We start from the raw sequence: 229,229 nt of genomic DNA on the forward strand, positions 1-229,229 counted from the left end.
CGAGGACTTTGCGAACAGTATCGCGAAACGCCTCGTGGTCTTCATTGTAGGCGGTGCGGTGGGCTACATCGAGCATTGAGAGGTCTTCTCCGGGATTGGGTTTTGATCTGGAACGGATTGAAGCGCGTGGGATGGCGGCGGTCAAGCGCGAAAGGGAGTAGCGAGCAAGCTTACGGCGGAGAAAAAATCCGGGCGAGTTGCATTCAATGCCATCAGGCCTACAACCACCGCATCGGACGGCGCAGGAATCCTGCCGCAGCCGGTTTCATGGGTCGCACATGAAATGCCATGCCTTGGGGGGTATCAATGGCCAGCACTGCGACCGCATTCGACACACGGAATCTCGACGCTGCAACTCCGGACATGGTGCCAGCCGGTCCCACGTCCAGCCGCATTGTCACCCTGGATTTCGTCCGGGGAGCAGCCTTGTTCGGCATTCTCCTCATGAACATCACGGGCTTTGGATTGCCCAATGCCTACAGCAACCCGGCCAATGCAGGAGGCGCGGAGGGCGCGAACCTCCTCTCCTGGATGATCATCCAGATCGGCTTCGAAGGGACGCAGCGCGGGCTTTTCTCCATGCTGTTCGGTGCGGGCGTCATTCTGTTCACGAGCAGGCTGGAGGCGAAGGGCCGCTCCGACGTGGCCGACATCTACATGCGGCGAAATCTCTGGCTCGCGGCGTTCGGCCTGGTCAACGGCTATCTCCTGCTGTGGAGCGGAGATATCCTGTTCTATTTCGGATTGATTGCCCTGCTTATCTTTCCGTTTCGCAACATGATGCCGAAATGGTTGCTCCTGATCGGAGCGGGAGCGCTGCTGTTCAGCGCGGCGCTCAGCGTGAAAAGCGCGGCGGGCATGATGTCCGATTACGATGCCTATGCCTCGTCGCAGGTCAGCGGCGCGCAGCTTGCGGATGAGAAACGGGAACAGGCCAAACTTTGGGAAAAAGCTGTCGCCGATCACGAGCAAACCGATGAGGAGCGTCAGGCATACATAGCCGAGCGGACAGGCAGCTATGCGAGCGCATTCTCACAAGTTGCAACCGAGACCGGGCGGGCGCAGAGCTGGGGTTTTTATCGCTACATGGTCTTCGATGGACTGGGCATGATGCTGATCGGCATGGCGCTGTTCAAATGGGGCGTCTTCACGCTTGAAAGATCGCAGCGCTTCTACTGGGGTCTGGTCATCGTGGGCTATGGCATAGGATTGACCACGAACACGCTCGAAACGCGGTGGGTGATGGAGAATCAATTCAGTCTGCTGGCCTTTAATCAGAGCTGGATGACCTATGATCTTGGCAGGCTGGCGATGACGGCGGGCCATCTCGGACTGCTGCTGTTGTTAGCGCGATCGGGTGTATTTCCCTTGCTCCAGCGCGCGGTCGCCTCGGTAGGCAGGATGGCGTTCACAAATTACCTGACGCACTCGATCGTCTGTGCAATTTTCTTCGTGGGGCTCGGATATTTCGGGCAGCTCCAGCGGTTCGAGCTTTATTACGTCGTTCTGGTCGTTTGTCTGGTGCAGCTAATCGCCAGCCCCATCTGGCTCAAATATTTCAAGATGGGCCCGCTCGAATGGCTATGGCGCTACCTCACCTACATGGAGGCCCCGGCGATGAGGAAGAGGGCGGAGCAGTTGGCCTGAATGTCCGATCGCATGGTTGAGGATCGCGATCACTGATGCTTTAAGACACTATGCCCATTCGGTTCGCCGCAGACCTGCCTTATACTCTCCATACCAACAGGGAACTCGGCTTGATGCTCGCTGGCAAAAAGCCGCTCGCTCATTTTTCTCATCTGAAGGACAGAATTCCCGAAGTGGTGATGAGGTATCTCCGACTGTTTGACCGGCATGTCGAAACAGGTCTGTTCAAGAGAGAGGATATCTTTTGCGCGTCGGAGTTTGACCGCCGCACAATGTTGCACCGGATATTCTTCGTACTGCCGGGAGAGGAATGGCGCATCAAAGAGATGGTGGAGCTTTTTGAGAGCAACGTATGGAGCGAAAAAGAAGAGCGTAGAGAAGGCGAGCTTCTCGGATACGATGACTGGATGAACGACTACTTCTTGTCGATAAAGTATCCCACCTGATTTATTCTTCGCGCACCCTAAGGTGCATCACCCCACGAACGCGCGTTCGATCACGAATTGGCCGGGCTTGTTGTTCGCGCCTTCGGTGAAGCCGCGCTGTTCGAGGTCGGCGGCGTGGTCCTTGATCATGGCCATCGACCCGCACAGCATCACGCGGTCGTTTTCCGGATCGAATTTCTGCGGGCCCTTGGAGTCCTTGAACAGCTCGCCGCTATCGATCAGCGTCTGGATGCGGCCCGTCGTGCGGAAATCCTCGCGCGTTACGGTGGGGACGTAAATGAAACGCTCGCGGTCTTCGTCTTCGAGCAGGGGATCGCCTTCGAGCTTGCTTTCGAGCAGGTCGCGGTAGGCCAGTTCCTCGACATGGCGGACCGAGTGGATGGCGATCACTTCGTCGAACATGCCGTACACTTCCGGATCGCGCACGAGGCTCATGAAAGGCGCAAGGCCGGTACCGGTCGACAGCATGAACAGCCGTTTGCCCGGCAGCAGCGCGTCGGTCACCAGCGTGCCGGTCGGCTTCTTGCCGAGATAGATCGGATCGCCCACCTTGATATGCTGGAGCCGCGAGGTGAGCGGGCCGTCCTGCACCTTGATCGAGAGAAACTCCAGCTCCTCGGCGTAGCTTGGGCTCGCCATCGAATAGGCGCGCAGCAGCGGTTTGCCGTTGTCACCCGGCAGACCGATCATCACGAATTCGCCCGAGCGGAAGCGGAAGCTTGCCGGGCGGGTCATCTTCAGGGTGAAGAGGCTATCGGTCCAGTGATGGACATAGGTGATGGTCTCGACGGTGAGCGCACCGCTTTCCTGAAATTGCGAACGGTCGGTGATCGGCTGGTTCAAAACTGGGACCTCGGAAAATTACAGAACAGGCCGCATGCGTGCGGTACGGATTGCAGGCGCAAATGAACGTTTCGCGTCCGCGCTTCAAGGTAGTTTAGTGATAAGGGGTGAAAGAGCGGCTTGCGTGAAAGACGCAGCCGCTCCCGTTCAGTTCCAGCCCGCCCGGTCGAAAATCTCCACCGCTTCGCGCTGGTTGCGGCCGATTTCGGCAGCGTTGAGCGTGTCGGGCTTGAAATCGCCGAGCGCTTCCACCGCCGAGTTCGCTTCCAGCCCGCTCACCGCCGGATATTCGTTGTTCCCGTCGGCAAAGTAACGCTGCGCGCTTTCGGAGGTGAGGTATTCGAGGAAGCGAATGGCATTTTCGCGGTTCGGGGCGGTCTTAACCAGACCCGCTCCGCTGATATTGATGTGCGTGCCGTTGCCGTCCTGATCGGGGAAGATCACGCCCAGCTTGCCGAACAATTCCTGCTGTTCCTCGTCACCGCCAGCAAAGCGCGCGAGGTAATAGGTGTTCACCACCGCGATCCGGCATTCACCCGAAGCCACTGCCTCGATCTGCGCGGTATCATTGCCCTGCGGATCGCGCGCGAAATTGGCGACAACGCCCTCGGCCCATGCCTCTGCGGCTTCCTCGCCGCGATGGGCGATTATGCTGGAGAGCAGCGAGATGTTGTAGATGTTCGAGGAGGAACGGATGCAAATCTCGCCTTCATAAGCGGGATCGGCAAGGTCGGCGTAGGATTCCAGGCCTTCGGGTTCGCCCGCTTCCTTGTTGTAGATGATGACGCGGGCACGGGTCGACAGGCCAAACCACAGGTTTTCGGGATGGCGCAGATAGATCGGCAGCCGCTCGGCCAGCACTTCGCTTTCGACCGGAGCGAGCACGCCCGCCTCTTCGGCGCGCCAGAGCCGTCCGGCATCGACGGTGATCAGGATGTCGGCGGGGGAAAATTCGTCCTCGCTCTGGATCCGTTCGATCAGGGCGTCGGCTTCGGCTTCGATCAGATTGACCTCGATCCCGGTCTGCTCGGTAAAGTCCTCGTAGAGCGCAAGATCGGTGTCGTAATGGCGCGAGGAATAGAGGTTGACCTCGCCCAGATCGGCCTCCGGCTCTTCCTCGGCTCGCGCACGCAGTCACTGCAAGCGCCAGCAGGCAGGCCAAAACACCCTGTTTCATCGAAAACCTTTCCATCCAATTCTTGCGATTGATTATCATTATTATGGCTCGGCGCAAGCGCTATCTGCGTTCAAAAGCGCGAATACTCGAAGGTTTCGGCGATATGCGATATTTGCGCTCCGGCGCGATCGCGGAGGCGGTTTCGACGGTGATTTCTGCGCCGCCTGGCGCCCTCAGCAATACGCGGTGCCCCTGGCCCGACGGGTGGACATCGCGCACCGTCATGCCCTCGGGATCGGGGACAAGGTCCAGGTTCTCGGCAAACAGGAGCAGGTCTATTTCGCTCGCATCCGGCAATTCGCCTGCGATCGTGTCGCGCAGCCATGTGCCAAACTGCGTGCGCAGGCCTTCACCCTCGCGCGTGGCAGTCACCACCTGCGCTCCGCCGAATATCGCGCCAACCGAGGCCGTCGCAGGCGCTTCATGCAGATCGTGCGGCGTGCCGAACTGGATGACGCGCCCCGCCTCCATCACCGCGATCCTGTCGGCCACATCGAGCGCCTCTGACGGATCGTGCGTCACCAGAACCGCCGTCGCGCCCTGTTCGCGCAGCACTATCCGGCAATCGCGGCGCAGGCGGCGGCGCAGCACGATATCCACGCTGGCAAACGGCTCATCCATCAGCAGCACCTGCGGACCCGGAGCCATTGCGCGGGCAAGCGCGGCGCGCTGCTGCTGCCCTCCGGAAAGCTCATGCGGATAGCGGCTGCCAAGACCTGCCAGTCCCACGTGATCGAGCCAGCTTTCGATAGCAGCGGTGCCCGCCGCTTCCATTCCGAACCCGACATTCTGCGCAACTGTCATATGCGGAAACAGCGCGCCATCCTGAAACACCATCCCGACCGGGCGCTTTTCCGGCGGCGGGTTTCGCGCAGGGTCGGCCAGCATATCGCTGCCCAGCCGGATGCTCCCCTGCTGGACCGGCAATAATCCCGCAGCGAGGTTCAGCAAGGTTGACTTTCCGCAGCCCGACGATCCAAGCAGGCACGTGATCTCACCTGTCGGGGCAGTGAAGCTGATATCCTCCAGCGCCCGCAACTGATTGGCCCCTTGGCCGTAAACATGGGCAATATGGCGAAATTCAAGGCTCAATTATGGGTTCCGGCGCAATGGGTCGCGATCTCGTGGTAAGCCGCCTTAGGCAAGTTGGCGCATCCGACGCAAGCGCGCCGCGTTCTTACGCGAGAAGCGGGCGCGTCGATGGCTGGCTGGTGTCCGCGATGCTTGTCGCGGCACTTGCTGCCCTTCCCATTCTTGCGATCCTGTTTTCCGCGCCGAGCGGCGGCGTTGAAGCCTTGTCACACCTCGCCAGCTCGGTGCTGCCGCGATACACCGCCAACACCGCGCTGTTGATGCTGCTGGCTGGCGGGTTGGCGCTGGTCGTCGGCACGGGCTGCGCGTGGCTGGTGAGCGTGGCCGAATTTCCGGGACGGCGCGTGCTCGGCTGGGCGCTGGTCCTCCCGCTCGCCGTGCCTGCCTATATCGCGGCATACATCTATGCCGACCTGCTCGACTTTACCGGACCGGTGCAAACCGGCTTGCGCGCGGCCACCGGCCTCGCGGCTGGCGAATACTGGTTTCCGCAAGTCCGGTCGCTGAGCGGCGGGGCGTTCGTGCTCGGCATCGTTCTTTACCCCTATGTCTACCTGCTCGCCCGCGCCGCTTTCACCGCGCAAAGCCGCGCGCAGTTCAAGGCGGCGCGCAGCCTCGGCGCATCACCGCAGCGGGCGTTTTTCCGCGTCGCCCTGCCCGCTGCGCGCCCGGCGATTGCGGGCGGGCTGGCGCTGGTCCTGATGGAAGTGCTCGCCGATTTCGGGGTCGCGCAATATTTCGCGATCCCCACGTTCAGTACGGGCATCTTCCGCAGCTGGCTGGCGATGGGCGACAAGCAGGCCGCGCTCAAACTTGCCAGCGTGATGCTGGTGTTCGTCATCGTCCTGATCGCGCTGGAGACGGCAACCCGCAAGGGTCGCAGCGAAAGCCGTGACGGACTTGCGGCTAGCGACAAAGAGCCGCTGGTCGCGCTCTCTGCGCTGGGCAAGACAGGGGCGGCGATTGCCTGCACGATCCCGGTCCTGCTGGGCTTTGTCCTTCCTGCGCTCCACCTCTTCTGGCTCGCGTCCAGCGACGTGGCAATTGCTGCCTCCGGCGAGCTGGGCACCTATGCCAGCGGGAGTCTGTGGCTGGGCCTTGCGACGGCGGTCACCTGTCTGCTCACTGCCCTCCTGCTCGCCTTTGCCAAGGCGCGTTCGGACAGCCGCGCGGTCAGGGGCACAATCCGCATCGCCACGCTGGGTTATGCACTGCCAGGCGCACTGCTTGCGGTCGGCTTGCTGGCACCTCTGGGCGCGGTCGATGTCGGACTGACCCGGTTTGCGCGCGACAGCCTCGGCCATGGCGGCGGGCTGTTGCTCACCGGCACGAGCGTGATCCTGATCTATGCGCTGTCGGTGCGGTTCCTCACCGTCGCCTACAATTCGGTCGAGGGCGGCTTGTCCAAGATCCCGCCATCGCTGGACGCCGCGGCACGTTCCCTGGGTGCGAGCCCCGCGCGGGTGCTGACGCGCATTTACGTGCCGCTGCTGCGGCCCAGCCTTGTGGGCGCGGCGGCGCTGGTCTTCATCGACACCGTCCGCGAGCTGCCCGCCACGCTGATACTGCGACCCTTTAATCTCGAGACACTCGCAACCCGCACCTACCGTCTCGCCAGCGATGAACGGCTGGTCGAGGCATCGATCCCGGCGCTGATCCTGCTCGCAGCCGGACTGCTGCCTGTGTTGTTGCTCAACCGGATTGCTAGGCAGTAAGCGGTCGGCGCAAAAGTGTAAGGATGACTGGTCACATCTATTCGTCCACCTTTTCATTTCTGGCGCTTGTCCAAAAGCCGACCAGCGTTCACAAGAGCGTGTAATGGCTAAGTTTCCTTTTTCTGCGATCGTCGGACAGGACGAGATGAAGCAGGCGCTGTTGATCGCTGCGGTCGATCCCAGCGTCGGCGGGGTAATGGTTTTCGGAGATCGCGGGACGGGCAAATCCACCGCCGCGCGCGCGCTGGCGGGCCTCTTGCCGCCAATCTCCGCTATCGAAGACTGCCGCTATGGCTGCACCGGCGAGGAAAAGGGCACATGCCCCGATCCGTGCACTTCGGGCCGTGTGCGCAAGCGTGACGTGCCATTCGTCGACATGCCCCTGGGTGCAACAGAGGACCGGGTGATCGGTTCGCTCGACCTCGAACGCGCTCTGAGGGCGGGCGAGAAAGCGTTCGAACCCGGATTGCTGGCCAAGGCGCATCGCGGGTTCCTTTATATCGATGAAATCAACCTGCTCGAAGATCACCTTGTCGACCTGCTGCTCGATGTCGCCGCATCGGGTGAGAACGTGGTCGAACGCGAAGGGCTGTCGGTCCGCCACCGCGCGAAATTCGTGCTGATCGGCAGCGGCAACCCCGAAGAAGGCGAACTGCGCCCGCAATTGCTCGACCGTTTCGGCCTGTCGGTCGAAGTGCGCGCGCCGACCGATATCGAAACGCGGGTCGAAATCATGCGGCTCGTAGCGGCAAATGAGCGTGATCCAGTGGGGTTCGCGAAAGATTGGGCGGCCAAGGACGAGAAAATCCTCAAACAGGTTGCGCGCGGCAAGGCCAAACTGCCGAAGCTCGAGGCGGGCGAGGATGTGCTCACCGACGCCGCCGAATTGTGCCTTGCGGTCGGCGCGGATGGACTGCGCGGCGAGCTCACATTGATGCGGGCGGCACGCGCGCTTGCAGCCTTGAACGGCGCGCGCGCGGTCACGCGCGAGCACCTGATCGCGGTTGCACCCTCGGCCCTGCGCCACCGCCTGCGCCGCGATGTGCTCGATGAAACCGGATCGACCGTTCGCATCACCCGGGCGATCGACGAATTGTTCGGATGATACCGGCGGACCCGCCCGATCCCATTCACGACGCCGCGCTCGCGGCACAGCTGTTCCTTCTTGCTCCGGCATCGTTTGGCGGCATGGTCCTTCGCGGATCGAGCCCAGCGCGCGATGCGCTGGTCGCCGCGATTGGCGAGGCGGTGCAGACGCGCAAGCTTCCCGGCCATGTCGATGACGAGCGTCTGCTGGGCGGCATCGACATCGCCGCAAGCCTTGCTTCCGGACGTCCGGTTGAGACATCCGGCATACTCGCCGAGGCCAAGGGCGGCGTGCTGATCGTGCCGATGGCAGAGCGGATTGGTGACGCGATTGCGGGACGGCTCGCACAGGCGCTCGACCAGGGGGACATTGCGCTCATCTTGCTGGACGATGGGGCCGAGCCGGATGATGCGCCGCCTGCCAGCCTGATGGAGCGGTGCACGTTCCACTGCGAACTGTCGCACTCGCGCGCACACGAGGCTGTGACCCTGAATACGGCGGACGCCCTCGACTTGGCTGAAATCGGCCCGCTTGGCGATCTGGCGCTAAAGGCGCTGGCCGCCACCGCCGCGGCGCTTGGCGTGCATTCGCTCCGCCCGCTGCTGTCGGCCGGTCAGGGTGCAAGAGCGCGCGCGGCGCTGGCCGGACGGCGCGAGCCCTCCGATGCCGATCTGGCTGCGGCAGCGCGCCTGGTGCTCGCCCCGCGCGCGACCCAGCTTCCGCCTGCCGAGGACGACCAGAGCGAGGACCAACAACCCGAGCCGCCGCAGGATACGGGCGAGGACCGGCAGGACACGGAGAGCAAGCGCCCCGACCAGCCGCTCGATGAAATGCTGGTCGAGGCTGCTTCCGCTGCGATCCCGGTAGACCTGCTCGCTCAGCTTGCCAAAGGTCAGGCGCCGCGGCGGACATCGGGAAGCGGTTCGGGCCAGAGGCGCAAATCGGGTATTCGCGGGAAGCCGCTGAGCGCGCGGCCCGGAATGCCGAGCGGCGGAGCGCGCCTCGCGCTGATCGACACGCTGCGCGCCGCAGTCCCGTGGCAGGCAGTGCGTCGAAGAGAATTGGGCCGCGAGCAGCCCGCCACAAACACACAGGCCATCCTCACCCGCAAGGACGATCTGCGCGTCCGCCGGTTCGAGGAAAAGGCTGCGCGGGTCACGATTTTCGCGGTCGATGCCTCCGGCTCGGCCGCCGCTGCCCGCCTTGCCGAGGCCAAGGGCGCGGTCGAACTGATGCTCGCCCAGGCTTACGTGACTCGCAGCGAAGTCGCGCTGATCGCTTTCCGGGGCGAGAGCGCGGAATTGCTGCTGCCGCCCACCCGCTCACTGACCCGCGCGCGCCGCGCGCTGTCCGAATTGCCGGGAGGCGGCGGGACACCGCTGGCAATGGGTCTCAACGCAGCGCGCGAAACGGCTCAGTCGGTCATGGCGCGGGGCCGCACTGCCAGCCTCGTGATCCTTACCGATGGACGCGGCAACATAGCTGCCGACGGATCGCCGGGACGCGGGCAGGCGAAAGCGGACGCGGAGGCCGCTGCGAAGGCCATCGCGCGCGACGGTATCGACGCGCTTGTGATCGACATTTCCGCTCGCCCCGGCCCCGATGCACCCGCGCTCGCCGAAGAAATGCGCGCCCGCTTCCTCGCCTTGCCGCGCGCCGATGCACAATCGCTCCACGGCGCGATCGCAGCGATGCAGCCTGCCCGGAGCGCAGCATGAGCCGCGCGCTGGAATGGGAGCGCGAAGGGCTGATCTGGCCTCACCGCGAGGCGAGCGAGTTCGTGCCGGTTGGCCGCGCCCGCTGGCATGTCCAGCGCATGGGCGATCCTGAGAAACCGGGCCTACTGCTGCTCCACGGAACGGGAGCGTCGGTCCATTCATGGCGGTCCCTGATGCCGCTGCTGGCCGAAACGCACCACGTGATTGCGCCGGACCTGCCGCGCCACGCCTTTACGACCGGCCATCCGCCAGAGGATATGTCGCTTCCTCGTATGGCAAGCGCACTGAGCAGGCTAATCCACTCGCTCGATCTAGCGCCTGATGCCATCATTGGTCATTCCGCAGGTGCGGCGCTGGCGCTGCAACTGGCGCTCGATCACGGCTTCGATGTCCCGGTCATCGGCCTCAATTCCGCCCTACGGCCCTTCCCCGGCCTTGCCGCACAGCTATTTCCGGCGGTCGCCAAGCTGCTGTTCGTCAATCCGCTCGTCCCGCGCCTGTTCTCGGGCGCGGCGGCGTTATCGGGCGATTCCGACCGGTTCATCTACCGCGCGACCCATTCGCACATCGATGCCGAGGGGCTGGCCTGCTACGAAGCGCTGCTGTCCAATTCGCGCCATACCAAGGGCGCGCTGGCGATGATGGCGAACTGGGACCTGCCGACACTACGCGCGCGAATGAGCGCGATCTCCAACCCGGTCCTGATGGTGCATTCGGACAAGGATGCGGCGATTCCGCTCGACTGGGCGCGCGAGGCGCAGGGCTGGCTTCCCGATGCCGAGCTGCAAGTGCTCGAAAACCTCGGCCACCTCGCGCATGAGGAAGCACCCGGTATCGTCCATGAACGCATAACCGCGTTCCTCGCGGCCCATGCTATGGCGCGAACGGATTAAGGCAAACAGGACCAGGGAGCGCGCGCGATGGACGGCAATTTCGGCTGGATCGAGATCGTGTTTTTCTACGGCATCGCGATCAGCTTTGGCCTGTGGCAATATTTCAAGATGGACCGCGACCTGAAGCAGATCCGCAAGGAAAAGGCTGAAGCTCAGGCGCAAGCTAAAGCCGAATCTGAGGCCGACGGCAGCGATGAAACTGCGCAGGACTAGCCGTTATCGTTTCTGGCGCGGCATCCGGTAAGGCAGCATGAACTGCACCAGCGGAGAGGCAAAGCGGCGCATGTCGAGGCTTTCCTGCACAGACACCACATCTTCGCTGTAAAGCTTCGAGGCAAGCTCGGACCGGGCATAGAACGGCGTGTCCTCCCATGTGCGGCTCACTTCGGCAAAGCCGATTTCCGAGCGCGTGCGGCGGGCAATGCCCCATTTGCTGCTGGGCAGGTGAGCAGATGGCGGAAGGTCTGTCTCCTCGGGAATTCCGTCCGCCCCGAACCGGATCGCGCTGGCGAAGACCGACCCGTCGCCGCGTTCCCCTTCATAGCAGACGACCGCGCCGCGTTTCATATGCGCACGCGACCAGTGCCAGACACGAAAGCCATCTTCGAGCGGTTCGGCGCCGCGATTGTGGTCGAAATAGCCCGAGCCTTTCCATGACACGCCGGGCTCTTCCATCTCGACCTCGATCCGGGCGCGCGGAGCCATGCAGTGCCAGATGTGGTTTTCTGCCGGGTCAAGCGCAAAGCTTGCCGGATTGAGCGATTCGGGAATGACGCGGACCTTGCCGCGCACCGGGCGGCGAAATGGGTTGAACAGCCGCTTGTCGCGCTCTTCGATTGCGATTTCCAGCGCATCGCCTTTCCATTCGACATGGCTGGGGCCGATCTGGAGGTTGGTCACATCGCGCGATACGCAGCCCGACGGTCGCTCGGTCATCGCCCAGCGTGCTTTGGGGCCGTAGAGGGCGACATTCAGCGAGCAATGGTTAAGCGGATCGCTGCGCCCGCTGCGCTTGTAATAGGGCGAGAAAACGCTGCCCAGAAATGCGATGATCGTCAGCCCGTGCTGCCCGTCTTCGCTGATCGCATCGATATACCACCAGGTGTAGCCGCCTGGTGGTATCGCCGCATCGAAGCGAGGTCCCGTTCGATCGTTCGCGCTGCCAGCAGTCCGGACAAGGCTGCCATCGGGACTCCGGTACGCTGGATGCGTCGCTCCGCCTGCGCAATACAGTCCCGGTATCCGCGTTTTCGGACCCTGCCGCTGGAAGGAAGCCGCCCAGCCGTGCGACGCTCTGCCATAAAGGGCGCCGCCGGTCGCCGGGAACAGGTCCTCCCAAGTCTCCGGCGTCGCCAGCTCGTGCGGCATCGGATCCTCCAGTGTCAGCCCGCATCGTCGAAGGCTGCTCCTCATGGCGTGAGTGCATGTCTCGATCTCCTCGGCTGAGTAGTGATGGGTATCGCCATTGGCAGGCGCGTTGACGATTATCTGGATACGTTCCCGAGATTGGGCTCGGGATCGGGCGCGGTCCTGTGCGGCGGCGCGATCGCTCGCGCTGCGGTCCTGCGCACACAGGTAGACGGTCGGGTCGGACGGCGATCGCCCTGCGCCAATATCACGGAATTCGCGCTCGTAATCGGGCGAGAAGAACACGTTGTGATGGCTGAGGTCGAACCCCGATGTCTCGGCATGAGCGAACCAGACCAGCGCCGATAGCGAGCGCTTGCTGCGCGGCATCGACCGGACCGATTGCGCCGCATGCTCTCCCAGCTTGCCCTCGGCCAGCGCCTCGGGATCGGCGTTGGAGATGACCGCGTCGGCAGCAATCGTGTCGCCGTTGGTCAGTCGCGCGCCGCTGACCCTGCGCCCCTCGACCAGGATCTGCGCAGCGTTGGACCCGGTGTGGAACTTCACGCCCTTGGTTTCGGCCAAGGCCCGCAATCCGTTCGCGAGCGCGCTGATGCCGCCATCGATGAGCCACACGCCGCGCGCCTCGGTATGCGCAATCAGCATGAGCGTGGCAGGGGCCTGAAACGGATCGGAGCCGCAATAGGTCGCATAGCGGTCGAACAGCTGCTGGAGGCGCGGGTCCGCAAAATGCTCGCCCAGCGCCTTCCAGAGATTGTCGAACGGACGCATCGCCATCGCATCGCCAATACGGTGCAGCCCGATCCGCCACATCATCGGCAGCGGCGTCGCGGATTTGTCACCGCGCAGGAATGGTTCGTCGAGCACTTCGTAGATGCGCCTGGCTTCCTTGCGAAACGCGCGAAATCCAGCGGCTGCATCCGCCCCTGCGAAATCGCCAATCGCCTCTTCGCTGCGCAGCGGATCGGCAAACAGGTCGAGTTTTCCGTCACTGTCCCACGCATGGCGCGCGATGATCTCGGCCCGGCGCACATTGATATAGTCGTCCAGACGCGCTCCGCAGGCGTGGAATATCTCGTCGAACACGTCGCGCATGGTGAACACGGTCGGGCCGGCCTCGATCGGCTGGCCATCGACTTCGACCGTGCGGGCCTTTCCGCCTACCCATGCCTCTTTCTCGATGACGGTCACGTCGTGACCGCGCGCAGCCAGCATGGCCGCGCTCGAAAGCCCGCCCATTCCGGCGCCGATAATCGCGATCCTTTCGCTCACCGTCCTCCCCCGATGCGCGCGCCATTGCCGCCATGATGGCAGCACCGCGCGGACATTATCATTGACCTTACTCTATCATCTGTCCAATCATTTGGACAAATGGGATGTCAAAACGCTTGGAAATGACGGAGAAACCTTCGCGAAAGGTCCGCTGGATCGCGCGGCGAAACGCAATACTTGCCAGCTCGCGCTTCCAGTATTGGGCTGCGCGAATCCCCTTCATCAAATCGGTGGCTCGCAGCCGGGCCACGCAGATGTTCGATCACCTCGTCGGTTTTTCCTATTCGCAGGTGCTGCGTGCGGCGGTGGAGAGCGGGCTGCTGGACCTGCTTGCCAAAGGCCCGGTCAGCGCGGCCCGAATAGCGGCGGATACGGACCTCAGCGAAGACGCAGCGCTGCGGCTGCTCAGGGCAGCGCGCGCGCTCGACCTTGCAGAGCAGGCCCACGCCGATGGCTGGATGCTGGGCCAGCAAGGCGCAGTCCTCCAGGCCGATCCCGGCGCGCAGGCGATGATCCGGCACCACCGGCTCCTTTACAGCGATCTCACCGACCCGCTCGATCTGCTGCGCCGCGACCGCAAGGAGCCGACCGCTCTGTCGCGCTACTGGTCCTATGCCGGAGCGCTGCACGGCGCCGCCGAGCGGGGCGAGGAAACACAGGAATACTCGCAGTTGATGGCCGCATCGCAGCGATTCGTCGCCGATGAGGTCATCGGTGCGTTCCGCTTTCCCAGACAGGGCCGCCTGCTCGATGTCGGCGGTGGGCATGGCGAGTTCCTGCGGCGGGTCGGATCGACATATCCACAACTGGAACTGGGCCTGTTCGATTTGCCCGAGGTCGCAAAGGCAGCGCGCGAACCCCTCAGCCGCGCGGTCGGCGAAGGGCGCCTGACCTGTCATCCCGGCAATTTCTTCGAAGACCCGATACCGCAGGGCTACGACCTCGTTTCTCTGGTCCGCATCCTGCACGATCACGATGACGAACCCGCATTGGCGCTGTTGACGAATATCCGCAGCAGCCTCTCTTCGGGCGACCGGCTGATGATCGCGGAACCCATGGCGGGCATACCCGGAGCAGAGCCGATGGGGGACGCATTTTTCGGCCTCTATCTATGGGCGATGGGATCGGGCCGGCCGCGCACACCTGACGAGATCGCCGCAATGCTGCGCGAGGCCGGGTTTGCCCGCTCTCGGCTGGTCCCGACAGCACAGCCGGTCATCGCCAGCTGTATCGTCGCGTCAGCCTGACGCTTGAACTGTCTGCTTTAATTGACACTAAGTGCTGTAAGGCGTAGCACACAGATGGAGAACCATCTCTGGCCACCGCGTGAGTCGCACGGTCAGCCGAGAGAAGGCAGAGGGGAAAGTCGCTTAGGATGAATGCACTGGCTGTCATACTTGAAGGACCCGAGCAGCTTGCGCTGCGGGAGCTTGAGTTGACGCCAGCAGGCCCCGGCGATGTCGTGATCGAGATCGCATGGAGCGGCATCAGCTCCGGCACCGAAAAACTGCTGTGGACGGGCCGAATGCCCGAATTTCCCGGCATGGGTTATCCGCTTGTCCCCGGTTACGAATCGATTGGCCGCATCGTCGATGCCGGCAGCGAAGCGTGTGGGCGGATCGGCGACTGGGTCTTTGTGCCCGGCGCCAATTGCTACACCGAGGCTCGCGGGTTGTTCGGCGGCACCTCCAGCCATGTCATTGTGCCATCGGCCCGCGCCCTGCCCGTCCCAGAGCGGCTCGGGCAGTCCGGCGTGCTGTGCGCGCTTGCGGCGACCGCGCTTCACGCGATCAATGGCGGCAGCGCCCCTGACCTCATCATTGGCCACGGTGTGCTCGTACCGATTGCTGGCCCGCCTGACAATCGCACTGGGAGCACCTGCGCCGACCGTCTGGGAGACCAGCGCAGCCCGGCGCTCCGGTGCCTCGGGCTACGATGTCACCGCACCAGATGCCGACGAGCGCAGCGATTACCGCGCAATCTACGATGCGAGCGGCGATGCCGCGATCATCGATGCCGCGACCCCGCATCTCGCCAAGGGCGGTGAAATCACGCTCGCGGGATTTTACGCCGAGCGGGTCAATTTCGCCTTCCCCGCCGCCTTCATGAAAGAGGCGCGCTTGCGCATCGCCGCAGAATGGCAACCGCAAGATCTGACCCAAACGCTCGACCTGATCGAAGCCGACAAGCTCGACCTGTCGAACCTCATCACGGATGCACGCCCAGCCACCTCGGCGAGCGATGCCTATCCGCAGGCCTTCAACGATCCTGCCTGCCTCAAAATGGTTCTCGATTGGAGCAACGCCCAATGACGATGTTAGACGTTCAGACGGAAGCGCTGCGCGACGAAGCCTCGCAGGAACCCGATCCGGTCCACACCGGCGAGGTAACGAGCGAGACGCAGGTTATTGCGATTTATGGCAAGGGCGGCTCGGGCAAGAGCTTTGCGCTGTCGAACCTCAGTTACATGATGGCGCAGCAGGGCAAGCGGGTGCTGCTGATCGGCTGCGATCCAAAGAGTGACACAACCAGCCTGCTGTTCGGCGGCAAGAGCTGCCCGACCATCATCGAGACATCGTCCAAGAAGAAGCTCGCGGGCGAGGAAGTAACCATCGAGGATGTGTGTTTCCAGCGTGACGGCGTGTTCGCGATGGAACTGGGCGGTCCCGAAGTTGGCCGCGGCTGCGGCGGGCGCGGGATCATTCACGGTTTCGAATTGCTCGAGAAGCTCGGCTTCCACGAATGGGGATTTGATTACGTCCTGCTCGATTTCCTCGGCGATGTGGTGTGCGGCGGGTTCGGCCTGCCGATTGCGCGTGACATGTGCCAGAAAGTGATCGTCGTTGGCTCCAACGACCTGCAATCGCTCTATGTCGCGAACAATGTCTGCCATGCGGTTGAATATTTCCGCAAGATGGGCGGGAATGTCGGCGTTGCCGGCATGATCGTGAACAAGGACGATGGCACGGGCGAGGCGCACGCATTCGCGGAAGCTGTTGGCATTCCGGTCCTGACAGCGATCCCTGCGGACGACGATATTCGCCGCAAATCTGCAAATTACCAGATCATTGGCAAGCCGGGCGGCGAATGGGCCAGCCTGTTCGAAACGCTGGCGCAGAACGTCGCAGATGCGCCGCCTTTGCAACCAACGCCGGTCGATCAGGACGGACTGTTAGGCCTGTTCAGCCCCGATCAGACGGGCGGCGATATTCAGCTGATACCGGCCACCCAGGCCGACATGCGCGGCGGTGTCTTCGAAGAGAAACCATCGCTTGAAGTGATTTACGACGAGGTCTGATGCGTGACTGACCTTTCTGCCTCGAACGCACAGCGCGCACCGGACCGGATCGATCTCGATTCGGGCACTCCCGACACATCGGGCGGTGACGGCTGTCACGGCGGCAAGGACAAGATGCTCGAAGCCGCGCGCGCTGCGGGCAAGAGCGAAGTTCTCGATCAATATGCCGCCGATTACCCGGTAGATCCCGAAAGGGGCCCGCACGATCAGCCTCAAAGCATGTGCCCAGCCTTCGGGTCGCTCCGAGTGGGCCTGCGTATGAAACGCACTGCGACCGTCCTTTCCGGCAGTGCCTGCTGCGTTTACGGCCTGACCTTCACCTCGCATTTCTACGGTGCGCGGCGCACGGTCGGCTACGTCCCCTTTTCCTCCGAAACGCTCGTAACCGGCAAGCTGTTCGAGGATATCAAGGAAGCGGTCGAAGACCTCGCCGATCCTGAGAATTATGACGCGATTGTTGTCACGAATCTGTGCGTACCGACCGCCAGCGGCGTGCCGCTGCGGCTGCTGAAAAAGCAGATCAACGGCGTGCGCATCATCGGTATCGACGTGCCGGGCTTCGGCATCCCGACCCATGCAGAGGCGAAGGACGTCCTTGCCGGGGCAATGCTCAACTATGCCCGCACCGAGGTCGAAGAAGGCCCGGTCGCCGCTCCGAAAGAACGCTCCGACAAGCCGACCGTCGCGCTGCTGGGCGAAATGTTCCCGGCAGATCCGGTGGTTATCGGGCAGATGCTCGAACCGCTCGGCCTTGCCGCTGGCCCGGTCGTGCCGACGCGCGAATGGCGCGAGCTGTACTCCGCGCTCGATTGCTCGATCGCTGCGGCCATACACCCGTTCTACACTGCGAGCGTCCGCGAATTCAAAGCTGCCGGGCGTCCCGTGATCGGTTCGGCCCCGGTAGGCATCGACGGCACGGCAGCCTGGCTGCAATCGATCAGGGACGAACTCGGATTGCCGCAGGACAAGGTCGATGCGGTCAAGGACGCAATGACCGGCGCAATCAAGGGCGCGCTCGCCGCCAATCCAATCAAGGGCCGCGTGACCGTTTCGGGCTACGAAGGGTCCGAATTGCTGGTCGCCCGCCTGCTGATCGAAAGCGGCGCGGAGGTGCCATATGTCGGCACGGCCTGCCCCGCGACGCAGTGGTCTGACCATGACCGCGAATGGCTGGAGGCGATGGGCGTGCGCGTGAATTACCGCGCCAGCCTCGAAGACGATATCGCGGCGGTCGAGGAATTCCGCCCCGACCTCGCCATCGGCACCACTCCGGTTGTGCAGCACGCCAAGGCCAAGGCGATCCCGGCGCTGTATTTCACAAACCTCATTTCCGCCCGCCCGCTGATGGGCCCGGCAGGCGCGGGCAGCCTGGCAACTGTCATCAATGGCGCGATGGGCAACAAGGAGCGCTTCGACAAGATGCGCGACTTCTTCGAAGGTGTCGGGACCGAACACGCTGCTGGCGTGTGGGAAGAAACGCCGATCGACCGTCCGAAATTCCGCAAGAAGTATGCGGCACTGAACGAAGCGGCGCGCAAGGCGTCCGAGGCGGTGGGCACATGAGCCTCGTCCTCGATCACGATCGCGCAGGCGGATATTGGGGTGCGACCTACGTCTTCACCGCTGTCAAAGGCCTTCAGGTCATCATTGACGGACCCGTCGGGTGCGAGAATTTGCCGGTGACATCGGTGCTGCATTATACCGACGCCCTGCCCCCGCATGAGCTTCCCATTGTCGTCACCGGACTTGGCGAGGAAGAACTCGGCAAGACCGGCACCGAAGGCGCGATGAAACGCGCATGGCAGGCGCTTGACCCTGAACTGCCCGCCGTGGTCGTGACCGGTTCGATCGCCGAAATGATCGGCGGCGGCGTGACGCCCGAAGGGACTAATATCAAGCGCTTCCTGCCGCGCACCATTGACGAGGATCAATGGGAAAGCGCCGACCGCGCGCTGACATGGCTGTGGACCGAATTCGGCCCCAAGAAATCGCCCAAGCCCAAAGCGCGCAAGGACGGTGAAAAGCCGCGCGTCAACATCATCGGCCCCAGCTACGGCATGTTCAACATGCCATCGGATCTCGCGGAGATTCGCCGCCTGGTCGAAGGGATCGGCGCAGAGGTTGGCGTGGTCTTCCCGCTTGGCTGCCACCTTGCCGATATCCGCCAGCTCGGCACGGCCGACGCGAATGTCTGCATGTACCGCGAGTTTGGCCGGAACCTGTGCGAAACGCTCGAGCGCCCGTATTTCCAGGCACCGCTCGGCCTGTCATCGACCACCAAGTTCCTGCGCGCTCTGGGCGAGGAACTCGGCCTCGATCCGGAACCCTTTATCGAGCGCGAGAAGCACACCACTATCAAGCCGCTGTGGGATCTGTGGCGCTCGGTCACGCAGGATTTCTTCGGCACGGCCAATTTCGGCATCGTTGCGAACGCAACCTATGCGCGCGGCATCCGTCACTTCCTCGAAGAGGATATGGGCCTGCCCTGCGCGTTCGCCTATTCCCGCGAAGCCGGCGTCAAGCCGAAGAACGAAGACGTGCGCGCATCGATCCATGCCGCACCACCGATGGTGCTGTTCGGCAGTTATAACGAACGGATGTACCTGGCGGAGTGCCCCAGCGGCTTCGGTCCGACGAGCACCTTCATCCCCGCCAGCTTTCCCGGCGCAGCAATTCGCCGTCACACCGGCACCCCCTTCATGGGCTATTCCGGCGCCACGTATCTCGTGCAGGAAGTGTGCAATGCGCTGTTCGATGCGCTGTTCCACATCCTGCCGCTGGGCACGGACATGGACAAGGCCGAGGCGACCCCTGCCCGCAGGCAGACCGAGGTTTCATGGGAAGACGCCGCCAAGACCAAGCTCGACAGGCTGGTCGAGGCGCAGCCGGTCCTCATCCGCATTTCCGCTGCCAAGCGCCTTCGCGATGCAGCCGAGCATACCGCGCGCCAGCGCGGACAGAGCGCAGTCACGCCCGATTGCCTCGACAACGAATTTTCTGGGGCGCAGCTAGAAGGGGAAACCGCATGACGCATCATGCAGTCGCCTTCGCTGTGCCCGGCATCCAGATTGCCCTGAAAACGGGCACACCAAATCCACGTGGGGGATCACGCGGGGATGCCGACGGGGGCTTCGGCCTCCACTCCAACCAACTGATACGGAGACTTGATTATGGTTGATCCGACACCTGGTGAGCGCATTGGCACTCACCTGACGCCTGAAGAGGCCAAGGAAATCCACAAGGGTTTCATGGGAACGTTTACCCTTTACGTGGGCATCGCAATCGTTGCGCACGCACTGGTATGGTTTGACAAGCCTTGGTTCCCGATCTGATCCACACAGTATGATCAGCCAATCCGCGGAGTTCGAACTTCGGGGGTTTGGCCGAGACTTACGACTGCAAATTTCAAAGGAATTTCATCATGTGGAGTATTTGGCTTCATTTCGACGTCCGCCGCGTTCTCGTGGCCCTGCACGTCGGCCTGGCTGTTCTGGCCTTTTCGATTCACTTCATCCTGCTCAGCACGGATCGCTACAACTGGCTCGATAACTCGACCACTGGCAATCCGACCGCGACGGCTGTGGTTGAAATGTCGGAAGCTCCAGCAGCAACCTGACGGTCAATTAAAGATGCGAGGGGGCAGGTTCGCCTGCCTGCCTCCTACTTCTTTTCGATAACAGATTAACACCTGCCCTCCGGGCGGGAAGGATGGACCTATGGCGCTCCTTAGTTTCGAGCGGAAATACCGCGTGCGCGGTGGAACATTGATCGGCGGTGACCTATTCGATTTCTGGGTCGGGCCGTTTTATGTCGGATTCTTTGGGGTCTTGGTGGCAATCAGCGCGGCGTTGGGAACAATGCTGATCTTTGCCGCTGCAGCCGAAGGTCCGACCTTGAACCCCTGGCTGATCGACATCAAGCCACCTGCAATTGAAAACGGACTTGCCTTCGCGCCCTTGTCAGAGGGCGGTTACTGGCAGGTCATAACAGCCTGCGCGATCGTCGCTTTTTCGTCCTGGGTACTCAGGCAAGCGGAAATCTCGCGCAAACTCGGCATGAGCCTCCACATCCCTGTGGCATTCAGCTTTGCCGTCTTCGCCTACATCACGCTGGTCGTGATCCGTCCGGTGTGGATGGGAGCCTGGGGACACGCTTTCCCCTATGGCATCTGGTCACACCTCGATTGGGTATCGAACACCGGGTACATGTACGCGAACTTCCATTACAACCCGGTGCATATGCTGGCGATCACGTTCTTCTTCACGAACTGTCTCGCACTTGCACTCCATGGCGGACTGGTGCTTTCGGCGGTCAATCCGAGCGATGGGACCGATGTCAAGACACCGGAATACGAAGACACGTATTTCCGTGATTTCATCGGCTATTCGGTCGGTACCCTCGGCATTCACCGCGTCGGCCTGTTCCTTGCTCTCAACGCAGGATTCTGGAGCGCCATCTGCATCGTGATTTCGGGAACCCTGTATGTCGGCAGCTGGCCGGAATTCTGGGATTTCTGGAGAAAGATCCCGATCTGGGAAGGAGGGCCGATCTGATATGGCTACCTATCAAAACATCTTCACACAGGTGCAGGTAAAGGGGCCGCCCGAAATGGGCGTGCCGCTGCCGGCAGGCGAAGACATCCGCATCCCTTCCACCGGTTACAATTACTGGATGGGCAAGATCGGGCAGGCGCAGTTCGGCCCGGTCTATCTGGGCACGCTGGGTGTAATCTCGCTGACGTTCGGGTTTGCCGCCTTCATGATCATCGGCCTCAATTTCTGGGCCGAGGCCGGGTGGAGCCCGCAGACGTTCATGCGCGAGCTGTTCTGGCTTTCGCTCGACCCTCCGGGACCGGAATACGGGTTCAGCCCGTTCGTACCGCTGAATGAAGGCGGCTGGTTCATCCTGACCGGCGCATTCCTCAGCATCTCGGTGCTGGCATGGTGGGCGCGGACCTATCGCCGCGCGAAAATGCTCGGCATGGGAATGCACATCCCCTGGGCGTTTGCGAGCGCGATCTGGCTGTTCGCGGTGCTTGGCTTCATCCGTCCGTTGCTGCTTGGCAGCTGGGCCGAAGCGGTGCCCTATGGCATCTTCTCGCACCTCGACTGGACGAACAACTTCTCGCTGATCCACGGCAACCTGTTCTACAATCCGTTCCACGCCCTATCGATCGTCTTCCTGTACGGATCCGCAGTGCTCTTCGCGATGCACGGCGCAACGATCCTTGCGGTGGGCCGCTATGGCGGTGAACGCGAGATCGAGCAGATCACCGACCGCGGCACGGCCTCGGAACGGGCCGGCCTGTTCTGGCGCTGGACCATGGGCTTCAACGCCACGATGGAATCGATCCACCGCTGGGCTTGGTGGTTCGCGGTGCTGACGACCTTCACCGGCGGGATCGGTATCCTGCTGACCGGCACGGTCGTCGATAACTGGTATGTGTGGGCGCAGGAGCACTATTACGCTCCGAAATAAGCGCCATCAGGAAAGGGTAGAGCCCGGATCGCTTTCGAACCAGCTCTACCCGTCGGCATCAAAAAGCCCGGCTTTGCAGAAATGCGAAGCCGGGCTTTTTCATGACCGCGCCTGAAACCGGCTGCTCTCTATGAGCGGCGATCCATACGCGTCCGCAGATCGACCAAGTGAAGCGGCAGCGAGAGCGCAAGCGGTACGGCGATCCAGTACCACGGCGCGCCCACAAGCGCAGCGCGCAGGGCCATGACGATCAGGACGGCCGGGCCGAGAAAGCCTGCGATGTCGGCCCAGCGCCAGCCGCGCAGCTTGAGCCACACGGCCTCGACCGCCAGAACGACGAGGATCAGGTCAGCCGCGTGTCCTGATTGAAAGAACCAGTTCACGGCCATCTCACCTGGCTGCGATTACCCGAACGGGCCATTGAGGTCGATCACCGCCCAGTTGAGCGCGCCGGCAATGCTCACCCAGATCAGGTAAGGCGCCAGCAGCCAGGCAGCGAGCTTGGAAAATCGCCCGCAATAGATGATGAGCGCGAGGATCGAGAGCCACAGGAACACCAGCTCGATCATGGCCCAATCGGGCCGCTGCATCCGGAAGAAAATCAGGCTCCAGGTGATGTTGAGAAAGCCATTGAGGGCGAACAGGCTGATGACCCATTGCGCACTCGCGCTATCCGGAGCTGCGCGCCAGGCGGTGATGCCCGAAACCCAGATCAGCGCGTAGATGAAGGTCCACACGATCGGAAACAGGCCGTCGGGCGGATTCCAGCTCGGCTTTGCAAGGCTTTGATACCACGGGCCGAGATCGGTGATCGTCGCACCCAGCGCCGCAACGCATCCCGCCGCGATGGTCGCGACCAGAACCGTCAAAAACAAGCTACCCTTCATGGGATGGAGCTTAGCGCGTTGCAGCCCGCATTCCCAAGAGGTGCGCGCAATCTTTCAAGAAGATTTTTACATGCGCCATCGGTTTCTTGCGCACGAGCTTCTTGTTCATATACGCCTGCCAGGTGAGCTGCTGCACGTCCTTGTCGTCGCACATCGTCACAAAGCGCTCTCGCCGCTTGTCGCTCGAATACCAGAAATATTGCATCATCCCGAGGATCCAGAACACGCGGTACCGTGCTCCTTCATGAAGCGGCTGCGTGCGCGTTTGAGCGCCTTTGCCTCGCCAGTCTTGAGGAATTCGCTGGCAGCTTCGGCAACGTAGCGCCCGCCGGTCATGGCGTAGTAAATCCCCTCGCCCGAGGCCGGCGCAACCACGCCCGCCGCATCGCCAGCGACGATAACGTCGGCTCCATTGTCCCATTTCTTGAGCGGTTTCAGCGGAATGGGAGCGCCTTCGCGGCGGACCGTTTCGCAGCGCGTCAGATCGAGTTCGTTGCGCATTTGCGAAACAGCTCCGCGCAGGGAGAAGCCTTTATTCGCGCTGCCAACGCCGACGCTGGCGGTGTCGCCGTGGGGGAAGACCCAAGCGTAGAAATCGGGCGAGAGCTTGCCTTGGTAAAAGACATCGCAGCGATTGGCGTCGAAAGCTTCGCCATCATTGGCGGGTGACTTGATGATCTCGTGATAGGCGAAGACGCATTTCACCCGCTCGGCGCCGGGGAGGCATTGTTTGGCGACCGAAGATCGCGCTCCATCTGCACCGACGATGCAGCGCGCGCGGACGCGTTCGATGGGGCCGCCGCGTTTCCGGCGAAATGTCACGAGGGGATGAGGGTTCTCATCGCGCTCGACCTTTTCGAACACCGCTGTCAGCCGTTCCGCCCCGGACATCCGGGCGCGCTCACGCAGCCATTCGTCGAACTCGTCGCGATCGACCATACCGACATAGCCGATCTCGCCCACGGGCATATCGACCGCCCGGCCCGAAGGCGCGATCATCCGGGCGCAGCGTGCACGGGCAACCAGCAGGCTTTGCGGGATATCGAAATCCTCGAGCATTCGCGGAGGGACAGCGCCGCCGCACGGCTTGATCCGCCCGCCGCGCTCCATGAGCAGCACCGAATGTCCTGCCATCGCAAGATCGGTCGCGGTGGTTGCTCCGCATGGGCCTCCGCCCACGACTACGGCGTCATAAATTGTCTCTGTCATGCGAACACCTCTCCCTCGCCTGCTCTCTTCAGGCTCGTCTCTTCAATACGTGCTGACCCAGCGCTCGCGCTTGTTGCGCGCACAGCGAGCGCAGCGGCGAGCACGAACAGCCCGGCCTCGATCGCGAATATCAGCTGAAATGCGCTGCCGTCGCTGGCGAGCGCGCCGCGCGCGGCATCGACGCCGAGTGCGCCGAGCAATCCGCCGAGGCCAAAGGCGATGGCCTGCGCCGCGCCCCATACGCCCATGCGCACGCCTTCGCGCGTTCTCGCCCCCGCTCCCGCCAGGCCCATCATCGCGCCGATCGCGGCGACCGCGAACAACCCGTTGCAAAAGCCGAGCGCAAATACATTCGCAGCAATCGGCCAGCCCGGGCCGACGATCGCGGCCATGGCAAGGCTTGCCAAAGCGAGCGCCGATCCGAGGCAGCCAAACACGATCCAGTGCCGGAGTTCGACCGGCATTCGTCCGGAAAACGCGCTGCCGCCGATCCCGGCAACGATCATTCCCGCAAGCACGCCGCCGCTTTGCATCCCGCCCAACTGGGTGGATTGGCCCGGCGTCATGCCGAAAACGAGGCCCGCGAACGGCTCCAGAATCAGGTCCTGCATGTTGAACGCCATCATCGAAACAAAGATGAAGATGGTGAAACGCCGCGCGGCTTTCTCATGGAGGATTTCGCGCAGGGCATCGCCAAAACCGGGTGCAGGCTCATCCTTGGCGGTCTCGGCAAAGGCTTGGGAGCCCAGGCCGCCGCGCGGCTCCAGGCGGAACACGGCAAGGCCCGTCACCGCGATGCAGACCAGCAGGAGCCCCGCTGCAACCATAAGCAACCGTTCGGGCGAATAGGGTTGGAGCAGCGCGCCGACCGTGATTGCGGAAATCACAATCCCGGCGACCATCATGATCCATGTCGTCGCTGCGGTACGCCGCGCGCCTCTCCGGCGCGACCCCGGACGCTAGAAGCGCCAGCGCCGACGTGCCGCTCGCGCCGACGCCGATGCCGATCAGCGTATAGGCGAACACGCCGAGAATCATGGCGAGGGTGAAATTACCGCTCATCATGACGGTTGTTTGCACCGCCAGTATCGCGCCAAGGCCGAGGACGATGATCCCGCCGACAATCCAGACGGCCCGGCTTCCGGTCCCAAGAGACGATTTGTCCGAGCCATGCCCCCACAGCGGGCGGCACAATTGAACGGCGTAATGCCAGCCGACGAGCCCGGCGGGGATTCCGGCAGCAAGGGCATATTCGACCACCATCAGCCGGTTGAGCACCGTCGTCGTCAGCATGACCATCGCACCGATCGACGCCTGCACCAGCCCGATCCTGACAATGGCGAGCCAGCCGAGGCCGGGCTGCACCTGATCGCCGCGAGCCATCAGAGGTATCCCCCCAGACCGAGTGCCGCCGCGAGCATACCCAGCACATAGAGCGTCACGCCCACGCCGTTATACCACGGCGCATATTTCTTCGGATCGCGCAGCAGACGCGGCATGGCTGCGAATTGCGCGGCGAGAACAAAACCAATGAGCACTGCCGAGAGCGCGTAACCCCACCATGCGAGCAGCGCGATCACCACGACTTGCGCCGCCGCCATAACTGAACACGCGAACCTGGCGGCCCCGCCCACGCCCATGATCACGGGCAGTGATCTGAGCCCGGTTTCCCGGTCGCCCTCCACAGCCTTGAAATCGTTGAGCGTCATGATGCCGTGCGCGCCGAGGCTGTAGAGCACCAGCACGATCAGCACTTCTGCGGACGGCAGCGTGCCGAGCATCACGGCTGCGCCTGTGAACCAGCTGAGGCCTTCATAGGTAAGGCCGACGACTGCCGGGCCGGTCCAGCCGCTCGTCTTGAAACGAAACGGCGGCGCGCTGTAGCCCCAGGCCAGCGCCAGTCCGACCAGTCCGGCAATGAACACCCAGATGCCGAGCATCCACGCGACCGCCGCTGAAACCAGCGTGCCGATCAATGCGATGTAGAGACCCCAGCGTCCGGCGATGCGGCCCGAGGGGATCGGTCGGTCCGGCTCATTGATCGCATCGACATGCCGGTCGAACCAGTCATTGACCGCTTGGCTGGTGCCGCAAACCAGCGGACCTGCCAGCAGGATACCGCCCAGCACGAACAGCCAGCGTCCATCGAGGCCGACGCCCGACGATACCGCGCCGCACATGAAGGCCCACATAGGCGGGAACCACGTGATTGGTTTCAGAAGCTGGACGACGTCCCTCAGCGCCGGAATCGGCACAGGGCGAGTCGAGACCGCAGAGCTTTCCATGGGGAGAGGCTATGCTTGACAGTCGTGTGCGTCAATTGAAATTGACACACGATTCCCACAGGGGTGAGAATTGCCCGGTCCTGCGGTAAATTCTGAGGAATTCAGGGCGTCACACCTTACACCTGGGTGTCACTTGCAATTGACGCAACAAAGCCGTTTCAGTTCGCGGCGAATGGAATGGAAATTGCGGGAATGATCGCCCGATAGCGGCTGCGATCACTCGCCCTCTTCTGGGTCGGACGGAAGATTGCCCAGGCCGTAGCGGTGCAGCTTCGAATACAGGCTCTGGCGCGACAGGCCGAGGATTTCAGCCGCCGATGCGCGGTTGTCCGAAGTGTAGGTAAGCGCCGCCTCGATGCACAGCCGCTCGATCAGGTCGGTGGATTCGCGCACGATATCCTTGAGCGACATGCGCCCGACCAGATCGGTGAGCTGCTCAACCGAACGCGGCAAATCTTCGGCCCCCGGAGGGAGATCCCGCAAGCGCCGGCCGATCGGCCTGATGACGAAGGCATAGAGCGATTCCTCGCCGCTGCTGCGCACGGCGGAAAGTTCCACCGGCTCGCCTTCGATCTCGCCCCCGGCGCGCAGCACCGTGCTGACATTGCGCGCCGAGCCGTGCTGATCGATCTGGCCTTCGATCAGGTCAAGGTCGATCCCCGGGCGGTCGATCGTCTCGGACAGGTGGCGTCCACGGATCTGGTCGACGCTCGCGGCATGGACCAGCTCGACGAAAGCGTGATTTGCGCTCACGATCTCGAGGTTGGCATTCGCCATGACAAACGCATCGGGCATCCGGTCGACGAGGTCGAGCAGCGGAGAATCGTCCTTCGCCTCATTGTCGCCGACGGGCATGAGGCGCAGCAGCAGGAATTGGCCCCGATCCTGCGTGAAGCCGGTAATCGAGGCGGTAACCGGGCGCGAACCCTTGGCCAGTTTCAATTCGACCGGCGCAACCGCATCGGACGCCATGGCAGATCCCGCAAGCGCCTGAAGCGCGTCGCGTGAACCCTTGTCCATCAGGCTCGGCAATTTCTTGCCCGACAGCGCACCTTGGCGCTGGCCGGTCATCGCATGCGCTGCCGGATTGGCCTCGCGGATACGCAAGGTCGATGCCTCGACGATGAGCACCGCCTCGGACGACGTTTCGAACAGCATCCGGTAGCGCGATTCAAGCTGGCGCATGCGCATATAGTCGCGCTCGAGCGATTGCTGGACCTGAAGCAGGCGTTGCTGAAGCTTGCCCGCATCTCGCAGATCGCGGCCAAAGGCGATGCGGTGTTCGCCGCCGTTTACACTGAGCACTGCGTAGCGAATGGGGACGTCGCCCTTGCGAGTGGGGTGGTTGACCTGGCGCCAGTGCTGGACTTCGCCGCGCCGGGCAGCGGCCAGCATTTCCATGACCTTAGGCCGGCTTTCGTCGGTGACGGTCTCGATCCAGTTGGTCCCGACCCAATCATCCAGCTCAGGGAAATCGGACGGGTCGAACGCTGCATCCAGTATCGTCCCGGCATCGTCCAGCACCAGCGTAACATCGCCCGCCACCATCGCCAGCTTCATCGCGGCGTCGGCGTCAAGCGTGTTGAACAATTCGGCGGCTTTGCCGAACGGGTGCTTGCCTTCGATACTGTGCTTACGTGTGAGCATTCATGGTCCCGGTCTAGCGCATAGATTGCGCTCGCAATGGCATTGATCGGACCAGTTTGTTGGCCTCCTCAAGCGCGGCGCGAGCGTCGGGGCCGGTCCCATCGGCTCCTACTTTCGCGACGAGCGATTGGTCGAGATTGACCATTCGCCCGCCGATCAAAATGGAAATATTCGGATTGGCTGAAACGCTGCGCATTGCTGTAATCAGATTCGAGATCGTGGCGCTAGGGAAGTCGCGAGAGATGGTCAATCCTGCGACATCGAAATGCTTTTTCGCCAGCCTGTCGAGCAGTTCGCGTCGCTCGGCCTTGGCAAACGCCTCGCTGTGCCAGCCGGCGCGCGAAAACACTTCGTCTATCATCAGCGCGCCGAAACTGTGCTGGTCTCCCGGCATTGCGGAAAACAAAGCCCGGCGCTTTTTCGCGTCTGCTCCGCCCGGTCCGGCCGGAGCGCGCGATGCGATATCGCGCATCACTTCCTGGAGCCGCCAGAGCCCCATCGTGACGTCGACAAAATCGCATTCGTCGCTTTCCCACATTTCACCGAGTCTGCGCGCCGCCGGAGCAAGCAGGTCGAGATAAACGGCTTCGACGCTGACGCCTGCATTGAGAAACTTGTCAACTTCGTCGATCAGTCCCGCCGCCTCGAGGCTCAGCGGGAGCTTTGCAAAATCACTCGCGTCGGACGGATTGATCTCGCGATCTTGCGCAACCCTGTCTCCGGATTGACCTGCGCCGTGCGCCATCAGCAGCTGCGGAATGATATCGCCTTCTATAATGGCGTTGATCGACTGGTCGGAAAAACCGGCTTTGGAATCGGACTCGAATTTGTTCGCCGATTTCCCGAAGCTCAGCGGATTTGTGATTACTTTGCGCAATGCAGCCTGGCTGGCGCCGAATACGCCCGAAGCCTTGGTGTTTGCCATCAGACCCTCCCAGTCTCCCGGTCCACAATGCCGGGAACGGCGCGGATCACGTCGCCGCTGGTGGATCGAAAATTATCCGACCTGTCCACCGCCAGCGACTCACACCTACGCGCTTTTGTCTGATTGAGCAATCGGTGCTGACGACAAGGTATGTCAAGTAAACAAGACGTCCACTTGCATTGACACTTTATACAAGGATGGCGTAGTTATCGACTCGAGAGGGAAAGGTGGTCTTGAAAAGATGACTCGGCGGGATCTTGCATCCTCGGTCGCCACCGCATCCGAGACGTTGCGGAAAGACGACAATCAAGGGATCAGCGGGGCGCTTTACTCAGCGGATGAGAAGCGGCGCCGAGACGAGTCGGCCTGGACCATTGTGCAGGGCGTGCTCGCTCCGCTGCAATTCGCCGTATTCATCGTCAGTCTTGCACTCGTGTCCCGCTACCTGCTGACCGGCGAAGGCGCATTTGCTGCCGACACCTCGATCGTTATCAAGACCCTCGTCCTCTACACGATCATGATCACCGGCTCGATCTGGGAGAAGGTCGTGTTCGGTCGCTGGCTTTTCGCACCGGCATTCTTCTGGGAGGACGTGTTCTCGATGCTCGTCCTCGCGCTGCACACGCTTTACCTCGTGATGCTGTTTGGCGCCCTGGGCACGGTGGAGCAGCGCATGTTCGTCGCTCTCGCTGCCTACGCGGCCTATGTTATCAACGCGGCACAGTTCCTGCTGAAGCTGCGCGCAGCACGGCTTCAGGCTTCGCAGATGGAGGCCCTGCCAGCATGAGCGCTGTGTCGACCCTTTCCGGCTGCACCGCAAAGGCCCCCGGCCAGACGGCTGGCGAAGACCGGCCCATCCTGCGCGAGCGCGGACAGCGGGAAGTTTTCTGCGGCCTGACCGGTATCGTCTGGCTCCACCGCAAGATGCAGGATGCGTTTTTCCTCGTCGTCGGATCGCGCACCTGCGCGCATCTGCTGCAATCTGCGGCGGGCGTCATGATCTTCGCCGAACCGCGCTTTGCCACGGCGATCATGGAAGAGCGCGATCTTGCCGGCATGGTCGATTGCCAGGACGAGCTCGACCGCGTGGTCGGACGGCTGCTGGAACGTCGCCCCGATATCAGGACGCTGTTCCTCGTCGGCTCTTGCCCTTCGGAAGTCATCAAGCTCGACCTTGCCAAGGCCGCGGAACGTCTGGGCGCGCAGCACATGCCGCAAGTTCGCATCCTCAATTATTCGGGCAGCGGCATCGAGACCACCTTCACCCAGGGCGAAGATGCCTGCCTCGCTTCGCTTGTTCCTGAAATGCCTGCCAGCGCAGCGGATGCTCCGCAGGAATTGCTGATCGTCGGATCGCTCCCCGACATTGTCGAGGACCAGTTCATGCGGCTCTTCGCAGAGCTTGGGATCGAGCGCGTCGGCGCGCTTCCGGCGCGCAATGCCCGCGACCTTCCTTCCGTCGGACCGAACACGCGCTACCTTCTGGCCCAGCCTTTCCTCGCCGAAACCGCGATGGCGCTCGAAGGGCGCGGCGCGCAGCGGCTCGATGCGCTTTTCCCCTTCGGAGCGGAAGGCACGACCGGCTGGCTCAAGGCTGCTGCGGACGCCTTCGGTATCGACGAGATGCATTTCAACCGCGTCATTGCACCCGGCCGCGAGCGCGCGAAACGTGCGATCTCCCATGCCAAGGCGCAGCTCGAAGGAAAGCGGATCAGCTTCCTGCCGGACTCGCAGCTTGAAGTGCCGCTTGCCCGCTTCCTTGCGACCGAACTGGACATGGTGCCGGTCGAGGTTGGCGCGCCCTATCTCCACCGCGCGCACTGCGCGCAGGAACTCGACCTTATCCCGCCCTCGGCCCGCATCAGCGAAGGGCAGGACGTCGATCTTCAGCTCGACCGGGTGCGCGCAGACCGGCCCGATCTGACCGTCTGCGGGCTCGGCCTCGCCAATCCGCTCGAATCCGAAGGCCTTTCGACCAAGTGGGCGATCGAACTCGTATTCTCACCGATCCACGGCTTCGACCAGGCCGGTGATCTCGCCGAACTCTTTGCACGCCCGCTCCGGCGGCGTGACGTGCTGGAGGTATAGGCGATGCAATTATCCGTCTGGACCTATGAAGGACCGCCGCATGTCGGCGCGATGCGCGTCGCGACCGCGATGGACAAGCTGCACTACGTTCTCCACGCGCCTCAGGGCGACACCTATGCCGATCTGCTCTTCACCATGATCGAGCGGCGCGGAAAGCGCCCGCCGGTCACCTACACCACCTTCGAAGCGCGCGACCTAGGCAAGGATACAGCGCAGCTGTTCCAGAACGCCGCGCGCGATGCCGCTGCAAGATTCAAACCGCAGGCGATGATCGTCGGCGCGTCCTGCACTGCCGAACTGATCCAGGACGATCCGTCCGGTCTCAGCGAGGCGATGGACCTGCCCTGCCCCGCAATCCCGCTGGAACTGCCAAGCTATCAGCGCAAGGAAAACTGGGGCGCTGCCGAGACGTTCTACCAGATCGTGCGCAACCTGGCGGACAAGACCATCGTGCGCGAACCGCGCGAGGGCCGCGCCGCGCGGGCCAATATTCTCGGCCCGTGCGCCTTGGGTTTCCGGCACCGCGACGACCTCGTCGAAATCCGCAAAATCCTCGATACGCTGGGCGTAGAGGTCAATCTGGTGGCGCCGCTGGATGCGACACCGCAGGACATCACGCGGATCGGTGCGGTACGATTTCAACATCGTTCTTTATCCCGAGATTGCTGACGAAGCGGCTCGCTGGCTCGAAAAGACATTCGACCAGCCGACCGTGCGCAGCATCCCTATCGGTGTGGGGGCCACACGTGCTTTCATTACCGACGTCGCCGAGCTGGCAGGTGCAGATCCCACGCCTGCCCTCGGCGACACCTCTTCAAGAATGCCCTGGTGGAGCCGGTCGGTCGATTCGACCTATCTGACCGGCAAACGGGTGTTCATTTTCGGCGACGCAACCCATGCCGTGGCCGCCGCCCGGATCGCCCGCGATGAGCTCGGCTTCGAGGTCTGCGGACTTGGCTGCTACAACCGCGAATTCGCCCGCGAAATCCGCGCCGCTGCGAAGGAATATGGCGTCGAGCCGCTGATCACCGACGATCACCTCGCGGTCGAGGACGCGATTGCAGCCGCTTCGCCCGAGCTGGTGCTCGGCACGCAAATGGAACGCCATATCGCCAAGCGACTGGGCCTTCCCTGCGCGGTCATTTCCTCGCCCGTCCATGTGCAGGATTTCCCGGCGCGCCATTCTCCGCAAATGGGCTTTGAAGGCGCGAACGTGATTTTCGACACCTGGGTCCACCCGCTGGTGATGGGCCTCGAAGAGCACTTGCTCACCATGTTCCGCGAAGACTTCGAATTTTCCGACGAGGCGGGCGCATCGCATCATGCCGCGCATTCGCCGCGCACTCCGAAAATCGAAGCCGACGTGCCTGTCGAACCGGTGGTCCCTACCAATGACGGATCGATCTGGACCAGCGAAGCCGAGCGCGAACTGAAGAAGATTCCGTTCTTCGTGCGCGGCAAGGCGCGCCGCAACACCGAGGCCTTTGCGCAGCATCAGGGCCGCGCCGAAATCGACCTCGAAACGCTCTATGATGCGAAAGCGCACTATGCCCGGTGAAGCGCCCGCCTCGATCCTTGCGCACCGCAAAACGCCTGTGCGGGCAGTAATCGTTACGCTCGACAACCACCTGAAGGGCGCTGTCGAGCGCGCTGGCAAGCAGCTCGCCGAAGAAAACATCGAGCTGAGCCTGCATGCCGCTGCCGATTGGGACCGCGACACGAGCGCGCTGGAAGCCACCAAGCAGGCAATCGAGGAAGCCGATATCGTCATCGCGACGATGCTGTTCCTCGACGATCATTGCCGCGCGATCATGCCCACGCTTGAAGCCCGCCGCGAGGATTGCGATGCGATGGTCTGCCTGATGTCTGCAGGCGAAATCGTGAAGCTCACCCGCATGGGCGGATACAGCATGGATGCCCCCGCAAAGGGTCCGCTGGCACTGCTCAAGAAACTGCGCGGATCGAAGAAAGCCGGGGCAAGTTCGGGCGCCGGGCAGATGAAGATGCTGCGCCGCCTGCCCAAGATCCTCAAGTTCATTCCCGGCACGGCGCAGGACGTGCGCGCCTATTTCCTGACGATGCAATACTGGCTCGCCGGATCGGACGAGAATGTCATTGCGATGGTGCGGTCACTGATCGACCGCTATGCCGCTGGCGAGCGCGCGGGCCGCCGCGGCATTACCAAGGCTGAAGCGCCGCTCGAATATCCCGAAACCGGCGTGTACCACCCGCGCAGCAAACAGCGGATTTCCGAAAGCCTGCGGGTTCTGCCGCGCGGCAAGGCGCCCAATGGCACGGTCGGCCTGATCCTGCTGCGTTCCTACCTGCTGGGTCACGATTGCGGGCACTACGATGCCGCCATCGCCTCTTTCGAGGCGGCAGGCATGAAGGTCGTCCCCGTATTTGCCAGCGGTCTCGATGCGCGCCCTGCGATCGAGAAGTTCTTCCTCGACCCGGAAGGCGTCCCGGTCGTAGATGCGATCGTCAACCTGACCGGTTTCTCGCTGGTCGGCGGCCCGGCCTATAACGACGCCGAAGCCGCGCGCGAGGTGCTTGGCGAACTGGACGTGCCGTATCTTGCAGCGCACGCCATCGAATTCCAGACGCTCGAGGAATGGCGCGAACGCCCGCAAGGTCTCCTCCCCTTGGAGGCCACCATGATGGTCGCCCTGCCCGAACTCGACGGCTCGACCGTGCCCAGCGTAATCGGAGGCCGCGCCGGGGACGCTGCGACATGCCGGGGCTGCGAGCGCAAATGCGAGCGCCCTTCTTCCGATCACCTGCGCCCGATGCAGGGATGCCCCGAACGGACCGAAGCGCTTGCTGCGCGCGTATCCAAACTGATCGAGCTTCGTCGCAGCGAGCGCGCCGAGCGCAAGCTGGCGGTTGTCCTGTTCAATTTCCCGCCCAACGCAGGCGCCACTGGCACAGCGGCATTCCTGGCGGTTTACGAATCGCTTCACGCCGCGCTGCGCAGGCTTTCAGAAGAGGGCTACAGCGTCGACGTCCCCGAAACTGTCGACACGCTGCGCGAGGCACTGCTTACGGGCAATGCCGAACGTTACGGCGCCGACGCCAATGTCGCCGCGCGCATTCCCGCAGACGAGCACGTCCGCCGCGAACCGCATCTTGCCGAAATCGAAGCGCAATGGGGTCCCGCGCCGGGCAAGGCGCAAAGCGATGGCGGCCATATTCAGGTTCTGGGCGCGCATTTCGGCAACGTCTTTGTCGGCATCCAGCCTGCTTTCGGCTACGAAGGCGACCCGATGCGTCTGCTGTTCGAGGGCAATTTCGCCCCAACCCACGCTTTCAGCGCATTCTACCGCTGGCTGCGCGAGGATTTCGGCGCGCATTCGGTGCTGCATTTCGGAACCCATGGCGCGCTCGAATTCATGCCGGGCAAACAGACCGGCATGACCGGCGATTGCTGGCCTGAGCGGTTGATCGGCGACCTGCCCAATTACTACCTCTATGCTGCCAACAACCCTTCCGAAGGAATGCTGGCCAAGCGGCGCTCGGCCGCGACGCTGGTGAGTTACATGACCCCGCCACTCGCGCAGGCCGGGCTCTACAAGGGGCTGACCGAGCTCAAGGCAAGTGTCGAGCGCTGGCGGATTACCGCCGACGACGAGGACGGCCATGCCGAGCGCGCCGATCTCGCCGAGATCATCCGCGATCAGTGCGATGCGCTCGATATCGAATGCGGCGAAATTGGCGGCCTCTCAGGGCGCCTCTATGAACTCGAAGCGACGCTGATCCCGCACGGACTGCATGTCCTGGGCCAAAACCCTGCCGGTGCACAGCGCGACGACATGCTCGACGCGATGCAAGAGGCGGCAAATGGCGCGGATAGTGACGGGGATGCCGATCGCGCTGCGCTCGGTGCGAAACTCGACGAGAGCGACGAACTCGGCTCGCTCATCCACGCGCTGGATGGCGGCTATGTCCAGCCGGCTCCCGGTGGAGACATCGTCGCCAATCCCGATGTGCTGCCCACGGGCCGCAATATTCACGGGTTCGACCCGTTCCTCATCCCCAGCGCCTTTGCGTGCAAGCAGGGCCTCGACCAGGCAGAGCGCCTGATCGCTCGCCATGTCGATAGCGGCAAGCCCTTCCCGGAAAGCATCGCGATGGTGCTGTGGGGCACGGACAACATGAAGTCCGAAGGCGTACAGATCGCGCAGGCGATGACGTTGCTCGGCGCGCGGCCACGGCGCGACAGTTATGGTCGCCTGTGCGGCGCGGAACTGGTCCCTCTCGAAGAGCTGGGCCGCCCGCGCATCGACGTGGTCATGACCCTCTCGGGCATTTTCCGCGACCTGCTGCCGCTGCAAACGCGGATGTTGGCGGAAGCGGCCCTGCTCGCCAGCCAAGCCGATGAACCGGCGGAGGCAAACTTCGTGCGCAAGCACAGCCTCGCGCATCAGCAGGCGCATGGCTGTGACCTCGAGACCGCTTCGTTGCGGGTCTTCTCCAACGCGGAGGGGGCCTACGGGGCGAACGTCAACCAGATGATCGACGGCGGGGTCTGGGCCGATCCGGATGAACTCGCCAATGCGTTCGAGATCAACAAGGGCTTTGCTTACGGCGTAAACGGCGCGCCGGTTCAGCACCGCGAATTGCTGCAAAGCGCGCTCAAGGACGTCGAGTTTACCTACCAGAACCTCGAAAGCGTTGAGGTCGGGATCACCGATCTCGACCAGTATGTCGATGGGCTTGGCGGGGTCAGCCGCTCGGTCGCGCGGGCCAAGGGCGAGGATGCGCCCGTCTACATCCTCGATGCCACCCGCGGCAATGCCAAGGTGCGCACGCTCGCCGAACAGATCGACCTTGAAACCCGCACCCGCACGCTCAATCCAAAATGGTTCGAAGGGATGCTCGACCACGGTTTCGAAGGCGTGCGCCATATCGAAATGCATGTGACCAACACCCTCGGCTGGTCGGCCACGACCGGTCAGGTCCAGCCGTGGGTCTACCAGAAAATCAGCGAAACCTTCGTCCTTGACGAAGCCATGCGCCGCCGCCTTGCCGAGCTTAATCCGAAAAGCTCGGCGCGGGTCGCAAACCGGCTGCTGGAGGCGTGCGACCGCCACCTGTGGGAGCCTGATGACGAAACACTCGCCGCCTTGCGCGAGGCCAACGACGAGCTCGAAGACCGCCTCGAAGGCGTCTTCGCAGCCGAATGAATTTACACAGAGGGATCTGACGCCATGAACTTGCAAACACCCAATTCGGCCTTCACTCCGCCAGACGGCGAGGGGTCCGTTCAGGTCCAGCTCGATCCCAGTGACAAGATCAAGGGCGCGAAGGTCTTCGCGGTCTACGGCAAGGGCGGGATCGGCAAATCGACCACGTCGTCGAACCTGTCGGCAGCGTTCTCCAAGCTTGGCCACCGCGTGCTCCAGATCGGCTGCGATCCCAAGCATGACAGCACATTCACTCTGACCAAGAAGCTGATGCCGACCGTGATCGACGTGCTCGAGACGGTCGAATTTCACTCCGAGGAATTGCGCCCCGACGATTACATGTTCGAAGGCTATAACGGCGTCATGTGCGTCGAAGCAGGCGGGCCTCCGGCAGGCACGGGCTGCGGCGGATATGTTGTTGGCCAGACAGTGAAACTGCTCAAGCAGCACCACCTTCTCGAAGACACCGACGTGGTCATTTTCGACGTGCTCGGCGATGTCGTGTGCGGCGGCTTTGCTGCCCCGCTCCAGCATGCCGAGCGTGCGCTGGTTGTCGCCGCGAACGATTTCGACAGCATCTTCGCCATGAACCGCATCGTCGCAGCAATCGGCGCGAAATCGAAGAATTACGACGTGCGGCTCGCCGGAGTGGTCGCCAATCGCAGCCGCGAGACCGACGAGATCGACCGCTTCTGCAACGAAATCGGAATGGAGCGGCTCGCGCATTTCCGCGATGTCGATGCGATCCGCCGCTCGCGCCTGAAAAAATGCACCCTGTTCGAAATGGGCGACGATCCCGAAGTGATCGCGGCGCAAGACGAATATTTGCGGCTCGCGGCGATGCTGTGGGCAGGGGTCGACCCGTCGAGCGCACAGCCGATGAAAGACCGCGACATCTTCGACTTTTTGGGGTTTGAATGATGGCTACACATCCTGACAGCAAATCGGCATACACCGATTTCGAGGCTCGCCGCGAAGCTCTCGCGACCTATTTCGATTCCACCGCCAAGCAGGCCTGGATCGACCTTACCTCCAACACCAAGGTCAGCGGTATCCGCGCGACCGTTCGCGCCGGGCGCGAAGACATGCGCAAGGTGCTGATGGACTGGCTGCCCGCCGACCTGCGCCGCACCCGGGTACTGGATGCAGGCTGCGGCACTGGCGCGCTGGCAATCGCGGCAGCGTGCCGGGGCGGCGAAGTGACGGGCATCGATGTTGCCGGCGGCCTGGTGGACGTCGCGCGCGAACGCACGCCGAGCTTCATCGGTCATGGCCGGATCGACTGGATGGCGGGCGACATGCTCGATCCGTCGCTCGGCACATTCGCCCACGCAGTGGCGATGGATCTCGCTCATCCACTATGCGCCCGAAGACCTGGTCGATGCCGTCGAGAAACTCGGCGAGCGCACCACTCGGTCCATGCTGTTCACCTTCGCGCCGCTTACCCGGCTGCTCGGTGCGATGCACACGGTCGGCAAGGTCTTCCCGAAAAACAATCGCTCGCCCGCCATCGTGCCGGTATCCGAAACCGAGCTTCGCGCGCGGCTTGGCCGGCTCAAAGACTGGAAGATCGTACCGGACGCAGCGCGTATCGAGCGGGTTCTACACCAGCCAGGCGCTTGAACTGGTAAGGCGTGGATGAGCGCTTCGCCCCGCCCTTCTTCCAAGGCTGCGGCCAACTGGACTGAATTCGCAATGGCGATGCTGCCATTTGCGGACGCGGCTAGCATCGATTTGCCGCTCGGCAGGTTGCTGCGGCTGGCGCTGTTTCAGTTCAGCGTGGGGATGGCGACAGTGCTTCTCAACGGCACGCTCAACCGGGTGATGATCGTAGAGCTCGGCACACCGGCATGGATCGTCGCGACCCTTATTGCGATCCCGCTTCTGGTTGCGCCGTTCCGCGCGCTGATCGGGCACAAGTCGGATACGCACAGATCGGTTCTTGGCTGGCGCCGCGTCCCGTACATCTGGTTCGGCTCCCTGCTTCAATTCGGCGGGCTTGCGATCATGCCGTTTGCGCTGCTGCTGTTCGACAATCCGGACCGGTTCAACATTGCGGTGATAGCGGCAGCGGCCTCGTTCCTGATGACCGGAGCCGGTTTCCATATCACTCAGACCGCCGGACTCGCGCTCGCAACCGATCTCGCCCCGGCAGACAAGCGTCCGCGCGCGGTCGCGCTGCTCTATGTGATGCTGCTGATCGGCATGATGTTTTCGGCTTTCGTCATTGGCGGCTTGCTGATCGAATTCACCCCGACCCGGCTGGTCCAGGTCATCCAGGGCGCAGCGGTGCTGACGATGATCCTCAACGTAACTGCCCTTTGGAAGCAGGAAGCGCGCAACGTCGAGATTACCGCGCCGGACCGCGAGACGCCGGATTTCCGCGAGCTGTGGCAGGCTTTCGTTAAGGACGTACCGCAACGCCCGGCTGCTGATCGCCATCGGTATCGGCGCAGCTGGATTCGCGATGCAGGACGCGCTGCTCGAACCTTACGGCGGGGAAGTGCTCGGCCTTTCGGTCGGCGCGACCACCAGCCTCACAGGCGCATGGGCGTTTGGAGCGCTCATTGGCTTCATGGCTTCGGGCCGGATGCTATCGCGCGGGGGCGATCCGCTGCGCATCGCCGGCCTGGGACTGGTGACCGGCGTAGCTGCTTTCCTCATCATCCTGTTTGCCGCACCTTTCGGCTCTGCGCTGATGCTCTTTATCGGGGCTGCCGTCATTGGCCTCGGCCTCGGCCTGTTTTCGGTCGGCACCCTGATCGAGGCGATGAACCTCGCCAAGAGCTCGACCGCCGGTCTCGCACTCGGTGCCTGGGGAGCGGTGCAGGCGACTTGTGCTGGAGCGGGCATAGCTCTCGGCGGAGCGCTGCGCGACACCGTCTCCTTCATCGTGATGAACGGCGATCAGACCGCCGCCATATCCACGCGCGCAACCGGTTACACCACCGTCTACGTGCTCGAAATCCTGCTGCTTATTGCAGGCCTCGCCGCGATCGGACCGCTTGTCGGTAGCGCTCGCAGAACCGCCACCGATCCACGGGAGGGCGCGGGCCAGCCGTTCGGCTTGCGCGAGTTCCCGACATGAATGCGGCCGCCGCTTTCGCCGCAATTAGTACCGAGAGGAACGTGAAATGAATAACACTTACATTGTCGGGACATTCGACGTCGCCGAACTCGCCTTCCTTGCTTTCTTTGTCTTTTTCGTCGGGCTGGTGATCTATCTCAACCGCGAAAGCCGCCGCGAGGGCTATCCGCTCGAGGACGAATTTACCGGCAAGGTCGAAACCGGCCTTCCGCTTTCCGATGCGGGAAAGAAGACCTTCAAGCTTCCTCACGGGCGCGGCACCTATGTGCCAGAGGACGTCGCCCGCGATCCGGTCAACGTCCCCGGTGAGCGCACTTTCCGCGCAGGCGGAGCGCCTTACGTGCCGACCGGCGATGCGATGAAAGACGGCTTCGGCGCGGCATCCTATGCCAACCGCGAAGATTATCCCGACCTGACCTTCGACGGCAAACCACGCATCGTGCCAATCGCCGATAGCCATGACATCGTGATCGCGCCGAACGATCCGAACCTGGTGGGCTGGCCTGTCATCGCCGCCGACAAGACGGTCGCCGGCAGGGTCAGCGATATCTGGGTCGATCAGTCCGAGCACATCATCCGTTACATCGAAGTGACGACCAATGCCGGCACGAAAGTCCTCGCCCCGATGAATGTCGTTGCGGTCCAGACCAAAGGCCTGCTCACCGGCATCCTGCCCGACAACCCCGAGCAGGTCGAGATAAGCGCCATCACCTCCGAGCAGTTCGAAGCCGTACCGCGGCTTGCAACAGCCGGTCAGATCACGCGGCTCGAAGAGGACAAGATCATGGCATATTACGGCGGCGGCTACCTGCACGCGACCGCGGAACGGAGCGAACCGTGGCTTTGAACACCGCTCCCACCGAGGCCCAAGGGCCGAGCGCCGATGGGGACCCGATGGGTACGCCTGCGGCTGATGAACGCGCGCTTTGGCAGGGACGGCCCGATTTGTCAGTCCTTGCCCGCACGGCGTTTCACACGCGAACCGTGGCGCTCTACTTTGCCGGTTTGATCGCGGTGTCGCTGATGTTCGGTAACACGACGAGCGCCGCTGTCTGCATGGTGCTGGGCATTGCCGCTCTTGCAATCCTGCAGGGTCTTGCCTGGCTTAGCGCGCGAAGCACCTTGTACATCATCACCGATGTCCGGGTGATCATGCGTATCGGCATGGCGATCGAAGCGCGGATCAACATTCCGCTCAAGCATATTGGCGCCGCGCATCTCAACAGTCGCGGCAAGGGACATGGCGACATCGCGCTCGAACTCAACGGTGAGCGGATGCTGGGTAACCTGCTGATGTGGCCTCATGCGCGTCCGTGGAAATTCACCAAGCCGCAGCCAATGCTGCGCGCTGTGCCGGATGCCGCCCATGTCGCCGAGTTGCTGGCCGATGCGTGCGCAAACGTGAGCGCAATCGAGCACAATTTGACCGAGATCAAGGAACAGCCGGTGCAAAACGGTCAGCAAGTGAACGGCCCTGCTGCTCGCCCTGCAAACAGCGGTGCTGCGGATCGCGGGTTTGAAGGAGCGCCGGCATGATCGTTCGCGAGTACGAAGAAGACGAAATCACCGTCCACAAAGTGCCTCTCATCCTGATGGGCAGTGTGGCGGCGTTTTCCCTGGCGCTGACCGCGGCGGTCAGCCTGGGCTATGTCGATCGTACCGCGATAGCGAATGATGTACGCGCGCAGGAAGGCACGACCGCAACCGCGACGCGCAGCCTCAAATTCTACGATGAGGCGGATGGATCGGTGCGGGTCGAGGATGCAGCCAGCCGTGCAGAAGTGGCGCGCTTTGGCGTGGGGCATGGCGGATTTGTCCGCTCCAGCCTGCGCAGCCTCGTCCACGAACGGCGCATCCGGGGCATCGGCCCTGCGACGCCGTTCGACCTGATCGAATGGAGCGACGGATCGCTGTCCCTGCGCGACAGCACCACCGGCGAAAGTGTCGAACTGGCCTCTTTCGGGTCGGACAACCGGGCGGTCTTTGCCGCCATGCTACAAGAGGAGACGCGTTGATGGGATCCAGCGCCACCGCAGTGAGGCGTTTCGATACGCCCTGCACCATCTCGGTCGAGCAAAGCTCCGACCATTTCCATGCACATGTCGAACTCGACGGGAATGTTGAACTTCGCCCGGGCGACAAGGTGCGCGTCCACGGCGATCCGATCGCGATCCCGTTTGGCCACAGCGCGGTTTTCGAGCGCGCCGCGACAGTGACGCGCGCCGGTCCGCTGAGCCGCGCCCTGACCCGGCTCGCAGCCTATTTCGACTTGAAGGAACTTTACGAAGTCAGCTTCAATCCAGGGAGGATCAAATGAACGCTCATGCACCGATAACGAGTGACGACGCGATGGAGATCGCGACCCAGGACACGATCTTGACCCCGCGTTTCTACACGACGGACTTCGACGCGCTGGACGCCATCGACGTTTCGCTTGTCCGCGAGGAATGGGACCAGCTGATCGCCGACATGAAGGGCGATCCGAACAAGACCCACTTCAAGCACAATGACAGCTTCACCGGCGTCATCGAAAACCTCGAACCGGAGCTGCGCGCCGAATTCACCGATTTTCTCGTCAGCTCCATGACCTCGGAGTTTTCGGGCTGCATCCTGTATGCCGAAATCGCGCGGCGTACGAAGAACCCGGACGTGAAGCAGCTTTTCAAGCTGCTCGCGCGCGATGAGAGCCGCCATGCCGGGTTCATCAACGAAAGCTTGAAAGACGCAGGCATAGGCGTCGATCTCGGCTTCCTGACCAAGACCAAGAAGTACACTTATTTCAAACCGAAATTCATCTGGTACGCGGTCTACCTGTCCGAAAAGATCGGCTATGCCCGCTACATCACGATCTACCGGCACCTCGCCGCCAATCCGGAACACAAGTTCCACCCGATTTTCGACTGGTTCGAAGAATGGTGCAATGATGAGTTCCGCCACGGCGAGGCCTTTGCGATGCTGATGCATGCCGATCCCAAGCTGCTGAAAGGCTACAACAAGCTCTGGATCCGGTTCTTCCTGCTCTCGGTCTATGCTACGATGTATGTGCGCGATCACGCACGTACCGGTGTTCCACAAGGCACTGGGCGTCGATCCGACCGAGTATGACTACGAGGTCTTTAAGGTCTGCAACCAGATCAGCCGGCAGGTCTTCCCGGTGGAGCTCGATATCGACAACCCGGCCTTCCGCGCCAATATGGAGGCGCTGCGCCAGGCAGCCTTGCGGATCGAGGCTGGCAAGGAACAGGGCGGCCTTGGCGGCCTGGCGAAACGCATCAGCGGGACGGCAGGCGCTGGCTGGAACTTCGCCAAGATGTATTTCCAGCGGACCAAGTCAAACACCCTGCCCCAATCGATCCGGCTGCAACCTGCATGGTAAGCTGGAGCGGCCATATTGTACCGTTCATAGTGACGGTGGCGATCTGGTTTGTCGCGACCGGGCTGATTGCCTGGGCCGATAACCGTGAGCGCGCTACGTTTTCGCGCAGCCTCATGATTGGCGGCGTGTGCGGGATTGCGGGCCTGATCACGATCCTCATTGCATCGCAATCGGCGGCGCTTTGGGCCGTGTATCTGGCCTTCATCGGTGCGCTGATGGTGTGGGGCTGGCACGAGATCGGTTTTCTCACCGGCGCCGCAGCAGGCCCAAGGCGCGTACCGGCAGAGGAAGGTCTGACTGGAGCACGCCGGTTTGCGCAGGCCAGCGCGACGGTGATCCATCACGAGGTCGCATTGGCGCTCACTGCGTTGCTGCTGATTTCGCTGTCATGGAACGCGCCCAATCAGATCGGAGCGACCGTGTTCGTGCTGTTGTTGGCCCTGAGACTTACGGCAAAGATCAACATGTTTGTCGGCGCGCCCAATTCCACCGCAGAGATGCTTCCGCAGCATCTCGCCTATCTGAAAACGTATTTCGACCGGAACCGCATGACCGTGCTCCTCGCGGTCTCGATTATCGCGATCGCGGCAATGGGCACCTGGTTTGCGTCGCTGGCTCTCGCCGCTCCCGTCGGAAGCGCCGAAATGGTTGGGGCCAGCCTGCTGACCACGTTGTGCTTTCTGGGCGCGCTGGAGCACCTGTTTCTGGCGCTGCCGTTTCGAGATGGGATGCTGTGGGGCTGGGCCCTGCCGAGCCGCGCGCCGCGCAGCGTGTCCGGACAGTCATCCAAACCGGATCTGGGATCATGAGAATGCAAGTAGAAGGAAAGATGATGGACTACGAAACCTATTTCGCAAGCGAGCTTGACGGCGCGCGCGAAGAAGGACGGTACCGCGTCTTCACCGACATCAAGCGGCATCGCGGCAAATTTCCGCACGCCACTCGCTTTGTCGAAGAGGAGACCCAGGCGGTCACCGTGTGGTGTTCCAACGACTATCTCGGCATGGGCCAGCATCCAAAGGTGATCGAGGCGATGCACGATTGCCTCGATGAATGCGGCGCGGGCGCTGGCGGCACGCGCAACATTTCCGGCACCAACCACTACCACGTGCTGCTGGAGCGTGAACTTGCCGACCTCCACGGCAAGGAAAGCGCGCTGCTGTTTACCTCCGGCTATGTTTCGAATTGGGCGGGCCTTGGTACGCTGGCAGGCAAGATACCGGGCTGCGTCGTGTTCTCCGACGCGCTCAACCACGCTTCCATGATCGAAGGCATTCGCCACAGCCGTGCGCCATACAAGATCTGGAAGCACAACGATCCCGAAGACCTCGACCGGATGCTGTCAGAGTTCGGGCCCGAAGTGCCCAAGCTGGTCGCATTCGAAAGCGTCTATTCGATGGACGGCGACATCGCCCCGATCGCGGAAATCCTCGACGTGTGCGAAAAACACGGCGCGATGAGCTATATCGACGAAGTGCACGCGGTCGGCCTCTACGGCCCCCGCGGCGGCGGCATTGCCGAACGAGAGGGCCTGATGGACCGTATCACCGTCATCGAAGGCACGCTGGGCAAAGCGTTCGGCGTGATGGGCGGTTACATCGCAGCCAGCAGCAATCTCGTCGATTTCGTACGCAGTTTCGCCAGCGGTTTCATCTTCTCGACCGCCCTGCCCCCAGCAGTCGCAGCGGGCGCGGCGGCGAGTATCCGCCATTTGAAAGAAAGCGCCGAAGAGCGCGAGGCGCAGCGCGACCGCGTAAAAACGGTTCGGCGCAAGCTCGATATCATGGGCATTCCCCACCTCGACAATCCGAGCCACATCATTCCCGTGATGGTCGGCGATGCGCACAAGTGCAAACGCATCAGCGACTGGCTGATGGACAATCACGGCATTTATGTGCAGCCGATCAACTACCCGACGGTGCCGGTTGGGACCGAACGGCTGCGCCTGACGCCTTCTCCGGTGCACAGCGACGGCGATATCGATGCGCTCATCAATGCCCTGAGCGAAATCTGGTCGCAGTGCGAACTCGCTCGCATGGCGACTGCCGCCTAAAGCGAGCGCTCAAGCGGCCTGCCTGATTTGCGGCGGACCACAAGAAAAGGGCGGTGTGGCTATCCACACCGCCCTTTCTTTTGGCGATTGCCAAAGGCGTCCGAAGACTTAGCCGCCGAGCATGCCGCCCGATTCAGCTTCTTCGAAAATCTCGGTGAACTCGCGGTACGGCGAGACCCGGATGGCTTACAGCCTTTGCAGCTTCGAGATTGTCGGTCATGCCATCGCCTTCAACGATGATCATGCCGATCATGCCGGCTGCGTAGTGCGGAATGCACTGATAGCCGTAGATGCCGGGCTTTGGCAGGACGTAGGATACTTCCTGGTTGATTTCGCCTTCCCAGCCGCGCGCACCGTCCGGGATCATGCCGTCGATCGAAGACGACTGGTGGGTCGGGTCGGTCGGGATGAAGCGAACCGTATCGCCGACCTGCGCAGTGATAAGGCGCGGCTTGAATACCTGAAGCCCGCTCGAATCGTCCGGGTCACGGGTGTACATGTTGATGTCGATCACGGTGCCGTTGGCTTCGACTTCCGGATCAGCGGCAGCTGCCGGTTCTGCCGAGGCTGCGGTATCTTCAGCCGGTGCTGCGGCCTCTTCTTCGACAACGGCTGGCGCTTCGTCGGTACGGCCACCACAGGCCGAAACCGTCACAAGACTTGCCAGCGCAATCGCGCTCATCAGGGTAGTACGCTTCATGTGTCTATTTCCTCTGTCTGACTAAGCAAACCCGCGGACCAGCGGGCATAAATCCAGTTTTCGCGGGAATGATTTCGCTGGAGTGGCACGGTTTCCCACCAGACCATCCCGTGCTTTCCGCGTGACCTTAACGCACGAGATGCTTTCAGTTTCCCAATAAATTTCGCGCACTCGTTCGGTGCATCGTGAATAACCCCAAGTCCACCGCACAGCTATGCCATTGCCTTGCGCAGCGCGCGCGCTACACAGGCGGCATGAAAAAGCTATCGCTCAACTTGATCGTCGCAGTGCTCATCCTGCTCCTGCCGCTCTATTTCATGGCTGCAGCTCTCGGGACCAAATTCGGTCTGTGGAGCTGGCAATTCAGCCTCGGAACGCTGATCAGGGACGGCGGGCCTATCCTGCTCGGCCTGACGGCCTTGGTATCGCTCATCGCGCTGATCCTTGCCGTGGTGAAGAAGCCGCGCAAGGGCTGGTTGCTGCCGGCTGCGGGCATTGCCATTCCGCTCGGCGTGTTCGCAATGCTGGCGACGACCGGCACGACCGCGGTCGACAATCCTATCCATGATGTCGCGACCGATACCGCCAATCCGCCGGAGTTTTCAGCAGCAACGCTGCAAGCGCGCGAGGAATTCGGCGCAAACCCGCTCAACGACTACCAGACCCCGCTTGGCGAGCTGGAGACGTATAGCGGCGCGGATCCTGAACTGGCGATCAAGTCGCACGCGCAGATCATCAATGAAACCTACGCAGACCTCGCTCCGCTGCCGCTTGGCGGCGCGAGCAAGGAAGATGCGATCGCGGCTGTGGCTGCGGCCATGGGCAATCTGGGCTTTGCCGATATCCGCTCCGACGCAGAGGCAGGCCGTGTCGAAGGGGTCGCCGAAACCTTCTGGTTCGGTTTCAAGGACGATGTCGTCGCCCGCGTAGGCGAAAACCAGATCGACTTCCGTTCGGTCAGCCGCGTTGGCCGAAGCGACCTTGGCGCCAATGCAGAGCGAATCGCCGAACTGCGTGAACGGGTTTCCAGCCAGATCGGCCAGCGCTGATCCCGCTACCCTAATTCACTCCCTGAACCTCAAGATGGCGAGCGCGCTGCGCTGGACCACGGTCGCGGTGCACAGCGCCGCATAGCCATAGGCCAGCACCGCGAACCACGCGGGGAACAGGCACATGGCGATGAACACCGCGATAGTCTCGGTGCCCTCGGCAATGCCGGTCGAATAGAAAAAGCTCTTCTTTCCATGCGCAGCTGTCTCCTCGCCGCGATTGCCCGCTATGACGGCGAACGCGAGGAAGCTGACGCCGGTAAGCACGAAACTCGCCACCAGTGCGAGCGCCGGTAGCGTGTTGTCCGCTGCAAGCACCCCGAAGCCTAACGGAATGGAAACGTAGAACGCGAAATCGGCAACGACATCGAAATAGCCGCCGAGATCGGTCGGCCCCTTGATCCTCGCCACCGCGCCATCGAGCCCATCGGAAAGCCGGTTCGCGATGATGAGCGCCAGCCCCAGCCAGATATTGCCGAGCGCGATGGCCAGAGCTCCGCCCAGACCGAGCGCCAATCCGCCCAGTGTCAGCGCATTGGCACTGATGCCTGCCGATGCCAGGGCACGCGCAATCCGGGTGAGCGGCGGGTCGATCAGCGGTCTGAGTTTTGCATCGAGCATTGTTCCGCGCGCCTCAGCTTCCGATTGTGACGAGCCCGATCCAGGCTCCCGTCATTGCGGTGGCGATATTGCCTGCGATCCAGCTGCGTATGCCGAGACCCGCCGCTTCCGCGCGCCTTTCCGGGCACAGCGTCCCGATAGTTGAAACCAGCAGGCCGACGCTGGCCAGATTGGCAACACCGCATAGTGCGTATGTGACGATCAGCAGGCTTCGCGGGCTGAACGTGCCATCGGGCAGCGCGGCTAGCTCGAGATAGGCGACATATTCGTTGAGGATCGCCTTGGTCCCCATCACTCCGCCCGCCGCTTGCGCTTCTGCCCAAGGTACGCCGATGGTCCACATCAGCGGGGCGAACACCCAGCCGAACACGCGCTTCAGGGTCAGCGGCTCGCCTTCGACCAGCGGCAGCAGGGCAAGCGCCTGATCGGTCAGCGATACAAACGCAAATACGACGATGATGACCGCGATGACAGCGAGGAACAGCTGCATCCCGTCCATTGTGCCTTTGACGATCGCATCGATGCTGCTTTCATATTTGAGGTTGGCGGATTTGAGGCCGGGCTCCGCGTCCTCGTCCTCCGGTTCATCGGTATCGGTCGCTCGGTCGTTCTGCTTGCCTGGCACCATCAGCTTGGCGATCAGGAGCGCTGCGGGGAGCGATACCAGCGAAGCGGAGATCATATGGCCGACCGCATCGTCCACCGTCTCGCGCAAGGTCGTCGCATACAGGATCAGGATGGCGCCGCTGATCGTCGACATGGCCAGCACCATGACCTGGAACAGTTCCGCCCTGCTCATCCGCGAAAAATAGGCGCGCACGACAAGCGGGCTTTCAACCACGCCAAGGAACATGTTCGCGCCGCCCGACAGGCCCACCACCCCGCTCACGCCGAGCGATTTGCGCAGCAGGAATGACAGCCCGTTGACGAGCCAGCGCAGGACTCCCCAATGCCACAGCAGCGCGGCCAGCGCGCTGAAGACTATCACCAGCGGCAGGATCTGGAACGCGATGATCAGCGGGGGATCAATGCCCTCCTTCAATTCGAAAGGCAGCGGCGCACCGCCGAGATAGCCGAACATATAGGACGATCCATCAAGGGTCGCCCGCTCGATCGCGGCGACGCCCTCATTGGCGAGCGTCACGATGTCCCAGATAAACGGCACGCGCACGATCAACAGCGCCAGCACGCCCTGCAGGGCCAGTGCTCCGCCAATCCAACGCCAGCTCGGGCGGCCAGCGCGATCCTCGCTAATCGTCCAAGCTATGAGCAGCAGCACGGCAATGCCGAACACACCGCGCAGCTGATCGAACAATTCCAAACCGCGTCCCCCGATGTGCGCCCGCGTGGACGCCTCAGTCAGCCCTTCTTGCCGAAAACATTGTCCAAGGCCAGCGTGTCGAACTCGCGAAACGCAATCAGGGCAAGCGCGGCGCCCGCAACGGTGATCGACGGGAAGAACAGCAGGTTGGCGTCGTCGGGATTCGCGAAGAGGTACCGTCCGAACGGATCGAGGAAATGCCGCCAAATCGGAAACGCCCCGCCGACAAGGATTACAGCCGAGCCAATCAGCGAGAATTTGCGAAACAGGCCGAGCACGACCAGCACGCCAATCACGACCTCGACGCTGGCGAAGGCGAGTTGAAGCTCGCTTGCCGAGCCGACGCCGCCGTAATACTTCTCCGACAATTTAGTGCCCATGCCTTCTCCGAACAACCTGACGCAGCCCCACAGGACAAGCAGCATCCCGGTGCCGACCCGCATGATGAGAAGTGAGATTGAACGCAGCATTTCTTGATAACTCCGATGCAGGCCGGGCCGATCAGCCGCGGCGCCAGGAATGGTATTTCTCGACCCATTTGAGCAGGCCATCGGGCTTGTTTGCCCGTTTCCAGTTGCCGGCGGCGAATTTGTTAGCTTCGGCCATGGTTGGATACGAATGGATCGTGCCGAGGATCTTGTTGAGGCCGATCTTGTGCTTCATCGCGAGCACGTATTCCGCCAGCATTTCGCCCGCATGGTTGCCCACGATCGTCGCGCCAAGGATTGTGTCCTTGCCCGGCGGGGTCAGCACCTTGACGAAGCCCTTGGTCTCGCTTTCGGTGATCGCCCGGTCGAGATCGTCCAGTTCGTAAGTGGTCACCTCATACTCGGTGCCCTGCTCTCTGGCCTCGGTTTCATTAAGGCCGACGCGGGCGAATTCCGGGTCGAGGAAAGTCACAGCCGGGATCACACGGTAATCGGCCTTGAACTTCTTCAACTGGCCGAACAGCGCATTGACGCTCGCAAACCATGCCTGATGGCTCGCGGTGTGGGTGAATTGGTAAGGCCCGGCGACATCGCCTGCGGCAAAGATGTTCGGGAATTTCGTCGCGAGAAATTCATCGGTGCTTACCGTCTTGTCCGTGTCGACGCCCAAATCCTCCAGCCCGAAACCAGTCAGCCGGGCCTTGCGCCCGACCGCCACGATCAGAGTGTCGAAGGGAATTCTCGTCTCGCCACCTCCGCTTTCGGCAATCAGCGCCCCGCCTTCGATCCGCACAGCCTTGTGTCCGGTCAGCACGGTGACGTCTGCTTCCTCGAGTACGGAGCGGGCGAGCGCGGACACTTCGTCATCCTCGCGGCCCAGCAGCTGGTCGGCCATCTCAATCTGAGAGACATTCGAGCCAAGACGCGCAAGTGCCTGTGAAATCTCGCATCCGATCGGGCCGCCGCCAAGCACGGCAACACGCCTCGGCGCTTCATCCATTTCGGCAAAGGCATCCCACATGGTCTCGCTGGTGAGGTATCCGCTGCCCTCGATCCCTTCGATCGGAGGGACCACAGGCTCTGCGCCGCTGGCAATCACGATGCTGCGGCTGGTGAGGCGCTGGGTCTCGCCGTCATTGCGGGCGATTTCAACTGTCCACGGGTCGATGATTTTCGCATAACCCTTGACCACATCGACCCCGAGTTCGGTGTAGCGCTCGACGCTGTCATGGGGTTCGATGGCCTTGATGATGTCCATGACCCGCGCGATGGTCTCGCGAAATGGCACTTCGGGCTCTACCGGTTTGAGGCCATACCGGTCGGCATGACGCATCGTCGATGCGACCTTGGCGCTCTTGATCAGGGCTTTGGAGGGTACGCAGCCGGTGTTGAGGCAATCGCCGCCCATTGCGTTCGCCTCGACCAGCGTAACCTTCGCCTTCACCTGCGCGGCGATGTAAGCGGATACGAGCCCCGCAGAGCCCGCGCCGATCACGATCAGGTTGCGGTCAAAGCTCCTGGGCTTGCTGAAACCGGCATAGACCTTGCGGCGCTTGATAATGCCGATGATACCCTTGGCGATCCACGGCGCGATGCCCAGAAGCACGAATGAACCGATGACAGCAGGCGAGGCGATGCCGGAGAGGCTGTCGATCCGGGCAAGCTGCGTACCGGCATTCACATACACTATCGTGCCGAGCAGCATTCCGACCTGGCTGACCCATGCGAAAGTCCAGGTCTTGATCCGCGTCAGCCCCATTACGAGGTTCACGACAAAGAACGGAAACAGCGGAATCATACGGATCGTGAAAAGGTAGAATGCGCCATCGCGTTCCAGCCCTTCATTGATCGCCTTCAGCCGCTCGCCGAACCGTCCTTCGATGCTGTCGCGCAGGACGTAGCGCGACGACAGGAAAGCAAGCGTGGCGCCCAGTGTGGACGCGAAGGATACGAGCACCGTGCCGACCACAAGGCCGAAGAAAGCGCCTGCCGCGAGAGTGAGGATGGCCGCGCCGGGGAGCGATGCGGCGGTGACGCCGACATATATCGCGAAAAATGCCGCGAGGACGAGGACGGGGTTATCCTGATAGAACTGGTCGGTGTCGCTCGCGACCTGCTTGATCCCGTCCAGCGTGAGATAGCTGCCGAGGTCGAACAGGAAATATGCCGCGATAAGCACGGCGAGTGCGGCGATGATGATGATTTTCTTCATGATACCCCTGACAAAGGTGTGTTCGGCGCTCTGGCGCGATTGGTTACACGGTGCCGCCGAGCCGGGCGTATTTCTTTATCCAGCGCGTGTCGATCCAGTGTTTGAGCCGCGCCACCCAGCGCCCCTGCGCCGCTAATGCCCCGAAACTTGCAATTGCCGATCCGTTCCCTGCCGAAATCAGGTAGAGATTGCGCCCGCGCGGACGGTAGATGCCATCGGGCTCCGCTCCAGCGAGAACCGCGCGCAGGTTTTCGGCGAGGACCGGTCCGGCATGAACCGCATGCACCCCGGAATGCGGCACAGATATATCCGTGCGGTGCGCCACATCGCCGGCGGCAAAGATGTGCGGATGGGATGTGGAGCGCTGGTATCGATCGACCGCGATGAAACCCTCGTCATTGCAGGCCAACCCGCTTGCGCTCGGCCATTCCGGCGCGGTGCTGCCCAGTGCAGCGATAATCAGATCGACTTGCTCGAACCGCTGCTCGCCTGCGGCGAGGACTCCTCCGATTATTTCCGCATCGCTTCCGAACGTCGCAATTGCCTGCCGATCCAGTTCCCCAGCGACCTTCTTGCGCACGGATCGGGACAGATCTGGGAGAAGTCCGTCCTCGCCGGTGATTAGCGACACGCAATGGCGCTCACCATCCCCGCTCATATTGCCGAGCGCAAACGCGATCTCCACGCCTCCGGCGCCGCCGCCGATCACGCAAATGCGTGCCGGACCGGTCTGCGCAGCGCGCCATTCAGCGAACTTGTCGACAAACGCATCGATGGGTCGGATATCGACAACGCGCTTGTCATCACCCAGCAGGTCGCGCGCGCGGCCCACTCCGCCGGTGTCGATCGTGGCAATGTCGAAGGGGATCGAGCGGCCCTTGCCGGTCGTGACCAAGCGCTGCTCGGCATCCACGCTCACACAGCTATCGAGCACAAGATCGGCCCCGGCCCGTCTCACGAGGGAGGCGATGTCGGCTAGTCCTGCGTTCCTGTCATACTGGCCGCTGATCCATCCAGGCACCATGCCGGAATACCGCAGCGCCGGGTTCGGCGTGAGCACCGTCGCCCGCTCGGCGGGCAGTCCGCGCTCTATCCAGTCCGCGAGGACCGCCACATGCGCGTGACCGCCGCCTACAAGCAGGACATGTCGTGCAATGTCAGGCAGGGTCCGCGCCCTAGCCGCGAACCGATTGTGCCAATTCGGCAGCTTCGCGCGCCAGCTTGGTCACCGCGCCATAATCGCCTGCCGCAACCGCATCTTTCGGGGTCAGCCAGCTTCCGCCGCATGCCAGCACATGCGGCAATGCGAGAAAGTCAGCAAGGTTGCTTGGGGAAACGCCGCCGGTTGGCATGAACCGCATCTCGCGAAACACCGAGCCCAAGGCCTTGAGCATCGGCACTCCGCCTGCAAGGCTTGCGGGGAAGAACTTCACCGCGCGAAGCCCCAGTGCAAAAGCGCGCTGAACCTCTCCGGCGGTCATGGTCCCGGGAAAGAATGGCAGATTGTTGTCGAGGCAGTAGACCGCGATCTCGTCGACCAGCCCCGGCGACACCACGAACTGCGCCCCGGCCTGATGCACCTGCTTGGCCTGGTCGAGCGTGAGCACTGTCCCTGCGCCGACAATCAGATCATCGCCCGAGCCGAGGATCGCCCGCATGCCGTCCAGCGCGCCTTCGCTGCGCAAGACCACTTCGATCACGCCAAGCCCGCCTTCGCCGAGCGCCCGCGCCGTGGCAATCGCCCGGTCTGCATCTCCCTCATCGATCAGCGGCACAACCGGAGCTGCATTCAAACGGTCATCGAGATTGGCCATGTAATCTTCCTATACCCAGATCAGGGTCGCCCTCTTAGTAACAAATTGCGCCTTCGCCAAAAATCCTGTCCGCGCAATCTGTATAATCCCGGTTTTACTGCCGGGGAACCTGACGCAGCGCAAAGCGTTTTGTCGGGGCAGAGGTGAACAACAAATCGCCCTGGCACCCGGCTGGAATACCGGTGTAATCACTAACACGAAATGCTTTTTTCGACGCTGATTGGACGGAATTCTGGCGATGCCCCCGGCGACCGACAATGCGAGCCACGGTTCTCGATTATCACTGGTGAAGTTCTTTCGCCGGTTCTTCGAGATCCTGAAACCTGAAGCGAGCTTTTACTGGCTTTCGCTGGTCTATGGCGTCGGGATCAGCCTGCTTTCGCTCGCCACCCCGATCTCCGTCCAGATGCTGATCAACACGGTCGCCAACACCGCACTTGCGGCCCCTCTCGTGGTGCTTTCGGTCACCTTGTTCGGACTGCTGGTGATATTCGGGCTGCTCAACGCCTTGCGTATTCACCTGATGGAATTGTTTGCCCGGCGGTTTTACGCTCGGATGGTGGCCGAAATCTCGCTGATTTCGGTTTATGCGCAAAACCCGTTTTTCGACGACAACAAGCGCTTCGCTCTGTTCAATCGCTACTTCGACGTGATCATTGTCCAGAAGGCGCTCCCGGTGCTGTTCATCGGCGGGTTTACCGTTGTCCTGCAAGTTGCAGTCGGGTTTGTCTTGGTGTCGCTTTACCACCCTTTGTTTCTGGTTTTCACCCTCGTGATGAGCGCGCTGATCTGGGTGATCTGGCTAGTGTGGGGCAGCCGCGCGGTTCGCACCGGGATCGACCTGTCGCATGCCAAGCATGAGACAGCGGCATGGCTCGAAACGCTTGGCGGATCGAACGGCTTTTTCAAGTCGCAGCGGCGCATCGATTATGCGCTCGACCGGACCGATCACTTCACGCACGGCTATATCGACCATCGCAAACGCCATTTCCGCCAGCACTTTGCGCAAACGATCGCTTTCCTGCTGCTGTATGCTGGGGCGAGCGCGGTGCTGCTTGGCCTTGGCGGCTGGCTCGTCATCCAGGGACAATTGAGCCTCGGGCAATTGGTGGCGGCGGAGCTGGTGCTGTCGGTCGCGTTCTTCGGCGTTGCGCAATTGGGCACCTATCTCACCTATTTCTACGACCTGTGCGCAGCCGTGGAGGAGCTTACGCTGTTCTACGATGTCGAGCAGGAAGAACCTGCAGGTGCGAGCCCCGTGAGCGGCGACGATCACACGCTCGTTTTCAAGAATGTGCGGGGCACCGCGCGTCACGAAGAAGCCGAACTCAACCTCGTGATCCCCAGCGGCGCGATCGTCATGGCTGCTGCCAGCCAGCCGGGGGTCCAGAGGCTCCTCACCAACCTGATGCGCATGCATGAACTTCCCAAGGGCGGCTTTGCCACAATGGGTGACATCGACCTGCGGGATATCGAGGCGTACAATCTGCGCAAGGACGTCCACGTACTTGAGCGGCCCAGCTTTGTCGGGATGACAATCCGCGAATATCTTGGGCTTTCCTGTCCGGAAACCGCGCCCAAGCGGATGGTCAACGCGCTCGATACGGTGGGGCTGACGGACACGATCTCGAATTTCGAAAAGGGGCTGGATACGGCGGTCGCCTCGACAGGCTGGCCGCTTTCGCCGGTCGAATTGCAACAGCTCAAGCTTGCCAATGCACTGCTCGAGCAGCCGCGCATCCTCGTCCTCAGCCAGCTGTTCGACTTGCTCGATGAAGATCACCTCGCCCGCGCGGTCACCGAACTCCGCGAGCAGTCCTATTCGACCGTTATCTGTTTCTCGAACAGGCGGATCGACCTGGGCTTTGACCGCTTCCTGTATCTAGAGGCCAGGCAGCAAAGCTATTTCGACAATTTCGACGATTTTTGCCTGGCCGTGAACCAGAAGCCGTCGCGCAGGCCGTCCGGCCCCCGACCGCTGGCGCCGGATACAGGCGTCGACAAACGCGGGGTTGCGAGCTCATGAGCATTATCACTCCTACCAAGCAAGACCTCGCCCACTTCACCGCTCTCGAGCAGATCAGCACCCCGAGGATCATGCGCACGGTGTATGTCATCGTGCTCGCTGCAATCGTGGCGCTGGTCGGGTTCCTGATTTTCGTCCCCTGGGTCCAGACCACCGGCGGTCAGGGCGTTGTGACGACGCTCAATCCGAATGAGCGCCAACAGGAAATCAACGCGCTCGTCTCTGGCCGTATCGAGGAATGGTATGTGCGCGATGGCAGCGCCGTGCTGAAGGGTGATCCGATCGCCCGTATCGCCGATATCGATCCGCAACTGGTTGAGCGGCTGCAAGCAGAGCGCCAACAGGTGCAGGTCCAGCTCCAGTCGGCGAAGAACGCGCTCGCGACCGCGCAGATCGACGAACGGCGCATGGCGGAATTGTTTGCCGCCGGCCTGAGCGCTCGCCGCGATTACGAGCAGGCCCAGATCAGGGTCGAGGAGATGCGAGGCCGTGTTGCCGAGGCGCAGGGGAGCCTTGCCCGCGCCGACACCGCGCTCTCGCGCCAATCCGAACAATTGGTGGTCGCGCCGCGCGATGGCTTCATCCAATCGGTCAATGCTGGTGATGCCGCAACGCTCGTGAGCGCAGGCGATGTGCTGGCCTCGTTCGTGCCCGAAACAGCCGAGCGTGTGATCGAAATCTTCGTCGATGGCCGCGATGTGGGCCTGATCCAGCCGGGCGAACAGGCCCGTGTCCAGTTTGAAGGCTGGCCCGCGGTTCAATTCAGCGGCTGGCCGTCTGTTGCCATCGGCACGTTCGCAGGCAAGGTGACGACTGTCGATCAGTCCGCACAGCCGGACGGCCGCTTCCGCGTTCTCATCGCCGAAGACCCTGAAGGTGAAGTGGCCTGGCCAGAGGACCGGTATGCGCGCTTTGGTGCGGCGGTACGCGCGTGGGTCCTGCTAGAAACTGTGCCGGTGGGTTATGAAATCTGGCGCCAGCTCAACAACTTTCCGCCTGAACTTCCGCCCGCACAAAACACCCAGGGTCAGGCTCTTTAACCATGCGACGCCAAGCGGCAATCGCTTTAGCCGCCGCTTTTGGCATGCTGGCAGGACCGCTTGCGGCGCAGAATATCGAGCCCGTCGGCGACCCGCTAGAAGAAGCACTAACGACCGGGCCGCTGCTGCCCGAAGAAGTCCTGCGCAGCTCGGCGCTGACATTTCCCAGCATTCTTGAAAGCTTCGAACGCGAAGCGGCTGCGCGCAGTGACCAGCTCGCAGCGGACGGTGCGTTTGACCTCATGCTCAAGGCTGAGGCTTACGACCGCGTCACCGGGACATTCTCCGGTGGCTATGCCGAGGTGGGAGCCAACCAGCCGCTGCGTCCTATGGGGGCAGAGGTCTACGGAACATACCGCCTGTCCGACGGACGCTTCCCGATCTATGAGAATATCTACAACACCAACCAGCTCGGCGAATTCAAGGTTGGCGCGCTGTTTTCGCTCCTGCGTGACCGGCGCATCGACAGTCGCCGATTTGCCCTCGAAGACACGCGTATAGCAGCGAGCCAGGCCCGTCTCGACGTCCTGTTGGTGCAACTCAATGTCCAGCACGAGGCGCTCAAGGCGTATTGGCGCTGGGTCGCGGCGGGCAATGAAATCCGCGTTTACGAAGAGCTGCTGGAGATTGCGCAGGCACGCACGATCGGTCTCTCCCGGCAGGTCAGCGCAGGCGCGATGCCGCGGATCGCGCTCACCGAGAACGAACAGAATGTCATCCGCCGCAAGACGCTCTTGGCTGAGGCGCGCCGCAATTTTGCGACCGCTTCCAACAGCCTCGCCTACTATCTGCGCGGCAGTGACGGGCGGCTGATAACGCCCACTCGCGAGCAATTGCCTGACGCCGAAATCCTCGAGGTCTTGCCCGACATGCAAAGCCTGCTCGCCACCGGTCGCAGCGCGGTGCTGGAGGCCCGGCCCGAGCTGCAAACCTTCCGGCTCGCGATCGAACGGGCGTCGAACAAGGTGGAGCTTCGCCGCAACGACCTGCAGCCGAAGCTGGACTTCAATGTCGAATTGTCGCGCGATTTTGGCGCTATCGGCGATGGCGGACCGACCTTCGATTCGACCGATACGGTGGTCGGCGTCAAATTCACTGTCCCGCTCCAACGCCGCGAGGCGCGCGGGCGATTGCAGCGCGCCGAGGCTGAATTGCGCGAGATGGAATTGCAGGAAAAGCGTGTCGCCGACAGGATCGAGGTTGAGCTCGACAACATTCTCACAAACCTGAATGCGGCACTGGAACTCGCCGAACTGGCCGACGAGGAAGTCGAACAGGCCAGCGCGATGGTCGCAGCAGAACGCAGGCGGTTCGATCTGGGAGCAGGCGATTTCTTCCTCGTAAACCTGCGCGAAGAGAGCGCGGCGGATGCACAGATTCGCGCCATACGCGCCGACCTGACAGGCAGGCTGGCTGCGGCAGGCTATTCCGCAGCGACGATGGATTTGGACGAACTCGGGCTCGAATAGGAGCGTCCCTGTTCTCGCACCGCGCAGCTGGTGCCCGCGCGCGTCCTATTGCAGGGCTGCCAGCGCCTCGGGTGTGTCGATATCGTTAAGCCATTCAGCCGGGCAGGTTATGACCTCCTCCGAACCAAGCAGAGCGCGAGCGCCCTTGTCGCCGGACGAATTGGCAAGGGTCGGCAGATGATCCGAACCCAGGATCGCTGGCGGCGAACGCATAGATCCATCGGATGAGCTGGCGATAAAGCTGGGACCTCGCGTGCGCACAGCTTCGACCAGATCGGCAAAATGCTTTTCCGGGACCAACGGCATGTCGGCGAGCGCGATCATCAAGCCATCGGCCTTCGCCGCAATCGCCAATCGCGCTGCAAGCGCCACTGATGTGCCCATCCCTGAGCCCGCATCCGGGTTCTCGTGTATGACAAATCCGGCATCCTGCCAGCCTGCCGCACACGGGTGATCCTGCGCGCGGCTGATTACCCACGCATCCTCGAACAATTCGCGCGGGATGGCCCGGGCAGCATGGAGGCCGAGCATGTCGCCGCGAAACGGGGCCGACAGCTTGTCATGCTCGCCAAACCGCTGAGATGAACCGGCGGCGAGCAGTGCAACAACAAGGCGGCGGCGGTCAGCCAATTGCCGACTCGAAATCGGTTTCCTGATAGCTGCGGATCACCTGCGCCAGCGTCGATAACGCTAGCGTTTGCGGATCGCGGGAGGAATGAAATACGCCAATTGGGGCATGCATCGTGGAAAGCTGCAGCGGCGTTATTCCTTTCGCGATCAGCGCCTCGCTCCGCATGGCATGAGCCTTTTTGCCGCCCATCGCTCCAATGTAGAAATGCGGCAATTGGAACGCGCGCGCCATGAGGTCGATCTCCCAGTCATGGTCGTGGAACAGGAAGACGAATGCCGTCCAGGCATCGCCTGCAAGCGCCTCTACCTGCGTGGTTCGATCGAGGATTGTGACCTTGGCCTCGGCGGGGTCGATCGAGGCTGCGATACGCTCGTCCGGGGTCAGGATACTCGTGCCGCATCCGGCGGTCTGTGCGAGCCGGTGCAAGGCGGCCACTCCCGCGCCGTGGCCTATGATCGCAAGCTGCGGCTCGGGCCAATATCCGAAGACTGCGGTGCCATTCAGAGCGTCGAAAACTGGCGCGCTCCATGCTGGCAGGTGCTTGGCGCAGCCGGGCTCGAGCGCAATGGAAAATGGCAAGCGGTCCCGGATCGAGGCGAGGCAGCGCGCCGCGACGTCGCTGGTCCCGAGCGGCTGGAAGTGCAGGTCCAGCCCGCCCCCGCAAGGCAATTTGATGTCGAGATAGGCCGAGCCTGTCCCAAAGCGCACGATCCGAGGATCGCCTGATCGAAGCGCGTCGATTGCTTCGGCCACGACTGCGGTTTCGATGCAGCCACCCGAAAGCGATCCGGCGTACGACCCGTCGCTGCTCACACCCATGAGCGAGCCCGGATTGCGCATCGACGATCCCTCGACTGCGCATATCGTCACGAGCACGGTGTCTTCGCCGGCCAGACGGCGCTGGTCGAGAAATTCAAAGACTTCGCGAAAATGCACAGTGCCGGGCAGCCTTTGCCTATTCGCTGAGGCTGGACAGGTAGGCGATAATCGCTGCGCGGCGCTCTTCGTCGTCGACCGCTCCGGCTACCATAATAGTGCCAGGAATTGCACCGGCGGGATCGGCCAGGAACCGGTCTAGCTCCTGCTGGTCCCATGCAATTCCCGACGCGGCGAGCGCTTCGGAATAGGCAAAGTCCTCCAATATTCCGGCCTGCCTGCCGACCACGCCGTGCAGGTTTGGACCGGCTGCCGACCGCGCGCCTTGCTGCGCCACGTGGCACGCGCTGCACATTGCAAACGCCGCCTCGCCAGCCGCGACAAGGTCGAGCGAACCCTGTGCGCCTGCGCTCACCGGAACAGGCTCGCCGGGCTCGCGCACGACGATCTGTTCGACCACCGGCTCCTCGACCGGACCGCCGCACGCAGTCACGCCAAGAGCCAGAAGGACGGCAGCAACCGCAGCAACGTTACGCATGTTCGATCCTTCCCACGCCCGGCGCGATCAGGCGAATTGCTTTGCGATCGGCAATTCGCGCAGCCGCGTCCCGGTCGCAGCGAAGATGGCATTGGTCAGCGCGGGCGCTGCGGGGGAAGGCCCGGTTCGCCTGCGCCGCCGACCGGGACGTCGCCCGAATTGATGAGCGCAACTTCGATATTCGGCGTCTCGTCCATGCGGAGCATCTTGTAATCGTGGAAATTGCTCTGCTTCACCGCGCCATCTGCAAGCTCGATTTCGCCATACATTGCGGCGGTCAGGCCGAAGACGATCCCGCCCTCGATCTGATTGCGGAATCCGTCGGGATTCATGACGTAGCCCGCGTCGCAGACGGCCCAGCAATTGGTCATTTTCGGTTTGCCGCCCGCCATGTCGACCTCGATGACCTCGGCCACGATGGTGCCGAAGCTCTCGACGATCGCGACGCCTTTTGCCGTGCCTTCTGCGCGCGCCGCTTTCCAGTCGCTCATCTCGGCGACCTTGCGCAATACAGCCGCATGCCGGGGCGCATTCTTCAGCATCGCAAGGCGATATTCGAGCGGGTCCTTGCCCGCTTCGTGAGCGGCTTCGTCGATAAAGCTCTCGACAAACCATCCCTGCTGCGAATGATCGACCGACCGCCATGCTGCGAACGGCAAGTGCAGGTCGCTCTCGGCCACCCGAACAGACGTGTTCGGGATGTCGTACATGGCCGGCACGCTCGCTTCGACCGGATCGTGACGCTGGGTGAAGATGCTGTCATAGGCGACCAGCCTGCCATTGGCGTCGAGCCCGCCTGTGTGCCGGCTTAGATCGGCGGGACGATAGACACCTTTTTGGGTGTCCTCCTCGCGGCTCCAGATCATCTTTACCGGATAGCCAGTGGCTTTCGCAATGCGAACGGCCATCGTCACATAATCGTTTTCGAGCCGGCGACCGAATGCGCCGCCAAGATAGGGGTGGTGCACCGTGATATCGTCCTTGGACAAACCGATCGCGTTCTCGATGGCCGTGCGCGCCATGAGCGGGACCTGCGTACTGGTCCAGACGTCGCATTTGCCGTCTTTCACGAGCGCGGTGCAGTTGACCGGCTCCATCGGTGCATGGGCGAGATACGGCACCTTGTATTCCGCCTCGAATGTCGTCGCAGCCTCGGAAAGTGCCGCTCGGGCATCGCCCTTCGCCGCCGCTTCCTCGCCGCCTGCGTCACCTGCTGCATCGATTGCCGCAGCGAATGCCGCAAACTGGTCATCCATCGAGAGAACCGGGCTTTCAGCCTTGCTCCAACCAATATCGATGGTGCTGACCGCCTGCTGCGCCTGCCAGTAGCTGTCGGCGACCACTGCCACGAAATCGCCCATGTTGAGAATCTGCAAGACCCCCGGCATCTGCTGGGCGCGTTCGGCATTCATGCTGGCTACACTGGTGCCGGAAACGGGCGGCCTCACGACCGCTGCATAGCTGAGATCGAGACCTTCTGGCGAAGCATCGATGCCGAATTCTGCCGTGCCGTCGATCTTTGCCGGGATATCGGTGCGCGCCTTGCTCTTGCCCATCAGCCGGTATTCGGACGGCGATTTGAGCTTCGGCGTGTGATCCATCGGTTGCTCTGCCGCTGCGCTTGCAAATTCGGCATAGGGCGCAGACTTGCCGGACCCATCGTGGAAAAGAGTGCTGTCGCGCGTGGTAATCTCGGCAACGGGCACATCCCACGCCTCTGCAGCCGCACCCTTCAGCATCTGCCGGGCTGCCGCGCCTGCGATTCGCATCTGATACTGACCGGTCGAGCGGATGGATGACGATCCGCCCGTGATCATGGCGTCGGCAAAGCGGTCGATTTGCGTGAACAGACCGTCCCAGGTCGGCTCGATCCATGCTGCTGCGTTCATGGTGAACGGGGCTACGAACATGCGCGCAGTATCGCTGACGACATAGCTGCCATCGGTCGGCGCCTGCATCACGCGGACATTTTCCCACGCCGCGTCCAGCTCATCAGCGAGCATTTGCGCCAGCACCGAATGCGCGCCCTGACCCATTTCGCAATGCGGAACGATGGCGGTCACGATGTTGCTTGCATCGATCTTGACCCACGAATTGACGAGCTGCTCACCCGAGCCAGAGGCGACTTTCGGAGCGAGCGAGCCGACCGGATTTCCGGGCCTGACACCGATGCCGATCAGCAGGCCGCCGCCTGCAAGCACACCGGCACCGATAAATCCGCGGCGGCTCCACTTGGCGAGTTTGCCGCGTTCTTTCTTGGGAGTGAGATCGTTCATGGCTCAGGCCTCCCCCGACATGCGTTCGTAGAGCGGTTGCTCGATGCCGGCGGCGACTTTGATTGCCCGGCGAATGCGGGTGTAGGTGCCGCAGCGGCAGATATTGCCCGACATCGCAGCGTCGATATCCGCGTCACTGGGGCTTGGATTGTCGCGCAGCAGCGCGGTTGCCGCCATGATCTGGCCGGATTGGCAATATCCGCATTGGGGAACCTGCTCGCTTATCCATGCCTGCTGGACCTTGGTCAGTTCGCCGTCCGGTCCGGCCACACCTTCGATGGTCGTGACCTCGCGCCCCTCTGCCTGAGCGACCGGGGTGGAGCAGCTGCGCACAGGCTCTCCGTCGAGATGTACGGTGCAGGCTCCGCACTGCGCGATGCCGCAGCCGAACTTCGTGCCATTGAGGCCGAGCTTTTCGCGCACGACCCACAGGATCGGCATGGCCGGATCGGCGTCGACCGTTACTGGCTGACCGTTAAGGTTGAAACTTGCCATCGGTATAGTCCTTGCGCTGCGCTCGGTTGCAGTTCGCAATCTATCGCACGGCGGGGACGAAGGGAAGAGCAGCGCCAAATACTCTTCCTGAAAGCGCGATGCATGGTTATCCAAACAGCATGGAACCCACGACTTTCGAAACATTCATGGCGCTGGATATCCGCGCAGGGACGGTCATCCTGGCCGAGCCGTTTCCCGAAGCGCGCAAGCCCGCATTCAAGCTGGTGGTCGATTTCGGCGAGGAGCTGGGGACGCGCAAAAGCTCAGCGCAGATTACCGAGCACTATTCGCCAGAGGGCCTCATCGGCTGCAAGGTCATGGCCGTGGTCAATTTTCCGCCGCGCCAGATCGGGCCTTTCATGTCGGAGGTGCTGGTACTCGGCTTTCCCGATGCCGAGGGAGCGATCGTCCTCGCTGCCCCCGGCGACACAGTGCCCGACGGCGCGCGTCTGGCCTAGACGAGGTCGCCGAGCGCGTCCTTCAGCGGATCGAGCCAAGGCTCGAAGGGCTTCCAGGCGTCCTGCCCCTTGCGATTGATCGGCTCGCGCACCTGCTCGCTCGATGCGGTGCGCACCGCCCTGTCGGTCTTGTGAAAGGCGAGGCACGCCTCCTCGAACGGAACGCCCAGAAAGTCGAGCATCCGCCGCGTCTGGCCTTCGAGGTCGTCGAGCACATCTTCATGCTGCACTTTCAACACCTTGCCGGGCAGCACGGCATCCCAATGGTCCATGAGATCGACGTAGTCGGCGTAGTAGCGGCCCACTTCGTGCAAACCGTAAGTGAATTCCTGCCCCTCGGCGAAGAGCTGCTTGAAGCCCGAAAAACAGCAATCCATTGGCGCACGGCGCGCATCGATGATCTTTGCATTGGGCAGGATCAGCTGGATGAGGCCGATATGCCGGAAATTATTCGGCATCTTGTCGATGAAGAACGGCGCGCCCTGACGGTGGATGCGGGTGTTCTCGATGAAATCGGCGCCAAACTTCTCAAGCTGGTCCGCCGAAAGATCGTGCAGCACCTCAGGGTAGAGCGATTGACCCGCCTTGCGTCCGCGCAGGCGGTGAGCGAGCGCGAGGATATTGGGCAGCTCCAACGTGCCATCGATCTGTGAATGGCTCGCAAGGATTTGTTCGAGAAGCGTCGATCCGGCGCGCGGAAGGCCAAGGATGAAGATCGGGTCGGGCGCACCGTATCCCTTGCCCGCCTGCTTTTCGAACAGCTCCGGTGTGCAAAATTCGCGCTGTCTGCCCAGCTCGGCGGTCATCGCATCGGCGCTGTAGCGGGTCTGCGCGCGCTTGAGGGTGTTGCCTGCATCGTAGAACCCGAAGCTTTCTTCATATTCTCCGCGATCCTCCAGCGCCTTGCCAAGGGCGAAGGAAATGTGGACGCGGTCCATGAAGGCGAGATCCTGGCGCTCCGCCTGCTCATTGAGCGCGGCAACCTCGTCATCGGCAAACCGGAACGTCTTGAGATTGGCGAGCGCATACCACGCATCGCCGTGATCAGCCTTTGCCGCGATGGCCTGGCGGTAACTCGCAATCGCCTCCTGCTGCGCGCCGGTCGTCTTGAGCGCGTGGCCCTTGCTGGTCAAATTGGCGGGATCGCCGGGAAGTTTTTCGAGCACGGCATCGAACAATTCCAGGCCGCGATCGTAATCGCCTGTCTGCATGCTTTCGATCGCGAGGCGCGACTGGAACAGGACGTTGTCCGGATCGCGCGCATAGAGCGTCTCAGCTTCGCTGCGCGCCTTTTCGAAATCCTGCTCTGCGCCGCAGCGCGTCGATATAATCGAGGCGCAATTGCACGTCATCAGGCGCAAAGGTGACCGCGCTTTCGAGCAGGAATTCGGCATCATCCAGAATGCCAAGCTCGATCCCGATCTTCGCCAGCAGCCGCATTCCCTCTATATTGCGCGGGTTCTGCCGCAGGTAATGACGGCATATTTGCTCGGCCCGGATGAGCCGCCCTTCGGCAAGGTGATTGGTGACCGCGACCAATTCGCGCGGGAGCTTTGCCAAGCGCTGCTGCTGCGCTGCGGCAACCTGCGCTTCTCCGGTCCGGCCCATCTCGCCGAACAGCTGTGCCTGCTCGCGAAAGCTCGCCTCAAGCGCGGGATTGAACCGCGTCGCGCGAACGAAGGCGGAGAGCGCGGCCCTCTCATCCCCCTGAGCCAGAGCAAGGTGCCCCTCCTCCTGCCACGCACGGCCATATTCAGGCATGGCTGCGTGGAGCCGCGCGAGGTAGGTCTTGGCCGCGGCGAATTCCTTCAGGTACCGCGCCGCAACCGCCGCAAGGTAGAGCGCTTCGCCGTCGCTCTCATCGCTTTCCAGCAGCGCGCGCGCGGCGGCAAGCCCGGCTTCGAACTGGCCTGCCTGCAAATCCTGCTGTGCTTCCTTGAGCTGGTCCTCGCGCGTCATCATCGCCGCCTTATCAAAGAAAAGGCGGGAGCGAACAATGCCTGTTCACCCCCGCCCTTTTCATTCGCTCGTTCGCTGCGATCAGTAGTCGAAGCCAACCCGCATACCCACGGTCAGCGGGCGGTTCGTCACAATCCGTGCGCGGTCATTGCCGAACGTGCCGGAAATCTGCGCGCGCTCGTCGGTCAGGTTCTCTCCGAAGATTTCGAAGCTCCACTGGTCCTTCTTGATCCCGGCGCGAAGGTCGAACAATGTGTAGCTGTCCAGCTCGATCTTGTTGATTTCGATGATGTCGGTGAATTTCTTCGCCGAATACGAAACCTGCGGCTGGATATAGGCTTCCGTCGTGCTCGACAGATCCCATTCGTAACGCACGCGCATATTTCCCTGGAAGCCGGGCGCATAGGCCAGTTCCTCTCCGGCAATCACGTCGGTGGTCGGCGTCAGGACGTCGGTGATCTCGGTGTCGAGAACCGAGAACGCACCGGCAACCGTCAGACCGGGGACCGCGTAAGGGGCAAACGTGAAGTCCGCCTCGACACCGTAGATTTCTGCATTCGCGGCATTGTCCGAGAAGAACAGGTTGGTGATCGACGGGTCGAAAATCTGCGTCTGCAGGTTCGAGATATCGACGAAGAATGCCGAGCCGTTGAAACGGAACTGGCCATCAATAAGGTCCATCTTCCAGCCGAGCTCGTAATTCTTCACTTCATCGGTATCGACGGCGAACGGGACGGTGAAGCCATTCGGGCCAAGTGCGCCGCCGGGGCGGTTCAAGAGACCGGGACGGAAACCCTCCGAATAGGTTGCGTAGAACAGCAGATCTTCGGTCGGGGTCAACGTTGCCGTGCCCTTGAAGATGAAACCATCCGTTGCGGCCACATCGGGCGCGCGGATCGCGTTGAAAACCTGCTGCGCCTGCGTCGCGCTGAGACCGGCAGCCTGGATATCGGCGAGGCTGTCATTCAGGTCGAAGGTCTGGCGAAGTGCCGCGCTGCATGAACCGATAAACGTAAACTCGCCGTCGCCGTCATACAGATCGCTGATGTCGGTGCCGAATGCGTTCTGATCGGTTCCGCCCGAATTACAGAACGAACCGTTGGCGCTGCCTTCGAAATCCACTTCGATATCGTAGTAACGGGCGCCCAGTGTAAGGGTCAGCAGATCTGGCACAACGTCGAAACTGGCTTCACCGAAGAAACCGAACTGCTCATCGGTACGGCGAATATCGTTGCGAAAGATCGTTTCGGCCGGGAACGGTCCCGGATCGGACACGAAGCCAGACATCTGCGGGAAGTTCGGTGCGAACGGGCCGAAGGGCTGCGCTACGACATTGCCGGGATAGGCAAAATCGACGCGCTCTTCGAGCGACAGGTCGGAGTAGAAACCGCCGCCCTGAAACCGGACGCGCCAGTCGTCAGGCGTGCTGAAACGCAGTTCCTGGGTGAACACCTCAGTCTTGCTGAACGAGTTGATGTAGAGATTTGGTGCCTGGCAGGTGCCGCTCGGATCGGCAGCGCCCGGATAGGTTACCGAACCATCGCAAATGTAATAGGGCAGGTACTGACCGACGAACATGTAATCGGTGTAATCCGCACGCTGGGTGCTCTCACGATCGGTGTAGGCGCCGGTGTAGACGACATCGAGCATGGCCAGACGGCCCTCGACGGTCCAGCTGGTGTTGGAGAAATCGTCTTCGAGACGGTCTTCTTCGAAACGCTCGATCTCAAGATCGTCGAGACCGCCCAGTTCCGGATCGGCGAAGAACACACCGTCGGACTCGAGGCTCTGGCGCTGATGCGCGACGGTCACGGTCCAGTCCGGGGTAACCTCCCACAGACCGGTCACGCGGAAGCCGGCATATTGCGTGTCGTTGAAATCGTCCTGCGCGATGCCGGTATTGTCGGCCTGCAGGAAAGTGACATTCGAAAGGTCGGCCCCGGCCTGGAAGCCGCCGCGGTTTGCGTTCACCGGAACGCCGTTTGCGCGGACCGTGCCCGCCGGGCGGAACCGTACCGCTTTCCGTGAGGTCGCGGGTGCCGGGTACATTATCGATGTAGCCGCCCTGGCCGTCGAGATAGACCACCCCGCGAAGTGCGATGGTCTCGCTTACAGGCACGTTCAGCATGGCTTCGGCCTGATAGCTGGATTCGCCGCCCTTGGTGAAGGACACGCCGCCCGAGAATGCGGCATCGAAACCGCTGAGGCTTGGCTTGTTGGTGATCAGGCGGACCACACCGGCCTGCGAGCTTGCTCCGAAAAGCGTGCCCTGCGGACCCGAGAGCACTTCGATACGCTCAAGGTCGGCGGCGTATACGTCGAGGTTGCGGCCAGGCTGGGAGAGCGGCTGATCGTTGAGATACAGCGCAACATTCGGTGCGAGACCGGCAACACCGGCGACGGTGATGTTCGGCGTGGTCGAGGCAAGGCCGCGAATGTAGATCGTGCTCTGGCCCGGTCCGTTGCCGCCAGCCGTCACCGTCGGCAATTGTTCGAGGTAATCCTCGAATGTATCGATATTCAGTTCGTTGAGCTGTTCCGCGCCGATTGCTGCGACGGAAACAGGCACGTCCTGCAAATCCTCGCTGCGTTTTTGCGCGGTAACAACGATGGTTTTGACACCGCCGCGCTGCTCAGGCTGCGCGGCTTGAGCCGTGCTTTCCTGTGCGGCAGCAGGTGATGCGATAGCGATTGCGAGCGCGCTTACAGACGCGCCGCCGACGAATTTCGACATTAAAAGGCCCCTTTGAGCTTTCGGAAGGGTCGCGAAGCGGAACTGCAACGGCGTTACCCAAGAAATGAACGCAGGAATTGCGGCAGTGCGTTCGATTCGGGCCCGGATAACAAGCGCACCCGGCAGTGGCCACAGCCGCCGCATGAGAATTCAGGAACTAAGCTGACGATGTTGCAAAAGAACAACATTGCAGGGTCTTTGGAGTAAATCACAATATAGGTGATTTTTCACTCACATTACGCGAGGTTTTATATAAATAATTCGACATGAATAGAGCTGGAAATCGGCACTATTGACGATACATTTCAATTAAAAATCAAACTATACTTATATCAAGGAAAGGTCTAATCGAAGTCATTGGGCGGGCGATACTTTCCCGTCCCAGTCCTCGCAGCCCTGAGCGGTGGTGGGCACACCATGACGCTTGCGCACGATATCGAATGCCACTGCCTTTACGATGGCCACCGCCATGGCGAGCACCACGAAGGAGAATGGCAGCGCCCCGATGATCATCGTGATGCGGATGGCCTCGATGCCGCCGAGGATCAGCATCGAACCCACCACGAACGAAAGGGCCAGCCCCCAGAACAGGATGTGATACCGGCGGCTGCCCTCATCATCGCCTGCGCCGTTTATCGTGTTGACGATGAGGATTGCGCTGTCAGCCGACGTGATCAGATACGTCATGAGCAGGATCACGACGAGGCCCGACACGATGAGCGCAAGCTCGGGGCTCAGCAACACAGCCAGTGTCGCATACAGCTGGTCGGAGATGCCGGTGCCTAAGATTGCGCCTTCTGCCGCGCCGCTCAATTCCAGCTCGATCGCGGTTCCGCCAACAAGAGCCATCCAGACAAAGCACATCAGCGACGGCACGATCGCCACCCCTAGGATATACTCGCGGATCGTGCGTCCGCGCGAAATCCGCGCGATGAACATGCCGACAAACGGCGCAAAGGCGATCCACCATGCCCAGTAGAAGACCGACCAGTCGAGCTGCCACTGCACCAGCGCATCTCCGGCGGCGCTGCCGTCGCTGCTGAACAAGGTCAGCGAGTTGGCAGGCAGGGTGACGATGTAGTCCCAGATGCCGACGCCTAGCAGTTGGAGACCATAAAGGCCTGAACCGACAACCGCGAACAATGCGAGCAGGGCGAAGGAAAGCCCCATATTGATGTTCGAAAGCCACTTGATCCCGCGGCCTACACCTGAAAGCGCGCTGATGGTCGATGCGCCCACGAGCACAAGCAGCGCGCCGATGATCGCTGCGGGCGACGCCGATCCATCACTGGCCAGCAGCCAGTCGCCAAACCCGACCCGGTGCAATCCTGCCACAAACTGCTGGACGCCCAGTCCCAGAGTCACGGCAACACCCAGGATCGTCGCGACCACGGCAACCACATCGACCACGTGTCCCGCCATGCCCGACATGCTTTTCCCGAACAGCGGCACAAGGCTTGAACGGATCGTGAGCGGCAGCCCGCGCCGGTGCGCCACATAAGAGATAGCGAGGCCGACAAGCGCATAAGTGCACCATGCGCCAAAGCCCCAGTGCAGGAAGGTCCACATATACGCGGACCGAACTGCCTCAGCCGATTGTGCGTCCACAGCGCCCCGGATGATGTCGGGATTGCTGGCGAAATGCGCGAGTGGTTCTCCGGTCGAATAGGTAAGCATCCCGATGCCGATGCCCGCACCGAACAGCATGGACACCCACGAAAACCGCGAAAACTCGGGCGCTTCGTCCTGCGGGCCCAGCCGCAGACGCCCGCTTTGCGGCAAGAGCGCCAGTCCGAAGCACACGACAATCAACAAGGCGACGAGATAGACGTACCAGCCACTGAAACTCGCGATGATCGTCGCATTGGCAGCTTGCAGCATCTCCATCGCGCCGAGCGGCAGGATGGCCCAGATGATGATGAGCGAGACGATGATCTTGCCCGGGATCGACACTTCGCGGCTGAAACCGTCATAGAAACCGCGATCATGTGTCCTGATATGAAGGTCGACCATCGGCGGTTCGATGGGAAGATCGCTTGTGGATGAGGGTTCAGCGGTTTCGCTGGTCATGAAATGGTTTTCTCGGGTCTGCTGACCGTCAGGCCAAAGGCTGTGTGATCGAGCGCGGCCTGAAAAGACGGCCTTCGAATATCGAAATCCGGCGCTGATGGATGTGCACACCTTCTAGGGGCCTGCCGCTGTTTTGCAAGCCGACCGACGGATCGGCGGTGTGCGCCCGGTATGCGGACCCTTTGCCACAATGGCGCGTTTAAGAGCCACAAGGCCCGTTCCAGGTCACACAATTTTTGGATGGAGAGATGCGGTGGCCGCTTCCGATCATGTCGATATCAACCGGTTCATGGAAGGCGTGAGGAAGCGCAATCCGGGCCAGGACGAGTTTATTCAGGCCGTGCAGGAAGTCGCGCAGGACATCTTCGAGTTTATCGAGGACAAGAAGGAATATCACGAAGCCCAGATTCTGCGCCGGATTGCCGAACCCGACCGCGTCATTTCGTTTCGTGTATGCTGGGAGGACGACAATCACTGTATCCGCGTGCAGCGGGGATGGCGGGTCCAGAACAACAACGCCATTGGTCCCTATAAGGGCGGCATCCGGTTTCACTCTTCGGTCAATGAAAGCGTCCTGAAATTCCTCGCTTTCGAACAGACCTTCAAGAATTCGCTCACCGGGCTTCCGATGGGCGGCGGAAAGGGCGGATCCAACTTCAATCCCAAGGGCAAGAGCGACAGCGAAGTCATGCGGTTCTGCCAGAGTTTCATGACCGAACTCTACCGGCATATCGGGCCGGATACCGATGTTCCGGCTGGCGATATCGGAGTGGGCGGGCGCGAAATCGGCTATATGTTCGGGCAATACAAGCGCATCACCAACCGCTGGGAAGGCGTGCTGACCGGCAAGGCGATCGAGTATGGCGGATCGCAGATGCGCCCCGAGGCGACCGGCTACGGCGCGGTTTACTTCCTGCGCAATATGCTCAAGCAAAAGGGCGAGGATATCGACGGCAAGACGGTACCGTGATCTCGGGCGCAGGCAATGTCGCGACCCATGCCGCAGAGAAACTCTGCCAGCTGGGCGGAAAAGTGCTGACGCTATCGGATAGCGACGGGTTCATCCATGACCCCGACGGCATCGATCAGGACAAGATCGACTGGGTAAAACGGCTCAAGAACGAGCGGCGAGGACGGATCAGCGAATATGCCGATCATTTCACCAATGCGACCTTCCACGAGGGCAAGCGCCCCTGGGATGTGCCATGCGACCTCGCCATGCCCTGCGCCACACAAAACGAACTCAACGAGGAACAGGCGCGCGAACTTGTCGAAAACGGCTGCATGGCCGTTTCAGAAGGCGCGAACATGCCGACCACACTCGAAGGGGTGAAGGTCTTCCATGACGCAAAGATCATGTACGGACCCGGAAAAGCCGCGAATGCTGGCGGTGTCGCGGTCTCGGGTCTCGAGATGAGCCAGAATTCGGAGCGCATCAGCTGGAACCAGGAACGGCTCGGCGACATGCTCACCGAACTCATGGAAGGCATCCACGAAAAATGCGTGGAATATGGCGACCAGGGAGACGGATACGTTGACTACGTGAAGGGTGCGAATATTGCAGGCTTCAAGAAGGTCGCCGACGCCATGCTCGCCTTTGGAGTCGTCTGAGGGCAGCGTCAGGACGGGATTGGCAGGCCTCCCACACATACAATGGCCGAAAATTTGAGTATTGTGAGAACCGTCAAGAAAGCGATCCTGAAGGCCGAGATCATACTTGGCCTCGCCGCCGCGCGCGCGCTCATCACGCTTGTCCCGTTTCGCTGGTGGCGCAAGACCCTCGGCCCTATCGGCCGCAGCGCGGATGCGCCGGCGGCTGACCTGACGCCAAAGCAGATCAAGCAGGCGGGCGATATCGGGCGGATCATCAAACGCCTTGCGCGCAAGCAGAAATTCGAGGCCGTCTGCTTCCCTCAGGCCATCACCGGACGCTGGGTCCTGGGACGGCGCGGCATTCCCTCGCAGGTCATCCTCGGATCGCGCAGGGACGACACGTCCGAAGGCGTAGCGCTGCACGCCTGGCTCAAGGTCGGAGATCAGGTTGTTACCGGGCAGGACGAATACGAGGAATTCCAGGCCTTCTCGACGCGCTGAACGAAAAAGTACGGTCTGCTGGCCGCTCAGGATCAGGAAAGCGCTGCGGCGATCAGTCTCACCCCGAGCCCAGTTGCAATCAACACCACTGCCGCCCCCAGAACATTCGCGATCCATCCGTTGGCGTGGCGTCCCAGAACCGATTCCTGATTGACGACGTAGAGTAGGAACAACGCGATAATGGGGAGCAGTAATCCATTGGCGAATTGGGCCGTGACGATGATTTCTATCGGACGGATCCCGGTCAGCGACAGACCAGCACCGATCGCAATGACGCTCAGGCAGATCAACTTGAACGCAAGCGATTGCTGGCCGCCTTTCACACTCAGGATTTCAGTCATCGCGTAACCGGTCGCCAGCGGCGCAGTGATTGCGCTTGTCAAACCTGCTGCGAAAAATCCGATGCCTAGAATGTAGCTCGAAAATGAACCGAAAAGAGGTTCGAACTGCCGCGCGAGGTCGGCTGCACTTTCTGCCGAAATTCCAGCTGCGAACAGACTGGCCGCGGCGGTGGAGGCGATGAGGATGGCAATCACTCCGCCAAGGCCGATTGCCGCCGCCGTATCAGTTCGCATCGCGCCCAGATCATCCGGGCCCGACCACTTGTTGCGCACTGCCGTCGAATGAAGAAACAGGTTGTACGGGACGACTGTCGTACCGATCAAGGCGATGACGGTGAGCAGCGCGCCATCAGGGATGCTGGGCACGAACATCCCCGTCGCAAGCGCTCCAAGATCAGGCCTGACAATCGCAAAGGTTGCGACGAATGACGCCGCCATGATGCCAACCAGGCCGAGCAGGACCCGCTCGACCTGCTTGTACGTCCCTGCGAGCAATAATGCAGCGGCGAGCACCGAAATCGTGAGGATGCTTGCGGTGAAAATGGTCTTGGATTCGCCCGTGACTGCCGTGATTCCGATCGCAGCGCCCGACAGGTTCCCCGCTTCGTAGGCCGAGTTTCCGAGATAGAGCGCGAGGCCGATCAGGATAATCAGCGGCCACTTCCAGATCGTCTTGTCGAAAAGCTCTGACAGCGTCTCGCCCAGCCCTTTCTGCGTGACAACACCCAGCCGCGCTGCCATTTCCTGCAAGATGATTGTCGCTGCGGTCGCAAACAGCAGCGCCCAAAGAAGCGCATAGCCGAATTTGACGCCCGCCAGCGTGCAGGCGGTGACCGTGCCGGGCCCGATAAACGCCGCGGTGACTAGCGCGCCGGGCCCGATATTCCGGATGCGCTCGATCATGCTGCGCCGCCCGAGGCGCTTATCCGAACGCTATGATATCGATCCATATCCACCCCCTGTTGGTGTCCGGATTACGATTGTATCGCCCTCCTGGACCTCTGCCTCGCCGCAGCCGCCGAGTTCCTCCACCGAACCGTCTGCGCGCTCGATCCAGTTGCGACCAGGACGGCCATCCTCTCCGCCTGCAATACCGACAGGAGCGACCACCCGGTGATCGGACAGTATCGTGCATCGCATGGCTTCCTCGAAACGAATGCGGCGCGTTATGCCGTCTCCTGCATTCCATTGCCCGCGCCCGCCCGATGCGCGGTCGATCCGAAACTCGGCGAGCATCACGGGATAGCGCTGCTCGAGGATTTCGGGATCGGTCATGCGGGTGTTGGTCATATGCGTATGAACTGCCGCGGCTCCATCAAAGCCCGGCCCGGCAGGAGCGCCCGAGCAGATCGTCTCGTAATATTGATAGCGCTCATTGCCGAAGGTGAGATTGTTCATCGTCCCCTGGCTCGATCCCAGCTTGCCAAGCGCGGCAAACAGCGCATCGGTGATGGCCTGACTGGTTTCGACATTCCCGGCCACGACCGCGGCAGGAAATTCGGGGTTCAGCAACGACCGCTCCGGCACGATGATGTGTAGGGGCTTCATGCAACCGGCGTTGAGCGGAATGTCGCTCGCCACGAGGCACCGGATCACATAGAGCACAGCAGCTTTCACGACTGCGAAAGGCGCGTTGAAGGCGCTGTTCTGCTGCTCGCTCGTACCTGTAAAATCGATGACAGCTGTGCCCGTTTCGTGGTTGATCCTGATGGCTACCGCAATCTGCGCGCCGCTATCGACGGTCAGGCTGAACTCGCCATCCTCAAGCTCCCGCAAAACGCGCTTCACCGCCAGTTCCGCGTTGTCCTGAATATGCTGCATGTAGGCGTGGACCGCCTCCAGCCCGTAATTTGCGACCAGTTTTCGCAGCTCTAGCCGCCCCTGCGGCATTGGCGGCGACCTGCGCCATCAGATCGGCGATGTTCTGCGGTATATTGCGCGCCGGATACGGCCCATCCGCAAATGCCCGCTGGATCCGCTCGGTCATGAAAGTGCCGTTTTCGACGAGCTTCAGGTTGTCGAGCAGCACGCCTTCTTCGTGTATCGTCCGTCCATTCGGCGACATTGAGCCCGGCGATATCCCGCCGACGTCCTCATGATGCGCGCGGCTGGCGACGAAAAACATGATGCGCCCCTCATCCTCGTCGAAGACCGGCGTGACGACCGTAATATCGGGCAGGTGAGAGCCGCCATTGTGCGGATTGTTCTGGACGAAGGCATCACCCGGATTGATCGTCTGCCCGCTCTCGATGATCGTTCGCACGCTTGCGTCCATCGAGCCCAGATGCACCGGGACATGCGGCGCGTTGGCAACCAGATTGCCCTCTGGATCGAAGATTGCGCAGGAAAAGTCGAGGCGCTCCTTCACATTCACGGATTGCGAGGTGTTTCGCAGGACGATCCCCATCTGCTCGGCAACCGACATATAGAGATTGTTGAATATCTCGAGCGTGACCGGATCGGCGTCCAGTCCGGCAAGGTGGCTTACGGCGGCCTCCCGCTCTTTGGCAGAAAGGATCAGATGCCCGAATGCGTTGATCGATCCCGCCCAGCCCGGCTCGATGATGATCGTGCCTGTCGGTTCTGTGATGATGGCCGGACCGGCGATTTCGTGACCAAAGCCCAGCGCCTCGACATCGAAAACGGGCACGTCATGCCACTCGCCTTTTGTGAAAAAGCGTGAGCGAGCCAGCGGTTCAGGCGAGCCGCTGTGTTTTTCCGTTTCGTACCGTCTCAGGGTTCGTCTCGCCGCCGCAGCTGCATTCGGCAATAATTGTATCGAGCAAGATCACCTTGTCAGGCGCGCTGAAGCCGTATTGACGCCGATGCGCTTCCTCGAAACTGGCGCGCATGATCTCAGGCTCGTCGACCGCGACCGTGATGGTCGTATCCGTGCCGCGGTAGCGCAGCAAAGCCTCGGCGCGGACCGACACTGGTCCATCGATGACGCCTTGCGCCTCCAGATCGGATAATGCCTCACGCTGAAGCTCGGCGAGGATTTGCGACACGTTCTCGCCGTTCCCGGCACCGAGTTCCTGCCCGAAGACCTGCTGCCGTTCGACCTTGGTTGCAGCCAGTCCCATGCCATAGGCAGACAACACTCCCGATAGCGGGTGCAGCAGGATCGTCCCGATCCCGAGCCGCTCCGCCACCAGGCAAGCGTGCTGACCGCCCGCGCCGCCGAAGCAGTTGAGCAGATAGTTCTTCACATCGTAGCCGCGCGCGACCGAGATCTTCTTGATTGCCTGCGCCATGTGCTCGACCGCAATGTCGAGAAAGCCCTCGGCGACCTGTTCTGCCGAACGTCCATCGTCGATGGCCTTGGCGATGGCGGCAAATCCGGCGCGCGCGGTCTCGACGTCGAGCGGCTGGTCCTGACCAGGACCGAAAATGCGCGGAAAGTGATCGGGTCGCAGCTTGCCCAGGCAAACATTGATATCGGTCACGGCGAGCGGGCCTCCCCGCCGGTAGCAGGCTGGCCCCGGATCGGCACCGGCGGATTGCGGACCGACCTGAAACCGCTCATCATCGTATCGCAGCACGGACCCGCCGCCTGCGGCCACCGTGTGGATATGGAGCATCGGAACACGCATCCTGACACCGGCGACCTGCGTTTCGTAGACCTTCTCGAGTTCGCCAGCATAATGGGAGACGTCGGTCGAAGTGCCGCCCATGTCGAAGCCGATGACGCGGTCGAAACCGGCCTGCCGTGCGGTGTGCACGCTCCCGACGATCCCTCCTGCGGGACCGGAAAGGATCGCATCGCGTCCGCGAAAGCTCGCTGCATCGGTCAGACCTCCGGAGGATTGCATGAACAGCAGTTTGCCGGGCGTTTGCGCCTTGCCGAAAGCGTGCGTGAACTGATCCACATATTGGCGCAGGATCGGTGTGAGATATGCGTCCACCACGGTCGTCTCGGCGCGTGAGACGATCTTGGTCAGCGGACTGACGTCATGACTCATCGAAACCTGCGTGAAGCCGATCTCGCGAGCCAGTTTGGCCAGAACCTGTTCGTGTTCAGGGAACTTGTAGGCTTGCAGAAGCGCGATCGCGATTGACATGAAACCTGCATCGAAGGCCGCTTGCAACTTTTGCCGGGCCGCGCCTGGATCGAGCGCTATCTCGACCTCGCCGGACGCTCGCACGCGCTCGTCGATTTCCACCACGCCATTGTAGAGCAATTGGGGCTTCTGGATGTCGAGGGCAAAGGTATCCGGCCGCGTCTGGTAACCGATCTCGATCACATCGCGGTGACCGCGCGTTGTCGCAAAGACGGTGGGTTCGCCCGCGCGTTCGAGCAGGGCGTTGGTGGCTACCGTGGTCCCCATCTTGATTGCGGATATCGCATCTTCGGGAATGGCTTCGCCCGCTGTGATATTCAGCATTATGCGGATACCGTGAAGCGCCGCATCCTCGTAATTCTCAGGATTTTCCGAGAGGTATTTGGCGGTCCTGAAATGGCCTGAGGGCGTGCGCGCGACAATATCGGTGAAGGTCCCGCCGCGATCGATCCAGAATTGCCACCTGCCCATTCCTGCCTCGCGATTGCGCTCGCTTCCCTTCATAAGCGACTGATGCCCGAAGCCGTCCGCATCGTTAAGCAGAAAAGCTCGATCCGGGCCGGCCCATCCGGTCGACAATGGTCGGATGGGGATCGAATTGCCATTCGTGTTTGCGCCGCGACATGAGCGCTGAGATTATCGAAATTGCCGATTTTCCATGCGAGACGGTCCCGCTCACATTCCAGTCTGCGATCCAACATAGGGCTGCCGGATGCGCCAGCCGTGCTTTCTCCTCTCAAGCACGGTTGCCTGATAGATGTGTTGTCGGCCAAGGTAGCCCCTTTGCAGGGTGCTTTGTCCTTGCCACGAAAGGGGGGAAATGGACGAGACGAATTCAGCCTCGGATTCCGGTGGAGCGGCAACCGAGGAGGACATGGATCACGGTCCCTCCTCACCTCAATCGCCGGATGCGGGCCCGCCAGAGACAGCAGAGACAAACGCCTCGGAGAGCGAATATTGGCGTAAGAACATCCGCCTGCTCGTTTCGCTCATGGCGATCTGGTTTGCCTGCTCTTTCGGAGCCGGGATATTGTTCAGGGACTTTCTCGATCAGTTCAGCATCGGCGGCTACCCGCTCGGCTTCTGGTTCGCCCAGCAGGGCTCGATCTACATCTTCATCGCGCTGATATTCTTCTACGTAGTTCGCATGAAGCAGATCGAACGCAAGTTCGATCTCGACGACTGAAAGGGGCGGACGTGGACACGCAAACCCTGGTCTATATCTTCGTTGGCCTCAGCTTTGCTCTCTATATCGGGATCGCGATCTGGAGCCGCGCCGACTCGACCAAGGAATTCTATGTCGCAGGTGGGGGTGTGCACCCGGTTGTAAACGGCATGGCGACCGCAGCGGACTGGATGAGCGCTGCCAGCTTCCTGTCGATGGCAGGACTGATAGCCTTCATGGGCTATGACGCCTCTGTCTACCTGATGGGCTGGACCGGCGGCTTCGTGATGCTCGCCCTCCTGCTTGCTCCATATCTGCGCAAGTTTGGACAATTCACCGTGCCTGATTTCATCGGCACGCGCTACTATTCGAAAACGGCGCGCGTGGTGGCGGTGATCTGCCTGATTTTTATCAGCTTCACGTATATCGCCGGACAGATGCGCGGCGTTGGGATCGTGTTCTCGCAGTTCCTGCAAGTCGACATAACTACCGGCGTTATCATCGGTATGGGGATCGTGTTCATCTACGCCGTCATGGGCGGGATGAAGGGCATCACCTACACGCAGGTCGCGCAATATTGCGTTCTGATCGCCGCCTATATGGTGCCGGCATTCTTCATCAGCTTCATGTTGACGGACAATCCGCTGCCGCAGCTTGGTCTGGGGTCGGAGCTGAATGACGGGTCCGGACAATACGTCCTGCAAAAGCTGGACAACGTGCTCGTCGAGTTAGGGTTCGGGCAGTATACGGTACGGGTCGAAAAGCACGATCGACATGTTCTGCATCACGCTCGCCCTGATGGTTGGCACCGCCGGTCTGCCGCATGTCATCGTCCGCTTCTTCACCGTGCCCAAGGCATCGGATGCGCGCAAATCGGCAGGCTGGGCGCTGGTTTTCATCGCCCTACTCTACACCACGGCTCCCGCGATTGGCGCGTTCGGGATCTACAACTTCATCGATAAGACGAATGAGACCGAATACAGCGAGGCCGAAAGCTGGTTCACCAATTGGGAAGGCGCCGACCTTATCGCCTGGCAGGACAAGAATGGCGACGGGATCATGCAGTACCGTGCCGGAGAAGCCTTTGCTGGCAAGCCGGAGTTTACCGGAGAGACGGGCCCTTCGGGTGAGCGCGTCGTCGCGAACGCGCCGAACCCGGACACCGAGAACGAAGTGTATGTCGACCGCGACATCATGGTTCTTGCCAATCCGGAAATTGCCAACCTTCCCGGCTGGGTGATTGCCCTCATGGCTGCCGGCGGTCTTGCAGCGGCGCTTTCCACGGCGGCAGGGCTGCTGCTCGTGATTTCGAGTTCGGTAAGCCACGATCTGCTCAAGAGCACCTTCGCGCCCAGCATCTCGGCCAAAAGCGAATTGCTCGCGGCACGCCGGAGCGGCAACGGCGGCGATCATCGTCGCGGGCTATCTCGGTGTCTATCCTCCGGGATGGGTGGCGCAGGTTGTCGCGTTCGCTTTTGGTCTTGCCGCATCGAGCCTCTTTCCGGCGATCTTCATGGGCATCTTCTTCAAGTCGATGAACAAGGAAGGCGCAATTGCAGGGATGGTAAGCGGCCTGCTCTTCACCTTCGGATACATTCTGTATTTCAAGCTGCTTGATCCGGCGGCGAATGTGGCGGAAAACTGGCTCTTCGGGATCTCGCCCGAAGGCATCGGAGTGATCGGCATGCTGACAAACTTTGGCGTCGCCATCGCGGTTGCCAGCGTGACAGCGAAGACCCCTCTCGAAATCCGCAAGCTGGTCGATTCCATCCGCGTACCGCGCGGAGCAGGCGAAGCGCAAGTACACTGATCCGGGCTCTCCGCGCATCACAAATCGACAGGCGGCACGATCGGTCGGCGTGCAGGACGATGCGCTGGACGAGGAACCTCTTGCAACATGCCGTTCACCAAGCGCCTGGCGAACGGATTTCGGGCTTCGGCAGCGAATCCAGCAGGCGGTATCCCAATGGCAATCGGCCCCGCAGGCAGTGTGCTTGCGGAGCCGATATCACGGGGCAGGCAGCATGTGCCTAAAAGCTGTAACTGACACCCGCGCTGATGACCCAGGGATCGAGATTATGCTCGGTTTCGATCACGAGCGTATTGCCTGCAAACCATCGCGCCGTCGTGCCGATGAAATAGCGCTTTGCATCGACGCTTACGCCAAATCCATCGTCGCCGACCGGCACATCGAAGCCCGCCTGCAAGGCTAAGCCGAGCTCATCGGAAAGGTCCGTGTCGGTCACTCCAAGCGGAACGACGGCAGCGCCCGGCTTGTCGCTCAACCAGATGAAATAGGCCGGACCTGCCCCGACATAAGGCTTCACTGCGCCCATATCGAAATGCAACTTGGCCGTCACGGTCGCGGGCAGAAGCAAGGCATCCGACACCAGTTCGGTTCCCGGAGGAAAGCCCGAAACCGTATCGACATCGTGCTGCGTCGTTCCGGCAATCGTCTCGATGGAGAAATTGTCGGTTACGAAATACTCCACTGCGATAGTCGGCACGTAATTGTCGTTTGCCTTCGTATCGATCCCGGCGGGCAAGCCGACAGCGTCGACATTGACTTCGTCAATTTCGCCATCTGGCAGGACAGCGGTTGCAAAAACTTTCAGCTGCACATCCCCGGCGCGGTCCTGAGCGGCGGCTAGGAGATGCCACCAGCGCGACTGCGGCGCTCGTGACGGCAAGAATTGTCTTCATGATACCTTCCCTGGAAGCCGCAGTGGCCGCCCGATGCGACCGAGGGTTGTTGCTGCTTCGAGCGGTGAAATACCCGGCGCAAATGCATCCACGCATTGATCTCGATCAAAGACGCATCGGCATTGGCAGCGCAAAACACACCGAGTCGATGAACAAGCTTGCAGGTAGCCGATGACCGGTGTGGCATTATTCGACGTATTCATGCGCGCCGCATTCGGCGTGGAACCTGCCGCGGGTGCTGGCTTGCAATTGAAGACGATGGCTGCTGCGGCTTCACTCCAATCTCAGGATTCCGCACCACTCGATCACGATGAGGGGAAGGTCCTCTATATCGGTGCAGGCGCGACCAAGCTCGTGGCGCGCGCTTCGGATGATCGCGAGCAGATCATCGCGTTTCACTTTGGCGGGGACATATTTTCGATCCCTGCTGACGATCTGCATGCCTTCGGGGTCTCGGCGCTGCAGCCGAGCGAGTTGCTGATCTTCCCCGCCCGCGCTTTCTTCGAGTGCGCAGCGGAAGACCCGCGCATCGCAAGAGCTATGCTGGAACGTCAGCGAACCGCCCTTCACCGGTGCCGCGACAAGACGGTCGCACTCGGCCAGAAAAACGCACTTGAAAGGGTTGCGGGGTTCCTTGTCGCGATGGCCGACCGGATCGGAACCGGAGACGGCCGCCAGCGGGTTCTCGACCTGCCGATGTCGAGGCGGGACATTGCAGATTCGCTCGGCCTCACGATTGAGACGGTCAGCCGCCAACTTGGCAAACTGCGCGAGGATAGCCTGATCGAAACCCGCGGCCGGTCGCAGGTCGTCATCCGCGACATCGGGCAGATAGCTCGCCGAGCGGGGCATTTTCAGAAATCCGAAAAGTCGAGCGAGCCGGGGACCGCATTTGATCTCGATCAATGTGAGCCCGGCCATGTCCGCCTAGCGAAATCACGGACAGGAGGAAATTCGTAATGGAAAGCGTAGTGGGTCGGTCCGGCCTTTGGTTCGTGCTCATCATTCTGTCGCTCGCGGCCTTTGTCGGAGCGCAAGATCCCGGCTTTGCCGCGCACGCCCTGATTGTCGGAATCGTCGCATTCGGATTGATGATCATGACGCTCGTCAAATACGATCCGATGGCGAAGGCGCAGAGCATCTTCCGCATGCCGGAAGGACCGTCGCGTTATGATGACGACGTCATCCGCTGGGGCGTGATCGCCACGGTTTTCTGGGGGATGGCCGGGCTGTTGGCAGGGCTCGTGATCGCGCTTCAACTCGTCTTTCCCGAGCTCAATTTCGAGCCTTGGCTGAATTTCGGACGGCTTCGTCCGCTGCACACGTCTGCGGTGATCTTTGCCTTTGGCGGCAATGCCTTGCTCGCAACCAGCTTTTACGTCGTGCAGCGCACCTGCCGCACCACACTGGCCTTCCCCGGCCTCGCGCGGTTCGTGTTCTGGGGTTACCAGCTATTCATCGTGCTGGCGGCAACCGGCTACCTCCTCGGCGTCACCCAATCGAAGGAATATGCCGAGCCGGAATGGTATGTCGATTTGTGGCTGACCATTGTCTGGGTCGCCTATTTCGCGGTTTTCATCGGCACCATCGTGCGCCGCAAGGAACCGCACATTTATGTGGCCAACTGGTTCTACCTCGCCTTCATCATCACCATCGCGATGCTCCACATCGTAAACAATCTGTCGATGCCCGTGAGTTTTCTGGGATCGCGCAGCTACAGCGTTTTTGCCGGCGTGCAGGACGCGCTGACGCAGTGGTGGTACGGTCATAACGCGGTCGGTTTCTTCCTGACCGCAGGCTTCCTCGCGATGATGTACTACTTCGTGCCGAAACAGGCCGAACGCCCGGTCTATTCGTATCGGTTGTCGATCATCCACTTCTGGAGCCTGATCTTCCTCTACATCTGGGCGGGTCCGCATCACCTGCACTATACCGCCCTGCCCGACTGGGCGCAGACGCTCGGCATGGTGTTCTCGATCATGTTGTGGATGCCCAGCTGGGGCGGGATGATCAACGGCCTGATGACGCTCAACGGCGCATGGGACAAGGTCCGCACCGACCCGATCATCCGCATGATGGTGCTTAGCCTGGCGTTCTACGGGATGAGCACGTTTGAAGGCCCGATGATGAGCATCAAGGCCGTGAACAGCCTTTCGCACTACACCGACTGGACAATCGGCCACGTTCATTCCGGCGCGTTGGGGTGGAACGGCATGATTACCTTCGCCTGTATCTACTTCCTCGTGCCTCGTTTGTGGAAGCGGGAGCGGATGTATTCGCTGCGAATGATCAACTGGCACTTCTGGCTCGCGACGCTTGGCATCGTTTTCTACGCCGCCAGCATGTGGGTTGCCGGGATCACACAGGGCCTGATGTGGCGCGAGTATGACGCGAACGGCTACCTCGTGAACAGCTTCATCGACACCGTCACGGCGCTGAAACCAATGTACATGATGCGCGCCTTTGGCGGCCTGCTTTACCTCGCAGGGGCAGCAGTCCTCACCTTCAACGTCTGGATGACAATCGCCGGGCGGATGCGGGACGAAGCACCGCTCTATCAAGCCACCTATGACGCCGAAGCGGACCGTCCGCTGTCGCCGCAGCCCGCAGAATAAGGAAGCGATAAATGGCTGATCCAATGGTCAAGGAAACGGTCAAGGGCCACAAGCGCATCGAGCGCAATGTGACTCTGATGGCGGTCGCCACCCTGATTACGGTGGCGATTGGCGGATTGGTGCAGATCACCCCCCTGTTCTACCTCGACAACACGATCGAGAAGGTCGACGGGATGCGTCCCTATACCCCGCTGGAACAGGCTGGACGCGACATCTACATTCGCGAAGGTTGCTATACCTGTCACAGCCAGATGATCCGCCCGTTCCGCGACGAGGTTGAGCGCTACGGCGCATACAGCCTCGCAGCCGAAAGCATGTTCGACCATCCTTTCCAATGGGGATCGAAACGGACCGGGCCCGATCTGGCGCGCGTCGGCGGGCGCTATTCGGACGAATGGCACGTCCAGCACCTCAACGATCCGCAAAGCGTTGTGCCGCAAAGCATCATGCCCAAATACAGCTTCCTCTCGAAGACCGACCTGCACATCGCGGATGCCGGCGCAATGCTGAGCGCGCTCAGCACGGTCGGCGTGCCGTACACTGACCAGGACATCGCTCAGGCCGAAACCGACCTTTACGGACAGGCCGATCCGGATGTCGATCTCGTCGATTTCGAGGCCCGCTATCCCAAGGCGCAGGTCCGCGATTACGACGGCGACCCATCACGCGTGACAGAGATGGACGCGCTGGTCGCCTACCTGCAGATGCTCGGCGCGCTGATCGACGTGAACAGCGCGGCGGCGCAGCAGGAACTTGCCGAGGAGACCGGTACCGGTGACCGATTACGAAACCCTGCGCCAATTTGCCGACAGCTATGGTCTTTTGGCGATGGCGATCATCTTTGTGAGCCTGTGCCTTTGGCCCTTCCGCCCCGGCTCGCGCGACCAGAACCACCACGCAGCCCACTCCATCCTTGAGGATCACGAAGATGGCGAATGAAACCGGACCCGGCAAACGGATTGACGAACCCACTGGCACCGAAACCGTCGGCCATGAATGGGACGGGATCGAGGAGCTGAACACCCCGCTGCCGCGCTGGTGGCTGTGGACGTTCTACGCGACTGTGGCCTGGGGCATCGCCTACACCATATTCTATCCCGCATGGCCGATGATCGACCGCGCTACCACCGGTGTGCTCGGATGGTCGAGCCGCAGCGAACTGGCGCAGGACATGAGCGCCGCCGACCTCGCGCGGCGCGATGTCTTCGAACAGATCGCCGCAACCGATATCGCGAAACTCTCCGCCTCGCCGCAATTGCAGCAGCAGGCCATCGCGGGCGGCGCGGCGGCCTTCAAGGTGAACTGCGTGCAGTGCCACGGAGCCGGTGCAGCCGGGATCGCGGGCGGCTACCCCAATCTCAACGACGATGACTGGCTATGGGGCGGCGACCTTGAAGCAATCGAGGTGACTTTGCTTCACGGCATTCGCTGGGAGGGGTCGAACCAGACACGGCTCAGCTACATGCCCGGATTTGACGGCATCTTCGACGATGCCGAGCTGGATGCACTGGTCGGCCATGTCCTTTCGCTGAGCGGGCGTGCCGACGCCAACGCGGCTGGAGCAGCGATCTACGAGCAGAACTGCGCCGCCTGTCACCAGCCATCTGGCGAAGGCGACCGCATCCAGGGCGCGCCTGCGCTCAACGATGCGATCTGGCTCTATGGCAGCGACCCGGCGGAGATCCGCGAGCAAATCCTCTATCCCAAGCACGGCGTCATGCCCGGCTGGAAAGACCGGCTCGATCCGGCAACGATCAAGATGCTCGCGGCCTATGTTCATTCACGCGGCGGCGGCGAAGTTGCCGAGCAGCCTGATGTTCCGGACGAGGCAGAGGACACGGAAGAAACCACGGTAGCCCTCAATGGCCGACCCTGATGATCCCGATGCCAATGGTCCCGAGGATGACAAGAAGCCGCCCGGCGACTGGGGCGGCGCGCTAGATGTAGCCGAGGCCAAGCCGCTCGCCGCCACCCAGCGCCATGCGCAAGGCCAGCCGCCACCCGCCAGCGTGCCTGAAAAGCTCTACGAAAAGAGCCCGACGGTCCATAACAAGCGGATCGACGGGCCTTTCCGGCGGTTCAAGTGGGCGGTGATGATCGTGACGCTCGCCATTTATTACGGCGCGCCGTGGATCCGCTGGGATCGCGGTCCCTATGCCCCGGATCAGGCGGTGCTGATCGACCTCGCGAACCGCCGGTTCTACATGTTCGGCATCGAAATCTGGCCGCACGAGTTCTACTTTGTCGCCGGGCTGCTCATCATGGCGGGCATCGGCCTGTTCATCGTGACCAGCGCCGTGGGCCGCGCGTGGTGCGGCTATGCCTGCCCGCAAACGGTCTGGACCGACCTCTTCCAGCATGTCGACCGGTTCTTCGATGGCGACCGCAACGCGCGCGTTCGGCTCGACAAGGCACCGTGGGGAGCGTCGAAGATCGCGCGGCGCGGTGGCAAGTGGGCGGTCTACCTCCTGATCAGTTTCTGGACCGGAGGCGCGTGGATCATGTATTTCGCCGACGCACCGACACTCACCTACGAATTCTGGCGAGGAGAGGCGGCTCCGATTGCCTATGCGACGGTCGCTGTCCTGACCGCCACTACTTTCGTGCTGGGCGGGTTCATGCGCGAGCAGGTCTGCATCTATATGTGCCCGTGGCCGCGCATCCAGGCGGCGATGATGGACGAAAAATCGCTGCTGGTGACCTACAAGGATTTTCGCGGAGAACCGCGCGGCAGCCTCAAGAAATCGCAGAAAAGCCCCGGCGAATACGGTGATTGCGTCGACTGTCTGCAATGCGTGCAGGTCTGCCCGACCGGTATCGACATTCGCGAAGGGCCACAGATCGGCTGCATAACCTGTGCGCTGTGCATCGACGCCTGCGACCGTGTGATGAAAGATGTCGGAAGGCCGCGCGGTTTGATCGACTATGCGACACTGGAAGATTGCGAAGCGGAGGCCGCCGGTCAGCCTGCGCGCCCTGCCTGGCGAGCGCTGCTGCGCCCTCGCACCATTGCCTACCTCATGATATGGGACGGTATCGGCGGAGCATTGCTGTTCGCCCTCGGCATCCGCACACACACCGAGATTTCCGTCCAGCCGGACCGCAATCCGCCTTTCATGCTGCTTAAGGACGGCTCGGTTCGCAACGCCTACACGCTCAAACTGCGCAATATGGAGAGCCGCCCGCGATCCATGCAAATCGCTTTGGATGGACTTCCCGGCGCGGTGTTCTGGACCGACACTATCGTACCGCAGAGATGCCGCCCGCGCGCAGCGGGTCGAAGTTCCGCCCGATGCGACGAAGACCGTCCGGGCATATGTCCTCGCGCCTTCAGAAACTGCTGAGCAGAACTTCTCCATCCGTGTCACCTCGCTCGACGAGCAGCGCGAGACCGACAGCGGGCAGACCCTCTTCACCAGTCCGGGAGCACCGCAATGAAACGCGCATTCACAGGCCGCGACATGGCCAAGGTGATGGTTGGAGGCTTCGGCATCGTTGTCGCCGTCAATTTCCTGATGGCGACCTATGCTGTTACCGGCTTTGGCGGAGTCATCGTCGAGAACACCTATGTCGCCAGCCAGAAATTCAACGGCTGGCTTAGCGAGGCGGAGCGCAGCAAGGCGCTGGGGTGGAGTGCCGAAGTGACCCGTGATGAGACTGGACATCTCAAGGTCGCGACCGGCGGAGTGCCGGATGGCGCAATCGTGTCCGCCGAACTGCGACGACCTGTCGGGCAGCGGGACACCGCTTCGCTGATTTTTGCGCCCAGTCCGGAAGAAGCTGGCACGTACCGCTCGACCGCGGCGGTCGGATCGGGCCGCTGGATCGTTCGTCTTCGAATTGAAAGCAGCAACCTCGAATGGGCTGAAGAACGGAAAATCAGATGAACGCGCCCGCTGACATCCTGGCAGGCCAGGGCGCGAACCTCATCGACACCCGGCTGACCGCGCCAGGCATTCGCTGCGCAGGGTGCATCGGCAAGATCGAGCGCGAACTGTCTGCACTTGCCGGGGTCGAGACGGTCAGAGTCAATTTCTCGGCAAAACGTGTCGCGGTGCTGCACAATCCTGCGATTGATGAAGACCAGTTGGTCGATGCCTTGCGTGTTCTGGGATTCGAGGCGCAGCCCGCCGCCGACAATCCGCTGGGCAATGACGATGCAGAAAGCAAGAAGTTGCTGCGCGCGCTGGCTGTCGCGGGCTTCGGCATGATGAACATCATGCTGCTCTCGGTAAGCATCTGGTCGGGCGCCGAAGGGGCAACGCGCGAGCTGTTTCACTGGCTCTCCGCTCTGATCGCGCTGCCGGTGATCGCCTATTCCGGCAGGCCGTTCTTCGCCTCGGCTCTGATGGCGCTGCGTTATCGCCGGACCAACATGGATGTGCCGATCTCGATCGGCGTGCTGCTAGCAACCGGACTCAGCCTGTACGAAACCGCAACCGGCGGCGGGCATGCCTATTTCGAAAGCGCAGTCATGCTGCTGTTCTTCCTGTTGTGCGGCAGGGCGCTCGATGCATCGATGCGCACCCGCACCCGCGCCGGCATTGGCGCGCTACTGGGCAGTATGGGCAAGACCGCCAGCGTTATTGCCCCGGACGGTTCGACGGCGCGCCTGCCCGCTGACGAGCTGGAACCGGGAATGCAGGTGCTCGTCGCTGCCGGAGAGGCTCTCGCGGTCGATGGCGAAGTCCTTCAGGGCGATGGCGCGATCGACAATTCGATGCTCACTGGCGAAAGCGCGCCCGAGACTGTCAGCGCGGGAAGCATCGTCCATGCAGGAGCAATCAATCTCGGCGCGCCACTTCGGATACGGTTGACCAAGACCGCTTCTGACACGGCGATAGCTGAAATCGCGCGCCTGATGGATGAAGCGGGCCAATCGCGAAGCCGCTATGTTCGCATCGCCGACCGGGCCTCTCGTCTGTATGCGCCCGCAGTACATACACTGTCGCTGCTGGCCTTCATCGGCTGGATGATCGCAGGGGCCGGATGGCACCAATCGCTGATTATCGCGATTGCTGTCCTGATCATCACCTGCCCCTGCGCGATGGGACTCGCAGTTCCCGCCGCACAGGTCGTCGCATCCGGCGCTTTGTTGAAGCGCGGCCTGCTGGTGAAGGATGGAAGTGCGCTCGAACGACTGGCCGAATGCGACACCGCGCTGCTCGACAAGACAGGAACGCTTACCCTTGGCAAGCCGGTGCCCGGTGTTTCGGAGCTCGGCAGCGAAGAGAAGTCGGTCGCATTGGCACTTGCCCAGTCAAGCCGGCACCCCTTGAGCCAGGGCCTGACCGAAGCCTTGCAGGCTGGCGGCGTTACCCCCGCCGAACTGCGGGAAATTCGCGAAGTCGAGGGCCGGGGCGTCGTTGGCAGCTGGAACGACATGAAGGTCGCCCTTGAGCGCCCTGAGCAGACCAGCGATGCAATTTCGGTAAGCCTACGGATCGGCGACACGTCGCACTTGCTGCGCTTCGATGATGAACTAAGGCCCGATGCGAAGGCGGCGATTGCCGAGCTGCGAGCACTGGGATTGAGTGCCAGCATCCTGTCAGGAGACCGAAGCGGCGCGGTCAAGGCTGCCGCGAAGAAGCTCGGTCTTGCATCGCAGGCCGGCGCAACCCCGCAGGACAAGCTCGCGGCGCTTGAGGCGCTCAAGGCAAAGGGCAGGAAGCCATTGATGGTCGGCGACGGGCTGAATGACGGCCCCGCCCTCGCCGCCGCTCACGCCTCGATTGCGCCCGGCACTGCCAGCGATGCCAGCCAGCAGGCTGCCGATGCCGTATTTATCGGGCGCAGCCTGATGCCGGTTGCGCTGGCGGTGAAAGTTGCCCGGCGCACGATGCGCATCGTGCGGCAGAACCTCTCGTTCTCGGTCCTCTATAATGTGCTCGCAGTCCCACTGGCGCTCTTTGGGTATGTCACCCCGCTGATTGCAGCCATAGCCATGTCGATCAGCTCGCTAGTCGTCGTGGCCAATTCGCTCCGGCTTGCGCGTGTAGCCAACGCAGCAAGCGCATGACCGGGCTGACCTTCCTTATCCCGATCGCGCTCGGAATGGGGCTGCTGGGACTTGCGGTGTTTTTCTGGGCGATGAAGCACGGCCAGTTCGAAGATCTCGACGGAGCTGCGCAGCGCATCCTTATCGACGATGAAGACGAGGAGGACGAGACGTGAGCTTTTCGGGTATCCTCGCGGCGCTTTCGGTGACTTCGCTGGTTCTGGGTTCACCTGCTGAGGAAGAAGATGCGCTGATAACCACACTTTGCGGCGGCGGGACCATCTCGATTCCTATCGGCGATGATAGCGAACAAGAAGCGCCTTGCGCGGCCAAAGCGTGCCATGCGGTCAATTGCCGCAAACCATTTGATCCAGATCAACGACGCAAAGGTGACCGCCCGCCATCACGCTGAGCATGTGGACATATCATTCAGACCTGCTCGAACACGCAGTGCCGCGCTACACCAGCTACCCGACCGCCGCCGATTTCGGATCAATCGCTCCTGACAGGCTTGCCGAGGCAATCGGGTCTGCTGACGGCGATATCTCGCTGTACTTGCACATCCCTTTCTGCGAGAAAATTTGCTATTATTGCGGATGCAATACCGGCGCTTTCGGTCGGCGCCAGCGGGTCCAATCCTACCTTCGGGCCCTTCACACCGAGTTGGCGAGCGTTGCCGATCTGCTGCCCCGATCGGCGCGGGTTCGGCGCGTTGCTTTCGGCGGGGGTAGTCCGAACGCGATCCTGCCAGCCGAATTCCTCGATCTGGTCGACGCGATCACGCGCAAGTTCGCGGTTGCCGATCCCATCTGGTCGGTCGAACTCGACCCTCGTTCCATGACGCAGGCCTGGAGCGAGGCTATCGCCGATGCCGACATCACCCGTGCGAGCATGGGCGTGCAAACATTCGCGGCGCATTGCCAGAAAGCCATCGGGCGCGAACAATCCGATGCAATGATCTGCCGCAGCATCGATTGGCTTCGCGCCGCCGGGGTGAACTCGCTCAATTTCGACCTGATGTATGGCTTGCCCAAACAGACCGAAGCCGATCTTCAGGACAGCCTCGAATACACTCGCCTGCTGGGAGCAGACCGTATTGCGCTGTTTGGATACGCGCATGTGCCCGGCCTCGTACCGCGTCAGCGGATGATCGATGCGGACGCCCTTCCCGGAGCCCGGCAGAGGTTCAGAATGGCCGAGCTTGGCTACGACTACCTGACGCAAAACGGGTTCGACGCAATCGGCTTCGATCATTTCGCATTGCCAAGCGACCCGATGGCGGCTGCGATGAAGGCTGGGTCACTGCGTCGCAACTTCCAGGGCTTCACCGATGATACGGCAAACGCGCTTATCGGGCTGGGCTCCAGCGCGATCAGTGCATTTCCAGAATTGCTCGCCCAAAACGAAAAGAACAGCGACCGCTACCGGATGTTGGCATCGCAAGGACGGCTGACGGCAGCCTATGGAGCGGTGCGATCGCGGGAGGACCAACTCCGAGGTGCCGTGATCGAACAATTGCTTTGCCAAGGATCCGCGCAGCTTTCCCCGTGCCTCTTGGCGCAATCGCACAAGGATCTCGCGCCATTCCTCGAACGAGGTCTTGTAAGGCTCGAAGGTATAACCTTGTCGATCCATCGGGAGGGCATTCCCTACGCCCGCACCATCGCCTCGCTGTTCGATGGCTATCGGGCAAAGAACCAGAAAGCCTTCAGCTCGGCGATTTGAATGCTGCAATGCAGCATGACGGCACCGGTAGGAAAGTTGGTTTTGCGTTCACGAAGCTCGTGCCGAAACGTTCGGGCCACTTGCCGCGATGACATCAGCCGACTCCCGCACGCGGTATTCCGGGCTCAACCGAACCCCGAAATCGGAAAGCCAAATGTGAACATTCACAATCGAGCAATTATCTTTCTCTTTGTGAACGCTGCATTTTTTGTATATTTGCGACACATCTGACATCGAGCAAGAGCTCGATCTAGTTCGCGTCTTTTGCGCAGTCCTGAAACCATAGGCGAATACATCTCAACTCCAATCTGGACGAAGCCGGATCGAAGTCGGCGCGAACGAATCGGGATGTCGCAGCGCACAATTTGGGTCAGTGGTGGGTCTTCCAAAGCCGACAGGATGGCGCATTTCGACCCGCAATTGAGGGCGTGCCAAAATGGAGCACTCCCTTCGCGCCTACGTTAAAGTACTGAAAAATAATGCTTATGTAGGAATACGGAGTTGTCAAACCGTGGTTAACTAACTTCTGCTCACACGTTTGGGAACAACCGACTCGACATGTCCCCAAGGTAAGGATAAGATTTCCTTATCAAATTGGGGGTCTGACCATTCAGGTTAGCATTTGGTTCAGTCTTCCAATTAAAATAAAACAGGGTTCGCGTACTTCCTCAATCGCTAGCGAGGTACCCGAAAATGTTACACCAAGCTGATATCAGCGTTTCGATCGTTTGTCCCAATTCCTTGGCAAAGGAAGGCCTGAGAAGGATTCTTGCCGAAGACCAGTTCGAAGTTTGTAATTCGTTTGAAGATGCGGCTCCGCTTCTTGCAGACGACGCAAATATCGCGGATCTGGACGAGCGTGGCATAATCCTCTTCGAAACATCAGGATCCAATGTCGAGCAACAGGTGGCGGCCCTCAGGGCCAAATACCCAGAATGCAAGCTGGTGCTGCTCACCAATGCATTCGAGTTCGACACAATGATCGACGTCTTTCGTGCAGGCGCAGACGGCTACATCATCAAGGACATCGATTGCCAGTCCCTGATTGAATCGCTCAAACTCGTCGCTCTTGGCGAGAAGATCCTGCCCAGCCAGCTCATCAAGCACCTGCCACTGCGCAGCGCCATGTCGAGCGCTCCACGGACCGACGGGTCGGAAATGCTGGATTCGCTGTCGGAGCGGGAGATTGAAACTCTCCGCTGCCTGATCATGGGATACCCGAACAAGGTTATCGCTTATCGGCTCGATATCAGCGAAGCCACGGTCAAGGTGCATGTGAAGGCGATCCTTCGCAAGCTGGGCGTCCAGAACCGGACCCAGGCTGCAATCTGGGCGGTCAACCACGGCCTCGATGCGAATGCTGCATGTGCAACGCTCGCTGCGGAATCTTCCGATGACAAGTCGGACGAAGAAGAATTCGAGCCGGCACCTCTGAACGTCAACGCTTGATTTGAATTGCTCTCGGGGCGGTAGCTCCGGGAGCACCTTCGGGTGCGAAACCGCTCCCGAATTTTCCAGAAATCAGAATTGGCATGGCGATTATGACCATGCATTTCAGCTTATTGGGCAGCTTGATACCGCCCTCACCTCCGCGCAAATTCAGCATAGGATTGAACATGCGTGACGGAGGTTTTGATGCGCATCGCGATGATTGGGTCTGGCTATGTCGGATTGGTTTCGGGAAGCTGCTTTTCGGACTTTGGGCATCACGTCGCCTGCATCGACAAGGATGAGAGCAAGATCGACGCTCTCAAGGCTGGCCAGGTGCCGATCTTCGAACCCGGTCTTGAGGCCTTGATCGCCCGCAATGTTGAAGCGGGCCGCCTGACATTCGAAACCGATCTGAGCGGTCCCGCAGCCGAGGCCGACGTCATCTTCATCGCAGTAGGCACACCCTCGCGCCGCGGCGATGGGCACGCCGACATTTCCTTCGTCGAGCAGGCCGCACGTGAAATCGCCGGAGCAATCGAGGGTTTCACCGTGATCGTGAACAAATCGACCGTCCCGGTGGGAACCGGAGACATCGTCGAGCGGATCATCCGAGAAATCCGCCCAGAGGCCGACTTCGCCGTCGTGTCCAATCCGGAATTCCTGCGGGAAGGCGCAGCGATCGAGGATTTCAAGCGTCCCGACCGGATTGTCGTCGGCGGCGACGATCCCAGAGCCCTTGCCGCCATGCGCGAGGTGTACCGCCCGCTCTATCTTAACAAGGCCCCGCTGATCGAAATGAGCCGATCTTCTGCTGAACTGGCGAAATATGCCGGTAACGCATTCCTTGCGACCAAGATCGCTTTCATCAACGAAATCGCCGATCTGTGCGAGCGCGTGGATGCGGATGTGCAGGACATTGCGCGGGCAATTGGCCTCGACAACCGGATCGGCCGCAAATTCCTCAATGCCGGCCCCGGCTATGGCGGGTCGTGCTTTCCAAAGGACACGCTTGCGCTGCTCCAAACCGCCAACGATGCCGAGCGCCCGCTGCAGATCGTGGAGGCTGTGGTCTCGTCCAATGACAAGCGCAAGTTCGCCATGGGCCGCAAGATCATCCAGGCCGTCGGCGGCAATGTGTCTGGCAAGCGTATCGCGATACTAGGCCTCACCTTCAAACCCAACACGGACGATATGCGCGACAGCCCCGCCATCGCGATCATTCAGACGCTTCAGCATGGCGGAGCGAAGGTCGCCGCATACGATCCGGAGGGGACCAAACAGGCGCGCCAATGGCTCGACGACATCGAATATTGCGCATCGCCCTATGCCGCGATCGAGAATGCCGATGCTGTGGCGATCGTCACCGAGTGGGACGAATTCCGTGCTCTCGATCTTAACCAGGTCAAGGAGCGTCTGAACGACAATGTGCTCGTCGACCTGCGCAATATCTACGACCGCGAAGAGGTCGAAATGCACGGGATCAAATACATTGCGGTCGGACAATAGCGCTGTGCGCAGCGGTAGTTCGGGGTCGATGACGCGCGAGGTCGCCATGCTCGCGCGCTTTCTATTGGCCGGCGCATTCAACACGGCGATTGGATATGGCTTCATCCTTGCCGGGCTGTTCCTGGGCGCTGGCGATTATCTCGCCAACATCATCGGATTCGCGCTCGGTTTACCCATCGCCTATGCGCTCCACCGCAGCTTCACCTTTCGGGTCGAGCGCAGGGCCAGCCCAGCCGAAGCGGTCCGTTACGCACTCGCGGTGCTGATTGCATTTGCGGTCAACCTCGGCGTCGTCGCGGCGGGCCGGAGTATGGGATATGTCGAGCACCCGCTAGTCCAGCTTGCAGCGGTCTGTGTCTACGCCGCAGTGTTCTATGTCATCAGTCGGATGATGGTATTCCCCGCAGCCGAAACGGCTTCGGATCCTGGAAGTTGAGCTTTTTCTCGATGATCGGGTCGGCGTCGCTGCGCGATTGAATGAACAAGCGTACCGATATATTCGCCGAGAATGCCCATGAAAATTGCATTGATCGAGATCGACATCAGCAGCAGGATCGTCGTCGTCGCAAAGCCCGCTGGCCAATTCTGGCCCAGCAGCACGCGTCCGACAATATAGCCGAATGTGATGAGCAGGCTGAGAAACCCGATCAAGAGCCCGGCGTAGGACGCCAGCCGCAGCGGCAGCAGCGAATGGTTGAGCAGGCCGTCGACGGCGAGCGATATCATTGACTTGAGCGGAAACTTGCTTGTCCCGGCAATACGGTCCGCACGGTCATACTCGAAGCCTATCTGCGAGAATCCCATCGAGCTGATGAGCCCGCGCAGATAGGGGGTGGTATCATTCACCTTGCGCAGTTCGTTGAGGATCACGCGGTCGCACAGCCGGTACTCGCCGGCGTTGACCGGCAGATCGTCGTCGCTGATCCTGGCGATGAGCCTGTAGAAGCTTCGCCGAAGCGCGGCGACCACAAAACCATCGGCCAAGGTGCGCCTGATGCCGAAGACCACTTCGTGTCCCATCCGCCACAATTGCAGCATCTTCGGGATCAATTCGGGCGGGTCCTGGAGGTCGCTGTCGATCTGGATCGAACATTCGCCCGACGCCGCCTTGTACGCGCACAGGAGCGACCTCTGATAGCCGAAGTTGCGCGAGAAACGGATGACCTTGAGCTTGTCGTCTTTCCGCGCAAGTCGGCGCAGGATTTCGAATGTCCGGTCGGTTGAATGATTGTCCGTGACGATAATCTCGTAATCGTAATCGGGCAGGCGCTCGAAAGTCTGCACGATCGTTTCGTAGGCGCGCTCGACATTGTCCTCTTCGTTGAAGGCGGGGACGAGGACCGAGACGAGAGTCTTTTTCTGCTCAGCCATGAGCAGCCGCCGATGACGCTTCGCGGCCCGCGCCTATCTGCGCGCGCCTCGTCTTGATCAATTGCGACAATCCTTGCCTCAGCCCGATCTGGGGCGACCATGAATAGGTTTCGCGCGCGAAGCTCGGATCGCATCGTAACTCGCTGACTTCCGCGCCGGGAAGCGGCCTGCGCTGCTCGACGATGGCGGGATCGCACCGCGTCGCCGAAATCACTTCAGCGGCAACTTCGCGCATGCTCGGCGCGGTCCCGGTCGAGATGTTGACGACACCGCTATTCGCGTTGCGCGTTTCGGCAAGAGCAAGGAAGGCCGAGACCACATCGTCGACATGGATGAGATCGCGGCGGTCGTCGGGGCGTTCCACCTTGATGGGTTCGCCCAGCAAACAGGCGTCGACAAGTTTCGGTATCAAGAATGCTTCCGATTGGTTCGGCCCATAGGTCAGCGCCAGCCGTGCCGTTATCGCCGGAAAAGGCAGCGCCACTTTAAGCATGTCGAGGAAATGCGCGCCCGCGAGCATCGCCGCACCATAAGCGCTGACCGGTCTCTCGCGCTGTCTTTCGCGGTAAGGCAGAGGTGCTGATCCGTATTCGGCAATAGTGCCTGCGCGAAAGAAACCCCGAGGCGGAACCGGGAGTTCCGCGAGCGCCTGGACCAAGCCGATCAGTGGTTTGACAACCTCGTCAATCGACCGCAGAGAAGCTTCGAAATCCGGGACATTGGCTCCGCGGCTTGGGCTGGCGAGGTGAAACACGAGCTCCTAGCTCGTGCCGATTGGACGGCAGCTTCGACTGAGCGCGAATCTCCAAGATCGGCGGTATGAACCGTGATTTCGCCCTGATATGGCGCGATCCGTTCAAGCGAGGTCCCTTCCCGCACCAGGGCATGCACCTGCGCGCCTTGCTCCACCAATCGGCGGACAAGGTGAGAGCCGATGAACCCGGCAGCCCCGGTAACAAGGCAGGTGCGGCTCGTCCAATCCCAAAGCCCCCGCTGCTTACGAAACAAGTCGCGGCTTGGGGAACGGCAGGAGGAACTGTCCGCCGCGTTCACGGAATGCTTCCTGCTGCTCGTAGATCTCGTCGAAGAAATTCCATGCCAACATCAGCAAAACGTCGGGTTTCTCTTCCTCGATCGCCTCGACAGGTTTGATCGGGATACGAGTGTTCGGAGAGAACATGCCTTGTTTGAGCGGGTTCTTGTCAACGAGGAAATCGAGGTGCTCCGCACCGATCCCGTAATAGGTAATCATGGTGTTGCCGCGCGCCGACGCACCGTATCCGGCGATCGTCTTTCCCTGCGCTTTCAGATCGTCGAAGATTCGGCGGAGGTCGGCGCCATTGGCATCAAATTCGGCCTTGCGCGCATCATAGGTCGCCTGATCGAGCATTCCGCCAGCGGCCTCCTGCTTCAGCATCTCGGAAACAGTCGGTGAGACCGGGAAGGCCGCCGACTTACGCGTCATGAACACCCGGATCGAGCCGCCGTGAATACCTTTCAGGAAGGTGACGTCGCTGACTTCGAGATCGAAGGCTTCGGCCAGCTTCACCATCGACAGAATGCTGAACTCGGACACATGCTCGTGGTACATATTGTCGAATTCGGCACGCTCGAGCATCTCCTTCGCCCACGGAACTTCTATGATGAAGGTCCCGTCATCGCTGAGCAGGATGCACACGGCTTCCATGAAGTTGTGAAGGTCACCAATATGGTTGAAGGTGTTGGTCGTGGTGATGACCTTGGCCGCGCCGTGTTTATCGCGCACCTCACGGGCGGAATCCGGGTAGAAATAGTCGATATGGGTTTCGACGCCGCGCTCCGCCGCGATCTCGGCGATGTTTGCCGCCGGATCGAAGCCGAGAGTGGTGCAACCACGCGCGTTGCATGCTGCGAGGAGCAAGCCGTCATTGCTGCCGATATCGACGATCAGGCCGGTAGTCCCTGCGCGCCCGGCGATGACGCCTGCAAAGTCTTCAAAGTGGCTGTGCATCGTCGCCGCGCCCGAGGGCACGTAGAGATAATGCGTGAAGAAATCCTCCGGGATCTGGTCTGCTACCGCGATCAGGCCGCATTCCAGGCACGCCTGCGCATTGAGCGGAAAGGATGGCTGGCTGTCGCCCATGTCCTCGGCGCGAATCAGCATCTGCGCCGGAGAATGCTCACCATATTCCAGGAACAGATATGGATCGTCCGCGCCGCATGCGCGGCACTTTTCCATGGTCGAGCTGGGTATTTTCTGAGTGGATTCCGGATCAAGCATGGATAGCCTCGCTGGTGCTGGTTGCGGATTTCGACTTGGCGAATTCTTCAAAACATTCGTGCAGGTAATCGAGCTGTGCATCGTTCAGGCCGTGATGGCAGGCGAGCAAGATGCCGCCGCGCATGACCGCATCCGAAACCGGATAGCCGTCCGCGCTTGTCCGGCATTCAACGCTCTTCATCGCCGGTTGCCGCAGGATGTTGCCGGTGAAGACAACCCGCGTCTGAACATCGCGCTTCTCAAGGAATATCTGCATTTCACGGCGGGTGAACGGCGCGCCATCTTTCAGCGTCAGGGGGAATGCGAGCCAACCGGTGCGCGATTGCTCCATCTGCTTCGGCAGCACGAACCAGTCTTCATACTTGCTGAAAAACTCGAGCTGCCGTTTGAAATTGTGCTCACGCAAGGCGATGTTGTTGTCGAGCTTTCCAAGCTGGATCAGGCCGAATGCAGCGCCCATCTCTGACGGCTCGACATTGTAGCCGAGCTCCGAGAAGACGAATTTTGCATCATACTCGATGCCATCCAGTTCGATATTGAAGCGGTTCTCGATGCTCTCGGAGACTTCCGCCTCGACAAACAGCGACGATGAGCGACCCCATGATCGCAGCAGCAGGGCCTGCTCGGCGAGTTCGGGATCGGACACGCAAAGCATTCCGCCATTGCCGCCCGCATTGATAACGTGGCTGCCGTAAAAGCTGGTGGTGCTGATATGCGAGCGCGTGCCTGTGCTGGTGCCGCGCAGGGTCGCGCCGAGCGTGTCTGCGCTGTCCTCGATCACCATCAGGCCGTGCTTGTCCGCAATCTCGCGGATGCGGTCCCAATCGGGCAGGTTGCCGATCAGCGAGGGGATCATCATGGCCTTCGTCTTCGGCCCGATCATCGCCTCGATCTGTTCGACGTCGATATTGTAGGTGCCGACCTCGGCATCCACGAATGCGGGGACGAGCCCTCCGCGCACGATCGGCGCGACCGTGGTCGCAAAGGTCAGTGCAGGCGTGATCACTTCGCTGCCTTTGGGCAAGCCAAGCAATTCCATCGCCAGGTAATTGGCCGAGGATCCCGAGTTCACCATGATCCCGTGATCCTTGGCGAACAGGGCAGACACACGCTCCTGCATCTCACGCACTTTGGGGCCCATCTGGGTCGACGTGCGTAGCACCTCCACTACGGTACGCAATCTCTTCTTCGCCGTGAACCGTCTGTCCGTAATTTACACGCATATCGTCAGCTTCTCTTTCTCATTCTGGACCGGACGTTCTGCGCCCGAATATTGGCGGATTTGATCGAGGGTCACGCCGCGCATGTCGGCCTTCCCGTCGGCATAGGTGCGATACCAATCGGCGGTCATTGCGATGGCTTCATCGGTGGAGAGCTGCGGCTTCCACCCAAGCCTCTGGCGAGCCTTGCTGCTATCGAGGGTCAGCATTCCGGCTTCGTGCGGATCGCTTTCACGCTTTCCGAAGAGTATGTCTAGCCGCGCCCTCTCCCCACTGGTCCCGGAGACCGCGCGCGATCGTATCGACTTCCATGAAAGCATCGGCGGGCGGCCCGAAATTCCAGGCTTCGGTGTAGGCGCTGCCCTCATCCGATATAAGTTTTGCAGCAATCTGCAGGTAACCGGACAAAGGCTCGAGCACGTGCTGCCACGGCCTGACGCTCGCGGGATTACGGATCGTCACTTCACGACCTTCGAGAGTTGCGCGGATGATGTCGGGGATCAGCCGGTCAACCGCCCAGTCGCCGCCTCCAAAGACATTGCCCGCGCGCACTGTTGCGATCCGGGGGCTACCGGGCTGCGAGAAAAAGGATTGGCGGAAAGCATTGGCGATGATCTCCGTGCAGCCTTTCGAGGCGCTGTAGGGATCGGATCCGCCGAGCTGGTCGTTTTCGCGGTAGGGCCATGCCCATTCGTGGTTTTCGTAGCACTTGTCGCTGGTAACAACGACGACGCCCTTGAGATTGGACATGCGACGCGCCCGGTCGAGCACAACCGCCGTTCCGGTCACATTGGTCGCAATGGTTCCGACCGGATCATCATAAGACGGCCGCACAAGCGATTGCGCTGCCATGTGAATGATAAGGTCGGCGTCGCAATCCGCGCTTGCGCGCTCGAACTGCTCCGCATCCCGGATGTCCGCAATACGGTGATCCACGAGATCGCCGATGCGCGCGCTTTCGAACAGCGATGGCCCTTCTGGCGGAGGCAAGGCGATGCCGGTCACTTCGGCGCCAAGCTCCGCAAGCCATATGGACAGCCAGCCGCCCTTGAACCCGGTATGTCCGGTGACAAGGACGCGCCGCCCGGCGAAGGCATCGCGCAAAGCTTGATCAGATGATGAGGCGCGATCAGACATTCAGCAATTCACCCGCCATGTCGGTGCTGGTGATCGCCTGGCCGTTTTTGAAATCCATCCACGGCGGCAGGTCCTGCGAACCCAGCTTTTCCAGCGTGTCGCGGTCCCTGATCGTGTCCATTGGATGCCAGAATCCGTGATGCTTGAAAGCCATCAGCTCGCCGTCATGGGCGAGGCTGGTCAAAGGCTGTTTCTCAAGCGGCTCGTCATCGCCTGTGAGATAATCGAGCACACCCGGTTCGAAGACGAAGAAACCGCCATTGATCCAGGTCTCGTGCTTCTGCACCTTCTCGGTGAATTCGGTGACCTTGTCGCCAGAAAGCTCCAGGTTACCGAAGCGTGCAGGCGGCTGAACCGCGGTGACGGTGGCAAGCTTGCCGTGCGATTTGTGGAAATCGACCAGCGCTTCGATATCGACGTTTCCGACACCGTCCGAATACGTGACCATGAACGGCTCGTCGCCCAACCAGTCCCGCAAGCGGCGAATGCGCCCCCCGGTCATCGTCGACAGGCCGGTATCGACGACAGACACGCTCCAGTTGAGCTTGCTGGTCGGGCGCAGATCCATCTCTCCATTGCCAATGCCGACCGTGAAGTCGTTGTTCATCAGGTGGAGGTCCTGGAAGAAGCTCTTGATCGACATCGCCTTGTAACCGCAGGCGACGATGAAATCGCCGAAGCCGAAGTGGTCGTAGATGTCCATCACATGCAGCATGATGGGACGCCCCGCGACCTCGACCATAGGCTTGGGGATACGCGTGGTTTCCTCGGCAAGGCGAGAACCCAGACCACCGGCGAGCAAGACAACCTTCATCGCTTCTTCCCTTCACTTCGAAACAGGACGCGCGGAATTCATTATTCCGATGCCCGCAATCTTAGGCGAGAGGGCCTCCGCGCCGAAGTGGTCATGAGGGGTAGGTAGGTTTAGTCAGAAATTGCCCCAAGGGGCTATTGGCCCGTTCGGAGACAGTCACTGCGGAGCGACATACAGATCGAAGCCTTCAGCGACGCCCGTGCTCTCATAAACTGCAAATCCGCGCGAAATCGCGTACTTCGCTAAGGCCTCTTCGATCGGTTCGGCCCGGTTGACCAGTATTGCATCGGGCCGGTCTGCATCGAAGAACGCCTCGAGCTCATCAGGTGATGTAGTGCGATAATAGGCGCGATCCTCTTCGGACATGTATGGCGCGACCCGGTAAACGAATTGCCCGGCTGCAAATTCGGGATAGATGCCATACCCCCCTTCGAGCGCCATCACTGGCGTCAAAGCGGCGACCCTGGCCCCCGGTGCCAGCCCGGCCTCCTCCCCGGCGGCACCGACTTCACGTTTATAAGCGATAGTCTCCCAAGAACTAGGGCTGGTCAGCTGCACTAGGCCCGGCAGGATGCGTGTCGCGCCCATCACGAGCGACATGACGGCCACAGCGAACATCAACGGCAAAACGATTTGAGCGCTCTTCGGCGGGATGATTGCAGCCATGACAATGAAAAGCAGGATCAGGAATGGCAGCAATGGCACAAAATACTGCTTGAAAGACGGGGTCGGAACGAAGGCAACACCCAGACTGCACACGAGCATGCCGATAAGCAGGATGATGCGCCAATCGGCAAGCACCTGCACACCCGACCGCATCATTGCGCTCGCTCCCAATGCAGCGATTCCGGCGATGCCGAGCAGGGTCGAATTGGCGAACCATATCTGTTCGGCAAGCAGGATCTTGTCCTCTAATCCGACCGTCTTCGGCTCATCGACACCCTGCCAATAGACAGGCTGAAGCTCGGTGAAATAGCGCAGTGTGTGCGCAAGGAAGCCGTCGGGATCGATTGCGAGATACGCTAGCGCAGGGATGCCGCCCACAATCCCGCCGACTGCTAGCGGAAGGAAAGTCCGCAGCAGGCGCTCGCGGAATGGTCTCTCGCTTGGAGCAAGCAAGGCAGCCAGTGCAAACGCCGGTGCTAGCATTATGAAATTGACCTTCAGACCAATCGTAAGCGAAACGAACAGTCCCGCGAGAAACGCCTCGAGTCCGGCTCTTCGCGATTGAGACAGCGCCCCAAGCAGAAAATAGAATGCGAGAAATGTGAGCGGGATCGGCAGGAAATTGTTGCTGACAATCATGCCTGAAGGACCGAGCAACAGCGCATTGCCAAGCAATAGCGCGCTGGCCGCGAAGAAGACTTCCGCACCCAAATTCAGACGTTTGACGATTAGCCAGATGGCCAGGATCGCTGTCAGCCAGGCTCCCAGTATGACGAGGCGCCCGGTGAGGAGGTAATGCTCGGTGCCGGTGACCGCGAAGACCCCGCCAAGCAGGAAGGCGAGATTGGGCAGGTGGTTAAAACCCAGGTCCCGGTAGAGATCGCCGCCGCCAAGCTGACTTGCGACCGAGACAAACATGTTCTCGTCGCGGTTCAGCGGATAGGACAGCACACGCCCGGCGAGCCCCAGCAGGGCAAGCGCCAGCGCGGCGAACCCGGCAAAGGTCACCATTGTTGAGCCTGAGGATTTCTCCATCGCCGCCGTATCCGTGCGCGTCATTTCCAAAAGACCAGATCCCCCTCCCCGCTATGTGATGGACGCGGGAGCAGAAACTGGCGATGACAAAGAAGGCGTAATCCCTCCGGATGGTTCACCCGTTTCGGCCCTCCGAAATCGCTAACACCCAAAAGGGGTTAGACCGAATGCACTGGCTCACGCAGGCCACTTCACGTGCTAATCGTGCACGAACACTTGCAAAGGCGGTCTTTTCACTTGAGCACGATGCGTGTCGCAATATTGGTCACGGCTCTCGGCGCGGGCGGCGCTGAACGAGTCATCGCCCAGTTGGCGCGGCATTGGTCGGGCCGGGACTACTCTGTCAGCGTCATAAGCTTCGATGCGGCAGATGATCCGGTCTATCACGACATGCCGGAGAACGTGCGCCTGACGCGGCTCGGCTGTCCGGAAGGCGGGACAGCCGGCTACATGAAGCGTCTTGTCAAGCTGAGATCTGCACTGGCGGATACTTCACCGGACATCCTGATATCGTTCCTGACCAAGAACAATCTACTTGCTTCTATCGCGAAGGCGGGCTTGCCGTTTCAATGGATTGCGTGCGAGCGTAACAATCCGGAGCGCCAGAAAGCGCATCCGCTGTGGAACCGTATGCTCGATCTTGCCTACCGTAAAGCCGACGCAATCGTCTGCCAGACGCGCGGAGTGACCCGGTGTTTTCCCGCGGTACGTGCAGGACCGCATTACCATCATTCCTAACCCGATCGCTCCGGCGGCGGGTGATGTGTCTCCGAGAGCCAAGCGTGTCACAGCGGTCGGCAGACTGGATCATCAAAAGGGATTCGACCTGCTAATCGACGCGTTTGCGAAGATTGCCCCGAAGCATCCGGACTGGATGCTCGATATCTGGGGCTCAGGTCCGGAACGCGCCGCATTACAGGACCAGATCGCTGTTAGAGCGATGCAGGATCGGATCAATCTCCGGGGAACATCGCGTAAGCACGCAGGCTGGCTCGATGACGCAAGCCTCTTCGTGCTCTGCTCGAGATATGAAGGTTTCCCCAATGTGCTGGGTGAAGCGATGTCGGCAGGCCTGCCCGTCATCGCCACCGATTGCGATTTCGGACCGTCTGACATGGTCGAGCACGCAAAGGATGGATGGCTGGTCCCGGCTGAAAACGAGGCCGGTCTTGCCCAGGCGTTAGACTGCCTGATCTCGGATGAGCCGCTTCGACAAGCCTTGGCCGAAGCTGCCCCAGCGGCGGCGGCGCGATTTGCGGCGGACACCGTGATGGCCAAGTGGGACGAATTGATCGACCGCCTCATGCTCCAAGGTCGCTTGGAAAGCTCGCCGGGTGGCGCGAAAAACCGGGCCTATCCCGCTCAATGAGCGCCGAGATCATTCCCATCCTGTTCACGTCAGCCGGGCGCCGGGTCGAACTGACCCGCTGCTTCCGCGCCGCAGCCCAGCGCCTTGGCCTGAAGGCAGAGGTGCACGCTTGCGATCTCGACCCGGCACTAAGCGCAGCCTGCAATGATGCTGATCACGCGTTCGCGGTCCCTCTCTGCACAGCGTCAGACTACATCGATGTCCTGTTCGATTATTGCCGCGAGCATTCCATCCGCCTGCTCGTGCCGACCATCGATCCGGAATTGATGCCGCTGGCAGAAGCGCGGGAGCGCTTCGCATCTATCGGCACGTGGCTGCATGTCAGCGGGCCAGAGACGATCGCAATCGTGCGCGACAAGGGCAAAACGACCGACGTGCTGCGCGAGGGCGGCGTGCCCGTCCCCATGACCGCGCCGATCGAGGCCGTGCGCGCTTCGCCCGATGAATGGTCATGGCCCGTCTTCCTGAAACCTGCCGGCGGAAGCGCGAGCCGGGGTATCGGATTGATCCAAAACCCGGAACAGATTGCTGCGGAATATCCCGAACCGATGATCGTCCAGGAATATCTTCAAGGCAGTGAATACACGATCAACATCTACATCGATGCGCAGGGGCAGCTTGTGACAGCGATACCGCACAAGCGGCTTTCGATCCGGGCAGGCGAAGTGGAAAAGGGCATCACGGTCCGGCGCGCGGAGATCTGCGAAATTGCAGAAAAGCTCGTCGCTGCCCTGCCCGATCCGACCGGCGTCATGTGCTTCCAGTTGATCGAGGATGCGAACCGAGGGCTGCGCATATTCGAGATCAACGCTCGGTTCGGGGGCGGCTATCCATTGGCAGACCGGGCAGGTGGGCGATTTGCCGAGAGTCTCCTGGCGCGCATTACCGGGCAGCCCGAATGTGCAAGTGACACTTGGCGCGAGGGCGTGACGATGATGCGCTACGATGCGGCGGTCTACCGTGATTGAAGTCGAAGCGGCTGTCATCGTCCTGGACCTGGACGACACGCTGTACCTCGAACGCGACTTTGCGCGCAGCGGTTTTACGGCGGTAGCACAGCGTTTCGCACATCGTTTCGACGCTGACGAATTTGCGCGATATTGCAGCACAGCTCTCGATGAAGGGACACGCGGCAATATCTTCGATCTTGCGCTGCGCAAATCCGGCGTCGAACCCTCAGCCGATCTGGTTGCACGGCTGGTCAAGACCTATCGCGGTCACACGCCCGATATCACGCTGTGTCCTGACGCCGAGCGGTTCCTCGACCGCATGGGGGCGGCAGTATCGGCTCTCATAAGCGACGGACCCGAGCCTACCCAGCGGGCCAAGGTCGAGGCGCTGGGGCTAAGCGAGCGGATCGACCACGTTTTGCTTACCGGAGCCTGGCCCCAAGGATATGGCAAACCGCATCCGCGCGCCTTCGAAGCCGTCCAGCAGTGCTCCAATCGCAAACCTCAGGAGCACATCTACATCGCCGATAACGGTGCAAAAGACTTTCTGGCTCCGGGCAGGCTCGGCTGGACGACCATCCAGATCCTTAGAGATGGGCGAGTGCATGACGGTTCGCCGCCCACACCGAAACACGCAGCAGATGCCGTGATCTCAAGCCTCGATGAAATCGCTATCACGGTCCCGACTCAGGCGGCCTAGCCGGGCTTGTGGTCTCCGCCATTGTCCATCGCCTGCGCTGCTTCGGTTTCACTCTCGCCAAAAATCATGACGAGGAACGTCCTGAGCAGAATCTGAAAATCGAGCCACATGTTTTGGTGCTGGGCGTACCAGAGGTCGAGATCGATCTTGCGGTCCAGCGAAAGGCGCGTGTTACCATTTACCTGTGACCATCCGGTCAGGCCCGGCCTCACATCGCCCCTCGCCTCGCCGCGCGCTCCAAGTTGCTCTATCGTTTCGGGCAATAGGGGCCGCGGGCCCACGAAGGCGAGATCGCCCGCCGCGATGTTGAACAGGCCTGGCAGCTCATCGAGCCTGCTGCGGCGCAGGAACCGGCCAAATCCGGTAACGCGCTCCTCATCAGGTAGAAGCGATCCATCCGCCTTGCGGCCATCGCGCATGCTGCGCAGCTTCACCATCGTGAAAGTCTCGCCGCCAAGCCCGCTTCGGGTTTGCCGGAAGATGACAGGAGACCCCATCGTCACAAGCACGGCAAGCGCAAGGATCAGGATCACCGGTGAGAGAACCAGTAGCAAGGCGGCTGCCACGATCCGGGAAATAAGATGGCCCATGAATCGCACCCGCCGCGCCGTGCCGGCAATCAGGCCGCGCGCGGTTGACGTACCGAACATGCCTGCAAACCGGTTACGCAGATTCTCGACCCCGGTGGGCGGATCGAAATAGCTCGAATAATAGTCCGAGGAGTCCATGTAGAACTGAACCGAGTCGCCATAGCGCCTGCGCGCATGTTCGGCATAATTGACATGGTCGAAGATCACACCGCTCGGACGGAAGCTCAACAGCTGCAATGCAGCGCGCATCTGTTCGCTCGTCGTCCGGCCCCAGCGCGCGACCATGATCGTCTGATCGGCATAATCGCACATGGCCCTGGCATCGCGCACGGCAAGCGCCGCAGGTGCGTTGATGACGATGAAGTCGAAACGTTCGCGCAGCGCCTCGATGAGGTCGGTCAACTTGCGCGACGAGATCATCGAATTGGGATGGTCAACGTTACGGCTCGCGCTCAGGATCATGACCGGAGTGGCTTCCTCCACTTCGATATTGTCGTCGTCGAGATGCTCCATAGGGGGCGGCATGAGCGTGTCGAGTTCTACCTTGCCTGCAATCAGGTCAAGCAGGTCGGGCGCGTCGATCTGGTCCTGCAATTGCTGCACCAGACCGCGTTTGCGCAGGTCGAGATCGAGCACAAGAGTCCGGTCGCCGATCGCAGCGCCAGCGGCAGCAAGTGTCAGCGACACGGTCGACTTGCCATCGCCCGGCAACGGCGAGGTGACCAGCAGTACCTGCGCCCCGCCTTGCTGGCGCAGGGCTCGCACGTCGCTGTATGCAGAGCGCGCCACCTCCGCGAAAAGCGATTGCGGGTCGTCGATGACCGGGCTTTCATTCGGATCTCCTTCAAGCTGCTCCTTCGGCATCAGGGGCAGCATTCCGAAGGTCGGAAGGTTGAAGTGGCGGCTGATATGGGCCGCCGTGCGCAACCGGTCATCGAGGAATTCGCGGGTAAAGGCGACCATGAAGCCGAGAAGTAGCGAGGCCAGCAGCGCAAACAGCGCCGACTTCGCAGGCGAAGGCGCAACCGCATCGTAACTCGGCACGGCGGGCGAAACGATGGATGAGGTGACCCCCTCCAGCTGCATTTGCGCGCGCACTTGCTCCAGGCGGTCAGCGATTGTCTGGTAGGCCTGGTCAGCAAGTTCGGATGCGCGGACAAGTTCGCTCAGCTTCACTGAATTGGCGACGTTCCGGTAAGCACGTTGTTCAAGCGAGGACGCGATACCTGCAAGGCGCGCTGCGGTCGCTGCATCGCGGCTGGCTTCGCTCCGGGCAAGGCCAACCATACGGTCGGCATTGGCGGAATTGACCTCGGCCGCAGCGGACCGGGCCCGGTCACGCTCGATCGCGATATTCGAATCGACCGCAGCAAGTTCGGACGTCACCCGCACCATGTCCGGGTGGTTGGGACCGAAATTGGGCGCCATTCGCGATTGTTCCGCCACCAATTGCGCGCGTTGCCGCTCCAATTGGTCGAGCGCAGCTGAACTCGCTTGCGCAGTGCTGGAGTTTTGTGTCGCGGTCGATACTCCTCCGGCCCGCGCCGCTGAACCTGCGCGCGCAGAGCTTGCGGTTGCAGCGGCTGCCGCAATCCGGTTGAGCTGCGAAAAATCCTCACCGCCGCCTGCGCCCACCAGCATCCGGTTCTGACGCCTGAAATCGGCCACCTCCTGCGATGCCAGCTGCGCCGTTTCGCCGCGTTCTTCCAGCTCTTGTTCAAGCTGAATGACGAGTGCTCCCCGGCGTTCGTTGGCGATAGAGCTGCGCACATCGCGGACCGACAATGGGAGCTGGTTGGCAATCCGCGCAGCCAGTTCAGGCGAGCGCGACGTTACCGTGACCTGAAGCAGGTCCGAATTGGGTTCGGACGTGACTTCGATCATCGAAAGCAGCTTGTTCGTGGCGACTTGCTTGACCTGTTCCGCGGTGCCCTCTGGATAATCGATCTCTCGCAGGAAATCGGGATTCTTCCAGCAAATTGAGTTCTGCAAGAACCCGCTCTGCGGATGACCGCGAGCGGTGCAGGCGGACCGCATTGGAAACGCGTTGGTTGTTGCGCGATCCGATGTCGGCCTGGTTCAAACCCACCTCGTCGATGAGCTCGACCTGGACGTGCGAGGTGGAGCGGTAGATCTTCGGTGAAAGCAATTGCTGGGCAAGAACCGCCAACGTTACGACAGCGACGATCGTGATGATCATTGTCTTGTGCCGGGTCGCAATGCGGATCAAATCGCGCAGCGTCACCGGGGCGTTATTGTCAGCCATAAGCCCATTTTGATAGAAATTGGGTTGCGCAGCCGGCGGAAGCGGAGCCTGTTCTGTTGGCGTTAGCGCTTGTGACATCAATCAACCCCGTTCACTCAATCAAATCCGTCTGGATAAGGCGGCCTCTGCCGAACGGCTCTCTCAGCCGATACGGTTCTGCGCACACTATGAGAGTTTCAGGCGAGCAATGATAAAGGGCATACGGAGAACCGGTGGTTCATTGATCTTAGCCCTTTTGGCTGGTGTCCTATCCTTTTGATGCGAGCGAGCTGTAAAGTTCGAGATGGCTGGCCGCGGTTTTGGCGGCAGAGAATTGCGCTCCGGTGCGATGCGCTCCTCGCGAAAGCGACGCATACAGCGTCCGATCCTCGGTCAGGCGAAGGATCGCGTCAGCCAGCTTCACCGGATCGTCGCGCCCAGCCAAGATGCCCGTTTGCTCGTGCGCGACCAGATCGTGATTGCCGGGTACGTCGGTCGCCACGACGGGAAGCGCCATTGCCATCGCTTCGAGAATTGCCACCGATTGCCCCTCGTAATGCGATGTGTTGAGGAAAAGATCGGCATCGCTCAGCAATTGCGCAACATCGGAGCGCTCACCAAGGAAGTGGACAATGTCCTGCAATCCCTCGTCTTCGACCTGGCGGCGCAAATCGGCAAGACCCTCACCCGCTCCCGCTATCCGGAAAACGGCGATTGGTGCGCCGGCTTGGCGTGACTGAACTTCACGCGCCGTGTCGATAAGCAGTGAGTAGTTTTTCTGGTCCGAAATCGCCCCCACGCTCAGGATTCCGCAGGGCGTTTTCGCGGCTTGCCGCGATTCAGTAGCGAGGAAATCGGAGGATACGCCGTTCGATATGCGCTTCGCCGGTTTGCGGCATTGTTCGCTGTATATCGCCTCGGTTTCGGGGCTGATTGCGACATATCCGTCGACCACGGTGTCGATATACCGGAAGAAAATGCGTGGGAACGTGAGGCGGCTGTTGTGATGTGTCAGGATTACACGTCCACCGAACCGGGACCACGCGACCATCGGAATGGCACGCGCGGTATGAGCGTGGATCAGTTCGGGTTCGTCCCGGTACGAGCAAAAGATTGAGGGCGCGTACCGCCGCTTAGTGGGTCTCGCAAGCGACCAAGACCGAGTGACACGAATTCACCGCCTTCATCGCGTATCTGTTTTGCAAGGCGCTGCTCTGTTGCGGGAGAATTGCCTACTGTTTCAGCGTCGCATAGGGCGACGACCGTGTGCTTCACGCCTTCATCGGCAAAGCAGGCATTCAGGCTGACAATCAAACTCTCTGCGCCGCCGGACGCTAGGCTGGTGATTATGGACCAGACGTTCAGGGGCTCTGTATCTGGGCTCTCAGCACCTTCGGAGCTTATGGTGGTCGAAACTAGGTTCATGTCCCCCCTCAGCCGCCTGCTTCCTGATCCCGCTCCACATGGCAAGGTCGAGCAGGATCGCCGTGGAAAGACCGAACGCGATATGAGCGAAATTGGCTCCAATCGCTCCAAATTGCGGGATGGCGATCAGGGCTGTCGCGAAGAAAATCACGGTGGCACATACCGACACTGCGAGGACTTCGGTCGGCCTGTTCATGGCAAGCAATGCCGAGCGGGAGGGAGCTGCATGAAGCATTAATAGGACCGCGACCAATTGGGCGAGCAACAGGGGATAGGCCGCTTCGAATTCAGCCCCGAATGCGAAACCGAGTATTGGCTTTCCTACCAGCCAGACGCCACCAATCGCAGCGAGCGCAAATCCGCCAAGCAGCAATTGTACCCACTTCACGATGTTCTGGAATTCCTTGCGATTGGCGTTGACCCAGTGCCTCGCGAGGTCGGGGTAAGTCACCATCTGAACCAGATCGCCTATTTGCTGCGCAACATGGCCGATCCTTCGGGCAAGGAAATAGAGACCGGCAGCAGCAGGGCCGACAAACAGTCCGACAAGAAGGGTATCGACCTCGTGCGTAAGAGTTCTCAAGGTCGACGAGATGTTGGTCGAAAATGCAAACTTCAAAAAGCCTGCAAACTGGGCAGGCAACCCGCGCCAACTGACGGAAAGCAGGCTCGGCACGCCGCGCGCCTTGAGGCTCCTGAAGCCGAGAAAGTTGAATATGGCTGCGTCGAGCATCTGCATCGCAGCCCACAGGATCACGAAGCCAATCAGCCCCGCGCCCTGCACCATCAGGGTGAAAGCGATGATGAGCCGCCCTATGCCCGAGATTGACTGGATATAGGCAAGCGTCCTGAACCGGCCTGCCATGCGCAGCGCTGCGCTCGGCATCCCGCGGATATTACAGGCAATTGCGATGGCATAGATCGCGACCAGGCCAGTCTGATCGGGTTCAAGACCAATCAACGGCCCGATCACGAACCCGGCGATCACCGCGACAATCGCCGCGGCCCAGGCAGCACAAATGTCGAGCATCAGCCCATAGACATAGAGCCGCGCGATGTTTTCGCTGTTTCCGGAGGTCTCCTCCTCCGCAACGTAGCGGACGAGCGGCTGCCAGGACTCGAAGCGCAATAGACGTTCGCTCACCCGGTACCGACAGCGAGGATAAGCACAAATGCGCCGAAAGCGCTCGGGCCAAGGGCTCGGGCAGCAAAGGATATGCTGCCGAACATGATGATTGCGGTCCCGACATTGCCGCCCAGCAGGTGGGCGAGGCTCTCCATCCGCTGGCGGAGCACACTCTTGCCGCTAGCTTCAACAGCGTTTTCAGGCGCTGTTCCTGAATGGCTTGATGGCGCGCTTTTCATCGAGTGGCGGGTTCCGAATCCCCTGCAGGGGAATGCGCGGGCTTTAGCGGTGCCTCGTCGAGATGCTGTGGGAACCGATCGAAATTCACCGGGGCTTTCCATCGCGCCATATAGAACGCAAAGATTAGCGCGACCGGCCCGAACCAATGGCGCGCATACATGTGCGGCATCGACATCGTGTAGATCAATATGACTGCGAGGACTGCAAAGCATGCCGCAGCGCCGACACGGCTTGTTCGGTACGACCATGATCGCTGTCGCAAACAGGCACAATAGCAAGATCGCCAACCCGATGAACGACAGCGCCCCGCCTTCATTGAGCAGCAACAGCGCCAGGTTGTGAACAGGTGCGCCGTAAACGCTCGCCGCGCGGTACTGATCGACGCCCATCCCGACGATCAAATGAGGATCGGCATTGGCCCACGCTTCCTGGATCAGCGCCGCTCTGCTGACGAATGTGCCAGCTTTGCTGAGGTCCAATCCGACGACAGCCTCGACCACGCGGTCGACAAAAATCTCGGGGAGCGGACCGCCTAATCCGACATACAGGACGGTCCCCATCAGAATCGGAACGCCGATCCGGTGGAACCCTTTCGACCACGTCATCAGGCCGATCAGACTTATCGATACCAGCAGTGCAAGCAGTGAAGTGAAGCTGGCACTGAAAACCATTCCGGCGAGAATTACCGCCGCGATCAATGCCGCAAAGGTATTGCTAATTCTGCGTTCGATTACCGCAGAAAGCAGTATGATCAATGCAAATACACACACAGCGCCATTGGCGTTGGGCTCGGCTGTTATTGCGCCGATGCGGTCATTGCCGCGCACCACAGTTCGCCCCAAAATCGGGGTCAGTGCCGCATACCCGAATACCTGCAATGCCAGGATGCCCAGCACCTGCGACACCGCAACACCATACGTGAAGGCGAGCGCCGATTTCCCTAGAAAATCACGGTCGAAACTGGTCAGCACGATTGGAAGCACCATCAGTGCGATGAAATACTGGGCTGCGATGATCGACCAGCGCATCGCTTGTTCGTTGACAATCGAGCCGAGGAACAGACCGCCGAGCAGCAAGATAACACCGGTCATCCAGAGTGCAGTGAGCCGACCGAAAAGGGCAGGGTTGAGACGGCCTGACAGCAGCAACGCGCCGAGAGCTAGCACAAACGCTGCGTCGGACAGGGTCACGTTAACCTCGGGCAGGCGGATCAACTGCCATGACAGGAAAAAGCAGGCGATGAGCACCAACCAGCGGGCTGCGACATCCAGCATCGCTCCGCCCTGCGGCGAAAGTGCCCCCACAGGCGGGCGCAGCGAGCCTGCGCCCGGCCCGGTATGCTGCCCCGATGCCGCTCCATTCATGCCTGCGATACTGCCCGCCCGCTTCGGCCAAGGCAAAGGCACCTAGGGCGAATGCACGGGGCATTGGCATTACGTCATTTGGCGATACTGGCGCCTCAGGCATCTCGAATTGATAGCTGTCAGCCCCTTGCTGCAACGCGTAATTTGCTGACCTGAACCGCAAAAGGGAGGAATTCGCCAAGTTGGAGGCGAGCGTACAGCATGGGAAATTTCGCGCCATCCGCTTTGCCAAAGCCAAATTCCCGCCGTGCGCCACTGCTTTTAGCGGCCTTTTGTCTGCCAGCCTTTGTTCTGTCATGCTCAAACGCTCCGGTGCGGGAAACCCAGATCCTCGTATCGCAGGACCCGCCGCAACCAGTCGCCTTTCCCGCAGCCATCGGCCACGGCGCCGAAAGCAAAGGGGGCCAGGGCGGACGGGTGATTGCAGTCACCTCGCTCGCCGATAGCGGGCCCGGAACTTTTCGCGAATGCGTAGAGGCCGAGGGACCGCGCGTCTGCGTGTTCCGCGTCGATGGTGTGATCCGCTTTACCCGGCGCCCGCCATTCATCCGCAATCCCTACCTCACTATCGCCGGGCAAACTGCGCCCGGCGTTGGCATAACCTTGAGCCACTCAGGCGGGGCCAGCGGTCGAACACCGCTGGTGATCAAGGACACGCATGATGTGGTCGTCCGCCATATCCGCGTCCGGCTCGACCGGCCCGGCGGTGATCGGCGTGCGGAAGATGCCATCACGATCGAAGACAGCCGCAATGTCGTCATCGATCACGTCAGCGCAAGCGGCGCCCGCGATGAGATCATCAATGGATATGCCGACAACGACAATATCACGATCAGCAATTCCGTGTTCGCCTATGGCATCCCAAGGCACGACAAGTGCGCTTTGCTCGGCAGCGACCCGGCTCGGCCCGCAGAATGTAAGCTTTATCGCCAATATTTGCGCCCATAATGGCGACAGGAACCCGGATGTGAATTTCCCGCGAGGCTCGTGCATCGAGATCGTGAACAACCAGCTCTATAACGCCCAGTCCGAATTTGCCGAAGTCTGGGAAAGCGAAGGCGGAACGCCGGTTTCCCTTGTCGGCAACAGTTTCATAGCAGGGCCGGACACAGGGCTTGGCGCAGTGGGGATCGAGAACGACCGGATAGGATCGAACGCGAGCGCGGCTATCTTCGAGACGGACAACCGGTTCATCGGGAATTTCACAAGGATCAGCGCGACAGCTCGGGAGCGGCTGACGGATAGCCCGCCTTGCGCTCTCACCGCTGCGCCGAAGCCCGCTGAGCTTGCATATGACGACGTGCTGGCGAGCGCAGGAGCCTATCCGCGCGACGCCATTGACGCACAGGTCGTAGGCGAAATCAGGACAAGGCGCGGCAGGATCGGTTACCTCCCGCGCAATCTTGCACAAGCGAGCGGTCGAGCGCCATACATCGACGAGGACGGTGACGGGATGGACGATAGCTGGGAAAGCCGGGCAGGTGCCGATCCTTCGCGTTCCGACCCTTGGGACGATCCAGACGGCGACGGGATTTCCCATCTCGAAGCCTTCCTGACCTACCGTGAAAAGGCGCTGCAGCCATGAGCCCGGCATCTGTTGCCTTGCAAGGTGCGGCGAGCGGTCGAGCGCCAGATGAAGACCGTTTGACGGTGTTCTATCCCATGGCCGGTGACACGATGGGCGGGAGCCATATTTCGCTGTTGGGGTTGCTCGAGGGCCTCGATCCGAAAGATGTTCGCATCGTCATGGGGCTCGAAGTGCCTGACGGTACCGGCTTGCAGAGCATTATCGCGATTTCGAACAGCTCTCCGACCCCGCCCCGCCCGATCAACCTTTCGAGGCGGGCAAGCCATTCGGTGCCTTGAACGCACTGGCGACGATGAAGGGCTTGCGCCGCCGGGCCGCCTTTCTCATCGAAAACAAGATCGACATCGTTCACACCAATGACGGACGGACCCATGCGACCTGGGCGCTCGCGACGAAGCTCGCTGGAAAGAAGCTTGTGTGGCATCATCGCGGCAATCCGGCCGCGCGCGGTTCGCTTCATGTTGCTCCCTGGCTCGCCGACCAGGTCATCACGGTTTCCTCCTTCGCAATGCCCGCAAACCGGCTTGGTGGTTCGGACCGGGCGCATGTCGTGCACAGCCCGTTCGACGTATCGATTTCGGTGGATCGTGCCGCTGCCCGCGCGCGGAATTTGGATGAATTTGACCTGCCAGAAGACGCGATTATTTGCGGATATTTCGGTACCTTTATCGATCGCAAGCGCCCTCTCGCATTTGTAGATGCGGTCATGGAACTGTCCAATCTCACGACCCGCCCCGTAATCGGCTTGCTTTTTGGCGAACCCACAAATGAAGCCGAAGCGCAGGCAATTGCGACGAAAATCGGTGAAAGCGCGGGTGCAGCCATCGACGCAGGATACCGCTCACCAGGCCATGACTGGCTGGGCGGGTGCGATCTCTTGCTGGTGCCGGTACCGTCGATGAGCCGCTCGGTACCGAACGCTGGTTGAGGCGATGCTGGTTGGCGCGCCCGTGGTCGCGACCAATTCCGGAGGCAATCCCGAAGCTCTGGCGGGGGATTGCGGCGCGCTTGTCCCCGATCTCGAAGCCCGAAGCATGGCCCAGGCTGCCATCACTTTGCTTGGCGATGACGCTCGGCGCGCAGAGATGGTCGATCGCGCAATGCGCAGTGCGCGCGAGCGATTCTCGCAGCAGCATCACGTGGCTCAGGTCTTGAAAATCTACCGCCAGCTTGCGGGCCGCTAAGCCCGAATTCAGAACCGGATCCGCACTCCGATACCGCCGCGAAACCGGTCGAATTCCTCCAGGGGAAGATCGCTTCCGCGTGAGCCATAGGATACCTCGCCAATTACCGAAACATTGCGGCTGAACAGGTACTCGATTTCACCGCGCGCGATCACTGTATCTTCGGTGATCTGGCTGTCGATGAAGTCGCTTTCACGGTAACCGATACTGGCGCTCGAATACAGGTTGTGGCGGATTTCCTGCTCCCAGGTTAGCCGAACGGTCGTATCCGTCCGCCCGCTTGCTCCGCCGCGAAATGTCGCAACGTCCCCGCGCGACGCATCGAAGATCACGGCTGCGCGGCGGGTCGGGCGGTAGACCAGCAACCCTTGAACCGAGAGGCCCGTGCGTGCATCCAGCGACGGGTCTTCGGGCTCATTGCGAAACACCCCGGCAGACAGGCTTCCTTCGAAAAAGCCGCCCGGCACGAATTCGACTCCGACCCGTCCTCCATAGATAGTCGCATCGCGGTTTATCCCTTGCGGCGAGACCGGTAGGCGAAAATCGCGCTCGCTGCCGAACACGGAGGCTGTCACGAATGTCCGGCCACCGACCCTGATACCGACCTTGGCCGTCCCGCCATAAACGCTGAAATCGCGGTCATCGTCGATGGCTGCCCGCGCATCGAAATCCGTCGCCTCGGCACGAAGGTCGAGCAGCAGCTTGCCGCGCGAACGGCGGTAGCCCGCCTCGATGGAGGCAATGTCGATCTGCCGCGGGCCTAGCGTCGTCGAGCGCCTAGCTTCAGGATCGCCGCGATCCTCGATCGCCCGCTGCCAGCTGGCGACAAGGCTCAGGTCTTCTCCCTCACGCGGTGTCAGCGCGAGCCCGGCATCGAAGCGGAATGCTTCTGTATTCTGGTTCGATTGATCGGCGAACCGCCGGACTTCAAGTGCGGAATTGAAGGTCGCGGTCAGGGTTCCGCTGCGATGGACTGCGCCCGCCTGCGTCGCCAGAGTGAAGAGCGCGTCGCCTATCCTGTCATCGGGTAGCGCGAATACGTTATCGTCGTATTCGATCCGCGCATCGGCCTCGAGTGTGACTGCAAGTGGGCCGATTTGCTTGGGTATTGTCTCGAATTCCGGATCATCGCGTGGGAGCGCCGGGGCGACCGTCGGCAAGGACTGCGCCAGCAGCGCACCGGGCGTCAGGACAACAGGGGCGCAGATCAGCGCGGACGCGGTCGCCCGCGATTTCGTCAGAACCATTTTTCGAACACCCGGATACGGTCACCAGGCGTGATCGGGGTCTGATTGTCTGCCGAGCCAACCACATCGCGGCCATTGATGGTGCGCGTGATTTCGACCTGGTCCGCTTGTGCCCGGTAGGTGTAACCGCCCGCTGCCGAGATCGCGGCCTGCACGGTCATCCCTTGCCGATACTGAAACTCGCCCGGTCGATTGACTTCGCCAAGGACGTAATACGGGCGAAGCTCGGCTGGCTGGACGTTGACCTCTGGATTGGTGAAAATGCCCGCTGTTTGATAGGCTTGCGCAATTGCCGCCTGCACCTCTGGCAGGGTGAGTCCGCGGACCTCAATTTCGTTGATGTAGGGCAGCGAGATCGTGCCCGCACTACTCACGACATATTCGCCATCCGTGCCGTCGATATCCTCGATGGCGATCTTGATGCTGTCGCCGGTATCGACCGCCTGAGGGCCGGCCTCGACTGCGGGGATCGGCGCGAGACCAGCGAGGCCGCTGCTGCATCCTGCCAGTAAGAACGGCACGCTGCCAAGCATGATCGCTGCTTTGATCGATTGTATCATAGACGCCATTGTTTTCGCCCCCGCGCATTTGCCCGAATTTCGTGGGTATGAGACTAAGGCAATAGCCTAAACCTGCCGTATGCGCATTAGGCGAATATGTGGTGCAATCGTTGCAATGGCGGGCATTTGGAAAAACCCAGCTATTCGTTCGGATTAGCCAAACCGAATAGGTCGAAGGCATTATGAAGCGGCTTCCCTCGTGTGGTTGCGGTGCCATCGGGCAAAATTAAGCCCGAGCAGCTCGCGGGCAAGCGCTGTGTCCTCGCGGTAGAAATCCTCAAGATGCTGGCGCAGATCGTCGGATAGCGGCGGATAGTCGATCTCGCGCGCCATTAGCGAGCGCGCGCTCTCGAACAGCGGATTGCCGCGTAGTGGTTTCACAGTGCTCTTAAGCGGTGCGAGCAGCTGGCGGACCGACAGCGGAAGCAGGCGCGCGCGGCTGTCATTCTCCCTCTCGCTCGCAAGCTCTGGATCGAAGGCCGGCTTTGCGCCGATATGCTGACTGACGGCTTCGACAACCGCTTGAGGACGCATTTGCACGTCCTCGAACAGGAATGCGAGCATCTGCTCTTTCGCGAAATGATCCAGCCATCTGCTGATGTGGAGGCCGTAAAGACCGTCGTACAGGAATCGCGGATAGTCGTTGTCGGTTGTGCGAAGGTAATCTTCGGGCGAGCCGCTTACGAGACCTCGCCGGAAATACATCTTGTAATCGGAATAGGCTCGCTCGACCGGATCGCGCAATTGCAGCACCAGCCGAGCATTAGGGATCATCGCGGCCATTCTGGGCGGAACCTTCGGGTCGGACAAATAGTCGACCGATTTCTCGCCAATTGCCGCACAGGTGGCGGCGGCTGGTCCAAACCAGCTGCGATAGTGCGCTTCGCCCCGCTCATATTCGCGCGAGAAAAAGTGCGGCTCGGGATCCGGCATGTAGATTGCCGGATTCTCCTGTAATTGCGCCTGTATCCACGTCGTCGCAGCCTTGGCCGCTCCTATGATGACAAACTGGGGAAGACCGTCTTGCTCGCTCACAGGTCTATTCCTCCAGCGCGGCGATCAGGGCATCGGCGATGCGGTGCATGTGATCTTCGTCAAGAGTGTGATCGACAGGGAACATCAGCGTCTGCTTGCCCAGGCGGTGCGCGACCGGAAGGCCGCCATCGCGCCGGATTGCGACCCCTTTGAAGGCATCTTCCTGGCTCATATCGGGGCACGATCCCGTCCCGGCGGGGATGCCAGCTGCATGGAGCCGGGCGATCACCCTTGAGCGATAATCTTCTACATTCTCACCGCTTGGCGCGCGAAACTGAGCGTAAAACTTGTAGCGCGCATGGAAGGTTTCATTCCCGATATCCGGGAGCGCGAGCCTCTCATGACCATCCAGACGCGAAGTAAGCACAGCGGAATTGCGCTGTCTTGCCTCCAGCCATTCGGGAAGCTTGGCCAATTGCCGCAAGCCGATCGCGGCCTGAAACTCCGTCAGCCTGAAATTTGATCCCGGGTTATCATGGATGAAGCGGAACTGGCCGGGCGCACCGCCGCCATCGGCCATCTTGGAGAAGTTTTTCCCATGATCCTTGTAGGAACGGCCAGCCTCGTATGCGGCTTCGTCGCGAAACAGGACAAGTCCGCCCTCCCCTGCCGTAGACATGATCTTGTCGGTGCAGAACGAAAACGCGGCGGCGTCTCCGAAAGAGCCGACCCGGCGATCGCCGATAGCTGCGCCGTGCGCCTGCGCGCAATCCTCGATCACGAACAGGTCATAGGCTCTGGCGAGCGCCCCGATCGCATCCATATCGCACGGCCATCCGGCGAGATGGACGCACAGGATCGCCTTCGTCCTGTCGCAGATCAATCGCTCGGCGGACACGGGATCGATGTTCTGGTTGTCCATCAGGACGTCGGCGAAAACCGGAGTTGCCCCGATGGCAAGTACCGCGCTTGCAGATGCGAAGAACGAGCGCGCCGGGACGATCACTTCATCGCCCTGGCCGATCCCAAGTGCGCGCATGGCCACTTCGAGTGCGAGTGTGCCGTTGGCGACACAGAACCCGTGATTGGCCCTGCAAAATCCAGCAAATTCGCGCGCAAGGGCGGATGTGTTGTCGCCGTGCACAAGCCCGTTCACGCGGCCAGACCGAAGCACCTGCGTCGCAGCTTCGATCTCGTCCTGCTCGAAACACGGCCACCGGGTTTCGACCGGTCCCGGCTCCAGAGGCCGCTCAATCATGGCACTTTGCACGTGGGCCATCAGGTCACCGGATCGAGATTGCGAAAGACGCTCCGCTCACGCGAGGAGCTTTGCAGGTCGAAACGGGCACCGCTATTCGGGATCTTGGCGAGATGGTGCGTGATCCGGGTGGCTTCCTCATGGTCGCCATCGCGCACCACCCGTTCGAGCCGCTCGATGCTTTTCTTGATAAAGGGGAGCGGGATCGGCTGAGAGCGCGCTTCGAAAATCCCTTCCACGCGCGAGGATACCTGCTCTTCGCAATTGTCGAACAATTCCTCGAACAGCTTTTCACCGGGGCGCAGACCAACGAATTCGATCGGCACATCGACTTCCGGTTCGAGACCGTAGAGCGAGATCAGACGGTAGGCGAGGTCGATAATCCTCACCGGATTGCCCATGTCGAGCACGAAAATGGTCCCGCGCTCCGAATCCTGCTCAAGCGCCGAAGAGCTGCTTTGCAGGATCAATTGAACCGCTTCTCGCACCGTCATGAAGAACCGTTCGATATCAGGATGTGTGACCGTCAGCGGCTTGCCCTGATCGAGCTGGCGCTGGAACAACGGCAGGATCGAACCACTTGAACCGAGGACATTGCCAAATCGAACCGTCATGAAGCGCGGCGCATTGACGTCGTCCACTCCGCACATGTCGAGCGCCTGGCTGTAGAGTTCGCCTACTCGCTTGGTCGCTCCCATCATGCCGACGGGATTCACGGCCTTATCGGTCGATACCTGAACCATTGCGCGCACTTCGAACTCGCACACAGCATCGGCGACGACCTTTGTGCCGAGCACATTGGTGTGGACGCCCGCGCACGGATTGTTCTCCACGATGGGCACATGCTTGAGTGCGGCAGCGTGATATACGATCGACGGGCGGTGCTTTGCAAAAACCCGGCGCACTTCGGCGGCATCGCGAATATTGCAAATCTCGGCCCTGATATCGAGATCGGGATAGCGTTCGCGCAGGGCCATCTCGATATTGTAGAGATTGTATTCGCAGTGCTCGACCAGGACCAGGCGCGATGGTTTGAAGCTCGCCAGCTGACGGCAAAGCTCACTGCCGATCGTACCGCCCGCCCCGGTCGTCAGAACGCAATTCCCCTCGACCTGCCGCGCGATAAGGTCGCCATTGGTCTTGTATTCGTTCCGGCCCAGGAGCGACTTAACGTCGAGTTCCTGAGGATGATTTGGGCTCGCCCGCAGGAGAATCTCGCTCCAGCAATCCTTGATGCGAGAAAGCTCCAGGCCTAGTTCCTTGGTCCTGTGCGTCAGCCGGGCCATTTCACGCTGGCTCAGATGCATGCCGTCATCGCTCGCAATGACGATAGTTGGCTTGCGTCCCTTCCGGGCCAGTGCCTCGACCACTTCTACGAGCATATCGTGGCTACCGAGCACCTTGGCTTTCCCAACCTGGTCGATCGGATCGCTGATCGATGGAAGCAGGACACCTGCCACTTCGAAACTGGGGCTGTCTTCGGCCTTTATCAAATCGAGCACCGAAAGCGCCCATTGCGGCGATCCAATCAGCAAGGCGATGCCGAGCTGTTCATCCTGGCTTTTCGGCAGGAAGGCGTTCGTTATGGTGTTCGGCCTGAGGCCCTCTCGCGCGGACCGGCGCAGCGACCGCAGGCCCATCATGAACATGACCGACAGCAGCCACTGCATCAGCGCCGCTGCGGCAAACCCCGGGCCAGGCGACTTGCCGAGCATGACCAGAACCGTCGTCCATGCAACAGTGGTCGCTGCGAGGTTGATGAGCACGACAAACATCGCATGGCCGAAACCGAAAAACCGCCAGCTGCGCTTGTATAGTCCGGAAAAGAAAAACAGCGCGGCCGAAAGGCATCCGAAAGTAAGCAGGACACTGGGGTCAAAGAACTGGCGCGCCAGAACCGCGGAGAAGATCAGCGATGCTGTGATGAGCAGGCTGGTGACGACCGCAAGTCCGTCGAGCCCCGATAGAAACACCAGCCGCGCGATCCGCCTGAGGCTTGCCCTGCGCCCCCGCGCCGGACGGCTGTTGTTATTGGCAAATGTACCCGGGATATCTTGCAGACGTGCAGGTTCGGTCGGTTCGTCCTGTTCCGGTCCAGTCGGTGATTGCTGGTCCATTGGTTTCTACCGTTCCTTCACATTGGCCGCGGAAAGCATGTTTGCGCCGGCGCTAATTCTTCACCCCTTGATAACCATTCAGGAGCGTCCCGGCAGACGGGCAAAGTGGCACTAACCAAAATGGTCGGGCATCCGCCGAAGGGAGTGGGCAGTCCTCGCCAAGTGTGATGTGACGGGCAGCTTGGGCATCGCCACGGCGGCTGATCAGTCGGTCATCTCAAACGGGTATGATCCGGAATGCCGATTGCTTGAAAACCGCGCTCCCCGATACTGCCTAACCGCAAGTCCGGTGTGCTTCAGGCCGAACCAGAAGCCCGGCGACACCGGCGGTTTGCTGATCGATCAGAGAGGGCGGATTACGACACGTGAAAGTTTTAGTGCTGTCCAGTCTCGCATATTCGCTGACCAATTTCCGAGGCAATCTGCTTCGGGAAATGCAGGCCAATGGTCACGATGTCGTCGCTGTTGCGCCAGACCGCGATGAAACGGTTTCGCGCGAGCTTGCCAAGAGCGGTATTGGCTTTCGGGTCGTGCCGATGCAGCGGGCTCGCACTGCTCCGCTAGCGGATCTTCGGCTTTTGCTTTCCTATATCTGGCTGATGTTGCGCGAGCGGCCGCAGCTCGTCCTTGCCTACACCCAAAAGCCGATCATTTATGGCGGTCTTGCCGCACGCATTGTTGCGGTCCCGCGTTTTTATGCGCTCATGTCAGGCCTGGGGCATGTTTTCAGTCCCGGTAGCAAGACGAATGCCGCGGTAAAGCTTATCGCGCGGCGCCTTTACCGGATTGCCGTACGCCGCGCGCGGGCAGTCTTCGTCTTCAACGCAGATGACCGGCAGGACATGATCGACCTCGGCATTGTCGAGCCATCCGACCGCGTGATCCAAGTCCCCGGATCGGGCGTCGACCTCGCCAAATTTGAGCATCACCCACTTCCAGAAGGGGGGATGTCATTCCTGATGGTCGCACGCTTGCTGCGCAACAAGGGCATCCCTGAATTTCTCGAGGCGGCACGAGACGTCTCTAAGGATCATCCCGATTGCACTTTCTCGATCCTTGGGCATTTCGACGATCAGAACCCCGAAGGCATCACCAAGGCGGACTGCGAGCGGTTCGAGCGTGAGTATCCGGTCACATTCATCCCGGGCACATCCGATGTGCGCCCCTATCTTGCCGGAGCATCGGTGTTTGTTCTGCCATCGTATTATCGTGAGGGCCTCCCCCGCACGATCCTGGAGGCGATGGCGACCGGACGGGCGGTCATCACCACCGACCAGCCCGGCTGCCGCGATCCGATAGAGGATGGCGCGAATGGGATCATCGTCCCGCCGCGCGATGCAACAGCGCTGGCTGAGGCGATGCGGCGACTGGCCAGCGACCCCGATCTCGCCAGCCAGATGGGCCGACGCTCCCGCGAACTGGTCGAGCAGGTCTACAGCGATGCGCTCGTAAACAGTCAGCTTCTCGATGAAATGGATCTCATCGCAATGCGGCTCGCCTGATGCCGAACCGCGTATCGCCGGTACAGCCGATGTGCAGGCGCAGGGCGATACTGCGCTCGGTAGCCGCGTGGCCAGCTGATGCGCGCCGCAGTGATAGGTGCGGTCGGTAGCACCGCCATCCTCCTCGATGAACTGGCTGAAGCAAAGGGCTGGGAAGTGCCGATCATCGTCACGCTTCCCGAAGAATTGCACGGCAGGCATTCCGACCTTGTCGATCTGACGCCTCACGCCCAGCGGCTTGGCGCAAAGCTATTGCAGACCGGCAAAACGAACGATCACGCGACCCTTGCCGCAATAGACACGGCAAACCCCGATTACATCTTTGTGGTTGGCTGGTCGCAGCTTTGCTCGGCGGAGTTTCTCGGCATCCGGGCAGGCAAAGTCATCGGTTACCACCCTGCAGCCCTTCCAAGATTGCGGGGCCGTGCGGCGCTTCCCTGGACCATCTTGCTGGACGAACGCATCACAGCTGGCAGCCTGTTCTGGATGGCCGAGGGGACCGATGACGGAGACATCCTCGCGCAAGAATATTTTCACCTTGCCGGCGATGAAACGGCAGCGGAATTGTACGACCGCCACATGGATTGCCTTTCCGCCATGCTGAAAGAAGTCCTGCCGATGCTCGCAGCCGGCAAGGAGCGCCGGACCAAGCAGGACGAGCGCTATGCAACATGGGCGACAAAGCGCACGCCAGCGGACGGAGCGATCGACTGGAACGACAGCGCGCAAGAAATCGACCGCTTGATCCGGGCGGTAGGAAAGCCCTATCCGGGCGCCTATTGCTATGCGGGCAAGCGCAAGCTGACAGCCTGGAGCAGTAAGCTGATCACCGCGCCGGACCGCTATCACGCGATGGCCGGGCAGATCGTCGCGCGTGACAGAGGTTCCTTGACGGTCAAGACCGGGTCTGGCCTCATTGAGCTCACCGATTGGGAGATCGAAGGCGAAAAGCCGCCGCTCCTGCACGCCAAGTTGAGGAGCGCATGTGACGGCAATTGAGGATTTCGGACGGGTGCTTGTTATCGCGCCGCACCCCGATGACGAGGTGCTCGGCTGCGGCGGCACGATTGCCAGGCTCACGGCCAGCGGCAATGAGGTGCACGTGGTCGTAGCGACCGAGGGCAAGCCGCCGCAGTTTTCAGCCGAAGGAGTCGAGACGGTTCGTGCTGAAATGCGCGAGGCCCACGAAATTCTCGGAATATCTGGGACCCGGCAGCTCGATCTTCCTGCCGCTGCGCTGGACGCCGAACCATCTGCAAGGATCAACGCGGCCATTGGAGACGTCGTTGATACCATCCGGCCCGATACTCTCCTGCTACCGTTCGTCGGCGACATTCATGTTGACCACCAGATCGTCTTTACCGCCGCGATGGTCGCCGCCCGTCCGCGCCATGCAAAAGCGCCCGCGCGCATTCTTTGTTATGAAACGCTGTCGGAGACGAACTGGTACGCGGCCCCGACCACCCCTGCCTTCGTGCCGAACGTATTTGTCGATATTGACAAGACGCTGCCGCTAAAGGTCGCAGCGTTCCGGAAATTCGCCAGCCAGGTCCGCCCGTTCCCGGAAGAGCGCTCGGTCGAAGCAATCGAGGCTCTGGCCCGTATGCGCGGATCGACCGTATTCTTGCGAGCAGCAGAAGCCTTTGTGAATATTAGACAAATTATCCGCTAAAACCTGGAACAGTGCGCATCTGTTGATGCCCTGATCAGTAGAATCCTGCCGAGCAATTCAGTAGCGCGCGTCAGATGCGCCCGCGACTTGGCAGTTTAAGTCCATCTTAACGATATTCGTCGACAAGACAGCGGTCCAGCGAGAATGGGCCACGGCTCGTCCGACTTCGCCAAAGAGCGGTTTGAACGCATAATTTGGCGAACTAGGGAACGAGACAGAACCCACGAGACAACTCTCGAGAGCGGTAATTAAAGCCGCCATTTCTGAGCACGAAGTCTCGATAGAGAGTTCAATCCGTCCCCCCTTCGCATCGCAAGTGACCGCCGTGAACAAAAATCTATTAAGCTCAGTGTCGGTCCTTGCCGGCGCACTCATGACCCTCTCTGGCTGCGGCTCCGACGAGACCGGGTCGGGGGCCAGCTTCGCTGTGGCCGTTCCGGGCCCGACGCCGACGCCGACGCCGACGCCCGTTCCCACGCCGGCTCCGACGCCAACCCCCGCACCGGCTCCCACGCCTTCACCCTCACCCACTCCGACGCCGGCGCCGGCACCGACGCCGAGCCCTACTCCGTCACCCACTCCGACACCGACACCGACACCGACGCCATCACCGGCATCTGGGCCAACACCGGCGCCAAGCCCCACTCCCTCACCGACGCCCACACCCACGCCTTCGCCGACGCCGACGCCGACGCCGAGCACCGCCTTTGCGCAGGCATTCGTGAACCCGGATAATGGAAACATTCTCGATCGATCCGAGCACCCAAAGGCATTCCCGACGGCGCTCGGCTTCGGCGCTTTCGCCAAGGTTCGTTCACCCAATGCGGTTGTCTACAAGATCAACAGCCTTGAGGATTCTGCCGTTCCCGGCGACGGCAAGATAACCTATCGCGAATGCGCGCAGGCGCTAGAAGTGACCTCACCGTACTCGATCCCGGCAGGTCGGCCTCGCTATTGCGTGTTCGATGTATCCGGTCCGATAATTATGCAGGGGCTGGCCCCGATCGAGGTTCCGGGTATCTACATAGCCGGTCAGACATCGCCCGGCGGGATCGAGCTCCGGCTCGGTTCCAAATACAATCCCGTCGACTCCCTCATCGACAGCCGCCGAGGTGGCGATCACGTTATTGTGAGGCATATTCGCGCGCGTCTCGGTGAGCATCCCGATCGCATCTCAGATAACGGCGATGCCATCCGCTTCAATTCGACGAGCTACCAGATCCTCGATCACGTTTCGGCGATGTTCGGCACAGACGAGAGTGTCGAGGCGAGTTGTCAGAACTGCACGATACAATGGTCGATCATCGGCCCGAATATCTGCCGCGATGCAGGTCACAGCTCAGCGCTTCACTGCAAGACCTTCTTCATGAAGCCGGGCGGCAACATCACGATCGCCTACAATCTCAGCCAGCACGGCATCCAGCGCGGCATCAACGTCGCGCCCGGAATCTATCCGTTCAATCTGGGCAAGACGTCGCAGGCCGACATACTTGGGAACTTCGTCTACAATTTCGTCGAAGAAGGCGGGTTGATCTCCAACCAATACGCCAACGTATACGCGAACTATATGTCGAATTCCTATTTCGAAGGTGCACGCTGGAATGAAAAGAATGGGAATTACCAGACCGCGCTTTATACCAACGCCGACAGTTTCGGTCATGGCTTCTCGATCTACGCGAACGGAAATGTGAGCCCCTACAACTCGGATCCCAGCCAATTCCGGGCCGGGTTCGGGTTGTTCAAGGGCACCACTGCGGGCTCCGTGTGCGGCATCGACGGCTCCGGAAAACGGACCTGCTCGGTTACCGGATTCAACGTGATCCAAAACAGCGGTACGGGTCAGGGCTCCAGATGCTCCGAAAAACTCGCTGCCCAGCTGGGCTATCGTCGATGCCGAACAGGCGCGCCGAAATGTCCTCAGTTTCGCCGGGGCAGAGCTTTGCCGTGACGGGGATTGCCGGGACAATGTCGATGAGTTCTTCGTCGAAGACCTCCAGACATGCGATCGGGCTCCGCGACTTTTTGAAAGCGGCTGGACCTCGCGCGTTGCCGATACGGGTGGGTACGCCAAGCTTGCGAGCACCGGCTCGGCCTGGCCTGATAGCGACAATGACGGAATGCCTGATGTCTGGGAAGTCCAGTACAACAACACCGATCCCAATGTGTGGGACGCGAACGATGATCCAGACGGAGACGGCTACCCCAATATCGAGGAATATCTCAACATGCTCGCCAATGACGACGCGAGATATCGCGGCATTTACAATGCTGGCAACGCAGCGCTCCCGCCGCACAATTGCGGCAAGCCACAGCGTTGAGCGCGCTTTGAGAGCGCTTTTGGGGTCAGAGGTGGCATGAGCCCGATTGTTCAGGCCAAGCTGCCATTTGCAATCGTGACTGCGGGCAATTCTTCGGCCACTGCGGGACGCAAAGCGCTGCCCTTCGTTGGCCGAGGCCTTTGACCATTAAGTATTATCCTCGAATTTCCTGCTCTATCAGGCTGTAGAATAGGCATTATGTGTTCGATCGCGGGGCGCACAATCTTAGCTAACCCGGGGTCGGCAGATTGGATGCAAAGACCGCCTGAGGACGACCACGCCGACACTCGCGGCCTTCGCTTCTGACCGACTGGATGGGAGTTCTGCGCGCCCATGCGAACCACGAGTTGCAAGGATATCGAGGCCGTCAGGATGCTAGTAGATACCGAAAAGTGCCTCGAAGACCTTAGATGTCCGGTCTCCGGTTCGAAGCTGTCGAAAGACGGCGATCACATGGTTGGCAAGGCGGTCAACGGGGAAGCGGCCCGCCGATATCCAATTGTCGAGGGCAAGCCCGTTCTTGTAAACTTCGACCAGTCCGTGGTGGACAAGCAGACCGTTACCAAAGTGGGAACAGCCAGCCAGATTGAGCGGATGTCGTATTCCGGTCCCAGCCGCTTCATCAAGCGCCTGTTGTCGCCCGAGTACAAGGCCACCCTGCAAAACGTCGCCAAGCTGAAAGAGATGCTGTGTGCCTTGCCCGAGCCCGCGCGCCTGCTCATCGTCGGCGGAGGTTCGGTTGGCCGCGCTCTTGAGCCGCTTTACGATGAAGAGCGCATCCAGGTTTACAGCTTCGACATCTATGCCACCCCTTCGGTCCAGTTCGTCGCCGATGCGCATGAAATGCCGCTGGCCGATGACTTTTTCGATGCTGTGATTGTTCAGGCGGTGCTCGAACATGTGCTGCACCCGGACCAGGTCGTCTCGGAAATCTGGCGCGTACTCAAGCCGGATGGTCTGGTCTATGCCGAAACCCCGTTCATCCAGCACGTGCACGAAGGCGCCTATGATTTCACCCGCTTTACAGATAGCGGCCACCGGTTCCTGTTCCGCCGCTTCAGCTTGATCGGTTCGGGCGTGTGCGGAGGTCCAGGCATGCAATTGATGTGGGCTGCCGACTATTTTGCGCGTTCTGTCTTTCGCTCAAGGGCTGCCGGGAAGGTCGCGAAGCTCGCGTTTTTCTGGGCGCAGTATTTCGATCGCATCATTCCTGAGAGTTACGCAATCGATGCGGCGTGCGGAGTATTTTTCTTCGGTCGCAAGTCGGCCTCGACCATGACTCCGTACCGAAGTGATCACGTACTACAAGGGCGCGCAATGATCCTTGGCAGGATTGCACCCGTTTAACATTTCGGTTTCTTGATGCCGAGCAAGGTCGAAAAACCCTTGCAGGTGGACTTGCCGATATTCGTTACCGTCTCGTCGACCTTGCGCGCGCCATATTTGATCTGCTTGTCTGCATATTTGGGATCCGTGACGAACCGCGCGCCGTCCGTGACTGTTTTCGCTGTCTTGTTTGCAGCGTAGCTGACGACGCTAACACCAGTTTCAGCGACACCGCTCACCGCCTTTTGCGCGTTACCGGGGATCCGCCGCGGGTCGAGGATAGATTGGCCGATGCCGTGCGTTGCGCCGAGCAGGCTGTTGCCCAGCGCCTGCGATGTATGCCCCATCGCCATGACCGGGTCATCGCCATTGGCGAAGGTTTCAAACTGACCGACTGTGACCGCCGCGCCGAATTCACCCAGTCCCGTGCTCTCACCTCCGAATGCTTCCGAGCCGAAATCGACAAGGGCAGCCTTGTTGCTGACCGACATGGACCGGGTCGCGAACTGCGTAGTGGAACGGATCGGGCGCGAGCCTCCCATCGAGCGTACGGGATTGGCAGGAGGCCTTAGCCCGGCACGTGCGCCAGAGGATCGATTGCGCGGCGTTGCTGCGCTGCCTGCCTTGACGCGCGCGTCGGTTGCCGGCCGTGGCGATTTGGGCTTGCTGGCCGCGATAACCGGCTGGTTTGCCGGCGCGAACCCGGCCCGCACGCCGCGATTGATCCGCGCCTGCTGACCCGCTCGCTGTAGGTTAAGCCTTTCGCCCGGGCGCAAGTCCAGCTCTCCGCGAACGCGTAATCCGGGTCTTGCACGCCGGGCATCGTATCCTCGTTCCTCAAGCGCTTGCAGGTTGCCCGTCCCTGCCAACCGGCCAACCTGATTGCGGTAGGCAGCTCCATTGAAATCTGCGCGCACGGCCGGTACCGGCGAACATTGTCCGTGTCGGGAGCGCGGCGATAGCGGGATCTTACCGGGTTCACGTCTTCGACCCGGCGGGCTGCTCGCGCGGCTTCGCCCGAGGCCTCCAGCCGCTCAAGCTCGGCTGGACTTGCCGCCGGCTGCTCTGGTTGCTGCCCGACTTGAACCGGCGCCCAATCGGGCGGCGCAACGGATTGCTGCGCAAAGACTGCCTGGGTCATACCGCTGGCAAGAATGATACTGGCGGCGGATAATCCGGCGCAGCGAGCGAGAGTTCTATGATGGGTCATGATTTCCTCCGACAAGGTCAGGTATGCGGGATAATCCGGACGCGGCGCTCAGCACCTGCCGCCAGCGGTCACCAAGCGGCCCGCCTTGCCCGATTTGTCATCGAAGCGGCGCTCGATAGCCTTCATGAAGCGCGGCATCAGCGTTGAAATGCTTCCGCAGGTACCGTCGCTCTTCAGGCGCATCTCCATCACTGGCAGGGCGTTTCTGCCCCCTTCAGCCGGGACAATATCGATATGAACGAAGCGCTGGTAATTGACGCCGCGGCGCTGCTCGGGATTGTATCCGGTCACGCCGTAGCGAGGGTCCGTGTTCGTAACCTTCGTTTCGACCTGTTGGCCGGTCGTTGTCTCGGTGATCGTGCTCGAGGTGGTCTGGCTGTCGTACAGCTCGCCCCATTGCGGACGGTAATAGGTGTAGGTGAACGCCTGGCCCTGATCGATGCCGTAATCGAGGTAAGCGATGAAATCGGCAGGCTGGCCAGGCGCGACAACGCGCAGGCCCTCCTTGCGCATGATTTCGCCTAGCATGAGCGCGTAATTGCGAAACTCCAGCGAGTTGTCCAAATCCTCGCGCCAGCCCATTACTGTGAAGGTTGCGCTTGCCGGCACCTGATCCAGTCTGTGAAAAACCGACACATTGCTCTTCGATCCAGGATTGAGCATGCTGCCCGCACACCCGGAAAGAGCCAGACTGGCAGCTGCTGCGCACGTCAGAAATCCGATCTTCATTTGAATACCCTCCCAAAATTGCGTGGTCACTTGGGAAGCCGCTTTGAGATGCGGATTTGATCATCGAGCCGAAAATCTTTTTCCGCGCTGGGTGCGAATGGGAGTTGTCTGCCGCCATCAGAGCGTCCGCTAGCGTCGCCGAATCCTAACTTACGATAAGGGCGGCAAGCGCGGTCACCCTGCTATCTGATGATCCGAATACGGCTTCGAGATCATCGGCAGCTTGCCGCGCGATCTGGCGAGCTTCTCTCTGCCGTCCCGCAGCGTCAAGCGCATAGGCATATTCGGCATCGGCGAGTGCCAAGTTCCAATTCCTAGCGGGCAATTCCTCGCGCGCGATTTCGCTCGCACGGCGGGCGTGAATTGGCGCTGCTGCATGATCCCCGGCAGCCCGTTTGAGCCTTGCCGCAGCGGCGAGAAATGGGAGCAGCTCGGAACTTTGTGTGCCGACATCGCTCTCCTTTTGCGCAATCGCGTCTGTCAGCAGGTCGGAAGCCTCGGCAAACTGCCCGCTGAGGGTCAGCGTCTCTGCAAGCTCAACCTGAGCTTCAAGCTGGTTTGCTCGGCGTAAGTGCTCGCGCTTCTGCATGGCGGCGCGCAACATGCCTTCCGATGCGCGTAGATCGCCGAGCTTTGCAAGAGCGGCCGCAACACCCATCCGATGCCGTATGGTCAGTTCGCCCGTCTCCCCGAAAAGCGATTTCGAAATCTCCACTCCTTCGCGGTGATAGCCGAGCGCTGCAGCGTGGTCTCCCAGTGCCAATGAATGGTCAGCACGAAGCAAGAGATATGCCGAATAATTGGCGCTCTCCTTACCCTCGTTCGTTGCGATATCAGCTTGTGCGACTCCAAACACTTGCCGCGCGCGATCGAACCGGCCAAGGCGCGTAAGGTACGCGGCGAGGACAATCCGATAGAAGGATAGCCGCCAATGTCCGGGCGGCCAGAGCTGCTCGCCGCGCTTGATTGCGTCTTCCGTGTATTGCACCGCCAGTTCGTAGCGGCCCATGCGGTTGGCGACCAAGCCCAGATTGCTGATTACCACCACAGTGTTCGGATCGAGCGGCCCCAGCGTTCTCTCCGACAGGTCGAGCGCTTCCAGGCCTATTTTCAGCGCCAGCTCGTATTTGCCGCGATTGTCGTAGGTGACCGCGAGATCGCCCAGAATATCGCTCGTCAGTGCATCGCCGAACGTGCCGGCATCACGTTGTAGCGCGAGCGCTTCCTTCCACAACTCGATGGCTTGATCATGCTGCTGGAGATTGGCGCGCACCACGGCGAGCCTGCTGATGAAGAACGGCAGTTCGGCGGGATCGTCGGCAAGCGCCTGGCGGGCCAGCCCGACCGCTTCGGACCGGTGTTTGAGCGCCGTCGGCAGCTTGCGCGCCTGGCTTTCCACCACTCCGAGTTCGTCGAGGCTGCGGGCGAGATCGAGCCTCGCGCCTTCTCCCTGATCACGGAACAGCGCGACCGAACGTTCGAGCAGCGTTCTGGCCTGACCCAGGTTGCCTAGCTCACCATAGCTGACGCCCATGGATCGAAGCAGCGCGCCCTTTACCGCCGGGTCTTCGATCTGCTCTACGTCTTCGAGCCCGCTATCGAGCAGCATTTGCGCAGTGATGGTTTCGCCCGGAGCAGAAACCGGGTTGGCGCTTTCGAAAATGTTCTTGAGGAACTGTGCAACCTGGTCTGATCGCGCCGCTGCCAAAGCGGCCCTGTCGCGTTCAATCGCGAGGTTGACGGTATAAAACGCGGTGCTGCCGATCAGCAGGGCGATGGTGGCCGCAGCGGCGATGAGTGGGCGCTTGTTTCTGCTTGCAAATCGTTTCAATCGGTAGGGAAGGTCGTCGCCCCGGGCCGTGATCGGCAAGCCGCACGAATAGCGGCGCAGATCCTCACCAAGCTCGCGGACGTTTGGATAACGGCGCAGGGCATCCTTTTGCAGGCACTTGAGGATGATGGTGTCGAGATCACCAGCGATCGTGCGCCGGAGCTTGTCCGGAGTGACCTGCCGCTGCGCCCCGATGTCCTGTGCAGTGATCCGGGAGGCCTCCGACAGCGAAGTTGGATTGGTCGCCGCGACAATGCTCGGCTTGCGCGGTTCCTCGTTCAGGATTGCGGTTTGGAGTTCGTGCGCCGACTGCGTCGCCTCTCCATAGGGCGGATGACCGGTCAGAAGCCGGTACATCAGCACGCCGAGCGCATAGACATCTACCGCCACCGAAGCCGGTTCGCCGCGCACCTGTTCGGGCGATGCATATTCGGGCGTCATGGCGCGCTGCGGCGCTGCGGTCTGGGCTAAGTCTTCCCCGACCTCATCGCCTTGCAGCAATTTTGCAATCCCGAAATCCAGCAATTTTGGCTCACCTTGCTGATTGACCAAAATGTTGCTGGGTTTCAGGTCGCGGTGGACGATCAGCTTGCGGTGCGCGTAATCGACCGCATCGCAAATCTTGCGAATGATTTCGAGCCGCTGGGGCACGGTAAGTTGCCGGTCATCGCAATAGCGATCGACATGCTCGCCCTGCACCAGCTCCATCACTAGGTATGGCACCCTGGCCTCGGTCGAACCGCCATCGATCAGGCGAGCGATATTCGGATGATCGAGCTCGGCGAGGATCTGCCGCTCGGTACCGTGAATCGACGGACGGCAACGAGATCGGTAAGCTGCGCGGCCATGATCTTGATCGCTGCAGACTGGTCGAACTCGCCATCAATGCGCTGCGCACGGTAGACGGCGCCCATGCCCCCGGTGCCGATCCGGTCGATGATCTCCCACGATCCGATGCGCCGCCCGGTCCAATGGTCTTCCGGCTCTACGACAGCCGTGCGGATCGACGCCTCTATCGAGCTTACGATAGCGTCCTCGGCGCCGCGGTCTGCTGCCAGCAGGCTGACAAGTCTGGGACCAAGCTCCGGATGTTTCTGCGAAAACTCGGCGACGAACCGGTCTTGCGCGTACCCCTTTAATGCTACTGCGCTTTCGAACGCATCTTCAAGCAATTGCAGATCGTCGGACGCCATTCGAATTCCTTCTACCGGAGAAGCAACAAATCTCGTACCGATCTGATCATTTCTGATCATTCATAGTTTTTTTCGAGCTCATCCTTGAGCCACGCCCGTGCAAACCTGAGGTCGCGCGAGATGGTTGCGGTCGAAAGTCCCGTCACCTGGACCATCTGCTCAGCGGTGAGGCCGCCAAAGTAATGCAGTTCGACCAGTTCGGCTTTGCGCGGGTCGATCTTCTCCAGCGACGCCAGCGCATCGGTCAGTTCGATGAGATCGAGATTACCATCGTACCGAGCCAGCCGAGTCTTCATCGAGCGTTACCCTGAATTGGTCGCCGCCGCGCTTTGCCGCGCGGCGCGCATTAGCTTCATTGATGAGCAACCGCTTCATCATCCGCGTGGCGACAGCGTAGAAATGTGTGCGGTCCTGCCACGACACCTGCGCATCGGCCAGCTTTGCCCACGCATCGTGGACCAGGGCAGTGGGTTGCAATGTACGGCCTGGTTGCTCATTGCGGAAAATGTTCGAAGCCCGGCGGCGCAGTTCATCATAGACAAACTCGGCGAGGGCATCGTCCACTTTCGGATCGTCGGTGCCCCACTCTTTCAAGAGGCCGGTCAGATCGTCGCGGTCCTGCATGGTTTTAATCTATCCGCGCCTCGCCTGCTTGTCCAACGACCCGCTTGCCGCTCCCCTCAGGACGGCTCAAATTAGGGCGAAGTCCTTGCCAACTGAGCTGCTCTACTAGGACTGCGTTAACTAGCCGGGCTGGCAATAGAGACTGAGTTCATTAGGATCGGGTAGAAATGCTCAACCGCTTTTATTTGAGTCGCCATTCGCCAGACGCAATTTGGGGACAGCTATGCCGGACGAGAAAAAAACGGCCATCATCCTGATCCACGGCATCGGTGAGCAGCGCCCGATGGACACCCTTTGGGGCTTCATGGACGCAGCATGGATCAAGGATCAGGAAATGATCGATCCCTATCAAAGCGAGGTCTATTCCAAACCGGGCGGGACCGCCAACAACCATGAATTGCGCAGGGTCACCACTCGCGGCGACAAGCACACCGGTAAGCGCTACGATTTCCACGAATATTACTGGGCGCACATGATGCTCGGCGACACTCTTGCCGACGTCAAGCGGTGGCTGCTTTCGCTGTTTTTCCGGCCCAAGAGCGCCATTCCGCCAGAATATCGCAAATTCTGGTGGGCTGGCTGGATCATCACCTTCATTGCGCTCGCTGCATGGGTCTTCTGGCTCGCAAGATCGGGCAATCTGGGCTGGTTCACCGGCATCCTCTCGTTCCTGATCCCGCTCGTCCCTGGCTTTCTGTTCAGCAAGGTAATTCCAGTTGCAGGCGATGCGGCGCGCTACCTGCAACCCGACCCGCGCAATGTCGAGGCGCGCCAGCGTATCCGCGCCGAGGGCATGGCGCTGCTCGAACGGTTGCAGCAGAGCGGCGAGTACGACCGGATCATCATGGTCGGGCACAGCCTTGGCTCGATGGTCGCTTACGATATCCTCACTCACGCATGGTCGCAGATCGATAAGGATACGCTCAGGGCGCAGCATGTCGCGGATTCCCCCTTGATGGAACGGCTGACCGAACTGGAGGAGGCGGGCGCGGCGCTGTTTGAGCCCGACAAGGTGAACGACCAGCTTGTGCCGATCGCGCCGGGTGAGGAGTTCGACCGCCGCGTCACGGCGTTTCGCAATGCCCAGCGAGCCTATCGTAAGGAACTCGCGGCGCAGGACGAGCCGCTTTGGCTGGTGAGCGATCTGGTTACGCTGGGCTCGCCGCTCGGCAAGGCAGACATTCTCCTCGCTAAGAACACAGATGCCTTCGCAACCCGCAAGGACCGCCGCGAATATCCGACTTCTCCGCCCGAATACGAATACTGGGCCCAGAAGGTGAAGCAGTTCAGCTATCCGCGCGCGAAGAAAGCGCGCATTCCGCATCACGGTGCGCCTTTCGCGCCCAGTGTGTGGTCCAACCTCTATTTTCCGGAAAAATTCCTGCTTTTGGGCGATCCGATTGCAGGGGCAGTCGCGCCGCATTTCGGGCCCGGAATTGTCGATACGAAGCTGCGCAACAAAGGCCTTCGCTTCCAGCATCTCGACTATTGGAAAGACGGCGATGATGCTGTGGCAATGGAGGCGGTCGCGGCGCTGCGCAGGGCGCTGAACCTGCGCGATCAGGACGACCTGTAGGGAAGGAGTGAGCTATGCGCTTTGTCGATCGATCGGGCGTCAAGCCGCCGGAATTCCTGATCACTTCAGGCGAGGCGCGTGCGATGCGCGAGAGCGTCCTCGACCTGTTTGAGCAAAGCGATGCACGCAGAGCGCAATCGAAAGTCTCGAAGATCGCGCGAAGCATCGAGCTCGACATCGTCGATGACTTGCAGTGGTTGTTTGACAGGCGCTGCGCTTTTTGCGAGGGCCCCGGAACCGGTCCCTACAGCTTCCGGCCCGCCAGCGAGGCCGAGCCAGTCGAGGATGGCGCGACCAGCCATCTTTACTATTCCTGGCTGGAGACTTCATGGGACAATTGGCACCTTATCTGCGAAGATTGCCGGCCGAGCAACGAGGCCTATTTCCCCGTTCGCGGAAGTCGTGCCGAACTCCCTTCGCGTGCCCTGCTGGAGGAATTTTGCGGCTGGGGCCGAAAGCGTACCGCGGCTTCCAGCTTCATGGAGTGATCTGGAGCGGCAGCACGACATAAATAACCGCGAGGCGGCCATCCTGCTCGATCCAACGGCGGACCGGCAAATGCACAATCACTTTCACGTCGATCGCAAAGGCAACCTGACTGCGTTGTCGCAGCGCGGTGCGATGACGATCTCGCATTTCAATCTGCAGCGCCCCGCCCTGTTCAAAGAGCGCGGGATAGCGGTCGACGCGCAGGAAAAGCTGTTGGTGGATGATGAGATATCGGACAGGGAGCAGGCCGCGCTGGCGCTGTATCCCGGCATTCTGGCGATCCGTCTGCGGTTCCTCGTCAGGCATATGGCGCGGACATTGAGTACGCGGGTGAGCATGCGCGAAGGCGACCTCGCCGAAAACTTCACGAAGCTCCTTGGAAAGCCCGGAGGCGGTGAGGCTTACCGAGCGGCTCGCACAGCCCCGCACACCGATCTCTCTGTAAAGAAAGCTTCCTCCCCGCCAGCATCGCGGCGCCGTGCACCGATTGAAAAACCCAAACGGGTAATCTCCCTGTCGATCCGGAATTTCAAGTCGGTCGAGAGCCTTGACTTTGCAATCCCGCGGGAACCCCCGCCCAGCGTCGCGCAAACGACCGATGCCGGGACAGGTTCGCTCCTGATCCTTGGCGAGAATGCGACCGGCAAGAGCACGATCCTCGAGGCGGGCGTTCTTGCATTGGTGGACGACCGGGTGAGAGGAGCGCTGCAACTCGATCCGCAACGGCTGGTGCTAGACCCGAAATTCATGGACGCGAAGACCCGCATGGGACAGCGAAAAGAGGCGGTCGTCACCGCCGAAATCGAAGGCGGGGCGAAGCGCACATTGACGATCCGGCCCGGGGGCTTTGACGCGCCCGAGGAGCGCCCGCCGTTGCCGGTTTTCGCCTATGGCGCTTTCCGGCAATATCTCGACCATGCGCCAAAAAGGTTGCCGCCCGCACACCACGTCATCACCCTGTTCCAATCGGACAAATTGCTTCCGAACCCGACCGAGTGGCTCATCAGCCTTGACGGTGAAGACTTTAACATGGTGGCCCGCTCCCTGCGCTCCATCTTCGCGGTAGAAGGCGATTTCGAGGTGATCGAGCGGGACCCCCGCGAGCGCGAATGCTACATTGTCGCGCCCTATCTTCATCTCGGCAAGGAGAAGCTGGAACGCACACCGCTGGACGTCGTTTCTTCGGGGTTCCGCGCAATCATTGCAATGGCCTGCGATATCATGCGCGGCCTGATGAAGCAGCGCGGCTTTCAATCCTTGCGCGGCGCGCGGGCAATTGTCTTTATCGACGAGATCGAAGCGCATCTTCATCCCCGCTGGAAAATCGCGATCCTGTCAGCGCTCCGTGAAGCGTTACCGAATGTGACCTTCATCGTGACCTCGCACGACCCGCTGTGCTTGCGCGGCATGGGCACAGGCGAGGTCAAGGTGCTTAATCGGGTGCGCGGAGAAACCACACCAGACAGCAACCTTCCCGTCTTTATCGAGACGCTCTCAGACCTGCCCAATATCGAGGAGCTGACAATAGAGCAGCTGCTTACCGCGGACTTCTTCCAGCTCAACACGACCGAATCCCGCGCCCTTGAGGCCGAATATGCGCACATCGCGGATCTGCTGAAGAAGCGCAGCGAGGGTGACGACGCTGATGACGTGACGATGACCGAAGATCAGCGCCGGGCGCTGCGATCCTTCACCCAGCAAATCAACGCGGCGCTCCCCGTCGGCAACACCGAGATTCAGCGCCTCGTTCAGGAAGCGGTTGCCGATTATCTTGAGCGGCGATCAGCGAAAACCGCGGCCCGTCTGCAGTCGCTGCGTGAAGAGACGAAGCAACGTATAGTCGATATCCTGGGGACAGCCTGATGCGCTCGATCGCCCGCGATGATGGTTCCAATCCTCCTGATCTTTCGGAAAAGGAGCAGGCGGAGCTTGAAAAGGCGCGCGCCTATTTCGCACTGGACGATGCCGGAAGGAAGAATGCGAAAAAGGTCGATTTCAGAGCTTACAAACTTGCTTCGGTTAAAGCCAAGCTGGAGAAGCTATTCGGCGGGAAATGCGCCTATTGCGAGAGCTATTACAATTCCACAGCGCCAGTCGATATCGAGCACTTCCGCCCCAAGGGCAAGGTTCACGGTTCGCCGGGTCACGATGGCTATTGGTGGCTCGCGGCCAATTGGGACAACCTCTTGCCAAGCTGCATTGATTGCAATCGCAAGCGACGCCAGCCCACGCCAAAGCCTGATGCTGACCTGACCAGGCTGCTGAGCGATGCCGCGCGAACGACGGCAACCACGAGCACGGGCAAGAAGGATTCTGTTTCCGCTTGCCGATGAAACCTCGCGGGCCCTTCGCGAAACCGACCGTATCGAAGCGGAACACCCCTTGCTGCTGAACCCGTGCGCCGACGAGCCATCGGACTTTCTCGACTTCTCCTACGATCCCGCGATCGGTGCCTCCATCGTCTTTCCAAAGAGTTCAGACGGTGCGCGGCGGCTCAATCCGGCGGGGCGCAGCGTGGGTGACGAGCAAATCCGCGAGGATGCCGCTGCCAGTCAGTCTGAACTGATGGGTGCCATGTCAATCCACGTCTACGGTCTTAATCGACTGGGCCTGGTTCAGGCGCGTACGCAGGTCATCCGCCAGCTCGAATTCCTCGCCAGCCTAATCGCCGATCTCGATGAAATGGTCGCGTTAGTCGCGGCGTCGAATGCACCGCAAGCCGTGAAAGATCTCGTCGCCAGCAAGACCAATAATATGAACGACCGGATCCTCTTGGAAATGCGGGCCATGGCGGAGCCGACGGCCCCGTATTCGGCAGTGGCAAAGGCCTGGGTCGACCGGTTCGTTGCGGACATGAGAAACTGAACGAACGGACGCCTTACCGTCGATATTATATTAGTCATTGCTAATTTAGTGAAACGTGATATATAGGCGCTATGAACGCTCCTATGACCATAGATATCGACGCCATGCGGGAAGGCGCCGGCGAGGCAGCGGCATTTCTGCGCGCTATGTCGAACCCTCCTCGCCTGATGATCCTTTGCCATCTCGCAAGTGCGGGTGAGTTGCCGGTTGGCGCGCTCGTTGATCGCATTGAACTCAGCCAGTCGGCGCTGTCGCAGCACCTGGCAAAGCTCCGGCACATGGGGCTCGTCGAGTTCCGGCGCGACGGGCAATCGCTGCACTATCGGATAGCCGACCGCCGGGCCGAGCGACTGCTTGAAACCCTGCATGATCTGTTTTGCCCTGACGATGCAGATCCGGGCTCGCAGCGCGTGGGCTAAGGATCATTCCCTAGCGCCGGGCCAGCGCGATCATGGCTCAAAGAAAACAGAATTTACGAGGTAATCTACAATGCATTCCGATCCGCATCTCGAGCAAGCAGCCGATCTGGTCGCGCAAGTCTTGCGCGGCGAGGCTACGGCGCCTGAGGTTCGCGCTTTCTTCGACGAAGAGACCTTCACTGCCAGCTATGTCGTACATGATGCGGCCTCGAACCATGCGGCCATCATCGATTCCGTGCTCGATTTCGACCAGCCTTCGGGACGCACGTCGACCACCTCGGCAGACGCCATCATCGACTATGTGCGCGCTGAGGGATTGACCGTCGATTACCTTCTGGAAACGCACGCCCATGCCGATCACCTGTCCGCAGCGCCCTACCTTCAGGAGCACCTTGGCGGGGAGATCGTGATCGGGCGGGAAATCCTGACTGTGCAGGAGGTATTCGGCCAAGTCTTCAACGAGGGCAGCCAGTTCGCCCGCGACGGATCGCAATTCGACAAGCTGCTTCAGGACGGTGACCGGCTGGAGCTGGGCGAGACGCAGATCATCGCGCTCCATGTTCCCGGACACACGCCCGCCGACCTCGCCTATCTCATCGGCGATGCCGCGTTTGTGGGCGATACGATGTTCATGCCGGATTACGGAACTGCGCGCGCGGATTTCCCCGGAGGCAATTCGCGAGTGCTCTACCGCTCGGTGCGCCGCCTGATGCAGCTGCCGGAGGACACCCGGGTTTTCCTGTGCCACGATTACAAGGCTCCGGGCCGCGATGAATTCGTGTGGGAGACAACCATCGGTGCCCAGCGCACCGGCAATCGGCACATCCATGACGGAGTGAGCGAGGATGAATTTGCCGCCATGCGCGATGCGCGCGATGCGACGCTCGGCATGCCGCGCCTCATTTTGCCGTCGATCCAGATAAATATGCGCGCCGGCCACCTGCCTGAACCTGAAGGCAACGGAAAACGCTATCTCAAACTGCCTCTCAACACGCTCTAGGAACTGACATGCTACAACCACTCGATCCTCTTGTTGCCTTGTCCGGCGGGTTGCTGATCGGACTTGCTGCGGGCCTCCTCCTTCTGTTCTCGGGGCGGATTGCAGGGATAAGCGGCCTTGCTGCTCGCGCCTTTGGCATAGCTGATTCAGGAGCTCCGCGCGCCCAGGCCTTTGCATTTGTTCTCGGACTGCCAGTTGGCGGCTATCTCGTCAGCTTGTGGGTGAGGACGCCGGAGGTCATTGTGACCTCGTCCGTGCCTTTGCTGATCGTCGCGGGCCTGCTGGTCGGTTTCGGTACTCGCATGGGCAATGGCTGCACGAGCGGGCACGGCGTCTGCGGCGTGTCGCGATTGTCGCCCCGCTCGCTTGCGGCGACTGCGACCTTCATGCTCGCGGGCTTCATGGTCGTCGCGGTCGCCCGCTTCATGATCGCAGGAGGCTGATATGAGGCACATAACAATCGCCCTTCTCACCGGCATCCTGTTCGGCGGCGGTCTTGCGCTGTCGGATATGGTCAATCCGGCCCGCGTCCTCGCCTTTCTCGATATCTTCGGAGACTGGGACCCTGCCCTCGCATTCGTGATGGGCGGAGCAATCATTCCGTTTGCTATCGCCTTTGCAGTATCGCGCAAGCTGCGGGAGCCGTTTCTGAACACTCAGTTCTACATCCCTGAAAACACAACAATCGACCGGCAATTGATCACCGGCGCAGCGATTTTCGGCGCCGGTTGGGGCCTTGCCGGATATTGCCCCGGCCCGGCCATTGCCGGTTTCGCCTATGCCGACTGGCAGCCGATTGTGTTCACCATCGCGATGCTGGCGGGGATGTGGCTCAACCGGCTATATGCCGATTACGGCCCGAAGCGCGCGGTCGCCGCATAGGATGCGATCCGGGGGTCCGACCATGCAGACAGCTGAAATGAGCCTTGGCCTTGGATAGGCTGGCACGCTTCTTCCCGATCCTCGATTGGGGCAGGCGATATGACGGAGCGGCGTTTGGCAGCGACATGATGGCGGCCGTGATCGTCACGATCATGCTCATCCCGCAAAGCCTCGCCTATGCCTTGCTTGCCGGATTGCCGCCGGTCGTTGGCCTCTACGCTTCGATCCTGCCACTCATCGCCTATGCGCTGCTAGGGACCAGCCGCACACTTGCGGTCGGTCCGGTTGCCGTGATCTCGTTGATGACAGCGTCGGCGGCGGGCAGCGTAGCGGCGCAGGGCACGCCGGAATATCTCGAAGCCGCCATCGCTCTCGGCGTCATATCGGGCATCATGCTGGCGGTCATGGGACTGCTGAGACTGGGTTTTCTCGCCAACCTGCTCTCGCATCCAGTCATTTCGGGCTTCATTACGGCGAGCGGTATCCTGATCGCGACCAGCCAGCTGCGCCACATCCTCGGGATCGAAGCGGGCGGCGATACCTTGCCCGAATTGCTCGGTTCGCTGGCCGGGAACCTTGCGCGCTGGAACCTGCCGACTGTCCTTATCGGCGCTGCATCCATTGTATTCCTGTTCTGGGTACGCAAGGGCGCGAAGCCCGCATTCGAGCGGATGGGCCTCGGCCCGCGCCTCGCGGATATCCTTGCCAAAGCCGGGCCGGTATTCGCCGTCGTCGCGACCATACTGGCGGTAAGCTGGGGCAATCTTTCCGAGCGCGGCGTGGCCATTGTCGGCGGGATACCCAGCGGCCTTCCTCCACTCGGCATTCCCGGTCTCAATCCGGGCCTTTGGGGACAATTGCTCGTCCCCGCCCTTCTCATTTCGATAATCGGTTTCGTTGAGTCCGTATCCGTCGCGCAGACCCTGGCAGCCAAGCGGCGACAGCGCATTTCGCCGGATCAGGAACTCATCGGCCTCGGCGGGGCCAATATCGCATCCGCCCTGTCAGGAGGGTACCCGGTTACCGGCGGATTTGCGCGGTCGGTGGTCAATTTCGACGCCGGAGCAAGAACGCCTGCTGCAGGCGCCTTTACCGCTGTCGGTATTGCTCTGGCTTCGGTTTTCCTCACGCCGCTGCTTTTCGCGCTCCCCGTCGCGACGCTCGCCGCAACCATCATTGTCGCTGTGCTCAGCCTCGTTGATTTGCGCACACCCGGGCGTTTGTGGCGCTATTCCAAGAGCGATTTTCTCGCTCATATCGCAACGATAGGCGTGACCCTGATGGCAGGGGTGGAAATCGGAGTGATCGCCGGGGTCGGGACCGGCCTGCTGCTCTATCTCTGGACCGCCTCGCGCCCACACGCAGCGATTGTGGGCAAGGTCCCGGCGACGGAGCATTTCCGCAATGTCGATCGGCACGAGGTTGTTACCTGGCCGCATATCCTCTCGATCCGCATCGATGAAAGCCTCACCTACCTCAACGCCCGCTGGCTCGAAGAATATGTGCTAGAGCGGGTCGCGGAAAAGCCCGAGTTGCGCCATGTCGTGCTGATGTGCTCAGCCATCAACTCGATCGATGCGTCGGGGCTGGAAAGTCTGGAGGCGATCAACCACCGATTGTCGGACGCCGGCATTCTTTTGCACCTGTCCGAGGTCAAAGGGCCGGTAATGGACCGTCTGGCGCAATCGGATTTCCTCGAAGACCTCCACGGTGAGGTATTTCTGTCGCAGGACAAAGCCATTGCCGAGCTATACAACCGCACAGACACGGGCGATCAAAGCGCAGACCACTGGGAAGCGCGAGGTCTGATCTAGGACGAGGACAATTTGCGCTGCATGGCCGGACACGGTCAGCGGGCAGAGCGGTGCTGTTCGCAAATCCAGGTAGTCTCATGCCACTCCTTCAGGTTGGCGAAATACCAGTTCAAACCGAGCGCCGGTCGGACCATCTTGTGCGCGCGGAGCGGCTATGATCGAGCCTCCCATTGCCTGCATCAAGCTGCGGGCGATGGTGAGACCCAGCCCGGCGCCGGCGCGATCCTGCTCACGTGAAATCTCGCCGCGATAGAATCTATCAAAGATCCGCTCGTTCGCGCCCTCGGCAATGCCCGGCCCATTGTCCGAAAAGCGAAGCCCGCGGTGCGCGTCATCTGCGATCGGATCCAACCGGATCACTAGTCCCTCGCGGCGATGTCTGAGAGCATTCTCGATTAGATTTAGCAGAACTTGCTGAATTCGGTCCGGATCGCCCATGATCATGATGGGCGCTGACAAGTTGTCGGTGACTTTGAAGCCTGACTTTCCCGCCGCCGTACTGACAATCGACGATGCGAATTCAGCCAGGTCAAGTTCTACACTGGCAATCCGCAATTGCCCGGACTCCGATAATGCAAGTTGCTGAAAGTCATCGATCAGCCGTTCCAGCAGGGACAATTCGCTCGTCAGCCTCGCCGCCAACCCATCACGGTTCTCGATCAAGCCAGCCTCGAACGCTTCGACTTGCGAACGCAGATTGGTGATTGGTGTACGAAGCTCGTGCGCCACATCTGCAATCATCTGCTTGCGCAATTCGGCAGTTTGTCCGAGCGTCGCAGTGGCCGAATTGAACGCGGAAAAGAGCTCCTTCAACTCGCTGACATGCGGACTCTCGAGTTTCGCGGGCATTTTTCCCCTGTTTAACATCAACGCAGCTTCGGTGATCTGGTCGATCGGTCGCACTGCCCAGCGAAGGACAATCGCGGCAAGCGCCATCCCGGCGATCACGATGAGGGCAAGCCACAGCGCGATCCGCATCCAGGCGCCCTTGGCGAAAGCGGCCCCGTCGACCGAGCTCGGCGGCGGCGGCACCGCGACGAGGTATGCTACAATCTCGTCGTCGGGGCGCCTGATCAGCTGAAAGCGGTCCGTCACCAGTTCCAGTCTGGTTTGTTCCTCCGATCCGCCGCTGGCGTTGATGGAAAGGAGCCCACGCGGATCGAATTCAGCCTTCACGTTCTCAAACAGGATATTGCTCGCGAACAGCGGCTCGAGATTGTTGTCGAGGAGAAGAAAATCGGGACTATCGTCTCGCCGTTCGGCAAATTCGCGGGCGACTTCACCGATGGGCTGCTCCGCATTTGCCAATTCGCGTGCCAGTTCGGCAAGGGCGCTCGCCGAGGCCGCGTTCTTGGAAATTGCCGCCTCGCTGACTTCGGTGAATTCCTCGCGCACCGAGTAGTGCATGGCTGAAATGGTCGCCCATACGGCAAGCAGAATGATGCCCAGAATGAGCGCTGCCAGTCGAATGAAAAGGCTCTTGTTACCCACCGGCAAAACGGTATCCGATGCCCAATTCGGAGAAGATGAAGCGGGGATCGGCACGGCTCTCGCCCAGCTTCTTCCGGATGCTCCAGATATGCGTGTCGATCGTGCGGTCGAAGCCGTCGAAATCATCGCCTAGCGCAAGGTCTATCAGATGCGCGCGAGTGAGCACACGGCCCGACCGCGACATCAGTGCTGCGAGCAACTCGAATTCGCTGCGAGTAAGACTGACCGGATCGCCTGACAGAATTACCACACGCTTGTCGCGGTCGAGGACTAGGTCGCTATGCTGCAAAACGGTACTCGGTTCCTCCCCATGATCGCGCAGAATGCGCCGCACCCTGGCAATGAGTTCGCGCGAGCCGAATGGCTTGCACACATAGTCTTGCGCCCCGATCTCCAGCCCAGTCACGATGTCCTCTTCCGAGGACCGCGCAGTCAGCATGACGACCGGCACATCATGTTGGCCCTTGATCCGCCGGCAGACTTCCAGCCCGTCGAAGTCGGGCAAATTCAAATCGAGTAGCACGAGATCGATGCGCTCGCCTTCGAGCCGCTCACGCGCTTCTTCGCCGGTGGCAGCGAGGACCGGAGCGAACCCTGCATCCGTCAGAAAGAGAGCTATCGATTCCGCGGTTGTCTTATTGTCCTCGACAACCAGTATCCGGGGAGGGCTTCCGGTCTGCACATATTCTCCTGAGTAGCAGTCGAGCGGATTTTTTGCGCTTGCGGGATGTATCCTAGCGCGCAGCAGATGACGCCGCCACTCGCCGCGACATCGCATTGCCAAGTCAAGGGGATGTCAATCAGGCCCAAAGCCGTTGAATTTCCGAGCGAAAACCAGCGCCCGATCCACTGTCGACTTACGAAAGTCGTGCTTTCGCACAATCGCCTTGCGAATGACTGGTGGCCTTCTTGATACGGGCTTGAAGTCGTCTCCCCAATTGAGCGTCCATTCAAGGCTCATGGAGGATTGAAGATGACTGTTCGAATTTTAGTAAAGACGGTTCATCACAGGGTGACTGCGGCAGCGCTGATATTCGCGCTGGCAATCGGGGCGCTTCCCGCATTGGCGCAGGACGGACCACCGCAATTCATATGTGATGCTGTCGACAGGACTGTCGCGATGCTGCGATCGAGTGAGGACGACGCGGCGGCACATTTCGTCGATAATGTGATGACACAGATAAAGCCCGCTGAACGCGCCGCGAATATTGCCGAAGTCGAGGCCATTCGCAGCGCCATCGGGGGCTTTCCCGACGGAATAGATGTTGAAGGGCGCCCGGGCGGGGTCACGCTGATGCTGTCAAGTGCAGCCGGCCGCCAAATGCTGCATCTCGATGTTACGCCGCAAGGAGTGACCCGCATCACGCTCGAAAGCGGGGGCGGCGCGTCTCCTTCGGCGGGCAATGACCGCGATATTCGAGCCGAAGAACGAGTCATGGCGCTTGAAACAATCCACCGGACGGAATGGGATGACTTCGTGGCAACCCATCTTTCGGAAAGTTTTCGCGCCGCGACTTCCGCTGCCAAACTTGCGGCCCTGCGTGAACAACTGGTCGGCGCTGCCCGTCAGGCGAGCAGTTCAGGTCTGGATATCATGGATCAGACATATCGCCTTACGCTCGGTAGCCCGCAAGGCCGCGTCGCAATCAGTTTTACTCTCGAGGATGATGCGCCCTTCAGGATCAATTCTATCCATGTGGAGGACGCTGATGCCAGATTAAGCCTGCCAGAAATAACGCCGGAGAATCTCGACGAGGTGCTAGGGATGGCTGAGAAAGCGGGCCTCGACGGTGTTGTCTATGCCATGGTTGATGGAGAAGAGCTGACCCGCACTGCCCTAGGCTATGCCGACCGCGCTCTTGGCCGCGCGATGACCACCGAGATGATCTTCGGTGTCGGTTCGCAGCCGATCGATTTCACGACCACCCTCGCCCGGATCGCAAGCGCTCAGGGCTTGCTCGATCTCGATGCCCCGATTTCGAGATACGTCGCTAACGTGCCGGCGGACAAAGCCAGCCTGACCGTGCGCCACCTTCTCGACAACATGAGCGGCCTCCCTGATTTCGTCGATAACGAAACCGACTGGGACCCCGACCTGAGCTGGATCACGCGCGACGAGTTGGTGCGCCGTATCCTCGCGGCCAATCTGCGTTTCGAGCCAGGCGAGCGGCGTGGCCATTCCCATGCGGGCTTTTCTTTCCTAGCCGCCATTATCGAGATCGCGGTCGGAACACCCTACATCGAGTACCTCACGGAGCAGATCCTGACGCCCGCAGGGATGACCCATACCGGCCTTTACGGCAACGCGATGGGATACCGAATTGAAGATTTCGCTGTAGGCGGCGGAGCCAGCATTGTCGGTTTACCCAATATCGGGCCGAATTGGGGGCCGACGAGCTGGCTTGTCATGGGCAGCGGCGGGATGGTCTCGACACTCGATGATATCATTCGGTTTACCCGTTTCGTGCAGACCTCTGAGATATTGCCGCCCGAAGCGCGTGCGCAGTTTCTCGGCCAGACCGTCAATTTCAACGGTTCGATGCGAGGGTTTGAAATGTTCGAATATCGCAGCGGCGATGGCACGCTGATCCTACTGTTCTCAAACTCGGCATCGCCCAACCAAACGTACCGCGACCTCGCTGCGCGGTTGGAACAATTCGGATCAAGTCTGCCATCGAGATAGCTCGATTCCGGGCCAACAAGTTGGGCCCAGCCGTTGCGGTCAAATTGCTTGGAGAGTTCGAAAATCGGCCAGTTCAAGAACCGAGCCACCAAGCGGCGGCGCCGAAGGTGGTGCGGATGAGGCACGTGCAGCTAATCCGAGGCGATGCCATCAATATCTCTTTGATATTGTTCGCACATGAGACCGGATTTGGGCCTCAATCCTAAACACGTAATCCGCGCCCACGCCTGCTCTGACCAAAGCGAACATACAGCGCGTTTCCTGCGCGAGAAGCTCAAAGACCCGGCGCTTTCGATGCGTCTCCGCATCCCGCATATTTCGACGACCATTGATCTTCGTATTTGCGATAAGTGCATGAATTCGCATCAAGTGTCATGCAAATGCTCGAATCGAGATCGATGCACACGAATTTAGATATTCAGCCAAATCATAGAGAATTAGTTGAAACTTTATAAAATTGTGAACTTGGAGGGTCCTTTCCATACCTCAATTTGCTTAATTGACTTGTCGAAACAGAACAAATTACCCTCAAGAAATCACGAGAATCTCGCTGTTGTGGGTGATATCGGATGAAAAATTTGCAGAATCTGCTTAAATCGGGCGCTCAGGTACTTGATCTCTCAGAAGAAATAGAAGCCTTGCGCGCTATAGAAGCAGTGGCGCACGGGTGGGCGGACCTAGCGCCTCACATTGACGGTTTCACCTCGGCGGTCGGCTTTATCGAGAGCATCGCCGAAGAGATCGACAAGGACGAGGTTCGAACCGCCTTTTCTACGATCGGTCTCGACGGCGAATTCGAAAGCCTCAAAAAGCATCGTGAGAAGATCTCAGCCGCGTTCGAGAAGGCCGGGGTCAAGAACGCCGAGCGCCTTATCCACCCACTCTCGCAAAATCCCGAGAGCGTGCATTCGAAGAACATCGGGGCGGTTGGCTGGAGCCTGATTGACGCGGGCAATGCCGAAGCCGCGGCCGATGATGCGAATGGTGCGAATTACGATTTCGACCTAGGCGGCAAGGCCGAGCTGGCACTCGAAGGCGGCGCGCTTTGGCCCTATTCGCTCGATACCCCTCGCAGCCGCTGCGTGCGGATCGGCGTGTCCGGCAAGCTGTCGGCGAAGGGCGATGCGGCAGCGCCCTTCGGCCTCGGCTCTGTCGGCGCCTCGATAGCGGTCGATGGTGCGACCAGTCTCGACTACTATTTCGAGCCGGCTCGACCAAGGCCTCCTGCTGTGCGGAGCCGCGGCGACACGGCTCGCGCACGTCCCCAACCCGTTTGACCTTGCCGCGGTCAGATCGGCGATGAATTCGGCGAGCGACTTTTTCGGATACGACCTCATGCTGCGCGGCGGGATCACTGCACAGATGCAGGTCTCGGTAGGCCGGGGTTTCGACATTCCTGCCGTCGGTCGGGCTGCAATCGACCTCGAGTTCAAGGCTACGCTGGTTCGCAAGCGCAAGTTCCAGGTTTCACTGCGCCGTATGGGCGCGGCCAACGCGATCGATCCCGACCTGCGGCTCGTTGTATCAGGTCAAACTAGCCAGCGTGACACGGCTTCGCTCGGCGTCACCATCGTGCTCGAGTTCGGCGAGCTGGCAGATTACGTTCACGCGCAGCTGGAACCGCTGGTTGCCGAGTGGGACGATGCGCTCTCAACCATCGAGCCGTTCCTCAAACCGGGTACCTATTTGCGCGAAAAGGCTGGCAGCGCCCTCGCCGATGTGGTCGACAACCTGTTGGATGACGATCAGATCGCAGCCGCAATAAATGCCGATATGAGCATATTGCTGGGCACGTCAGAGGCGTCGAGTATTGCGACAGGCGATTTTCTCGCCAAGGAAGTCGAGGGTGCGCTCAATCGTCTTGTCTCGGCAGGGTTCGGCGAGGTCGACGAGCAGGCCGAAACGCTGCTTACCGCACTCAAGGCTCGGTTGCCGCTATTTGCTTCGCTGGACAAGGGCGATGCCGTGCTCGGAGAGCTGAAAAAGCTTACGAACGAGTTGAAGACCGATCTGACGAAAAAGCTGCAGACGGCCACGAGTACCAAGCCGAAACGCGAAAAGATCGCCAATACCCTTAAACGGATAGGTGCCGACGTTAACCGAGTTGTCGCCAATGCAGACGACGCGTTTGCGGGTGTTCGTAGACTTCTGGCCGAATATGACGCGACAGTGAAGAAAGCGATGAATGCACTGACAAAGGCCGCCAACCGCCAAGTCAGCCTCAGCGTCACCTACGCGACAGTCAGATCTGACGATAGCACCATCGAAATCAACGCCAAACTGTTCCCTGGCGCATCGCAAGACGAATTCGAAACGCTGTTGTCAGGTAACTTTGCGGACCTTTCGATGCTGGTTCTTGACCCCAATATGCATGTGTCTTTCGAGGAGGGGACCAACCTTAAACGCGTTGTCGCGCACCAGGAGACCAATAGCGGTGCGTTCGTCGGGTTCGGCGTGCAGGCTGATTTCAGTACGGTGTTCTCGGGCAAGGCCGAGATCGAAGTTGATCACCGCGGCAACGTCACGATCCTGTCGCGAGGGCAGGCACAGGACATCTCGACCAACGCCTTTGGCGACAAGGAAACCACCGAGGCGACCTTCTTCGATGTCATCAGCATAGCTCGCGCAAGGGATGCGGCGAGCACGCCTGCCGACCCAGATATCCTCGACTTGGGCCTCAACCTGCGGCGCAGGGATGAGAAAGGGCTAAGTTCGCATGAATTGGAGGTTTTGATCGGGGACCTCCTCGAATACGGGCTGATTACAAAGAAGGGAGCAGGAGAAGCGGAGGCTGCGGTCAATGATTGGTTCGCAGCTGGAAGTGCCCGTTCGGTCCCAGCTGTGCTGGACGTAGCGCTTCCCTTGACCGGCAATCAAATCCTGCAAGTGCTCCATGCCATCCCCGAGCAGACGATGCGCGATTCGGTCAATGCGCGGATTGCGACCGCGACCGGCACCGACAGCGGCAAGCTAAGCCGGCACCGTAACGGTTTGAAAGCGGCGCTTGCGCCCCTCAGGATGAGGTCTGGTAGTGATCTGGAGATCATGATGGGCCTCGGCAAAAAGGAATGGTCGAAACGGGACGCATCGGAAGCGATCGCGAATTCGATTGGCCTGGGCCCCGGTCGGAGCCGCGCGATTTCTGACTTCGAGGTGTTGCACGAGCGGGTGTCAGCAGCTTGGGACTTGATCAAACTTTCCCAAGAATTGCGCATGCTTTCATCCGAATTACCAATTGTTGCGGGCAATCCGGATGATTGGGATTTTCACCGCTTCGCCAAAGCGCAAAAGCGGATCGCGAAGAGAACTCGAAATTGGCTTGCAACGGGACAGAAACTCATTGTCTTTGGAACCGATGGCATCGACCAGGAAATGGCCGCCTTCTTCATCGCATTGGGCAGCATGGCGGGTCTGTCCGAGGCTCAGGTGCGCAAGACGATTACGCTCAGCATTCAACATACGAAGGAAGCCCACAAACTGATCGTAGTGAGCTAGATTTGCGAAGACATGGTCCTGGCGGACTTGGCATCATGCTGCTTTTAAAAATGGAATGGTCTTGAGGAATGCTAGAAATTGACAGCATGGGCCTACCGACAAGAAGGCGAATTTACCAGCCGATCACCTGATAAAAGATAGACAGTTTGCAGCCCTTGTATCGCCGCGTTGCCCGAATTTAACCTGGTTCCTACGAAGGCGCCCTCGCCGGTCGTGTCATAGCCTGCCGCCGGGCAGGTCGGCATCGCTATCAACCTACATATTGCCAACGCTTTACCATGCAGAAGGTGCGTCCGAGGACAGAGCTGGAGATCTGCAACATCTATCGCAGCGCGAATACGGCGTCCGCGCTTACCAGCCGCATGGCAAAAATTATCTGCGGTTCATCCGCGCCGGCTCGATTGAACCGAATTCTCTGTTCGGATCAAATCCGTTTGAAATTGAACGAAGCGTTGAGCGCAAAAACTGCCAAGCCCGCGAAAACAGACACAAGGATGCGGGCAACCAGGTAGTGCATGGATGTCCAAGTGGTCAGCGCCCAGAACATTACGACAGTCACTACGAGTCCAACAATCGCATTGCCCAAGAAAAGCGCGTAGCCGGTTGAGACCCCCTCGCGGTGCCAGCGAAAATCCATGTCCGGCCGAACACATAATGGATGCTGTTGGCGATCAGAAAGCTGATTGCAGTGGACAGGACAGGATCGGTTCCAGCCTGTTCGACCAAGACCCACAGGACAGCCAATCCGATCACAAAGACGCCTGTGCTCACCACTGTGTTGCGCACCAGCATCGCGCCAACGCGGCGTGTGAAAAATCGAGAGATCACGGCTTTGATAAGTGCACTTGCACCATCTGATTTTCACACTGATGCTGCGGAGAGCGGCATAGGACGCGGGTTGTCTTCACCCGCATCATGCCACTCAGCCCGCCGTGGAGCGCCAAACCAGAGGAAAAGGAGTGGAAGTTTGATGAACAGCAGTTCCGAATGGATCATCCAGTCGATCCAACGTTCCCAGGAATTGGGTTGGCGGCGCGCATTTTCCGCGAGCCATTCATCATATGGCTCGAAATGGCTCGGCTCGTCCACATGCACGACTTCGAAAATCCGCATGAGCGCTTTGTCTGTCTTGACGATCGGGTGATCGAGCAAGACCTCGATCTGCTTCAATCCGCGCTTTTCGGTCAGCGAGATAACCCTACACAGCCGTTCGAACAGATCGTCACTGGCGATGATGGCGTCAGTGTCGAGGTCGTCAATCGAACTGCCGAAAGTGATCTCGATGAAGCGATCAATATGACCGAATGCCCGGTCGAGCGCGATCGGCATCGTCCCGCGCAGTTCGAACCAGCGTTTGAACATGACGTAATGCTTGCGTTCATCTGCGCGATGTTTTTCGACAGCAGAGATGAATTCGGTCGCCTCCGGATGCTTCGCCCTCACCGCTTCCAGCACCCGATCAAGCGCCGTGTATCCGCGATGCTCGTTATAAATGTAAATCGACCCGAGCAGATCAAGATATCTATGAGCGAACCAGCTTTTCATAAAGCAAGTCTGTCATAGAATCTCAATCTTGTCAGGTGCTGTGAGTTTTGTTGCCACTTGCCTCTCATCGACGCGCTGACGAGCATGCCAACTCACCCCAATGGAACGCCAATCTGTCTCATGATCAAAGCGCTCTGAGCCGCGTTTTCTAGTCCATAAGAGTTAACTCCGGATAGGCTCATCGCGATACATAAGCGCTGTGTTTTTCAAGAATTTTTTCGAATAGAACAATGTCAGATTTTCATGGGGTGCAATCATTCCGCGTGAAGGTCGGCCACTGGATCGGAGCACCCCGCTTGGACGTGTCATACAAGTTCTGGGCCTATGCTCGATTGTGGCTGTCAGAGTTATGGAAGGGGCCAAGATCCAATGGTCTTTTGCACTTATTCAGAGGCTCGCCGCGGCATTAAAGAGGGGAGGGAGATATATGGCAAAGTCTGCGCATGACAATTTCGAAGACAATCAAAAAATCGAAGGCTCTTCGAACCGTAGCTTTGGCTTTACTGTCGGTGGAATCCTCCTCGCGATTGCACTCATCAGGTGGACCTTCTTCGAAGCCGGCATGACCAGTACTGCAGCGATTGCAGTTCCCGGGGGTCTGCTCGTCATTCTGGCTCTGTTGCTTCCCAGCTCGCTCAGTTCGCTCAATAGAGCATGGATGAAATTCGGATTGCTACTGGCCAGCATCATAAATCCGATCGTGATGGCTCTGATGTATATCGTGCTTTTCGTGCCCATCGGTCTTGGAATGAAGCTGTTCTTACCGGGATGCTCTCAGACAAAAGCACCGACGCGAGGCGTCCACTTACTGGATTGCCCGCGATCCACCGGGTCCGTCTCCCGAAACAATGAAAAACCAATTCTGAAGGGCAGAGGATGGAGCTTGTCAAAGAACTTTGGGCATTTTTGAAAGCCAGAAAGAAGATCTGGATGGCGCCGATTATGGCGATCATGTTCCTGTTTGGTCTCTTGATAGTGCTGACGCAGGGCACCGCAATCGCGCCATTTATCTACACGATCTTCTGAAGGCTTCCGCGAAATGCGCATTCTGGGAATATCGGCCTTCTACCACGACAGTGCAGCTGCGCTTGTCGAGGATGGCAATATCGTCGCTGCAGCACAGGAAGAACGATTCAGCCGCCGCAAGCACGATCCCCGTTTCCCCAGTTCTGCGATCTCGTATTGCCTGCAAGAGGCTGGCTGCACGCTCGAAAGCGTTGACCACGTCGTCTTTTACGAGAAGCCGTTCGTTAAATTCGAACGCTTGCTTGAGTCGTATTTTGCAACAGCTCCGCGGGGTTTCAGCTCTTTCCGGCTGGCGATACCGCTCTGGATCAAGGACAAGCTTTTCCAGAAAAAGCTCTTGCGCGATGAGTTGATGAAATTGCCGGGCGGACACGCCTGGAACGGTTCGCTGCTCTTCACCGAGCATCACCAGTCGCACGCAGCCAGCGCTTTCTATCCCTCGCCGTTCGAAAGCGCCGCAGTGCTGACGATGGACGGCGTTGGCGAATGGTGCACGACCAGCCTCGGCCACGGCTCAGGCAACCGCTTCGAAATACAGAAAGAGCTGCACTTCCCGCATTCGCTGGGCCTGCTCTATTCGGCGTTCACCTATTACACGGGTTTCCGGGTGAACTCGGGCGAATACAAGGTAATGGGCCTGGCCCCCTACGGTAATCCACGATACGTGCAGAAAATTCTCGATAACCTGATCCACGTGAACCAGGACGGCACGTTTCACATGGATCAGAAATACTTCAATTACATCAGCGGTTTGACGATGACATCAAAGGCGTTTGATCGCCTGTTCGATGGGCCTCCACGCAAGCCCGAAGATGACCTGACCCAGCGCGAAATGGACTTGGCGGCCTCCGTGCAAAAGGTCACCGAAATGATTGTTTTGCGGCTCGCCAAATCGATCCAGGCCGACACGGGCGAGCGCAATCTGTGCCTCGCTGGCGGTGTAGCCCTCAACTGCGTCGCAAACGGAAAATTGCTGCGCGAAGGGATTTTTGACAACATCTGGGTGCAACCAGCAGCGGGCGATGCCGGCGGCGCCTTGGGCGCCGCGCTTTCTGTCTGGTACCAGTTCCACGATCAACCGCGCACCGTGCGTCAGGACGGCAGCGATGCCATGGCCGGATCATATCTCGGCCCATCATTCGAGCAGGCCGATATCGAAAGCCGTTTGCAAGCAATCGGCGCGAAATTCGACGTCAGTGCTGAGCCGGACGTGATCGAACGGACGGCAGACGCACTTGCTGATGGTCAAGCCATTGGCTGGATGCAGGGCCGAATGGAATTTGGTCCTCGCGCACTGGGAGGACGTTCGATTCTCGGTGACCCGCGATCGCCCAGCATGCAGCGCACCCTCAATCTGAAGGTGAAATACCGCGAGAGTTTCCGTCCCTTTGCTCCGTCCGTGAAACGCGAAAGCGTTGCGGATTGGTTCGAGCACGACAGCGACAGCCCATACATGCTCATGGTCGGCGACCTCGCCGAAGATCGCCGTCTTGAGATGACCGAAGAGGAGCAATCCCTGTTCGGGATCGACAAGCTCAATGTCGCACGGTCCACCATTCCTGCCATAACCCATGTCGACTATTCGGCCAGGATTCAAACCGTCCACCGCGAAACTAATCCGCGCTATTGGGACCTGTTGAGCGCGTTTGAAGATCGCACGAATTGCCCGGTCCTGATCAACACCAGTTTCAACGTGCGCGGTGAGCCGATTGTCTGTACACCGGAGGACGCTTTTCGCTGCTTTATGGGAACAGGCCTCGACTATCTGGCGGTCGGCAATTGCGTCATGACCAAGGATCAACAGGATCCCGAACTTGCCCAAGACTACAAGAACCAGTTCGAGCTCGATTGATGAACGCAACCGCGGATATCGAACGGGCTGACACGATCCCGCCGGTTGATCAGCAACCGTCATCGCCCAGCCGATCGCTGGCAATATTGCTGTGCGGTTTGCCCGCAATCTACTTCGTGGCCGTAGCGGTTTATGGACTGGTCAATTTTTCTTCCTACGGGGCCGAGCTACCGCAGTTCTTGCGCTATATCGCAGGACCGGGCCTGATAGCGCTCGCGTTTTTCGCGGTACGGCTTCCTTCTGTCCGCTCGGAGGGGAGCAAATGTGGGGCTAACCGCAACTGCTGTCTTGTTCACATTGTTGCTGATCGAATTATTTCTGAATGCTCGGGTCGTATTGGCAATGCTGAGTATTGTCGGGATGGTCGGCAACGATACAGTTAGCGGTGACGAAGTGGCTCGCGGGCGTGACGGCATCCCGCCCATGTATTCGAGCAAGCATCTGACGGAAGAACTGGAGATCGAGCGCCTCGATCAGGCCATTCTCGGCGGTATCCCGGGCAAGGAAGTGCTGTTGTGCGCGCACGAAGGTAAGCCGCTCTATTACACCGCCGACCGGTATGGTTTTAACAATGATGATACGATCCATGACCAGCCGCTTAAGGTAATGTTGGTGGGCGACTCGTTCGTCGAGGGTCATTGCCAGCCGGGGCCAGATACGTTCGTAGGCAAAATGCGCGACCTGCAGCCGCAGACCGCCGGCATCGGGAAGCGCGCAGCAGGGCCACTCCTCGAGCTCGCCTTGATTGGCCGCTACGGGGCAGCGTTCGAGCCGGATTATGTCGTGATGGCATTCTTCGCAGGCAATGATTGGAAAAATCTGTCGCGAGAAACGTCCATGCCCTGGCTGGCGCAGTCCATGAACCCGGGGGTCGAATTCGGCGATCCGCATCTTTCCGACGATACGATCCGCGGAGCTGGAAAAATCGTCGATCAATGGTGGGAAGAAGATATTTCCCCCACTACGATCTTTTCGAAGTCATCCTTCGTGAGGAATATTTTTGCCTTGAACGAAGTATGGGGCCTCCTCGGCCTCGATTATCCCAGGGTAACACGTGATCAGCCAATCTACGGCGATGTATTGGCGCGTGCCAAGCAAATCACGGAAAGTTGGGGCGACCGCTTCGTTCTTGTCTATATACCGCAAGATGCGCGTTTTCGGGGCTTCTTCGACAAATCCTTTGCTTACGACTCCCTTCGTTCCAACGTGCTTGATGCCGCCGCAAGAGAGCAGGTCCAGGTCATTGACCTTACTGAAGTCTTCGGCAGGTTCGACGATCCCACAGCCCTTTACGCCTCCGATGGCCACTTTAGCGCCCAAGGTGCCGAAGTGGCGTCGGGAGCGGTGAATGAGTGGATCGTGTCGCTTCAAGAGGCCGAACAATAGGCACGCTCCCCAACACAAGCGTTGCGCTCAGCCTAGTCACAACTTGGCTACGGGAGGTTAAGGCCCGCTTTCGATAGGATCACTTAGCGCGGTCGTCGACCATTTCGCGGGCCACCGCTCTTTCGAACAGCATCTGCTCGCGCGATTTGTTGTCATTGGCCTGGTGGGCCGTCCAGCGCTCGGGCGACACAGCCTGCCCTCCGACGATCATCCTGAGTTCGAGCATGGCCACCTCTCCATTCCTACCGCTGCACGCGGCCTGATCCGTCGCCGCTCATCAGTTTTTCGACCTCGGGCACGGTGACGCGGTTGAAGTCGCCCATGACCGAGTGCTTGAGCGCGCTGGCTGCGACGGCGAACTCGAGGCTCTGCTGGCGGTCCGCGTAAGCGTTGAGCCCGTAGATCAGCGCCGAGGCGAAGCTGTCTCCGCCGCCCACCCGGTCGACGATATCGGTCAGCTCGTACTTCTTCGAGAGCATGAAGCCGTTGTCTCGCGTGCGCAGGCAGGCGGACCAGTTGTTGCGGTCTGCGCTGAGGCTTTCGCGCAGGGTAATCGCGATCGTGTGCATATCGGGATAGATATCGAGCACCTTCTGGCCCAGCGCCTCGTATTTGGCAGTGTCGAGTTCGCCGGATTCCACATCGACATCGACCGAGATGTCGAGCGACTTCTGGCAGTCTTCCTCATTCGCAATGCCGACATCGACATATTTGACCAGCTCGCGCATCACTTCGGGCGCGCTCTTGCCGTATTTCCACAGCTTGCCGCGATAGTTGAAATCGCACGAGACGGTGACGCCCGCCTCCTTCGCCGCCCTCACGCACGCCATCGACAGGTCCGCCGCCGACTGGCTGAGCGCTGGCGTGATCCCGGTGATGTGCAGCCATTTGGCGCCCTTGAAGATTGCCGGCCAGTCGAACTCGTCCGCGCTGGCATTGCAGATCGAGGAGTTCGCGCGGTCATAGACCACCTTGGAGGGACGCTGGTTCGATCCCGTCTCCAGAAAGTAGATCCCCACCCGGTCGCCAGAGCGGCTGATATGCGCGGTGTCGACGCCGAACTTGCGCAGTTCCATGATCGCGTTTTCGCCAATGTCGTTATCCGGCAGCGCGCTTACGAAGCCGGCATCGAGACCATAATTGCTCAGCGCAACCGCAACATTCGCCTCGCCCCCGCCAAACGTCGCCTCGAATTCCGGCGACTGGAAAAACCGCATATGTCCCGGCGTCTTGAGCCGCAGCATGATTTCACCAAATGATAGAAAATCAGTCATGAGGAAGAACTCCTGTCAGCGGGCAGCCTGCGCAATTGCCACAGCCTGCGCCGCAAGGTCAGTGATCCGGGCGTAGTCACCGATCGCGACCGCGTCCCTGGGAGTGAGCCAGCTACCGCCGCATGCCAGCACGCTGGGAAGGGCGAGAAATTCGGCCAGATTGTCCGCCGAAACACCGCCGGTCGGCATGAAGCGCATCTCGCGGAAGACAGAGCTGAAAGCCTTGAGCATTGGCACGCCGCCAGCGAGGCTCGCCGGGAAAAACTTCACATTACGAAGGCCCAGCGCATAGGCGCGCTGGACTTCGCCCGCTGTCATTGTGCCCGGATAGAAGGGAATGTTTTCATCGAGGCAATAGTGTGCAATTTCGTCCACCAATCCGGGCGAGACGACGAACTGCGCTCCGCTTGCGCGAACCGATTTTGCCTGATCCAACGTCAGCACGGTGCCCGCCCCGACGATCAGCCCTTCGGTTTCGGTGATGATCGCCTCCATACCTTTTTGCGCGTCGTCGCTGCGCATCACGACCTCGATCACGCCCAGCCCGCCAGCGGATAGCGCTTCAGCAGTTCGAACCGCGCAGGCGGCATCGTTTTCAGCAATCAGCGGCACCACTGGTGCTGCTGAAAGCCGCTGAGACAGTTCGCCGGTCATCGGGAAATCTCCGTTTGTGCGCGTCTTACGAAAAGGCGAGACCGCCATTGATATCGACATTCGCCCCGGTGATGAACGACGCTTCGTCGGATGCGAGGTAGGCGACCAGATCAGCGGCTTCCTCGGCCCGTCCCTGGCGGCGCAGCGGCGTGGAATTGGCGACATTCTCACGCGCCGCGTCGGGGGTGAATTTGTCATGGAATGTGGTCGCAATCATACCGGGGCACAGCGCGTTGACCCGGATACCTTTCGGCCCCAGCTCCTTTGCCAGCCCGCGCGTGAATGTCATCACTGCACCTTTTGCCGTGGCATAGGCAGTCGCGCCGCCGCCGCCGCCATCGCGGCCAGCGAGCGAGGCCAGGTTCACGATCGCGCTGCCTTCTTTCATGAACGGCGCCGCTGCCTTGCAGGCGAGGAATGTCGAGGTGACGTTGAGCTGCATGACGAAGTTGAAAAACTCCTCGTCCATCTCTTCGAGCGTCTTGCGCGCAACGAGCCCACCAGCATTGTTGACGAGGATATCGATGCTGTCGCCGAAGGCCTCGCGGCTTGCGGCGACGAGCGCATCGACATCGGCAGACTTGGTGACGTCGGCCTTTACCTTGACACCCTTACCGCCAGCAGCCTCGATGGCCGCCAATGTCGCATCGGCGTCGGCCTCGTTGCTGTTGTAATTAACGACGACGTTCGCGCCTTCGCCTGCGAGCTTGACGCAAATTGCGCGGCCTATGTCACGGCTCCCGCCGGTAACGACAGCAGTCTTGCCTGCAAATTTCATTGGTTCCCCCTTCTAGGAAAGTGCTTGGCCAGAGGCCGATTTCGGTTTGAGTGGTTTGATTTCGGGGCACAGGATAAGCACCGAAACTACGGTCATGATCGCAAGCCCCGCGCCGACGATAAAGGCAGGCGCATAGCTGTTCACGGTGATGACCGGGATCAGGAAATTGAGCAGCACCACCGCCAGCTTCGCAGCCGTGCCGGCAAAGCCCGCAAGCGAGCCGACCGACTTGCCGCTATAGAAATCGCTCGGCAGGGTCTGGATATTGCCTACCGCAGTCTGAAAGCCGAACAGGATGACAGCCATGAGCATGACCGCAAATAGCGGCGCGCTGGCCTGAGAGGTGGCGAGCAGCGACACCAGCATGATGACACCGCCAAGTGCGATCACGCTCTTGCGCGCGCGGTTGACGCTCCAGCCGTACCGCGATGCGGTTCTGTGCGAGCAATCCGCCAAACCATGCGCCGAACATTGCTCCTATATAAGGGATCGCCGCATAGGTCGCGATTTCCTCAACTCCGAAACCGTAGGTTTCGTAGAGATAGAGCGGCAGCCAGCCGACGAACAGCCACCAGATCGGATCGAGGAAGAACGAGGCCATGATCACGCCCCAGCTTTCCTTGCGGCTCAAAATCTCGCCTGAATTAGGCGCGTAATCGGCGACCTCATCGACATCCTTGTTGCGTTGTCCGGTCAGGATGAACTGGCGTTCTTCCTCTGTGATCCAGGGGTGCGCATCCGGCCCCGATTTATAGACGATAAGCCACGGGATCAGCCACAAGAACCCGAGCGCACCGATCGCGATAAAAGTCGCCTGCCACGATCCGAGGAAGACGAACATTAGTCCAACAACGGGAGCGGAGACGATGCCGCCAATCGCCGCGCCCGAATTGAATATGCCCTGCGCCAAAGCGCGCTCGTTGATCGGAAACCACTCGGCATTGGCCTTCGTCGCACCGGGCCAGTTGCCTGCCTCCGACACACCCAGGATGCCGCGATAGATCGAAAAGCTGACCATGCCATTGGCCACCGCATGCATCATGGTTGCCGCCGACCAGACTACTATTGACAGGACAAAGCCCAGGCGCACCCCGATCCAGTCGAAAATTTTGCCGAACAACGTCTGACCGAACGCATAGGCGAACGTGAATACGTTGATGATGATCGCATATTCGGCCTTGCCGAGATCCAGCTCCTCGGAAATCTCCGGCCACAGGACGGCGAGAGCGCCGCGATCGATGTAGTTGATGATCGTTGCAAGCGCGACGAGGCCAACAATCCAGAAGCGCAATTTACCCTTGGGCATGCTCAGGCCTCCTTGCCCAGAAACTCTTCACGAACGCGGCTGAAAGCGTCGATCAGCACGCAATTTTCGAACCAAGCGCGCAAAATCATGATTGCCGATCCATAATGACGCGTCTGACGGGTAATCCCGTCGCACGCATTGTCTGACGGAACATCCCTTGCGACCACAAAGGGCAGACCTGCCGCGCTAACCACATTGGCCATTCTAGTTCTCCCCTCCAGTCAGCGTGACCACATCGGCAAACCCGTTCCAGGCGATATCTTCGCCATCCAGCGTAACGCTGTGATCCACATCGGGATCGGAGTTGTGCGAAACAGCGATTGCATGGCGCTGCCCCGATTTCAGGGTCACACGCACAATGTCGTAATTGCCCACACGTTCATGGGTCATGTCAGCCACGCGGCTGCGGCTGGCGACGGTCTGTTCGGCAGCGCCGTCATAGTTTCCGTGTGCTTCCAGCAGGCTTGCGAAACTTGCTGCCCCGCTCCGCACCGCGCGCAGCATGATGAGCGGTTCGCGGCGCAAATTAAAACTGGGATCGTTCGCCCCGCTCTCGCCCAAAACCGCCTGCGCCGGATTGCCGGTTGCAAACCTGTAGGTGTAGAACCGTCCATCGAGGATCCAGGTTAGCGCTCCCTTGCCCTCATCCAGGTCCGCAATCGCGTCGACCCAGATGTGCTGGTAGCCAGCTTCGTCTCCAAGGACTGGGCGCTGGGAGGTATACGCCTCGGCCTCGAAATCCATTTCCATGATGTGGCCGGAATAATGCAATGGCAGATCGTATTGATGCGTATCATCGCTCGACGCGCGCACTAGGTCGAGCACCAGCGGAGCTTCAAGGCCTTCGATTTCCGGCATAATCAACGTGCGCCGCATCACCACACCAGGATAGGCACCGCCGATCCGCGCGCTTGAAACCTGAAGTCCGGGCGCATCGGAGAAATAGAGCTGCTCCGGCCACTTTTCATTTGCGATGTTTACATCGCCATCAAAATGGCTGCTCTCGTCGACAACAAGAGTGTTGTGCGCGACGCTCGATTTGGCCCAGGTGGTGTTTTCAGGCAGGTAGCGCCCGCCTTCCTTTGCCACGATGTTGAGGAACCGCGCGGCGCCGTAATCGCGCACAATCTCGTTGCCGTTGTCGTATAGTTGCCAGGCAAGTTTGTCGAAATGGCCATGGCCCATGCCCTGCGACGAATTCTTGGCCACGAGAGCGGTATGCCTGGCGCCCTCGCCCCGGCGCAGGATTGCGACTGCGCCCTGCTGCCCATCCGGTCCGTCACTCAGGAGCATAGATTTGAACGGGAATGGTTTTGCTTTTCCCGCCGCAAGATCGCGCGCGACCTGCATGCCATTGGGCGTCAGCACAGTGCGGCCCTGAAACTCTGCAATCGACAGGAGCGAGGGATCGCCGGTCTGGGCATAGGCGATTGCGACCCCGTCATAGAGTTCAGCCGTTTTCAGGCTCTTGTCGCGGATCGCGTCGTTGAACGGGAAGAAGTACCCCTGGTAGCTGAGTTGAATGGTCGTGCGCAGCGCCTTCAGCAGGATCCCGTTGCGGTGCTGAAATATCGCACGCTCTGGCTCGTTGCGCTCGATTGCATCGGCAAACACCAGGAAGGGGAGCAGCGCGAACCGCTGATAATAGGGGCCTTCGGTGTAATACCCATCGGGCGAGAACAGCAGCTCTGTCTGACGGATGAAGCCGGTTTCACCGCTCTTGGCCGATCCCAGCAGGGCAATGTCGACCATGTCCCGATCGCCCAGCAGATAACCGGTCATTCCAACGCCAGCGGTTGCCCAGGTCGCGTGATTATGGATGCGGTTGAAAGTCCGCTCGGATTCGACCGACAGGAATTGCACCGCGGGGCGAAACACGTTGTCGTCGATTGATGCGCGTTCTTCAGCAGCCAGCGTTTCGCGGATGTTGCCATAACCCTGCACCGCGTGGACCAGCCACATGGCATCGTTCAAAACCTGCCAGAACAGCCGCCCGACGTTCTGGTTTGCCTTTGCAGGATGATCGCCGAGAGTGGGATAAAGCTCGGCATATTCAAGCAACATGTCCCGCACATAATCGCGGTATCTGTCATCGCCGGTTATCCGGTATATCTGGCCGCCGAGATAGATCGCCCTGTAATTGCGTTTGTGCTGTTCATGAGTGTAGCCGCCGCCCGGATCCATGGGCACCGGAACGACCACGCCCTCTTCCATCATGCTATCAACAAACGCCTTGGCCTGCTCCAGTTCGGCGGCATAGAGCGGCGGCAGCTCGGCCTGGGCTGCTTCGACAGCCTCTCGGTCCGATGGCAGAGCAGTAGCAGCAGCGGCTGTGTACGGTAGAAGACACATGGCTGCTGCCGCCGCGAGAAGTTTCACAAGCCTCATTTACTTTCTTCCGCAGCGAACTCGTTGCCGGACAGCAGAGCGCGGTGCTCGCCTTCATAGTTGAGCTCTTCGAGGATAAAGGTCGGCGTGTTGGCAAACAGGTTTTCGCGAATTGCCGTCTTCGGCGCGCCTACCGTGTGGACAATGCGAAATGCTGCCGAGTCTGCCACATTGTTGCGCTCAATACGCGCAGTCTGGACGCCGTGCAGGTTGATCGAGGCACTCAGAATGTTGGTCGCAGCCAACCCGACACCGACCATGTTATTGTCGGAGAATGTGACGAAGGGGCCAAACGTACTCTCATCACGGCCACCGCGATAGATATTGACGACCGGTCCGCCGACATTGAGAAAATTGCTGCCTGTTATGTCGAGATACTCAACATTGTACTGGCCAAAATCTTCGGTTTCTGCAGCGGTACGAGACAACCGTGCCGGTGATGTCGGAAAAATTGCTGTTTCTGATCGATACCCGATCGGCAAGCGCGCTCTTGCCCAGAGTGATCACGTTGAACGACCTGTTCACGACCAACCCGCGCACTGTCACCCCGTCCATCTCGATTTGCATGTTCGATTTGATCGGATAGGTGGTTGTGCGGATCGCCGAATTGCCGACCGAATCCGGCGCGAGTGCGCCGTCGATCACGAGATTGGCGAGCTGCAAATTACCGCCTTCGCGCAGTTCGATCAGGGTCGGGCGGGTGAAAAACACCGTCGGCGCTTCCTCACCCTCGGCTTGGCCTCCATTGATCGTAAGCGCCTTGTCGAGAGGAATGGCTCGATTGACGATGTACTCGCCGCTGCCCAGCAGCAGGACATCACCGTCGCCAGCCGCAATCGCCGCTTCGACCAACGTCTCCTCGCCCGGCGCCACCTCGATCACTTTGCCCGAGGAGCCGAAAGACGCCCCCATGCCGGGTTTATCGTACCATTTCACTCCGACGTCAGCGAGCGCTACCGGCTTGAGATCGCGCGGAGCGCCAACGTTTTCGAGTTCAGGATCAACGGGATAAAGAAGGCCATTGTCGGCGCGCGCCATTTCCACCGGTGCATGTGAGAAATCGCCCAATGCCTTGTCCACGCCGCCTTTGGCAACATGGTTTCCGGAGAAACTGATCCCGGAAATATCACCGTAGACCTCTATGAAAGACTCGCCCTCAATCCCGCTCAGGAGATTGTTTGCGAAGGTCGAATTGCTGGGAGGGGCCGAACGCTCTTCGTCAGCACCGACATTGAATGCGACCCGCCTGCTGTCGATGATGGTGTTGTTCTCGATCTGCGCGTTCTCGACCTCCACATAGCGATTGACTGGCGAATTGGGCACACCGTTCATGATTGCCAGCGCGCTCGAAAACGCGGTGCCGCGCATCCCTTCGATGTAGTTGTCGCGTACGATCTGGCCGCGATTGATGACGCGAATGCCGCCGGTGTAATCTTTGCCTTTGCCAAGAAAGATGTTGCGCTCGATGATGTTGTCATCCCCGTGACGCAGAGTAAGCGTCCCGCGCGAGCGCAGAAACACATTGCCGCGGAACACATTGCCGCCCGATTTTGACGAGATGATCTCGACCTCGCCATCGGTCCGGTCGAAGATGTTGTTCTCGACCGTGGTTTCGGACCGGTGCATCGAATACCGGCTTGTCCCGATCCGCAACGTCTCACCGCCGTTCGAGCCCAGCACCGGGCGCGGACCGAAATAATTGTGGTCGATCCGGTGCCCGTTCTCGCGGCTCTCTTCGCTGTCGAGACGCACAGCAAGGGTAACGCCCTTGTTCGTCTTGCCGACAAGGTGGTTGTGATCGAAGCGGTTATTCCTGCCGTAGATGCCGACCCAGTAATCACTTTCATAGCGATCTGGCTTGCTGAAGTTGTCGATCACGACCTCGGTGACACGCGAGTTGCGCGACACATCCTGCTTCGTGCGGCGGAACGAAATGACCTCGCCGCGGGGACTGTAGCCATCCTTGAAAACGAGGCCGGTCACAAGGATATGCCGACCCCCGATACGGAGGCTGGATTGACCGGTCAGGACGACCTTCCCGGCTTCTTCGGATATCACGGTGATCGGCTCTCCGGGACGCCCTTCGCCGGTGATGACCAGCTCGAAATCACGCCATTCGCCGTTCGCCAGAATTATAACGTCGCCGGCCTCGACACCTTTGAGCGCGTGGGCGTACTCGTTCTGATTACGGACAAAATAGTTCTCGGCCAGGGCCGGTGAAGCTCCGAACCATACTGCGAGCAGCACAAGGACAAGCCTCGCCATCATCCCTCAATCCCCTCGTCCAATCTTATGCTCAAAGACTATACGGGCGCGAAGCGGCTTGTCAATCAATCTGGCATATTAAAAATGAAGAACGTGTATTACCAATTTGGCCTAGCCAATTTTGGCGACCGCTGCGAAACGCTTGCGGCTTTTGGACACCTGTTCCTGCACCTCTTCGAGCGCCATCCGCTCGGTCGCGTCGAGCATGGCCTCGATCAACCGGTGGAAGTGTTCGCGCATCGCATTCCGCGCCGCAGCAGGGTCGCGGTCGCGCAGCGCGCAAAAGATTGCTTCGTGTTCAGCCGTACGCGAATCCGCATCGTGCTTGCACACCGCCTGATAGGTAGCCTTCACGTCAGGAAGTTCCTCGCGCATCCGCCAAAGCGACTGCACCGTGTGCATCATCGCCGCATTGTTCGACGCCTCAGCGATGACCCGGTGGAAATGCTTGTCAGCATCATCGGCAGCCGAATCGTCTCCGGTGCGCATCTGTTCGATCAACTGCGACAGCTCGCTGATCGCTTCGTCGCTGATATTGTGAGCGGCCAGTGCAGCAGCCTCCGATTCCACCAACAGCCGCGCTTCCGTAACCTCGAACGCGCTCGCCGATGGCAACGCCGCCTCTTCTTCGGGTTGCCGTTCGCTCACATACACGCCTGAGCCAGTTTTGATCTCCAGCCGACCCACAGCCTGCAAGGCGATTTCCGCCTCCCGGATGGTAACGCGGCTGACGCCCAGCCGCTCGGCCAGTTCCCGCTCTCCGGGCAGGCGTGTCCCAGGAGGAAAGGCGCCGTCTTCGATCAGGCTCGATATCTTTTCGGCTACTGATTGAAAAAGTCGCTTACCTGTCATCGTCGTCCTCTGAGCTTTCTTGCCTTAACGTATACACCCTTTTGCAATGCACATTCCCGGCGAAATTGCCAGTCGAACTGGTTGGCCGCCACCACCTGACACTCGCCGGGATGGCGGCCGACCCAACCTAGAAACGCACCCGCGCGCCGACAAAGTACCGCGGACCATAGACCTGGATCGACGCGAAATCATCGGGAGCGCCGCGGAAATTGGTTCGCGGTTCGTTGAACAGGTTGATACCCTCAGCAGTGAGGCGAATGTTGTCGTTGACCTCGTAAGAGACGCGCGCCTCGAAAACGCCCACATCATCGACATAGCGGACGCGGCCCGGCGTAGCGACAAATTGCTGGAAGTACTCGCTGCGATACTTGTAAACGCCCTGAAAATCGAAATCGCCGATTTCGTAATAGACCTGGCCCGAGAACACATGTTCCGAAAAGCCGAAGAGGTTGGACGGCGGGATAAGGCCATTGATGGTGGTCTGCACATTGTTCGCATCGACCGTTGTGATCGCGCCCAGCGTATCATCTTCAAACTCGAAATCGGAATCTGCATAATTGTAGCTGAGCTTGAATCCCAGACCATCGAATGGGGCCGGCAGATATCCGAAACGGTGCGCTGCGGTAACCTCGATCCCATAGATGGTGTTGGTCTCGTCATTCGTGTTGACGGTCAGCACTGGTAGATCGACGAGTTGGCCCGAGACCGAAAATGTTTCGGTGATAGCGGTGGCCTCAAAGCCGCCGTTAAAGCTCTTGTAATAGGCATTGAAGGCCAGGATGGTGTCATCATTCGGATACCATTCGAGTCCCGCATCCACATTCCACGATAGCAGCGGATCCGTGGCTGGATTGCCCGTCGCATTGACGCTGTCGATGCCGTTCTGGATCGCCTGATCGGCGGTCGTAAACTCGTCGTTGTTGGTGACGAATGTTCGACCATTGCCAAGCTCCGAGGGATCCGGACGCGAAAGCGACCGATAAACCGCGAACCGACCAAGCAGATCGGGATTGAATTCTGCGACAAGATTGAAACTCGGCAAGAATTCTGTGTAACCGCCGCGTGTGACGTTCCTTACCAGCGCGCTGATATCCTGCTCGATCGTGAATTCGTCGGAGGAATCCGGATCGGTCGGATCGCCGGCGACGAAATTCACAACCAGGTCGGAGCGAAAGCCGGTTGTCGTGACATCGGTGCCAACAAGCCGGACGCCCACATTCCCCCGAATCGGGAGAGAACCGACCTCGCCATCGAAATTGGCCTGTATATAAGCCGCCCACGTCTGCTCGAGCACATCAGTATTGTCGATGGAATCAAAATCGCCAGAGAGGTAGATCGGAACACCGTTCTCATCAAACTGCAGCCCTCGGGGGTCTTCGCGCTCTAGCACCTGCGCGATGCACAATGCATCGAAGGTCGCGAACGTATTCGAGGTGCTGAGGACGTTGCCATCAAGATCGACATTGGTGATGAGAGGGTTGCCGCCAGAGGTCGACTGCAGGAACCCGTCCACCGGGAACGACGTGCGACACTCCTGGTTGGCTACGAAAAGCGCGCCAGAGCCATCCGTGTCATTATAGGTTTCTTCGAACCGGCTCAGGCTGTCATCGGAGCTGCCCTGTGCTCCGGGAACGTCGCGGTACACGAGCTCCTGGTAGCGAGCACCGGCCATCAGGCTCGAAAAGAAGCCATCGAGTTCGTATTCGGTGTCACCCCTTACAGCCCAGACCTCGTTGAACCGGTCCTGCTCTAGATCGGCGCGCACTCGTGGATCGTTCGCGAACAGGGTGTAATCGGTCACATCGAAGTTCTGCGTGACGAAGTTCAGGCCTTGTGAGCCGTTTTGCCGGATCAGGACCGCGGTTTCGACCCGGTCATCCGTACCGTTCGTGCGTACCGGCATTGGGCGTCTGATCGCTTTCGAAGACTTCAGGGAAGAACGGGTTTCCGTCGGCATCGGTGTTGCCAAAAATGCTCTCGCCATCTTCGGTACGAAAGCGGACCTGGACCGCCTCTTCAACGCGCTGGGTGCGTGAATAGGAAGCATCGAGCGAAATCGTCATCCGATCGGACACCTTGGCATCGAGCGAGAGACCCCCGCCGTAATACTCCTCATCGCGTTCGAGATATTCGCTCACCGCTTCGATACGTTGCTCATTGGTGAATTGGCGCAAGGCGCCACTGTCGGTGAAGATCAGGTCAAAACCGGGTATGGTGTTGGGATCACCCGGACCGTCAATTCGGCGGCCCTCGGCAAAATTCAGGTCGCTGCGCTGCTCGCGGAACAGGCGCTTGGAATATTGGAAATCAGCCATGATATCGACGTCCGGGCTGGGCTTGTACTGGACGGAGCCAAACACCGCCTCGCGCGTGTCATCGGTGATGTTCGTACGGAAAGAATAGCTGTTTCGCGCGATAACAAAGGGCAGATTGACGGTGCCATCGCGCAGCCCGGCGATTGTGCCGCCGCTTGTATCGCAGTTTCCATCATCGAACACACCATCGCTTGTCGTGCTGGGATCGATCACACATGCACGGATAGTGTTGGAGACGTTCGCCTCTTGCTCGGGATTGGTGGTTTCGTTGCGCTGATAACCGATCGCAATGCCGAATTCACCATCACCGGCCTGAAACTGGTCGACGAAGCTTCCGGTCGCCCGGTAGCCGAATTTCTGGAAGCGCTGTTCGGAATCGATATCGAGGTTGTCGGGGTTTATGTTTAGCTTGAATTCGCCTTGGATGCGGCGCTTGCCGTAGTCGATCGGCCTGATCGTTTCGAGCACGATCTGACCGGCGACCCCGCCCTCGATATAACTTGCGGCCTGCGTCTTGTAGATGCCGACCTTGTCGAAGAGTTCAGACGGGAATTGGCTGAAATTGACTGATCGATCCCCCGACCCGTTGGTAGCAATCCTGCCATTTATGACGGTCGAGCTAAGGAACGGTCCAAGTCCGCGAATGGAGATCTCGGTCGCACCGCCCTGTTCGCGGTGTGAGCCAGCGCCTGTAAGCGTTTCAAGAGCTTCGCCAATCGATAGCGCCGGAAGATCGCCAATTTCGTCGGCGGCGAGCGCGTCGAAGACCTGGATGGACTGGCGCTTTTCGTCAATCGAACCCTGGATGACGGCACGGATGCCCGAGACGACGATTTCACTATCGCCCTCCGCCACCTCGACCTGTTGCTGGTCGCTGGAATCCTCATCCTGCGCGTAGGCCGGAACCGCCCCGAAGGCCGCCCCCGCCAACAGTGCCGCAGATACGGATACGCGCGCGGTTCCACCGCAATTTGCTGCACGACGTGCCATTTTCACCCCTCCCTCAAGGTATATTTATGGCACTTGGGATAATGGCCTGACCACATTTGTCAACCTATCTGTCATACCAGTTAGAGTCCGCACATCAGACCTATGCGTCACTCTCGCCCAAGACTTTGCAACCTGTCCACTCAAGTGTGCTATTTGTATTCGAGTACCATTCACGCCGTGGCTATCGATAAAAAGTCCATCGGGCAGACCAATTTGCCTCGGTGGGACCATCAAGTGATCGAGATATCACTGACTTCAATGGGATTGCACATTGGTATGACATAACGGCGGTTCAGACGCCCCGATCTAGTTAATGCAAGACTTTACTGGCGCAGCAGTCCCTTACTCAAATCCAGTTCAGGCCCTGGCATTCTGCCACTCAGCCGATGCGGCTGAAAACGATGGTCGTCTTTTCGAGCCCGAATGCGAAGAAGGAACGCGATCACGGCTCGAGCTGGACAAAGACGAGCAGATCATCGATCGCGCCCGCGACCCTGTCTCCATCGAGCTTCCACTTTTATTACCGCTTCGCGGCGACAGGAAACTCGTCACTAGGTCCTCGCTCGCATCACCGCGGCCCGATGGCGCGCCGAAAGGCGCCCTGCGAAAGGCGCATGCCGTGCTCTTGAACGAGCGCGGTTTCCGGGTGATGCAGACCGCGCCGGTCTCGCCATACGATCGCAATATCCTGCGCCTCGCATTTCTCCCGCCCGACATTCGGCAGGCGATCATCACCGGTCGGCAACCACCTCATCTGATCCTCGAAAATCTCCGGCAGATGACGATCCCGCTGAGCTGGGAAATGCAGCATGTTGCGCCGGTAGTTCGTGAGCCCGATACAGGCCTTGCAGGCGCAAAAACCCTGCAATCCGGCGAATTGGACGGCCCAAACAGACATTAAATGCCCTGCTATATTAATACAAGAAACCCCTTCCCTTGGCACACAACCCACGGGAAATAGGAGGTCCTGCCGGGTTGAATCCGTGCCATACCCGCGAAAATGCCTGTTACGGCTTGAGGCACACAAACCCGCCTGTTCTGCGGGCTTTCGCGGACGACCTAAAACTAGAGACGGGTGCTCGAGATAGGTGGCGGTGCTGTCAGTCTAACGCGAACTCGTCTCCGTTCGATACAGAGCGCCCTGCCCAAACCTCCGGTCAGGCCATGGGCGATTGCCACTCCGCCAGAGCGGCGGAACGGGTGGCCTTGTAGCTTTGTCTGTCGATGAGGTGGCGGTCGGAGCTGAAGTGGTTTTGGACGTTGGCATGGACTGAAGCGAATTTCTGAAGAGATTTCATCCTCCTGAAACGCAGCATCACCCTTTCTCTTCGTCGGAACGGCAAGTGTGAGTTCTCTACTCGATTGTTGGCCCAGCGACCTATCTCCTGTCGGCCCTGGTTTCCAAGCTCGCTCATGGCCGCTTTGTAGGACATCAGGCCATCAGTGGTGATGGTTTCGACAGGTCCGTGGTTCTTCAGCGCGTTTCTCATGAAGCGTAGGGCCACCTTATTGTCGCGTTTCTTAGTGACGAAGCTCTCAAGCACTTCGCCTTCTTGGTCGATCGCTCGCCAGAGGTAGTGCGTCTCTCCGTTGATCTTCACAAGCATCTCATCGAGAGGCCAGCGCCACTGCCTGAAGCCTCTCATCCGGTTGATGCGCTGGCGCTTGATGTCCGCTGCGAACATGGGGCCAAACCGGTCCACCAGAATCGGACCGTCTCGTGACAGATATCAATGCCGCGCTCCGCCAGCAGATCCTCGACATTCCGCAGGCTCAGCGGAAAACGCACATACATCATCACCACAAGGCGGATAATTTCCGGCGATGAGTTGAAATAACGAAACGGGCTGGCTGGGTTCTTCTTGCGAGGCATTGCCCTGCCCTAGCTAATCACCCGCGTTACACTAGCAGGTACATTTGCTCTGACAGTGCCAATCGCTCCGCTAATTGGCCGGAATATTGCACGATGGATCATCTCGAAGAACAAAGTCACCCATTGCGCTGTTCGTTGCCTCAGGATTTTGAAACGGGGTCCAATGGCCAGCGCTGTTAATGGTTACGACGGTCAGATTCGAGGCGCCGGCCAACGCCTTGTTCTCCATCTGCTTCACAAAGGTTTTGTCTTCTGCGCCCCTGACAAGCAAGACAGGAATTTCGACCAAAGATCTATCCTCCGGCCAGTAATGCGCTGAAGGATTGAGCTGATCGAATGATGGAACATTCGCCTTGTACCACTGAATACCGGCATAGAGCGCGCCCTTTTTGCCAAGCGCGGCGCGGAACAGTGCTCCTTCGCGCTCTTCCAGCACCGCGGTTTCAACCATCCGCTTGTATGCGAGGTTGTAGAACGACGATGCAAATGTATCCGTAGCCGCCGTTTCGCGGTCGATTGCGAGCAGCCTCGACATGTAACTGGACGCTGCGCGTTGTTCCGGATCATATGCAAGAAGATCCAGTAGCAGATTGTAAGATGGAGCGCTGAAGACAGCCAATCTTTCCACTTTGTTCGGATCCCATTGGACATAGCTCCACGCGAGCGCGCCGCCCCAATCGTGTCCGACGAGCGTTATCTTTTCTCCCGGCGCAAGATCATTGATCAGAGCGTCCAGGCGTTTCGCAAGGGTCTCGACCTTGTACGCATCGTCTGATTGGGGTTTCGCCGATAGCCCGGATCCCGGCGCGTCGATTGCAATGACGCGCCGGCAATGCCGCAGCGACTCCATCTGATCGCGCCAGACATACCAGAAGCTGGGAAAACCATGCACGAAGAGTACTGTCGGCCCCTGACCTGCCTCCACATAATGTATGCGCTCATTGCCTTCGCCGCTGAAGCCGCTGCGATAGGGCGTGCCGGGTCCTGCGAGTTCGTTTGCGTAATCGACCGCCGGGTCCGACGCCACCTGCTCCGCGATCTTCTCTGGCACTAAAGGAGCGGGTGGCTGTGCCGGTTGATGTGAGCACGCTGCCACGGTCCCACCAAACAGTGCAATTCCGAGCCTTCGCATTGACAGTCAACCCCTCTATTGTATTATTAGTCAATAACGGATGGGGTGAGGAATGAAAAGCGGATTTGCGATAATCGGCCTGATGGCTGCCGCACTTGCTGCTTGCTCACCTCAGGTTGGCGAAGAGGCGCAGGCATTGCCTGAAAGCGGCAAGGCTGCATTGGCTGAACGTCTCTATGAACAGAACTGCGCCTCCTGTCATAATGGGGGTGTCAACGGCGCTCCGACCCGTGCCGCATTGGAAGAGCGAAGCCAGGCGCAGGTACTCGCCTCAATGAATGGCGGGATCATGCAGGCACAGTCGGCCGCTCTGTCTTCTATCGACCGCGTCGTGTTGGCTGAGTATTTGGGTAGAGGACAAGCGGCGCGCGAAGCCACCGGGCCGCGCTGCGAGGGCACTTTGCGATTCTCCGGCGCGCCTTTGTGGGGCCGCTGGGGCAACGGCAATGCCAACACACGTTTTCAGTCGCGCCAGAATGCGGGTCTGGGCGTTGATGAGGTCGAGCGGCTCGAACTGGCATGGGCATTCGGTTTTCCTGGCGCACAGAGAGCACGCTCTCAGCCAGCCATCACACCCGAAGCGCTGTTCACTGGCAGTCAGTCGGGTCATGTCTATGCTCTAGATCCTCAAACCGGATGCATATGGTGGACCTATGATGCAGGAGCTGAGGTTCGCAACGCGCCGGTGATTGAAACCGGGACCGATGGCCGACCACAGTCGCTCTATTTTGGCGATGTCGATGCGGTAGTTCATGCAGTCGATCCTCTCACAGGGGAGGGACGCTGGTCTAAATCGGTGCGGGATCATCCCGACGGCACGATCACCGGGAGTATTGCTCTCCATAAGGACACCCTTTTCGTGCCCATGTCGTCACTTGAAGTCGTGTCCGCGTACGATGACCAATACGCTTGCTGCACTTTTCGCGGCGGTGTCACCGCACTGGACGCAGGCAATGGCGAGCATAAATGGCGGTGGTTCTCTGTCGATGAACCGACGAAAACTGGCAGCAACAGCATTGGCATCGACGTCCTAGCGCCCAGCGGCGCACCCGTCTGGTCAACGCCAACGATCGATGCGAAGCGCGAGTTGTTGTATGTCGGGACGGGCGAGAACTACACCTCGCCAGCGAATGGCAACAGCGACGCCATTGTCGCTCTGTCGCTGAGCAACGGGCGGCTCCGCTGGGTCTCCCAGACGGTGGCAGGAGACGCTTGGAACGCAGCGTGTGGCCGCGACCCGAAGGCCAACTGTCCTGAAGAGGACGGCCCAGACTTCGATTTTGGTGCGGCACCGATTCTGGTCGAGCTTCCATCGGGCAGGGATATCATTCTGGCCGGGCAGAAATCCGGGGAAGTCTTCGGCATGGACCCCGATGACAGCGGCCGTATCCTTTGGAGTGAACGCGCCGGTATGGGCGGGTTCAATGGCGGCATTCACTGGGGCATGGCAAGCGATGGTAAGACGCTGTGGGTGCCGATTGCTGACACGCCCGGCAACCGCTTCACTGTCGGCCCACCGCGACCCGGCATTCACGCATTCGAAGCAGCGACGGGTCGTAAGCTGTGGTCGCGCATTGAAAAGCCGACTTGCGACGAACCGGGTTATGCCTGCCAGACAGCTCTTTCCGCCCCATTGACGGCGATGCCCGGCGTCATCTTTGCGGGAGCGCACAACGGACGCTTGATTGCCTACTCGGCCTTCGATGGCAGAGTGCTGTGGATGGACGAGACCAATCGGACGTTCGAGACTGTCAACGGCGCCGAGGCGAGGGGCGGATCGATCGATAGTGCCGGTGTCGTGGTCGCCGGCGGCATGATTTTTGTGAACTCAGGCTACGACAAATTCGGCGAGATCGCAGGCAATGTCTTGCTCGCCTATCGTCCAGCGGGAGAACGGGAATGAAACGCCTTTTGGTTGCGGGCATCGCTTGCTTTGCATTGTCGGCTTGCACGACTTCCGCTGGCCGAACGGGCGCTGCCACTCCCGCTTCACCGGACTCCATTCTAGGCGTCCATCATGTCGGAATCACCGTTTCCGATATCGATGACACGGTGGCATTCTACGGCTCCGTGGTCGATTTCGATCTGGTCGAACGCCGCATGGTGGATGCATCGAGCCTGCCCGCCGAAGTCCTTTCAAGGCGAGAGGGGCAGATAGAAGTTGCGCTGGTTCGAACGCCTACCGTCTTTCTCGTATTGACCGACGTGGAGCCGGGCTTGGATGCGGAGCCGGAAAAGCGCTCGGTTACAGGACCGGGCTACACCCATATTTGTTGGCAGACCCATGCCGACAATTCCGGCTACCAGCGCTTTCGCGAAGCTGGGCTCGACATTCTCTCGCGCGGGAACGACGCAGTTGATCTTGGTGGATACGGTGTCACATATGCGTATGGGTTCGACCCCGATGGCATCATGATCGAAATGGAACAGCTCGAACGCCCTCGGCGGCAAGATGATGCTTGGTTGACGCACATCGCTAACGTGCCCGGCGACAAGGCGAGGATGGTTGATTTTTACACCAAAATTCTCGGCTACGGGCCACATCGCGAATTGCCTGCAACGCGAATGGAGACCATCGACGATGTGGTCGACATCGACGGAACGGTCGTCACCGCAAGCTGGTTCGCGACATGGAACTTCGAACTGGAATTCTGGAACTACGAAGAACCAGCCACGCCGACCTCGCGCACGGACTGGACGCTGGAGCGAATTGGCTACAACAGCTTGTCCTTCGAAGTCTCCGATCTCGATGGCACGATAGCCCGCCTCGAACCCCAAGGTATCGAGTTCGCTGGTCCGGCGTTTACTCTCGGGGGGTGGCGGGTGCGCTATGCTCGCGATCCCGAGGGAAACCTGCTGGCCTTTCAGCAAAATATCAGTGCAGGCAGAGATCGCTCGATTCATGAAATGCGTTGGCACGATCCAGCATCATACCCGCTCCCGCCTCTTTGACGCCGCAGCTCTGGATTCTCAGCCAGTGTTTGCTACACCTTCCGCAATGGCATCCACCGCCCGCAAAGTGCGCACCCGGCTCGATCCGGCAGAACGCCGACGGCTTATCCTCGATCACGCGGCCGAAATGGTCGGGCGCGAAGGGGTTGCCGCGATCACCATGGATTCTATCGCGCAAGCAGCTGGTGTGAGCAAATCACTAGTCTACAACTACTTCCCCAATCTTAATGAACTTCTCAGCGAGCTGCTTGAACGCGAGCTACGAATGCTTCGGCGCGAACAAAGCGAGGCGGCGCAAGACGCCAAGACTTTCGAAGGTCTCGTGCGCGGTATCACACACGCGTATATCAAATATATCGATGAGCGCGGTCTGATTATCGACCGTTTGCAGGCTGAACCGAGCGTCAGCGCGGTCCACGATCCGACCGAATATGGACGCGACGCAGCAGTCGACTATCTAGCCGGGATTATCGGTAAGCATCTCGACCTGCCGCAAGATGTTGCGCAGGCATGCGTTGACATCAGTTTCGGTCTTCCCGCATCAGCTGGGATATACCTCCTGCGCGACAAAAGTCGTCATACGATGAGCTGGAAGCAGGTCGAGGACATTACAGTGACCATGATTATCGGCGCAATCATGGCAATTAAGGACGACTACATCCGCAAACGGCAGTCATTGCGAGGCGAATAAGCGCCGCACACATTACTACATCGGGAAGATCGACTGGCCGCCATCGATCACGAGCGAATGGCCCGTCACAAGGTTGCTTTGCCGAGAGGCGAGGAAGACCGCGACGCCCTCCATATCCTCAAGTGTGCCGAGCTTTCCGGAGGCAGTGCGCCGCAAGCAGGCGTCTTGAAACGCTTGCGGTGTTTTCGTCGACATCTCAGTCTCGATAAAGCCGGGCAGAATTGCATTGGCCTGTATGCCCGCAGGCGCCAGCTCAATCGCCAGGCTCCGGATTAGCCCGGACACCGCAGCCTTCGTGGCCGAATAGCCGCCGCCGGGAATTCCCATCAGCGCAGCAATGGAAGACGATACAATGAGCTTGCCACCTTCACCTTGCGCAAGGAACTGTTTTGTCGCCGCCTGCATCGTCGCCGTTACGCTGTTCAAGTTGAGGTCAATTGTCGACTCCCAATCGTACCGGTGTGTGATCGACAAAAGGTTTTCGCACGCCCGAACCGCCGGCATTGGCGAAACAGCTGTCCAGCCTGCCGAACCGTTTAATCGTAGCCGACATCGCCGCGTTGATCGCTTCGGGATCCGTTACATCGCAGACGTACCCCTCCGCTTCCACGCCGAGGTGGATGAGCTTATCAACGGCAGAGGCATTGCGATCAACATTGCGGCCCCAGATCGCAATGTGAGCTCCTGCCTTGGCCAAACCTCTGGCCATGCCCAAGCCAAGCCCGGTGTTGCCGCCTGTCACCAACGCAACATGCCCCTCCAAATCGAACAATCCACCCATCAACTGCGTCCCCTTTGATTTTCGCGACCCATCAAAATCCTACGCGCAGCGCAATGCCGTAAATGCGCGGATCAATGAGAAAGGCGCTGCGAAAGCTCCCGACCAGATTGGAGTTCACCTCGAGAAAAGTGATATCGTCGTTGTTGGTCACATTTTTCACGAATGCGGTGAGGTTCCAGTCGCGGTCTTCGAGGGCGAACTGCAGCGAAAGGTCGAGCTGTTCCCATCCATCAACCCGGTCTGCCGGAACATTGAATTCCCGGCTGAAGAACCCTGTCTGACTGTAGAAATCCACCCTCGGTCGCACTGTCCAATTGCTTCCGCCGATGAAAGTGTATTCGGCGGCAAGCTTGAAAGTGCGCTCTGGCGCATTGGGGAGCGTATTGCCCTGCAATTGGAAGAAAGCTCCTCCGCGCGATGGATCAGAGGAGAGAAAGTCGCTGCGGACTTCGGTGTCGAGCAGACCAAGCGAGCCCTCAAGGCGCAAACCGTCCTGCGGCTCTGCCACGGCCTCAAGCTCGAAGCCCTGAATCCGCGAAGACGGGATGTTCACGTTGGTTGCGAGCGTACCGACGATGTTGCCAACGATCAGATCGGAATAATCGTAGCGGAAGATAGCGGCGTTGACCGTCACACGCCGGTCCATGAATTGGTTCTTGGTGCCTAGCTCGTATGAATCGATGGTTTCCGAGTTGAAGGTGGGCGTACCGAGGTTGCCGGGATTGAAACCGCCCGATTTGAAACCGCGCGAATAGGTGAAATAGAAGTTGTTGTCGGGCGTCGGCTGCCAACTCACACTTGCGCGACCAGTAACCGCATCGAATTCCGCCTCTCCAATGAATGGCGCGCCGAGTGCCACGAATCCACTTGCGGTCGTGATCGACTTGTCATCCTTGGTGTAGCGCAGCCCGCCCAGTATGCTCAATTCGGGCGTGATGTCATAGTAGAGTTCGCCGAACACTGCGTAGCTATCGACATCGGCGTCGCTGGTGTTTCCGCTGGTCGTGAAGCCCAAGGTGCGCGTAACGGGCAGGTACGTGGTGACTTCGCCCGAACTTTCCGCCCACAGATAATAAGCACCGACGAGGAAATCGAACGGCCCGTCGAAATTGGAGCCAAGGCGCAGCTCCTGGCTGAATTGTTCGCGTTTGCCGAAGGCTTCCTGCGAGGTGCGGTAATCGGTCGTGGTGACCGCCTGGCCGCCAGCGCGAAGATTATAGGTCAGCACACCGTCACCGTTTCCGGCATCGGCGATCGTGAGCGGGCCAAAGGCGGTTGTATAGGTTCCCGGTTCGAATGCGCTCGGACGGGTGCCCTGATCGAAGTCGCGAAAGGATTCGTTTTCACCGACGCGGTAACCGGTGACCGAGGTCAGCGTGAGAGCTCCGAGTTGCTGTTCGATTTGCAATGTGGCGAGGAAGTCCTCGATATCCTGCTCGGGTTCTATATCGATGCGCACTTGGCGAAGATCGGTCGGATTGTCGGAATAGGTGCCGGGCCTGACTGCTCCGCCGAGCAATCCGTCGATCCCGAATGCGTCCGGAAAATCGAAGCTGACCGTCTCGGACGAACAACCGAACGTTGCATCCGGCGTGCACAGGCTTTTCACTGCATTCGCGCGATTGGAATCTTCCCGGAAGTAATTGAGCACGAGGTCGATGGTTGTCGTGTCGGTCGGTTCAAACCGTGTGCTTGATCGCAGGCTGTATTGATCGCGGCCATCGATTGGCTGATTGTTTTCAAGATTGAGTGTGTATCCGTCACGCTTGAGGACGTGCGCAGCAAAGCGTTGATAGAGTCCCTTTGCAATCGGCAGATTGATCGCGGCCTCCGCGCGAACGCCATCAAAGTTTTCAAGCTGTAGCTGTGCGTAGCCTTCGAACCTGTCAGTCGGGCGCTTGTTGACGATATTGATCGCACCGCCAGTGGTGTTGCGACCAAAAAGCGTCCCTTGCGGTCCGCGTAGCACTTCGATCCGTTCCAAATCGAAGAACTCACCGAAAGTGCTGCCCTGCTGCAGGAATACGCCGTTGACGAGAACGCCAATATTCGTATCGGCGCTGCCGCCGAAACTCTGTGAACCCACCCCGCGAATAGTCAAATTACGATTGGCAGACAAAATCACGTTGGGGGCGTTAAACTGCAAATCTTGCGAGTCTTCGATGCGCGCGGCCAAGAGGTTCTCTGACGTTAACGCTGTGATGGAGATCGGAACGTCTTGGACATCCTCCTCTCGCAACTGCGCCGTCACAATAATAACATTGTCATTGTCTTGCGACGCACCATCACCGGCTTCGTCCTGTGCCAGGGCTGGCGATGCGGCGAGCGCGGTGGCTAAGGCAAAAGCCGAATATAGCGGTACCTTGCGATTGTATCTCATTATTCCTCTCCCCTTGTGGAAGCAGGAGTGGCACGTATTGTATATATAGTCAATAAGAGCGTTTGGCAGTGCGAAAATCGAACCCATTTGGTATCACGAAGAGGCGTTATTACGCGAGTGGTCAACACCGGTGGATGCCACTTTTCTGGAGTGTCGAGACGCCTGAAGCGCTATATTCTGCGGTTTGATTTCCGAAATAAATGGATGCAATTTGACACCAGCCATGTTCGAATGGCGTTTTGGTTCCGGGCCGTAAATGGATGGTCCGGTTCTGGATCACATCCCAACAAGATCCGCTGTGCTTTGGCTACCCGTAGAGCGAGTGGAGTGTTGGCCATCCAAGTGATTTGCCTCGCTGATTCCTCGGCGATGACAGAATTGACACGGGGTCCAGGCTAAGCGGGCGAGTACCACACGAGCGCGGCGAGACCGATCCACGCCGTTAACATCACAAAGTAAGTCCATCGGCGTGGCCACAGCCCGACCACTAGCAGCGTAGCCGCCGCAGTGCCGCCGAGGGCAATCAACGCCGAACTTGCCGCGAGAGTGCCTGTGCCAGCAAGCGCAGTTTGGATCGCCATGTTGGCCCATTGTGCTGGCAGTAGAACAAGAAGCCACTCGGGTATCGCACCCGGCTGTACAACGGCTGTCGCAATAACAGCAGCCTCGCCTGCGACCACGAACAACGCGATCGACCAGCCTTTGCCCTTTCCGCTACAGGCAAAGAGGGCGCCCCGCGCGGCGAAGCTGACGCTGGCGATAAACACTGCCAGACCGGTCGAAAGCGGGTGCTGCAGGTGTGACATGCCTAGCATGCGCGCGAGAAGTATAAGGCCCGAGCCAGCTAGGAGCGCGAGAAGTACGCCAATCCACAAGCGCCCGGTAGTGGCCGCTCCGATCATTCCCGCCCCCATCAGGCCTACTGCCAGTATAGGACCGCCTATCACAGTGAGCGGTCTAGCATTATTCGGATCAATGAGCAGCAGCATGGCCACGGCGGGTGCTACCGCACCCACTAGTGCAACTGACAGCCAAGCTACCAGAGGCCAAACGAGGGGCTGAGCTTGCGACCAGGGCTTCATGAGACAGACACTGGTCAAAGCCCCCGTCATTGTCGAGGATAGTTGCCCAGCGGTGCCTCACCTCCCGTAAAGGAAGCAATAATTGGGCCGATTCCAGACAGTCAGCCTTAGATTAGGCAAGAAGTGCGACAAGCTATCTCAGAGCAACCGGTCCACGAACGCATTTAAGAAGACTTTCACCGAACGAGTCGAAATCTGCTTTGATGTTCCATGTTTGCTCTTCTTTTTATCTTTCTCGCGCACAATCCTGATCCGATCGCTATCGACGTCTAGCGCGGTGAACCTGAGAAATGGCGCGATCAAAATGTGAGGGTATGCGGAGAGTTTTCTACCAAAGGTTCTGTACACTATTCCGATACCATGTTGAATCGGCATGGTCGTGTAGGCATCAGGCTGAGCGGCGCACGCGACTTGAGTGACGAGCAGGAAGTCTGTCTGACTGGTTGGTGGAGACGAGATCCCGAGACAGAGTATGCCACTCGAGACCACATCATCGTAACAGACGCTGCAGTCCACCCGTACTATGTTCTGGCTTTGCTGAAATAGCGCGATGCTTACGCCGGCAAGCAGCGTCCGAACCACACCCAACCATAGTCCAACCAATGGCGGCTTGTGGGCTGGAAGCGGACCGTCCGTTCTCTGTAGTCAGAGGCTGTGAAGCTGACGGTCTACTGACGATCCAAGTGCGGGCATTTACGGTTAAGCCCCCTTCCTGTAGAATGCCGCCTTGAGGGAAGGCTATGGGACTTGCGGCGACCGATAACGAAGCTCGGATGATATCGAGAGCCGACCGCGTATTCTTTTCAAGCTTTGCTCTCGCTACCACTGCCACGGCGTTCTTCGGCTTCACCTTTACATATTTCACCCCGATGCTGACCGGAAGTTATCCGGATTTGTCGCCATTTGTGCACATCCATGGTTGGTCGTTCTTCGTCTGGTATCTTCTGTTCCCAATGCAGGCTGTGCTGATTGCGGCCAACCGCTCTAAACTCCACATGGCGTTCGGGCGCGCGAGTGTTGCGCTCGCTTTGATCATGATCGTCACCGGAGTATTCGTGCTTTCCGTCCGGATGGATGACGCATTGAGCGGCGACGCTGACGGGTTCCTCGCCTTCCTCCGGTATGTCGGCTCGCTGATCTTCTCCAATATTCTGCTCTTTGCGGTCTTCTTTGCGCTCGCCATTCGCATGGCTATGGAAGGGCGCTTTCAGGCACACAAACGGTGGATGGTGTTGGCAAGTTCGGCTGGCTTGGGTGCGGCACTTTTCAGGGTGTTTGGATTCCTTTTCGGACCAGTCGCATGGGCTGAAACCGGCTGGGTTTTGGCCACGAACGCCTTCATGGTGTCAGCCATGGTCTTTGATCGATTATTTCATGGCAAAGTGCACCCAGTCTATTGGCAAGGATTTGCGTTCGCAATCGCGGTTGAAGCAATCTTATGGCCTTTCCCCGGTAATCCGGTCGTAGCTCAACTTAATTCAGCACTCGCATGGATCGGACACTATGTTAGAGTGATCTATTAGCCCGGTGAGCAATCAGGCCTCTCGGTTTTGACGTCATCGTTAGGTTCGATGTCTATCGGATAGAGTTGGCTGCAACTTGTTGGTCGGAAGCGGATTGTCCGTTCTCGTATTGAAAACAGCTGTTCCACTAGCCTCTTATGAATCAGTTCAGCAGGCACTGACCGGATCGCTGTTACGGTGATGCTGGCGCCAGTCACTGCAAGGATGATATGCGATCTCTATCACCAGGATCTTTAGAACACGCATTCGCCTGGCATTACGAGATCAGTTCGAAGAGAAGTTCGCGTCCATTTCCGTCGCCTCTGTAAGCGAAGCCCAAGGATTTGAGAATGTCATCATTCTCAAGCCTACCGAGTGGTCGATCAATGAATACGCATTGACCTCTTGACGGGAAAGTGAGGAAGCGATCCAATCCTATGTAGGCGTAAGTTGGGAAGAAGCTATGATCCCTGCTGGAATGTAGAAGTTCATCGCGGGATGCTGGATCCACCATTACAGCTCTTGGGATGGCGTCTGATCATGTCAGTGGCCCAGCCGCCCATCCTGCAAGTCCGCATCGCCTAGAATTGCTATCGCAACGTATTGGGCGCGCAGGCCATCTGCTGTTATCTCCACAGGTTCAACTGAAAGCGAACATGGATCGCCGCGACCAGACGGAATATTACCGAAGACGAGTCTAAACACCGAAACGGATTTGCCGGCTCGCGATGTCAGGGAATCTTCACTCCTTGGCCAATCAAGTGCATTCCTCTGGACGTCGCAATTGTCCTGAAATGGCGCATACCGCATCGCTAAAGTCGCCGTGGTTCATTGGTCGGCAATCAAATCCGATTCTTGAAGCGAATACACACCAGCGCCGATCTGCATCTCGCGCCCAGGTACACTGCGGACGTAGCTGATCTTCTTGGCAACGGTTTCAGTACCTGGGATCAACCAGCTATATTCGACCCATCCGCCCTGCGGGTTTGCTGCGACATCGCACAGCGCCTCGCCATAGCGATATCCTGCATAGTCGACGTGCTTGCGAATATCGCCGCCTTCGCGATCGGGGAATGCAGGGTTCGCAAGCACGAGATCGGCCTTGCAATCAACTACGAACACGTAGCTGTCTTTCCGGTGCTGTCAGTCTAATCGCAACTCGTCTCTGGTTGGCGCAGCTATCCCTTACCCGATGTGAGTTCATGCCATGAGGTTCTGCCACTCAGCCAGGGCGGCTGAGCGGCGGGTCTTGTAGGTCTGTCTGTCGATGAGGTGGCGTTCGGAGTTGAAGTGGTTGTGGACGTTGGCGTGGACCGAGGCGAACTTCTGCAGGCTCTTCATCTGCCGGAACCTGAGCATCGCTCGCTCTCTTCGCCGGAACGGTAGGTGCGAGTTCTCAACTCTATTGTTGGCCCAGCGTCTCACTTCCTGCTTGTCGGTATTGCCGAGCTCTCGCATCGCTGCTTTGTACGAGGCGAGACCATCGGTGGTGATCTCACTTGGTGACCCGTAGCGCTTCAGCGCTTTTTTCATAGACTGCAGCGCTGCCTTCTTGTCTCTGGTCTTGGTGACGTAGCTCTCAAGGATCTCGCCCTCCTGATCGACCGCCCGCCACAGATAATGAAGCTCTCCGTTGATCTTTACATAGACCTCATCGAGATGCCACTTCCACTGCCGGAAACCGCGCATTCTGCTTGCCCGCTGACGTCGCACATCAGCTGCAAACAATGGGCCAAACCGGTTCCACCAGTGCCGCACAGTCTCGTGGCAAATGTCGATCCCGCGCTCGGAAAGAAGGTCTTCCACGTTCCGTAGGCTCAGGGGAAAACGCACATACATCATCACGACAAGGCGGATGATCTCCGGTGATGAGTTGAAATAGCGAAAAGGGCTGGCTGGGTTCTTCTTGCGGGGCATCGCCCTGCCCTACCCGACCATACGAATTCGGCTAGAGGTACATTTGCTCTGACAGTGCCCACACGCGCTCCAACAGCGGCTGAAACTGGGCCGATTGCGGACAGTCCGCTTATGGTGGCCTAGGTCGAGAAGCCGCCATTCAGTTTTAAGTCCTTGGTTATCGGGTCGCCGTTTCCATCTCTTCGATGAGGAGCCGATCACACATTTTTCGCATAAGTGCGGCCTTTCCAGCTCGATGAGAACACTTGTTGCTGTGATTGCCTGCGTAAATTTGCCGCAGACAAGGTCAGGTGTCCGGCCTGAGAATCCATCGCCGTTGATTTGACTTGACTCTAATTATATCACTATCTAATTAGATGAGTATGAAAATTGGAACAGTCCTTAAGGCCCTGAACAATCCCATTCGCAGGGACATCCTATCCCGGTTGCAGGATGGACCTTTGACGGCTGGCGAATTGGCCGACGCATATGCGGTCTCGAAGCCGACCATGTCGACACATTTTGCGGCTCTCAAAGAGGCCGACCTTATCAGAGGTGACCGCGATGGTGTGGTGATTCACTATCATCTCAACGCAACGGTAGCCGAAGAGGCGCTCTCGGCGCTTGTTGGTCTGCTCGGCGCTTCAGCTGATGCGACAGCGGAACGCTCTGTTCCGGACATTCCCCAATTAGAAGTGGATCCAAAGCCATGACACGTATCCTAACTGCTTCATCTGCAATTGTGGTGCTTACGGCTGTGATCGGAACGTCACTCTGGTTAATTGGCGTCTCGCCATGGGCAGGCCTACCTAGTCCTGAAGTGTCGCTGGCCAGATCCGTTCTGACCTTCCCGGTCGCATGGGCGGCGATTGGCGCGGTCATCATGTTGCTTGTCGCGGTCGCGAAGAAGCATGCGTTTTCCGGCAGCAAATCGGACGCTGTACCCGCAATGGCGATCCTGACCGGTCCGCTTGTTGCTTTGGTCTGTCAGGTGCTCGCCCCTTTGCAAACACTCGGGGTTATCGCAGAGCAGCAAACCAATATCGTGTTCCTTGCCCTTCTGGCTTCCTTTCTGCTGTTGGCCGGAAATGTCATTGTGACCCTTCCCTTCAATAGCCCGATCGGTATCCGGAACAGCTGGACGCTGGCAAGCCCATCTGTCTGGGCCCGATCACACAGAGTTCTTGGGCGTGGTTTGGTCTTAACCACACTGATTATGACGCCGTTGGCATATGTCTTGGTGCCGGAGAACGCACAGTGGGCGCTGCTTGGTGCGGCGATCGCGGTGCAGGCCGGATCGCTTCTCTTTGCGCGGCGGCTCTTCCTAGAAGAGGAAGCGCTCGACCGAGACCGACCGGAACGCGCCGCGTCCTGAATGCACCGAAGCGAATGATCGCAAGCGCGATCAGTCTCTCACAAATTGCAATCCAATAACCGGAGCAATCAAATGGCATTTTTGCCAACCGTAGCCGCTGCACGAAACAGTTCTATCGCATTACTAGGCATCGTCGCGCTCGCTGCTTGCGCACCATCCGTGTCAGAGGCTTCGAGCACCGCGGCCACTCCAATCGCCGGCAAACCAGCGATCTGGACCATGACCGACGAGGACACGACCATTCACCTTTTCGTTTTCGCTCAGGCGCTTAAGCCGGGCGTCGATTGGCGCAGCGCTGAATTCAAGGAGATCCTAAGCAGTGCCGATCTGGTCGTCATGGAGTCCAATCCTGTCGACCAGTCGGCACAGGCCGAAACCCAAGAGGCGATTCGTAGCACGGGTCTGAACCCTCCAGGTGTAACGCTCTCTGGGCTGCTGACTGAAGCCCAACTCAGCGAAGTGGGCGCTCTTGCCCGTGCTCTTGGCATTCCGCGCGAGGGACTGGACCCCCTTAAGCCTTGGCTGGCTTCGATACAGATCGGATTTCAGGCCGTCACCAGCCAAGGTTTCGATCTGGCCAACGGACCTCCGCTTCAAATAGCGGCTCGTGCCACCCACATTGGGAAGCCGATCCAGACACTTGAGGAACCTACGGATTTGATGCAGCGCATGGCGGCATTTTCCAACGAAGAGCAAGTTGGATTGCTGCTTCACACTGTCCGAACGCTCGCCAATGATCCCGGACAGACCGCACGGGCCAACGCGGCTTGGATAAGTGGGGACGTGGAGGACCTCGGATCGATTCTGCACGGCGAGAAAGGAGCGTGGTCGAGCGACGAGGTCTATAATGCGATTCTGGTTTCGCGGAACGACGAGTGGGCCGATCAGATCGAGTCGTTGCTCCGCGAGGAAGATGGTATCGTCCTGGTAAGTGTTGGCATGGGGCATCTCGCGGGCCAAGACAGCCTCGCCACAATGCTGACAGAAAGAGGATACGAGGTTCGCAGGCACCAGTGAACCACGACGAGGGTTTCACCGCTACTCATTGTCTAGCAGCACCAATCCGAAAGGAGACATCGTGCCCAACAAACTTGCCCACTTTGCCATCGCGGCAGACGATGTTGACCGTGCAAAAGCCTTTTATGAAAACGTCTTTCAATGGGAATTCGAAGCGTGGGGGCCTCCTGGCTTTTACCGGATTTTAGGCGCGGGAGTGGGTGGTGCCCTGCAAAAGCGATCCGATCGATTCTCCGACGGGAAAGGCGGTTTCGAATGTTCGATAGCCGTCGATGACATTCAAGAATCGATGCGGCGGGTTGAGGAGGCGGGAGGTGAGATACTTGGCAAAATTGTGGCGCTTCCCGGCGTCGGAGAACTCTGTCACTTCGAAGATACAGAAGGGAACGTCGCGGTTTTGGTTCAGTATCAGTCAGAGGTTGCCTCGATGATGTATTGGGCTCGCGGGGCATCGTCTGGCGGCCTGCGATGAACGGTTTGAGACTATGAAGTCCGCACGAGGAATGAGAATGCGATATTTTGGCCTGTTTCTAGTCTCATGGACTTTGGTCTCATGCCAACTGTCAGAGCCTGCACCATCGCGTGGACCTCAAGCGGCTTTCGAGGCCTATGTCGCAGCCATCAATGAAGCTGACTATGAGGCGGCCACCGCAATGTACGACGATGCTACAGGCTTTCATTGGATTGAGCGGGGTGACATTGTCTACAACTCTTCCGAAGATGCCGCCACCGCCATGCGCGCTTTGTCGCTAAGTGACGGCAAGCCGCGGATGACGATAGACGCTCTTCGCACTGTCAGCCTTGGTCAAGATGCAGCTCTAGTTTCTGCGCACTTCGATTTCGCCATGCATTCGCCAGGCGGGAACGTCGAGTTCGCCTTCGACGGATGGATGACGGTCGGCATGGTCAAGCGCGCAAAGGGCTGGCGCATCGCCGGCGGGCAGACCGGTCCGGGCCGCTCGGCAAGGGTGGAAGGCAGGCAATCGTCCCGATCGCCAGGTGATTCCGTGCCGTTGGCTGGTCTCGGATGCGACGGGGCGTGTGATGCTCGGTCGATGGCAGATCAATGATCCGGCTCTTGGTCTTTTGCTTGATGGTCTCGCTCGCGGGCGTCCCAGCGACGGCCCTTGCCGAAAGCGCTATAGACTATGAGCGCTTAGAAGAGCTGCATGCCGAACTCGAGGGCGACAGGATCGAGGACGTTCACGCGGTCTTGGTGGATTTCCGAGGGGAGCGGGTCTTCGAGCGGTACTACGCGGCCCCTGACGCCGATTGGGGCACGCCGCTCGGCGAGGTACTGCAGACTTCCGATCGCAAACACGATCTGCGCTCGGTTACCAAGAGCATCGCCGCGCTCGCTTTGGGTCTCGCGCTTGGCGACGACTGGAAAGCCGATTTGAAGCGCCCGCTTGTTTCCTTCTTCCCGGATTATCGCGACCGCCTCGGCTCCGGCACTGCTGACATCTCCCTTCATGATGCGTTGACGATGCAGGCCGGGCTCGAGTGGAATGAAATGTCGGAGCCTTATCGGACGGCGGATGGGCTCGCAAACGAAGCCAATGACGAAATTAGGCTTGGCGCTACGACCAATCCGCTGGGACTTGTTTTGTCGCGAGACGTTGTGGTCGAGCCTGGAACCGAGTGGTACTACAATGGCGGCATCACGCAGACGCTGGGCTACCTTATTGAACGCGAAACGGACACACCGTTTGAACAGTTCATTAAAGACAAACTGTTCGATCCGCTAGCCATAGAAGACTATGATTGGCGCCGTTCCCCGGCCTGGCCGCACCATCACCCTCCGTCGGTTGCATCGGGGCTGCGACTAAGGCCTGCAGACCTTGCGAAATTTGGGCAACTCTTACTCAATCGTGGCGTCTGGAATGGTCAACAGGTCATAGACTCAGCGTGGATCGATGCGATTACGCAGCGCCATGTCGCCCGCATTGCGTGGTTCAATACTGCGCGCATGAAAAGCGGCTATGGTTATCAATGGTATCGCGGGGCGCTTAACGGACACGAAGTCGCTTTTGCGGGCGGCAATGGTGACCAGCGGCTGATGGTCTTCCCTTGCTTAGATCTCACCGTCACGATCCTTGCTGGCAATTACGATGACTTTTCGCAACGGACCGGCGAGTTGATCGGTGGAGCCGTCCTCGAGGCTGTCGTTCTTGAAGCGGGAGATACAGAGTTCCGCTCCGACAGTTCGTGTGGAGATAGGAATGATTGATTGTCGAGTTCCAGCCAACGAGACAAAGATATGGAAGCGGGCGTGACCATCTTGAGAAAAGCGTCCTGCCGCTGCGGCCAATTGAAGGCAATTTGCAACGGCGAACCGGTGCGGGTTTCGGTGTGTCACTGCCTGGATTGCCAGAAACGAAGCGGAAGCGCTTTCGCCACGCAAGCGCGCTGGCCCGAAGCGTGCGTCCAGATCGAGGGCCGGTGTTCGGCCTGGTCCCGGATCGCTGACAGCGGCAACCGTGCAGACTATCGGTTTTGCCCGGACTGCGGTTCGACAGTGGCCTACACCATCGAAGGCTGGCCGGATGTCATCGCCATCCCGGTCGGCCTTTTCGCGGACCCTGATTTTCCGGCTCCGCGCCACTCGGTGTACGAGCATCGAAAGCACGATTGGGTCGATATTTCTGGTGAGGTTGAGCATTCATCGACGCCTAGCAGCTCTCGAATGCCAGGTAGCCATCTTTGATGGGCGACTGAGCTCTCTTCGTGCAGCGGCACTATTTCTAAGAGGTCAGCCTGACAAACACAGTACAAGGCCATAGTGATTTGTAGTACATCAAGATATTGGAATTATTATGAAATTTCTTTCGGCATCCTTTGTTGTAGTGCTACCTGGTCTGACTATGAGCAGCGGAATCCATGCTCACGATGATCTCCCGATCCTCGAAGGTCCTTACCTCGGGCAAACGCCACCGGGCTCTACACCTGAACCCTTTGCACCGGGTATCGTTACAACCGAAGGCTGGGAATATGGCATTTTCTTCACGCCTGACGTGAAAGAGATCTCTTTTCTCGGAGAGAGCGAGGAAACAGGAAAGCAGGAAATTGTCGTTTTTCGGAACAACAAGGGTCGATGGTCCGAGTCAGGTCGATCGCCTCGGGTCAGCCAGCCGTTTATCTCTCCCGATGGTAAGATCATGCATTTGGGCAGGCGATATAAGGAGCGCACCGAAGATGGATGGTCAGAGATAAAAAACCTTGGAGGAGAATTCGAAGATATCCCCATCATGCGTCTAACGGCTTCATCCAATGGCACTTTGGTTTTCGACGAATTCGCTAGAGATGGGAAGAGCATTTTGCGATATTCACGAGTGGTGGATGGCAAACGCGAAGAGCCGATACCGCTTGGCGACGCGATCAATTCTGGAAGCTGGAATGCCCATCCCTTCATCGCTCCCGATGAGTCTTATCTTTTGTGGGATAGCAAGCGCGGAAGCGGATACGGCGACTCCGATATTTACGTCAGCTTCAAACAGCACGACGGATCATGGGGCGAAGCCATCAATCTAGGCAACAAAATCAACACCGACGCTTTGGAAGCCGCCCCTATCGTGACACCCGATGGAAAATATCTGTTCTTCAACAGGAATATGGGCTCTGACCAATACGAGAATGTGGACATATTCTGGGTCGATGCGCAGGTGATCGAGGATCTCAGACCCAAAAATGAAAACCGCGCGGCAACTGCATCCCTCTATCTCGGTCAAACCCCTCCTGGCCTCACGCCCGAAGTTTTTGCGCCCGGCATTGTTTCAATGAGCGGAAGGCCTGAGTTTGGCATCTCGTTTTCTCCAGAGTTGGATGAAGTATATTTCGGAGCAAATGATGATGATTCGGGAACCCAGATATATTTCTCAAGGCTCGAAGGAGGTGAATGGACCCCGATCAAGAAGGCAAATTTTACAAGCGGGAAAATTGATCAGGAAATGCATCCCTCTGTCAGCCCTGATGGAACGAGGATCTATTTCTCTGGGGTTAGCTCAGATGTTTCGTATAACAAGATTTGGTTTGTAGAGCGCCTGCAGCTGGGCTGGAGCGAAGCGAGAAGGCTAGCTTCACCAGCTAATGACGATCAAGTCTTCTTTGCAAATCAATCCGCTAATGGCGGCCTCTACTATTTCAACATATCGCAGTTCAAAGTGTTTTACGCATATAGCGTCAAAAATGATTTCTCGGAGACCGAGCCCGTCGATATCGAATTCGGTGTTCACGCATATATTTCGCCATCCCAGGATTACCTGGTTCTAGACGCCCGTCACAAGGAATACGAAAGTCGAGATGACAATGAGATTTACGTCTCCTTCAAGGAGAAAGATGGGAGCTGGGCAAAGCCGATTAACCTGGGCGGTGACGTGAATTCGCGGCGCAATGACAAAGTCCCTAGTATCTCTCCCGACGGAAAATATCTATTTTTTGGTAGGGATGAAGAGGATGGGAAGTCCAATATATATTGGGTTAGTACAGATGTTATAAAAAGACTCAGGCCTGAATGACGGAGCTCAGGCCAGTCTCGTAGAGATAAATTTCGTCATCTTCTTTCTCCTGATGGATTAGGGTCTAATCACCTTCTTCGGGTTTCAGCTATTCATCTTAAGGGAGAGATTTGGCGGTCCGCGCCCAACCATACAAAAAGCGTCTTGTCGGCCAATGGGGCCGGTAGTGGACGGTCTGCTTTTGGGTGGCGAGGCTTGGAATGGCGACATTTGACTTCCAATCGTGTTTGCAGACATTTCTCTGCCCGCGACCAGAGCGTGAGAGCAGAAATGGTGTTGGCTAAAGCTATGTACTTGTCGCCGCATCGAAGACTGCAGTACGGCTCTATCTCCTTCGAGCAACCGCGCTCAAGCATTCCTGAGGAGGCCAGCGATGAATATGGCGAGGGCGATCTGCATAGTGGCGATTCTTGGTGTCGTCTTTGCGGGCGGATTGGCATCCGCAAAGTCTGTGGCGGCTCAAACCGTAACGATAGTTGGCACGCGACACCTGACAGGATTGGAAACGCGTCCAACGGAAGAACAATACGCTCACACGATCGATGCACTTTCTACATTTGAACCCACACAGGTATGCGTGGAACGAATGGATGGCGAACGGTTGCAAGCATTGGTCCAGGACCCGAAACGAAACTCGTGGTCGCTGAGGCCTGATATACACGGAAGGCCGACTGGAACGCGTTTCATTCCATTGGGGCTCAAAATGCAAACGCAACTGGCCGTCCAACCGGCTGATGCGCGAGAAGAAGCTCGAAATCTTGCAATGCGTTGGGAAGAGATCGATTTAGAAGAGAGGCTGCGACTAATCGCGCTGCAGGTTGCCGGTTACGAAATTTACTCCGCGGTTCTCAACTGGTCGTATCTGGACAACGAGGAGCGTACGGTTGCCGAGGACGACACCCTCGCCCCGGTAGTGGATACGCTCAACGAACTGATTGTCAGCCCGCATGAGGTCTATTCTATTGCCATTCCGGTCGCACGACGCGCCGCACTCCATGAGCTCTGTATGGCTGATGCACTGGAAAACGAGACTGCCGGAATGCAGGCAGCCATTGCTTTCGGGGGCCAGGAGCTACTTGATGACCAATGGGTCGTAGCTCGGTTCGAGGCTTACAACGCGAGAATTGAAGGCGAATGGCTTCCAGCATCGGGCCGCGCAGCCCTGACACGAATGCTGGCTTTCATGAACAGCGATGAATTTGCGGAGTTCGACCGGGAAAGTCAGTGGGAGCTTCTGCGCCGTATCGACAATGAACAAGGCGCGTTCAGGCGAAGATTGATGCACTGGAACGCTCGCACAGCACAGATTTCGGCTGAACTCTTCGAGGCACTCGCGCAAGGTCCAAACGAACGTGTGATGCTGATCATTGGAGCCGCGCATCGACCATTCAACGAAGCGGAAATGAAGTCACAACCGTGGGTGACAATCGAGCCGGCGGCCGCGCTTCTAGTCGAGGCGCCTTAGGCATCTTGGAGTAGGATGGGGCCCAAACTTAGTCTTGGCTCGCAAGCTGCCGCGGGATTCTCGCACCATGTTGACGGGTTTTTCACATCGGGCTGCCGATGCAGCCCGTCAGAACGTGGGGCCGTAAGGCGACTGTCCGGTTAATTGAATGGAACTAAGCAAAGCTGCCATTCAGTCTAATCGACAGGCCGGTCTGCAACCACCTGAATTTCGATCATTCCGAACAACTATTGACCATACCAAAGGCGCTACTAGGTCTTTCAATATGGAAAATACGCATCTAGCTGGGGGAGGTTTGAACCATGGAGATCAATGACCTTCCGCCAACAAAAGGAGTAACACGAGCCTATTGCGAAACCTGCGGCGGTCCCCTCGACCTTATCTTCGCACCATTTCGGGAGACAGTGTCTGGCATCGAAATCGACATGGAAGGCTTGCCTACGCTAGAATGCCCAGCGTGTGGCTGGAGGACACTACCAGATCGCACACGCTATTCGATTATGCGTGCACACGAAATAGCCACCAATGAAGGCGCCCCGATCTACAAGAGTAAGCGTAACAAGATCACCGAAGATTTCGGCTTCAGCGATGTGCCGTTCAACTATGATCCTGACGATTTCTATTATTACCCTGGTCTCGAGCGTCCATGGAACAAGGGCTTCTTGACCCCGGTATATTTCAACCGGAAGGTGCTTGCCAAATTTGACGCCGATCCGACCTATCTCGTTCGCTATGCATCGCCCACCTATGGTGACATATTTGGAGAAGGGTTCTCGATCGCCTTCGGTATCAACCGCCACGGCCATTTGATCATGTGGCTAGGTGACATCGCCAAACTCCCCAAGCCCGAACAGTATTATCTCATGAGCGAGAACCGACCATCAGACCACTGTCTCGCGAGCGAATTCTACGACGGTCAGATCGAGTGCATCTTCACCGAACCTCCACGCGAGACGCTTCTATTCGCAGCCCGATCCGATTTTCTAGCGGCCACCTGCAAGCTCTGGGGTACCAAACTCGCCTGTCTCGACGACGAGGTACTCGAACTCGCGGGGCAGTTGACCCGCCCTGTCCACGACACGCCTGCACAGCGTCACTTTGTCTCGGACAATCTGAACAAGGTTCACCTGGTATCTATCGACAATGACACGCTCGGCAATCTCATCGCCGGGTTGGGCATTGCGTGCAATGGAACTCGGCAGCTCAAGCGTCTTCAGGCGCTGATTGGGAGCATCGCTGACAGTGACCGGGCCTACGCACTGATGACGCCCTTCTACACGCTTTATGATTTTCGGGTTTCCTATTCGCATCTTGGCTCGACTGAAGGCGCGGCGAACAGGATGAAATCGGTTACAGATCGACTTGGCCTCGCTGAAGATGCCACTGCTGCGGACATCTACGACTGCCTCCTTGAACAGATGCAGCACTCCTATTCTGTCTTGACCGAGCTGATAGCTAGTGCGCTTCCCCCGAAGGAGCCAGCTAGCGATGCGCAATCGTCCTGCCATCAAGGGGCGTGACAGAAACCGGCCCTGCTGGTGTGGGTCCGGCCTGAAGTACAAGAAATGCCACTACAATCGCGAACAGCAGGAAAGAGGGAACCCATGGGATGCGGTTGCTGAGAATCGCAAGGCGTTCCAGCAGAAGAAGTGCTGGGCTGAGAATGTCGGCCTAGGACTCTGCCAAGGATCAATCATACGAGCCCACACAGTCTCCAAGGGATCCAATCTGAGACAAATCGCGAAGAATGGGCATGTGCTGCAATATGATGCAAGCATTGCAAGCCTCAAAAAGAATGGCGGAAAGTTGTCGGTCGAATCTATCGGGATCAACAAAGCATCGGTCTTCAACGGTTTCTGCGCATACCATGATCAGGCACTCTTTTCCTGCATCGAGAACGAGCCATATTCCGGTCGCCCCGATCAGAATCTGGCAGCCGCCTATCGGACATTGAGCCGTGAGCTCTTCGGCAAGGATGCCATGGCGGAGATGAAGACCATTCTTCGCGACGCTGACAAAGGGCACGACTTGCCGACTCAAATCAGTCTTCAGGCCCTCATTGGGGAGCTGGACGTGGGCAATGCGGCTGCGAGAAGGGAATTGAGGGCGACGCATGACACCCTGACCGACGCGCTCGTCCATCAGCGGCCGGCGGCGCTTCGCTCGTTCGTCATCGAGTTCGATGGCCGGCTTCCCTTCATGTTCGCGGGAGCATGGTCCCCCTTCTTCGACCTTCATGGTGCCCCGCTTCAAACCGGCTATGTGGACGAATTGCTCGAGCAGGTCGTCTTCGCATCCTTTGCCGGCGATCCGGGTGACTTCATCTGTGTTTCGTGGCGCGACACTCCAGATGCGCCAGGAAAGGACATCGCCGGTCAAATCGATGAGTTATCTGGAGACCAGAAGGCAAAGTTCTGCCTTCAGTTTGTCGTCAAACATATCGAAAATATCTTCTTCGACCCGACTTGGTTTAAAGGCCTGAACCGAGGGCAGCGCGATCTTCTCGACGGTCTTGCTTTTGATGGCGTTGATGGTCTGGGCGCACCACCCACCGTCGCGCTCAAGCCAGATATAGAGTTTGTTTTCCCCCAAGCCATCTGCTCGACGTGGGTCTGATCTCCAATTGAAAGATTACTCCTCTGTTTGACCAATGGCAGCTTTCAGGGAGAAATTGAGATCAGCCGGATGACCGAAATTGGGGCGCAAAGCGGACGGATATATCCAATTCAGCGGCTAACGCCTCAACCGCTTTTCAGAGAACCTTGCCGCCTCACCCTCGTCCAGCAGCTCGACCACATCCACCTCGAGCGCGTTGGCGATCCGCTCGAGCACGAGGATGGACGGATTGCGCACCCCGCGCTCGATGCCGGATAGGTAGCCACGATCGAACCCGCTGTCGGTGGCAAAGTCCTCTTGGTTGATTTCGCGCTCTGCCCTGAGGCGCCGTACGTTCCAGCCTATGCGCTTGCGGATCTCCATCGTGGAGCGACGTTCGGGCCATGCGACCCATACGCCCACGACTTATGAGTCTCATTTTACTGGACTAGCTGCCGGGTGAAGAGCACAGTTTGACGCATGGACAAGCAAACCAGTAAGCCCACGAATGATCCTAAGAGCGTCGGCCAAGGTACTGCCAGATTGGCTACCGAGATTCTCCTGGCCGAGGATCCTCAATATCATTGTCCCACCAGAGCCGAAAGAGATGCGCTGCGCGTGGGCTTCGCAATGCGTGGTAAGACGCTGTACGGTGCCGCCTATGACATGGTTCGACTGGACGGACATGTTGATCTGACCAACCCCGGTGCAATCAACAAGGCAATCGACGCCATTTCGATATGCGAGATCAAGTCTACCAACCGAAACTCGGTTGGCGACGATCTAAAGGGGTACTTCTTCAATATCACCGCGGGCGAGCTCCTTACGGCGCAAAGCGTGGGCAAGAGATATTGCTTCGTGTTTGTCAACGTCGTCACTCGCAAGCACCAGGTAATGGGCCTCAACGAAGTCTTCGGTAGATCGCGAGGAATGTACCCAGCTTGGCATATTCGCTTCTAGCAATGTGCGTGCTTGTTCGTGTTACCAGCGTGGCTCGAATTTCGGGAATGGCCTTTTGAGGCGCTTGGGGATCAATGGGCTGTACCGATAATACCTCCGCCTGATGACCGTCCACATCTCACGTCTCAATTTGACGTCGAGATCTCCGCTCTCATTGATGTCCTGAATGACTGAGAAAGCCGTATCTCGATGGTCAAGCAGGATATCGAGCTGCCGCGGGTCCTCTGCAGTGACGGGTCCGTCGAACGAAACTGCGAGATCAGCATGAACAACGATGTCATCGGGGTGCGGATAGACTGCGGGCTCCCTGCGTCCAAGCCTTCGCTCCGTAGCAAACCTCGCGCCCCATTCCTCCTTGTGAGCAAGCGCCTCGCGCAACACGAGTGCTTTCCACTGTGCCTCGTTCTTGCTCGCCTCCATCGTAAGGGAGAGCAAGAGCTTGCCATACTCTGTCTTGTCCTTGCTCGACAGATGCATCGTGCGCAGCTGGTGTTGGAACCTGCTTGTCTCGGCTGGGTCTGCCTTACCCATTGGTGCCGCAAAGAAACGCAAGAGTGTCTGCTCAAGCGCCGTTGGCAAGCTCGGTGTTGGTTGAGGCTTCATCTTGTTTCCGCGCCTTCCGTTGGGGTTGGGGCAATGCCCTTTGGGCCATTGGTGTTCCTTGGGCGGTCGGCCAGGACCAACGTCAGAGCGCTTCGTGGATCTCGGCTTTTGATCTTCATGCTTGCTCATGCTGCGCCCTCCTTTACGAGGTCAGCCTCGAGCTCGCTGAACGACGCGCCATCGCTTTCGCGGTACGCCTCAATCCCATGAGTATCGCGCATGCGCCTGATTGCAGCATCGACGAAGCGGGGCTCGATCTCGATTGTGTATGCACGCCGCTTGGCTGATTCTGCGGCAACCGCGGTGCTGCCAATACCCGCAAAAGGATCGAGTACGATCTCTCCGCGCGCGGTCACATCGAGGATCGCGTCTTTCAAAAGATCGACGGGTTTCGGGGTCGCGTGGAGCTTCAGAAGCTCATCGCGCTCTGCAGAAGCAGAAGTCATGCCATCGTAGTGCCAAGCGGTCGTCCGATTACGACCATGCTTCCCAAGTTGGACGTTATTGCGGTGCGGCGCTGTGCCGTTCTTGAAGTAAGCGATGTGTTCAGTCTGAGCGCGGAACAGGCTTCCTTGCCCCGCTTGACTCTTGATCCAGGTGCACAGCGCCTTGGGACGACTGAACACGATAATGCCTGCCCGCAGGAGCTCGGGCAGGAAATGATAGCTCATGAAGAACGCGTGGAGACTGCCTGACTTGCTGTGCTCTTTCATAAAGCGCATGAAAGTGGTTTGAAATCGCACGAACTCGCTGGGTGACATTTCGCCGTGCGCGAAAGCGAATTCCTCTCTTTTAGGATCGCTGGATATGTCTCGCATCGCCAAGTTATACGGCATGTCAGTGAAGCCGAAGCTCGCGAGCTCACCATCCATGAGGAGCGAAAAGCTCGAGCCTTCAAGCGATGATGCACAAAGGAAGCGGTGAGGACCGACCTTCCATAGGTTTCCCCGCTGCGTGATGACAGGACCATCGGACGGTGCCAGGCACTCTTCGCTCTCTTCGATGGCATTCTCAAGCGCAAGCAGCCGGGTCAGCTCACCTTCCTCGAATGCCAGGTCAGACAGCGCTTCGCTTCCGAGAATCTGCTCCAGTTCCCTAAGGTCCTCGGCCAGCAGCGCTTCGTCGAACTCACCCATGTCGAGGACTCGTTGGGCGTTCATCGCGTAGAGACGAAACTCGTCGGGGTTCAACCTATTTGAGCGCACGACAGTGATCGTTTGCAGTCCGAGCTCATTGGCCGCCAGGACGAATTCCTCGCCGAACACGACGCGATTGTCCTTGTCGATCAGGGGCGGGATTTCCGAGTCGCCAGTTCGCTCAAGCAGCCGCATAGCTGCCTTTAGCTGCTCGCGACTATACTTGCGCCACTTGCGCTTCCTCGGCTTGATATCCGATGGACTGATCTTTTCGATTGTCAAAGAATTCATTTCACTCACCACAGGCAGTTGTTTCAAACTTCTCCGTGGTGGGAATTGAATTATTAGAACAAAACGGGCCCGTAGGCAAGGCTGGCTTTGCTATCTCAGCTTCTCGTAGGCTCTCTTTTGATCCACATAGATTTCAGTCTGTTTCTCAACTGATTGTCAGCGGATTCCCACGGATTCTCATCAATTCTCACGAGTTATCAGGCGACGAAAATGGTCACCGAGAGTGTTTAAGTATCTGTAAATGGTTCTATAAGTCGGCTATCATCGCCAATCCAGTGCGACATCTCTGAGCCAAGAACAGGGAGAAACAGGGAATTTGCCATTCCGGTACCTCTTCAAAGAGCCGCAGAGAAACCGGCCCATTTGCCGCAGATATCTCTCCAGAGTGCGCTCTCCGTGGTACCGATCCACGCGCTCAACCCCGCAGAACTGCGGGGTTCTCACGGACACGATCAGGAAAAACAGGGAAACTCGAGACTAGGTGGCGGAGCGGGTGGGATTCGAACCCACGATACGGGGTTACCGTATACACACTTTCCAGGCGTGCGCCTTCGACCACTCGGCCACCGCTCCGCGTTCCTGTCGTGCCTCCGCTTCGCTTCGTGAGCTTTGCGGCTGCCGGACAGGAATGGGGCGGATAGCGATGGATGCTCCCGCGTGCAAGGCGAACCGTATTATCGCGGCTCCGCATTGCGAAAAACATGCTATACCGAGTCGCATTGGATGGCGCTGCGCGGAATGGCATTCCCTGCGAACGCCGTCACAAGAGCCCCTTTTCGCCCTCAAAAACGCGCGAGAAGGGGTTTTTTGTGCGTGATCATCCTGCCAAGGTGGAAGCATGAAAAATGCACTCCTTGCTGCGGTCGCGGCCATCACCCTCACTCTCCCGGTTTCCGCGCGGCAGGAGCCGACCGGCGCGCCCTCCCCCAACGAAATCGTCGAGGCCGCTTCGCCCGATGAGTGGGTGGCGATTGCAGCGGAAGACGTGCTTGTGATGACGCTCGCACCGGCTGCCGATGGATCGGATCGCGAGGTTGTGATCCAGCTGATGCCCGCGCCGTTCTCGCAAGGCTGGGTGGAGAACATCCGCACCCTCGCCCGCGCGCAGTGGTATGACGGGATCAGCGTGAACCGCGTGCAGGACAATTACGTCGTCCAATGGGGCGATCCAGGATACGACAATCCAGAAAGCGGCGAGACCGAGACCAAGCCGCTGCCTGAGGGTCTGCGGGTGATGGGAGAGAGCGATTACGCGGCTACCGAACTGCTCTCTATCCCACATCCTCGCGGTCGCCCGCGTCTCAACTACACGCTCGGCGCCATGATGATGCGGAATGCAATGATCGCGTCAGGCGACGAGTTTCCTGTACCCGATGAGGGTGCTGATCAGGATGGCGTTGCCGAAGCAATTGCCAGTTTTGAACCAACAGTCGGAGATCAGTACGGCGAGTTGGCATCAATCGTGATGGGATGGCCAATAACGGGGAGCATGGGTTTAGCTGCAAACCGTTTCTGGCCCGTCCACTGCTACGGCATGGTCGGCGTCGGACGGAATTACTCGCCGGATACTGGCTCTGGCGCGGAGCTTTACACCGTGATCGGCCATGCGCCGCGGCATCTGGATCGCAATATCGCTTTGGTCGGGCGGATCATCGAGGGGATGGAGCACCTCTCCAGCCTGCCGCGCGGCTCGGGCACGCTGGGCTTTTACACCGAGGAAGAAGCTGACAAGCGCACGCCTATCCTGTCCGTCCGCGTCGCCAGCGATTTACCTGAAAGCGCGCGGCCTGCCTTCGAATATCTCTCAACGGAGAGCGAAACTTTCGGCAAATATGCAGACGCCCGCGCCAATCGCCGCGATCCGTTTTTCATCCGTCCCGCAGGCGGTGCGGATATCTGCAATATCCCGGTTCCGATCCGCCCCATCAGCGGTGACTGAACGCCTCACTGCAATCCTGCCACTGACCCGTTGGCAAGGTGATCGCGGCACGTATCACCTCGTCGTTTTTAGCGGCGCAGAGGCCGAAGCCGTTGCAATGCATGCCCGCCTTCACCGGCTTGAATTCGGGCGGCAACGCGGCTTTGGATCGGTCAAGGTGCTGGCCCGAATTCGCGACACCGAATGGAAAAGCTCGCTCTTCCCGCAGAAACGGCAATCCGAATGGGTGCTGCTCGTGAGCAAAAAGGTCATGCGGCTCGAGGGATTGGACGAAAACGACCCGGTCCCGATCGAACTCGATCTGCTCTAGGCTCGCTGCATGAACTCGACACGGTTGCCGAACGGGTCGAAGCTGAAGAACCGCGCATACCCTTCGACCGGTTTGTCATCATGTGTTTCGAAGCCAGCCTGATCCAGCCGCTGGCGCAGCGTTTGGAGATCATCAACGAGTAGCGCGGGGTGCGCCTTGCGTGCGGGCACGAATTCCGGATCGACGCCGATATGCAGGCTGACCGATCCGCGCTCGAACCAGCATCCGGACTTTGACAGGTTTGCAGGCTTTGGCGCCTCGTGCATGCCGAGCAGATCGCTATAAAAGGCGCGCGCTTTGTCTTCACCGCCCTCTGGAATGGAGATCTGTACATGGTCGAGCCCGATGATTGCCATCAGATGCGCTCCGCCTGGGCGACCGCATCGCTGGCGCGCAATGCACTGATGATGCGGTTGAGGTGCGCGAGATCCTGGACCTCCGCGTCAATTTCGTAAGACGTGAATGGATGGTCAAGCTGCGTCTGTTCGAGGCTCGTGACGTTCGTCTTGTTCTGCGCAAAGATGCCCGCCATCTCGGCCAGTGTGCCCGGGCGGTCATAAAGAGTGACAGAAAGCCGCCCGACCGCACCCTGCGAGCGTTTGCCCCATGACAGGTCGAGCCAGTCGGTGTCGACGCCGTTCGCAAGTTCGAGGCAGTCGATAGCGTGGACGAGCACCGTTTCACCTTTGCGCCTCAGCCCGACGATGCGATCTCCTGGTACCGGATGGCAGCAGGTCGCGAGCTCGAATGCGACGCCCGGGGTCAGGCCCTTGATCGAGATGATGCCGTCGCGCGCCGACCATTCCTCGTCCTCGTTAAAGTCAACCGTGCAGCCGGGCACGAGCGCTTCCATCACTTCGCGGTCGGACAGTTTTGCCGAGCCGATCGCGAACATCAGGTCCTCCGGCCCGTCGAGGCCAAGTCGATCTATCGCGGCGCGGATCGCCTTCTTGCCGATGCGGGCGGGCACGCGCGTGGCGATCTCGTCGAACAGCTTGGAGCCGATCTGGGCGATCTCGGCGCGCTCTTTCAGGCGCACAGCGCGGCGGATGGCGGCGCGCGCCTTGCCGGTGACGACAAAGCCCAGCCACGACAGCTGCGGCTCGGCCCCTGCCCCCTTTATGATCTCCACCACATCGCCATTGTTGAGCGGCGCGCGCAGCGGCATGTGGCGGCCATTGATCTTCGCCCCGACCGTCGCAAGGCCCAGGTCGGTGTGCACCGCAAATGCGAAATCGACAGAGGTCGAACCCTTGGGTAGCTGGAACAGAGCGCCTTTGGGCGTGAAGGCGAAAATCCGGTCCTGATAGATCGCCATGCGAGTATGCTCGAGCAATTCCTCGGCATCGTGGCTCGCATCGACGATCTCGATCAGGTCGCGCAGCCACCCGACCTCGCCATCGGCTTTGTCATGCTGCTTGTAGGCCCAGTGCGCGGCGAGCCCGAATTCGTTTCGGCGATGCATCTCGCGCGTGCGGATCTGCACTTCGACCCGCATCGAGTTTTCATACATTAGCGAGGTGTGCAGGCTGCGATAGCCGTTGTTCTTCGGAGTCGAGATGTAATCCTTGAACCGGCCCGGCAGGAATTGCCACGTCGTGTGCAATATTCCCATCGCGCGGTAGCAATCGGCCTCGTTCTCGGTGATCACGCGGAACGCCATGATGTCGGTCACCTGTTCGAAGCTGACATGCCGCTCGGACATTTTCTGCCAGATCGAGAACGGGTGCTTTTCGCGGCCCGACACCTCGACGCTCAGACCAGCTTCGGCGAGCGCCTGCTTGATCTTCAATGCAATCGCATCGACCTGCCCGCCATCCTGGCTGCGCAGCTGCTCCAGCCGCTTGGTGATGGTGGCATAGGCTTCGGGTTCGAGCTCGCGGAAGGCCAGCGCCTGCATCTCGCGCATATATTCGTACATGCCTACCCGCTCGGCCAGCGGGGCGTAGATATCCATGGTCTCGCGCGCGATGCGCTGACGCTTTTCCGGTTTCTTGATGAAGTGCAGAGTGCGCATGTTGTGCAGACGGTCGGCCAGCTTCACCAGAAGGACGCGGATATCCTCCGACATGGCGAGCAGGAACTTGCGCAGGTTCTCCGCCGCCCGCTCGTCTTCCGGCATCGCCTCGATCTTGGAGAGCTTGGTCACGCCATCGACCAGCCGCGCGACGTCGGGACCGAAGTTTGCCTCGATATCCTCGATCGTGACCAACGTGTCCTCGACCGTGTCATGCAGCAGCGCGGTTATGATAGTCTGCTCGTCGAGTTGCAGGTCGGTCATCAGGCCTGCGACCTCGATCGGATGTGAGAAATACGGGTCGCCGCTCGCGCGTTTTTGCGCGCCGTGCTTCTGCACGGTGTAGACATAGGCGCGGTTCAGCGCCGCTTCGTCAGCGTCGGGGTCGTAGTCCTTGACCTTTTCAACGAGTTCGTACTGGCGCAGCATTGACTTGAATATGTGCGCACGGTGCAGCCGGGGCAAGCACTAAGGACGAACAAGCTCCGCGCGCCTAAATTCGTATGCGCATACTGGCTATCGGCTGGCGGCGTGCTAACCTCCTGTGAACGTTATCAGGAGAGCCATCATGCACATCGCCCGGTCCGTCTTCGTCGCCGTTGCAGTTTTCGCCGCTGCCGGGTGCAGCGCCTATGCGAGCGAACCCGAAATCGAGGCCGGTCCTGCGGCGACGCGCGCTCTCGTGTTTGCCGATGAGTTCAATTCCGGCTCTCTCGACCGCGAGGCATGGAATGTCATCGGCATGGATTTCTGGGTCAATGACGAACAGCAGGCCTATCTCGACAGCCCCGAAACGATCCAGTTCACCAGCGAGGTCGAAGGCGCAGATGGCGGCGCGCTGGCACTGCGCCCGGTCTACAAGCCCGGCGTCGACACGCGAGAGGATCGCAAGGCCGACTTCATTTCGGGACGGGTCAACACTCGCGGCAAGGTCGAGTTTACGCATGGCCGGGTTGAGGCACGGATCAAGATGCCTGATGCCGAGGGGGTCTGGCCCGCATTCTGGCTGCTCGGCGGCGGACAATGGCCCGACACGGGCGAGATCGACATCATGGAATATGTCGGCGAGCCCGACTGGACCGGCGTTGCGCTGCACGGCCCGGGCTATTCAGGCGAAACGCCGATCGTGAACAAGTTCTTCTTCGATGAAGGTACCGATGCGACCGACTGGCATGTCTACGCGGTCGAATGGACTGCCGATGCCGTCTTGTTCGAAGTGGACGACCGCCTGACCTACCGCGCGACACGGCCAATGGTCGAAAATTACGGCGACTGGCGCTTCGACAATGACAAGTTTCTTATCCTGAATTTCGCGCTTGGCGGTGCTTATCCCCACAAGACGAGCATGATCAAGGAGCCCTATTACGGCATGCCGCAATCGACCGTCGACCAGATCAAGGCCGGCGATGTCGCGATGTATGTCGATTGGGTGCGGGTCTTTGAGCCGCTGGCAAGCGCCGAGTAATCAGCTCCAGGTAGCCCTCGGAGGGAGGCTCATCAGGATCGCGTCGATATTGCCGCCGGTTTTCAGGCCGAAAATCGTGCCCCGATCGTAGACGAGATTGAACTCGGCATAGCGCCCGCGATACTCGAGCTGTGTCGCTTCGTCTTCCGGAGTGAAATCGCTATCCATCCGTTTGCGCACGAGCTTGGGATATATGTCGAGAAACGCTTTGCCGACATCCTGAGTGAATGCGAAATTGCGGTCCCATGAAGGGTCGTCGTCGCATTCGAGGTGGTCGTAGAATATACCGCCGACGCCGCGGTGAACCTCGCGGTGGGGCAGATAGAAATACTCGTCCGCCCACTTCTTGTAGCGCTCGTAATAAGTCGGATTATGCGCCATGCAGGCCGCGCGCATACTGGCGTGGAATTCCTCGGTGTCGTCCTCATAGGGGATCGGCGGATTGAGGTCTGCGCCGCCGCCGAACCAGGCCTTTCCCGTGGTCAGGAACCTTGTATTCATGTGCACCGCAGGCACGTGCGGGTTGGCCATGTGCGCCACCAGGCTGATGCCGGTCGCGGTAAAGCCGGGGTTCTCCGGATCGGCCCCGTTGACGTTGGCGGCAAACTCCTTGGGAAAGTTGCCGCGCACGGTCGAGACATTCACGCCAACCTTTTCGAACACCTTGCCTTTCATCAGGCCCTGCACGCCGCCGCCGGGATCGTCATTGCCCTCTTCCTCGCGGCTCCACGGTGTATAGGCGAATTCGGCATCCGAGCCCGCATCGCGTTCAATCGTTTCGAACGCTGCACAAATCTGGTCGCGCAGGCTTTCGAACCATTCCTTTGCGCGCGCCGTTTTCGGCTCCCAGTCAGTCATTCAGCAATCCTCGTCCCGTTTGCTGCTCGCGGCGTGCGATGACAGCCCGGCTGTCCATCCGCTTTGACACATATCAAGTCAACCATACGTTAGCCAAGACAGCCCTTGCCAAAAGTCACGCCCCGCGCCAAATGGAGCGCATGGTTCCCGTTTCGTTCGCCCCCTTCCCTTCGCTGGGGAGGAACTTGTCCTGATGAAATCGCACGCGCTTTACTGGCCGCGTGAAAGCGCGCTGCTGGTCGCCGACCTGCATCTGGAAAAGGGCAGCTGGTTTGCGAAACAGGGCCAGATGCTCCCGCCCTATGACAGCCGCGAAACGCTCGAGCGGATCGCTGACAGCGTGAAGGCAACCGGTGCGCGCCGGGTCATAACCTTGGGCGACAACTTCCACGATGATGCAGGGACCAACCGGCTCGATCCCTATGCTGCCGGCATGCTGGAGGCGCTGACCCGATCGCTCGACTGGGTATGGATCACCGGCAATCATGATGAGCGGATGCACCGGGCATTCGGTGCGACCTTGACCGAAGAGCTTGAGCTGAACGGCATCATCTTGCGGCACGAGGCCAAGCGCGGAGAGACCAGGCCCGAGCTTTCCGGCCATTACCACCCCAAGATGCGCCTGCGGGTCCGCAACCGCCACATCGCACGGCCCTGCGCTGTGGTGAGCCAGTCCGCGGGCAAGGGCGACCGCATGATCCTGCCCGCATTCGGTGCCTACACCGGCGGAATGGACGCAGGTGCGCCAGAAATATTACAGGCGCTCGGCCCCGCCAGCCAGATCGACGCCGTGCTGCCAGCGAAGGGCAAGCTGGTGCGCTTCCCCCTTTTTCGCGAGGCTGCCTGAGACTCTTGTAGAATTGTGAGGCGTTTCCCCTTACATAGCCCGCTTATCACTTAAGGTTTTCACAGGAGATTCTCACATAGCCCGTCCACCTCGGCGTTCGATGGCCCCGCCAACTAAAAGCGGCCCTCGCTACGATCAGTTTATCCAAGTCCCCAAGGTCCGCGTTATCGATGACGAAGGCGAAAACCTTGGTGTGATGTTTACCCGCGAAGCCGTCGAGCAGGCGCAGGACAAGGGGCTAAACCTTGTCGAGGTGTCGCCCAATGCCGACCCGCCGGTTTGCAAGTTCCTCGATGTCGGCAAATATCGCTTCGAAGCGCAGAAGAAGGCCAATCTGGCGCGCAAGACGCAGAAAACGCAGGACATCAAGGAAGTCAAAATGCGTCCGAATATCGACACGCACGATTATGACGTGAAGATGCGGAACGTGAACAAGTTCATCGACAACGGCGACAAGGTGAAGGTCACTCTGCGCTTCCGAGGACGGGAGATGGCGCACCAGCATCTCGGCATGGACCTGCTCAAACGGGTTCAGGACGATGTGGCCGAAACAGCCAAGGTCGAAGCATTCCCGCGCCTCGAAGGGCGTCAGATGCTGATGGTTCTCGCTCCGAAATAGGCGCGAAATCGTGAGACAGATGAGGCGGGCGTCCCTCGGGATGTCCGCCTTTTTCATGGGCTGGACAAGCTGGGCGCATGAATCTCCGACCGACAAACGGCCAGTGTATTCGATGAATAACACACTCAATCCGATAACGGACGACATCGGGACAAGTGTCTGAGCTATATCATAACTCGCTCACCGGGATCGGTTTCTGCCCGAGAGGGTTATCTCATGAAACCGCCACCCGAACGGCGATAACGCAAGACCACGTGACACACTGCAGGCCCCTCGATTTTCCCCCGTATAGTCGAGGGGCCAACCCTACCAAAGCCTCCTGCGAAGGTCCGGCGAACACGAACGAACAGAAGGACTGAAAGACATGCCCCGCCTTCAGGCGCTGGCCGCTTCGGCTGCCGGCATCCTTGCTCTCGCTGCTTTCCCCGCAGCTGCCGAAAGCACCGCTTCGGCGGATCTCGCAATTTGCAACCTTCGTGCCCTCAGCCAGTCCCAACAATGACAAGATCGACTATTCGATCTGGGACGAGGCCATGAAGAACCTTGTCATTTCGATGGGACCGTCGCTGCGGCAAGGCGCAGGCCGTCCCGATCCCAGTTTCGGCACGCGCCGCCAATATGGCCACGTCTCGCGGTACCGGCTCGAGGGCACGCGGGTCATGTTCAGCTTCCTTGACGACGATGTGAAAGCAAGCTTCGGCGAATATCGCCGCGATCTGGAGGAGACCGCCGGCAAGGTTGATATTCAGGCGCTCTCGCGCAACGAGCAGCTTGCCTACTGGATCAATCTCCACAATGTCGCGATGATCGAGAAGATCTCAGAAGCGTGGCCCGTGCGTCAGCCGCGCGAAATCGAAGTCGGCGGTACACCGCTCGACGATGCCAAGTTCATCACGGTCGAAGGCGTCGCCTTGAGCCCGCGCGATATCCGCGAAAAGATCGTTTACGCGAATTGGAAAGACCCCAAGGTCATCTATGGCTTTTGGCGCGGCGACATCGGGGGTCCGTCGATCCAGCGCGAGGCCTATAACGCCGAGAATGTTGCCCAATTGCTCGAACGCGGCGCGCGCGATTTCGTGAACTCGCTGCGCGGCGCGCAGCAATCGGGCGATACCTTGCAGGTCTCGAAAGTGTTCGAGGAAGCGGCGCCGTTCTTCTTCGAGGATTTCGACAAGGACGTACGGGAGCACATAGCGGCCTACGCGAATGATGAAGTCACCAAAATCCTCGGCGAAACCATAGCAGTCGAAGCGTCGATTGTGGAGTACGACATCGCCGATCTTGCCGGCGGAGTGCGCGAACCGACATATCAGAACATCACTTCTGACGGCGTTTCGACCAGTTTCCGCATCCCGCAAAGCATGGGTCGCCTGCTCGCCCAGCGAGAGCGCAAATTCCAGAAGATCATTCGTGAGGGCCGCACCGGAACGGTGACCTTCAGCAACATCGACCTGCCGGGTGATCCGGAAGGCAAGGACGAAGTCGAATAATTTAGAATTCAGTTCCGGCCATGACCCGAATGGCCGGATACTCCGAAAGACCGCCGGACAGATGTTCGGCGGTCTTTTTGTTTTCATGCCATTTCCGCGCTATGCTCAGTGAGATTGGCGCTGCATCTATGCGCGGTTCGGGGCGGAGTACATGGTGGCCAGTTGGTGGAGCATGATGTTAGCAATGGGGTGCGCAGCGATTGCACTTCCGGTCGCAGCGGCACCTGCTCATGGCCAAACCGGGGCTGCCCAATACGAGATCCAGCGCTCATCCAGACAATCGCTTTTCGACTTTCATGCCGAAAGACGAGATCACTCCGCACCGTATTGATTATTCGATCTGGACCTCGGCGCTTTCCAATTTCGTAATCTCGATGGGACAGCCGCTTCGAAAAAAGCCCTTCAATCCTCCGGGAGTAATCGGCACGAACAGGCAAATCGGCCACAATTCCATCTACCGCTTAGACGGGTCTATGGTCGCATTCTCCTTCATGAACGACGAGGTCATTGCGAGCTTTACAGAGTACCGGCGTGACCTCGAGCGTGTCGCCGACACCATCGATATCCAGTCGATACCTCGCAATGAACAACTCGCCTACTGGATCAATCTTCACAATGCCGCGATGATCGAGCAAATCGCTCAGAATTGGCCGATCCGCCAGCCGCGCGAAATTAGGATCGGCGGCGCGCTGCTGGATGAAGCCAAATTCATCACAGTCGAAGGCGTCGCACTGTCGCCAAGGGATATTCGCACCAGGATCGTCTATCCGAACTGGAAAGACCCAAAGGTCATATACGGGTTTTGGCGCGGCGAGATCGGCGGTCCGGCGATGCAGCGCGAAGCGTATCTTGGCCGCAATGTGTCCGACCTGCTTGATCGCAGCGCCCGTGAGTTCACGAATTCTCGGCGCGGAACGGAAAAGCGCGGCGCCACAATGCACGTGTCTCAAATTTATGAAGAGGCCGCGAGCATCTATTTCCAGGACTTCGAAGCCGATCTTAGAGAGCACCTGCTCGATTATCTCGAAGGCGATATGCTTACCAGGCTCATGAAGACAAATACGATAAAGGCCTCCCTGCGCGAACACGATATTGCCGATCTTGCTGGCGGCGCCCGGACGAACCCGTTCTTTTCCAGCGGCCGTCTTGGGGCCGGTGTTCTTTCCCTGCTCCAACAGCGTTCGAAAAAGCTGCAATACATCGAGCGCAAAGGTCTTCGCAAAGGCGAAGTTATCTTCAGCAATATTGATTTGCCGGGCGATCCAAAAAACAAGGGGGAAGTTGAGTAAAAGAAGCAGATTGCCATCATGTTTGATAATCGCTTCTTGCTCGTCTAGACTTTCCATTATCGGCTCGAGACCGGGAGGGGTCCGACCTGTCACAATAGGAGACACGTAATGAAGCCCCGTTCGATTATCGCCTCCCTTGCCATTGCCAGCCTGTCGGCTCCGCTCGCTGCGGAAAGCGCCGCAACGCCGTTCCAGACGCGCAGCTCCGCTGCGACAACCGATCCAGTCGGTGAGTTTTCGCAGTTTGCCCCATCGGAAGAGCGCAAGCCGCATCGCATCGATTACCAGCACTGGGACGAAGCGCTCGGCTGGTTTGTCATTCCCATGGGCCCTTCAATTCGCGAGGGTGCACCGCGCGCCACGCCGGGCACAGGCACGCGCTTCACCTACGGCCACACCTCGCGCTACCGCCTTGAAGGCAACCGGGTCGCGTTTTCCTTCCTCGACGATAATATTCGCAGTAGCATCACCGCCTATCGTCAGGATCTCGAACGCATCGGTAACGAGCTCGATATACCCTCGCTGCCGCGCAACGAGCAGCTGGCATACTGGATCAACCTCCACAATGTTGCGGTCATCGAGGCAGTTGCCAGCGAGTATCCGCTGCGCGACCCATCCGAGCAATCCTTTGGATCGAACCAGGCCGGACTTCAGGATGCCAAGCTGATCATGATCAAGGGCGTCGCGCTTTCGCCGCGCGATATCCGCGAGAGGATCGTCTACCCGAACTGGAAAGATCCGAAGGTAATGTACGGCTTCTGGCGCGGCGAAATCGGCGGACCGTCGATCCAGCGCCTTGCGTACAATGCCGACAATATCGACGCCCTGCTGTCGCTGTCCGCAGAGGAATTCGTCAATTCACTGCGCGGGGTTGAGGCGTTTAATGGCGCACTGCGCGTCAGCCGCATCTATGAAGAGGCCGAGAGGTTCTATTTCGATGCGACGAGCGATCTGATCGCGCACCTTTCCGCATTCGCCCGCGATGATGTGAAAAGCCTCATCGGGAAGTACGACCGAGTTGCTTATAACCGCTACGAAACCGATGTCGCCGATCTGCTTTATGGACGCGCCGATCCAGGCTTGAACTTCGTGTGCTCGCAAGCGGGCGAACAAGCGGGTCTCGCATTCGCTCCGGGCGGCGCGGCGCTGCAATGTGCCGATCAACCGACCCGTCCCAACCGCGCAGCGCAGCGCCTGATGCAAGAGCGCGGTCAAAAGCTGAATAAGGCGTACAAGCGCGGCATTCGCACCGGCATGGTCATCTATGGCGATGGCCAATACGCTGACGGCGAAGCGGCGAAAGAGGTCGAATAACAAAACGCGCCCGCAGCCTCATCCGGGGCTGTGCATTGGAACGCTGCACTGATAATCCCTCGGGCATGGTCGCTCGGGGGATTTTCGTTTCATGACAGCGCGCCGGATCGGCCTCGTGCTTGGCCCCTTGGTCTTTGCTCTTACATTCCTGCTGCCGGCGCCCGGCGGGATGAGCGCGGAAAGCTGGATGGTCGCGGGGCTCGTCATCTGGATGGCGGCATGGTGGATGACGGAGGCAATCCCGCTCACCGCGACTGCCTTGCTCCCCTTCATCTGGTTGCCTCTGGGCGGAGTGATGACTGCGCGCGAGACGGCGAGCGCATATTACGCCCCGATCTTGTTCCTGCTGCTGGGCGGTGCCTTCATCGCGTTGGCGATCGAGCGGACCGGGCTGCACAAGCGATTGAGCCTTGCAATCCTCAAGACCATCGGGACCGGCGGCGGTCAGGCCCGGCTGCTGCTGGCCTTCATGATTTCTGCCGCGGTCCTCTCCATGCTCATCTCGAACACGTCGACCGCGCTTATCATGATGCCGATGGCGCTGGCTGTTCTGGCTGGGGGTAGCAGCACCGGCCCGCAGCCCTCGGCGGCTGCCGAAGTCCCGCAGCAAGAGGGCCTGCATGGCGCCCTCCCGATGGGCATTGCCTTTGGTGCGACGATCGGCGGGCTTGGGACGATTGTCGGTTCGCCGACCAACGGAATTGCTGTCGCCCTGCTCGATGACATGATTGGCCTGGAGATCAGCTTTGCGCGATGGATGGCGTTTGGACTGCCGGTTGTGCTGATCGGCGTGCCGCTCGCCGCGCTCGTCGTCAGCCGGGTCCAGCGCGTTGCGAGCCATCCCTTCGATGTCGCTGCTGCGCGCGCGGCCATCGACGATCATGCACCGTGGTCGCCTGCCGAGAAACGGCTCGTGCCGATCATCGCGATCACGTTTGCACTGTGGATGACGAGGCTTTGGGTCGCTCCCTTCCTGCCTGAAGGCAGCTGGACCGACGGGACGATTGCGGTGATTGCCAGCCTCGCTCTGTTCCTGCTCCCCGATGGCACTGGCCGCCCGCTGCTGCTTTGGAAAGAGGCGGACCGCGCACCGTGGGGTGTCATCATGATGTTCGGGGGCGGCCTTGCCCTTGCCGCCGGGATGCAGGCAAGCGGTCTGGCCGATTGGCTCGGAAGCGCGCTCCTGCCGCTCGAGGCGGTCCCGCTGTTCCTGATGGCTCTCGCAATTGTCGCAATGGTCGTGCTCATCACCGAATTTGCGAGCAATGTCGCAACAGCCAGCGCGATCATCCCGATTATTGCCAGCCTTGCGGCCGCGCTTGGCCTTGGGGAAAATGCGATCCTGATCGCCATGCCCGCAGCGCTCGCAGCGAGCTGGGGCTTTATCCTGCCCGCCGGGACCGGCCCAAATGCAATCGCTTGGGGCACCGGACGGCTTAGGATCGGGCGGCTGGTGCAGGCCGGGCTCGTGCTAGACCTGCTGGGCATTTTCGCCATCGTCGGGATTGTGTGGGCGATCGCTTCGGTCGGGACGGCCTAGCCAGCATCGCCTTCACCACATGTCGCGCGTGCGCCCCTTGTCGCGATCAAGGTCTTCGCGCGCAATCCGGTCCCAGAACCGCCCTCCGACGATTTGTTCGGCGTCGTAGGTCTTCACGAGAAATTTCTCGAGGTCCTCCGACTGAGTGGCATTGGGTATTTCGAAGGTCCACAGCCGGAAACGCCCGCGCCGGTTTTCTGTCAGAACGCTCTTGATGAAGGCATGGGGGATCGGCACGCTGATGCCGTAGTCTTCCTGCTGCTTGCCGATGCGCTCCACGACTTCGCCGAAGTAGAACACCGGGCAGGTGAGTACGTAGGTTTCAAGCGCGCTTTCGCGCTTATCGAGCACCCGGATCGCCCGCTCCAGCCGGTTCCAGATCCCGCGATTGAAGCCGGGCATTTGCGGGCTCATGTTGGACAACAGGAACGTCTCGGAATTCTGGATGTCCTGCAAATCCTGGTTGGCACTCGCGACGAGGTGGCCGCGTTCGAAACCGCTACCCTGAAACGCCTTGAGACCTGCCCTGAAGCGCTTGGGAATCCGCGAGTCTGCGCGAAAATTGTCGAGCCGCTCAACCATGTCGAGATCGTTGACCAGCTCGCGGTCACGATTGATGATTTCGAGCGTCCATTTCGCCTGCCGGAAATACCACGAATAGCCGATAGTGAAATGCCGACCGGTCAGCACCTGATCGCAGACCGGCGCGCCGTAACGCAGCTCGCGTTGCATCTGAAACGGGTCGTCCATCGCGTCGTCCTCCCACCGCAAGGCTAGGTCTTGTGATACTCTCGCGCAAACCTCGCAACCAACCGGTTGCAACTGCAACTATCGCGCGATAATCAGGCCGCATCGAGATTTGGGATCGTGCGGAGAGGCGCTTCTGCGGAGGTTAGAGGCGGGGGCCGCACGTCCGATTTTAAGCTCCAGCCTTCCTTGGAGCGCTGATTAGGAAGGATATCCGCATGACGGATGCAATCGACGCCACCGACACCCCTACTCCGCGCCGCAATCCAAAGCCGGAAAAAACCACGATCGGCGGACGCGAGCTGAAACCTTCGACCCTGATGATGGGCCACGGCTATGACCCGGTCCTCTCCGAAGGCTCGTTGAAGCCGCCGATCTTTCTGACGTCGACCTTCGCCTTTTCCAGCGCAGCGGACGGCAAACGGCATTTCGAAGGGATCACCGGCAAGCGCGAGGGCGGCGCAGAGGGACTGGTCTATTCGCGCTTCAACGCGCCCAATCAGGAAATCCTCGAAGACCGCCTCGCCATTTGGGACGGAGCCGAAGACGCGCTCAGCTTTTCAAGTGGCATGACTGCGATCTGCATCCTGATGCTCGCCTATGTCAGCCAGGGCGACGTTATCGTGCACTCCGGACCTCTCTACGCTGCATCGGAAGGGTTCGTCGCGAAGGTGCTCAGCAAGTTCGGCGTGACCTATATCGACTTTCCCGCAGGCGCGACCCGCGAACAGCTCGACGAGGTTCTTAAGCGCGCGAAGAAGCAGGCCAGCGAAAATGGCGGCAAGGTCGCGATGATCTACCTCGAAAGTCCCGGCAACCCGACCAACGCGCTCGTTGATATCGAGGCCGTGAAGGAAGCGCGCGATGCCAACCTCAAATGGGATTGCCCCATCGCCATCGACAACACCTTCCTTGGCCCGCTGTGGCAGCGCCCGCTGGATCACGGCGCGGATATCGTTGCCTATTCGCTGACCAAATATGTCGGAGGCCATTCGGACCTCGTCGCAGGCTCGATTGCTGGCGCGAAGACATGGATGGACCCGGTGCGCGCGCTGCGCAACACGATGGGCGGGATCGTCGATCCGAACACAGCCTGGATGCTGCTGCGCTCGCTCGAAACGGTCGAATTGCGAATGCAGCGCGCAGGCGAGAATGCGGAGAAGGTCTGCGCCTTTCTGAAAGCGCATCCCAAGGTCGACGGCCTTGGCTATCTCGGCATGATCGAGGATGAGCGCCAGCAGGATATTTATGATCGCCACTGCATGGGTGCGGGCAGCACTTTCAGCGTGTTTTTGAAAGGCGGCGAGGCGGAATGCTTCCGTTTCCTCGACAACCTCACAATCGCGAAACTTGCGGTCAGCCTCGGCGGGACCGAGACACTCGCAAGCCACCCGGCTTCGATGACGCATCTGTCGGTCCCGCATGCGCGCCGCCAGCAGCTCGGCATTTCGGATAGCCTCGTGCGCATCAGCATCGGCATCGAAGACGCGGACGACCTCATCGCCGATTTCGAGCAGGCACTGGAACACGTTTGATCGCTGGCCTACTCTCTGCCCACATTGGGAGAGAGTAATGACACAGCGCAAACCCGTATTCCTTGTGATCGGCGCTGGTGCCGGGATCGGTGGGCACGCCGCCATGCGCTTCGCCGCAGGCGGCTATCACGCGGTCCTGGCCCGGCGATCCGATGAAGAAAGCCTTGGGCGGCTGATCGACCAGATAGAGGAAGACGGCGGCTCGGCCACCGGCGCGCTGCTCAACGCAGCCGAAGACGGCTCGGTCGAGGAACTGGTCGAGCGGACCGAGCGTGATATCGGCCCGATCGAAGGTGCGCTCTACAATCTCGGCGCGCAGATCGGGAACCGCAAACTGCACGACACGCCGCACCGGACATTCGAGCTTGGCTGGAAGCTCGGCTGCTACGGCGTCTTTCGCCTCGCCCATGCGATGTTCCCGGCAATGGCGGAGCGCGCGCAGACCGGGCGGCACGGAACGCTGCTCGTGACCTCGGCGACATCGGCCATGCGTGGCAACGCCGGACAACACAGCCACGCCGCCGCGATGGCAGGACGGCGGATGCTGTGCCAGACGCTCAACGCGGAATTCAGCCCGCAAGGTATCCACGTCGCCCACATAGTGGTCGATGGCTCGGTCGATGCACCCGACACCTTGGGCAAACTGCTCGGCGACAAATACGAGGCGTTCAAAGCCGCCAAGGGCGAGCAAGGCGTGATTGATCCGGCCGAGATCGCCGAAACCTACTGGCACCTCGCGCAGCAACCACGCAATTGCTGGACCCACGAGCTCGATATTCGCCCATGGTCCGACGTGGCGTGGTGGAACGACAACCCGAACCCGGAGATCGATTCAAGCGCTGCAAAGCCGGGATTTTCTGGACCGAGAGATTGATCTTGGAGCAGCTAGACGCGTTTGTCCGAGTTTAGTGGTGAATGTCCGGTGGTTGCTGGAAAGCGGACGTTCGCTCTGGAGCGCAGCAGGTCGGCAGAAATGATTGACTATTGGCGAAATTGGAAAGATTTATGGGCGATGCTTCCGTACGAAACCTTGCAAGCGTGGTGGTCCGAAACCGCCGCTGACATTGTTACGAATACTACGCCCGAACGAGATATAGTCGCCCTTGAAGTTCGATACGGTGTTACGCTTCCTGATGATTTCCGCACGTATCTACAGCTCGCCATTCCCAATGCAGAAAATTGGGATGAAGAATGTGGCATCTGGTGGCCCATTGAACGCATTAGAAACATTCCAGACGAGTTAGGGTACGACGTCGGAGAGCCAATCACCTCTAATTCATCAAACACCTATTTATTGTCGATCACTGCATCTGGTGCTGGGCGTGGGCCATTTCGTGTACCGAAGATGAAAATCGAGGGAAGGTGGCCCTCATAAACGGAGAATCTGACGGTTATGTCGCGAACAGTTTCAGCGACTTTGTAGAGCGATACATCAACGATTGGGCCTCGCTATGCGGTTTGCACGAAAAGGCTACTGCTCGCGGCGGCATCTAGAGATGGCTGCGGCTATAGTGAATGTCCGCAATCGGGTCGCAAGCGGCCATATCGGCAAGACCTACCCCTTCCACTCCCGTCGTTCCTCGGCTTGGCGGAGCACTTCGTAGCTGACCTGGATCGCCTGGAATTGCTTGGCCGCCTCCTCGTCGCCCGGCTTTACGTCGGGGTGAACCTCTTTCGCCTTGGCGCGGTAGGCTTTCTTGATCGTCGGGTAGTCCGCGTCCGCTTCCAGCTCCAGAACCTCCAGAGCCATCATCTCGTCGGCGCTGCGGCTGCCATCGCCTGATCCGGTCCAGCCATAATGCGACGCCTCGGCATAGCCTGAGCTTTCCTGCTGCTCAGCCTTGGCGCGCTTTGCCTTCTCCTCCTTGTCGAGCCCTTCGAAGTAATCCCACCCCTTGTTGTATTCGGCGGCGTGCTTCTGGCAGAAATACCAGCGATCGGGGCTGTTGGGCGATTTGGGTGCGGGGCACAGGCCCGCCTCGTCGCAGCCATGCCGATCGCATTCGCGCTGCGCCACGGCCTCGCGCGAGGAATCGTAGGAGCGCCAGCGCGGGAAGCCCCAATCGTTGGATCGGCGCGCGCGGCTCACGAAAGGGCCTGCACAGGGGCGCTCGGCGGAATGCTGTTGGTCGAAAGTATCACGCGGTCAATCTAGGTTAAGTGGAATGGAAAGCAAATGAAGACGAAAAGCGGGAACCGGTTGCGATGCGAAATGTTGCATTGCAACACCTTTTGGTAATCCGGCGTCTCTACGGCGCCCCCTTCGAGAGCACAATGAGCCACCAAGTCGCCCTGTCCAGCCTGTTTTCCGTGCTTGCGCTGGCAAGCCTGTGCCTTGCTGCGGGCAATGGCCGGTTCGGAGATGCTGGCGACACCCCGCTCACGATCAGCCAGCCGTTTAGCGCGCAGGCCGAGCTCTTACCCGGCCTGCAAAGCTAACGAAAGCCGATCCCCGATCAGTTGATAATGACGCTGGCCGCACGGCGGTTCTGCGCCCACGCCGCTTCGTTCGAGGCAAGCGCAACCGGGCGCTCCTTGCCGAAGCTGACCGTGCGGATACGGTCGGCGGTCACGCCCAGACTGACGAGATAATTCTTGGCCGCATTGGCGCGGCGTTCACCCAGTGCGAGGTTGTATTCACGCGTTCCGCGTTCATCGGCGTGGCCTTCAACAGTGAAGGTCAGCTGCGGGAAACGCGCAAAATACTGCGCCTGGGATTGGAGAGCGGCGGCATCGGCGCTGTCGATATTGAAGCGATCGGTGTCGAAATAGATCGTGGTCGATGACCCGACTGCATTTTCGAAATGCTGCTGCGTGCCAAGCACCGGTCCGCTTGGCGTCGGCGTGGCGGTTGCAACCGGCTCTTCCTCGCTCGCTTGCGCGGGCGGAAGCTGTTCCGGCGGCTTTTTCTGGCACGCGGCAAGCGCGGTAGCCGAAGCGACAAGCAGGATAGTGGCCCGAAACGGACCTTTCGTGATCGCATTCATAGTGGTCATCCTTTCAGTTCGGGGGCGACCCTCAAGGGTTCTATTGTAATTAAACGCGCTCAGGGCCGGATCGGTCCCCAAGCCGGGTCGGATGCATCGACCGGAGTTGGTAGCCGGCGCTCATTGCGCCCGGTCAGGTCGACCTGCCAAAGGCCCGACCGCCCGGTGTTCCGCTCAGTCCGGAAGAACTGGATGATCCGGCCGTTGGGAGCCCAGGTCGGCGCCTCGTCCTGCCAACCGCTGGTCAAAACGCGCAAGCTCCGCCCGGCAGGTGACATCACCGCTACGTTGAAGTCGCCGGCTATGCGCGTGAAGGCGATCTGGTCGCCGCGCGGGCTCCATTCCGGCGTGGCGCAGCGACCGCCGAAGAAGGTGATGCGCCGCTGGTTCGACCCGTCTGCATTCATAACATAGCATTGCTGCGAGCCGGAGCGATCGCTTTCGAAAACGATCTTCGATCCGTCGGGCGAATACGATCCGCCAATGTCGATCCCCGGCGTATCGGTCAGCCGCACGCTGCGCCCGCCCGATACCGGCACGCGGTAAATGTCGGTATTGCCGGCAACCGACATCGAATAAAGGATCGAGCGGCCATCGGGCGACCAGCGCGGCGCGAGCGTGGGGTTGCTGTTCTCGGTCACCAGCTGCTGCTTTCCACTGCCAATGTCGTAGACATAGATGCGCGGATTTCCGTCGACATAGGACAGGTACATGATCTTCGAATAATCGGGCGAGTAGCGCGGCGTCAGCGCGGTGGCACTGCCCAGCGTAAGGAAGCGGTGGTTTGCCCCGTCGCTGTCCATCACCGCCAGCCGCTTCACGCGCCGATCCTTCGGTCCGGTCTCGGCGATATAGGCGATGCGGCTGTCGAAGAACGGGCTTTCGCCCGTCAGGCGTGCATAGATGAGGTCGCTGCATTTGTGCGCCGCGCGCCGCCAGTCCGCCGGGCGCACGACCCAGCCTTCGCGGATGAGCTCGTCCTGAAGCGCGACATCGTAGAGATAACAGCCGACCACCAGCCGATCATCGCTGCGTGCGCGAACATAGCCGTGGACCAGCATCTCCGCCCCGCGACCGCTCCAGCTGCTCCAGCTTGGCGCGGTGATCTGGCCAAAGCTTGGCTGCGGCAGGCTATCCGGGCCGACGGGCTTGAACAGGCCATTGTTGCGCAGGTTCGCGGTGATGATGCGCGCCACTTCGCGGCCCAATGCCTCGGTGCCGTTGGCATTGGCGGGCGTGGGCTGATCGCGGTCGACCGCGAAGGCCGGAATGGCGACGCCAATATCGGACCAGTCGCTTTCATCGGTAACGGTGAAGGTCAGGCCTCCGTCGTCCGCCTGCTCGCCCGAAGCCTCGACTCCGGTGGTTTCTACCGTGCCGCCTTCTCCCAGCGGCTCGCCAAGGTCTTCGCTTTGCGCGAGAGCCGCGCTTGAGAAGGTGGCGGTGAACAGCGAAAGGGCAACAAGGGCAGTTTTCATCGTGACAGGTTCCTATCGAAGCGTGCGCCGCGGATCGACTTCCACGCATTGTAATATTCGTCGGGCAGGTCGAATGGTGCGGCGAGTTGCACCGCACGGATCGCGCGCTCGGCATGGAGTGATTTTTGCGCTCGGTTGGAGGCGTTCTCGCCGCTCTGGCGCAGCGCGCGCGGGCGGCCCTTGAGCGATCCATCTTCATTGAGATCGAACGCCAGCTCTGTGACCAGCAATTCGGCATCGACGCCGCTGGGCGCGTTCCAGTGCGGCCTGATCTGGCGCACGATGGCCTGGATGATCGAGGCCTTCGCACTCGCCCCTATCTGCGAGGCGGGAATACGGGTTTCGTCGGTGGTCGTCGAGCTTCCGCTACCGGGCAGGAAATCGTCGCCGATGCGGCTTCCGCCGCCGCTGGCCGCGGTTCGCTCAGGCGCGGGACTTGGAGGTGCGCTCGCCGTGCGGGTGGTGGAGACTGGGGGCGGCGGAGGCGTATCGGGTGTAGCCTCGGGCGCATCCTGCGTATCCGGGCCAAGCTCCTCGCCCAGCACCGGCGCAATTGCCGCGCGGCTTTCGGGTACCGGATCAGGCGCGGTCGCCTCAAGCCCGATATCGGTCGCAAGGCTCACCGTTATGCGCTCCGGGATGATCGCCGTCTCATCGCGCACCGGCTGCAGGACGAGTATTGCAAGCACGCCGACATGCAGCGCAATCGCGACCGGGATTGCAACTCGGTCTTCGCTTCGCAAAAGAGCAGTCTCTCCCATACTCAGCCCTTGGCTATGGCTCCGCGCCTGAACCGCTGGTGACCAGCGAGATCGAAGTAAAGCCTGCGCGGTTCAGCTCGCCAAGCACAGCCATCGTCCGGCCGTATTCGACCGCGCGGTCGCCGCGAAACACGATCACTGGCTGCTGTCCGTCCGTCCCGCGGTCGATCTGAGCAAGCGCATCGGGGAAGCCGCCCACCGGCACGGCTTCGTTTTCGATATAGATGATCCCGTCGCCATCGACCGAAATCGTGATCTGCTCCGGCGTCTGATCCACCGGATTGGCGCGGCTATCGGGCAACTCGATCGGCACGCCCACGGCCAAAAGCGGCGCGGTGACCATAAAGATGATGAGCAGCACCAGCATCACATCCACGAACGGCGTGACATTGATCTCCGCCATGGGCGCGCGCCGCGACCGGCGGCTGGAGCGGGACGAGGCGAGGCTCATCGCCATCAGGTTTTGTCCAGTTCCCTGCTCAGCCCCGCATGGACCTTGTCTGCGAAACGTTGCAACTTTGCTTCGTAGCGGTTCACGCGGTTCGAAAAGCGGTTGTAGGCGATGACTGCCGGGATGGCCGCAAACAGGCCGATGGCGGTCGCAAATAGCGCCTCGGAAATACCGGGAGCGACCACGGCGAGCGAGGAGCTTTCCTGCGCGCCGATCTGGAAAAAGCTGTTCATGATGCCCCACACCGTCCCGAACAGACCAACAAACGGCGCAACCGATCCGGTTGTGGCGAGAAAGTTGAGCCGCGTTGCCAACTCGTCGGCTTCCTCGGCGACCTGACTTTCCATCGCTGCGCCGATCCGGTCGCGCGCTGCGCCCCGGTCGACCGCCGCATTCGCGGTCGACTTTTTCCATTCATCCAGCCCGGCAGCGGCGACCCGTGCGGCGGGCACTTCGCGGCGCTGCTGCTTGGTCAGCACCGCATCCCGGTCGCGCGTTTCCCAGAAATCGATCTGGTATTCGCTCGAGCGCCCTTCCAACCGCCCGATCCGCATGCTGAATGCGACGATAATCGTCCACACCCAGATACTCGCGATGATCAGACCGGCCATCACCGCCTGCACGACGATATCGGCGTCGAGAAACAATTCGAGCGGGTCGAGCCGGGTGGATGGCACCGCAGCCAGAATTTCGAGCGAAATGGTCATTGAGCCCCTTGGTCCATGAAAGTTTGAAATGCATCGCGCCACGGCGCCGGCTGGCGGCGCGGACGCCCCTCGAGCGAAATGAACCCGACCCGCAAATCCGCCTCGCACAGCGCCTCATCGCCCCGGCGCGCAATCTGGTGCATCCGGCAACTCGCCGCGCCCAGATCGGTGCAAGTAGTCTCGATCACCACATCGTCATCAAGCTTTGCCGGGCGCAGGTATTTGAGGTTTATCTCGGACACCGCATAGGCGCCCTCGCCCGCCTCGATTGCCGCGCGCTGATCGATGTCGAGCAAGCGCAGCAGGTCGGAACGTGCGCGCTCGAACCAGCGCAGGTAGTTCGCGTGATAGGTGATCCCCGAAAGGTCCGTATCCTCGTAATAGACCCGCACCGCATAGAGGTGCTGCGGTCCATTGAGGACACCGCCCGGGGGAGTTGGGTCAACCATTGCAACGGCACCTAGCGCAGTGAGGATTCACTGAAAAGCGGCGTTTGCGGTTAGTCACATGAATGATGCTGAAACGAGTCTCGCACGCGACGAAACTCACCTCTTGCAGATCATCGGGCCGAGCGGCTCCCCGCCGAAGATATGTACGTGGAGGTGCGGGACTTCCTGCCCGCCATGCGCGCCGATATTGGCCATCAGCCGGCAACCCGGAGCGACCAGACCCTTCATCCGCGCGACCTCACCGACCGCGCGCACGAAGCCGCCGATTTCGGCATCCGATGCCTTGGCGGAGAAATCGTCCCAGCTGACATACTTGCCCTTGGGGATCACAAGCGTGTGAACTTCGGCTTGCGGATTGATGTCTTCGAACGCAAAGGCCCACTCGTCCTCATAGACCTTATTCGAAGGAATCTCCCCGCGCAGGATCTTCGCGAAGATGTTGTCGTCATCATAGGGAAGCGTCGGGTCGATCGGCACGGGGTTTACTCCTGTTCTCCGCCTTCTGGTCCCCAGAACAGCACCTGGACCAGTCCATCGCGGGAAATCTCATCGAACTGATGCTCGACGCCCGCCTCGACGAAAATTCCGTCGCCCGGGCCGAAGCTGCGGGTGTCGCCAGCCTTCGTGAACCGTCCTTCGCCGCGCACGATGATATAGAGCTCGTCCTGCGAATGCGGCTCTTGCACGTTCGGAATATTCGGCTTGTAGACCATCATGCGGAAGGTGCCGTGCCGGGCGACATATTCGCCGGGGTTCTCCTCGAAGTCCGACCGGGTGACGAGCCAGTCCTTGCGTAGGTCGCGCGCCATCAGTCCGCCGACCTCGCGGCTTTTTCTTCCAGCCCCGATAGACCCTCGCGCCGGTCGAGTTCGCCGAGCACGTGCTCGAACGACACGCCCTTGGCATCGAGCAGCACAAGCAGGTGGAAGATCAGGTCGGCGCTTTCGCCGACCAGTTCTTCATTGCTGCCGGAAACCGCTGCGATGACCGCTTCGGTCGCTTCCTCGCCCAGCTTCTGGGCGATTTTCGAAAGGCCTTTCGCGTTGAGCGCGGCAACGTAGCTTTCGTCCGGAGACGCAGCCCGGCGCGCTGCGATGGTTTCCTCGAGGCGTTCAAGCGTGTTCATAATAAGCTTGTCCTTCATCCCCCGCGCGCAGGCAAGCCTCATATCCCTCGGGCCGGGAGGCCAGCATCTCGCAGGGCCTTGTGCGCATCGCTGATCGAGTGCTCGCCAAAATGAAATATCGAGGCGGCGAGCACGGCGCTGGCATGGCCTTCGCGCACCCCTTCGATAAGGTGATCGAGGGTACCCACCCCGCCGCTGGCAATCACCGGAATGCTGACCGCATCGGCAATCGTGCGGGTGAGTTCGAGATCGTAGCCTGCCTTGGTCCCATCGCCGTCCATGCTGGTCACGAGCAACTCGCCTGCGCCCAGCTGAGCCATTCTTGTCGCATGTTCGACGGCATCGATCCCCGTCGGCTGACGCCCGCCATGAGTGAAGATTTCCCACTTCGGCGCTGCCTCGCCGGTGGTCGGCACGACCCGGCGCGCATCGACGCTGGCGACAACGCACTGGCTGCCGAATTTCGCGGCGATCTCCGACACCAGTTCGGGTCGCTTCACCGCCGCTGAGTTCACCGCAACCTTGTCCGCGCCAGCGAGCAACAACGCGCGCGCATCCTCGACCGAAGCGACGCCGCCGCCGACCGTTACCGGCATGAAGCAAACCTCTGCCGTGCGCTTTACAATATCGAGCAGCGTTCCGCGTCCTTCGTGCGTGGCGGAAATGTCCAGAAAGCACAGCTCGTCCGCGCCCGCCTCATCATAGGCGCGCGCCTGCTCGACCGGATCGCCCGCATCTTTCAGATCGACGAAATTGACGCCCTTGACCACGCGCCCATCGGCGACGTCGAGGCAGGGTATGACGCGAATGCGGACGGTCATGCGCTCCGCCCCATGATAATAAGGGAAAGCCAGAGCATTAGAACCGTCATGCCGCATAGAAGGAGAATGGTGGACCAGAATATATGCGGGTCACCATCCCGCGTTATGAACCCATCGTTTTGGTTCTGCCAAAAATCGATGGCGAACATTGCAAAAGCTATAGCCCAGAGAAGGGCGGCGAGCGGAGCGGCCCGAAGACCTACGGCGCCCGCAACGGCAAAAATTGAGAAGGCCGCGAACCGGATTGGCCGCTTCTTCACTCGATCAACTTGCCTCATACCCGCGCGCCCATCGCAATCGCCGCCGCAAGATCGAGCCGCCCTTCATACAGCGCGCGGCCTGTTATCACGCCTTCAATACCCTCGTGCGCGTTGAGCGACAGAATGTGGATGTCGTCCAGACCCTTCACGCCGCCGCTCGCGATCACGGGAATATCGACGCGTTGTGCGAGCTCAACCGTCGCGTCGATATTCACGCCTTTCAGCAATCCGTCGCGCCCGATGTCTGTGAAGAGCAACGCAGCGACGCCCGCATCCTCGAACCGTCGGGCGAGGTCGACCACGGGCACGTCGGACACTTCCGCCCAGCCCTCGGTCGCGACCATGCCGTCCTTTGCGTCCACCGCAACGACGATGCCGCCTTCCCATTCGCGCGCCATTTCCTTGACGAATTCGGGGTTCTTGAGCGCCGCAGAGCCCATCACCACGCGCGCCACGCCAAGGTTGAACCATCCCTCGACCGCCGCCGCATCACGGATACCGCCGCCGAGTTGGACGTAGCCGGGGAATTTCTCGACGATGGCTTCGACCGCCCCGCGATTTTCGGTGCGTCCGGCGAAGCTGCCGTCGAGATCGACGACATGCAAGTGCTCAGCTCCGGCCTCGGCAAAGATCATCGCCTGCGCCGCAGGGTCGTCGCCGTATATGGTGGCGCGGTCCATGTCGCCTTCGGAAAGACGCACGACTTCGCCGCCCTTGAGGTCGATAGCGGGGAATACGATCATGTTGAGCCTTCCGAACACCGGTCCATCACGGATTCCATTCCAGAAAGCGCGCGAGCGTTTCGAGGCCGTAAGCCTGGCTCTTTTCGGGATGGAACTGGACGCCCGCAATATTGCCGCGTGTAACCGCTGCGACCAGGCCTTCGCCGTGATCGGTCATGGCGGCGATGTGGTAGGGATCATCGGCAACGAGGTGATAGGAATGCAGGAAATACGCCTCCCCTTCCTCGATCAATGCGTGCCCGCGCGCATGGGGTAGCATCGCGACGTCATTCCAGCCCATATGCGGCACCTTTATCGCCGGATCGCGCGGCTCGATCAGGCGAACCTCGCCCGGTATCCAGCCAAGACCTCGCGTAATGCCGTGCTCGAGCCCGCGTGTCGCCAACAGCTGCATCCCGACACAAATGCCGAGAAATGGCGCACCGCCCATTTCCACCCGCTCGGTCAGGGATCTCGACCATGCCGGACACGCCTTTCAATCCTGCGGCGCACGCCTTGAACGAACCCACACCGGGCAGCACGATGCGGTCGGCTCTGCGAACGACATCCGGGTCGGCAGTGACGGAGACGTGTGCTCCGACCGCTTTGAGCGCGTTGTGGACCGAGTGGAGGTTGCCCGCGCCGTAATCGATAAGGGCGGTGGTCTGCGCCATCAGCCGCCAAGCTGCCCTTTGGTGCTCGGGATCGCGCCGCCCTTGCGCGGGTCACGCTCGACAGCGATCCGCATCGCGCGCGCAAAGCCCTTGTAGATGCTCTCGCAGATATGATGGTTGTTCGAGCCGTATAGCAGCTCGATATGCAGCGTGATCCCCGCAGTCTGCGCGACCGAGTGGAACCAGTGCTCGATAAGCTCGGTGTCCCATTCGCCCAGCTTTTCCTGAGTGAAGCCCGCTTTCCACACCACGTAAGGCCGCCCGGAAATGTCGAGCGCGACGCGCGAGAGCGTTTCGTCCATTGGCGAATAGGCGGCGCCGTACCGCCCGATACCGGCTTTGTTACCAAGCGCCTCGGCAATCGCCTGGCCCAGCGCAATCGCCGAATCCTCGGTCGTGTGGTGCTGGTCGACATGCAGGTCACCGTCGACCTTCATCGACACATCGATCAGCGAATGCTTTGAAAACTGCTCGACCATATGATCGAGAAAACCGATCCCGGTCGATATGTCGTATGCGCCGGTGCCGTCGAGATCGACGGAAATTGCTATTCCCGTCTCGGCGGTCTTGCGCTCGATCGTGCCCGTTCGGCGGGCGTTTTCAGCGATATTGGACATGGTCAGGCGCTATAAGCCGGTCAGCGCGGAGCGCAAGTTGCACGGCGTCCACACTACGGCCCGGCCCCCCTCTAATTCTTGCCCGAAACGCCGCTAAATGCTTGACCATCGCCGCGCGCCTCGCCACGACTCTTGTGCATGAGCGAAGAAACGCCCGACAGCCTGATCCCGTACGACGAGATCGTACAGGAGGCGCTCCGCGCCGTGGTCGGCCGTGTGCTCGGTGAAATCGAGCAGGGCGGCAGCGAACTGCCCGGCAATCACCACTTCTACATCACGTTCAAAACCGGCGCACCAGGCGTTTCGATCCCGCCGCATCTGCGCGAACGCTTTCCCGACGAAATGACCATCGTGCTTCAGAACAAATTCTGGGACCTCGACGTGCGCGAAGACGGCTTTTCGGTCGGCCTTTCGTTCAACCAGATCCCGGCCAAGCTGCAAGTGCCATTTGCCGCTATCACCGCCTTCGTCGATCCGGCGGTCGATTTCGGCCTGCAGTTTCAGGCGACCGCCGGCGACATGGCCCCCGAAGGTCATGAAAATGCCGAGAATGACGAGCCCGACGATGGTCTAGGCCCCGATGATGGCGGCGATGACGATGGCTCGAACGTCGTCACCGTGGACTTCGGAAAAAGAAGTAGGCGCCGCGCGCGGAAACGCTTTCGATCTCGTGCGTTGATAGTCTGATATGAAGAAACCACGCCCGGACCGCTTTACCCGCACCCTCGCAAAGGCCGACGTTGAGGAAGAGACCCGCACGTCGCTCCTGATCCCCAGCCCCAACCCGGCAACCAACCTGCTCATCACCGATATCGTGGTGCGCGGGGCAACGACCCTGTTCCGCAAGAACATCGAGAAAAAGGTCGCCAAAGCGAGCTACAAGGATGAGGCGAAAGCTGAATCGCTTATCGACGGGCGCACGATGCTCACCTCTCTGGCGCTATACGGCGCGAGCAAGCTGGCGACCCGCTCACCGGTCGGTCTCGGCGTCGTCGCTGGAGGACTGGTCGTGAAAACACTCTACGACCGCGGTAAATCCCGCCAGATGAAGCGTAAGCGGCGCGCGCGGCGTTCATAATCGACGCACTTAACCGGCGGACAGGTCCTCACCCCCCTTGATTTAGCGCAGCGCTTTGCGGCATCGGGGTTTTCTTTGGGGAACTCATGGCCGATTTCAAAACTATCGACAAACTGCACCGGCGCGGCCTGCTGTTCATCCTGTCCTCCCCCTCGGGAGCGGGCAAGACCACCTTGTCGCGCATGCTGCTGGCCGCCGACCCCGAAATCAAGCTGTCCGTTTCCGCCACCACGCGCCCCCCGCGTCCGGGCGAAAAGGAGGGCGTGCATTATCACTTCGTCAGCGATGCGCAGTTCGATGCGATGGTGGAGGAAGACGACTTTTACGAGTGGGCCGAGGTTTTCGGCTATCGCTACGGCACTCCGAAGGGGCACATCCGCGAAGGGCTGAAAGAAGGACAGGATTACCTGTTCGACATCGACTGGCAAGGTACCCAGCAGCTTTACCAGAAGGACCAGCAGGACGTCGTCAGCGTGTTCATCCTCCCGCCAAGCCTGCCTGAATTGCGCCGCCGTCTGGAAGCGCGCGCGCAGGACACCGAAGACGTTATCGATGGCCGCATGGAACGCGCCCGCGCCGAAATCAGCCATTGGGCCGAGTACGACTACGTCGTTATCAATGACAATGTCGACGAATGTTTCGACCGCGTACGCGAAGTGCTGGACGCAGAGCGAATGCGGCGCACGCGGCAGACGGGGCTCATTCCGTTCGTGCGAGAGCTGATGGGCGGTTGAGCAGCCGCCCGCACAGCATTCAACTCGCCGCGTTGGCCACCATGTCACGTTGAAGCGTGCGGCCCGCCAGCAGGTAATGCAGTGCCGCCCATCCATAGCCGCAGACAAAAATCACAATCGACCATTGCAGGCCGCGCGCATCGGCACTGGCGCAGGCGGAAAAGCTTTCTGCTTCAACACCAGTCAAGGTCGCTTCGACCTCTGGCGCTATTGCCATCAGTGACTTGCACGCCTCCAGCGTCAGTCCCAGCCCCTCCCCTGTCAGAAACGTGGTCTTCAGAAAGGTCGAAAGGATACCGATCAATGGCGGGCCAAGCCCATAGCCGAGCAGATTGACCACAAAAAGCGTGATCGCCACCGATGTTGCGCGCATCCGGCTGTCGACCACTCCGCCTGAAACCGCATACATCGGGCCGAGGTAGAAATAATGGATCATCGCAGCGACCATCAGTGGCGGCATCGCCAGCCAAAGAGAGTCGGTGAGGAACCCGAAGGCGTAGAGCGGTACCGATGCCGCCATGCCAACCGCAGGCAGCCAGGACAGCGCCTTGGGGTGGCGTTTCGACATCTTGTCCGCCAGCCAGCCCGAGCTGAAGACGCCGATTGCCGCCATCAGGCCCAGAATAATCCCGAACAGCAACGAGGCTGTCTGGATCGAAAGACCGTGAGTGCGGATCAGGAACGAGGTAGTGAATTGCCCGACGCCGTAGCCCACGAACGAGGCCAAGGTCGCGCCTAAGACGACATGCACATAGGCGGGCTTCCTCATGAGCGCGCCGAGGGCTTCACGAAAGGAAGCCTTGGCAAGGCCCTGCAAGGCAGCCGGATCGGTGTATCCACGCGGCGGTTCCTTGATGCTGCGCCATACGATCAGCGAAAGCAGCAACCCCGGCAATCCGACCGCGACAAACGCGATGCGCCACCCTTCGACCTGCGACCAATCCAGATCGCCAAACAGGAAGCCCAGCCCGATGGAGTTGATCCAGGCACCGAAGGCTGCGCCTTCCATCCCTGCGATCTGACCGCCGAAGATTGAGGCCAGCATTCCGCCCAAGGGCACGCCCAGAGCATAGGTCGACACTGCCGTGGCGCGGCTTGCAGGCTTAAAATAGTCCGCGATGAGGGACTGCGCAGGCGGCGTGCAACCCGCCTCCCCGATGCTGACGCCAACGCGGAACAGGAATAGCATCAGGAACGACATGGCAAAGCCGCACAGCGCCGTAAACAGGCTCCATACACCGACAGCGACAGCGATGATCACAACACGATTGAAACGTTCCGCAATGCGCGCAATCGGGAGGCCGAGGAATGTGTAAAGCACCGCGAAGGCAGGTCCGCCAAGCAGCCCCATCTGCCAATCCTCAAGACCGAAACTCAGCTTGATCGGCTCGGTGAGGATATTGACGATAGTTCTGTCGATGAAATTGAAGATGTAGACGATCAGCAACGCGGTCAGGACATAAGTCCTGTAGCCGGTACGATCCGAAACCCTGAGAGGCATCGTGAATTTGCTGCGGGTCATTCACTGTCAGATCCGCGATACGACTTCTCCCAGAGCCCATGATCCATACCCGCCGAATTTCCGAGGCGTGCTGATGCGATGCTCTATTTTCTGGCTCGTATCTTCTGCGCTTTTCCAAGCCCCGTAAAGACCGCGCACAAAAGTGCTAGGCATCGAAGCAGTGCATTGGCTCTTGAGCGCACCGGACTGCGCTTGCTCGGTAACGAAAGAAACCGCGCTCGATCAACGCTGTTGATGGGCCAATAAAGAAGGCCACCGGATTGCTCCGATGGCCTCCAATTCAGGTGTTTGTGACCGGTATCAGCCAGCCGGATCGTTATATTGCCCTGGCATCAATGCGTTCACCATTCCGCCATCGACGGTCACGGTGTCGCCGACTATGTAGTCGCCCGCGCGGCTACAGAGGTAGATCGCAGCCGCAGCCATGTCTTCCTTGGTCCCGATGCGTTTTGCCGGGATCAGCGAAGCGCTGGCGTCGGGGGCGTTCTTCGCCGCCTTGTTCATCTCGCTCGCGAAAGCGCCCGGCGCGATGGAGGAGACGATGATGTTGTCCTGGATCAGGCGGGCTGCCATCCGCCGGGTCAATTGGATAACGCCCGCTTTGGAAGCCTGGTAAGCGTAGGTCTCCCACGGATTGATCCGCTGTCCATCGATTGAGGACACGTGGATCACCTTGGCCGGGTGGTCACCCTTCCCGCCTGCCACGAGCAAGTCGTGCAATTTCTGCGTAAGGAAGAACGGCGTCTTGACGTTCAGGTCCATCGTCCGGTGCCAGCCAGCCTCACTGAATTCGAGATAGGGCTGGCCCCAGGCCGCACCGGCATTGTTGATGAGAATATCAAGCTTGTCCTCGCGCGTCGCCATTTCATCGGCGAGGTGCTGGATGCCGTCCATCTGCGAAAGGTCGGCGGGGATGCCGATCACCTTTTCTTCCCCGAACTCCTTGATGGTCGCGTCCATCTGCTCGACCTTGCGGGCCGAGATGTAGACCCGCGCGCAACCCGCCGCGAGCAGGCCTTCGACGAACATTTTGCCGATGCCGCGGCTTCCGCCAGTCACGAGCGCCACGCGGTCGTCGAGGCCGAAGAGTGATTGAATATCCATGATCAGTACCCGCTCAGTTCGGCAACGCGGTTCGCATGGAAATATTCATCGCCGAGGAATTCCTGCAGAGCGCGGTCGCGCTTCATGTAGAGGCCGATATCGTATTCATCGGTCATGCCGATGCCACCATGCATCTGCACACCTTCCTTGACCGCGAGGCCTGCCGCCTTGGCGACCTTGGCTTTGGCAACCGAGCTCATCAGCTCGGCGCTTTCGGCCCCTGCATCAAGCAACTGCTGGGTCTTGATCACCACGGCGCGCGCAATTTCAACCTCGGAATAGAGATGGCTGGCGCGGTGCTGGAGCGCCTGGAACTCGCCGATCAACCTGCCGAACTGCTTGCGCTGCTTGAGGTAATCGACGGTTATGTCCATCGCCCCGCTGGCAACGCCTACGCCCTCAGCTGCCGCACCTACGCGGCCTGCTGTGAGAACCGCGTTCAGGATATCGCGACCGCCGTCGACTTCACCGATGACAGCATCGCCGTCGAGCTCGACCCCGTCGAACTTGATGTGCGAGGCCACCGAACTGTCGACGAGGCGGACCGGGTCCTGGCTCATATTGGCCGCGTCTTTCGGGACGGCGAACAGCGTGATCCCGTCCTCGTCCTCATCCGATCCGCTGGTGCGCGCGGCGACGACTATCATGTCCGCGCTCGCACCCTGGATCACGAAGCTTTTCGAGCCGGTCAGCTTGAAGCCATTGCCCGATTTCTCCGCCTTCGCCGCGATACGACTCGGGCGGTGCTTGGCGGTTTCATCGATCGCGACGGCAAACACGCTCGCGCCTTCGATCAGTCCGGGTAGGTAACGCCCGCGAAGGCCGTCGCTGCCATGCTTGAGGGCGGTTGCGGCCAGGACCGAGGAAGTCAGGAACGGTGAGGGCGTCAGGTTGCGCCCGATTTCTTCGAGCACGATACCCGCCTCGACATGACCCATGCCAAGGCCGCCATCGTCTTCACCGACAAGCATTCCGGTGAAGCCCATCTCGGCCATCTGCTTCCACAGTTCGTGACCGAATCCGTCGGGGCAATCGCGGTCGCGCCAGTGACGCAGCTGTTTCTGGATGTTGCCTTGTTCGGCCATGAAGCCGGTCGCGGTATCGGCGAGCATCGCCTGATCGTCGTCGTGATAAAGGGGCATATCGCGCCTCGTCCTCTCTCGAAAATTGTTTTCTGGGGGCCGCGCACGATGTTTCG

216 protein-coding genes, 1 tRNA gene and 16 pseudogenes (1 of these 233 running past the window's edge) are annotated in these 229,229 nt (G+C 60.0%); 124 read left to right on the forward strand and 109 right to left on the reverse strand.

Features of this window, described 5'->3' with window-relative positions; all coding sequences use genetic code 11:
• On the reverse strand, positions 1-76 hold the 5' end (the start) of the coding sequence (locus tag AC0L39_RS12575) for an acyl-CoA dehydrogenase family protein (RefSeq protein WP_473258356.1). Its footprint begins 1,067 nt before the window's first position; the window shows 76 of its 1,143 coding nt (coding positions 1-76); the start codon lies at positions 74-76; the stop codon falls past the left edge of the window.
• A gap of 230 nt (positions 77-306) precedes the next feature.
• Here AC0L39_RS12575 and AC0L39_RS12580 point away from each other — a divergent pair, with 230 nt between their 5' ends.
• Positions 307-1,647 carry a DUF418 domain-containing protein gene (locus tag AC0L39_RS12580; RefSeq protein ID WP_473258358.1) on the forward strand — a complete coding sequence of 447 codons (1,341 nt, stop codon included), beginning with the start codon at positions 307-309 and terminating at the stop codon, positions 1,645-1,647.
• A gap of 50 nt (positions 1,648-1,697) precedes the next feature.
• Positions 1,698-2,093, forward strand: coding sequence for a hypothetical protein (locus AC0L39_RS12585; protein ID WP_473258360.1), 396 nt, complete (start codon positions 1,698-1,700; stop codon positions 2,091-2,093).
• Positions 2,094-2,120: 27 nt separating this feature from the next.
• On the opposite strand, the gene AC0L39_RS12590 is transcribed toward AC0L39_RS12585, so the two are convergent.
• The 3 genes from AC0L39_RS12590 to AC0L39_RS12600 all read right to left on the reverse strand — a co-directional run bounded on the left by AC0L39_RS12590 (position 2,121) and on the right by AC0L39_RS12600 (position 5,205).
• Positions 2,121-2,936 (reverse strand): ferredoxin--NADP reductase, encoded by an 816-nt coding sequence (locus tag AC0L39_RS12590; RefSeq protein WP_473258362.1) that lies wholly within the window; start codon positions 2,934-2,936, stop codon positions 2,121-2,123.
• A 147-nt stretch (positions 2,937-3,083) separates the two neighbouring features.
• Positions 3,084-4,070 (reverse strand): Fe(3+) ABC transporter substrate-binding protein, encoded by a 987-nt coding sequence (locus AC0L39_RS12595; protein ID WP_473262377.1) that lies wholly within the window; start codon positions 4,068-4,070, stop codon positions 3,084-3,086.
• A gap of 103 nt (positions 4,071-4,173) precedes the next feature.
• Positions 4,174-5,205 carry an ABC transporter ATP-binding protein gene (locus tag AC0L39_RS12600; protein ID WP_473258364.1) on the reverse strand — a complete coding sequence of 344 codons (1,032 nt, stop codon included), beginning with the start codon at positions 5,203-5,205 and terminating at the stop codon, positions 4,174-4,176.
• A 17-nt stretch (positions 5,206-5,222) separates the two neighbouring features.
• Between AC0L39_RS12600 and AC0L39_RS12605 the strand changes: the two genes are divergently transcribed.
• The 5 genes from AC0L39_RS12605 (at position 5,223) to AC0L39_RS12625 (ending at position 10,831) form a co-directional block, all read left to right on the forward strand.
• Positions 5,223-6,920, forward strand: a complete 1,698-nt coding sequence (locus AC0L39_RS12605; protein ID WP_473258366.1) for an ABC transporter permease — start codon at positions 5,223-5,225, stop codon at positions 6,918-6,920.
• Positions 6,921-7,023: 103 nt separating this feature from the next.
• Positions 7,024-8,025: a magnesium chelatase ATPase subunit I gene (gene bchI / locus AC0L39_RS12610; RefSeq protein WP_473258368.1), complete on the forward strand. Its 1,002-nt coding sequence runs from the start codon at positions 7,024-7,026 to the stop codon at positions 8,023-8,025.
• Positions 8,022-9,725 carry a magnesium chelatase subunit D gene (locus AC0L39_RS12615; protein WP_473258370.1) on the forward strand — a complete coding sequence of 568 codons (1,704 nt, stop codon included), beginning with the start codon at positions 8,022-8,024 and terminating at the stop codon, positions 9,723-9,725. Before bchI ends, AC0L39_RS12615 begins: the two co-directional genes overlap by 4 nt.
• Entirely contained in the window at positions 9,722-10,618 is an 897-nt protein-coding gene (bchO, locus tag AC0L39_RS12620; protein ID WP_473258372.1) for an alpha/beta fold hydrolase BchO, read from the forward strand. The genes AC0L39_RS12615 and bchO overlap by 4 nt, the downstream gene beginning before the upstream one ends.
• Before the next feature lie 27 nt (positions 10,619-10,645).
• Positions 10,646-10,831, forward strand: coding sequence for a hypothetical protein (locus AC0L39_RS12625; protein ID WP_473258374.1), 186 nt, complete (start codon positions 10,646-10,648; stop codon positions 10,829-10,831).
• Between the two features lie 3 nt (positions 10,832-10,834).
• On the opposite strand, the gene crtD is transcribed toward AC0L39_RS12625, so the two are convergent.
• On the reverse strand, positions 10,835-13,258 hold the full coding sequence (crtD, locus tag AC0L39_RS12630) for a 1-hydroxycarotenoid 3,4-desaturase CrtD (protein WP_473258375.1): 2,424 nt from the start codon (positions 13,256-13,258) through the stop codon (positions 10,835-10,837).
• 122 nt (positions 13,259-13,380) lie between these two features.
• Between crtD and AC0L39_RS12635 the strand changes: the two genes are divergently transcribed.
• The 10 genes and pseudogenes from AC0L39_RS12635 (at position 13,381) to pufM (ending at position 22,034) form a co-directional block, all read left to right on the forward strand.
• Entirely contained in the window at positions 13,381-14,505 is a 1,125-nt protein-coding gene (locus tag AC0L39_RS12635) for a methyltransferase (RefSeq protein ID WP_473258377.1), read from the forward strand.
• A gap of 128 nt (positions 14,506-14,633) precedes the next feature.
• Positions 14,634-14,933: pseudogene (locus AC0L39_RS12640) on the forward strand (alcohol dehydrogenase catalytic domain-containing protein); the annotation flags it as partial.
• 169 nt (positions 14,934-15,102) lie between these two features.
• Entirely contained in the window at positions 15,103-15,570 is a 468-nt protein-coding gene (locus AC0L39_RS12645) for a hypothetical protein (protein ID WP_473262483.1), read from the forward strand.
• Positions 15,567-16,556 (forward strand): chlorophyllide a reductase iron protein subunit X, encoded by a 990-nt coding sequence (locus tag AC0L39_RS12650; protein WP_473258379.1) that lies wholly within the window; start codon positions 15,567-15,569, stop codon positions 16,554-16,556. Before AC0L39_RS12645 ends, AC0L39_RS12650 begins: the two co-directional genes overlap by 4 nt.
• 114 nt (positions 16,557-16,670) lie before the next feature.
• Complete coding sequence (gene bchY, locus AC0L39_RS12655; protein ID WP_473262379.1) at positions 16,671-18,119, forward strand: chlorophyllide a reductase subunit Y; 1,449 nt, start codon at positions 16,671-16,673, stop codon at positions 18,117-18,119.
• The gene (gene bchZ / locus AC0L39_RS12660) at positions 18,116-19,585 is read left to right on the forward strand and encodes a chlorophyllide a reductase subunit Z (protein WP_473258380.1); all 1,470 of its coding nucleotides are present in this window, start codon (positions 18,116-18,118) and stop codon (positions 19,583-19,585) included. Before bchY ends, bchZ begins: the two co-directional genes overlap by 4 nt.
• A 141-nt stretch (positions 19,586-19,726) precedes the next feature.
• Complete coding sequence (gene pufB, locus AC0L39_RS12665; RefSeq protein WP_473258383.1) at positions 19,727-19,888, forward strand: light-harvesting antenna LH1, beta subunit; 162 nt, start codon at positions 19,727-19,729, stop codon at positions 19,886-19,888.
• 89 nt (positions 19,889-19,977) lie between these two features.
• Positions 19,978-20,172 carry a light-harvesting antenna LH1, alpha subunit gene (pufA, locus tag AC0L39_RS12670; RefSeq protein ID WP_473258385.1) on the forward strand — a complete coding sequence of 65 codons (195 nt, stop codon included), beginning with the start codon at positions 19,978-19,980 and terminating at the stop codon, positions 20,170-20,172.
• A gap of 100 nt (positions 20,173-20,272) precedes the next feature.
• Complete coding sequence (gene pufL / locus AC0L39_RS12675; RefSeq protein WP_473258386.1) at positions 20,273-21,109, forward strand: photosynthetic reaction center subunit L; 837 nt, start codon at positions 20,273-20,275, stop codon at positions 21,107-21,109.
• A gap of 1 nt (position 21,110) precedes the next feature.
• Positions 21,111-22,034 (forward strand): photosynthetic reaction center subunit M, encoded by a 924-nt coding sequence (gene pufM, locus AC0L39_RS12680; RefSeq protein WP_473258388.1) that lies wholly within the window; start codon positions 21,111-21,113, stop codon positions 22,032-22,034.
• A gap of 128 nt (positions 22,035-22,162) precedes the next feature.
• Here the strand turns inward: pufM and AC0L39_RS12685 are convergent, their stop codons facing one another.
• From AC0L39_RS12685 to AC0L39_RS12720, 8 genes and pseudogenes are all read right to left on the reverse strand, one after another.
• Positions 22,163-22,417 (reverse strand): hypothetical protein, encoded by a 255-nt coding sequence (locus AC0L39_RS12685; RefSeq protein ID WP_473258390.1) that lies wholly within the window; start codon positions 22,415-22,417, stop codon positions 22,163-22,165.
• Between the two features lie 21 nt (positions 22,418-22,438).
• Positions 22,439-22,903, reverse strand: coding sequence for a TspO/MBR family protein (locus AC0L39_RS12690; RefSeq protein WP_473258391.1), 465 nt, complete (start codon positions 22,901-22,903; stop codon positions 22,439-22,441).
• 28 nt (positions 22,904-22,931) lie between these two features.
• Positions 22,932-24,130 (reverse strand): annotated as a pseudogene (locus tag AC0L39_RS12695) (geranylgeranyl diphosphate reductase).
• Positions 24,127-25,035, reverse strand: coding sequence for an MFS transporter (locus AC0L39_RS12700; protein WP_473258392.1), 909 nt, complete (start codon positions 25,033-25,035; stop codon positions 24,127-24,129). Before AC0L39_RS12700 ends, AC0L39_RS12695 begins: the two are co-directional and overlap by 4 nt.
• A gap of 82 nt (positions 25,036-25,117) precedes the next feature.
• A pseudogene (locus AC0L39_RS12705) lies at positions 25,118-25,513 on the reverse strand (PucC family protein); the annotation flags it as partial.
• Positions 25,513-26,415 carry a chlorophyll synthase ChlG gene (gene chlG, locus AC0L39_RS12710; protein WP_473258393.1) on the reverse strand — a complete coding sequence of 301 codons (903 nt, stop codon included), beginning with the start codon at positions 26,413-26,415 and terminating at the stop codon, positions 25,513-25,515. The pseudogene AC0L39_RS12705 and the gene chlG, both read right to left, overlap by 1 nt.
• Positions 26,416-26,631: 216 nt before the next feature.
• Positions 26,632-28,062 carry a transcriptional regulator PpsR gene (gene ppsR, locus AC0L39_RS12715; RefSeq protein WP_473258394.1) on the reverse strand — a complete coding sequence of 477 codons (1,431 nt, stop codon included), beginning with the start codon at positions 28,060-28,062 and terminating at the stop codon, positions 26,632-26,634.
• A gap of 13 nt (positions 28,063-28,075) precedes the next feature.
• Entirely contained in the window at positions 28,076-28,987 is a 912-nt protein-coding gene (locus AC0L39_RS12720) for a cobalamin B12-binding domain-containing protein (protein WP_473258395.1), read from the reverse strand.
• Positions 28,988-29,228: 241 nt separating this feature from the next.
• Between AC0L39_RS12720 and bchF the strand changes: the two genes are divergently transcribed.
• From bchF to hemA, 15 genes and pseudogenes are all read left to right on the forward strand, one after another.
• Positions 29,229-29,774 carry a 2-vinyl bacteriochlorophyllide hydratase gene (gene bchF, locus AC0L39_RS12725; RefSeq protein WP_473258396.1) on the forward strand — a complete coding sequence of 182 codons (546 nt, stop codon included), beginning with the start codon at positions 29,229-29,231 and terminating at the stop codon, positions 29,772-29,774.
• Complete coding sequence (locus tag AC0L39_RS12730) at positions 29,771-31,075, forward strand: ferredoxin:protochlorophyllide reductase (ATP-dependent) subunit N (RefSeq protein WP_473258397.1); 1,305 nt, start codon at positions 29,771-29,773, stop codon at positions 31,073-31,075. Before bchF ends, AC0L39_RS12730 begins: the two co-directional genes overlap by 4 nt.
• A 3-nt stretch (positions 31,076-31,078) precedes the next feature.
• A pseudogene (bchB, locus tag AC0L39_RS12735) lies at positions 31,079-32,633 on the forward strand (ferredoxin:protochlorophyllide reductase (ATP-dependent) subunit B).
• A complete protein-coding gene (locus AC0L39_RS12740) occupies positions 32,623-36,261 on the forward strand; it encodes a magnesium chelatase subunit H (protein ID WP_473258398.1) in 3,639 nt (1,212 codons plus the stop codon). Before bchB ends, AC0L39_RS12740 begins: the two are co-directional and overlap by 11 nt.
• Positions 36,262-36,285: 24 nt before the next feature.
• Positions 36,286-37,182 carry a ferredoxin:protochlorophyllide reductase (ATP-dependent) iron-sulfur ATP-binding protein gene (bchL, locus tag AC0L39_RS12745; RefSeq protein WP_473258399.1) on the forward strand — a complete coding sequence of 299 codons (897 nt, stop codon included), beginning with the start codon at positions 36,286-36,288 and terminating at the stop codon, positions 37,180-37,182.
• 179 nt (positions 37,183-37,361) lie between these two features.
• Positions 37,362-37,604: pseudogene (locus AC0L39_RS12750) on the forward strand (methyltransferase domain-containing protein); the annotation flags it as partial.
• Complete coding sequence (locus AC0L39_RS12755; RefSeq protein WP_473262381.1) at positions 37,531-37,884, forward strand: hypothetical protein; 354 nt, start codon at positions 37,531-37,533, stop codon at positions 37,882-37,884. The pseudogene AC0L39_RS12750 and the gene AC0L39_RS12755, both read left to right, overlap by 74 nt.
• A gap of 162 nt (positions 37,885-38,046) precedes the next feature.
• Positions 38,047-39,349, forward strand: a pseudogene (locus AC0L39_RS12760) (MFS transporter).
• 46 nt (positions 39,350-39,395) lie between these two features.
• Complete coding sequence (gene puhA / locus AC0L39_RS12765) at positions 39,396-40,196, forward strand: photosynthetic reaction center subunit H (protein WP_473258400.1); 801 nt, start codon at positions 39,396-39,398, stop codon at positions 40,194-40,196.
• Positions 40,187-40,885 (forward strand): photosynthetic complex putative assembly protein PuhB, encoded by a 699-nt coding sequence (puhB, locus tag AC0L39_RS12770; RefSeq protein ID WP_473258402.1) that lies wholly within the window; start codon positions 40,187-40,189, stop codon positions 40,883-40,885. The genes puhA and puhB overlap by 10 nt, the downstream gene beginning before the upstream one ends.
• Positions 40,882-41,364, forward strand: a complete 483-nt coding sequence (gene puhC / locus AC0L39_RS12775; RefSeq protein WP_473258404.1) for a photosynthetic complex assembly protein PuhC — start codon at positions 40,882-40,884, stop codon at positions 41,362-41,364. Before puhB ends, puhC begins: the two co-directional genes overlap by 4 nt.
• Positions 41,364-41,666 (forward strand): hypothetical protein, encoded by a 303-nt coding sequence (locus AC0L39_RS12780; RefSeq protein WP_473258406.1) that lies wholly within the window; start codon positions 41,364-41,366, stop codon positions 41,664-41,666. The genes puhC and AC0L39_RS12780 overlap by 1 nt, the downstream gene beginning before the upstream one ends.
• A pseudogene (gene acsF / locus AC0L39_RS12785) lies at positions 41,663-42,725 on the forward strand (magnesium-protoporphyrin IX monomethyl ester (oxidative) cyclase). The gene AC0L39_RS12780 and the pseudogene acsF overlap by 4 nt, the downstream one beginning before the upstream one ends.
• A complete protein-coding gene (puhE, locus tag AC0L39_RS12790; RefSeq protein WP_473258407.1) occupies positions 42,719-43,534 on the forward strand; it encodes a putative photosynthetic complex assembly protein PuhE in 816 nt (271 codons plus the stop codon). The pseudogene acsF and the gene puhE overlap by 7 nt, the downstream one beginning before the upstream one ends.
• Positions 43,535-43,557: 23 nt before the next feature.
• Complete coding sequence (hemA, locus tag AC0L39_RS12795; protein ID WP_473262383.1) at positions 43,558-44,778, forward strand: 5-aminolevulinate synthase; 1,221 nt, start codon at positions 43,558-43,560, stop codon at positions 44,776-44,778.
• Positions 44,779-44,911: 133 nt separating this feature from the next.
• Here hemA and AC0L39_RS12800 read toward each other — a convergent pair whose 3' ends face one another.
• Positions 44,912-45,478, reverse strand: coding sequence for a plastocyanin/azurin family copper-binding protein (locus tag AC0L39_RS12800; RefSeq protein ID WP_473258409.1), 567 nt, complete (start codon positions 45,476-45,478; stop codon positions 44,912-44,914).
• A 254-nt stretch (positions 45,479-45,732) separates the two neighbouring features.
• Between AC0L39_RS12800 and AC0L39_RS12805 the strand changes: the two genes are divergently transcribed.
• Complete coding sequence (locus AC0L39_RS12805) at positions 45,733-46,527, forward strand: DUF1499 domain-containing protein (protein ID WP_473258410.1); 795 nt, start codon at positions 45,733-45,735, stop codon at positions 46,525-46,527.
• A gap of 15 nt (positions 46,528-46,542) precedes the next feature.
• On the opposite strand, the gene AC0L39_RS12810 is transcribed toward AC0L39_RS12805, so the two are convergent.
• The 6 genes from AC0L39_RS12810 to eda (AC0L39_RS12835) form a co-directional block, all read right to left on the reverse strand.
• Positions 46,543-47,148, reverse strand: coding sequence for a CDP-alcohol phosphatidyltransferase family protein (locus AC0L39_RS12810; protein ID WP_473258412.1), 606 nt, complete (start codon positions 47,146-47,148; stop codon positions 46,543-46,545).
• 13 nt (positions 47,149-47,161) lie between these two features.
• Entirely contained in the window at positions 47,162-48,469 is a 1,308-nt protein-coding gene (locus tag AC0L39_RS12815; RefSeq protein ID WP_473258414.1) for a NupC/NupG family nucleoside CNT transporter, read from the reverse strand.
• 38 nt (positions 48,470-48,507) lie between these two features.
• Positions 48,508-48,939, reverse strand: a complete 432-nt coding sequence (locus AC0L39_RS12820) for a hypothetical protein (protein ID WP_473258415.1) — start codon at positions 48,937-48,939, stop codon at positions 48,508-48,510.
• A 31-nt stretch (positions 48,940-48,970) separates the two neighbouring features.
• Entirely contained in the window at positions 48,971-51,109 is a 2,139-nt protein-coding gene (locus AC0L39_RS12825) for an FAD-dependent oxidoreductase (protein WP_473258417.1), read from the reverse strand.
• A 43-nt stretch (positions 51,110-51,152) separates the two neighbouring features.
• Positions 51,153-52,223, reverse strand: coding sequence for an FAD-dependent oxidoreductase (locus AC0L39_RS12830; RefSeq protein ID WP_473258418.1), 1,071 nt, complete (start codon positions 52,221-52,223; stop codon positions 51,153-51,155).
• A 61-nt stretch (positions 52,224-52,284) separates the two neighbouring features.
• Positions 52,285-52,923: a bifunctional 4-hydroxy-2-oxoglutarate aldolase/2-dehydro-3-deoxy-phosphogluconate aldolase gene (gene eda, locus AC0L39_RS12835; RefSeq protein ID WP_473258419.1), complete on the reverse strand. Its 639-nt coding sequence runs from the start codon at positions 52,921-52,923 to the stop codon at positions 52,285-52,287.
• A 238-nt stretch (positions 52,924-53,161) separates the two neighbouring features.
• On the opposite strand from eda (AC0L39_RS12835), the gene AC0L39_RS12840 reads away from it, so the two are divergent.
• The 3 genes from AC0L39_RS12840 to AC0L39_RS12850 are packed head-to-tail and all read left to right on the forward strand — an operon-like array spanning position 53,162 to position 57,458.
• The gene (locus tag AC0L39_RS12840) at positions 53,162-54,949 is read left to right on the forward strand and encodes an ABC transporter transmembrane domain-containing protein (protein ID WP_473258420.1); all 1,788 of its coding nucleotides are present in this window, start codon (positions 53,162-53,164) and stop codon (positions 54,947-54,949) included.
• Positions 54,946-55,989 (forward strand): efflux RND transporter periplasmic adaptor subunit, encoded by a 1,044-nt coding sequence (locus AC0L39_RS12845; RefSeq protein ID WP_473258421.1) that lies wholly within the window; start codon positions 54,946-54,948, stop codon positions 55,987-55,989. Before AC0L39_RS12840 ends, AC0L39_RS12845 begins: the two co-directional genes overlap by 4 nt.
• 2 nt (positions 55,990-55,991) lie before the next feature.
• Positions 55,992-57,458 carry a TolC family protein gene (locus tag AC0L39_RS12850; protein WP_473258422.1) on the forward strand — a complete coding sequence of 489 codons (1,467 nt, stop codon included), beginning with the start codon at positions 55,992-55,994 and terminating at the stop codon, positions 57,456-57,458.
• A 45-nt stretch (positions 57,459-57,503) separates the two neighbouring features.
• Here the strand turns inward: AC0L39_RS12850 and AC0L39_RS12855 are convergent, their stop codons facing one another.
• From AC0L39_RS12855 to AC0L39_RS12875, 5 genes are all read right to left on the reverse strand, one after another.
• Positions 57,504-58,088, reverse strand: a complete 585-nt coding sequence (locus AC0L39_RS12855) for a nucleotidyltransferase family protein (protein WP_473258424.1) — start codon at positions 58,086-58,088, stop codon at positions 57,504-57,506.
• Positions 58,081-59,025, reverse strand: a complete 945-nt coding sequence (locus AC0L39_RS12860; RefSeq protein ID WP_473258425.1) for an XdhC family protein — start codon at positions 59,023-59,025, stop codon at positions 58,081-58,083. The genes AC0L39_RS12855 and AC0L39_RS12860 overlap by 8 nt, the downstream gene beginning before the upstream one ends.
• A gap of 19 nt (positions 59,026-59,044) precedes the next feature.
• Positions 59,045-59,503 carry a c-type cytochrome gene (locus AC0L39_RS12865; protein ID WP_473258427.1) on the reverse strand — a complete coding sequence of 153 codons (459 nt, stop codon included), beginning with the start codon at positions 59,501-59,503 and terminating at the stop codon, positions 59,045-59,047.
• A gap of 95 nt (positions 59,504-59,598) precedes the next feature.
• Positions 59,599-61,779, reverse strand: a complete 2,181-nt coding sequence (locus tag AC0L39_RS12870) for a xanthine dehydrogenase family protein molybdopterin-binding subunit (protein ID WP_473258429.1) — start codon at positions 61,777-61,779, stop codon at positions 59,599-59,601.
• Positions 61,780-61,782: 3 nt separating this feature from the next.
• Positions 61,783-62,274 carry a (2Fe-2S)-binding protein gene (locus AC0L39_RS12875; protein ID WP_473258430.1) on the reverse strand — a complete coding sequence of 164 codons (492 nt, stop codon included), beginning with the start codon at positions 62,272-62,274 and terminating at the stop codon, positions 61,783-61,785.
• A gap of 119 nt (positions 62,275-62,393) precedes the next feature.
• On the opposite strand from AC0L39_RS12875, the gene AC0L39_RS12880 reads away from it, so the two are divergent.
• Positions 62,394-62,732: a tRNA-binding protein gene (locus AC0L39_RS12880; protein ID WP_473258432.1), complete on the forward strand. Its 339-nt coding sequence runs from the start codon at positions 62,394-62,396 to the stop codon at positions 62,730-62,732.
• Here the strand turns inward: AC0L39_RS12880 and AC0L39_RS12885 are convergent.
• The 3 genes and pseudogenes from AC0L39_RS12885 to AC0L39_RS12895 all read right to left on the reverse strand — a co-directional run bounded on the left by AC0L39_RS12885 (position 62,729) and on the right by AC0L39_RS12895 (position 69,495).
• Positions 62,729-64,694 (reverse strand): annotated as a pseudogene (locus AC0L39_RS12885) (tetratricopeptide repeat-containing sulfotransferase family protein). The gene AC0L39_RS12880 and the pseudogene AC0L39_RS12885 overlap by 4 nt on opposite strands.
• Before the next feature lie 1,723 nt (positions 64,695-66,417).
• A complete protein-coding gene (locus tag AC0L39_RS12890) occupies positions 66,418-67,425 on the reverse strand; it encodes a TonB-dependent receptor plug domain-containing protein (RefSeq protein WP_473258433.1) in 1,008 nt (335 codons plus the stop codon).
• 354 nt (positions 67,426-67,779) lie between these two features.
• Positions 67,780-69,495 carry a BCCT family transporter gene (locus AC0L39_RS12895; RefSeq protein WP_473258435.1) on the reverse strand — a complete coding sequence of 572 codons (1,716 nt, stop codon included), beginning with the start codon at positions 69,493-69,495 and terminating at the stop codon, positions 67,780-67,782.
• Between the two features lie 253 nt (positions 69,496-69,748).
• On the opposite strand from AC0L39_RS12895, the pseudogene gdhA reads away from it, so the two are divergent.
• Both gdhA and AC0L39_RS12905 read left to right on the forward strand, forming a co-directional pair.
• Positions 69,749-71,106, forward strand: a pseudogene (gene gdhA / locus AC0L39_RS12900) (NADP-specific glutamate dehydrogenase).
• A gap of 63 nt (positions 71,107-71,169) precedes the next feature.
• Positions 71,170-71,589 carry a lasso peptide biosynthesis B2 protein gene (locus tag AC0L39_RS12905; RefSeq protein WP_473262385.1) on the forward strand — a complete coding sequence of 140 codons (420 nt, stop codon included), beginning with the start codon at positions 71,170-71,172 and terminating at the stop codon, positions 71,587-71,589.
• Between the two features lie 32 nt (positions 71,590-71,621).
• Here AC0L39_RS12905 and AC0L39_RS12910 read toward each other — a convergent pair whose 3' ends face one another.
• Genes AC0L39_RS12910 through AC0L39_RS12925 form a run of 4 tightly spaced genes read right to left on the reverse strand, consistent with a single transcriptional unit; the run spans position 71,622 to position 76,462 of the window.
• Positions 71,622-72,833: an Nramp family divalent metal transporter gene (locus tag AC0L39_RS12910; protein WP_473258437.1), complete on the reverse strand. Its 1,212-nt coding sequence runs from the start codon at positions 72,831-72,833 to the stop codon at positions 71,622-71,624.
• 30 nt (positions 72,834-72,863) lie between these two features.
• The gene (locus AC0L39_RS12915; protein ID WP_473258439.1) at positions 72,864-73,751 is read right to left on the reverse strand and encodes a hydantoinase B/oxoprolinase family protein; all 888 of its coding nucleotides are present in this window, start codon (positions 73,749-73,751) and stop codon (positions 72,864-72,866) included.
• A complete protein-coding gene (locus AC0L39_RS12920) occupies positions 73,693-74,580 on the reverse strand; it encodes a hydantoinase B/oxoprolinase family protein (RefSeq protein ID WP_473258441.1) in 888 nt (295 codons plus the stop codon). Before AC0L39_RS12920 ends, AC0L39_RS12915 begins: the two co-directional genes overlap by 59 nt.
• A gap of 46 nt (positions 74,581-74,626) precedes the next feature.
• Entirely contained in the window at positions 74,627-76,462 is a 1,836-nt protein-coding gene (locus tag AC0L39_RS12925; RefSeq protein ID WP_473258443.1) for a hydantoinase/oxoprolinase family protein, read from the reverse strand.
• Between the two features lie 349 nt (positions 76,463-76,811).
• Between AC0L39_RS12925 and AC0L39_RS12930 the strand changes: the two genes are divergently transcribed.
• From AC0L39_RS12930 to AC0L39_RS12950, 5 genes and pseudogenes are all read left to right on the forward strand, one after another.
• Complete coding sequence (locus tag AC0L39_RS12930; protein ID WP_473258445.1) at positions 76,812-77,177, forward strand: DUF4212 domain-containing protein; 366 nt, start codon at positions 76,812-76,814, stop codon at positions 77,175-77,177.
• A gap of 11 nt (positions 77,178-77,188) precedes the next feature.
• A pseudogene (locus AC0L39_RS12935) lies at positions 77,189-77,866 on the forward strand (VC_2705 family sodium/solute symporter); the annotation flags it as partial.
• A gap of 88 nt (positions 77,867-77,954) precedes the next feature.
• Positions 77,955-78,041, forward strand: a pseudogene (locus AC0L39_RS12940) (hypothetical protein); the annotation flags it as partial.
• A gap of 565 nt (positions 78,042-78,606) precedes the next feature.
• A pseudogene (locus AC0L39_RS12945) lies at positions 78,607-78,669 on the forward strand (hypothetical protein); the annotation flags it as partial.
• 48 nt (positions 78,670-78,717) lie between these two features.
• Positions 78,718-78,966, forward strand: coding sequence for a hypothetical protein (locus AC0L39_RS12950; protein WP_473262485.1), 249 nt, complete (start codon positions 78,718-78,720; stop codon positions 78,964-78,966).
• A 220-nt stretch (positions 78,967-79,186) separates the two neighbouring features.
• Here AC0L39_RS12950 and AC0L39_RS12955 read toward each other — a convergent pair whose 3' ends face one another.
• Positions 79,187-79,846, reverse strand: coding sequence for an OmpW/AlkL family protein (locus tag AC0L39_RS12955; protein WP_473258447.1), 660 nt, complete (start codon positions 79,844-79,846; stop codon positions 79,187-79,189).
• A 184-nt stretch (positions 79,847-80,030) separates the two neighbouring features.
• Here AC0L39_RS12955 and AC0L39_RS12960 point away from each other — a divergent pair, with 184 nt between their 5' ends.
• From AC0L39_RS12960 to AC0L39_RS13020, 13 genes and pseudogenes are all read left to right on the forward strand, one after another.
• Entirely contained in the window at positions 80,031-80,819 is a 789-nt protein-coding gene (locus AC0L39_RS12960; protein WP_473258449.1) for a helix-turn-helix domain-containing protein, read from the forward strand.
• A complete protein-coding gene (gene ccoN / locus AC0L39_RS12965; protein WP_473258451.1) occupies positions 80,819-82,474 on the forward strand; it encodes a cytochrome-c oxidase, cbb3-type subunit I in 1,656 nt (551 codons plus the stop codon). Before AC0L39_RS12960 ends, ccoN begins: the two co-directional genes overlap by 1 nt.
• A gap of 23 nt (positions 82,475-82,497) precedes the next feature.
• Positions 82,498-83,244, forward strand: a pseudogene (gene ccoO / locus AC0L39_RS12970) (cytochrome-c oxidase, cbb3-type subunit II); the annotation flags it as partial.
• Between the two features lie 58 nt (positions 83,245-83,302).
• Positions 83,303-83,413 carry a CcoQ/FixQ family Cbb3-type cytochrome c oxidase assembly chaperone gene (locus AC0L39_RS12975; RefSeq protein ID WP_473258453.1) on the forward strand — a complete coding sequence of 37 codons (111 nt, stop codon included), beginning with the start codon at positions 83,303-83,305 and terminating at the stop codon, positions 83,411-83,413.
• A complete protein-coding gene (ccoP, locus tag AC0L39_RS12980) occupies positions 83,403-84,350 on the forward strand; it encodes a cytochrome-c oxidase, cbb3-type subunit III (protein WP_473258455.1) in 948 nt (315 codons plus the stop codon). The genes AC0L39_RS12975 and ccoP overlap by 11 nt, the downstream gene beginning before the upstream one ends.
• Positions 84,337-85,912 (forward strand): annotated as a pseudogene (ccoG, locus tag AC0L39_RS12985) (cytochrome c oxidase accessory protein CcoG). Before ccoP ends, ccoG begins: the two are co-directional and overlap by 14 nt.
• Entirely contained in the window at positions 85,909-86,361 is a 453-nt protein-coding gene (locus tag AC0L39_RS12990) for a FixH family protein (protein ID WP_473258456.1), read from the forward strand. Before ccoG ends, AC0L39_RS12990 begins: the two are co-directional and overlap by 4 nt.
• A complete protein-coding gene (locus AC0L39_RS12995; protein ID WP_473258458.1) occupies positions 86,358-88,493 on the forward strand; it encodes a heavy metal translocating P-type ATPase in 2,136 nt (711 codons plus the stop codon). The genes AC0L39_RS12990 and AC0L39_RS12995 overlap by 4 nt, the downstream gene beginning before the upstream one ends.
• Positions 88,490-88,648: a cbb3-type cytochrome oxidase assembly protein CcoS gene (gene ccoS, locus AC0L39_RS13000; RefSeq protein WP_473258459.1), complete on the forward strand. Its 159-nt coding sequence runs from the start codon at positions 88,490-88,492 to the stop codon at positions 88,646-88,648. Before AC0L39_RS12995 ends, ccoS begins: the two co-directional genes overlap by 4 nt.
• 238 nt (positions 88,649-88,886) lie before the next feature.
• Positions 88,887-90,197, forward strand: a complete 1,311-nt coding sequence (gene hemN, locus AC0L39_RS13005; RefSeq protein ID WP_473258461.1) for an oxygen-independent coproporphyrinogen III oxidase — start codon at positions 88,887-88,889, stop codon at positions 90,195-90,197.
• 693 nt (positions 90,198-90,890) lie between these two features.
• Positions 90,891-91,646 (forward strand): LuxR C-terminal-related transcriptional regulator, encoded by a 756-nt coding sequence (locus tag AC0L39_RS13010; RefSeq protein ID WP_473258463.1) that lies wholly within the window; start codon positions 90,891-90,893, stop codon positions 91,644-91,646.
• A gap of 186 nt (positions 91,647-91,832) precedes the next feature.
• Positions 91,833-93,134 carry a UDP-glucose dehydrogenase family protein gene (locus tag AC0L39_RS13015; protein ID WP_473262387.1) on the forward strand — a complete coding sequence of 434 codons (1,302 nt, stop codon included), beginning with the start codon at positions 91,833-91,835 and terminating at the stop codon, positions 93,132-93,134.
• Positions 93,135-93,162: 28 nt separating this feature from the next.
• On the forward strand, positions 93,163-93,570 hold the full coding sequence (locus AC0L39_RS13020) for a GtrA family protein (protein WP_473258464.1): 408 nt from the start codon (positions 93,163-93,165) through the stop codon (positions 93,568-93,570).
• Here the strand turns inward: AC0L39_RS13020 and AC0L39_RS13025 are convergent.
• The 9 genes from AC0L39_RS13025 to AC0L39_RS13065 form a co-directional block, all read right to left on the reverse strand.
• Complete coding sequence (locus tag AC0L39_RS13025) at positions 93,507-94,505, reverse strand: glycosyltransferase family 2 protein (RefSeq protein WP_473258466.1); 999 nt, start codon at positions 94,503-94,505, stop codon at positions 93,507-93,509. The genes AC0L39_RS13020 and AC0L39_RS13025 overlap by 64 nt on opposite strands.
• Positions 94,498-95,259, reverse strand: a complete 762-nt coding sequence (locus tag AC0L39_RS13030; RefSeq protein ID WP_473258468.1) for an NAD-dependent epimerase/dehydratase family protein — start codon at positions 95,257-95,259, stop codon at positions 94,498-94,500. Before AC0L39_RS13030 ends, AC0L39_RS13025 begins: the two co-directional genes overlap by 8 nt.
• Entirely contained in the window at positions 95,169-95,558 is a 390-nt protein-coding gene (locus tag AC0L39_RS13035) for an NAD-dependent epimerase/dehydratase family protein (protein ID WP_473258469.1), read from the reverse strand. Before AC0L39_RS13035 ends, AC0L39_RS13030 begins: the two co-directional genes overlap by 91 nt.
• On the reverse strand, positions 95,503-96,765 hold the full coding sequence (locus tag AC0L39_RS13040; RefSeq protein ID WP_473258471.1) for a class I SAM-dependent methyltransferase: 1,263 nt from the start codon (positions 96,763-96,765) through the stop codon (positions 95,503-95,505). The genes AC0L39_RS13035 and AC0L39_RS13040 overlap by 56 nt, the downstream gene beginning before the upstream one ends.
• On the reverse strand, positions 96,758-97,945 hold the full coding sequence (locus tag AC0L39_RS13045; RefSeq protein ID WP_473258474.1) for an aminotransferase class I/II-fold pyridoxal phosphate-dependent enzyme: 1,188 nt from the start codon (positions 97,943-97,945) through the stop codon (positions 96,758-96,760). Before AC0L39_RS13045 ends, AC0L39_RS13040 begins: the two co-directional genes overlap by 8 nt.
• Positions 97,946-97,978: 33 nt before the next feature.
• Positions 97,979-98,194 carry a hypothetical protein gene (locus AC0L39_RS13050; RefSeq protein WP_473258475.1) on the reverse strand — a complete coding sequence of 72 codons (216 nt, stop codon included), beginning with the start codon at positions 98,192-98,194 and terminating at the stop codon, positions 97,979-97,981.
• 22 nt (positions 98,195-98,216) lie between these two features.
• Positions 98,217-99,122 carry a CDP-glucose 4,6-dehydratase gene (gene rfbG, locus AC0L39_RS13055; protein WP_473258477.1) on the reverse strand — a complete coding sequence of 302 codons (906 nt, stop codon included), beginning with the start codon at positions 99,120-99,122 and terminating at the stop codon, positions 98,217-98,219.
• Positions 99,115-99,936, reverse strand: a complete 822-nt coding sequence (gene rfbF / locus AC0L39_RS13060; protein WP_473258479.1) for a glucose-1-phosphate cytidylyltransferase — start codon at positions 99,934-99,936, stop codon at positions 99,115-99,117. The genes rfbG and rfbF overlap by 8 nt, the downstream gene beginning before the upstream one ends.
• A 156-nt stretch (positions 99,937-100,092) precedes the next feature.
• A complete protein-coding gene (locus AC0L39_RS13065) occupies positions 100,093-101,661 on the reverse strand; it encodes a glycosyltransferase family 39 protein (protein WP_473258481.1) in 1,569 nt (522 codons plus the stop codon).
• Between the two features lie 222 nt (positions 101,662-101,883).
• Between AC0L39_RS13065 and AC0L39_RS13070 the strand changes: the two genes are divergently transcribed.
• The 4 genes from AC0L39_RS13070 to AC0L39_RS13085 are packed head-to-tail and all read left to right on the forward strand — an operon-like array spanning position 101,884 to position 104,656.
• Complete coding sequence (locus tag AC0L39_RS13070; RefSeq protein ID WP_473262389.1) at positions 101,884-102,375, forward strand: glycosyltransferase; 492 nt, start codon at positions 101,884-101,886, stop codon at positions 102,373-102,375.
• Positions 102,347-103,006 carry a glycosyltransferase gene (locus AC0L39_RS13075; protein WP_473258483.1) on the forward strand — a complete coding sequence of 220 codons (660 nt, stop codon included), beginning with the start codon at positions 102,347-102,349 and terminating at the stop codon, positions 103,004-103,006. The genes AC0L39_RS13070 and AC0L39_RS13075 overlap by 29 nt, the downstream gene beginning before the upstream one ends.
• A complete protein-coding gene (locus AC0L39_RS13080) occupies positions 103,003-103,974 on the forward strand; it encodes an ATP-grasp domain-containing protein (RefSeq protein WP_473258485.1) in 972 nt (323 codons plus the stop codon). Before AC0L39_RS13075 ends, AC0L39_RS13080 begins: the two co-directional genes overlap by 4 nt.
• Positions 103,967-104,656, forward strand: a complete 690-nt coding sequence (locus AC0L39_RS13085; RefSeq protein WP_473258487.1) for an HAD family hydrolase — start codon at positions 103,967-103,969, stop codon at positions 104,654-104,656. The genes AC0L39_RS13080 and AC0L39_RS13085 overlap by 8 nt, the downstream gene beginning before the upstream one ends.
• On the opposite strand, the gene AC0L39_RS13090 is transcribed toward AC0L39_RS13085, so the two are convergent.
• The 5 genes from AC0L39_RS13090 to AC0L39_RS13110 all read right to left on the reverse strand — a co-directional run bounded on the left by AC0L39_RS13090 (position 104,653) and on the right by AC0L39_RS13110 (position 111,646).
• Positions 104,653-107,130 carry a sugar transferase gene (locus tag AC0L39_RS13090; RefSeq protein ID WP_473258489.1) on the reverse strand — a complete coding sequence of 826 codons (2,478 nt, stop codon included), beginning with the start codon at positions 107,128-107,130 and terminating at the stop codon, positions 104,653-104,655. The two genes, AC0L39_RS13085 and AC0L39_RS13090, sit on opposite strands and share 4 nt — an antisense overlap.
• Positions 107,063-107,590, reverse strand: coding sequence for a Wzz/FepE/Etk N-terminal domain-containing protein (locus tag AC0L39_RS13095; protein WP_473258491.1), 528 nt, complete (start codon positions 107,588-107,590; stop codon positions 107,063-107,065). Before AC0L39_RS13095 ends, AC0L39_RS13090 begins: the two co-directional genes overlap by 68 nt.
• Positions 107,591-107,759: 169 nt before the next feature.
• Positions 107,760-108,542: a glycosyltransferase family 4 protein gene (locus AC0L39_RS13100; RefSeq protein WP_473258492.1), complete on the reverse strand. Its 783-nt coding sequence runs from the start codon at positions 108,540-108,542 to the stop codon at positions 107,760-107,762.
• A 333-nt stretch (positions 108,543-108,875) separates the two neighbouring features.
• On the reverse strand, positions 108,876-110,045 hold the full coding sequence (locus AC0L39_RS13105) for a lipopolysaccharide biosynthesis protein (protein ID WP_473258493.1): 1,170 nt from the start codon (positions 110,043-110,045) through the stop codon (positions 108,876-108,878).
• A gap of 11 nt (positions 110,046-110,056) precedes the next feature.
• Complete coding sequence (locus tag AC0L39_RS13110) at positions 110,057-111,646, reverse strand: O-antigen ligase family protein (protein WP_473258495.1); 1,590 nt, start codon at positions 111,644-111,646, stop codon at positions 110,057-110,059.
• Positions 111,647-111,958: 312 nt separating this feature from the next.
• Between AC0L39_RS13110 and AC0L39_RS13115 the strand changes: the two genes are divergently transcribed.
• The 5 genes from AC0L39_RS13115 to AC0L39_RS13135 are packed head-to-tail and all read left to right on the forward strand — an operon-like array spanning position 111,959 to position 114,418.
• Positions 111,959-112,594 (forward strand): pectate lyase family protein, encoded by a 636-nt coding sequence (locus tag AC0L39_RS13115; protein WP_473258497.1) that lies wholly within the window; start codon positions 111,959-111,961, stop codon positions 112,592-112,594.
• Between the two features lie 19 nt (positions 112,595-112,613).
• Positions 112,614-113,231 carry a hypothetical protein gene (locus AC0L39_RS13120; protein ID WP_473258499.1) on the forward strand — a complete coding sequence of 206 codons (618 nt, stop codon included), beginning with the start codon at positions 112,614-112,616 and terminating at the stop codon, positions 113,229-113,231.
• Positions 113,228-113,512: a hypothetical protein gene (locus tag AC0L39_RS13125; protein ID WP_473258501.1), complete on the forward strand. Its 285-nt coding sequence runs from the start codon at positions 113,228-113,230 to the stop codon at positions 113,510-113,512. The genes AC0L39_RS13120 and AC0L39_RS13125 overlap by 4 nt, the downstream gene beginning before the upstream one ends.
• Positions 113,509-114,162, forward strand: a complete 654-nt coding sequence (locus tag AC0L39_RS13130; protein ID WP_473258503.1) for a glycosyltransferase family protein — start codon at positions 113,509-113,511, stop codon at positions 114,160-114,162. The genes AC0L39_RS13125 and AC0L39_RS13130 overlap by 4 nt, the downstream gene beginning before the upstream one ends.
• Positions 114,163-114,166: 4 nt before the next feature.
• Entirely contained in the window at positions 114,167-114,418 is a 252-nt protein-coding gene (locus AC0L39_RS13135) for a glycosyltransferase (RefSeq protein ID WP_473258505.1), read from the forward strand.
• Positions 114,419-114,426: 8 nt separating this feature from the next.
• Here the strand turns inward: AC0L39_RS13135 and AC0L39_RS13140 are convergent, their stop codons facing one another.
• The 5 genes from AC0L39_RS13140 to AC0L39_RS13160 all read right to left on the reverse strand — a co-directional run bounded on the left by AC0L39_RS13140 (position 114,427) and on the right by AC0L39_RS13160 (position 120,575).
• On the reverse strand, positions 114,427-115,665 hold the full coding sequence (locus AC0L39_RS13140; protein ID WP_473258507.1) for an outer membrane beta-barrel protein: 1,239 nt from the start codon (positions 115,663-115,665) through the stop codon (positions 114,427-114,429).
• Entirely contained in the window at positions 115,656-116,234 is a 579-nt protein-coding gene (locus AC0L39_RS13145) for a polysaccharide biosynthesis/export family protein (protein ID WP_473258508.1), read from the reverse strand. The genes AC0L39_RS13140 and AC0L39_RS13145 overlap by 10 nt, the downstream gene beginning before the upstream one ends.
• A gap of 171 nt (positions 116,235-116,405) precedes the next feature.
• On the reverse strand, positions 116,406-117,260 hold the full coding sequence (locus AC0L39_RS13150) for a sulfotransferase (RefSeq protein ID WP_473258510.1): 855 nt from the start codon (positions 117,258-117,260) through the stop codon (positions 116,406-116,408).
• A gap of 4 nt (positions 117,261-117,264) precedes the next feature.
• The gene (locus AC0L39_RS13155; RefSeq protein WP_473258512.1) at positions 117,265-118,458 is read right to left on the reverse strand and encodes a DegT/DnrJ/EryC1/StrS family aminotransferase; all 1,194 of its coding nucleotides are present in this window, start codon (positions 118,456-118,458) and stop codon (positions 117,265-117,267) included.
• A gap of 20 nt (positions 118,459-118,478) precedes the next feature.
• Positions 118,479-120,575 (reverse strand): polysaccharide biosynthesis protein, encoded by a 2,097-nt coding sequence (locus tag AC0L39_RS13160; RefSeq protein ID WP_473258513.1) that lies wholly within the window; start codon positions 120,573-120,575, stop codon positions 118,479-118,481.
• Between the two features lie 365 nt (positions 120,576-120,940).
• Between AC0L39_RS13160 and AC0L39_RS13165 the strand changes: the two genes are divergently transcribed.
• The 6 genes from AC0L39_RS13165 (at position 120,941) to AC0L39_RS13190 (ending at position 127,414) form a co-directional block, all read left to right on the forward strand.
• Complete coding sequence (locus tag AC0L39_RS13165) at positions 120,941-122,077, forward strand: glycosyltransferase family 4 protein (protein ID WP_473258515.1); 1,137 nt, start codon at positions 120,941-120,943, stop codon at positions 122,075-122,077.
• A gap of 78 nt (positions 122,078-122,155) precedes the next feature.
• Entirely contained in the window at positions 122,156-123,076 is a 921-nt protein-coding gene (locus AC0L39_RS13170; protein WP_473258516.1) for a methionyl-tRNA formyltransferase, read from the forward strand.
• Positions 123,063-123,749 carry a PIG-L deacetylase family protein gene (locus AC0L39_RS13175; RefSeq protein WP_473258518.1) on the forward strand — a complete coding sequence of 229 codons (687 nt, stop codon included), beginning with the start codon at positions 123,063-123,065 and terminating at the stop codon, positions 123,747-123,749. Before AC0L39_RS13170 ends, AC0L39_RS13175 begins: the two co-directional genes overlap by 14 nt.
• A 373-nt stretch (positions 123,750-124,122) precedes the next feature.
• The gene (locus AC0L39_RS13180) at positions 124,123-125,697 is read left to right on the forward strand and encodes a hypothetical protein (RefSeq protein ID WP_473258519.1); all 1,575 of its coding nucleotides are present in this window, start codon (positions 124,123-124,125) and stop codon (positions 125,695-125,697) included.
• Between the two features lie 169 nt (positions 125,698-125,866).
• Positions 125,867-126,067 (forward strand): hypothetical protein, encoded by a 201-nt coding sequence (locus AC0L39_RS13185; RefSeq protein ID WP_473258521.1) that lies wholly within the window; start codon positions 125,867-125,869, stop codon positions 126,065-126,067.
• Positions 126,068-126,439: 372 nt separating this feature from the next.
• Entirely contained in the window at positions 126,440-127,414 is a 975-nt protein-coding gene (locus tag AC0L39_RS13190) for a methyltransferase domain-containing protein (protein WP_473258523.1), read from the forward strand.
• Here AC0L39_RS13190 and AC0L39_RS13195 read toward each other — a convergent pair.
• The 6 genes from AC0L39_RS13195 to AC0L39_RS13220 all read right to left on the reverse strand — a co-directional run bounded on the left by AC0L39_RS13195 (position 127,411) and on the right by AC0L39_RS13220 (position 132,980).
• The gene (locus AC0L39_RS13195; RefSeq protein ID WP_473258524.1) at positions 127,411-128,310 is read right to left on the reverse strand and encodes a hypothetical protein; all 900 of its coding nucleotides are present in this window, start codon (positions 128,308-128,310) and stop codon (positions 127,411-127,413) included. The two genes, AC0L39_RS13190 and AC0L39_RS13195, sit on opposite strands and share 4 nt — an antisense overlap.
• A gap of 341 nt (positions 128,311-128,651) precedes the next feature.
• Complete coding sequence (locus AC0L39_RS13200) at positions 128,652-129,332, reverse strand: hypothetical protein (RefSeq protein WP_473258526.1); 681 nt, start codon at positions 129,330-129,332, stop codon at positions 128,652-128,654.
• Between the two features lie 145 nt (positions 129,333-129,477).
• Positions 129,478-131,973, reverse strand: a complete 2,496-nt coding sequence (locus AC0L39_RS13205; RefSeq protein WP_473262391.1) for a protein kinase domain-containing protein — start codon at positions 131,971-131,973, stop codon at positions 129,478-129,480.
• A complete protein-coding gene (locus tag AC0L39_RS13210) occupies positions 131,913-132,356 on the reverse strand; it encodes a hypothetical protein (protein WP_473258528.1) in 444 nt (147 codons plus the stop codon). Before AC0L39_RS13210 ends, AC0L39_RS13205 begins: the two co-directional genes overlap by 61 nt.
• 56 nt (positions 132,357-132,412) lie before the next feature.
• Entirely contained in the window at positions 132,413-132,652 is a 240-nt protein-coding gene (locus AC0L39_RS13215) for an ECF-type sigma factor (protein WP_473258530.1), read from the reverse strand.
• Positions 132,621-132,980, reverse strand: a complete 360-nt coding sequence (locus tag AC0L39_RS13220; protein WP_473258532.1) for an ECF-type sigma factor — start codon at positions 132,978-132,980, stop codon at positions 132,621-132,623. Before AC0L39_RS13220 ends, AC0L39_RS13215 begins: the two co-directional genes overlap by 32 nt.
• A gap of 223 nt (positions 132,981-133,203) precedes the next feature.
• Between AC0L39_RS13220 and AC0L39_RS13225 the strand changes: the two genes are divergently transcribed.
• Positions 133,204-134,556, forward strand: coding sequence for a hypothetical protein (locus tag AC0L39_RS13225; protein WP_473258533.1), 1,353 nt, complete (start codon positions 133,204-133,206; stop codon positions 134,554-134,556).
• A 14-nt stretch (positions 134,557-134,570) separates the two neighbouring features.
• Positions 134,571-135,044 carry a hypothetical protein gene (locus tag AC0L39_RS13230; RefSeq protein WP_473258535.1) on the forward strand — a complete coding sequence of 158 codons (474 nt, stop codon included), beginning with the start codon at positions 134,571-134,573 and terminating at the stop codon, positions 135,042-135,044.
• On the opposite strand, the gene AC0L39_RS13235 is transcribed toward AC0L39_RS13230, so the two are convergent.
• Positions 135,034-135,192 (reverse strand): hypothetical protein, encoded by a 159-nt coding sequence (locus AC0L39_RS13235; RefSeq protein WP_473258537.1) that lies wholly within the window; start codon positions 135,190-135,192, stop codon positions 135,034-135,036. The genes AC0L39_RS13230 and AC0L39_RS13235 overlap by 11 nt on opposite strands.
• Between AC0L39_RS13235 and AC0L39_RS13240 the strand changes: the two genes are divergently transcribed.
• The 8 genes from AC0L39_RS13240 (at position 135,178) to AC0L39_RS13275 (ending at position 142,025) form a co-directional block, all read left to right on the forward strand.
• Complete coding sequence (locus AC0L39_RS13240; protein WP_473258539.1) at positions 135,178-136,908, forward strand: AAA family ATPase; 1,731 nt, start codon at positions 135,178-135,180, stop codon at positions 136,906-136,908. The genes AC0L39_RS13235 and AC0L39_RS13240 overlap by 15 nt on opposite strands.
• Positions 136,908-137,378 (forward strand): HNH endonuclease family protein, encoded by a 471-nt coding sequence (locus AC0L39_RS13245; protein ID WP_473258541.1) that lies wholly within the window; start codon positions 136,908-136,910, stop codon positions 137,376-137,378. Before AC0L39_RS13240 ends, AC0L39_RS13245 begins: the two co-directional genes overlap by 1 nt.
• Before the next feature lie 49 nt (positions 137,379-137,427).
• Entirely contained in the window at positions 137,428-137,910 is a 483-nt protein-coding gene (locus tag AC0L39_RS13250) for a hypothetical protein (RefSeq protein WP_473258543.1), read from the forward strand.
• Between the two features lie 83 nt (positions 137,911-137,993).
• A complete protein-coding gene (locus AC0L39_RS13255; RefSeq protein ID WP_473258544.1) occupies positions 137,994-138,329 on the forward strand; it encodes an ArsR/SmtB family transcription factor in 336 nt (111 codons plus the stop codon).
• A 70-nt stretch (positions 138,330-138,399) separates the two neighbouring features.
• Positions 138,400-139,329 carry an MBL fold metallo-hydrolase gene (locus tag AC0L39_RS13260; protein ID WP_473258546.1) on the forward strand — a complete coding sequence of 310 codons (930 nt, stop codon included), beginning with the start codon at positions 138,400-138,402 and terminating at the stop codon, positions 139,327-139,329.
• An 8-nt stretch (positions 139,330-139,337) separates the two neighbouring features.
• Positions 139,338-139,772 carry a YeeE/YedE family protein gene (locus tag AC0L39_RS13265; protein WP_473258549.1) on the forward strand — a complete coding sequence of 145 codons (435 nt, stop codon included), beginning with the start codon at positions 139,338-139,340 and terminating at the stop codon, positions 139,770-139,772.
• A 1-nt stretch (position 139,773) separates the two neighbouring features.
• Positions 139,774-140,211, forward strand: coding sequence for a DUF6691 family protein (locus AC0L39_RS13270; RefSeq protein WP_473258552.1), 438 nt, complete (start codon positions 139,774-139,776; stop codon positions 140,209-140,211).
• A gap of 50 nt (positions 140,212-140,261) precedes the next feature.
• The gene (locus AC0L39_RS13275) at positions 140,262-142,025 is read left to right on the forward strand and encodes a SulP family inorganic anion transporter (RefSeq protein WP_473258555.1); all 1,764 of its coding nucleotides are present in this window, start codon (positions 140,262-140,264) and stop codon (positions 142,023-142,025) included.
• Between the two features lie 75 nt (positions 142,026-142,100).
• Here AC0L39_RS13275 and AC0L39_RS13280 read toward each other — a convergent pair whose 3' ends face one another.
• Positions 142,101-143,516, reverse strand: coding sequence for a sensor histidine kinase (locus tag AC0L39_RS13280; protein WP_473258557.1), 1,416 nt, complete (start codon positions 143,514-143,516; stop codon positions 142,101-142,103).
• Positions 143,509-144,198 (reverse strand): response regulator transcription factor, encoded by a 690-nt coding sequence (locus AC0L39_RS13285; protein WP_473258559.1) that lies wholly within the window; start codon positions 144,196-144,198, stop codon positions 143,509-143,511. The genes AC0L39_RS13280 and AC0L39_RS13285 overlap by 8 nt, the downstream gene beginning before the upstream one ends.
• Before the next feature lie 330 nt (positions 144,199-144,528).
• Here AC0L39_RS13285 and AC0L39_RS13290 point away from each other — a divergent pair, with 330 nt between their 5' ends.
• From AC0L39_RS13290 to AC0L39_RS13305, 4 genes are all read left to right on the forward strand, one after another.
• Complete coding sequence (locus tag AC0L39_RS13290) at positions 144,529-146,199, forward strand: serine hydrolase domain-containing protein (RefSeq protein ID WP_473258561.1); 1,671 nt, start codon at positions 144,529-144,531, stop codon at positions 146,197-146,199.
• Positions 146,200-146,837: 638 nt separating this feature from the next.
• The gene (locus tag AC0L39_RS13295) at positions 146,838-147,476 is read left to right on the forward strand and encodes a hypothetical protein (RefSeq protein ID WP_473258562.1); all 639 of its coding nucleotides are present in this window, start codon (positions 146,838-146,840) and stop codon (positions 147,474-147,476) included.
• Between the two features lie 442 nt (positions 147,477-147,918).
• Positions 147,919-149,694: a hypothetical protein gene (locus AC0L39_RS13300; protein ID WP_473258564.1), complete on the forward strand. Its 1,776-nt coding sequence runs from the start codon at positions 147,919-147,921 to the stop codon at positions 149,692-149,694.
• 262 nt (positions 149,695-149,956) lie between these two features.
• Positions 149,957-150,301: a hypothetical protein gene (locus AC0L39_RS13305; RefSeq protein WP_473262487.1), complete on the forward strand. Its 345-nt coding sequence runs from the start codon at positions 149,957-149,959 to the stop codon at positions 150,299-150,301.
• On the opposite strand, the gene AC0L39_RS13310 is transcribed toward AC0L39_RS13305, so the two are convergent.
• Positions 150,253-150,486: a GtrA family protein gene (locus AC0L39_RS13310; protein ID WP_473258566.1), complete on the reverse strand. Its 234-nt coding sequence runs from the start codon at positions 150,484-150,486 to the stop codon at positions 150,253-150,255. The genes AC0L39_RS13305 and AC0L39_RS13310 overlap by 49 nt on opposite strands.
• Positions 150,487-150,555: 69 nt before the next feature.
• A complete protein-coding gene (locus tag AC0L39_RS13315) occupies positions 150,556-151,239 on the reverse strand; it encodes a ferritin-like domain-containing protein (RefSeq protein WP_473258569.1) in 684 nt (227 codons plus the stop codon).
• 427 nt (positions 151,240-151,666) lie between these two features.
• Between AC0L39_RS13315 and AC0L39_RS13320 the strand changes: the two genes are divergently transcribed.
• The 4 genes from AC0L39_RS13320 (at position 151,667) to AC0L39_RS13335 (ending at position 155,503) form a co-directional block, all read left to right on the forward strand.
• Entirely contained in the window at positions 151,667-152,149 is a 483-nt protein-coding gene (locus tag AC0L39_RS13320) for a hypothetical protein (protein WP_473258571.1), read from the forward strand.
• 20 nt (positions 152,150-152,169) lie between these two features.
• A complete protein-coding gene (locus AC0L39_RS13325; protein ID WP_473258572.1) occupies positions 152,170-152,265 on the forward strand; it encodes a DUF5989 family protein in 96 nt (31 codons plus the stop codon).
• A 13-nt stretch (positions 152,266-152,278) separates the two neighbouring features.
• Positions 152,279-154,117, forward strand: coding sequence for a carbamoyltransferase family protein (locus tag AC0L39_RS13330; protein ID WP_473258574.1), 1,839 nt, complete (start codon positions 152,279-152,281; stop codon positions 154,115-154,117).
• A gap of 264 nt (positions 154,118-154,381) precedes the next feature.
• On the forward strand, positions 154,382-155,503 hold the full coding sequence (locus AC0L39_RS13335; protein WP_473258576.1) for a hypothetical protein: 1,122 nt from the start codon (positions 154,382-154,384) through the stop codon (positions 155,501-155,503).
• 79 nt (positions 155,504-155,582) lie between these two features.
• Here the strand turns inward: AC0L39_RS13335 and AC0L39_RS13340 are convergent, their stop codons facing one another.
• The 13 genes from AC0L39_RS13340 to AC0L39_RS13400 all read right to left on the reverse strand — a co-directional run bounded on the left by AC0L39_RS13340 (position 155,583) and on the right by AC0L39_RS13400 (position 168,325).
• On the reverse strand, positions 155,583-155,729 hold the full coding sequence (locus AC0L39_RS13340) for a hypothetical protein (RefSeq protein WP_473258578.1): 147 nt from the start codon (positions 155,727-155,729) through the stop codon (positions 155,583-155,585).
• Positions 155,730-155,745: 16 nt separating this feature from the next.
• Positions 155,746-156,777, reverse strand: coding sequence for a PfkB family carbohydrate kinase (locus tag AC0L39_RS13345; protein ID WP_473258579.1), 1,032 nt, complete (start codon positions 156,775-156,777; stop codon positions 155,746-155,748).
• A gap of 15 nt (positions 156,778-156,792) precedes the next feature.
• Positions 156,793-157,431 (reverse strand): bifunctional 4-hydroxy-2-oxoglutarate aldolase/2-dehydro-3-deoxy-phosphogluconate aldolase, encoded by a 639-nt coding sequence (gene eda, locus AC0L39_RS13350; RefSeq protein WP_473258580.1) that lies wholly within the window; start codon positions 157,429-157,431, stop codon positions 156,793-156,795.
• 25 nt (positions 157,432-157,456) lie between these two features.
• Positions 157,457-158,209 carry an SDR family NAD(P)-dependent oxidoreductase gene (locus tag AC0L39_RS13355; protein WP_473258581.1) on the reverse strand — a complete coding sequence of 251 codons (753 nt, stop codon included), beginning with the start codon at positions 158,207-158,209 and terminating at the stop codon, positions 157,457-157,459.
• 12 nt (positions 158,210-158,221) lie between these two features.
• Complete coding sequence (locus tag AC0L39_RS13360; RefSeq protein WP_473258582.1) at positions 158,222-158,515, reverse strand: MFS transporter; 294 nt, start codon at positions 158,513-158,515, stop codon at positions 158,222-158,224.
• Positions 158,445-159,515, reverse strand: a complete 1,071-nt coding sequence (locus AC0L39_RS13365) for an MFS transporter (protein WP_473258583.1) — start codon at positions 159,513-159,515, stop codon at positions 158,445-158,447. The genes AC0L39_RS13360 and AC0L39_RS13365 overlap by 71 nt, the downstream gene beginning before the upstream one ends.
• 2 nt (positions 159,516-159,517) lie before the next feature.
• On the reverse strand, positions 159,518-159,718 hold the full coding sequence (locus AC0L39_RS13370; RefSeq protein WP_473258584.1) for a hypothetical protein: 201 nt from the start codon (positions 159,716-159,718) through the stop codon (positions 159,518-159,520).
• Between the two features lies 1 nt (position 159,719).
• Positions 159,720-161,903, reverse strand: coding sequence for an alginate lyase family protein (locus tag AC0L39_RS13375; protein ID WP_473258585.1), 2,184 nt, complete (start codon positions 161,901-161,903; stop codon positions 159,720-159,722).
• Positions 161,900-162,331, reverse strand: a complete 432-nt coding sequence (locus AC0L39_RS13380; RefSeq protein WP_473258587.1) for a hypothetical protein — start codon at positions 162,329-162,331, stop codon at positions 161,900-161,902. The genes AC0L39_RS13375 and AC0L39_RS13380 overlap by 4 nt, the downstream gene beginning before the upstream one ends.
• Positions 162,282-164,171 (reverse strand): polysaccharide lyase 6 family protein, encoded by a 1,890-nt coding sequence (locus AC0L39_RS13385; protein WP_473258588.1) that lies wholly within the window; start codon positions 164,169-164,171, stop codon positions 162,282-162,284. Before AC0L39_RS13385 ends, AC0L39_RS13380 begins: the two co-directional genes overlap by 50 nt.
• Before the next feature lie 108 nt (positions 164,172-164,279).
• Positions 164,280-165,020 carry a FadR/GntR family transcriptional regulator gene (locus tag AC0L39_RS13390; protein WP_473258589.1) on the reverse strand — a complete coding sequence of 247 codons (741 nt, stop codon included), beginning with the start codon at positions 165,018-165,020 and terminating at the stop codon, positions 164,280-164,282.
• Between the two features lie 127 nt (positions 165,021-165,147).
• A complete protein-coding gene (locus AC0L39_RS13395) occupies positions 165,148-166,923 on the reverse strand; it encodes a TonB-dependent receptor domain-containing protein (RefSeq protein WP_473258590.1) in 1,776 nt (591 codons plus the stop codon).
• The gene (locus AC0L39_RS13400; protein ID WP_473258591.1) at positions 166,895-168,325 is read right to left on the reverse strand and encodes a TonB-dependent receptor plug domain-containing protein; all 1,431 of its coding nucleotides are present in this window, start codon (positions 168,323-168,325) and stop codon (positions 166,895-166,897) included. The genes AC0L39_RS13395 and AC0L39_RS13400 overlap by 29 nt, the downstream gene beginning before the upstream one ends.
• A 619-nt stretch (positions 168,326-168,944) precedes the next feature.
• Between AC0L39_RS13400 and AC0L39_RS13405 the strand changes: the two genes are divergently transcribed.
• Entirely contained in the window at positions 168,945-169,226 is a 282-nt protein-coding gene (locus AC0L39_RS13405; protein WP_473258593.1) for a hypothetical protein, read from the forward strand.
• Positions 169,227-169,482: 256 nt separating this feature from the next.
• Here AC0L39_RS13405 and AC0L39_RS13410 read toward each other — a convergent pair.
• Both AC0L39_RS13410 and AC0L39_RS13415 read right to left on the reverse strand, forming a co-directional pair.
• Positions 169,483-170,198, reverse strand: a pseudogene (locus tag AC0L39_RS13410) (IS6 family transposase).
• A gap of 70 nt (positions 170,199-170,268) precedes the next feature.
• Positions 170,269-171,249: an alpha/beta fold hydrolase gene (locus AC0L39_RS13415; RefSeq protein WP_473258595.1), complete on the reverse strand. Its 981-nt coding sequence runs from the start codon at positions 171,247-171,249 to the stop codon at positions 170,269-170,271.
• Positions 171,250-171,382: 133 nt separating this feature from the next.
• Between AC0L39_RS13415 and AC0L39_RS13420 the strand changes: the two genes are divergently transcribed.
• From AC0L39_RS13420 to AC0L39_RS13430, 3 genes are all read left to right on the forward strand, one after another.
• Positions 171,383-173,233, forward strand: a complete 1,851-nt coding sequence (locus AC0L39_RS13420) for an outer membrane protein assembly factor BamB family protein (protein WP_473258597.1) — start codon at positions 171,383-171,385, stop codon at positions 173,231-173,233.
• The gene (locus tag AC0L39_RS13425) at positions 173,230-174,282 is read left to right on the forward strand and encodes a VOC family protein (RefSeq protein WP_473258599.1); all 1,053 of its coding nucleotides are present in this window, start codon (positions 173,230-173,232) and stop codon (positions 174,280-174,282) included. Before AC0L39_RS13420 ends, AC0L39_RS13425 begins: the two co-directional genes overlap by 4 nt.
• Before the next feature lie 127 nt (positions 174,283-174,409).
• Positions 174,410-174,973, forward strand: a complete 564-nt coding sequence (locus tag AC0L39_RS13430) for a TetR/AcrR family transcriptional regulator (protein ID WP_473258601.1) — start codon at positions 174,410-174,412, stop codon at positions 174,971-174,973.
• A gap of 15 nt (positions 174,974-174,988) precedes the next feature.
• Here AC0L39_RS13430 and AC0L39_RS13435 read toward each other — a convergent pair whose 3' ends face one another.
• The 4 genes from AC0L39_RS13435 to AC0L39_RS13450 form a co-directional block, all read right to left on the reverse strand.
• Positions 174,989-175,378 (reverse strand): SDR family NAD(P)-dependent oxidoreductase, encoded by a 390-nt coding sequence (locus tag AC0L39_RS13435; protein ID WP_473258603.1) that lies wholly within the window; start codon positions 175,376-175,378, stop codon positions 174,989-174,991.
• A gap of 28 nt (positions 175,379-175,406) precedes the next feature.
• Positions 175,407-175,754 (reverse strand): SDR family NAD(P)-dependent oxidoreductase, encoded by a 348-nt coding sequence (locus tag AC0L39_RS13440; protein ID WP_473258605.1) that lies wholly within the window; start codon positions 175,752-175,754, stop codon positions 175,407-175,409.
• 31 nt (positions 175,755-175,785) lie between these two features.
• Positions 175,786-178,221, reverse strand: coding sequence for a TonB-dependent receptor (locus AC0L39_RS13445; protein WP_473258607.1), 2,436 nt, complete (start codon positions 178,219-178,221; stop codon positions 175,786-175,788).
• Positions 178,222-178,529: 308 nt separating this feature from the next.
• A complete protein-coding gene (locus AC0L39_RS13450; protein WP_473258608.1) occupies positions 178,530-178,940 on the reverse strand; it encodes a hypothetical protein in 411 nt (136 codons plus the stop codon).
• A 1,016-nt stretch (positions 178,941-179,956) separates the two neighbouring features.
• On the opposite strand from AC0L39_RS13450, the gene AC0L39_RS13455 reads away from it, so the two are divergent.
• Complete coding sequence (locus AC0L39_RS13455; RefSeq protein ID WP_473258610.1) at positions 179,957-180,739, forward strand: hypothetical protein; 783 nt, start codon at positions 179,957-179,959, stop codon at positions 180,737-180,739.
• Positions 180,740-181,546: 807 nt separating this feature from the next.
• Here the strand turns inward: AC0L39_RS13455 and AC0L39_RS13460 are convergent.
• A complete protein-coding gene (locus AC0L39_RS13460; RefSeq protein ID WP_473258613.1) occupies positions 181,547-181,840 on the reverse strand; it encodes a cache domain-containing protein in 294 nt (97 codons plus the stop codon).
• A 78-nt stretch (positions 181,841-181,918) separates the two neighbouring features.
• Positions 181,919-182,635 carry an IS6 family transposase gene (locus tag AC0L39_RS13465; protein ID WP_473258615.1) on the reverse strand — a complete coding sequence of 239 codons (717 nt, stop codon included), beginning with the start codon at positions 182,633-182,635 and terminating at the stop codon, positions 181,919-181,921.
• Between the two features lie 362 nt (positions 182,636-182,997).
• On the opposite strand from AC0L39_RS13465, the gene AC0L39_RS13470 reads away from it, so the two are divergent.
• From AC0L39_RS13470 to AC0L39_RS13520, 11 genes are all read left to right on the forward strand, one after another.
• Entirely contained in the window at positions 182,998-183,327 is a 330-nt protein-coding gene (locus tag AC0L39_RS13470; protein WP_473258617.1) for a metalloregulator ArsR/SmtB family transcription factor, read from the forward strand.
• Positions 183,324-183,989, forward strand: coding sequence for an SdpI family protein (locus AC0L39_RS13475; RefSeq protein ID WP_473258619.1), 666 nt, complete (start codon positions 183,324-183,326; stop codon positions 183,987-183,989). Before AC0L39_RS13470 ends, AC0L39_RS13475 begins: the two co-directional genes overlap by 4 nt.
• A 219-nt stretch (positions 183,990-184,208) precedes the next feature.
• Positions 184,209-185,006 carry a TraB/GumN family protein gene (locus AC0L39_RS13480; protein WP_473258621.1) on the forward strand — a complete coding sequence of 266 codons (798 nt, stop codon included), beginning with the start codon at positions 184,209-184,211 and terminating at the stop codon, positions 185,004-185,006.
• A 61-nt stretch (positions 185,007-185,067) separates the two neighbouring features.
• Positions 185,068-185,478 carry a VOC family protein gene (locus tag AC0L39_RS13485; protein WP_473258623.1) on the forward strand — a complete coding sequence of 137 codons (411 nt, stop codon included), beginning with the start codon at positions 185,068-185,070 and terminating at the stop codon, positions 185,476-185,478.
• Between the two features lie 181 nt (positions 185,479-185,659).
• Positions 185,660-186,076 (forward strand): hypothetical protein, encoded by a 417-nt coding sequence (locus tag AC0L39_RS13490; RefSeq protein WP_473258625.1) that lies wholly within the window; start codon positions 185,660-185,662, stop codon positions 186,074-186,076.
• Positions 186,073-187,236, forward strand: coding sequence for a serine hydrolase domain-containing protein (locus AC0L39_RS13495; RefSeq protein WP_473258627.1), 1,164 nt, complete (start codon positions 186,073-186,075; stop codon positions 187,234-187,236). Before AC0L39_RS13490 ends, AC0L39_RS13495 begins: the two co-directional genes overlap by 4 nt.
• A gap of 30 nt (positions 187,237-187,266) precedes the next feature.
• Positions 187,267-187,713: a GFA family protein gene (locus tag AC0L39_RS13500; protein WP_473258629.1), complete on the forward strand. Its 447-nt coding sequence runs from the start codon at positions 187,267-187,269 to the stop codon at positions 187,711-187,713.
• Positions 187,714-187,822: 109 nt separating this feature from the next.
• Positions 187,823-189,520: a TolB family protein gene (locus AC0L39_RS13505; RefSeq protein WP_473258631.1), complete on the forward strand. Its 1,698-nt coding sequence runs from the start codon at positions 187,823-187,825 to the stop codon at positions 189,518-189,520.
• Positions 189,521-189,893: 373 nt separating this feature from the next.
• Positions 189,894-190,985: a DUF5694 domain-containing protein gene (locus AC0L39_RS13510; protein WP_473258634.1), complete on the forward strand. Its 1,092-nt coding sequence runs from the start codon at positions 189,894-189,896 to the stop codon at positions 190,983-190,985.
• A gap of 302 nt (positions 190,986-191,287) precedes the next feature.
• A complete protein-coding gene (locus tag AC0L39_RS13515) occupies positions 191,288-192,505 on the forward strand; it encodes a hypothetical protein (protein WP_473258636.1) in 1,218 nt (405 codons plus the stop codon).
• Positions 192,474-193,601: an SEC-C domain-containing protein gene (locus AC0L39_RS13520; protein ID WP_473258638.1), complete on the forward strand. Its 1,128-nt coding sequence runs from the start codon at positions 192,474-192,476 to the stop codon at positions 193,599-193,601. The genes AC0L39_RS13515 and AC0L39_RS13520 overlap by 32 nt, the downstream gene beginning before the upstream one ends.
• Before the next feature lie 117 nt (positions 193,602-193,718).
• Here AC0L39_RS13520 and AC0L39_RS13525 read toward each other — a convergent pair whose 3' ends face one another.
• The gene (locus tag AC0L39_RS13525; protein ID WP_473258640.1) at positions 193,719-194,003 is read right to left on the reverse strand and encodes a helix-turn-helix domain-containing protein; all 285 of its coding nucleotides are present in this window, start codon (positions 194,001-194,003) and stop codon (positions 193,719-193,721) included.
• Positions 194,004-194,060: 57 nt separating this feature from the next.
• On the opposite strand from AC0L39_RS13525, the gene AC0L39_RS13530 reads away from it, so the two are divergent.
• Positions 194,061-194,540, forward strand: coding sequence for a hypothetical protein (locus AC0L39_RS13530; RefSeq protein WP_473258642.1), 480 nt, complete (start codon positions 194,061-194,063; stop codon positions 194,538-194,540).
• 21 nt (positions 194,541-194,561) lie between these two features.
• On the opposite strand, the gene AC0L39_RS13535 is transcribed toward AC0L39_RS13530, so the two are convergent.
• The 3 genes from AC0L39_RS13535 to AC0L39_RS13545 form a co-directional block, all read right to left on the reverse strand.
• The gene (locus tag AC0L39_RS13535) at positions 194,562-195,071 is read right to left on the reverse strand and encodes a hypothetical protein (RefSeq protein ID WP_473258644.1); all 510 of its coding nucleotides are present in this window, start codon (positions 195,069-195,071) and stop codon (positions 194,562-194,564) included.
• Positions 195,072-195,268: 197 nt separating this feature from the next.
• Entirely contained in the window at positions 195,269-196,570 is a 1,302-nt protein-coding gene (locus tag AC0L39_RS13540; RefSeq protein ID WP_473258646.1) for a DNA modification methylase, read from the reverse strand.
• 482 nt (positions 196,571-197,052) lie between these two features.
• Positions 197,053-197,143: transfer RNA gene (locus AC0L39_RS13545), tRNA-Ser, on the reverse strand.
• 265 nt (positions 197,144-197,408) lie between these two features.
• Here AC0L39_RS13545 and AC0L39_RS13550 point away from each other — a divergent pair.
• Complete coding sequence (locus tag AC0L39_RS13550) at positions 197,409-198,509, forward strand: peptidylprolyl isomerase (protein WP_473258648.1); 1,101 nt, start codon at positions 197,409-197,411, stop codon at positions 198,507-198,509.
• Positions 198,502-198,819, forward strand: coding sequence for a DUF1905 domain-containing protein (locus AC0L39_RS13555; RefSeq protein ID WP_473258650.1), 318 nt, complete (start codon positions 198,502-198,504; stop codon positions 198,817-198,819). Before AC0L39_RS13550 ends, AC0L39_RS13555 begins: the two co-directional genes overlap by 8 nt.
• On the opposite strand, the gene AC0L39_RS13560 is transcribed toward AC0L39_RS13555, so the two are convergent.
• Positions 198,816-199,175 (reverse strand): VOC family protein, encoded by a 360-nt coding sequence (locus tag AC0L39_RS13560; protein WP_473258651.1) that lies wholly within the window; start codon positions 199,173-199,175, stop codon positions 198,816-198,818. The two genes, AC0L39_RS13555 and AC0L39_RS13560, sit on opposite strands and share 4 nt — an antisense overlap.
• Positions 199,175-201,265: a RelA/SpoT family protein gene (locus AC0L39_RS13565; RefSeq protein ID WP_473258653.1), complete on the reverse strand. Its 2,091-nt coding sequence runs from the start codon at positions 201,263-201,265 to the stop codon at positions 199,175-199,177. Before AC0L39_RS13565 ends, AC0L39_RS13560 begins: the two co-directional genes overlap by 1 nt.
• Before the next feature lie 139 nt (positions 201,266-201,404).
• On the opposite strand from AC0L39_RS13565, the gene AC0L39_RS13570 reads away from it, so the two are divergent.
• Positions 201,405-202,301 (forward strand): glycoside hydrolase family 16 protein, encoded by an 897-nt coding sequence (locus AC0L39_RS13570; RefSeq protein ID WP_473258655.1) that lies wholly within the window; start codon positions 201,405-201,407, stop codon positions 202,299-202,301.
• Here AC0L39_RS13570 and hemF read toward each other — a convergent pair whose 3' ends face one another.
• Entirely contained in the window at positions 202,302-203,159 is an 858-nt protein-coding gene (gene hemF, locus AC0L39_RS13575; RefSeq protein WP_473258656.1) for an oxygen-dependent coproporphyrinogen oxidase, read from the reverse strand.
• Between the two features lie 193 nt (positions 203,160-203,352).
• On the opposite strand from hemF, the gene pdeM reads away from it, so the two are divergent.
• From pdeM to AC0L39_RS13605, 6 genes are all read left to right on the forward strand, one after another.
• Entirely contained in the window at positions 203,353-204,006 is a 654-nt protein-coding gene (gene pdeM, locus AC0L39_RS13580) for a ligase-associated DNA damage response endonuclease PdeM (protein WP_473258658.1), read from the forward strand.
• Positions 204,007-204,106: 100 nt separating this feature from the next.
• Positions 204,107-204,625, forward strand: coding sequence for a translation initiation factor IF-3 (gene infC / locus AC0L39_RS13585; RefSeq protein ID WP_473258660.1), 519 nt, complete (start codon positions 204,107-204,109; stop codon positions 204,623-204,625).
• Between the two features lie 476 nt (positions 204,626-205,101).
• Entirely contained in the window at positions 205,102-206,115 is a 1,014-nt protein-coding gene (locus tag AC0L39_RS13590; protein ID WP_473258662.1) for a DUF547 domain-containing protein, read from the forward strand.
• Positions 206,116-206,738: 623 nt separating this feature from the next.
• The gene (locus AC0L39_RS13595; RefSeq protein WP_473258664.1) at positions 206,739-207,404 is read left to right on the forward strand and encodes a hypothetical protein; all 666 of its coding nucleotides are present in this window, start codon (positions 206,739-206,741) and stop codon (positions 207,402-207,404) included.
• A gap of 108 nt (positions 207,405-207,512) precedes the next feature.
• Positions 207,513-208,718, forward strand: a complete 1,206-nt coding sequence (locus tag AC0L39_RS13600; protein ID WP_473258666.1) for a DUF547 domain-containing protein — start codon at positions 207,513-207,515, stop codon at positions 208,716-208,718.
• 91 nt (positions 208,719-208,809) lie between these two features.
• On the forward strand, positions 208,810-210,258 hold the full coding sequence (locus AC0L39_RS13605) for an SLC13 family permease (protein WP_473258668.1): 1,449 nt from the start codon (positions 208,810-208,812) through the stop codon (positions 210,256-210,258).
• 12 nt (positions 210,259-210,270) lie between these two features.
• On the opposite strand, the gene AC0L39_RS13610 is transcribed toward AC0L39_RS13605, so the two are convergent.
• Positions 210,271-211,008 carry a DNA/RNA non-specific endonuclease gene (locus AC0L39_RS13610; protein WP_473258670.1) on the reverse strand — a complete coding sequence of 246 codons (738 nt, stop codon included), beginning with the start codon at positions 211,006-211,008 and terminating at the stop codon, positions 210,271-210,273.
• A 215-nt stretch (positions 211,009-211,223) separates the two neighbouring features.
• Here AC0L39_RS13610 and AC0L39_RS13615 point away from each other — a divergent pair, with 215 nt between their 5' ends.
• The 3 genes from AC0L39_RS13615 to AC0L39_RS13625 all read left to right on the forward strand — a co-directional run bounded on the left by AC0L39_RS13615 (position 211,224) and on the right by AC0L39_RS13625 (position 213,915).
• Positions 211,224-212,540 (forward strand): cystathionine gamma-synthase family protein, encoded by a 1,317-nt coding sequence (locus tag AC0L39_RS13615; protein WP_473258671.1) that lies wholly within the window; start codon positions 211,224-211,226, stop codon positions 212,538-212,540.
• A gap of 37 nt (positions 212,541-212,577) precedes the next feature.
• Complete coding sequence (locus tag AC0L39_RS13620) at positions 212,578-213,414, forward strand: SDR family oxidoreductase (RefSeq protein ID WP_473258673.1); 837 nt, start codon at positions 212,578-212,580, stop codon at positions 213,412-213,414.
• Positions 213,415-213,513: 99 nt separating this feature from the next.
• Positions 213,514-213,915, forward strand: a complete 402-nt coding sequence (locus AC0L39_RS13625) for an SMI1/KNR4 family protein (protein ID WP_473258675.1) — start codon at positions 213,514-213,516, stop codon at positions 213,913-213,915.
• Positions 213,916-214,095: 180 nt separating this feature from the next.
• Here AC0L39_RS13625 and AC0L39_RS13630 read toward each other — a convergent pair whose 3' ends face one another.
• On the reverse strand, positions 214,096-214,629 hold the full coding sequence (locus AC0L39_RS13630) for a J domain-containing protein (RefSeq protein ID WP_473258676.1): 534 nt from the start codon (positions 214,627-214,629) through the stop codon (positions 214,096-214,098).
• A 185-nt stretch (positions 214,630-214,814) separates the two neighbouring features.
• Here AC0L39_RS13630 and AC0L39_RS13635 point away from each other — a divergent pair, with 185 nt between their 5' ends.
• Positions 214,815-214,979: a hypothetical protein gene (locus AC0L39_RS13635; RefSeq protein WP_473258678.1), complete on the forward strand. Its 165-nt coding sequence runs from the start codon at positions 214,815-214,817 to the stop codon at positions 214,977-214,979.
• 17 nt (positions 214,980-214,996) lie between these two features.
• On the opposite strand, the gene pal is transcribed toward AC0L39_RS13635, so the two are convergent.
• The 10 genes from pal to hisF form a co-directional block, all read right to left on the reverse strand.
• Positions 214,997-215,536 carry a peptidoglycan-associated lipoprotein Pal gene (gene pal / locus AC0L39_RS13640; RefSeq protein ID WP_473258680.1) on the reverse strand — a complete coding sequence of 180 codons (540 nt, stop codon included), beginning with the start codon at positions 215,534-215,536 and terminating at the stop codon, positions 214,997-214,999.
• Between the two features lie 50 nt (positions 215,537-215,586).
• Positions 215,587-217,005: a Tol-Pal system beta propeller repeat protein TolB gene (tolB, locus tag AC0L39_RS13645; protein ID WP_473258681.1), complete on the reverse strand. Its 1,419-nt coding sequence runs from the start codon at positions 217,003-217,005 to the stop codon at positions 215,587-215,589.
• Positions 217,002-217,766 carry an energy transducer TonB gene (locus tag AC0L39_RS13650; RefSeq protein ID WP_473258683.1) on the reverse strand — a complete coding sequence of 255 codons (765 nt, stop codon included), beginning with the start codon at positions 217,764-217,766 and terminating at the stop codon, positions 217,002-217,004. The genes tolB and AC0L39_RS13650 overlap by 4 nt, the downstream gene beginning before the upstream one ends.
• Before the next feature lie 13 nt (positions 217,767-217,779).
• Complete coding sequence (locus tag AC0L39_RS13655) at positions 217,780-218,223, reverse strand: ExbD/TolR family protein (RefSeq protein ID WP_473258685.1); 444 nt, start codon at positions 218,221-218,223, stop codon at positions 217,780-217,782.
• Positions 218,223-218,924, reverse strand: coding sequence for a protein TolQ (tolQ, locus tag AC0L39_RS13660; RefSeq protein WP_473258687.1), 702 nt, complete (start codon positions 218,922-218,924; stop codon positions 218,223-218,225). Before tolQ ends, AC0L39_RS13655 begins: the two co-directional genes overlap by 1 nt.
• A complete protein-coding gene (locus AC0L39_RS13665) occupies positions 218,921-219,373 on the reverse strand; it encodes a YbgC/FadM family acyl-CoA thioesterase (protein WP_473258689.1) in 453 nt (150 codons plus the stop codon). Before AC0L39_RS13665 ends, tolQ begins: the two co-directional genes overlap by 4 nt.
• A 96-nt stretch (positions 219,374-219,469) precedes the next feature.
• The gene (locus AC0L39_RS13670; RefSeq protein ID WP_473258691.1) at positions 219,470-219,850 is read right to left on the reverse strand and encodes a histidine triad nucleotide-binding protein; all 381 of its coding nucleotides are present in this window, start codon (positions 219,848-219,850) and stop codon (positions 219,470-219,472) included.
• Positions 219,851-219,855: 5 nt separating this feature from the next.
• Entirely contained in the window at positions 219,856-220,182 is a 327-nt protein-coding gene (locus AC0L39_RS13675; protein WP_473258693.1) for a cupin domain-containing protein, read from the reverse strand.
• Positions 220,182-220,499: a phosphoribosyl-ATP diphosphatase gene (locus tag AC0L39_RS13680; protein WP_473262393.1), complete on the reverse strand. Its 318-nt coding sequence runs from the start codon at positions 220,497-220,499 to the stop codon at positions 220,182-220,184. Before AC0L39_RS13680 ends, AC0L39_RS13675 begins: the two co-directional genes overlap by 1 nt.
• A 38-nt stretch (positions 220,500-220,537) precedes the next feature.
• Positions 220,538-221,320, reverse strand: a complete 783-nt coding sequence (gene hisF, locus AC0L39_RS13685) for an imidazole glycerol phosphate synthase subunit HisF (RefSeq protein ID WP_473258695.1) — start codon at positions 221,318-221,320, stop codon at positions 220,538-220,540.
• Positions 221,321-221,403: 83 nt separating this feature from the next.
• On the opposite strand from hisF, the gene AC0L39_RS13690 reads away from it, so the two are divergent.
• Positions 221,404-221,547 carry a hypothetical protein gene (locus tag AC0L39_RS13690; protein ID WP_473258696.1) on the forward strand — a complete coding sequence of 48 codons (144 nt, stop codon included), beginning with the start codon at positions 221,404-221,406 and terminating at the stop codon, positions 221,545-221,547.
• A 47-nt stretch (positions 221,548-221,594) separates the two neighbouring features.
• Here the strand turns inward: AC0L39_RS13690 and hisA are convergent, their stop codons facing one another.
• The 3 genes and pseudogenes from hisA to hisB all read right to left on the reverse strand — a co-directional run bounded on the left by hisA (position 221,595) and on the right by hisB (position 223,593).
• Positions 221,595-222,323, reverse strand: a complete 729-nt coding sequence (gene hisA / locus AC0L39_RS13695; protein WP_473258697.1) for a 1-(5-phosphoribosyl)-5-[(5-phosphoribosylamino)methylideneamino]imidazole-4-carboxamide isomerase — start codon at positions 222,321-222,323, stop codon at positions 221,595-221,597.
• 25 nt (positions 222,324-222,348) lie between these two features.
• Positions 222,349-222,976 (reverse strand): annotated as a pseudogene (gene hisH, locus AC0L39_RS13700) (imidazole glycerol phosphate synthase subunit HisH).
• On the reverse strand, positions 222,976-223,593 hold the full coding sequence (gene hisB / locus AC0L39_RS13705) for an imidazoleglycerol-phosphate dehydratase HisB (protein WP_473258699.1): 618 nt from the start codon (positions 223,591-223,593) through the stop codon (positions 222,976-222,978). The pseudogene hisH and the gene hisB overlap by 1 nt, the downstream one beginning before the upstream one ends.
• 138 nt (positions 223,594-223,731) lie before the next feature.
• Here hisB and AC0L39_RS13710 point away from each other — a divergent pair, with 138 nt between their 5' ends.
• From AC0L39_RS13710 to gmk, 3 genes are all read left to right on the forward strand, one after another.
• Positions 223,732-224,280 (forward strand): SspB family protein, encoded by a 549-nt coding sequence (locus tag AC0L39_RS13710; protein WP_473258700.1) that lies wholly within the window; start codon positions 223,732-223,734, stop codon positions 224,278-224,280.
• Between the two features lies 1 nt (position 224,281).
• The gene (locus tag AC0L39_RS13715) at positions 224,282-224,671 is read left to right on the forward strand and encodes a hypothetical protein (protein ID WP_473258702.1); all 390 of its coding nucleotides are present in this window, start codon (positions 224,282-224,284) and stop codon (positions 224,669-224,671) included.
• An 86-nt stretch (positions 224,672-224,757) separates the two neighbouring features.
• Positions 224,758-225,405, forward strand: coding sequence for a guanylate kinase (gene gmk, locus AC0L39_RS13720; protein WP_473258704.1), 648 nt, complete (start codon positions 224,758-224,760; stop codon positions 225,403-225,405).
• Positions 225,406-225,424: 19 nt separating this feature from the next.
• Here the strand turns inward: gmk and AC0L39_RS13725 are convergent, their stop codons facing one another.
• From AC0L39_RS13725 to AC0L39_RS13735, 3 genes are all read right to left on the reverse strand, one after another.
• Positions 225,425-226,927 carry a spinster family MFS transporter gene (locus tag AC0L39_RS13725; protein ID WP_473258706.1) on the reverse strand — a complete coding sequence of 501 codons (1,503 nt, stop codon included), beginning with the start codon at positions 226,925-226,927 and terminating at the stop codon, positions 225,425-225,427.
• Positions 226,928-227,227: 300 nt separating this feature from the next.
• Positions 227,228-228,031, reverse strand: coding sequence for an SDR family oxidoreductase (locus AC0L39_RS13730; RefSeq protein WP_473258708.1), 804 nt, complete (start codon positions 228,029-228,031; stop codon positions 227,228-227,230).
• Between the two features lie 2 nt (positions 228,032-228,033).
• Positions 228,034-229,173 (reverse strand): acyl-CoA dehydrogenase family protein, encoded by a 1,140-nt coding sequence (locus tag AC0L39_RS13735; protein ID WP_473258710.1) that lies wholly within the window; start codon positions 229,171-229,173, stop codon positions 228,034-228,036.
• Positions 229,174-229,229: the final 56 nt, after the last annotated feature.

This window comes from Erythrobacter sp. K21-9 (assembly GCF_055808355.1).

Bases quoted from the DNA above. Each gene is read 5' to 3' on its own strand.
- AC0L39_RS12580 (WP_473258358.1), top strand. From the start codon at position 307: ATGGCCAGCACTGCGACCGCATTCGACACACGGAATCTCGACGCTGCA.
- AC0L39_RS12585 (WP_473258360.1), top strand. From the start codon at position 1,698: ATGCCCATTCGGTTCGCCGCAGACCTGCCTTATACTCTCCATACCAAC.
- AC0L39_RS12605 (WP_473258366.1), top strand. From the start codon at position 5,223: ATGGGTCGCGATCTCGTGGTAAGCCGCCTTAGGCAAGTTGGCGCATCC.
- bchI (WP_473258368.1), top strand. From the start codon at position 7,024: ATGGCTAAGTTTCCTTTTTCTGCGATCGTCGGACAGGACGAGATGAAG.
- AC0L39_RS12615 (WP_473258370.1), top strand. From the start codon at position 8,022: ATGATACCGGCGGACCCGCCCGATCCCATTCACGACGCCGCGCTCGCG.
- bchO (WP_473258372.1), top strand. From the start codon at position 9,722: ATGAGCCGCGCGCTGGAATGGGAGCGCGAAGGGCTGATCTGGCCTCAC.
- AC0L39_RS12625 (WP_473258374.1), top strand. From the start codon at position 10,646: ATGGACGGCAATTTCGGCTGGATCGAGATCGTGTTTTTCTACGGCATC.
- AC0L39_RS12635 (WP_473258377.1), top strand. From the start codon at position 13,381: ATGACGGAGAAACCTTCGCGAAAGGTCCGCTGGATCGCGCGGCGAAAC.
- AC0L39_RS12650 (WP_473258379.1), top strand. From the start codon at position 15,567: ATGACGATGTTAGACGTTCAGACGGAAGCGCTGCGCGACGAAGCCTCG.
- bchY (WP_473262379.1), top strand. From the start codon at position 16,671: ATGCTCGAAGCCGCGCGCGCTGCGGGCAAGAGCGAAGTTCTCGATCAA.
- bchZ (WP_473258380.1), top strand. From the start codon at position 18,116: ATGAGCCTCGTCCTCGATCACGATCGCGCAGGCGGATATTGGGGTGCG.
- pufB (WP_473258383.1), top strand. From the start codon at position 19,727: ATGGTTGATCCGACACCTGGTGAGCGCATTGGCACTCACCTGACGCCT.
- pufA (WP_473258385.1), top strand. From the start codon at position 19,978: ATGTGGAGTATTTGGCTTCATTTCGACGTCCGCCGCGTTCTCGTGGCC.
- pufL (WP_473258386.1), top strand. From the start codon at position 20,273: ATGGCGCTCCTTAGTTTCGAGCGGAAATACCGCGTGCGCGGTGGAACA.
- pufM (WP_473258388.1), top strand. From the start codon at position 21,111: ATGGCTACCTATCAAAACATCTTCACACAGGTGCAGGTAAAGGGGCCG.
- AC0L39_RS12700 (WP_473258392.1), bottom strand. From the start codon at position 25,035: ATGATGGTCGCCGGGATTGTGATTTCCGCAATCACGGTCGGCGCGCTG.
- chlG (WP_473258393.1), bottom strand. From the start codon at position 26,415: ATGGAAAGCTCTGCGGTCTCGACTCGCCCTGTGCCGATTCCGGCGCTG.
- ppsR (WP_473258394.1), bottom strand. From the start codon at position 28,062: ATGCTCACACGTAAGCACAGTATCGAAGGCAAGCACCCGTTCGGCAAA.
- AC0L39_RS12720 (WP_473258395.1), bottom strand. From the start codon at position 28,987: ATGGCAAACACCAAGGCTTCGGGCGTATTCGGCGCCAGCCAGGCTGCA.
- bchF (WP_473258396.1), top strand. From the start codon at position 29,229: ATGACTCGGCGGGATCTTGCATCCTCGGTCGCCACCGCATCCGAGACG.
- AC0L39_RS12730 (WP_473258397.1), top strand. From the start codon at position 29,771: ATGAGCGCTGTGTCGACCCTTTCCGGCTGCACCGCAAAGGCCCCCGGC.
- AC0L39_RS12740 (WP_473258398.1), top strand. From the start codon at position 32,623: ATGCCCGGTGAAGCGCCCGCCTCGATCCTTGCGCACCGCAAAACGCCT.
- bchL (WP_473258399.1), top strand. From the start codon at position 36,286: ATGAACTTGCAAACACCCAATTCGGCCTTCACTCCGCCAGACGGCGAG.
- AC0L39_RS12755 (WP_473262381.1), top strand. From the start codon at position 37,531: ATGGCCGGATCGACTGGATGGCGGGCGACATGCTCGATCCGTCGCTCG.
- puhA (WP_473258400.1), top strand. From the start codon at position 39,396: ATGAATAACACTTACATTGTCGGGACATTCGACGTCGCCGAACTCGCC.
- puhC (WP_473258404.1), top strand. From the start codon at position 40,882: ATGATCGTTCGCGAGTACGAAGAAGACGAAATCACCGTCCACAAAGTG.
- AC0L39_RS12780 (WP_473258406.1), top strand. From the start codon at position 41,364: ATGGGATCCAGCGCCACCGCAGTGAGGCGTTTCGATACGCCCTGCACC.
- puhE (WP_473258407.1), top strand. From the start codon at position 42,719: ATGGTAAGCTGGAGCGGCCATATTGTACCGTTCATAGTGACGGTGGCG.
- hemA (WP_473262383.1), top strand. From the start codon at position 43,558: ATGGACTACGAAACCTATTTCGCAAGCGAGCTTGACGGCGCGCGCGAA.
- AC0L39_RS12800 (WP_473258409.1), bottom strand. From the start codon at position 45,478: ATGAAGCGTACTACCCTGATGAGCGCGATTGCGCTGGCAAGTCTTGTG.
- AC0L39_RS12805 (WP_473258410.1), top strand. From the start codon at position 45,733: ATGAAAAAGCTATCGCTCAACTTGATCGTCGCAGTGCTCATCCTGCTC.
- AC0L39_RS12810 (WP_473258412.1), bottom strand. From the start codon at position 47,148: ATGCTCGATGCAAAACTCAGACCGCTGATCGACCCGCCGCTCACCCGG.
- AC0L39_RS12820 (WP_473258415.1), bottom strand. From the start codon at position 48,939: ATGCTGCGTTCAATCTCACTTCTCATCATGCGGGTCGGCACCGGGATG.
- AC0L39_RS12825 (WP_473258417.1), bottom strand. From the start codon at position 51,109: ATGAAGAAAATCATCATCATCGCCGCACTCGCCGTGCTTATCGCGGCA.
- eda (WP_473258419.1), bottom strand. From the start codon at position 52,923: ATGGCCAATCTCGATGACCGTTTGAATGCAGCTCCGGTTGTGCCGCTG.
- AC0L39_RS12840 (WP_473258420.1), top strand. From the start codon at position 53,162: ATGCCCCCGGCGACCGACAATGCGAGCCACGGTTCTCGATTATCACTG.
- AC0L39_RS12845 (WP_473258421.1), top strand. From the start codon at position 54,946: ATGAGCATTATCACTCCTACCAAGCAAGACCTCGCCCACTTCACCGCT.
- AC0L39_RS12850 (WP_473258422.1), top strand. From the start codon at position 55,992: ATGCGACGCCAAGCGGCAATCGCTTTAGCCGCCGCTTTTGGCATGCTG.
- AC0L39_RS12865 (WP_473258427.1), bottom strand. From the start codon at position 59,503: ATGCGTAACGTTGCTGCGGTTGCTGCCGTCCTTCTGGCTCTTGGCGTG.
- AC0L39_RS12870 (WP_473258429.1), bottom strand. From the start codon at position 61,779: ATGAACGATCTCACTCCCAAGAAAGAACGCGGCAAACTCGCCAAGTGG.
- AC0L39_RS12875 (WP_473258430.1), bottom strand. From the start codon at position 62,274: ATGGCAAGTTTCAACCTTAACGGTCAGCCAGTAACGGTCGACGCCGAT.
- AC0L39_RS12880 (WP_473258432.1), top strand. From the start codon at position 62,394: ATGGAACCCACGACTTTCGAAACATTCATGGCGCTGGATATCCGCGCA.
- AC0L39_RS12890 (WP_473258433.1), bottom strand. From the start codon at position 67,425: ATGTCGAAATTCGTCGGCGGCGCGTCTGTAAGCGCGCTCGCAATCGCT.
- AC0L39_RS12895 (WP_473258435.1), bottom strand. From the start codon at position 69,495: ATGACCAGCGAAACCGCTGAACCCTCATCCACAAGCGATCTTCCCATC.
- AC0L39_RS12910 (WP_473258437.1), bottom strand. From the start codon at position 72,833: ATGATCGAGCGCATCCGGAATATCGGGCCCGGCGCGCTAGTCACCGCG.
- AC0L39_RS12915 (WP_473258439.1), bottom strand. From the start codon at position 73,751: ATGCAGCATATTCAGGACAACGCGGAACTGGCGGTGAAGCGCGTTTTG.
- AC0L39_RS12925 (WP_473258443.1), bottom strand. From the start codon at position 76,462: ATGGGCAGGTGGCAATTCTGGATCGATCGCGGCGGGACCTTCACCGAT.
- AC0L39_RS12930 (WP_473258445.1), top strand. From the start codon at position 76,812: ATGGACGAGACGAATTCAGCCTCGGATTCCGGTGGAGCGGCAACCGAG.
- AC0L39_RS12950 (WP_473262485.1), top strand. From the start codon at position 78,718: ATGGTAAGCGGCCTGCTCTTCACCTTCGGATACATTCTGTATTTCAAG.
- AC0L39_RS12960 (WP_473258449.1), top strand. From the start codon at position 80,031: ATGACCGGTGTGGCATTATTCGACGTATTCATGCGCGCCGCATTCGGC.
- ccoN (WP_473258451.1), top strand. From the start codon at position 80,819: ATGGAAAGCGTAGTGGGTCGGTCCGGCCTTTGGTTCGTGCTCATCATT.
- AC0L39_RS12975 (WP_473258453.1), top strand. From the start codon at position 83,303: ATGGCGATCATCTTTGTGAGCCTGTGCCTTTGGCCCTTCCGCCCCGGC.
- ccoP (WP_473258455.1), top strand. From the start codon at position 83,403: ATGGCGAATGAAACCGGACCCGGCAAACGGATTGACGAACCCACTGGC.
- AC0L39_RS12990 (WP_473258456.1), top strand. From the start codon at position 85,909: ATGAAACGCGCATTCACAGGCCGCGACATGGCCAAGGTGATGGTTGGA.
- AC0L39_RS12995 (WP_473258458.1), top strand. From the start codon at position 86,358: ATGAACGCGCCCGCTGACATCCTGGCAGGCCAGGGCGCGAACCTCATC.
- ccoS (WP_473258459.1), top strand. From the start codon at position 88,490: ATGACCGGGCTGACCTTCCTTATCCCGATCGCGCTCGGAATGGGGCTG.
- hemN (WP_473258461.1), top strand. From the start codon at position 88,887: ATGTGGACATATCATTCAGACCTGCTCGAACACGCAGTGCCGCGCTAC.
- AC0L39_RS13010 (WP_473258463.1), top strand. From the start codon at position 90,891: ATGTTACACCAAGCTGATATCAGCGTTTCGATCGTTTGTCCCAATTCC.
- AC0L39_RS13015 (WP_473262387.1), top strand. From the start codon at position 91,833: ATGCGCATCGCGATGATTGGGTCTGGCTATGTCGGATTGGTTTCGGGA.
- AC0L39_RS13020 (WP_473258464.1), top strand. From the start codon at position 93,163: ATGACGCGCGAGGTCGCCATGCTCGCGCGCTTTCTATTGGCCGGCGCA.
- AC0L39_RS13025 (WP_473258466.1), bottom strand. From the start codon at position 94,505: ATGGCTGAGCAGAAAAAGACTCTCGTCTCGGTCCTCGTCCCCGCCTTC.
- AC0L39_RS13040 (WP_473258471.1), bottom strand. From the start codon at position 96,765: ATGCTTGATCCGGAATCCACTCAGAAAATACCCAGCTCGACCATGGAA.
- AC0L39_RS13050 (WP_473258475.1), bottom strand. From the start codon at position 98,194: ATGCTGACCCTCGATAGCAGCAAGGCTCGCCAGAGGCTTGGGTGGAAG.
- rfbG (WP_473258477.1), bottom strand. From the start codon at position 99,122: ATGTCTGATCGCGCCTCATCATCTGATCAAGCTTTGCGCGATGCCTTC.
- rfbF (WP_473258479.1), bottom strand. From the start codon at position 99,936: ATGAAGGTTGTCTTGCTCGCCGGTGGTCTGGGTTCTCGCCTTGCCGAG.
- AC0L39_RS13065 (WP_473258481.1), bottom strand. From the start codon at position 101,661: ATGACGCGCACGGATACGGCGGCGATGGAGAAATCCTCAGGCTCAACA.
- AC0L39_RS13070 (WP_473262389.1), top strand. From the start codon at position 101,884: ATGCGTGTCGCAATATTGGTCACGGCTCTCGGCGCGGGCGGCGCTGAA.
- AC0L39_RS13080 (WP_473258485.1), top strand. From the start codon at position 103,003: ATGAGCGCCGAGATCATTCCCATCCTGTTCACGTCAGCCGGGCGCCGG.
- AC0L39_RS13090 (WP_473258489.1), bottom strand. From the start codon at position 107,130: ATGATCGAAGTCACGTCCGAACCCAATTCGGACCTGCTTCAGGTCACG.
- AC0L39_RS13095 (WP_473258491.1), bottom strand. From the start codon at position 107,590: ATGTCACAAGCGCTAACGCCAACAGAACAGGCTCCGCTTCCGCCGGCT.
- AC0L39_RS13100 (WP_473258492.1), bottom strand. From the start codon at position 108,542: ATGGTCGCGTGGTCCCGGTTCGGTGGACGTGTAATCCTGACACATCAC.
- AC0L39_RS13110 (WP_473258495.1), bottom strand. From the start codon at position 111,646: ATGAATGGAGCGGCATCGGGGCAGCATACCGGGCCGGGCGCAGGCTCG.
- AC0L39_RS13125 (WP_473258501.1), top strand. From the start codon at position 113,228: ATGAGCCCGGCATCTGTTGCCTTGCAAGGTGCGGCGAGCGGTCGAGCG.
- AC0L39_RS13135 (WP_473258505.1), top strand. From the start codon at position 114,167: ATGCTGGTTGGCGCGCCCGTGGTCGCGACCAATTCCGGAGGCAATCCC.
- AC0L39_RS13140 (WP_473258507.1), bottom strand. From the start codon at position 115,665: ATGGTTCTGACGAAATCGCGGGCGACCGCGTCCGCGCTGATCTGCGCC.
- AC0L39_RS13145 (WP_473258508.1), bottom strand. From the start codon at position 116,234: ATGGCGTCTATGATACAATCGATCAAAGCAGCGATCATGCTTGGCAGC.
- AC0L39_RS13155 (WP_473258512.1), bottom strand. From the start codon at position 118,458: ATGATTGAGCGGCCTCTGGAGCCGGGACCGGTCGAAACCCGGTGGCCG.
- AC0L39_RS13160 (WP_473258513.1), bottom strand. From the start codon at position 120,575: ATGGACCAGCAATCACCGACTGGACCGGAACAGGACGAACCGACCGAA.
- AC0L39_RS13170 (WP_473258516.1), top strand. From the start codon at position 122,156: ATGCGCGCCGCAGTGATAGGTGCGGTCGGTAGCACCGCCATCCTCCTC.
- AC0L39_RS13180 (WP_473258519.1), top strand. From the start codon at position 124,123: ATGACCCTCTCTGGCTGCGGCTCCGACGAGACCGGGTCGGGGGCCAGC.
- AC0L39_RS13185 (WP_473258521.1), top strand. From the start codon at position 125,867: ATGCCTGATGTCTGGGAAGTCCAGTACAACAACACCGATCCCAATGTG.
- AC0L39_RS13190 (WP_473258523.1), top strand. From the start codon at position 126,440: ATGCTAGTAGATACCGAAAAGTGCCTCGAAGACCTTAGATGTCCGGTC.
- AC0L39_RS13200 (WP_473258526.1), bottom strand. From the start codon at position 129,332: ATGAAGATCGGATTTCTGACGTGCGCAGCAGCTGCCAGTCTGGCTCTT.
- AC0L39_RS13210 (WP_473258528.1), bottom strand. From the start codon at position 132,356: ATGGCGTCCGACGATCTGCAATTGCTTGAAGATGCGTTCGAAAGCGCA.
- AC0L39_RS13215 (WP_473258530.1), bottom strand. From the start codon at position 132,652: ATGAAGACTCGGCTGGCTCGGTACGATGGTAATCTCGATCTCATCGAA.
- AC0L39_RS13220 (WP_473258532.1), bottom strand. From the start codon at position 132,980: ATGCAGGACCGCGACGATCTGACCGGCCTCTTGAAAGAGTGGGGCACC.
- AC0L39_RS13225 (WP_473258533.1), top strand. From the start codon at position 133,204: ATGCCGGACGAGAAAAAAACGGCCATCATCCTGATCCACGGCATCGGT.
- AC0L39_RS13230 (WP_473258535.1), top strand. From the start codon at position 134,571: ATGCGCTTTGTCGATCGATCGGGCGTCAAGCCGCCGGAATTCCTGATC.
- AC0L39_RS13240 (WP_473258539.1), top strand. From the start codon at position 135,178: ATGACGATCTCGCATTTCAATCTGCAGCGCCCCGCCCTGTTCAAAGAG.
- AC0L39_RS13235 (WP_473258537.1), bottom strand. From the start codon at position 135,192: ATGCGAGATCGTCATCGCACCGCGCTGCGACAACGCAGTCAGGTTGCC.
- AC0L39_RS13245 (WP_473258541.1), top strand. From the start codon at position 136,908: ATGCGCTCGATCGCCCGCGATGATGGTTCCAATCCTCCTGATCTTTCG.
- AC0L39_RS13255 (WP_473258544.1), top strand. From the start codon at position 137,994: ATGACCATAGATATCGACGCCATGCGGGAAGGCGCCGGCGAGGCAGCG.
- AC0L39_RS13260 (WP_473258546.1), top strand. From the start codon at position 138,400: ATGCATTCCGATCCGCATCTCGAGCAAGCAGCCGATCTGGTCGCGCAA.
- AC0L39_RS13265 (WP_473258549.1), top strand. From the start codon at position 139,338: ATGCTACAACCACTCGATCCTCTTGTTGCCTTGTCCGGCGGGTTGCTG.
- AC0L39_RS13270 (WP_473258552.1), top strand. From the start codon at position 139,774: ATGAGGCACATAACAATCGCCCTTCTCACCGGCATCCTGTTCGGCGGC.
- AC0L39_RS13310 (WP_473258566.1), bottom strand. From the start codon at position 150,486: ATGCTGGTGCGCAACACAGTGGTGAGCACAGGCGTCTTTGTGATCGGA.
- AC0L39_RS13315 (WP_473258569.1), bottom strand. From the start codon at position 151,239: ATGAAAAGCTGGTTCGCTCATAGATATCTTGATCTGCTCGGGTCGATT.
- AC0L39_RS13320 (WP_473258571.1), top strand. From the start codon at position 151,667: ATGGCAAAGTCTGCGCATGACAATTTCGAAGACAATCAAAAAATCGAA.
- AC0L39_RS13325 (WP_473258572.1), top strand. From the start codon at position 152,170: ATGGCGCCGATTATGGCGATCATGTTCCTGTTTGGTCTCTTGATAGTG.
- AC0L39_RS13330 (WP_473258574.1), top strand. From the start codon at position 152,279: ATGCGCATTCTGGGAATATCGGCCTTCTACCACGACAGTGCAGCTGCG.
- AC0L39_RS13340 (WP_473258578.1), bottom strand. From the start codon at position 155,729: ATGCTCGAACTCAGGATGATCGTCGGAGGGCAGGCTGTGTCGCCCGAG.
- AC0L39_RS13345 (WP_473258579.1), bottom strand. From the start codon at position 156,777: ATGACTGATTTTCTATCATTTGGTGAAATCATGCTGCGGCTCAAGACG.
- eda (WP_473258580.1), bottom strand. From the start codon at position 157,431: ATGACCGGCGAACTGTCTCAGCGGCTTTCAGCAGCACCAGTGGTGCCG.
- AC0L39_RS13355 (WP_473258581.1), bottom strand. From the start codon at position 158,209: ATGAAATTTGCAGGCAAGACTGCTGTCGTTACCGGCGGGAGCCGTGAC.
- AC0L39_RS13360 (WP_473258582.1), bottom strand. From the start codon at position 158,515: ATGGCTGTCATCCTGTTCGGCTTTCAGACTGCGGTAGGCAATATCCAG.
- AC0L39_RS13365 (WP_473258583.1), bottom strand. From the start codon at position 159,515: ATGCCCAAGGGTAAATTGCGCTTCTGGATTGTTGGCCTCGTCGCGCTT.
- AC0L39_RS13370 (WP_473258584.1), bottom strand. From the start codon at position 159,718: ATGGCCAATGTGGTTAGCGCGGCAGGTCTGCCCTTTGTGGTCGCAAGG.
- AC0L39_RS13375 (WP_473258585.1), bottom strand. From the start codon at position 161,903: ATGAGGCTTGTGAAACTTCTCGCGGCGGCAGCAGCCATGTGTCTTCTA.
- AC0L39_RS13385 (WP_473258588.1), bottom strand. From the start codon at position 164,171: ATGATGGCGAGGCTTGTCCTTGTGCTGCTCGCAGTATGGTTCGGAGCT.
- AC0L39_RS13390 (WP_473258589.1), bottom strand. From the start codon at position 165,020: ATGACAGGTAAGCGACTTTTTCAATCAGTAGCCGAAAAGATATCGAGC.
- AC0L39_RS13395 (WP_473258590.1), bottom strand. From the start codon at position 166,923: ATGCCGGTACGCACGAACGGTACGGATGACCGGGTCGAAACCGCGGTC.
- AC0L39_RS13400 (WP_473258591.1), bottom strand. From the start codon at position 168,325: ATGGCACGTCGTGCAGCAAATTGCGGTGGAACCGCGCGCGTATCCGTA.
- AC0L39_RS13420 (WP_473258597.1), top strand. From the start codon at position 171,383: ATGAAAAGCGGATTTGCGATAATCGGCCTGATGGCTGCCGCACTTGCT.
- AC0L39_RS13425 (WP_473258599.1), top strand. From the start codon at position 173,230: ATGAAACGCCTTTTGGTTGCGGGCATCGCTTGCTTTGCATTGTCGGCT.
- AC0L39_RS13430 (WP_473258601.1), top strand. From the start codon at position 174,410: ATGGTCGGGCGCGAAGGGGTTGCCGCGATCACCATGGATTCTATCGCG.
- AC0L39_RS13435 (WP_473258603.1), bottom strand. From the start codon at position 175,378: ATGCAGGCGGCGACAAAACAGTTCCTTGCGCAAGGTGAAGGTGGCAAG.
- AC0L39_RS13440 (WP_473258605.1), bottom strand. From the start codon at position 175,754: ATGGGTGGATTGTTCGATTTGGAGGGGCATGTTGCGTTGGTGACAGGC.
- AC0L39_RS13445 (WP_473258607.1), bottom strand. From the start codon at position 178,221: ATGGGTTCGATTTTCGCACTGCCAAACGCTCTTATTGACTATATATAC.
- AC0L39_RS13450 (WP_473258608.1), bottom strand. From the start codon at position 178,940: ATGTCACACCTGCAGCACCCGCTTTCGACCGGTCTGGCAGTGTTTATC.
- AC0L39_RS13455 (WP_473258610.1), top strand. From the start codon at position 179,957: ATGGGACTTGCGGCGACCGATAACGAAGCTCGGATGATATCGAGAGCC.
- AC0L39_RS13465 (WP_473258615.1), bottom strand. From the start codon at position 182,635: ATGCCCCGCAAGAAGAACCCAGCCAGCCCTTTTCGCTATTTCAACTCA.
- AC0L39_RS13470 (WP_473258617.1), top strand. From the start codon at position 182,998: ATGAAAATTGGAACAGTCCTTAAGGCCCTGAACAATCCCATTCGCAGG.
- AC0L39_RS13475 (WP_473258619.1), top strand. From the start codon at position 183,324: ATGACACGTATCCTAACTGCTTCATCTGCAATTGTGGTGCTTACGGCT.
- AC0L39_RS13480 (WP_473258621.1), top strand. From the start codon at position 184,209: ATGACCGACGAGGACACGACCATTCACCTTTTCGTTTTCGCTCAGGCG.
- AC0L39_RS13490 (WP_473258625.1), top strand. From the start codon at position 185,660: ATGTACGACGATGCTACAGGCTTTCATTGGATTGAGCGGGGTGACATT.
- AC0L39_RS13495 (WP_473258627.1), top strand. From the start codon at position 186,073: ATGATCCGGCTCTTGGTCTTTTGCTTGATGGTCTCGCTCGCGGGCGTC.
- AC0L39_RS13500 (WP_473258629.1), top strand. From the start codon at position 187,267: ATGGAAGCGGGCGTGACCATCTTGAGAAAAGCGTCCTGCCGCTGCGGC.
- AC0L39_RS13505 (WP_473258631.1), top strand. From the start codon at position 187,823: ATGAAATTTCTTTCGGCATCCTTTGTTGTAGTGCTACCTGGTCTGACT.
- AC0L39_RS13510 (WP_473258634.1), top strand. From the start codon at position 189,894: ATGAATATGGCGAGGGCGATCTGCATAGTGGCGATTCTTGGTGTCGTC.
- AC0L39_RS13515 (WP_473258636.1), top strand. From the start codon at position 191,288: ATGGAGATCAATGACCTTCCGCCAACAAAAGGAGTAACACGAGCCTAT.
- AC0L39_RS13520 (WP_473258638.1), top strand. From the start codon at position 192,474: ATGCGCAATCGTCCTGCCATCAAGGGGCGTGACAGAAACCGGCCCTGC.
- AC0L39_RS13530 (WP_473258642.1), top strand. From the start codon at position 194,061: ATGGACAAGCAAACCAGTAAGCCCACGAATGATCCTAAGAGCGTCGGC.
- AC0L39_RS13535 (WP_473258644.1), bottom strand. From the start codon at position 195,071: ATGGGTAAGGCAGACCCAGCCGAGACAAGCAGGTTCCAACACCAGCTG.
- AC0L39_RS13540 (WP_473258646.1), bottom strand. From the start codon at position 196,570: ATGAATTCTTTGACAATCGAAAAGATCAGTCCATCGGATATCAAGCCG.
- AC0L39_RS13550 (WP_473258648.1), top strand. From the start codon at position 197,409: ATGAAAAATGCACTCCTTGCTGCGGTCGCGGCCATCACCCTCACTCTC.
- AC0L39_RS13560 (WP_473258651.1), bottom strand. From the start codon at position 199,175: ATGGCAATCATCGGGCTCGACCATGTACAGATCTCCATTCCAGAGGGC.
- AC0L39_RS13565 (WP_473258653.1), bottom strand. From the start codon at position 201,265: ATGCTGCGCCAGTACGAACTCGTTGAAAAGGTCAAGGACTACGACCCC.
- AC0L39_RS13570 (WP_473258655.1), top strand. From the start codon at position 201,405: ATGCACATCGCCCGGTCCGTCTTCGTCGCCGTTGCAGTTTTCGCCGCT.
- hemF (WP_473258656.1), bottom strand. From the start codon at position 203,159: ATGACTGACTGGGAGCCGAAAACGGCGCGCGCAAAGGAATGGTTCGAA.
- pdeM (WP_473258658.1), top strand. From the start codon at position 203,353: ATGAAATCGCACGCGCTTTACTGGCCGCGTGAAAGCGCGCTGCTGGTC.
- infC (WP_473258660.1), top strand. From the start codon at position 204,107: ATGGCCCCGCCAACTAAAAGCGGCCCTCGCTACGATCAGTTTATCCAA.
- AC0L39_RS13595 (WP_473258664.1), top strand. From the start codon at position 206,739: ATGATCGAGCAAATCGCTCAGAATTGGCCGATCCGCCAGCCGCGCGAA.
- AC0L39_RS13600 (WP_473258666.1), top strand. From the start codon at position 207,513: ATGAAGCCCCGTTCGATTATCGCCTCCCTTGCCATTGCCAGCCTGTCG.
- AC0L39_RS13605 (WP_473258668.1), top strand. From the start codon at position 208,810: ATGACAGCGCGCCGGATCGGCCTCGTGCTTGGCCCCTTGGTCTTTGCT.
- AC0L39_RS13610 (WP_473258670.1), bottom strand. From the start codon at position 211,008: ATGGACGACCCGTTTCAGATGCAACGCGAGCTGCGTTACGGCGCGCCG.
- AC0L39_RS13615 (WP_473258671.1), top strand. From the start codon at position 211,224: ATGACGGATGCAATCGACGCCACCGACACCCCTACTCCGCGCCGCAAT.
- AC0L39_RS13620 (WP_473258673.1), top strand. From the start codon at position 212,578: ATGACACAGCGCAAACCCGTATTCCTTGTGATCGGCGCTGGTGCCGGG.
- AC0L39_RS13625 (WP_473258675.1), top strand. From the start codon at position 213,514: ATGATTGACTATTGGCGAAATTGGAAAGATTTATGGGCGATGCTTCCG.
- AC0L39_RS13635 (WP_473258678.1), top strand. From the start codon at position 214,815: ATGAGCCACCAAGTCGCCCTGTCCAGCCTGTTTTCCGTGCTTGCGCTG.
- pal (WP_473258680.1), bottom strand. From the start codon at position 215,536: ATGACCACTATGAATGCGATCACGAAAGGTCCGTTTCGGGCCACTATC.
- tolB (WP_473258681.1), bottom strand. From the start codon at position 217,005: ATGAAAACTGCCCTTGTTGCCCTTTCGCTGTTCACCGCCACCTTCTCA.
- AC0L39_RS13650 (WP_473258683.1), bottom strand. From the start codon at position 217,766: ATGGGAGAGACTGCTCTTTTGCGAAGCGAAGACCGAGTTGCAATCCCG.
- AC0L39_RS13655 (WP_473258685.1), bottom strand. From the start codon at position 218,223: ATGGCGATGAGCCTCGCCTCGTCCCGCTCCAGCCGCCGGTCGCGGCGC.
- tolQ (WP_473258687.1), bottom strand. From the start codon at position 218,924: ATGACCATTTCGCTCGAAATTCTGGCTGCGGTGCCATCCACCCGGCTC.
- AC0L39_RS13665 (WP_473258689.1), bottom strand. From the start codon at position 219,373: ATGGTTGACCCAACTCCCCCGGGCGGTGTCCTCAATGGACCGCAGCAC.
- AC0L39_RS13675 (WP_473258693.1), bottom strand. From the start codon at position 220,182: ATGGCGCGCGACCTACGCAAGGACTGGCTCGTCACCCGGTCGGACTTC.
- AC0L39_RS13680 (WP_473262393.1), bottom strand. From the start codon at position 220,499: ATGAACACGCTTGAACGCCTCGAGGAAACCATCGCAGCGCGCCGGGCT.
- hisF (WP_473258695.1), bottom strand. From the start codon at position 221,320: ATGACCGTCCGCATTCGCGTCATACCCTGCCTCGACGTCGCCGATGGG.
- AC0L39_RS13690 (WP_473258696.1), top strand. From the start codon at position 221,404: ATGCGGGTCACCATCCCGCGTTATGAACCCATCGTTTTGGTTCTGCCA.
- hisA (WP_473258697.1), bottom strand. From the start codon at position 222,323: ATGATCGTATTCCCCGCTATCGACCTCAAGGGCGGCGAAGTCGTGCGT.
- hisB (WP_473258699.1), bottom strand. From the start codon at position 223,593: ATGTCCAATATCGCTGAAAACGCCCGCCGAACGGGCACGATCGAGCGC.
- AC0L39_RS13710 (WP_473258700.1), top strand. From the start codon at position 223,732: ATGAGCGAAGAAACGCCCGACAGCCTGATCCCGTACGACGAGATCGTA.
- AC0L39_RS13715 (WP_473258702.1), top strand. From the start codon at position 224,282: ATGAAGAAACCACGCCCGGACCGCTTTACCCGCACCCTCGCAAAGGCC.
- gmk (WP_473258704.1), top strand. From the start codon at position 224,758: ATGGCCGATTTCAAAACTATCGACAAACTGCACCGGCGCGGCCTGCTG.
- AC0L39_RS13725 (WP_473258706.1), bottom strand. From the start codon at position 226,927: ATGACCCGCAGCAAATTCACGATGCCTCTCAGGGTTTCGGATCGTACC.
- AC0L39_RS13730 (WP_473258708.1), bottom strand. From the start codon at position 228,031: ATGGATATTCAATCACTCTTCGGCCTCGACGACCGCGTGGCGCTCGTG.
- AC0L39_RS13735 (WP_473258710.1), bottom strand. From the start codon at position 229,173: ATGCCCCTTTATCACGACGACGATCAGGCGATGCTCGCCGATACCGCG.